The sequence below is a fragment of the Amorphus sp. MBR-141 genome (assembly GCF_053628695.1).
The window spans coordinates 42,501-267,041 of record NZ_JBRJGW010000006.1 but is presented as its reverse complement, the minus strand read 5'-3'; the positions used below and the strand labels follow the sequence as shown (position 1 = coordinate 267,041).

The 224,541-nt window shown below is 68.4% G+C and carries 207 protein-coding genes and 1 tRNA gene (2 of these 208 running past the window's edge); 121 read left to right on the top strand and 87 right to left on the bottom strand.

The genetic code is table 11. The features are described 5' to 3' along the window. Window positions 1-86 carry the end of a VOC family protein gene (locus tag ACSSVZ_RS10860; RefSeq protein WP_453969916.1) on the top strand. The gene continues 1,498 nt to the left of window position 1, outside the view, so the window shows 86 of its 1,584 coding nt (coding positions 1,499-1,584); the start codon falls outside the window, past its left edge; the stop codon is at window positions 84-86. Window positions 87-245: 159 nt separating this feature from the next. Here ACSSVZ_RS10860 and ACSSVZ_RS10855 read toward each other — a convergent pair whose 3' ends face one another. Beyond that, the gene (locus ACSSVZ_RS10855) at window positions 246-1,157 is read right to left on the bottom strand and encodes a helix-turn-helix domain-containing protein (RefSeq protein ID WP_453969915.1); all 912 of its coding nucleotides are present in this window, start codon (window positions 1,155-1,157) and stop codon (window positions 246-248) included. A 480-nt stretch (window positions 1,158-1,637) separates the two neighbouring features. Between ACSSVZ_RS10855 and ACSSVZ_RS10850 the strand changes: the two genes are divergently transcribed. The 5 genes from ACSSVZ_RS10850 to ACSSVZ_RS10830 all read left to right on the top strand — a co-directional run bounded on the left by ACSSVZ_RS10850 (window position 1,638) and on the right by ACSSVZ_RS10830 (window position 5,700). Continuing rightward, complete coding sequence (locus ACSSVZ_RS10850; protein ID WP_453969913.1) at window positions 1,638-2,261, top strand: TetR/AcrR family transcriptional regulator; 624 nt, start codon at window positions 1,638-1,640, stop codon at window positions 2,259-2,261. A 55-nt stretch (window positions 2,262-2,316) separates the two neighbouring features. Further along, window positions 2,317-2,769: a catalase gene (locus tag ACSSVZ_RS10845; RefSeq protein WP_453969912.1), complete on the top strand. Its 453-nt coding sequence runs from the start codon at window positions 2,317-2,319 to the stop codon at window positions 2,767-2,769. Continuing rightward, window positions 2,726-3,673, top strand: coding sequence for a DUF5996 family protein (locus tag ACSSVZ_RS10840; protein WP_453969910.1), 948 nt, complete (start codon window positions 2,726-2,728; stop codon window positions 3,671-3,673). The genes ACSSVZ_RS10845 and ACSSVZ_RS10840 overlap by 44 nt, the downstream gene beginning before the upstream one ends. 66 nt (window positions 3,674-3,739) lie before the next feature. Beyond that, window positions 3,740-3,892, top strand: a complete 153-nt coding sequence (locus ACSSVZ_RS10835) for an N-acetyltransferase (protein ID WP_453969909.1) — start codon at window positions 3,740-3,742, stop codon at window positions 3,890-3,892. 29 nt (window positions 3,893-3,921) lie between these two features. Then, complete coding sequence (locus ACSSVZ_RS10830; RefSeq protein ID WP_453969907.1) at window positions 3,922-5,700, top strand: monovalent cation:proton antiporter-2 (CPA2) family protein; 1,779 nt, start codon at window positions 3,922-3,924, stop codon at window positions 5,698-5,700. A gap of 21 nt (window positions 5,701-5,721) precedes the next feature. Here the strand turns inward: ACSSVZ_RS10830 and ACSSVZ_RS10825 are convergent, their stop codons facing one another. Together ACSSVZ_RS10825 and ACSSVZ_RS10820 are read right to left on the bottom strand one after the other, a co-directional pair. Continuing rightward, window positions 5,722-6,684, bottom strand: coding sequence for an alpha/beta hydrolase family protein (locus tag ACSSVZ_RS10825; RefSeq protein WP_453969905.1), 963 nt, complete (start codon window positions 6,682-6,684; stop codon window positions 5,722-5,724). 55 nt (window positions 6,685-6,739) lie between these two features. Then, window positions 6,740-7,498, bottom strand: coding sequence for an SDR family oxidoreductase (locus ACSSVZ_RS10820; RefSeq protein WP_453969903.1), 759 nt, complete (start codon window positions 7,496-7,498; stop codon window positions 6,740-6,742). Between the two features lie 95 nt (window positions 7,499-7,593). Between ACSSVZ_RS10820 and ACSSVZ_RS10815 the strand changes: the two genes are divergently transcribed. Together ACSSVZ_RS10815 and ACSSVZ_RS10810 are read left to right on the top strand one after the other, a co-directional pair. Next, window positions 7,594-8,505, top strand: coding sequence for an AraC family transcriptional regulator (locus ACSSVZ_RS10815; protein WP_453969902.1), 912 nt, complete (start codon window positions 7,594-7,596; stop codon window positions 8,503-8,505). A gap of 351 nt (window positions 8,506-8,856) precedes the next feature. After that, the gene (locus ACSSVZ_RS10810) at window positions 8,857-9,063 is read left to right on the top strand and encodes a hypothetical protein (RefSeq protein ID WP_453969900.1); all 207 of its coding nucleotides are present in this window, start codon (window positions 8,857-8,859) and stop codon (window positions 9,061-9,063) included. A gap of 12 nt (window positions 9,064-9,075) precedes the next feature. On the opposite strand, the gene ACSSVZ_RS10805 is transcribed toward ACSSVZ_RS10810, so the two are convergent. Further along, window positions 9,076-10,659 (bottom strand): GMC family oxidoreductase, encoded by a 1,584-nt coding sequence (locus tag ACSSVZ_RS10805; protein WP_453969899.1) that lies wholly within the window; start codon window positions 10,657-10,659, stop codon window positions 9,076-9,078. A 224-nt stretch (window positions 10,660-10,883) separates the two neighbouring features. Beyond that, window positions 10,884-11,669, bottom strand: a complete 786-nt coding sequence (locus ACSSVZ_RS10800) for an alpha/beta fold hydrolase (protein ID WP_453969897.1) — start codon at window positions 11,667-11,669, stop codon at window positions 10,884-10,886. 149 nt (window positions 11,670-11,818) lie between these two features. Between ACSSVZ_RS10800 and ACSSVZ_RS10795 the strand changes: the two genes are divergently transcribed. Further along, on the top strand, window positions 11,819-12,283 hold the full coding sequence (locus ACSSVZ_RS10795; protein ID WP_453969896.1) for a MarR family winged helix-turn-helix transcriptional regulator: 465 nt from the start codon (window positions 11,819-11,821) through the stop codon (window positions 12,281-12,283). 24 nt (window positions 12,284-12,307) lie between these two features. Here ACSSVZ_RS10795 and ACSSVZ_RS10790 read toward each other — a convergent pair whose 3' ends face one another. Further along, the gene (locus ACSSVZ_RS10790; RefSeq protein WP_453969894.1) at window positions 12,308-12,631 is read right to left on the bottom strand and encodes a nuclear transport factor 2 family protein; all 324 of its coding nucleotides are present in this window, start codon (window positions 12,629-12,631) and stop codon (window positions 12,308-12,310) included. A 103-nt stretch (window positions 12,632-12,734) separates the two neighbouring features. Between ACSSVZ_RS10790 and ACSSVZ_RS10785 the strand changes: the two genes are divergently transcribed. Next, a complete protein-coding gene (locus tag ACSSVZ_RS10785; RefSeq protein ID WP_453969893.1) occupies window positions 12,735-13,640 on the top strand; it encodes a LysR family transcriptional regulator in 906 nt (301 codons plus the stop codon). 309 nt (window positions 13,641-13,949) lie between these two features. Here the strand turns inward: ACSSVZ_RS10785 and ACSSVZ_RS10780 are convergent, their stop codons facing one another. Continuing rightward, window positions 13,950-15,308, bottom strand: coding sequence for an amidohydrolase family protein (locus ACSSVZ_RS10780; RefSeq protein WP_453969891.1), 1,359 nt, complete (start codon window positions 15,306-15,308; stop codon window positions 13,950-13,952). Between the two features lie 173 nt (window positions 15,309-15,481). On the opposite strand from ACSSVZ_RS10780, the gene ACSSVZ_RS10775 reads away from it, so the two are divergent. After that, a complete protein-coding gene (locus tag ACSSVZ_RS10775; RefSeq protein ID WP_453969890.1) occupies window positions 15,482-16,036 on the top strand; it encodes an NADPH-dependent FMN reductase in 555 nt (184 codons plus the stop codon). Window positions 16,037-16,039: 3 nt separating this feature from the next. Here the strand turns inward: ACSSVZ_RS10775 and ACSSVZ_RS10770 are convergent, their stop codons facing one another. After that, window positions 16,040-16,603, bottom strand: coding sequence for a carboxymuconolactone decarboxylase family protein (locus tag ACSSVZ_RS10770; protein WP_453969889.1), 564 nt, complete (start codon window positions 16,601-16,603; stop codon window positions 16,040-16,042). A 49-nt stretch (window positions 16,604-16,652) separates the two neighbouring features. Between ACSSVZ_RS10770 and ACSSVZ_RS10765 the strand changes: the two genes are divergently transcribed. After that, window positions 16,653-17,684 (top strand): 5-methyltetrahydropteroyltriglutamate--homocysteine methyltransferase, encoded by a 1,032-nt coding sequence (locus ACSSVZ_RS10765; protein ID WP_453969984.1) that lies wholly within the window; start codon window positions 16,653-16,655, stop codon window positions 17,682-17,684. Between the two features lie 6 nt (window positions 17,685-17,690). Here ACSSVZ_RS10765 and ACSSVZ_RS10760 read toward each other — a convergent pair whose 3' ends face one another. From ACSSVZ_RS10760 to ACSSVZ_RS10745, 4 genes are all read right to left on the bottom strand, one after another. Continuing rightward, window positions 17,691-18,692 (bottom strand): VOC family protein, encoded by a 1,002-nt coding sequence (locus tag ACSSVZ_RS10760; protein WP_453969887.1) that lies wholly within the window; start codon window positions 18,690-18,692, stop codon window positions 17,691-17,693. Between the two features lie 116 nt (window positions 18,693-18,808). Further along, window positions 18,809-19,576 (bottom strand): ABC transporter ATP-binding protein, encoded by a 768-nt coding sequence (locus ACSSVZ_RS10755; protein WP_453969885.1) that lies wholly within the window; start codon window positions 19,574-19,576, stop codon window positions 18,809-18,811. Beyond that, a complete protein-coding gene (locus tag ACSSVZ_RS10750) occupies window positions 19,576-20,433 on the bottom strand; it encodes an ABC transporter permease (protein ID WP_453969883.1) in 858 nt (285 codons plus the stop codon). The genes ACSSVZ_RS10755 and ACSSVZ_RS10750 overlap by 1 nt, the downstream gene beginning before the upstream one ends. Before the next feature lie 76 nt (window positions 20,434-20,509). Beyond that, window positions 20,510-21,511 carry an ABC transporter substrate-binding protein gene (locus tag ACSSVZ_RS10745; RefSeq protein ID WP_453969882.1) on the bottom strand — a complete coding sequence of 334 codons (1,002 nt, stop codon included), beginning with the start codon at window positions 21,509-21,511 and terminating at the stop codon, window positions 20,510-20,512. Window positions 21,512-21,988: 477 nt separating this feature from the next. Here ACSSVZ_RS10745 and ACSSVZ_RS10740 point away from each other — a divergent pair, with 477 nt between their 5' ends. The 3 genes from ACSSVZ_RS10740 (at window position 21,989) to ACSSVZ_RS10730 (ending at window position 24,324) form a co-directional block, all read left to right on the top strand. Continuing rightward, window positions 21,989-22,396, top strand: coding sequence for a RidA family protein (locus ACSSVZ_RS10740; RefSeq protein WP_453969880.1), 408 nt, complete (start codon window positions 21,989-21,991; stop codon window positions 22,394-22,396). Between the two features lie 138 nt (window positions 22,397-22,534). Beyond that, complete coding sequence (locus tag ACSSVZ_RS10735) at window positions 22,535-23,377, top strand: fumarylacetoacetate hydrolase family protein (protein ID WP_453969878.1); 843 nt, start codon at window positions 22,535-22,537, stop codon at window positions 23,375-23,377. Window positions 23,378-23,445: 68 nt separating this feature from the next. After that, complete coding sequence (locus tag ACSSVZ_RS10730) at window positions 23,446-24,324, top strand: alpha/beta fold hydrolase (protein WP_453969877.1); 879 nt, start codon at window positions 23,446-23,448, stop codon at window positions 24,322-24,324. A gap of 6 nt (window positions 24,325-24,330) precedes the next feature. Here ACSSVZ_RS10730 and ACSSVZ_RS10725 read toward each other — a convergent pair whose 3' ends face one another. From ACSSVZ_RS10725 to ACSSVZ_RS10700, 6 genes are all read right to left on the bottom strand, one after another. Next, complete coding sequence (locus ACSSVZ_RS10725) at window positions 24,331-24,990, bottom strand: polysaccharide deacetylase family protein (protein WP_453969875.1); 660 nt, start codon at window positions 24,988-24,990, stop codon at window positions 24,331-24,333. Between the two features lie 14 nt (window positions 24,991-25,004). Continuing rightward, a complete protein-coding gene (locus ACSSVZ_RS10720; RefSeq protein ID WP_453969873.1) occupies window positions 25,005-25,805 on the bottom strand; it encodes an ABC transporter permease in 801 nt (266 codons plus the stop codon). Continuing rightward, window positions 25,802-26,605 (bottom strand): ABC transporter ATP-binding protein, encoded by an 804-nt coding sequence (locus ACSSVZ_RS10715; protein ID WP_453969871.1) that lies wholly within the window; start codon window positions 26,603-26,605, stop codon window positions 25,802-25,804. Before ACSSVZ_RS10715 ends, ACSSVZ_RS10720 begins: the two co-directional genes overlap by 4 nt. Before the next feature lie 2 nt (window positions 26,606-26,607). Continuing rightward, entirely contained in the window at window positions 26,608-27,390 is a 783-nt protein-coding gene (locus tag ACSSVZ_RS10710; protein ID WP_453969869.1) for an ABC transporter permease, read from the bottom strand. Continuing rightward, window positions 27,387-28,373: an ABC transporter substrate-binding protein gene (locus ACSSVZ_RS10705; protein ID WP_453969867.1), complete on the bottom strand. Its 987-nt coding sequence runs from the start codon at window positions 28,371-28,373 to the stop codon at window positions 27,387-27,389. Before ACSSVZ_RS10705 ends, ACSSVZ_RS10710 begins: the two co-directional genes overlap by 4 nt. Window positions 28,374-28,779: 406 nt before the next feature. Further along, entirely contained in the window at window positions 28,780-29,796 is a 1,017-nt protein-coding gene (locus tag ACSSVZ_RS10700; RefSeq protein ID WP_453969865.1) for an LLM class flavin-dependent oxidoreductase, read from the bottom strand. Window positions 29,797-30,321: 525 nt separating this feature from the next. Here ACSSVZ_RS10700 and ACSSVZ_RS10695 point away from each other — a divergent pair. From ACSSVZ_RS10695 to ACSSVZ_RS10650, 10 genes are all read left to right on the top strand, one after another. After that, the gene (locus ACSSVZ_RS10695) at window positions 30,322-31,341 is read left to right on the top strand and encodes a Bug family tripartite tricarboxylate transporter substrate binding protein (protein WP_453969864.1); all 1,020 of its coding nucleotides are present in this window, start codon (window positions 30,322-30,324) and stop codon (window positions 31,339-31,341) included. Window positions 31,342-31,409: 68 nt separating this feature from the next. Further along, on the top strand, window positions 31,410-31,898 hold the full coding sequence (locus tag ACSSVZ_RS10690; RefSeq protein WP_453969862.1) for a tripartite tricarboxylate transporter TctB family protein: 489 nt from the start codon (window positions 31,410-31,412) through the stop codon (window positions 31,896-31,898). Continuing rightward, complete coding sequence (locus ACSSVZ_RS10685) at window positions 31,895-33,415, top strand: tripartite tricarboxylate transporter permease (protein WP_453969861.1); 1,521 nt, start codon at window positions 31,895-31,897, stop codon at window positions 33,413-33,415. Before ACSSVZ_RS10690 ends, ACSSVZ_RS10685 begins: the two co-directional genes overlap by 4 nt. Further along, window positions 33,408-34,238, top strand: coding sequence for a sugar phosphate isomerase/epimerase family protein (locus ACSSVZ_RS10680; protein WP_453969860.1), 831 nt, complete (start codon window positions 33,408-33,410; stop codon window positions 34,236-34,238). The genes ACSSVZ_RS10685 and ACSSVZ_RS10680 overlap by 8 nt, the downstream gene beginning before the upstream one ends. Continuing rightward, window positions 34,235-35,569 carry a mandelate racemase gene (locus tag ACSSVZ_RS10675; protein ID WP_453969858.1) on the top strand — a complete coding sequence of 445 codons (1,335 nt, stop codon included), beginning with the start codon at window positions 34,235-34,237 and terminating at the stop codon, window positions 35,567-35,569. The genes ACSSVZ_RS10680 and ACSSVZ_RS10675 overlap by 4 nt, the downstream gene beginning before the upstream one ends. 83 nt (window positions 35,570-35,652) lie before the next feature. Continuing rightward, entirely contained in the window at window positions 35,653-36,786 is a 1,134-nt protein-coding gene (locus ACSSVZ_RS10670; protein WP_453969982.1) for a Gfo/Idh/MocA family protein, read from the top strand. Continuing rightward, window positions 36,783-37,928, top strand: coding sequence for a dihydrodipicolinate synthase family protein (locus ACSSVZ_RS10665; protein WP_453969856.1), 1,146 nt, complete (start codon window positions 36,783-36,785; stop codon window positions 37,926-37,928). Before ACSSVZ_RS10670 ends, ACSSVZ_RS10665 begins: the two co-directional genes overlap by 4 nt. Further along, window positions 37,925-38,752 carry a sugar phosphate isomerase/epimerase family protein gene (locus tag ACSSVZ_RS10660; RefSeq protein ID WP_453969855.1) on the top strand — a complete coding sequence of 276 codons (828 nt, stop codon included), beginning with the start codon at window positions 37,925-37,927 and terminating at the stop codon, window positions 38,750-38,752. Before ACSSVZ_RS10665 ends, ACSSVZ_RS10660 begins: the two co-directional genes overlap by 4 nt. A gap of 251 nt (window positions 38,753-39,003) precedes the next feature. After that, window positions 39,004-39,660 carry a TetR family transcriptional regulator gene (locus ACSSVZ_RS10655; protein ID WP_453969854.1) on the top strand — a complete coding sequence of 219 codons (657 nt, stop codon included), beginning with the start codon at window positions 39,004-39,006 and terminating at the stop codon, window positions 39,658-39,660. Between the two features lie 126 nt (window positions 39,661-39,786). After that, a complete protein-coding gene (locus ACSSVZ_RS10650) occupies window positions 39,787-40,593 on the top strand; it encodes a tellurite resistance TerB family protein (protein ID WP_453969852.1) in 807 nt (268 codons plus the stop codon). A gap of 100 nt (window positions 40,594-40,693) precedes the next feature. Here ACSSVZ_RS10650 and zigA read toward each other — a convergent pair whose 3' ends face one another. The 5 genes from zigA to ACSSVZ_RS10625 all read right to left on the bottom strand — a co-directional run bounded on the left by zigA (window position 40,694) and on the right by ACSSVZ_RS10625 (window position 44,359). Further along, the gene (gene zigA / locus ACSSVZ_RS10645) at window positions 40,694-41,908 is read right to left on the bottom strand and encodes a zinc metallochaperone GTPase ZigA (protein WP_453969851.1); all 1,215 of its coding nucleotides are present in this window, start codon (window positions 41,906-41,908) and stop codon (window positions 40,694-40,696) included. A gap of 237 nt (window positions 41,909-42,145) precedes the next feature. Beyond that, entirely contained in the window at window positions 42,146-42,487 is a 342-nt protein-coding gene (locus ACSSVZ_RS10640; RefSeq protein ID WP_453969849.1) for a TIGR01244 family sulfur transferase, read from the bottom strand. 68 nt (window positions 42,488-42,555) lie between these two features. After that, entirely contained in the window at window positions 42,556-43,473 is a 918-nt protein-coding gene (locus ACSSVZ_RS10635) for an MBL fold metallo-hydrolase (protein ID WP_453969847.1), read from the bottom strand. Continuing rightward, window positions 43,470-43,913 carry a DUF6691 family protein gene (locus tag ACSSVZ_RS10630; RefSeq protein ID WP_453969846.1) on the bottom strand — a complete coding sequence of 148 codons (444 nt, stop codon included), beginning with the start codon at window positions 43,911-43,913 and terminating at the stop codon, window positions 43,470-43,472. The genes ACSSVZ_RS10635 and ACSSVZ_RS10630 overlap by 4 nt, the downstream gene beginning before the upstream one ends. Continuing rightward, entirely contained in the window at window positions 43,913-44,359 is a 447-nt protein-coding gene (locus tag ACSSVZ_RS10625; protein ID WP_453969844.1) for a YeeE/YedE family protein, read from the bottom strand. The genes ACSSVZ_RS10630 and ACSSVZ_RS10625 overlap by 1 nt, the downstream gene beginning before the upstream one ends. Before the next feature lie 552 nt (window positions 44,360-44,911). Between ACSSVZ_RS10625 and ACSSVZ_RS10620 the strand changes: the two genes are divergently transcribed. Next, window positions 44,912-46,279 (top strand): protoglobin domain-containing protein, encoded by a 1,368-nt coding sequence (locus ACSSVZ_RS10620; RefSeq protein WP_453969842.1) that lies wholly within the window; start codon window positions 44,912-44,914, stop codon window positions 46,277-46,279. A 63-nt stretch (window positions 46,280-46,342) separates the two neighbouring features. Here ACSSVZ_RS10620 and ACSSVZ_RS10615 read toward each other — a convergent pair whose 3' ends face one another. Beyond that, window positions 46,343-47,125 (bottom strand): fumarylacetoacetate hydrolase family protein, encoded by a 783-nt coding sequence (locus ACSSVZ_RS10615; RefSeq protein ID WP_453969840.1) that lies wholly within the window; start codon window positions 47,123-47,125, stop codon window positions 46,343-46,345. A gap of 316 nt (window positions 47,126-47,441) precedes the next feature. Here ACSSVZ_RS10615 and urtA point away from each other — a divergent pair, with 316 nt between their 5' ends. The 8 genes from urtA (at window position 47,442) to ACSSVZ_RS10575 (ending at window position 56,401) form a co-directional block, all read left to right on the top strand. Then, the gene (gene urtA / locus ACSSVZ_RS10610; protein WP_453969838.1) at window positions 47,442-48,737 is read left to right on the top strand and encodes an urea ABC transporter substrate-binding protein; all 1,296 of its coding nucleotides are present in this window, start codon (window positions 47,442-47,444) and stop codon (window positions 48,735-48,737) included. A 117-nt stretch (window positions 48,738-48,854) separates the two neighbouring features. Next, window positions 48,855-50,516, top strand: a complete 1,662-nt coding sequence (gene urtB, locus ACSSVZ_RS10605; RefSeq protein ID WP_453969836.1) for an urea ABC transporter permease subunit UrtB — start codon at window positions 48,855-48,857, stop codon at window positions 50,514-50,516. Then, window positions 50,516-51,718, top strand: a complete 1,203-nt coding sequence (gene urtC, locus ACSSVZ_RS10600; protein ID WP_453969835.1) for an urea ABC transporter permease subunit UrtC — start codon at window positions 50,516-50,518, stop codon at window positions 51,716-51,718. Before urtB ends, urtC begins: the two co-directional genes overlap by 1 nt. Beyond that, entirely contained in the window at window positions 51,715-52,461 is a 747-nt protein-coding gene (gene urtD / locus ACSSVZ_RS10595; RefSeq protein WP_453969833.1) for an urea ABC transporter ATP-binding protein UrtD, read from the top strand. The genes urtC and urtD overlap by 4 nt, the downstream gene beginning before the upstream one ends. Before the next feature lie 2 nt (window positions 52,462-52,463). Next, on the top strand, window positions 52,464-53,159 hold the full coding sequence (gene urtE, locus ACSSVZ_RS10590; protein ID WP_453969831.1) for an urea ABC transporter ATP-binding subunit UrtE: 696 nt from the start codon (window positions 52,464-52,466) through the stop codon (window positions 53,157-53,159). Between the two features lie 122 nt (window positions 53,160-53,281). Beyond that, window positions 53,282-53,545: a helix-turn-helix domain-containing protein gene (locus ACSSVZ_RS10585; RefSeq protein ID WP_453969829.1), complete on the top strand. Its 264-nt coding sequence runs from the start codon at window positions 53,282-53,284 to the stop codon at window positions 53,543-53,545. A 95-nt stretch (window positions 53,546-53,640) separates the two neighbouring features. After that, window positions 53,641-55,350: a SulP family inorganic anion transporter gene (locus ACSSVZ_RS10580; protein ID WP_453969827.1), complete on the top strand. Its 1,710-nt coding sequence runs from the start codon at window positions 53,641-53,643 to the stop codon at window positions 55,348-55,350. A 139-nt stretch (window positions 55,351-55,489) separates the two neighbouring features. Then, window positions 55,490-56,401, top strand: coding sequence for a lysozyme inhibitor LprI family protein (locus tag ACSSVZ_RS10575; protein ID WP_453969825.1), 912 nt, complete (start codon window positions 55,490-55,492; stop codon window positions 56,399-56,401). 36 nt (window positions 56,402-56,437) lie between these two features. Here ACSSVZ_RS10575 and ACSSVZ_RS10570 read toward each other — a convergent pair whose 3' ends face one another. Next, a complete protein-coding gene (locus ACSSVZ_RS10570) occupies window positions 56,438-57,187 on the bottom strand; it encodes a DUF4336 domain-containing protein (RefSeq protein ID WP_453969823.1) in 750 nt (249 codons plus the stop codon). A 137-nt stretch (window positions 57,188-57,324) separates the two neighbouring features. Here ACSSVZ_RS10570 and ACSSVZ_RS10565 point away from each other — a divergent pair, with 137 nt between their 5' ends. Then, complete coding sequence (locus tag ACSSVZ_RS10565; RefSeq protein ID WP_453969821.1) at window positions 57,325-57,783, top strand: acyl-CoA thioesterase; 459 nt, start codon at window positions 57,325-57,327, stop codon at window positions 57,781-57,783. 97 nt (window positions 57,784-57,880) lie between these two features. On the opposite strand, the gene ACSSVZ_RS10560 is transcribed toward ACSSVZ_RS10565, so the two are convergent. Further along, window positions 57,881-58,408, bottom strand: a complete 528-nt coding sequence (locus ACSSVZ_RS10560; protein WP_453969819.1) for a YHS domain-containing (seleno)protein — start codon at window positions 58,406-58,408, stop codon at window positions 57,881-57,883. 346 nt (window positions 58,409-58,754) lie between these two features. On the opposite strand from ACSSVZ_RS10560, the gene ACSSVZ_RS10555 reads away from it, so the two are divergent. Further along, complete coding sequence (locus ACSSVZ_RS10555; protein WP_453969817.1) at window positions 58,755-59,237, top strand: tellurite resistance TerB family protein; 483 nt, start codon at window positions 58,755-58,757, stop codon at window positions 59,235-59,237. Window positions 59,238-59,318: 81 nt separating this feature from the next. Then, the gene (locus tag ACSSVZ_RS10550; RefSeq protein WP_453969815.1) at window positions 59,319-60,080 is read left to right on the top strand and encodes a glutamine amidotransferase; all 762 of its coding nucleotides are present in this window, start codon (window positions 59,319-59,321) and stop codon (window positions 60,078-60,080) included. Between the two features lie 22 nt (window positions 60,081-60,102). On the opposite strand, the gene ACSSVZ_RS10545 is transcribed toward ACSSVZ_RS10550, so the two are convergent. Continuing rightward, window positions 60,103-61,863: a monovalent cation:proton antiporter-2 (CPA2) family protein gene (locus tag ACSSVZ_RS10545; protein ID WP_453969812.1), complete on the bottom strand. Its 1,761-nt coding sequence runs from the start codon at window positions 61,861-61,863 to the stop codon at window positions 60,103-60,105. Window positions 61,864-62,168: 305 nt separating this feature from the next. Here ACSSVZ_RS10545 and ACSSVZ_RS10540 point away from each other — a divergent pair, with 305 nt between their 5' ends. After that, entirely contained in the window at window positions 62,169-63,629 is a 1,461-nt protein-coding gene (locus tag ACSSVZ_RS10540; protein WP_453969810.1) for a TrkH family potassium uptake protein, read from the top strand. Between the two features lie 55 nt (window positions 63,630-63,684). Here the strand turns inward: ACSSVZ_RS10540 and ACSSVZ_RS10535 are convergent, their stop codons facing one another. Then, the gene (locus ACSSVZ_RS10535; RefSeq protein WP_453969808.1) at window positions 63,685-64,122 is read right to left on the bottom strand and encodes a baeRF12 domain-containing protein; all 438 of its coding nucleotides are present in this window, start codon (window positions 64,120-64,122) and stop codon (window positions 63,685-63,687) included. Window positions 64,123-64,661: 539 nt separating this feature from the next. On the opposite strand from ACSSVZ_RS10535, the gene ACSSVZ_RS10530 reads away from it, so the two are divergent. Continuing rightward, entirely contained in the window at window positions 64,662-66,359 is a 1,698-nt protein-coding gene (locus tag ACSSVZ_RS10530) for an ABC transporter permease (RefSeq protein ID WP_453969806.1), read from the top strand. A gap of 248 nt (window positions 66,360-66,607) precedes the next feature. Further along, window positions 66,608-67,294 (top strand): YoaK family protein, encoded by a 687-nt coding sequence (locus ACSSVZ_RS10525; protein ID WP_453969805.1) that lies wholly within the window; start codon window positions 66,608-66,610, stop codon window positions 67,292-67,294. A gap of 10 nt (window positions 67,295-67,304) precedes the next feature. On the opposite strand, the gene ACSSVZ_RS10520 is transcribed toward ACSSVZ_RS10525, so the two are convergent. Together ACSSVZ_RS10520 and ACSSVZ_RS10515 are read right to left on the bottom strand one after the other, a co-directional pair. Continuing rightward, complete coding sequence (locus ACSSVZ_RS10520; RefSeq protein WP_453969803.1) at window positions 67,305-68,336, bottom strand: extracellular solute-binding protein; 1,032 nt, start codon at window positions 68,334-68,336, stop codon at window positions 67,305-67,307. A 264-nt stretch (window positions 68,337-68,600) separates the two neighbouring features. Continuing rightward, entirely contained in the window at window positions 68,601-68,885 is a 285-nt protein-coding gene (locus ACSSVZ_RS10515) for a (2Fe-2S)-binding protein (RefSeq protein ID WP_453969802.1), read from the bottom strand. Between the two features lie 395 nt (window positions 68,886-69,280). Here ACSSVZ_RS10515 and ACSSVZ_RS10510 point away from each other — a divergent pair, with 395 nt between their 5' ends. Continuing rightward, window positions 69,281-70,552: a hypothetical protein gene (locus ACSSVZ_RS10510; RefSeq protein WP_453969800.1), complete on the top strand. Its 1,272-nt coding sequence runs from the start codon at window positions 69,281-69,283 to the stop codon at window positions 70,550-70,552. 181 nt (window positions 70,553-70,733) lie between these two features. Then, on the top strand, window positions 70,734-72,857 hold the full coding sequence (gene katE / locus ACSSVZ_RS10505) for a catalase (protein ID WP_453969798.1): 2,124 nt from the start codon (window positions 70,734-70,736) through the stop codon (window positions 72,855-72,857). Window positions 72,858-72,955: 98 nt separating this feature from the next. On the opposite strand, the gene ACSSVZ_RS10500 is transcribed toward katE, so the two are convergent. Together ACSSVZ_RS10500 and ACSSVZ_RS10495 are read right to left on the bottom strand one after the other, a co-directional pair. Beyond that, a complete protein-coding gene (locus tag ACSSVZ_RS10500) occupies window positions 72,956-73,669 on the bottom strand; it encodes a DUF4396 domain-containing protein (protein ID WP_453969797.1) in 714 nt (237 codons plus the stop codon). Window positions 73,670-73,756: 87 nt separating this feature from the next. Further along, window positions 73,757-74,353: a hypothetical protein gene (locus tag ACSSVZ_RS10495; RefSeq protein ID WP_453969795.1), complete on the bottom strand. Its 597-nt coding sequence runs from the start codon at window positions 74,351-74,353 to the stop codon at window positions 73,757-73,759. Between the two features lie 380 nt (window positions 74,354-74,733). Between ACSSVZ_RS10495 and ACSSVZ_RS10490 the strand changes: the two genes are divergently transcribed. Further along, the gene (locus ACSSVZ_RS10490) at window positions 74,734-75,399 is read left to right on the top strand and encodes a Crp/Fnr family transcriptional regulator (RefSeq protein WP_453969794.1); all 666 of its coding nucleotides are present in this window, start codon (window positions 74,734-74,736) and stop codon (window positions 75,397-75,399) included. A gap of 177 nt (window positions 75,400-75,576) precedes the next feature. Here the strand turns inward: ACSSVZ_RS10490 and ACSSVZ_RS10485 are convergent, their stop codons facing one another. The 3 genes from ACSSVZ_RS10485 to ACSSVZ_RS10475 form a co-directional block, all read right to left on the bottom strand. After that, the gene (locus ACSSVZ_RS10485) at window positions 75,577-76,428 is read right to left on the bottom strand and encodes a PRC-barrel domain-containing protein (protein WP_453969792.1); all 852 of its coding nucleotides are present in this window, start codon (window positions 76,426-76,428) and stop codon (window positions 75,577-75,579) included. Window positions 76,429-76,743: 315 nt separating this feature from the next. Beyond that, window positions 76,744-77,658: a sigma-70 family RNA polymerase sigma factor gene (locus ACSSVZ_RS10480; protein WP_453969790.1), complete on the bottom strand. Its 915-nt coding sequence runs from the start codon at window positions 77,656-77,658 to the stop codon at window positions 76,744-76,746. A 12-nt stretch (window positions 77,659-77,670) separates the two neighbouring features. Continuing rightward, entirely contained in the window at window positions 77,671-78,138 is a 468-nt protein-coding gene (locus ACSSVZ_RS10475; RefSeq protein WP_453969788.1) for a carboxymuconolactone decarboxylase family protein, read from the bottom strand. Between the two features lie 100 nt (window positions 78,139-78,238). On the opposite strand from ACSSVZ_RS10475, the gene ACSSVZ_RS10470 reads away from it, so the two are divergent. Beyond that, window positions 78,239-79,081 carry a 3-keto-5-aminohexanoate cleavage protein gene (locus ACSSVZ_RS10470; RefSeq protein ID WP_453969786.1) on the top strand — a complete coding sequence of 281 codons (843 nt, stop codon included), beginning with the start codon at window positions 78,239-78,241 and terminating at the stop codon, window positions 79,079-79,081. Window positions 79,082-79,216: 135 nt separating this feature from the next. On the opposite strand, the gene ACSSVZ_RS10465 is transcribed toward ACSSVZ_RS10470, so the two are convergent. The 5 genes from ACSSVZ_RS10465 to mnmE form a co-directional block, all read right to left on the bottom strand. Beyond that, window positions 79,217-80,098, bottom strand: a complete 882-nt coding sequence (locus tag ACSSVZ_RS10465; RefSeq protein WP_453969785.1) for a ParB/RepB/Spo0J family partition protein — start codon at window positions 80,096-80,098, stop codon at window positions 79,217-79,219. Between the two features lie 35 nt (window positions 80,099-80,133). Further along, on the bottom strand, window positions 80,134-80,976 hold the full coding sequence (locus tag ACSSVZ_RS10460; protein ID WP_453969783.1) for a ParA family protein: 843 nt from the start codon (window positions 80,974-80,976) through the stop codon (window positions 80,134-80,136). Next, window positions 80,973-81,632, bottom strand: coding sequence for a 16S rRNA (guanine(527)-N(7))-methyltransferase RsmG (gene rsmG / locus ACSSVZ_RS10455; protein WP_453969782.1), 660 nt, complete (start codon window positions 81,630-81,632; stop codon window positions 80,973-80,975). The genes ACSSVZ_RS10460 and rsmG overlap by 4 nt, the downstream gene beginning before the upstream one ends. Then, on the bottom strand, window positions 81,632-83,500 hold the full coding sequence (gene mnmG / locus ACSSVZ_RS10450; RefSeq protein WP_453969781.1) for a tRNA uridine-5-carboxymethylaminomethyl(34) synthesis enzyme MnmG: 1,869 nt from the start codon (window positions 83,498-83,500) through the stop codon (window positions 81,632-81,634). The genes rsmG and mnmG overlap by 1 nt, the downstream gene beginning before the upstream one ends. 87 nt (window positions 83,501-83,587) lie before the next feature. Continuing rightward, window positions 83,588-84,931: a tRNA uridine-5-carboxymethylaminomethyl(34) synthesis GTPase MnmE gene (gene mnmE / locus ACSSVZ_RS10445; RefSeq protein WP_453969780.1), complete on the bottom strand. Its 1,344-nt coding sequence runs from the start codon at window positions 84,929-84,931 to the stop codon at window positions 83,588-83,590. Window positions 84,932-85,209: 278 nt separating this feature from the next. Here mnmE and ACSSVZ_RS10440 point away from each other — a divergent pair, with 278 nt between their 5' ends. Then, on the top strand, window positions 85,210-87,225 hold the full coding sequence (locus tag ACSSVZ_RS10440) for a thioredoxin domain-containing protein (protein ID WP_453969778.1): 2,016 nt from the start codon (window positions 85,210-85,212) through the stop codon (window positions 87,223-87,225). A gap of 96 nt (window positions 87,226-87,321) precedes the next feature. On the opposite strand, the gene rho is transcribed toward ACSSVZ_RS10440, so the two are convergent. The 3 genes from rho to hemE form a co-directional block, all read right to left on the bottom strand. Further along, on the bottom strand, window positions 87,322-88,587 hold the full coding sequence (rho, locus tag ACSSVZ_RS10435; RefSeq protein WP_453969776.1) for a transcription termination factor Rho: 1,266 nt from the start codon (window positions 88,585-88,587) through the stop codon (window positions 87,322-87,324). A 205-nt stretch (window positions 88,588-88,792) separates the two neighbouring features. Then, on the bottom strand, window positions 88,793-89,224 hold the full coding sequence (gene hemJ, locus ACSSVZ_RS10430; protein WP_453969774.1) for a protoporphyrinogen oxidase HemJ: 432 nt from the start codon (window positions 89,222-89,224) through the stop codon (window positions 88,793-88,795). A 108-nt stretch (window positions 89,225-89,332) separates the two neighbouring features. Continuing rightward, on the bottom strand, window positions 89,333-90,379 hold the full coding sequence (hemE, locus tag ACSSVZ_RS10425) for a uroporphyrinogen decarboxylase (protein ID WP_453969772.1): 1,047 nt from the start codon (window positions 90,377-90,379) through the stop codon (window positions 89,333-89,335). Between the two features lie 422 nt (window positions 90,380-90,801). On the opposite strand from hemE, the gene ACSSVZ_RS10420 reads away from it, so the two are divergent. From ACSSVZ_RS10420 to dnaQ, 5 genes are read left to right on the top strand one after another with little or no spacing between them, the layout of a single operon-like run. Continuing rightward, window positions 90,802-91,656: a pyruvate, water dikinase regulatory protein gene (locus tag ACSSVZ_RS10420; RefSeq protein WP_453969771.1), complete on the top strand. Its 855-nt coding sequence runs from the start codon at window positions 90,802-90,804 to the stop codon at window positions 91,654-91,656. Window position 91,657: 1 nt separating this feature from the next. After that, on the top strand, window positions 91,658-92,254 hold the full coding sequence (locus ACSSVZ_RS10415) for a Maf family protein (RefSeq protein ID WP_453969770.1): 597 nt from the start codon (window positions 91,658-91,660) through the stop codon (window positions 92,252-92,254). After that, window positions 92,251-93,090 carry a shikimate dehydrogenase gene (locus ACSSVZ_RS10410; RefSeq protein ID WP_453969768.1) on the top strand — a complete coding sequence of 280 codons (840 nt, stop codon included), beginning with the start codon at window positions 92,251-92,253 and terminating at the stop codon, window positions 93,088-93,090. Before ACSSVZ_RS10415 ends, ACSSVZ_RS10410 begins: the two co-directional genes overlap by 4 nt. Then, on the top strand, window positions 93,087-93,698 hold the full coding sequence (gene coaE / locus ACSSVZ_RS10405) for a dephospho-CoA kinase (RefSeq protein ID WP_453969766.1): 612 nt from the start codon (window positions 93,087-93,089) through the stop codon (window positions 93,696-93,698). The genes ACSSVZ_RS10410 and coaE overlap by 4 nt, the downstream gene beginning before the upstream one ends. A 52-nt stretch (window positions 93,699-93,750) precedes the next feature. Beyond that, a complete protein-coding gene (dnaQ, locus tag ACSSVZ_RS10400; protein ID WP_453969764.1) occupies window positions 93,751-94,491 on the top strand; it encodes a DNA polymerase III subunit epsilon in 741 nt (246 codons plus the stop codon). Window positions 94,492-94,606: 115 nt separating this feature from the next. Here the strand turns inward: dnaQ and secB are convergent, their stop codons facing one another. Next, window positions 94,607-95,113 (bottom strand): protein-export chaperone SecB, encoded by a 507-nt coding sequence (secB, locus tag ACSSVZ_RS10395; RefSeq protein WP_453969762.1) that lies wholly within the window; start codon window positions 95,111-95,113, stop codon window positions 94,607-94,609. Between the two features lie 111 nt (window positions 95,114-95,224). Next, window positions 95,225-95,743 carry an FxsA family protein gene (locus tag ACSSVZ_RS10390; RefSeq protein ID WP_453969760.1) on the bottom strand — a complete coding sequence of 173 codons (519 nt, stop codon included), beginning with the start codon at window positions 95,741-95,743 and terminating at the stop codon, window positions 95,225-95,227. A 289-nt stretch (window positions 95,744-96,032) separates the two neighbouring features. On the opposite strand from ACSSVZ_RS10390, the gene ACSSVZ_RS10385 reads away from it, so the two are divergent. From ACSSVZ_RS10385 to ACSSVZ_RS10375, 3 genes are read left to right on the top strand one after another with little or no spacing between them, the layout of a single operon-like run. Beyond that, a complete protein-coding gene (locus ACSSVZ_RS10385) occupies window positions 96,033-96,746 on the top strand; it encodes a Tim44/TimA family putative adaptor protein (protein ID WP_453969759.1) in 714 nt (237 codons plus the stop codon). Beyond that, on the top strand, window positions 96,746-97,903 hold the full coding sequence (mltA, locus tag ACSSVZ_RS10380) for a murein transglycosylase A (RefSeq protein ID WP_453969757.1): 1,158 nt from the start codon (window positions 96,746-96,748) through the stop codon (window positions 97,901-97,903). The genes ACSSVZ_RS10385 and mltA overlap by 1 nt, the downstream gene beginning before the upstream one ends. Next, window positions 97,893-98,489: a Smr/MutS family protein gene (locus ACSSVZ_RS10375; protein ID WP_453969755.1), complete on the top strand. Its 597-nt coding sequence runs from the start codon at window positions 97,893-97,895 to the stop codon at window positions 98,487-98,489. Before mltA ends, ACSSVZ_RS10375 begins: the two co-directional genes overlap by 11 nt. 64 nt (window positions 98,490-98,553) lie before the next feature. On the opposite strand, the gene trpS is transcribed toward ACSSVZ_RS10375, so the two are convergent. The 6 genes from trpS to rph form a co-directional block, all read right to left on the bottom strand. Further along, window positions 98,554-99,603: a tryptophan--tRNA ligase gene (trpS, locus tag ACSSVZ_RS10370; RefSeq protein WP_453969753.1), complete on the bottom strand. Its 1,050-nt coding sequence runs from the start codon at window positions 99,601-99,603 to the stop codon at window positions 98,554-98,556. Window positions 99,604-99,694: 91 nt separating this feature from the next. Continuing rightward, on the bottom strand, window positions 99,695-101,275 hold the full coding sequence (murJ, locus tag ACSSVZ_RS10365) for a murein biosynthesis integral membrane protein MurJ (protein WP_453969751.1): 1,581 nt from the start codon (window positions 101,273-101,275) through the stop codon (window positions 99,695-99,697). A 50-nt stretch (window positions 101,276-101,325) separates the two neighbouring features. Beyond that, a complete protein-coding gene (locus ACSSVZ_RS10360; RefSeq protein WP_453969749.1) occupies window positions 101,326-104,148 on the bottom strand; it encodes a [protein-PII] uridylyltransferase in 2,823 nt (940 codons plus the stop codon). Beyond that, window positions 104,145-105,419 carry a radical SAM family heme chaperone HemW gene (gene hemW, locus ACSSVZ_RS10355; RefSeq protein ID WP_453969748.1) on the bottom strand — a complete coding sequence of 425 codons (1,275 nt, stop codon included), beginning with the start codon at window positions 105,417-105,419 and terminating at the stop codon, window positions 104,145-104,147. The genes ACSSVZ_RS10360 and hemW overlap by 4 nt, the downstream gene beginning before the upstream one ends. Beyond that, a complete protein-coding gene (gene rdgB / locus ACSSVZ_RS10350) occupies window positions 105,404-106,039 on the bottom strand; it encodes an RdgB/HAM1 family non-canonical purine NTP pyrophosphatase (protein WP_453969980.1) in 636 nt (211 codons plus the stop codon). The genes hemW and rdgB overlap by 16 nt, the downstream gene beginning before the upstream one ends. A gap of 8 nt (window positions 106,040-106,047) precedes the next feature. Beyond that, a complete protein-coding gene (gene rph / locus ACSSVZ_RS10345; RefSeq protein WP_453969746.1) occupies window positions 106,048-106,764 on the bottom strand; it encodes a ribonuclease PH in 717 nt (238 codons plus the stop codon). Between the two features lie 224 nt (window positions 106,765-106,988). Here rph and hrcA point away from each other — a divergent pair, with 224 nt between their 5' ends. The 5 genes from hrcA (at window position 106,989) to ACSSVZ_RS10320 (ending at window position 114,534) form a co-directional block, all read left to right on the top strand. Beyond that, window positions 106,989-108,071, top strand: a complete 1,083-nt coding sequence (hrcA, locus tag ACSSVZ_RS10340; protein ID WP_453969744.1) for a heat-inducible transcriptional repressor HrcA — start codon at window positions 106,989-106,991, stop codon at window positions 108,069-108,071. Between the two features lie 189 nt (window positions 108,072-108,260). Then, window positions 108,261-108,569 (top strand): hypothetical protein, encoded by a 309-nt coding sequence (locus tag ACSSVZ_RS10335; RefSeq protein WP_453969743.1) that lies wholly within the window; start codon window positions 108,261-108,263, stop codon window positions 108,567-108,569. 231 nt (window positions 108,570-108,800) lie between these two features. Further along, the gene (locus ACSSVZ_RS10330; RefSeq protein WP_453969741.1) at window positions 108,801-110,003 is read left to right on the top strand and encodes a pyridoxal phosphate-dependent aminotransferase; all 1,203 of its coding nucleotides are present in this window, start codon (window positions 108,801-108,803) and stop codon (window positions 110,001-110,003) included. A 165-nt stretch (window positions 110,004-110,168) separates the two neighbouring features. Beyond that, window positions 110,169-110,648 carry a DUF992 domain-containing protein gene (locus tag ACSSVZ_RS10325; RefSeq protein WP_453969739.1) on the top strand — a complete coding sequence of 160 codons (480 nt, stop codon included), beginning with the start codon at window positions 110,169-110,171 and terminating at the stop codon, window positions 110,646-110,648. A 253-nt stretch (window positions 110,649-110,901) separates the two neighbouring features. Then, a complete protein-coding gene (locus tag ACSSVZ_RS10320) occupies window positions 110,902-114,534 on the top strand; it encodes a hydantoinase B/oxoprolinase family protein (protein ID WP_453969737.1) in 3,633 nt (1,210 codons plus the stop codon). A 245-nt stretch (window positions 114,535-114,779) separates the two neighbouring features. Here the strand turns inward: ACSSVZ_RS10320 and ACSSVZ_RS10315 are convergent, their stop codons facing one another. The 3 genes from ACSSVZ_RS10315 to tesB form a co-directional block, all read right to left on the bottom strand. Then, the gene (locus ACSSVZ_RS10315; protein WP_453969735.1) at window positions 114,780-116,120 is read right to left on the bottom strand and encodes an ammonium transporter; all 1,341 of its coding nucleotides are present in this window, start codon (window positions 116,118-116,120) and stop codon (window positions 114,780-114,782) included. Between the two features lie 47 nt (window positions 116,121-116,167). Then, entirely contained in the window at window positions 116,168-116,506 is a 339-nt protein-coding gene (locus ACSSVZ_RS10310) for a P-II family nitrogen regulator (RefSeq protein WP_453969733.1), read from the bottom strand. 219 nt (window positions 116,507-116,725) lie between these two features. Further along, window positions 116,726-117,628 (bottom strand): acyl-CoA thioesterase II, encoded by a 903-nt coding sequence (tesB, locus tag ACSSVZ_RS10305; RefSeq protein WP_453969731.1) that lies wholly within the window; start codon window positions 117,626-117,628, stop codon window positions 116,726-116,728. Window positions 117,629-117,783: 155 nt separating this feature from the next. Here tesB and ACSSVZ_RS10300 point away from each other — a divergent pair, with 155 nt between their 5' ends. From ACSSVZ_RS10300 to ACSSVZ_RS10260, 9 genes are all read left to right on the top strand, one after another. Beyond that, window positions 117,784-119,013, top strand: coding sequence for a ubiquinone biosynthesis hydroxylase (locus ACSSVZ_RS10300; protein ID WP_453969730.1), 1,230 nt, complete (start codon window positions 117,784-117,786; stop codon window positions 119,011-119,013). Between the two features lie 170 nt (window positions 119,014-119,183). Beyond that, the gene (locus ACSSVZ_RS10295) at window positions 119,184-119,375 is read left to right on the top strand and encodes a twin transmembrane helix small protein (protein WP_453960428.1); all 192 of its coding nucleotides are present in this window, start codon (window positions 119,184-119,186) and stop codon (window positions 119,373-119,375) included. Between the two features lie 22 nt (window positions 119,376-119,397). Beyond that, window positions 119,398-119,967 (top strand): cob(I)yrinic acid a,c-diamide adenosyltransferase, encoded by a 570-nt coding sequence (locus ACSSVZ_RS10290; protein ID WP_453969728.1) that lies wholly within the window; start codon window positions 119,398-119,400, stop codon window positions 119,965-119,967. Window positions 119,968-120,326: 359 nt separating this feature from the next. Then, window positions 120,327-121,076 (top strand): electron transfer flavoprotein subunit beta/FixA family protein, encoded by a 750-nt coding sequence (locus tag ACSSVZ_RS10285; RefSeq protein WP_453969726.1) that lies wholly within the window; start codon window positions 120,327-120,329, stop codon window positions 121,074-121,076. Between the two features lie 134 nt (window positions 121,077-121,210). Next, entirely contained in the window at window positions 121,211-122,152 is a 942-nt protein-coding gene (locus tag ACSSVZ_RS10280; protein ID WP_453969724.1) for an electron transfer flavoprotein subunit alpha/FixB family protein, read from the top strand. 133 nt (window positions 122,153-122,285) lie between these two features. Continuing rightward, the gene (locus tag ACSSVZ_RS10275) at window positions 122,286-123,164 is read left to right on the top strand and encodes a 3-hydroxybutyryl-CoA dehydrogenase (protein WP_453969723.1); all 879 of its coding nucleotides are present in this window, start codon (window positions 122,286-122,288) and stop codon (window positions 123,162-123,164) included. Between the two features lie 115 nt (window positions 123,165-123,279). Next, window positions 123,280-124,086, top strand: a complete 807-nt coding sequence (locus tag ACSSVZ_RS10270) for a thermonuclease family protein (protein ID WP_453969722.1) — start codon at window positions 123,280-123,282, stop codon at window positions 124,084-124,086. Between the two features lie 74 nt (window positions 124,087-124,160). Beyond that, window positions 124,161-125,582: a M48 family metalloprotease gene (locus ACSSVZ_RS10265; protein WP_453969720.1), complete on the top strand. Its 1,422-nt coding sequence runs from the start codon at window positions 124,161-124,163 to the stop codon at window positions 125,580-125,582. Window positions 125,583-125,705: 123 nt separating this feature from the next. After that, a complete protein-coding gene (locus ACSSVZ_RS10260; RefSeq protein ID WP_453969719.1) occupies window positions 125,706-126,485 on the top strand; it encodes a dienelactone hydrolase family protein in 780 nt (259 codons plus the stop codon). 252 nt (window positions 126,486-126,737) lie between these two features. Here the strand turns inward: ACSSVZ_RS10260 and ACSSVZ_RS10255 are convergent, their stop codons facing one another. Next, the gene (locus ACSSVZ_RS10255) at window positions 126,738-127,958 is read right to left on the bottom strand and encodes an argininosuccinate synthase (protein WP_453969718.1); all 1,221 of its coding nucleotides are present in this window, start codon (window positions 127,956-127,958) and stop codon (window positions 126,738-126,740) included. A gap of 259 nt (window positions 127,959-128,217) precedes the next feature. On the opposite strand from ACSSVZ_RS10255, the gene ACSSVZ_RS10250 reads away from it, so the two are divergent. The 4 genes from ACSSVZ_RS10250 (at window position 128,218) to ACSSVZ_RS10235 (ending at window position 132,931) form a co-directional block, all read left to right on the top strand. Then, on the top strand, window positions 128,218-128,853 hold the full coding sequence (locus ACSSVZ_RS10250; RefSeq protein WP_453969978.1) for a J domain-containing protein: 636 nt from the start codon (window positions 128,218-128,220) through the stop codon (window positions 128,851-128,853). Between the two features lie 70 nt (window positions 128,854-128,923). Beyond that, the gene (cobS, locus tag ACSSVZ_RS10245) at window positions 128,924-129,910 is read left to right on the top strand and encodes a cobaltochelatase subunit CobS (protein ID WP_453969716.1); all 987 of its coding nucleotides are present in this window, start codon (window positions 128,924-128,926) and stop codon (window positions 129,908-129,910) included. 46 nt (window positions 129,911-129,956) lie between these two features. Further along, window positions 129,957-131,867 (top strand): cobaltochelatase subunit CobT, encoded by a 1,911-nt coding sequence (gene cobT / locus ACSSVZ_RS10240; protein ID WP_453969715.1) that lies wholly within the window; start codon window positions 129,957-129,959, stop codon window positions 131,865-131,867. Then, entirely contained in the window at window positions 131,864-132,931 is a 1,068-nt protein-coding gene (locus tag ACSSVZ_RS10235) for an esterase-like activity of phytase family protein (protein WP_453969713.1), read from the top strand. Before cobT ends, ACSSVZ_RS10235 begins: the two co-directional genes overlap by 4 nt. On the opposite strand, the gene ACSSVZ_RS10230 is transcribed toward ACSSVZ_RS10235, so the two are convergent. Then, window positions 132,894-133,547, bottom strand: a complete 654-nt coding sequence (locus tag ACSSVZ_RS10230; protein WP_453969712.1) for a queuosine precursor transporter — start codon at window positions 133,545-133,547, stop codon at window positions 132,894-132,896. The genes ACSSVZ_RS10235 and ACSSVZ_RS10230 overlap by 38 nt on opposite strands. 83 nt (window positions 133,548-133,630) lie before the next feature. After that, on the bottom strand, window positions 133,631-133,924 hold the full coding sequence (gene rpmB / locus ACSSVZ_RS10225) for a 50S ribosomal protein L28 (protein WP_453969711.1): 294 nt from the start codon (window positions 133,922-133,924) through the stop codon (window positions 133,631-133,633). A gap of 290 nt (window positions 133,925-134,214) precedes the next feature. Between rpmB and ACSSVZ_RS10220 the strand changes: the two genes are divergently transcribed. The 6 genes from ACSSVZ_RS10220 (at window position 134,215) to ACSSVZ_RS10195 (ending at window position 142,553) form a co-directional block, all read left to right on the top strand. Continuing rightward, window positions 134,215-135,066, top strand: a complete 852-nt coding sequence (locus ACSSVZ_RS10220; protein ID WP_453969710.1) for a DUF3108 domain-containing protein — start codon at window positions 134,215-134,217, stop codon at window positions 135,064-135,066. 934 nt (window positions 135,067-136,000) lie between these two features. Continuing rightward, complete coding sequence (locus ACSSVZ_RS10215; RefSeq protein WP_453969709.1) at window positions 136,001-139,423, top strand: helicase-related protein; 3,423 nt, start codon at window positions 136,001-136,003, stop codon at window positions 139,421-139,423. Then, window positions 139,410-139,745 carry an RNA-binding S4 domain-containing protein gene (locus ACSSVZ_RS10210; RefSeq protein WP_453969708.1) on the top strand — a complete coding sequence of 112 codons (336 nt, stop codon included), beginning with the start codon at window positions 139,410-139,412 and terminating at the stop codon, window positions 139,743-139,745. Before ACSSVZ_RS10215 ends, ACSSVZ_RS10210 begins: the two co-directional genes overlap by 14 nt. Window positions 139,746-139,958: 213 nt before the next feature. After that, window positions 139,959-140,297: a ferredoxin FdxA gene (gene fdxA, locus ACSSVZ_RS10205; RefSeq protein WP_453960407.1), complete on the top strand. Its 339-nt coding sequence runs from the start codon at window positions 139,959-139,961 to the stop codon at window positions 140,295-140,297. A gap of 590 nt (window positions 140,298-140,887) precedes the next feature. Then, entirely contained in the window at window positions 140,888-141,508 is a 621-nt protein-coding gene (locus tag ACSSVZ_RS10200; protein ID WP_453969707.1) for a CarD family transcriptional regulator, read from the top strand. Window positions 141,509-141,683: 175 nt separating this feature from the next. Continuing rightward, entirely contained in the window at window positions 141,684-142,553 is an 870-nt protein-coding gene (locus tag ACSSVZ_RS10195) for an RNA polymerase factor sigma-32 (RefSeq protein WP_453969706.1), read from the top strand. A gap of 57 nt (window positions 142,554-142,610) precedes the next feature. On the opposite strand, the gene ACSSVZ_RS10190 is transcribed toward ACSSVZ_RS10195, so the two are convergent. Both ACSSVZ_RS10190 and ACSSVZ_RS10185 read right to left on the bottom strand, forming a co-directional pair. Further along, complete coding sequence (locus ACSSVZ_RS10190; protein ID WP_453969705.1) at window positions 142,611-142,754, bottom strand: DUF3096 domain-containing protein; 144 nt, start codon at window positions 142,752-142,754, stop codon at window positions 142,611-142,613. 249 nt (window positions 142,755-143,003) lie between these two features. Beyond that, window positions 143,004-143,570 (bottom strand): TetR/AcrR family transcriptional regulator, encoded by a 567-nt coding sequence (locus ACSSVZ_RS10185; protein WP_453969704.1) that lies wholly within the window; start codon window positions 143,568-143,570, stop codon window positions 143,004-143,006. A 76-nt stretch (window positions 143,571-143,646) separates the two neighbouring features. On the opposite strand from ACSSVZ_RS10185, the gene ACSSVZ_RS10180 reads away from it, so the two are divergent. After that, window positions 143,647-144,066 carry a RidA family protein gene (locus ACSSVZ_RS10180; protein WP_453969703.1) on the top strand — a complete coding sequence of 140 codons (420 nt, stop codon included), beginning with the start codon at window positions 143,647-143,649 and terminating at the stop codon, window positions 144,064-144,066. A gap of 117 nt (window positions 144,067-144,183) precedes the next feature. Here the strand turns inward: ACSSVZ_RS10180 and rpsA are convergent, their stop codons facing one another. From rpsA to aroA, 3 genes are all read right to left on the bottom strand, one after another. Next, window positions 144,184-145,881 (bottom strand): 30S ribosomal protein S1, encoded by a 1,698-nt coding sequence (gene rpsA / locus ACSSVZ_RS10175; RefSeq protein WP_453969702.1) that lies wholly within the window; start codon window positions 145,879-145,881, stop codon window positions 144,184-144,186. A 225-nt stretch (window positions 145,882-146,106) separates the two neighbouring features. Continuing rightward, window positions 146,107-146,772: a (d)CMP kinase gene (gene cmk / locus ACSSVZ_RS10170; protein WP_453969701.1), complete on the bottom strand. Its 666-nt coding sequence runs from the start codon at window positions 146,770-146,772 to the stop codon at window positions 146,107-146,109. Further along, window positions 146,769-148,112, bottom strand: coding sequence for a 3-phosphoshikimate 1-carboxyvinyltransferase (gene aroA / locus ACSSVZ_RS10165; RefSeq protein WP_453969700.1), 1,344 nt, complete (start codon window positions 148,110-148,112; stop codon window positions 146,769-146,771). Before aroA ends, cmk begins: the two co-directional genes overlap by 4 nt. 273 nt (window positions 148,113-148,385) lie before the next feature. Here aroA and ACSSVZ_RS10160 point away from each other — a divergent pair, with 273 nt between their 5' ends. After that, window positions 148,386-148,805, top strand: a complete 420-nt coding sequence (locus ACSSVZ_RS10160) for a TIGR02300 family protein (protein WP_453969699.1) — start codon at window positions 148,386-148,388, stop codon at window positions 148,803-148,805. Between the two features lie 111 nt (window positions 148,806-148,916). Further along, a tRNA-Ala gene (locus ACSSVZ_RS10155) sits at window positions 148,917-148,992 on the top strand. Window positions 148,993-149,112: 120 nt separating this feature from the next. Here ACSSVZ_RS10155 and ACSSVZ_RS10150 read toward each other — a convergent pair. Beyond that, entirely contained in the window at window positions 149,113-149,895 is a 783-nt protein-coding gene (locus ACSSVZ_RS10150; protein ID WP_453969698.1) for a 3-hydroxybutyrate dehydrogenase, read from the bottom strand. Window positions 149,896-150,372: 477 nt separating this feature from the next. Between ACSSVZ_RS10150 and ACSSVZ_RS10145 the strand changes: the two genes are divergently transcribed. The 3 genes from ACSSVZ_RS10145 to ispG all read left to right on the top strand — a co-directional run bounded on the left by ACSSVZ_RS10145 (window position 150,373) and on the right by ispG (window position 153,226). Further along, window positions 150,373-150,858: a Fur family transcriptional regulator gene (locus tag ACSSVZ_RS10145; protein ID WP_453969697.1), complete on the top strand. Its 486-nt coding sequence runs from the start codon at window positions 150,373-150,375 to the stop codon at window positions 150,856-150,858. After that, window positions 150,855-151,808: a DMT family transporter gene (locus ACSSVZ_RS10140; RefSeq protein ID WP_453969696.1), complete on the top strand. Its 954-nt coding sequence runs from the start codon at window positions 150,855-150,857 to the stop codon at window positions 151,806-151,808. Before ACSSVZ_RS10145 ends, ACSSVZ_RS10140 begins: the two co-directional genes overlap by 4 nt. A 149-nt stretch (window positions 151,809-151,957) precedes the next feature. Continuing rightward, window positions 151,958-153,226, top strand: a complete 1,269-nt coding sequence (gene ispG, locus ACSSVZ_RS10135; protein WP_453969695.1) for a flavodoxin-dependent (E)-4-hydroxy-3-methylbut-2-enyl-diphosphate synthase — start codon at window positions 151,958-151,960, stop codon at window positions 153,224-153,226. Window positions 153,227-153,229: 3 nt separating this feature from the next. On the opposite strand, the gene ACSSVZ_RS10130 is transcribed toward ispG, so the two are convergent. Beyond that, the gene (locus ACSSVZ_RS10130; RefSeq protein ID WP_453969694.1) at window positions 153,230-153,619 is read right to left on the bottom strand and encodes a winged helix-turn-helix transcriptional regulator; all 390 of its coding nucleotides are present in this window, start codon (window positions 153,617-153,619) and stop codon (window positions 153,230-153,232) included. Window positions 153,620-153,715: 96 nt separating this feature from the next. Between ACSSVZ_RS10130 and ACSSVZ_RS10125 the strand changes: the two genes are divergently transcribed. Both ACSSVZ_RS10125 and ACSSVZ_RS10120 read left to right on the top strand, forming a co-directional pair. Then, the gene (locus tag ACSSVZ_RS10125; protein WP_453969693.1) at window positions 153,716-154,279 is read left to right on the top strand and encodes an NADPH-dependent FMN reductase; all 564 of its coding nucleotides are present in this window, start codon (window positions 153,716-153,718) and stop codon (window positions 154,277-154,279) included. A 135-nt stretch (window positions 154,280-154,414) separates the two neighbouring features. Beyond that, a complete protein-coding gene (locus tag ACSSVZ_RS10120; protein WP_453969692.1) occupies window positions 154,415-155,257 on the top strand; it encodes a sterol desaturase family protein in 843 nt (280 codons plus the stop codon). Window positions 155,258-155,276: 19 nt separating this feature from the next. Here the strand turns inward: ACSSVZ_RS10120 and gabD are convergent, their stop codons facing one another. Next, a complete protein-coding gene (gene gabD / locus ACSSVZ_RS10115) occupies window positions 155,277-156,776 on the bottom strand; it encodes an NADP-dependent succinate-semialdehyde dehydrogenase (RefSeq protein ID WP_453969691.1) in 1,500 nt (499 codons plus the stop codon). Window positions 156,777-157,054: 278 nt separating this feature from the next. Here gabD and pcaB point away from each other — a divergent pair, with 278 nt between their 5' ends. Beyond that, a complete protein-coding gene (gene pcaB, locus ACSSVZ_RS10110; protein ID WP_453969690.1) occupies window positions 157,055-158,362 on the top strand; it encodes a 3-carboxy-cis,cis-muconate cycloisomerase in 1,308 nt (435 codons plus the stop codon). 107 nt (window positions 158,363-158,469) lie between these two features. On the opposite strand, the gene rlmN is transcribed toward pcaB, so the two are convergent. Together rlmN and ACSSVZ_RS10100 are read right to left on the bottom strand one after the other, a co-directional pair. Next, window positions 158,470-159,693: a 23S rRNA (adenine(2503)-C(2))-methyltransferase RlmN gene (rlmN, locus tag ACSSVZ_RS10105; protein WP_453969689.1), complete on the bottom strand. Its 1,224-nt coding sequence runs from the start codon at window positions 159,691-159,693 to the stop codon at window positions 158,470-158,472. Between the two features lie 153 nt (window positions 159,694-159,846). Continuing rightward, complete coding sequence (locus ACSSVZ_RS10100) at window positions 159,847-160,299, bottom strand: invasion associated locus B family protein (protein WP_453969688.1); 453 nt, start codon at window positions 160,297-160,299, stop codon at window positions 159,847-159,849. A 370-nt stretch (window positions 160,300-160,669) separates the two neighbouring features. Between ACSSVZ_RS10100 and ACSSVZ_RS10095 the strand changes: the two genes are divergently transcribed. Further along, entirely contained in the window at window positions 160,670-161,236 is a 567-nt protein-coding gene (locus ACSSVZ_RS10095; RefSeq protein WP_453969687.1) for a sigma-70 family RNA polymerase sigma factor, read from the top strand. Between the two features lie 39 nt (window positions 161,237-161,275). After that, window positions 161,276-162,250, top strand: coding sequence for an NADPH:quinone oxidoreductase family protein (locus ACSSVZ_RS10090; protein ID WP_453969686.1), 975 nt, complete (start codon window positions 161,276-161,278; stop codon window positions 162,248-162,250). Window positions 162,251-162,266: 16 nt separating this feature from the next. Here the strand turns inward: ACSSVZ_RS10090 and ACSSVZ_RS10085 are convergent, their stop codons facing one another. Both ACSSVZ_RS10085 and ACSSVZ_RS10080 read right to left on the bottom strand, forming a co-directional pair. Continuing rightward, window positions 162,267-162,665, bottom strand: coding sequence for a YkvA family protein (locus ACSSVZ_RS10085; RefSeq protein WP_453969685.1), 399 nt, complete (start codon window positions 162,663-162,665; stop codon window positions 162,267-162,269). 47 nt (window positions 162,666-162,712) lie between these two features. Then, entirely contained in the window at window positions 162,713-163,006 is a 294-nt protein-coding gene (locus tag ACSSVZ_RS10080; RefSeq protein WP_453969684.1) for a 4a-hydroxytetrahydrobiopterin dehydratase, read from the bottom strand. A 119-nt stretch (window positions 163,007-163,125) separates the two neighbouring features. Here ACSSVZ_RS10080 and ACSSVZ_RS10075 point away from each other — a divergent pair, with 119 nt between their 5' ends. After that, the gene (locus ACSSVZ_RS10075; RefSeq protein ID WP_453969683.1) at window positions 163,126-163,590 is read left to right on the top strand and encodes a low molecular weight protein-tyrosine-phosphatase; all 465 of its coding nucleotides are present in this window, start codon (window positions 163,126-163,128) and stop codon (window positions 163,588-163,590) included. 54 nt (window positions 163,591-163,644) lie between these two features. On the opposite strand, the gene ACSSVZ_RS10070 is transcribed toward ACSSVZ_RS10075, so the two are convergent. From ACSSVZ_RS10070 to fsa, 5 genes are all read right to left on the bottom strand, one after another. Beyond that, the gene (locus tag ACSSVZ_RS10070) at window positions 163,645-164,286 is read right to left on the bottom strand and encodes a LysE family translocator (RefSeq protein ID WP_453969682.1); all 642 of its coding nucleotides are present in this window, start codon (window positions 164,284-164,286) and stop codon (window positions 163,645-163,647) included. A gap of 62 nt (window positions 164,287-164,348) precedes the next feature. Then, on the bottom strand, window positions 164,349-164,885 hold the full coding sequence (locus ACSSVZ_RS10065; RefSeq protein ID WP_453969681.1) for a DUF3833 family protein: 537 nt from the start codon (window positions 164,883-164,885) through the stop codon (window positions 164,349-164,351). Between the two features lie 152 nt (window positions 164,886-165,037). Continuing rightward, on the bottom strand, window positions 165,038-165,640 hold the full coding sequence (locus ACSSVZ_RS10060) for a DsbA family protein (protein WP_453969680.1): 603 nt from the start codon (window positions 165,638-165,640) through the stop codon (window positions 165,038-165,040). A gap of 82 nt (window positions 165,641-165,722) precedes the next feature. Further along, window positions 165,723-166,658: a tyrosine recombinase XerC gene (locus ACSSVZ_RS10055; protein ID WP_453969679.1), complete on the bottom strand. Its 936-nt coding sequence runs from the start codon at window positions 166,656-166,658 to the stop codon at window positions 165,723-165,725. Between the two features lie 182 nt (window positions 166,659-166,840). Continuing rightward, window positions 166,841-167,497: a fructose-6-phosphate aldolase gene (gene fsa, locus ACSSVZ_RS10050; protein ID WP_453969678.1), complete on the bottom strand. Its 657-nt coding sequence runs from the start codon at window positions 167,495-167,497 to the stop codon at window positions 166,841-166,843. A 70-nt stretch (window positions 167,498-167,567) separates the two neighbouring features. On the opposite strand from fsa, the gene ACSSVZ_RS10045 reads away from it, so the two are divergent. The 7 genes from ACSSVZ_RS10045 to ACSSVZ_RS10015 all read left to right on the top strand — a co-directional run bounded on the left by ACSSVZ_RS10045 (window position 167,568) and on the right by ACSSVZ_RS10015 (window position 175,412). Further along, window positions 167,568-167,954, top strand: a complete 387-nt coding sequence (locus tag ACSSVZ_RS10045; RefSeq protein ID WP_453969976.1) for a VOC family protein — start codon at window positions 167,568-167,570, stop codon at window positions 167,952-167,954. A 27-nt stretch (window positions 167,955-167,981) separates the two neighbouring features. Further along, window positions 167,982-170,186, top strand: a complete 2,205-nt coding sequence (locus tag ACSSVZ_RS10040; RefSeq protein ID WP_453969677.1) for a primosomal protein N' — start codon at window positions 167,982-167,984, stop codon at window positions 170,184-170,186. A gap of 205 nt (window positions 170,187-170,391) precedes the next feature. Beyond that, a complete protein-coding gene (locus ACSSVZ_RS10035; protein ID WP_453969975.1) occupies window positions 170,392-170,952 on the top strand; it encodes a F0F1 ATP synthase subunit delta in 561 nt (186 codons plus the stop codon). Further along, complete coding sequence (gene atpA, locus ACSSVZ_RS10030; protein WP_453969676.1) at window positions 170,952-172,484, top strand: F0F1 ATP synthase subunit alpha; 1,533 nt, start codon at window positions 170,952-170,954, stop codon at window positions 172,482-172,484. The genes ACSSVZ_RS10035 and atpA overlap by 1 nt, the downstream gene beginning before the upstream one ends. A gap of 29 nt (window positions 172,485-172,513) precedes the next feature. Next, window positions 172,514-173,404, top strand: coding sequence for a F0F1 ATP synthase subunit gamma (locus tag ACSSVZ_RS10025; RefSeq protein ID WP_453969675.1), 891 nt, complete (start codon window positions 172,514-172,516; stop codon window positions 173,402-173,404). Between the two features lie 142 nt (window positions 173,405-173,546). After that, the gene (gene atpD / locus ACSSVZ_RS10020) at window positions 173,547-174,968 is read left to right on the top strand and encodes a F0F1 ATP synthase subunit beta (RefSeq protein WP_453969674.1); all 1,422 of its coding nucleotides are present in this window, start codon (window positions 173,547-173,549) and stop codon (window positions 174,966-174,968) included. A 36-nt stretch (window positions 174,969-175,004) separates the two neighbouring features. Further along, entirely contained in the window at window positions 175,005-175,412 is a 408-nt protein-coding gene (locus ACSSVZ_RS10015; protein ID WP_453969673.1) for a F0F1 ATP synthase subunit epsilon, read from the top strand. Window positions 175,413-175,566: 154 nt separating this feature from the next. On the opposite strand, the gene ACSSVZ_RS10010 is transcribed toward ACSSVZ_RS10015, so the two are convergent. The 5 genes from ACSSVZ_RS10010 to ACSSVZ_RS09990 form a co-directional block, all read right to left on the bottom strand. After that, window positions 175,567-176,958 (bottom strand): serine hydrolase domain-containing protein, encoded by a 1,392-nt coding sequence (locus tag ACSSVZ_RS10010; RefSeq protein WP_453969672.1) that lies wholly within the window; start codon window positions 176,956-176,958, stop codon window positions 175,567-175,569. Between the two features lie 74 nt (window positions 176,959-177,032). After that, window positions 177,033-178,277 carry a CCA tRNA nucleotidyltransferase gene (locus ACSSVZ_RS10005; RefSeq protein ID WP_453969671.1) on the bottom strand — a complete coding sequence of 415 codons (1,245 nt, stop codon included), beginning with the start codon at window positions 178,275-178,277 and terminating at the stop codon, window positions 177,033-177,035. Further along, the gene (locus ACSSVZ_RS10000; protein WP_453969670.1) at window positions 178,274-178,540 is read right to left on the bottom strand and encodes a DUF6111 family protein; all 267 of its coding nucleotides are present in this window, start codon (window positions 178,538-178,540) and stop codon (window positions 178,274-178,276) included. The genes ACSSVZ_RS10005 and ACSSVZ_RS10000 overlap by 4 nt, the downstream gene beginning before the upstream one ends. Window positions 178,541-178,656: 116 nt before the next feature. After that, the gene (locus ACSSVZ_RS09995) at window positions 178,657-179,322 is read right to left on the bottom strand and encodes a CoA pyrophosphatase (RefSeq protein ID WP_453969669.1); all 666 of its coding nucleotides are present in this window, start codon (window positions 179,320-179,322) and stop codon (window positions 178,657-178,659) included. Further along, window positions 179,319-179,933 (bottom strand): DUF1285 domain-containing protein, encoded by a 615-nt coding sequence (locus ACSSVZ_RS09990; protein ID WP_453969668.1) that lies wholly within the window; start codon window positions 179,931-179,933, stop codon window positions 179,319-179,321. Before ACSSVZ_RS09990 ends, ACSSVZ_RS09995 begins: the two co-directional genes overlap by 4 nt. 229 nt (window positions 179,934-180,162) lie before the next feature. On the opposite strand from ACSSVZ_RS09990, the gene ACSSVZ_RS09985 reads away from it, so the two are divergent. From ACSSVZ_RS09985 to ACSSVZ_RS09970, 4 genes are read left to right on the top strand one after another with little or no spacing between them, the layout of a single operon-like run. Further along, on the top strand, window positions 180,163-181,167 hold the full coding sequence (locus tag ACSSVZ_RS09985) for an AAA family ATPase (RefSeq protein WP_453969667.1): 1,005 nt from the start codon (window positions 180,163-180,165) through the stop codon (window positions 181,165-181,167). Between the two features lie 34 nt (window positions 181,168-181,201). Then, the gene (locus ACSSVZ_RS09980; RefSeq protein WP_453969666.1) at window positions 181,202-182,125 is read left to right on the top strand and encodes a DUF58 domain-containing protein; all 924 of its coding nucleotides are present in this window, start codon (window positions 181,202-181,204) and stop codon (window positions 182,123-182,125) included. Next, window positions 182,125-184,941, top strand: coding sequence for a DUF4159 domain-containing protein (locus ACSSVZ_RS09975; RefSeq protein WP_453969665.1), 2,817 nt, complete (start codon window positions 182,125-182,127; stop codon window positions 184,939-184,941). The genes ACSSVZ_RS09980 and ACSSVZ_RS09975 overlap by 1 nt, the downstream gene beginning before the upstream one ends. A gap of 16 nt (window positions 184,942-184,957) precedes the next feature. Then, window positions 184,958-187,036 carry a hypothetical protein gene (locus ACSSVZ_RS09970; RefSeq protein WP_453969664.1) on the top strand — a complete coding sequence of 693 codons (2,079 nt, stop codon included), beginning with the start codon at window positions 184,958-184,960 and terminating at the stop codon, window positions 187,034-187,036. Between the two features lie 57 nt (window positions 187,037-187,093). Here ACSSVZ_RS09970 and ACSSVZ_RS09965 read toward each other — a convergent pair whose 3' ends face one another. Continuing rightward, window positions 187,094-187,618 carry a GNAT family N-acetyltransferase gene (locus ACSSVZ_RS09965; RefSeq protein WP_453969663.1) on the bottom strand — a complete coding sequence of 175 codons (525 nt, stop codon included), beginning with the start codon at window positions 187,616-187,618 and terminating at the stop codon, window positions 187,094-187,096. A 378-nt stretch (window positions 187,619-187,996) separates the two neighbouring features. Here ACSSVZ_RS09965 and ACSSVZ_RS09960 point away from each other — a divergent pair, with 378 nt between their 5' ends. Next, a complete protein-coding gene (locus tag ACSSVZ_RS09960; protein WP_453969662.1) occupies window positions 187,997-189,217 on the top strand; it encodes a GGDEF domain-containing protein in 1,221 nt (406 codons plus the stop codon). A 42-nt stretch (window positions 189,218-189,259) separates the two neighbouring features. Here ACSSVZ_RS09960 and argE read toward each other — a convergent pair whose 3' ends face one another. After that, complete coding sequence (argE, locus tag ACSSVZ_RS09955; protein WP_453969661.1) at window positions 189,260-190,408, bottom strand: acetylornithine deacetylase; 1,149 nt, start codon at window positions 190,406-190,408, stop codon at window positions 189,260-189,262. A 383-nt stretch (window positions 190,409-190,791) separates the two neighbouring features. Between argE and ACSSVZ_RS09950 the strand changes: the two genes are divergently transcribed. Beyond that, a complete protein-coding gene (locus ACSSVZ_RS09950; RefSeq protein ID WP_453969660.1) occupies window positions 190,792-192,555 on the top strand; it encodes an adenylate/guanylate cyclase domain-containing protein in 1,764 nt (587 codons plus the stop codon). Here the strand turns inward: ACSSVZ_RS09950 and ACSSVZ_RS09945 are convergent. Both ACSSVZ_RS09945 and ACSSVZ_RS09940 read right to left on the bottom strand, forming a co-directional pair. Beyond that, entirely contained in the window at window positions 192,541-193,368 is an 828-nt protein-coding gene (locus tag ACSSVZ_RS09945; protein WP_453969659.1) for a creatininase family protein, read from the bottom strand. The two genes, ACSSVZ_RS09950 and ACSSVZ_RS09945, sit on opposite strands and share 15 nt — an antisense overlap. Further along, window positions 193,368-193,760: a RidA family protein gene (locus ACSSVZ_RS09940; RefSeq protein ID WP_453969658.1), complete on the bottom strand. Its 393-nt coding sequence runs from the start codon at window positions 193,758-193,760 to the stop codon at window positions 193,368-193,370. The genes ACSSVZ_RS09945 and ACSSVZ_RS09940 overlap by 1 nt, the downstream gene beginning before the upstream one ends. A 385-nt stretch (window positions 193,761-194,145) precedes the next feature. On the opposite strand from ACSSVZ_RS09940, the gene ACSSVZ_RS09935 reads away from it, so the two are divergent. The 9 genes from ACSSVZ_RS09935 to ACSSVZ_RS09895 all read left to right on the top strand — a co-directional run bounded on the left by ACSSVZ_RS09935 (window position 194,146) and on the right by ACSSVZ_RS09895 (window position 203,391). Next, window positions 194,146-195,162 carry an ABC transporter substrate-binding protein gene (locus ACSSVZ_RS09935; protein ID WP_453969657.1) on the top strand — a complete coding sequence of 339 codons (1,017 nt, stop codon included), beginning with the start codon at window positions 194,146-194,148 and terminating at the stop codon, window positions 195,160-195,162. Between the two features lie 26 nt (window positions 195,163-195,188). Continuing rightward, on the top strand, window positions 195,189-195,998 hold the full coding sequence (locus ACSSVZ_RS09930; protein ID WP_453969656.1) for an ABC transporter ATP-binding protein: 810 nt from the start codon (window positions 195,189-195,191) through the stop codon (window positions 195,996-195,998). A gap of 88 nt (window positions 195,999-196,086) precedes the next feature. After that, window positions 196,087-196,902: an ABC transporter permease gene (locus ACSSVZ_RS09925; RefSeq protein ID WP_453969974.1), complete on the top strand. Its 816-nt coding sequence runs from the start codon at window positions 196,087-196,089 to the stop codon at window positions 196,900-196,902. A 4-nt stretch (window positions 196,903-196,906) separates the two neighbouring features. Next, entirely contained in the window at window positions 196,907-198,250 is a 1,344-nt protein-coding gene (locus ACSSVZ_RS09920) for a cytosine deaminase (protein WP_453969655.1), read from the top strand. A 141-nt stretch (window positions 198,251-198,391) separates the two neighbouring features. Next, entirely contained in the window at window positions 198,392-199,792 is a 1,401-nt protein-coding gene (locus tag ACSSVZ_RS09915) for an FAD-binding oxidoreductase (protein WP_453969654.1), read from the top strand. Window positions 199,793-199,820: 28 nt separating this feature from the next. Then, the gene (locus ACSSVZ_RS09910; protein WP_453969653.1) at window positions 199,821-200,414 is read left to right on the top strand and encodes an NAD(P)H-dependent oxidoreductase; all 594 of its coding nucleotides are present in this window, start codon (window positions 199,821-199,823) and stop codon (window positions 200,412-200,414) included. Between the two features lie 186 nt (window positions 200,415-200,600). Continuing rightward, entirely contained in the window at window positions 200,601-201,092 is a 492-nt protein-coding gene (locus ACSSVZ_RS09905; protein ID WP_453969652.1) for a MarR family winged helix-turn-helix transcriptional regulator, read from the top strand. 367 nt (window positions 201,093-201,459) lie between these two features. After that, complete coding sequence (locus tag ACSSVZ_RS09900; protein WP_453969651.1) at window positions 201,460-202,368, top strand: DMT family transporter; 909 nt, start codon at window positions 201,460-201,462, stop codon at window positions 202,366-202,368. A 60-nt stretch (window positions 202,369-202,428) separates the two neighbouring features. Continuing rightward, window positions 202,429-203,391 carry a 2-hydroxyacid dehydrogenase gene (locus ACSSVZ_RS09895; RefSeq protein WP_453969650.1) on the top strand — a complete coding sequence of 321 codons (963 nt, stop codon included), beginning with the start codon at window positions 202,429-202,431 and terminating at the stop codon, window positions 203,389-203,391. A 56-nt stretch (window positions 203,392-203,447) separates the two neighbouring features. Here the strand turns inward: ACSSVZ_RS09895 and ACSSVZ_RS09890 are convergent, their stop codons facing one another. Then, a complete protein-coding gene (locus ACSSVZ_RS09890) occupies window positions 203,448-204,314 on the bottom strand; it encodes an isocitrate lyase/PEP mutase family protein (protein WP_453969649.1) in 867 nt (288 codons plus the stop codon). Window positions 204,315-204,449: 135 nt separating this feature from the next. On the opposite strand from ACSSVZ_RS09890, the gene ACSSVZ_RS09885 reads away from it, so the two are divergent. Both ACSSVZ_RS09885 and ACSSVZ_RS09880 read left to right on the top strand, forming a co-directional pair. Continuing rightward, window positions 204,450-205,628: a pyridoxal phosphate-dependent aminotransferase gene (locus tag ACSSVZ_RS09885; RefSeq protein WP_453969648.1), complete on the top strand. Its 1,179-nt coding sequence runs from the start codon at window positions 204,450-204,452 to the stop codon at window positions 205,626-205,628. A 35-nt stretch (window positions 205,629-205,663) separates the two neighbouring features. After that, window positions 205,664-207,844 carry an FUSC family protein gene (locus ACSSVZ_RS09880; protein WP_453969647.1) on the top strand — a complete coding sequence of 727 codons (2,181 nt, stop codon included), beginning with the start codon at window positions 205,664-205,666 and terminating at the stop codon, window positions 207,842-207,844. 4 nt (window positions 207,845-207,848) lie between these two features. Here the strand turns inward: ACSSVZ_RS09880 and ubiG are convergent, their stop codons facing one another. After that, the gene (gene ubiG / locus ACSSVZ_RS09875; protein WP_453969646.1) at window positions 207,849-208,592 is read right to left on the bottom strand and encodes a bifunctional 2-polyprenyl-6-hydroxyphenol methylase/3-demethylubiquinol 3-O-methyltransferase UbiG; all 744 of its coding nucleotides are present in this window, start codon (window positions 208,590-208,592) and stop codon (window positions 207,849-207,851) included. 170 nt (window positions 208,593-208,762) lie between these two features. On the opposite strand from ubiG, the gene ACSSVZ_RS09870 reads away from it, so the two are divergent. The 6 genes from ACSSVZ_RS09870 (at window position 208,763) to clpB (ending at window position 218,884) form a co-directional block, all read left to right on the top strand. Next, on the top strand, window positions 208,763-210,022 hold the full coding sequence (locus ACSSVZ_RS09870; RefSeq protein WP_453969645.1) for an aspartate kinase: 1,260 nt from the start codon (window positions 208,763-208,765) through the stop codon (window positions 210,020-210,022). Between the two features lie 75 nt (window positions 210,023-210,097). Beyond that, window positions 210,098-212,359: a phosphoenolpyruvate--protein phosphotransferase gene (gene ptsP / locus ACSSVZ_RS09865; protein WP_453969644.1), complete on the top strand. Its 2,262-nt coding sequence runs from the start codon at window positions 210,098-210,100 to the stop codon at window positions 212,357-212,359. Between the two features lie 133 nt (window positions 212,360-212,492). Continuing rightward, window positions 212,493-213,563 carry a peptide chain release factor 1 gene (prfA, locus tag ACSSVZ_RS09860; RefSeq protein ID WP_453969643.1) on the top strand — a complete coding sequence of 357 codons (1,071 nt, stop codon included), beginning with the start codon at window positions 212,493-212,495 and terminating at the stop codon, window positions 213,561-213,563. Then, window positions 213,556-214,413 carry a peptide chain release factor N(5)-glutamine methyltransferase gene (gene prmC / locus ACSSVZ_RS09855; RefSeq protein ID WP_453969642.1) on the top strand — a complete coding sequence of 286 codons (858 nt, stop codon included), beginning with the start codon at window positions 213,556-213,558 and terminating at the stop codon, window positions 214,411-214,413. Before prfA ends, prmC begins: the two co-directional genes overlap by 8 nt. A 584-nt stretch (window positions 214,414-214,997) precedes the next feature. Next, complete coding sequence (locus ACSSVZ_RS09850; protein WP_453969641.1) at window positions 214,998-215,687, top strand: DUF4167 domain-containing protein; 690 nt, start codon at window positions 214,998-215,000, stop codon at window positions 215,685-215,687. 596 nt (window positions 215,688-216,283) lie between these two features. Continuing rightward, window positions 216,284-218,884 carry an ATP-dependent chaperone ClpB gene (gene clpB, locus ACSSVZ_RS09845; RefSeq protein ID WP_453969640.1) on the top strand — a complete coding sequence of 867 codons (2,601 nt, stop codon included), beginning with the start codon at window positions 216,284-216,286 and terminating at the stop codon, window positions 218,882-218,884. Window positions 218,885-219,029: 145 nt separating this feature from the next. Here the strand turns inward: clpB and ACSSVZ_RS09840 are convergent, their stop codons facing one another. Then, the gene (locus ACSSVZ_RS09840) at window positions 219,030-219,944 is read right to left on the bottom strand and encodes a LysR family transcriptional regulator (protein WP_453969639.1); all 915 of its coding nucleotides are present in this window, start codon (window positions 219,942-219,944) and stop codon (window positions 219,030-219,032) included. A gap of 106 nt (window positions 219,945-220,050) precedes the next feature. On the opposite strand from ACSSVZ_RS09840, the gene ACSSVZ_RS09835 reads away from it, so the two are divergent. Continuing rightward, a complete protein-coding gene (locus ACSSVZ_RS09835; protein WP_453969638.1) occupies window positions 220,051-221,085 on the top strand; it encodes an aldo/keto reductase in 1,035 nt (344 codons plus the stop codon). 87 nt (window positions 221,086-221,172) lie between these two features. On the opposite strand, the gene ACSSVZ_RS09830 is transcribed toward ACSSVZ_RS09835, so the two are convergent. Further along, window positions 221,173-223,146, bottom strand: coding sequence for a peptidoglycan DD-metalloendopeptidase family protein (locus ACSSVZ_RS09830; protein WP_453969637.1), 1,974 nt, complete (start codon window positions 223,144-223,146; stop codon window positions 221,173-221,175). Window positions 223,147-223,531: 385 nt separating this feature from the next. On the opposite strand from ACSSVZ_RS09830, the gene adhP reads away from it, so the two are divergent. Further along, on the top strand, window positions 223,532-224,541 hold the 5' portion of the coding sequence (gene adhP, locus ACSSVZ_RS09825) for an alcohol dehydrogenase AdhP (protein WP_453969636.1). 22 nt of this gene lie beyond the right edge of the window; the window shows 1,010 of its 1,032 coding nt (coding positions 1-1,010); the start codon lies at window positions 223,532-223,534; the stop codon falls past the right edge of the window.

The following is a 224,541-nucleotide window of genomic DNA, read 5'->3' as shown; positions in this document are numbered from 1 at the left end:
CCGATGTCACGGAGGCAGCGGGGTGGCTTCGACAAAATCCGTCGGACGCAGAGACCGTTGGGATGCCTGATCCGAAGGCGACATAAAACGCCCTGACACCAGACTTTCAGCCAGCCACCACTGGAAGCCAGTGTAATCACGCTGATTGGCGCAGGTTGAGCAATTGCCCGGGAGTGAACCACATCCCTTCGAGCCCGATGGCCCCGGAGCCGCGATCCGCCACCGTCTGCCCACGCGCTCAAAGGTCACTGAGGCGCGACAGATCGCTTCGGATCGCGCACCGCACGGCGAAATTCGGACGGCGTGACGCGCATGTGCTTGGCGAACACCCGGGCAAGGACCTGGTTCGACGAGTACCCGACTTCCAGGGCGATTTCCGTGATCGGAAGGTCCGAATGTTCGAGGAGTTCGCAGGCTTTCTCCACCCGCAAACGCGTCAGGTAGACCCGCGGCGGCACGCCGACGCTTTGCTTGAACATGCGGGCGAAATGAAACGGCGAAAGCTGCGCCTCGGCGGCCAGTTCGTCGAGGCTGATGTCTTCAGACAGCCGCGCCTGCATCAGGTCCAGAGCGCGCCGCTCGACCCAAGGGGCAAGGCCGCCCCTTACCGGTTTGAACTGCGCTCCGCCCAACCGGCACAACTCTGCCAGGATCTCGCAGCCTGCGGCCCGCGCCCAAAGACGCGATGGCGCACCTTCGTCTTCGCAGAGCGCCCACAGGTTCCGCAGCGCCGACCGGATCGGCGGCGAGTCGAACACTCGGCCGTAGTTGAAGGAGGTGTCGAAGGAGAAACGGCCGTCGGCGGCCTCATCGAGGATGCCCTGCCACGTCGCCAAGGGAAAGGCCAGGCTGCGAACCTGATGGCTTTCCTCCATGATCGCCGTGGTGGCAAAGTTCGGCGCAGCTAAATTGAGGAGGCCTCTTTCGCTTATCACATCAAAGCGCCCTCCTCCCAGATCTGACCTGACACGACCATTGCCAAGCATGTCCTCATACAGAACGATATCCGGAAGGGATGGGCGCGACAAATCCCCGGCGGGTTGCGCCACCTCAAGCAAATCAAGGACTCCGCCCGGGGATTTCATCGTGCGCACGTAGGACGCATGTCGGCCTTTGCTGTGCAACTGCGCGAATGAGGAATTGGCATGGACGGTCACTGCCGTCCCTCCAGAGCCGGACGCGCGCTAAAAGAGTTCGATGGGCGAACCGGATCGCGCACCGCACGGCGAAATTCGGACGGCGTCACGCGCATGTGCTTGGCGAACACTCGGGCAAGTCCAGCGCCGCTAGGCAGAGGCCACCTCTTTCGCTCGCCACATCGAAACGCCCACCACCCCCATCGCCGCTGACGCGGCTGCCGCCGATCAGGTCCTGATACAGGACGATTTCCGGCAGTCCTGGGCGGGGCATATCCCCGGCCGCTCGCGCGACTTCGAAGAGATCGAGGATTCCGCCTGGGGATTGCAGTGTTCGCACATGGGACCCCAGTGGCCCGTCGGAGTACCATTGCGAGGAAGAAGTATACGCGGGCAGTCCCATGTCGTGTCTCCTGTGAGGCGGCTAAACTTCCTCGCGACGAGCTCTTCACACGGCTTGGTTGGAACGATAGCGTTCCAGCCATAATGGGAAGGACATGGATGGAACTCAAGATTGCCGACGACAGAAAAAAGCGGAAGCCGAGCGGAGCGGCGGTGATCCGTCCTGACCTGACGGCAAGATTGTTCAGAGCTTTGTTCGAGGAGTGGGCAAGAACCGGCTATGTGGGGATAAGCCTTGAACGCGTGGCCGCCTGCGCGGGCGTCGGCAAGGCCGCAATCTACCGAAGATGGTCCTCAAAACGCGATTTCGCGTCAAAAGCGATCGCCAGCATCGAGATCGCGCTGTTGGATTCCACCGATCACGGATCTCTGCAAGCGGATGCCCGTGCGTATCTTCGAGCTACGTGCACGGTGCTGCGGCATCCACTCGTCCGCCGGATTATCGCCGATCTGGTCGCCGAACGCTTGCGATCGGGCGAACTGGCGACGGTGCTGGACCGCGCTTCCATGGCACGGCGACAGTTCGGTCATGGATTGCTGGACCGCGCCATCACCCGACATGAACTGCACGAGAAACTCGACAGGGAACTGGCCCTCGATCTTCTCTTTTCCCCCCTCTACATCCGCATGGTCATTCAAGGGAAAAACGTCACAAGGGCCGAACTCGACAGGCAAGCCATTGCCATTGACGCTGGCATCAAGGCCTGCTGCTTCAGGGCCTAGCACAAACCGCACTGCCGGGCGCAGACCGATCACGGTCACTTGGGCAGCGCAACGGATGCTGTCCGTGGCCGACCGGCCTCGGAACCAAATCGCAAGATCGGCATCTTTGCAGCAGACTCGGCGACGTAGACCCCCCGATCCGTTCGCTAGAACTCTCATCAATGCTCAGCTCTGTACCGAGCCTTCAGCGTGCCAGCACGATCACGGGACGGCGCTCGCAATAAGCCGGAGAACGGCCCTGGTCCAGGACTGGCAACTTATCGAGAAACTGGCGCACCAGAACCGCGAACGGATTCCCGAGCGCGTTGTCCACCCCAAGGGGTCAGGCGCACATGGATCACTCAGGATCACAGGCGACATTTCGCATCTGACCTGTGCCCGTGTGCGTCAACCCGGGACCGAGACGCCGATGATCGCACTGACCGAATCTCGCAAGGCACAGTTGCTGAACGGAGAAACGCGCAATGTCCACCAAATGGCCTCCCCTCCACTACCTGGAATGGCGTGAAACCTGTTCAGCCCTGCACCTGTACCTTCAGATCGTCGGAAAATACCGGCTGGCGCATACGCCCTGGCTCAACCATTCTTGGAACGCGACATTCTATGTCACGCCAACCGGCCTCACATCCTCGCCGATACCGGACGGTCCGGGCATCGAGATCCGGTTCGATTTCCTGGAGCATATGGTCGTGGGCACCTGCGGCAATGGCCGCACTTCGGTGTTCTCGCTCGGGCCGACCACGGTCGCGGCGTTCCGTGCGAACTTCGTGCAGCTGATTGCCGAGCTCGGGGGAACGCCAAGTTTCAGTGACAGGCCCAACGAGGTGCCCAACCCCGTCCCGTTCAACGAGGATCATCGCGACCGCCCCTACGACCGGGACGCCGTGTTGCGATACCACCAGGCGCTGGTGGCGATCGACCGGGTGATGGGCAGGTTCCGGACCTCCTTTGTCGGCAAGTCCAGTCCCGTTCACCTGTTCTGGGGAGCGCTGGATCTCGCTGTCACCCGTTTCTCGGGCCGACGCGCACCGCTCCACCCTGCGGGGATCCCATCCCTGCCGAACGACGTGGCGCAGGAAGCCTATGACCGCGAAGTCTCCTCGGCAGGTTTCTGGCCGGGCGGCAATGGCATAGACTATCCCGTCTTCTATGCCTACGCCTATCCGGCGCCGGGTGGCTATCGCAGCGCGTCGGTCCGGCCCGATGCGGCCTTCTGGCATGACGACCTGTCGGAATTCATGTTGCCCTACGATGCCGTGCAGAGTGCCGCCGATCCTGACGAGACCCTGATGGCCTTCCTGGTCTCGACCTACGAGGCGGCCGCCGACCTCGGCAAATGGGACCGCGACCTTCTGGAATGCGAACAGGGGCAGCCGCGTCAGGTGCGGCAGCCAAGCGCGGGCCTGGCCTAGGCTGCGCCCTCGCCCGACGACGTCCAGGTCGAACGGGAAGATGGCGCATCGCGGGGACGTTGCCGCTTGGTCATCGATGGCTACGAGGCCGAAATGACCTACCGCCGCGCCGGCGACGGGATGATCATCACCGGTCACACCGACGTTTCTGCGGCCCTGCGTGGCCGCAAGATCGGAGAAAGGCTGGTGCGACAGGCGATCGAGGATCGCGCGCGGTGAAATGGTTGCCATTTGAAAGGGTTTAGCCGATGGCCGTAGAAGGATTGGGGCCGACCATTGGCCCGGTGGTCGTGCTGTTGGGAGCAGCAGTAATTGCCGTGCCTCTGTTCCGGCGCCTGGGGCTTGGGTCGGTGCTGGGGTACTTCGCCGCCGGGGCGCTGGTCGGTCCATCGGTGCTCGGGATCTACACGGACCCTGACACGATCCTGCATTTCGCGGAACTGGGCGTGGTGATGTTCCTGTTCATCATCGGGCTGGAGTTGCGCCCGCAAAAGCTCTGGGCGCTGCGTGGGCAGATATTCGGCCTTGGCCTGGCGCAGGTGAGCCTTGCGACTGCCTTGCTGTCGCTGGCGGGTGTGGTGGTCTTCACATTTCCACTGGTCACGGCCTTCATCGCCGGGGCCGGATTCGTGCTGTCATCAACGGCAGTGATCATGTCGAGCTTGCAGGAACGCGGCGAGGTTTCCAGCGTCGAGGGCCAGAAATCCGTCTCGATCCTTCTGTTTGAGGATCTGATGATTGTGCCCCTGCTGGCGGTCGTGGCCTTTCTGTCGCCCGTCGGACAGGGCGAGGGCGGACTGGAGGCAGCAGCACTGGCGCTGGCCGGGCTGTCGTTGCTGCTCGTGGCCGGGCGTTGGCTGCTCGGGCCGTTCTTTGCCCTCCTGGCGCGCGCCCGTGCCCGCGAGGTGCTGAGCGCCGGGGCACTGCTCGTGGTGCTGGGGGCGGCACTCCTGATGGAGGCGGTGGGCCTGTCGATGGCGATGGGCGCGTTTCTGGCCGGCGTCCTGCTTTCCGGCTCCAGCTATCGTCACCAGATCGAAAGCGACATCGAGCCGTTCAAGGGCCTGTTGATGGGGCTTTTCTTTCTGGCCGTCGGCATGTCGTTGAACCTTGCCGTCGTGGCTGCGGAATGGCCGCTGCTGCTGGCCATGCTGGCGGCCTATGTTCTGGTCAAGGCTGTTGCCATCTATGCCACGGCGCGGGCCTTTGGCGGGGCCAATCTGCCCGCGTTGCGCCGCACTGTCATGTTTGCGCAAGGGGGTGAGTTTGCCTTCGTCCTCTATACGGCCGCAGTGGCAGGCGAGGTCATCGACGCGCGGGAAAATGCAATTTTCTCGACCGTCGTGATCCTGTCCATGGCGATCACGCCGCTGATCATGATCGCCGCCGACAGGCTGTTGCGCGCCGCCGGTGGCGCGCTGGATGGCGTGGAGCCGGCGAATAAGCTGCGCGGGCAGGTCCTGTTGATCGGCTTCGGGCGGTTCGGTCAGATCGCTCTGCAAATGCTGCTGGCGCGGGGTGCACAGGTTTCGGTGATCGACAACAACCCCGATCGTATTCGCGAGGCTGCGCGCTTCGGGTACAAGGTCTATTTCGGCGATGGCACGCGGCTGGACATTCTACGGACCTCGGGTGCGGCGCAGGCGCAGGTGATCCTGGTCTGTGTCGATGACCGACGCGCCGTCAGTACCATTGTCGATCGGGTCCAAGGCGAGTTCCCGAATGCGGTCGTGCTGGCGCGCAGCTACGATCGGGGCCATTCGATGGACCTGATCCGCGCGGGCGTGGACTTCGAAATCCGCGAGACAGTTGAATCGGCCTTGCTGATGGGGGCAGAGGGGTTGCGCCGCCTCGGCTGGGATGAGGCGGCGGTGACCGAGGCACTGGAAGATATCCGTCGCCGCGACGCGCAGCGTCTGAACGAGCAAGTGCAGGGCGATATCATGTCCGGACGGGACAAGATGCTGACGGCACCGGTGCCCGAGCCTTTGACCCCCGTTCAACCAGTAGCAAACGGGGAGTCGTAATGAACACGTCGAGCCTTGGCGTCATTGGCGGTCAAATTGTCGGGGCTCTTTCTCGATCGCCGTCGCGATGGCCTCCATGCCCTCCCGCAAAGCGAATTGGCTGCGCATCCAGTCATCAATCCTGAGGCCGAAGGTCTTGTTGAGCCAGGCCAGCGTCAATCGCCGCGTCGCCTCCAGCGCGTCCGGGTCCTCCACTTCGGTTTCCTTCGCATCGAACCCCGCGATCCCGCCAAGCCCATGGCCCACGCCCTTGATGGTCAGCAGTGAATCGGCGCCGGGCGCGTCATGGAACGCGTCCGCGTGCCAGTCAGGGCCGCGCAGCGTGAAATGGGGATCATCCTCGGCGCCGCAGACCACAAGGGTCGGCACATCGATGGCACTGAAATCCACGTCGAAGAACGGGAATCGTTCGGCGCTTTCAGGCGTCAGGTCAGCTCCGCCCCGGCCCGGAGCGGCGAGCAGAATACCGACCTTGACGCGCGGGTCGAAGAAGTCCTCGCCCTGCAGGCGCGCGCCGAGCAGCAGGCTGCAGGTGTGGCCGCCGAAGGAGTGGCCCGCCACGGCAATCCTGCCGTTGTCGAGCCTCCCTGCAACGGAGGGAGCCTGCGTCTCGATCTCGTCCAGTTGATCGAGAATGGCGCGCATCTCGGCGACCCGCTCGCGCCAGAAAAACGGTCCTTCGGGCAACTCGGGGTCCAGCCCGCCGACCCGTGAACTGGCGTGCGTTGGCTGAATGACGGCGATCCCCCGTTCTGCCCAGAACTGGGCCAGGGGGGCGTAGCCGTCCTTCGAGGGGATGTAATTCGACGGGCCAAAGCCGTGCGAAACGATCACGATCGGCAGGGCGTGCCCGGTTGCGGGCGCGGTCAGGCGCAGTTCCAGCGGCGGGCGACTGGGCATCTTCAGCCGGATCGGCGTGTAGGCCACGGTGAGGGCGGGTTCCGGCGTCGGCAGGGCTCGGGACAGGTCGATCAGTCGGTTCATCGGATCGCCTTCTTTCAAGAGGAGAGGGCGCGACGGACCTGTCGCGCCGCATGGGTCAGGCCGCAGCGAGGCCTGCTTCGCGGGACCATGTTTCGGCGTCCGCACCGGCGGGCAGCTTCATCGGGGCAGTCTCGTCGGTGACGGCGCGCCAGACGGCCCGGACGACATCGCGCGCCGCGGTCTTCTCGGTGGCAGACTGGAGCCTCTGGAAACAGGCCTGCACGAAGGGGCCGTAGGCTTCAGGCACCTCCACGCCCATCCGCGCGACGGCGTTGCGGCCGAAGGACGTCTCCGGCGCGCTGCCGGGCAGGACCAACCGGGCGCGGACGCCGAATTCGGCCGCCTCCAGCGCGAAGCTTTCGGTGAAGGCGTTCAGCGCGGCCTTGCTGGCGGTGTAGATCGACAGGGCGGGCAGCGGGCGCAGCGTCACGCTGGAACTGACGTTGACGATCACGCCGCCACGGCGCGCACGCATCCCCGGCATCACCGCTCGGGTCATGGCCATCGCGCCCAGCACGTTGGTTTCGAACAGTTCGCGGACGCGGGTGATCTCGGCGCCTTCCAGCACGTTGAGCATGCCGACACCAGCGTTGTTCACGAGGGCATCAAGCGGACCGGCTTCCGAGATCGCCGCGGCGATGCTCTCCGCGTCGGTGACGTCGAGGGGCAGGACCTTCAGGTTATCGGAAACCGGCAGACCCTCGGCGGAGGGCGTGCGCATCGTGGCGACGACCTCCCAGCCCTGGTCAAGGAAATGCGCGGAGGTGGCTCGGCCGAAGCCCGAGGAGGTGCCTGTGATGAGGATGCGGGGCATGTCTGCTCTCCTTGTCTAATGCGATGGAGATAGACGTCGCCCTCCGGATTAACTATAGATAATTGTCCAAAATGATATATCGATCGTCCAAATCCATGCCCGCAATTCCTGAAGATCCCCTTTCAAGCGTCGTCACATTGCTGAAGCCCGCGGTCTCCATCTCGAAGATGGTCGAGGCGAGCGGCACCTGGCAGGTGGAGCGGTACGACATGGCCAGCCCGTTCTACTGCGCGATCGTTGAGGGGGGCTGTCGGCTGGAGGTGGTCGGGCGTGACCCGGTCGACTTGAAGTCTGGCGACTTCGTCCTGATCCCCGATCTGCAGGGCTTCATCATGTCCAGCGAGGTCTCCCCGCCCCCGCACGCGCCTCGCCTGCCGCTGGAGACCGGACCAGGGCGCTTCCACCTGGGACCGGCGGACGCGCCCGTCACGATGCGCGCGCTGGTCGGGCATTGCCGCTTCGAGGCGCCGGCGCAGGACCTGCTGGTCTCGCTGATGCCCGAGATGATCCATGTCTCCGGCCATGACCGGCTAATGGCCCTGGTCCCAGTGATCCACGAGGAGACCCGCGCCAACCGACCGGGCCGTGAGCTGATCCTCGGGCGGCTGCTTGAGGTGCTGCTGATCGAGGCGCTCCGCTCGGGGCCTGCCGTAACCATGCCGCCGGGCTTGTTGCGCGGGCTGTCCGATCCGCACCTGGCCACTGCCTTGCAACGCATCCACGCGAACACGGATGGCGAGATTTCCGTTGCCTCGCTTGCGAAGGACGCGGGCATGTCCCGCTCCGGCTTTTTTGAGAAGTTTCGGAAGGAAATCGGACGCGCGCCGATGGAATACGTGACCGACTGGCGCATTGCCATCGCCAAGACACTTCTGCGGCAGGACGGGCTTACCAACACGGAGATCGCGCTGAAGGTCGGTTACGGATCGGCCAGTGCGTTCGGAAACGCCTTCGCCCGGCATGAAGGGATGTCACCCGGCGCCTTCGCAACCCATCCCAACGAATAGCGCCACTATCTCGCCAGTGGCTGATACGGTGGCGGCGACCTGGCGCTCGGCGGCACGCTGCAGGCCGCGGTCTGCGCGGCCGGCTATTACAATCTCTACGGCTATGGCGGGGTGCTCTCCGGCGCTTTAGATACGGTGAGCGTGAGCGGCCATTCCGGCGGGATCGGCTCGGTGACCACGGCCGTTGCGGGCCAGGTGAATCTGATCGTCGGCGGCGATAGCCAGATCGTGCAGTTCTAGACGATGTCGGCGTGGGCCTGGGAGACCCCCTGCAGGCCCGGCAATGGCGTGGAGACGCCGGGGCTGTATCGTCGGTCCACGTCATCAATGGCCGAGAAGTCTTGAACGGCCTTGACCCTGATCAGCCTTGAGCTCGCTTTCGGCGCTATCTGCCTCGCGATCGGAGATTTGATCGGTCGACGAGGCTCCCGTTCGGGTCTTCGCCTGTCGAACCGCTTCAAGCCGAAGCCCGCGCTGGAGATGCCCACTTTGCGCTCCGACACTCCGACCCTGTCAACCATCCGCCGTCGCCGCATCCGACGGCTCGCATTATTCTGAGGTCCGCCCCGGTCAGGTGCCCCCGAGATCTGCAGCAGACGGGTGCGCGCCCGTTCCGGTCATCCCGTGTTCGCGCCGGATCAGGTCGGCCGCCCGCTCCCCGATGACGACGCAGGGAGCCATGATGTTGCCTACCGGAATCCTCGGCATGATGGAGGCGTCGGCGAGGCGGAGGTTGTCGATGCCGTACACGCGAAGCTGACCGTCGACGACGGACATGGCGTCGGTGCCCATTTTCGCCGTGCAGGACTGGTGCCAGAAGGTCACCGCAGAGTTCCGGATGAACTGCTCTCGGGCGGAACGGCTCGACTGAAGCGGGGCGACTTCTTTCTTGACGATCGAGGCGAGGGACGCGCTGTTGCCGATTTCCCGGCTCAGTTCCACCGTCCGCAGGGCCGCAGCGAAGTCCTCAGGCTCGCTCAGGAAGTTCGGCTCGATCAGAATGGGATCGCTGTGGCTGGTGCCCGACAGCCTGAGGCGGCCACGGCTCTTCGGTTGCGCGAGCCCGGCGAACATGGACCAACCATGCTCGGGCGTTGCAATACCCGCTTCCGGCGGGGAGGGCACCGCGAACTCGAGCTGGCAGTGCAACAGGTCCGGGACGCCGAGACGAGAATCGCTCGTCGAGTACAGGACGGCTTCGCAACCACCGCCCCCGACCGGCTGAGGCCTGTGGTATTCCCAGGTGCAGCCGAACGCGATGTGATCCTGATGGTTCTGGCCCACTCCGGGCAGGCTCTGAATGATCGGGATACCATGTTGCCTCAGTTCGCCTTCCGGTCCCACGCCGGACTGCATGAGCAGCTTGGGCGTATGCACGGCGCCGAGCGAAAGCACGATCTCTCGGCTGGCGCCGAAGCGAACCGGCTCGCCATCGACCATCGCCTCGACCCCGACGGCTCGGCTCCCGCTGAAGACGAGCCGCGTGACCAGGGCGGAGCTCAGCACGGTGAGGTTCGGCTGATGCATGCGCGGATAGGTGTAGGACCGAAAGACCGATTGCCGCCGCCCGCCTCGGATCCGCAATTCGGCAATCGCAGCGCCGCCGGGACCTTCCATCATCTCGCCGTTCGCGCTTGCGAAGCTCGAAATTCCGAGCGACCTGGCCGCGTCCAGCGTCGCCGCGGCCAGCGGCTGCGGCGACCTGGGCTGGGCGACGTACACAGGTCCGCCGGTCCCGCGACGGAGCGGGTCCGGCTGGCCCTGCCAATCCTCGATGCGGCGGTAGTAGTCGAGGACGGACGCATAGCCCCAGGCGGGATCGCCTGCTTCCTCGGCGAAATGGTCCCAGTCCGCCTTGTGGCCCCGAGACCAGACCATGACGTTGATGCTGGATCCGCCGCCGAGCACCTTGCCCATGTTGAGCGGCAGGCGGCGCCCGTTGAGGCCTGGGGCCGGCAACCCCTCGAAGGCCCAGTCGTTGGGCGATCCCAGGTTGAGGGGCCACTGGGCGGGGTCCATGACCGTCGGAGACGTGTCGTCCCCGCCCGCTTCGATCAGCAGCACCTGGGCGCCTTGCTCCTCCGCGAGCCGCCCCGCCACGACCGAACCGCTCGAACCGGCCCCGCAGACGATGAAGTCGTATTCAGTGCGCATCCGCCTTCGAAGGCTCGCCTGATTCTCGAGAACCTGGCGGTCATGATCGTGGACTTCGACATGATGAGACATCGGTTCACCGTGGTGTGGAACGACCGAACGAAATCGGTTCCGGTCTGAGGAAGCCCGTGCGCCGGCCCGTTGCGGGCGGAACACATTCAGCCGAGGTGGGCTCGTCCGTTGGGGGCGGCGGCCCGATCGAGGTCGCCTCCCCCGGGCCCTGCTCAGCGCGACAGCTCCCGGGCGGCGCGATCGATAACGTCGGCCACGGCCGTGGGATGGGTCAGGAAGAGGACGTGGCTCGCCTGAACTTCCTCGGTCGTGGCGCCGATGCGCTTGGCGGTCTGGCGCAGGAGCCTTGGGTCGATCGCGTGATCGTCCGTCGCGACGACGGCCCAGCTCGGCTTGGTCCGCCAGGCGGCATGGCTGACCTTCGTAGCGAAGATCGCCATGTTGATCGGCACCTGGGAGTCCCTCAGGAAGGCTGCGTCAGCGTCGCTCGTATCTCCTGCGAAGCCGATCTTGAACTTCTCGAGGTTCACGAAACCGAACCCGTCTTCCTGGGTGTCGATGACGAATTCCGGCGGCGCGGGAATGTCGGCGAACTGGTCTCCCGTCGACTCGCCGACGTCGGGTGCCAGCGCAGAGACGTAGACGAGTCCGGACACCTTCGGATCGATGCCTGCTTCGGTGATGACAGTTCCGCCGTAGGAGTGCCCGACCAGAACTGCCGGTCCGTCCTGACGCGCCAGAACCCGTCGCGTGGCCGCAACGTCGTCCGCGAGCGATGTCAGAGGGTTCTGCACGATCGAGACGCGATACCCACGCCGCGTCAGCTCGTCGTAGACACCGCGCCATCCCGACCCGTCGGCGAAGGCGCCATGCACCAGCACGATGTTCGTGACAGCCTGGTCCTTGGGAATCCCGTCGGCCGAATGGGCGTAGGGTGCGGCGGCGGACAGGCCAGCGGCAACGACCGCGGCGGCCAGGATGGATCTGGTGGTGTTCATCTCGTGCTCCTGTTGATTTGCTGCGATAAAGCTTATTGCGATATGTTTTTAGGTAGCCCGCCCCCGAGCCTGTGTCCAGCTGGATATTTATCGCCATATGTGTTATCGCGATTTTGTGATCAGATTGACGTCGAAGGAGCAAGAGCCCCATGGAAGCGGCGAACTGCCCGGTCCCCCTCGAAGACCAGCTTTGCTATGCCCTCTATTCCGCCGGAATGGCGATCCAGCGGATCTACAAGCCGCTGCTCGACAGGCTGGGTCTCACCTATCCGCAATATCTCGTTCTCAACGTCCTGTGGCGCGAGGACCGGCAGACGGTCGGCGCCATCGCGGAGAAATTGGCCCTGGAATCGAGCACTCTGACGCCGTTGCTCAAGCGGCTCGAGGTGGCGGGGCTGTTGCGTCGCACCCGGAATCCCCGGAACGAGCGCCAGGTGCTGGTCGCGTTGACCGAGCAGGGCCATTCGCTCAGGGCCGAGGCTGGCTGCCTGGCGGACGCGCTGCTGTCGGCATCCGGCAAGAGCACGTCTCAGCTTGGCCAACTCAACCAGGACATCAGGGACCTGCGCGACGCGATCTATTCCCATCTCGAGGGCTGGAGCCCACCGGTGTGAGCGGACCCGGGATCGGAAAAGGCCTCATGCTCCGATCTCCAGCTGCGTGATCCACTCCCGCTCAAGACGGAAGGCAAACGTCAATACGGCCGGACTGCCGGGAAAGTCGCCGGTCACCCGCGCGCGCACGTGATGCCTGCCGGCCTCCTCGGACCAATCGAGCGGTTCGGCGACGTGATGATACTTGGCCTTTGCCGCACGCCACCACGCTTCGATTGCCTGGCACCCACGGTGTGTCTGGCCCTCGTCGCGGACGACGGCATCGGTTCCGAATACCTGAAGCACAGCGTCGGGATCATTGCGCCTGTCGGCATTGAAGTAGGTCTCGATCGGTAGGGGCAGGCTCATGCCACCGCTCCATCTGCTCGTTTCACGTTGCACATATCTAGTCGCAGACACTTGTCCCTATAATTGGGATGATGCGGGATGGCGAATTGCGAGGATCGGGATAATGTATCGGCCCGGGCTGAACGATCTGGAGGCCGTACTGGCCATCGGCCGAAGAGGGTCTTTTCGGGAGGCAGCCCTCGACCTCGGCATGTCAACAACCGCGCTCAGCAACGCGATCGGCAAGCTGGAGAAGGAACTGGGAGTTCGCCTCTTCAACCGGACGACGCGCAGCGTGTCGCTGACCGACGCAGGGCGCCTGTTCGTAGATCAGGTCGGTCCGCCCCTTCAGGACATCCGAGACGCGATGAACGGCGTCCGGTCGCAGCAGGCGACGCCCTCAGGAACACTCCGCATCAACACCTTCGCCACCGCGGCGCGCGAGATCCTGTCGCCGCTCGTGCTCGCGTTCCTCCGCCGCCACCCCCAGGTGCATGTCGATCTCGTCACCGAAGGGCGGCTGGTCGACATCGTCGCCGAAGGCTTCGACCTGGGTGTTCGGTCCGCTGACCTTGTTCCGAGCGATATGATCGCGATTCCGCTGGGGCAGCCTCAGCGCTACGCTGTGGTCGGTTCGCCGAACTATTTCGACATGCATGACAGGCCGTGCGTCCCGCCCGACCTTCTCGGCCACAGGTGTATTCGCGTCCGCCTGCCCAATGGAGCCCTCTACCGGTGGTCCTTCAGAAAGGGCGACCAGAGCGCACAGATCGATGTCGACGGACCGATTACCCTGGACGAGGCGAGCCTGGCGCGGACCGCGGTTCTCGAGGGTATCGGTCTCGGCTTCTTCATCGAGGCGAACGTCCGGGCGGACATAGAGGCGGGAAGCCTCATCCGGGTCCTGGAAGACTGGACGCCACCGCTCGCGCCGCTCGCTCTGTACTATCCGGGGCGCCGCAATCCCTCGGCGGCTCTCACGGCGTTCATCGGCATGGCCCGAAAACACGGCGCAAATGCAATGTGTTGATCGGTTGCCTATTCAACGCAGTCCGTTTCGCGCCAATCCCAGACACTCCGTGGGGCCTGGGGATCGAGAACCGGCGAGCCGCAAGAGGTGCCGCGCATGGCGAAGTCTGAGGGCGCCACGCCGCCTATGGCTTAGGCGTCTGCCTACGCCGGGGCCAGGCAGCAGCACGACCGGGTCGAGCAGCCCGACATCGCCCGCAGGGCAGACCGACCCGGATGGAGAACGGAGTCCTGCCGCCAGCGGGGGACTATCGGGGCAGCCTTGCGCGCGGCTGCTCCGTCAGCGCGCAGCTGCATCCTCCCGCCGCGCTCAGGCGGCGAGCCCGGCATCGTGCAGGAGCCGGCGGCCCGATTCCGCAAGCTTGCCCTTCAGGTCGTCAAGGCCCGGATGCTGCAGCACGCCCCCCCGTTTGCGGATCCGTCCGGCGACGATGACGGTGTCCACGTTGGCGCTGGTCGCCTGGTAGAGGACCGTTTCGGCCGGGATTGCCACCGGAAAGAGGTTGAGGTCGTCGCTGCGGATCAGGATCAGATCCGCCTGCTTGCCCGCTTGCAGCGTTCCGGTCCGATCGGCCAGCCCCATGGCCTTCGCGCCTTCGACCGTCGCCCACTCGAAGGCCTGGCGGGACTCGATCGACACTTGGCGAACCTCCTCACCGCCGGCGTTTATGGCGCTGTTGTCCAATCCGCGCTGGACCTGCAGGGCAAACCTGGCGGCCCACAACATTTCCGAGCTGATGCTGGTCTCGACGTCGATGCCGATCGACGGCGCTGCGCCGAGCGCAAGCAGGCGCCCGGTGACCGGCAGGCCGTGCCCCATCTGCATCTCCACCTCGGGCGTCATGGTGAAGGTGACGCCGGCGTCGACCATCACTTTCAGCTCCTCGTCGGAGAGCTTGTTGGAGTGGACCGAGTTGAAGTCCGGCCCCAGCAGCCCCGCTTTGGCGAGGCGGAAGATACCGTCAGGCGTCTTGCGGTTGGCCAGGATCCGGCCGCCGAGATGGGCGCTGGCGATGATGCCGTAGCGACGGGCGAGCCGGATGTCGTGTTCCGAGGCCTCGTAGGAGGAGAGATCCGGCCCGCGGATGCACATGGCCATGGTCACGAGGCCGTCGTCATCGGAGAGCCGCTCGCCTCGGATGCGCCGCACCTCGTCCTCCGGATGAAGCAGCTCGCTGGTCGGCACGCCGCCGGCATCGAGCTTCGGCTTCGGCGTACCGTGCCCATAGACGGCGCGAATGCCGGATTCCAGAAGCGCATCGATGGCCCGGTCGGAATGGGCCGGAGTCGGGTTGTTGTGGCTCCAGTCGAAAAGCGAGGTCACCCCGCTGTTGATCTGGTTGAGTGCGCCGACCAGGGTCGCGATGTAGATGTCCTCGGGGGAAAAGCGCGTCGCCAGCCCGGCGTGCATCCGCTGACCGTAGTCCATCAGCGACCAGTCGCCGGCGATGCCCCGGATGCCGGTTTGCCAGGTGTGCAGATGAGCGTCGACGAGGCCCGGCATCACGATCATGCCCGTGGCATCGACGACCTCCGCACCCTCCGACGGCAACTGCTCGCCGATCTCGACGATCCGACCGTGGTCGATCAGCACGTCGCGGTTGGGAAATGCCCGCGTCCCGTCGGTCAGGGGCAGGATCGTACCGTTTCGGACGAGAAGACGCGTCATCGGGGTTCCTACTTCCGTAATACGAGAATACGGTAACAATAGCGGTGCCGCGGGCCCGGTCAATCGCATGGAGCCGCGGCGCCCCTGCGCCGATCAGGCTCAGGCCCCGGACAACGGCGCGCAAGAAGACTGTCGGTCATGCCCGAAGACCGGCGACCACGTTGGGAGGTCGAATGACGGAGATCAGGATTTTCGGTGTTGCGGGCAGCCTGCGCCGCCTGTCGTTCAATGCGGCGCTCCTGAACGCGGCCGCAGAACTCGCGCCGGCCGGCATGCACATCGATATCGGCGATATCCGGCACGTGCCGCCCTACGACGACGACGTCCGTGCCGAGGCCTACCCGCCGGAGGTGGAGGGGCTCGTCGGCGCCATGCAGAGAGCAGACGGGCTCCTGTTCGTGACGCCGGAATACAACCGTTCGATCCCGGGCATCCTGAAGAATGCCATCGATTGGGCCTCGCGCCGGCCGGACCAGCCTTTCGACCGCAAGCCGGTCGCGATCATGGGAGCGAGCCGCGGGGTGCTCGGCACGATCATGGCCAACCACCATCTGCGGCAAATCCTGGTCTACCTGAACGCCCAGACCCTGCCTGGCCCCGAAGTCCTGGTCGGCGAGGCGCCCAAGAAGTTCGATGCCGATCTCAAGCTCGTCGACGAGCCGACGCGGGCCTTCGTCCGGGGCCACCTCGAGCGCCTGGGAGAGCTCGTGGCCGACGGCAGACGATAGTCATCAGGTCGGCAGGCACGTCCTGCGCCCGTCCGCCAGCAGCGGCCGGGCCAATTCCAGGCTGATCGCGCCCATATGATAGTATCCGATCAACGCTCCGAGATCGACCGCTCCGCGCTCGCCGAACCGCTCGACGATGCGCCTGAGCGTGGCGTCGGAGACCCGGTGGCTCGTCAGGATCTCCGTCGCGAAGGCGAACACCTCAGCCTCGTCGTCGACCGCAAAGTCCGGCCTCTCGCGATGCTCGATGGCGCGGATCACATCTTCGGCCAGACCCGCGTCCGCGGCCACGGTTCGGTGGTTGAACCAGATGTAGTCGCTGTCGAAGTGACGGGCGGTTACCAGGATGGCGAGCTCTCTGAGGCGCGCATCCAGGTCCGTTCCCCATCTGAGATATTCGCCGACCTTCTGCGCCCGCTCGGCCAACGCCGGGCTGTGCAGCCACACCAGCGTCGGACCGCGCACCCGTCCGCGCGGCCCGCCGGCAATGTCGTCGTAGACAGCTTGCTGGGCAGCATCGAGGGCGGCCGCATCGGGCAGCCTCAGGCGAAATTCCGGGTCATTCATTGGCACACCATCTGCGTCGAGAAGTTCAAGAACGAAGGAAAGAACCATGGTGAGGAACGCGCTTCTTCCGACCACCGTTGTCGGCAGCTACCCGCAGCCAGACTGGCTGATCGATCGCGAGAGGCTTCGCACGATGGTGCCGCGCGTGCCGGTCCCGGATCTCTGGCGGGTCCCGGCGGACCTGCTGGAGGCGGCCTGCGATGACGCCACGCTGCTGGCGATCCGGGACATGGAGCGCGCCGGCATCGACATCGTCACCGACGGCGAGGTTCGCCGCGAGAGCTACTCCAACCGCTTCGCCACCTCCGTCGACGGAATCGACGTCGCGGATCCGGCGATCATCCAAGGCCGGGCCAACCGGCAGGTCCGGGTGCCACGGATCATCGGCCCGATCCGGCGTCGTGAAGAGGTCGAGGTCCGCTCCGTCCGCTTCCTGAAGGAGAACACGGATCGGATGGTCAAGATCACCATGCCCGGACCGTTCACCATGAGCCGGCAAGCCAAGGACGAATTCTACAATGACGAAGAGGCCCTTGCGATGGACTTCGCCGCAGCCCTCAACGAGGAACTGAAGAAGTTGAAGGCTGCGGGGGCCGACATCATCCAGCTGGACGAGCCGTGGCTGCAGACCCAAGCCGATGCGGCCCGGCGCTTCGGCGTCAAGGCAATCGATCGGGCCCTGGAGGGCGTGGCCGGGCCGACCGCAATCCACCTGTGCTTCGGCTATTCCCAGTTCGTTGGCGACAAGTCCGGGGGCTACGTGTTTCTCGAGGAGCTTGCCGACAGCACCGTCGATCAGGTCTCCGTTGAGACCGCGCAACCCAGGCTCGACCTCTCGGTTCTCGACGGGCTGAGCAACAAGGCCCTCATTCTCGGAGTGCTCGACCTCGGCACGGCCGAGATCGACACGCCGGAGGCGGTGGCCGACCGGATCCGCGCCGCCGTCAAGCGGTTCGGTGCGGAGCGGGTGATTCCCGCGCCCGACTGCGGAATGAAGTATTTCGACAGGGACGTCGCGTTCGGCAAATTGAAGGCGCTGGCCGATGGCGCGGCGATCGTCCGGCGCGAGCTTGCCGGCTGACACCGGTCAGCCCTGCTTGCGCGCCAGGAAGTCCTCCAGCGACACCAGCGGCTGCTGCACCGCTGGCTCGCTGAGGGGCGTATCCGGAAACAGGGATCCGTCCATCAGCCAGCTTCGCGGCGGCGGCCGCCCCCAGGTGAAGCGCTGCTTCTGTTCCCATTCCACCGGCTCGTCCTCCAGGTCGATGACCTGGATCGGCGGCGGCAGGATCTCCACGCGATGGCCGGCTGGATCGCGGAAATAGACGAACAGCTGATGGCCCTGCCCGTGCCGACCCAACGGGTGTTCGATGGTATCGCCAAAGCCGATGTTGCCGGCGATGTCACAGGCACGGAACAGGGTTTGGGAGTCGGGCACGACGTAGGCGAAATGATGCATCTTCGGGCCGCCCCGGGTCAGGAAGACGAGGTCGTGCGGGTTGTTCTTCCGGAACAGGAACAGGCCGAAGATCCGCCCCTCGTAGTTGTCGTCGGTGAAGTAGTCGGACACCCGGAAGCCAAGGTCGGTATAGAACCTGCCGGCCTCCACGACATCGGGGGCAAGGCACTGGAAATGGTCGAAGCGCAGGGCGCCCGCCCCTCTGTGCCGTTCGATGTTCATGTGCTGACGCGGCCGGGTCTCCATCCGGGCGACGAGTTCCACCGGCATGCCGGTCGCGTCGACGACGCGGAGCGTCCGGTTCTCGAACGGCCGCTCCACCCAGTCGCAACGGTAGCCGTGTCCAGCGAAGTAGGCCTGCGCGCGGTCGAGATCCTCCTCGGTGCGAACACGGAAGCCGATGCCGTCGCACGTCGGGGTTCCGGCGGTCCGCTTTAGCACCAGGCTGTGGTGGGCGATCTCCTCCACCCCGCGCAGATAGACCGTTTCCGAATCCGCATCCGAAACGATCAGGCCGATCACCTCCTCGTAGAAGGTGCGGCAGGCCTCCAGATCAGGGACGTTGAGGATGGTGTGGCTCGCGCGGGTGATGTCGAACGGCGGCGAGGTCTCAGTTGCGGGTGGTTTCATGGACAGCCTTCGCGCTTCGTTTCGAGGACATCAGGGGCGAATGAGCATCGCCCCTGAAGCCGGTGCATCCGCCGCAAAGCGAGGTGGACACGACGGGACCTGTGACCCGACCCGTCTCAGTGCTCGTGCCCGCCGATCGCCCGTTCGAGGAACTGCTCGAGCTCCTGAAAGGCCAGGTCGTGTCGATTGCGCGGACGTTGCAGATCGACGACGATCTCATTGGTGATGGTCGCAGGACGGCCGCCCAGGACGATGATCCGGTTGGACAGGAAGATTGCCTCCCGGATGTCGTGGGTGATGAACAGGACCGTCTTGCGGGTCCGCTCCCAGATGTCGCTCAGCGCATTCTGCATGGATTCTCGGGTCTGGGCGTCCAGGGCGCCGAACGGCTCGTCCATCAGCAGGACCGATGGCTCCACCGCCAGCGCCCGGGCGAGGCCGACGCGCTGGCGCATGCCTCCGGAGAGCCGGTAGGGATAGTAGTCCTCGAACCCGGAAAGGCCGACCAGATCGACATAGCGGCGCGCGAGCTCGGTCCGCATTCCCCTGGGAACCCCCTTCGAGCGGAGGCCGAAGGCGATGTTGCCGAGGACGTTGAGCCAGGGGAACAGACCGAACTCCTGGAACACGACACCGCGGTCCAGCCCGGGACCCCTCACCGGCCGGTCGTCGACCCGGATCGTTCCGGAGGTGACGTCGGAAAGGCCTGCGGCCATGTTGAGAAGGGTGGACTTTCCGCACCCGGAGCTGCCGATGATCGAGACGAAGTCGCTCTCGCCGACGGTCAGCGAAATTCCGTCGAACACGCAGAGTTCGCGGATCGTGTTCCAGCCTTCCCGGCGCTCATAGACCTTGCTCAGGTCGGAGATGATGAGTTCACCCATCAGGCCAGCTCCCTCATTGTGCCCCAACGCTCGACCGTCATGACCTCGAGCGTGCGCAGGAAGACGCGTTCCAGGAGAAGCCCGACGATGCCGACCACCAACAGCGCCGCGTACACGATGTCGGTGTTGAAGAATTCGCGGCCCCAGTAGATGCGGTAGCCGAGGCCGGCCGACACGGAAACCAGCATTTCCGCGACGATCAGGATGCGCCAGCAGCGTGAAAAGGCGAGCCGGTAACCCGAGATGATATGGGGCAGAGCGGCCGGCACCAGGACGCGCCAGAACAGCGACATCCCTCCGGCCCCGAATGCGCGCCCCGCCCGGATCAGCGCCGGGTCCACCGTCTTCACGCCGGTCCAGGTGTTCAGCATGACCGTGATCGCGACCTCGTACATCAGGATCGAGGTGATCGCGAGCTCGGTCAGACCGAACCAGAGCATCGACAGCGGAAAGAGCGCGGTGCCTGGGATCGCCAGCAGGAAGTTCAACGGCGCGGCGAGCATCCGTTCCCAGATCTTGAAGTAGCCCATCAGCGCGCCGAGAATCGTCCCGATGATGATGCCGACGAACACGCTCTTGAGGAGCCGGCTCAGCGTCGCCCAGATATCGATCCACAGCTGGCCCGAAGCGGCCATCTTGTAGAGGGCGGCGAAGATCTCGGAGAGAGACGGCAGCAGCGCCGGCGGCATTCCGCTGAAGCGCGTGACGCCCTCCCAAAGAAGCATGATCACGACGATCGGCAGAATCAGCGCCGCTGCGTTCTTCACCGTCGCGATTGTTCCGCCCCCGTGGCGGATCGTCTCTGCGGACGGGAGCTTCGCGAGCCGTCCCGCCGCGCCTTCAGCACTGATTGACATTAGGATCTGACCACCTGCCTGGATCGAACAGAACGGAAAGCGGGAGGCGCCGCGCGGCGCGCCTCCCGATCGATGGTCACTGGACCGCTTCTTCCGCCTTCTCGGCGTAGGTCGCGACGATCATGTCCTCGACCGGCGGCAGGTCCTGCATGTCGCGGGTGTCCAGCAGGAACTGCCGGGTCGCCTCGAGGTCCTGCATGTCCCGCTCGGTGAACGCCACGCCTCCGAAGCGGTCGGTGTCGAACATCATGTACTTCGCCGTTTCCCGGTCGAGGCCGCCGCCGGTCGAGTTCAGATACTTGGCGTAGATGTCGACGGCCTTCTCGGGGTTGTCGGTGATGAACTTGTCGGCGCGGGCGTAGCCGTCGAGGACCTTCTGAACGACTTCCGGATTGGCCTCCAGATACGCGCGGGTGGTGGACAGAGGGAACGGATAGGTGATGCCGGCCATCTCTTCGAAGTCGCGCGCGGTGATCACTTCGACGCCGTTGCCCGACTGCACGATCCGCTGCATGCCCGGCTCCCAGCCGATCACGGCATCGAAGGCGCCGCCGGTCGCCATCGCCGCGGGCATGTCGGTGACCCGGATATTGGTGATGGTGAAATCGTCCTCGGTGAGCCCCTCCTTCTTGAGGAGCATCTGCACAACCATGTGCATCCCCGTCCCCACCTGGATGCCGATGCGCTTCCCTTTGAAGTCCGACAGGGTCTTGAGGTCGCCGTTGTCATTGGAGGCGATCAGCTTGCCGTAGTAGCCGCGCGCGGCGATGCCGACGGCAACCAGCGGCAGGCCCTTGTTGACGGCGGAGAAAAACGTCGTATGGGCTGCTTCGGCGAACTGCACCGATCCGCCCGCCAGCGCCTCGATCGCGATGGCGCCGCGCCCGACCGGCTTCAGGTCGACGTCGACACCCGCATCCTTGAAGAAGCCCTGGTCGACGGCCACGATCGTCGGCACCTGATTGACGCCGCTCGACATCGAAATCAGGACCTTGGAGTCCGCCGAAGCCGGACCGGCAACCATTGCAAGAACGCCGAGCAGTGCCAGCGCCTTCCAATCCTGTCGTACGAATTTCATGTGTTCCTCCCTCTTTCATTGTTGATTTGCTCGGGGCCCCGCCGCCTGGGACGGGGATCCGGCTCGTCCCCTTGCCACCGTGCTTGTCGCGCACGTTGTCCCCGTGTTTTTCCGGATGGCGAAGGGGGTATCGATCGCGTCGCCGCCTCCACGACTTCCGTCCCGGCGGCAGCATGCAAACGATTGAAATTTGAGAACTCTGTCTGGCGGTCGGTCGCGCGATGGCCGCGACCTCCTGGCTGTCCTCCCTCCCCGCGCCGCTTCGACGCCCGGTCCCATGATCAGAGGGACTCTTTGCTACCGCTTCTCAATGACGGTAATACGGTATTCCCATATCAACGCTACGATGCGGGGTCCGTATCGTCAAGGAACCATGCCGGTCGAACGGAGCGGTCCGGGAGGCACGGTGGCGACGGGAGCCGGCCGCTCGCAGGGCGGCAAGATGGTCACCGACGCACCACAACAGGGAGACACGTCTTGGAACGCACCCACCACAACTATGGGGAATGGACGAAGGGACGGTTCTCGGAAGCGGTCACCGTCACCGGACCTGCCAAGACGATTTTCCTGGCCGGAATCGGCGCCGAGCACGAGAACGACGGTACGATCCAGCACCTGGGCGATTTCGAGGCCCAGTGCCGGTACGCCTACGCCAAGCTGATCAAGGCCTTGGCCCACCACGGCGCGACCCTCGGTGACGTCGTCAAGCAGGTCACCTACGTGACCGATCCGCGCTTCCAGGGCGACGCAGGCAGGCTGCGCACGGAGCACTACGGAACCCTGCCGATGCCGGCCCACACCTTCTTGGTCGTCAGCCACCTCGCCTGGCCAGGCATGCTCGTGGAGCTCGACGTGATCGCCATGGTCGCGCCGCAGGAGCGCTGAGCGCAAGTCGAGACTGTCCAGTCCCCGGCGCTGCCTCAGCGCTCGATGCAATTGCGACGGCCCGGGCCGACCGTCTAACTTACAGCCCTGCCCGCACCGTCGCTTCGATTCCCCCAATGATGAGAAGGACTGACGTCCATGAAACTCGTTTCGTTTCGAAGGAATGGAGTGCCGGGTTACGGCATCGTGCAGGGCGACGGCGTCGTCGATCTGAGCACGCGATTTCCGAACGCCCCCACGCTGAAGGACCTGTTGGCGAGCGATGGCCTCGACGAGGCGCGGGCGGTCTCCGGCGCGGCCACCTTCCCGCTGTCGGAGATTACCTTTGAGCCGGTGATCCCGAACCCCGCCAAGATCATCTGCGTTGGGCTCAACTACCGGGATCATGTCGCCGAGACGGGCCGAACCGAGACGGCCTTCCCCACCCTGTTTCCCCGCTATCCGGCGAGCCAGGTCGGCCACGGACAGCCGATTCTGAAGCCGCGCGAATCCGACGTGCTGGACTACGAAGGCGAGCTTGCCGTCATCGTCGGCAAGGGCGGACGCCGGATCTCCGAGACCGAGGCGCTCGAACACGTGGCCGGATACTCCTGCTACAACGACGGCAGTGTCCGCGATTGGCAGTACCACACCGGCCAGTTTATGGCGGGCAAGACGTTCGTCGCGACTGGCGGCTTCGGCCCGTGGATGGTGACGGCCGATGAGATCCCGGATCCGTCGAAGCTGAGCCTGACGACCCGGTTGAATGGCCAGGTGATGCAGTCGACCACCACCGATCTGATGATCACGCCGGTCCCTGCGCTGATCGCCTACATTTCGACGATCCTGCCGCTGGAGGCGGGCGACGTGATCGTGTCGGGCACCCCGGCAGGCGTCGGCTTCAAGCGCAAACCACCCGTCCTGATGAAGGATGGCGATACGGTCGAGGTGGAGATCTCAGAGATCGGGACGCTGACGAACCCGGTCGTCGCAGAGACATAGGAAACGCAGACCGGCGCGCCGCAGCGGTGACTACGGGACCGGGGCGGACGAGGAGAAAACGACCAAAGATGACCGGTGAAGACGCCGCGGAAGGCGAGACGCGCTACCAACTGCTCGGGCGGGCGCTGCGCTACCGAGCGGTCCCCTTGACGAGCCCTGACGGGGTCAGCATCGCGGCGCAGGACTGGAAGCGCGAAGGTTCGGGCCGGGACGTTCTCTTCGTCCATGGCTTCGCGCAGTCGCATCTCTCCTGGCTCAACCAGGTCGCGAGCCCGCTGGCCGACAGGTTCAGGCTCGCGACCTACGACCTTCGCGGACATGGCCAGTCCGGGAAGCCGTTCGACCCCGGCTGTTACCGCGATCCGCGGCGCTGGGCGGACGAAGTCGATGCCGTCATCCAGACCCTCGGTCTCGACCGACCGGTGATCGTCGCCTGGTCCTATGCCGGTCGGGTCGCCCTCGACTATCTGTCCGCCTTCGGCGACGACCGCGTATCCGGCGTCGTCTTCGTCTGCGCGACCACCGTCATGGCCCCCTGGGTCGTCGGGGCGGCCGGCCCGTCCATGCGCGCCATGGCAGCGCCGGAGCTCGGCGTCAGCGCCGAAGCGACCCGGGACTTCATGCGGTCGTGCTTCGCGTCGCCTCCAGCCCCCGACGAGCTGGAGGTCATGCTGGCCATTGCAGCCGCCACACCCCGCGAGGTCCGGATCGGGCTTGGCGGCCGGCCGGCGGAGTATGGAGACACGCTTGCCGCCATGCGCACGCCCACGCTGGTGCTCCATGGCGAGCGCGACGCGGTGGTGACCCCGGCGGCCGGCGCCTACACGGCGCGCATGGTCCCGGGCGCGGAGCATCTCGTCTACGAGGGCATCGGCCACGCACCGTTCTGGGAGGCCCCCGACCGTTTCAACGCCGATCTCGCGCGCTTTCTCGAGGCGCTTGGATGACGCTGCTCAGGCGGCCGGTTGAGTGCGGACGATGGCGGACATGTCCCCGACGATCTCGCCGCGCCGGATCGGGACACACTCGGGCGGAAATTGCTGCTCGACCGCGTAGCCCGCGGCATCGAGCCCGTCCAGAAAGGCTTCCAGCCGGTCCATGGCCGTCGTCGCCAGATCGTGGATGACGACCAGCGGCCAGTCCTCCGCCGCGCACATCTCCAGCGCCCGGGGCACCCAGCCCTCCGGGTCCTCCCAGTCGCGGGGAATCACGTTCCACAGGACGCAGCTGAAGCGCTCTCGGCAGAGATAGTCGACGGCGGCGGGGCTGAGCAGCGCGTCGTCGAGAACACCGCCCGAGCCGAACGGCCGAAACAGCCGGTCCGGATGGGCGAGGTGGCCGATCAGCTCCTGGGTCCGGCCGATCTCCCATTCGGGCGCGCGGCTGAACTGGCTGGCTCCGAGCGGAGACAGGTGGTGGAAGGTGTGGTTGCCGATCCAATGACCCTCGGCGTGGGCGCGCGCGGCAAGCGCATGGCGTGCCGGGTCGCGAAGCTTCTCGCCGATGACGAAGAAGGTCGTCCTGATGCCGCGGCGTGCCAGGATATCGAGTACGCGCGGGGTCGTCTCCGGGTCGGGACCGTTGTCGAAGGTAAGCGTCACGCGCCTGGTCAAGGGTCGGCCTCCCATCAGGCGCGCGCCGGAACGGCGCCGGGAGCCCGGCGTGGCGCCGTCTCCACAACGCCGAGCCGTCTCTCCAGGAGTTGCACCAGCGCATCGAAGGCGACGGCCAAGAGCAGCACCAGCACCACCGCGGCATAGACCCGCGGGCTGTCCAGGAGGGTGCGATACTTGGAGATCAGGAAGCCGATGCCGGCGGTCGACGTGAGCATCTCGGCCACCACCACGCCGACGATCGCAAGCGCGCCGCCGAGCCGGAAGGCGGCAAGCACGGTGGGCAGGGTGGCCGGCAGATAGACCCGAAAAAGCCGCTGCGCCGTGGTCGCCCCCATCGAACGGGCGACCAGGAGGTACTGGCTATCCACCGTCTGGGCACCGGCCGCCGCTCCCAGCATCGTCGGCAGGAAGCCATAGACGCTGGCGAAGATGATCTTGGATTCCGGGCCGATCCCGAACCATGCGGTGAACAACGGATACAGGATCACCAGAGGCACGGCGAACAGGCCGGAAAAGACCGGCAGCGCGATCCGGCGCGCCGCTGCCGCGCCGCCGATGGCGAGGCCGACGAGGACACCGCCGCCGCAGGCGAAGATCATCGCGACCGCCACCTCTTGAAGCGTGACCAGAAGGTGCGAGGCATAGAGCGGCGCCTCGGTCACAAGGGTCCACAGCGTGACGGTGAGAGGCGGCAGGAACAGCGCGGGGACGATGCCGGCGCGGGGCAGCACCTCCCAGACGAGGAGAAAGGCGACGACGATCGCTCCTCGCACCAAGGCGGGCGGCGGCAGGGTCCGGGAAGCGGCGCTCACGACTTGATCCTCTGCCAGATGCGATCGCGCAACTCCTCGAAGCGGCGCCCGCCGAGGGTCTCGAAGGTGCGCGGGCGCGGCAGGTCGACCTCGACGCGGTCCACGAGCTGGCCCGGGCGCGAGGTCATCACGATGACCTCGTCGGAGAGGTGGATGGCCTCGCTGAGGCCGTGGGTGACGAACAGGATCGTCTTGCCCGTGCGGTCCCAGATGCGCAGGACTTCGTCGCCCATGGACAGACGGGTCTGCTCATCCAGCGCCGCGAACGGCTCGTCCATGAGCAGGATCGGCGGATCCTGCACCAGGCCCCGGGCCAGCGCCACACGCTGCTTCATGCCGCCGGAGAGCTCGTGCGGATGGCGCTCCTCGAACCCCTTGAGGCCCACCAGCTCGAGCGCCTCGTCGGAGCGCTCGCGCCGGATCTCGCGGTCGACGTGACGCAGCGACAGCGGAAACTCGACGTTCTGCCGGGCGGTCAGCCAGGGGTAGAGGCTGGCGTCCTGGAAGACGACGCCGATCCGGCTTGGATCCGGCGCGGTCAGCGGCCGGCCGCCGGCCCGGATCTCTCCCTGCGTCGGCTGGATGAGGCCAGCGACCATCATCAGCAACGAGGACTTGCCGCAGCCGCTCGGGCCGACGATCGAAACGAAGCGCCCGGTCTCCACCCGGAACGAGATATCGCGCAGAGCCTCGGTCGGCCCCTTCGAGGTCTCATAGACGTGGCTGACGCCGGAAATCTCGACGACCCCGCTCTCGTTCGCGGCGGCGGTGCCACCGGTCTCTGCTGTCTGAGCGCCCATGGCTACACCCTCCAATGTTCGCTCCTTGTTTCCAGCGCGCGGATCGCCTCGTTGAAGACGATGGCGATCGCGGCGACGAGGACAATGGTCGCCAGCAGCCGGTCGAGTTGAAACCCCTGGCCCCATTGTTCGATGACGTTTCCAAGCCCCCTTCGCGAGGCATACATCTCCGCCAGCAGGACCCCGGTGAAGTTGAAGATCATCGCCACCCGGATCGCTTCGAGCAGAACCGGGGTCATGCAGGGCAGATAGACGCGGACGATCATCTGCGAGCGCGTGGCGCCGTAGGAGCGCGCCACGCGGATGAGATCGCTGCGGACGCTTTCCAGTGCCGCGAACGAGATCATCATGACGATGAAGATCGTCGAGAAGACGCCGAACGCCACCTTCTGCTGGAAGGTGATGCCGAAGCCGAAGATAAAGAGGGGCAGGAAGATCGACTTCGGAATGCTGAAGATGAAGAAGACCAGCGGCTTGAAGACGGCCGACAGATAGGGGCTCTCGCCGATCAGGACCGAGAGCAGAAATCCCGCCGGAACCGCGATCAGGAAGGCGACGGCGGTCTCGCTCAGCGTGGTGGCGATGTGGACGCGGAAGTCGGCCTCGCCGAGCAGCCGCACCAGCATCGCGACGACGTCGCTGGGCGGCGGCAGCAGGCGCGGGTCGATCAGGCCCGCTGCCGGGGCGACCTGCCACAACGCCACGAACGCCGCCACGATGGCGAGCCTGGCAATAGGGGCGGACAGTCCGCCCGCCCCCTTGCCGTCAGCCGAGCTGGCGGTCATTTCTTCTCGGTCACCTTGACCGGCGTGAAGTCGCCGACCCAGATCTCGCTCGCCTCCGGCAGGTTCTCGATGCCGGTCAGCTGATTGATCTTCATCGCGGTCTCGGCTTCCTGCTCGGTCATCTCACCGGTGCGCGAGAGCTTGAGGAAGACATTCTCCCATTCCTTCTCGGCCACCTCGGTCGGGATGTCGTTCAGGTCGGCGATGATCTTCACCGCCGCATCCTTGTTGTCCTGGAGATAGGCGACGCCGCGATAGAGCGCGTTGACGGTCTTCTGAGTCAGCTCCGGGTCGTCCTGGATGAAGGAGCTGAGCGCGGTCCAGCCGGAGTTCAGGTGTTCCGGGATCGCCGTGCCGTAATCGATCAGCGCTCTCGCGTCGCCCTTCATCAGCAGGTCGTAGCTGAGCGGAGAGTAGACCACGGCTGCGTCGACGTTGCCGGAGATAAGGTTCGGCACGAGACCGCCGCCGCCCAGCGGAATGGACTCGAAGGCGACGCCTTTGTCGGACATGGTCCAGCGCGCCAGCATGTCGGAGAGCGAACCGGCGGAGGTGATGCCGACCTTCTTGCCCTCGAGGTCCTTCACGTCCTTGATCGGCGAATCCGGCGTGACGAGAAGCTGCCAGCCATAGTTGCCGGCCCCCAGAAGGCCGATGAGCTTGCTGTCGACACCCTTGGCGCGGCTGGACGCCGTGACGCTCGACGATGAGCTGATCACGTCGGCGGCGCCTGCGACCATCGCGGTCACCGTCTCGCCGCCGCTCTGATAGACGGTGAGCTCGGCATCGATGCCTTCGTCCTTGAAGAAGCCCTGATCGGCGGCGGTCTGGGCGATAACCGTCGGGAACCATGCCTTGGTCGCCAGTCCGATCTGGACGGTGTCCTGAGCGTTCGCGCATGTCGCGCCGAAGCCCAGCGTTGCGCCAACGACAAGCGCAACGCGAGCCAGCCGCGTGCATCCGTGGTCTGCGAAAATCTTCATGTTCCTCTCCCTTGTTGCGCCGCCGCCGTTTCGGTGAGAACGCGAACGGGGCAGATTCCGAGCCGACTGACCGGCTCCTCCCGGAATCCGTCGCGACGTTTTGTTGTTTGGCATTCTTGAACCGCCATCCCCGCGGTTCGCGTTTGCTGTGCTCGAAGCGTCAGCGCCGAAGCGCCGGCACCTGCCCCATAGTCTTTGACACGCGCGATACTTTCGCAAGTAGAAAGTTTTTTCGCATACCGAAAAGACTACGTCTCTTCTGATCGTTGCGAGCCCCATCGGCCGGCCCCGCAAGTGCGGGCAACGGACCCGACGATCGGCGGCCGCGGCCGGGGCTGACCCCGCCGCGCGGCTTCACCGCCGCTGCACACGCTTGCCAAGTGCCTTGGCCTTGGCCGCGTGCCGCTCACCGCCAGCCGAGCGCCGGGGCGACGTGCTTGAGAATGGCCTCGATGACGTGGGCGTTGTAGTCGACCCCGAGCTGGTTGGGCACGGTCAGAAGCAGCGTGTCGGCCTCGGCGATTGCCTCGTCCGCCCTGAGCTCCTCCACCAGCCTCTCGGGCTCCGCGGCATAGGAGCGGCCGAAAATCGCCCGCATGGTGTCGAGGACGCCGATCTGATCGCCGTCCTGGCCGCGGCCGAAATAGGCGCGATCGCGATCGTCGACGAGCGCGAAGATCGACCGCGAGACCGATACGCGCGGCTCGCGGTCGTGCCCTGCCTCTTTCCAGGCAGCGCGAAAGCCGCGGATCTGTTTCGCCTGCTGAATGTGGAACGGTTCGCCCGTCTCGTCTTCCTTCAGCGTCGAGCTCTGGAGGTTCATCCCGCGCTCGGCGGCCCAGACCGCCGTCGCGTTGGAGGCCGCGCCCCACCAGATGCGCTCGCGCAGGCCGTCCGAATGCGGTTCGACGCGCAGCGGCCCCGGCGGATTGGGAAACATCGGGCGCGGGCTCGGCTCGGCGAAGCCGTCGCCCTTCAGGACGTCGAGCAGGACGGCCGTGTGACGGCGCGCCATGTCGGCATCGCTTTCGCCCTCTGCCGGCGCGTATCCGAAGTAGCGCCAGCCGTCGATCACCTGCTCGGGCGACCCGCGGCTGATGCCGAGCTGAAGCCGCCCGCCGCTGATGAGATCGGCCGCGCCTGCGTCCTCGGCCATGTAGAGCGGGTTTTCGTAGCGCATGTCGATGACGGCGGTGCCGATCTCGATGCGGCGCGTCCTGGCGCCGACCGCTGCCAGCAGGGGAAACGGCGAGGCAAGCTGGCGCGCGAAGTGGTGGACGCGGAAATAGGCGCCGTCGGCGCCGAGCTCCTCCGCCGCCACCGCCAGATCGATCGATTGCAGGAGCGCGTCCTGGGCGGACCGCGTTCCGGAATGGGGCGAGGGCGACCAGTGCCCGAAGGACAGGAACCCGATCTTCTTCATCTTTCAGTCCTTTGCGAGGGGCCTGGGAGCGGCGGCCTCGACCAAATCCACCGAGACACCGTCTGCACAGTTATGAGCCAATGGCACGCGCTTCAATTGCAGGCCAGCGCGTCTTGTCTCTCCCACGAGTGAAAGGCCACGTGCCGGCCGACGGACGCGTCAGCATGCCCAGGCTCGCGAGCATGACGCGGAGCAGACTTCAGCGGATCACCCCGCAACAGGCTGTCGTGTTGCCGGACATGCACGAACCGGAATTCCGGACTTTGGGCTCGAACGAAAGCGCTCGTCGGCTGCCAACGGGCGCACTCCGACCAAGAAGCCCCGGCGGCCGCCCCCCCTGGCACCCCTCACCGCCGGCCCCCGATGTGATCCGCATCGTCGTCGCCGTCGCGGGCAGATGTGCTCAGGTGCGGCCCCTTCTGGTTGCAGGGTCGACCGCCGCCCGATCACACGCCGGGGGGGCGGTTGACAACCGAACGCTGCAATCACTAACCTACCAATCGGTAGCTTAGGGAGGAAAAGAACATGGCTAGAATCAGGATGGTCTCACTGTGCGTCGCAGCCGGCCTGCTGGCCGGACCGGCGTGGGCGCAGGACTACAGCTGGAAACCGGACCGGCCGATCAACATCATCGTGCCGTGGTCGGCGGGCGGATCCACCGACCAGGTGACCCGGGTCGTCGCCCCGATCTTGGAGAAGGCGTTGGGAACCGAGGTGGTGGTGGTGAACCAGCCCGGCGCGTCCGGCTCCACCGGCACCGCCGCGGCCCTGAAGGCCCCGCGTGACGGCTACACCTGGACGGCGAACGCCATCGCCAACAATGCGACCTACTCGGTCACCGGCCTGATCCCCGACACCTCGATCGACGACTACGCAATCTATCTTCACGTGGCCAACGTCCCGGTCGTCAGCGTCAACGCCAACTCCGAGTACAAGGACTTTCCAGCGCTGTTGGAGGCCATGAAGACCGGTTCGGTCACCGTTGGCACCGCCGGCGTGAACTCGTCGGGCGGCATGGCCCTTGCGGCCATCAAGGAAGGGGCCGGTGAAGACCTCGCGGGCGCCCGCATGATCACCTATGACGGTGGCAACCCGGCCGTGATCGCCGCAGCGAGCGGCGAAGTGGTGGCGACCACCCAGCTCGCCGTCGAACAGACCGAAATGATCCGTGCCGGCCGTCTGCGGCCGCTGGCGGTGCTCTCCGACTCGCCGCTGAAGGTCGAGGGCATCGATCCGGTGCCGCCGATCACCCAATTCCTGCCCGACTTCCACGTCGCGGCCGACTATTTCGGCGTGTTCATCCCGAAGGGTGCGCCGGACGAGGTCTACGAGACCGTCGACCAGGTCTGGAAGGACCACGTCATGACCAGCGAGGCCCTCCAGACCTATGCCACCGACCGTGGCGCGGTGTTCGCCCCGAGCTATGGCAAGGCGGCCTACGACAAGGCCATGCCGGTCGTCATTTCCGAGGCATGCGCCCGGGTGACGCGCGGAGAAGCCGTGATCAACCCCTCCGAGATCGGCATCGATTGCCCCGCCAACTAGGCGAACGGGCGCGGACGGAGGCGCGGTGCGTCTCCGCCCATTCTGGATCTCGCGGAGGAAACGTTCAGATGCAGATGGCGAAGGCCGATCGCATGACGGCGGTCGTGTTGCTGGCGCTCGGACTGGCGATGCTTGGCGGCGGCTGGACGATGGACCGGCTGGAGATCCGGCAGATCCACCCGGCCTCGATTCCCGGGCTCCTGCCGATGATCCTCGGCGCGCTGCTGTCGCTCTGCGCGGTGCTGCTGTGGCGGGCCTCGCCGACGACGTCCCGCGGGGCGGGAGCCGCGAAGGTGATGGCGGACGGGTCCTGGTCGCGGCTCGGCCTGACGACCGGGATGTGCGTGATCTACGCGATCGGACTGATCGGCTGGCTCAGCTATTTCTGGGCCACCGCCATCTTCACCGCCGCCTTCAGCCTGATCTTCTCCTTTCCCGTTGACGGCACGCCGCGGGCCCGGGCGCGCGCAGTGGTGTCGTCCGCCCTGCTCGCTTTCGGCGTGGCCTTCGGGTCCGCACTGCTGTTTGAGAAGCTGTTCCTGGTGAGACTGCCATGAGCGGCCTCTCGGACCTCCTTGCCGGGCTGGTCACGCTGTCGACGCCCGAGATGCTGTTCCATGCCGCCTGGGCGACCCTTCTGGGCATCATCGTCGGCTCGCTGCCGGGGCTGACGGCCACCATGGGCGTCGCGCTGATGACGACGCTCACCTATTCGCTGGACAGCACCGCCGCGATCCTCGTGCTGATCTGCATGTATGTCGGCGCGATCTACGGCGGCTCGCGCAGCGCCATCCTGCTCAACATCCCCGGTACCCCGGCGAGCGCCGCGACCTCGCTCGACGGCTATCCGCTGGCGAAGGCGGGCCGCGCCGGGTACGCGATGGGGCTCGCCACCGCCGGCTCGGCGCTCGGCACCATCGCCGGCATCATCATGCTGGTGATGATCGCGCCGCCGCTGGCCGAAGCCGCCCTCAATTTCGGCAGCTTCGAGTTCTTCTGGCTTGCCGTCTTCGGCGTCATCATTTCGGGCCAGCTGACCGCCGACACGACCCCGCTGAAGGGCTACATCGCCGGCATTCTCGGCCTGATGGTGGCGATGATCGGGTCCGAGGGCATCCACGCCCACGTGCGGTTCTCCTTCGGGATTTCCGACCTCAACGCCGGGATCGCCCTGATCCCGGCCATGGTCGGTGCCTTCGGCTTCGCCGAAGTGATGACCGCGATGTGGAACCGCGCCGGCGAACTCGCCACCAAGAAGGACAAGAGCGACCGGACCATCCCCCACCTGATCGACCTCTGGCGCTACAGGGTGACCATCGTCCGCTCCGGCATCATCGGCACGCTGGTGGGCATCATTCCCGGCGTCGGCGAGGACATCGGCGCCTGGGCCAGCTACGCCGCCGCCCGCAAGACCTCCAAGGAGGCGGACAGGTTCGGCCACGGCAGCCAGGAGGGACTGGTGGCGGCCGAGACCGGCAATTCGGCAGTGGTGCCCGGCTCGCTGATCCCGGCCATCACGCTGGCCATCCCCGGTTCCGCCAGCTCGGCCGTGCTGATCGCCGCGCTGTTCATTCACGGGATCCGGCCCGGCCCGCTGATCATGATCGAGCAGCCGCACTTCATCGGGCTCATCAGCGCGATGCTGCTCATGGCCACCCTCTTCATGGCGATCTTCGGCCTGACGCTGACGCGCGTGTTCATCCAGGTCCTGCGGGTGCCCTACGCCTATCTGATGCCCATCGTGTTCGTGCTGTGCGTGATCGGGACCTACGCCCTCAGCCAGCGGATGTTCGACATCTGGGTGATGGTGTTCTTCGGCCTGGTGGGCTTCGTCCTGCGGCAGATGAAATATCCGATGGCGCCCCTCGTCCTCGGCATCATCCTCGGCGACCTGCTGGACAAGAGCCTGCGCCGCGGCCTCACGCTGAGCGACGGAGACCTGCTGCCGTTCTTCACGCGCCCCGTCTCGGCCGCGTTCGTGGCGGTCATCGCGATCTCCATCCTTCTGAACATCCCGGTGGTGCGCCGGAAGACGGTCGCGGCCCTGCGCCTGTTCGGAGGCCGCCATGCTTGAGTACAGCGTCTGCAACGAATTGCTGGCGCAGGAGGGACTCAGCCTCGCCGAGCAGGCGAGGGTGGCCCGCGAGCTGGGCTATGTCGGGCTGGAGCTCGCCCCGGCCACCCTCGCCGCCGAGCCGCACCGACTCACCACCGCCCAGGCAGAGGCGATCCGCGAAACGGTCGAGGCCGAAGGTGTTCGCGTCACCGGGCTGCACTGGCTGCTTTCGGCCTACCCGCAGTCCTCGATCACCGATCCCGGCAGGCGGGACGAGACCGGCGAGATCCTGACCGGCCTCGTCGATCTCTGTGCGGACCTCGGCGGCAGGGTGCTGGTCTACGGGTCGCCGCGCCAGCGGCTGCGGCCGGACGGAACAAGCAATGAGGATCTCACCCAGCATCTGGCTGCGTTCTTCGCGCCGATCGCCGAGCGCTGCGCGGCGCGCGGCGTGACCTACTGCATCGAGCCGCTGTCGACCCGGGAGACCGATGTCCTGACCACCGTCGCCGAGGCCGCCGCTCTGGTGGAGGTCGTGGACAGCCCCGCCTTCCGCACGATGATCGACACCAGCGCCGCCGGCCAGGTGGAGCCGCCGGTGGCCGACCTGATCCGCCGCTGGGTCCCGACCGGCCTGATCCATCACATCCACGCCAACGACACCAACCGCGGCGGGCCGGGGATGGGCGACGATCCGTTCCCGGAGATCGTCGCCGCCCTCGTCGAGACGGGTTGGCCGCACCCGATCGGGGTCGAGCCCTTCCGCACGCTCATCGACGCCCGGGTGACCGCGGCCGTCGGCATCGCGACGCTGCGCGCCTGCGAACAGGCACGGTCATGATGACCGTGCGAATCCTCAGCGCGTCCTGGTTCGAACGGCCGGTGGCCATGCGACTGCCCTTCCAGTTCGGCAACACCGAAGTGCGGGGGACGGCAGAAGCCTATTGCGAGGTCGAGATCGAGGCCGACGGCCGGCGGGCGCGCGGGGCTTCCGCCCAGCTGATGGTGCCGCGCTGGTTCGACAAGCGCCCCGCCCTCTCCAACGCCGAGACCATCGACGCCCTGCGCGCGACCGTGCGCGCAGCCGTCGCCGCCGCGCCGGAGCGCAGCGGATCCGCGCTCGCGATCACCCGCGAACTGCGCCAGGACGTGGCATGCGCAGAGCCCGCGCTTGCAGCCGGCTTCGGTCCGGCGCTGGTGGAAATGGCGCTCATCGATGCGCTCTGCCGCGCGGCCGGACTGCCGTTCTGGAAGGCTGCGGCGCTCGACATGTTCGGGCTCGCCCACGGCCGGCCGGGCGATCTCCCGGCGGCGGCCCTTGCCGCCTCCCTGTCCCGGATCGGGGCGCCAAAGCGGATCTCCGTACGCCACACCGTCGGCTTCGATGCCCCGCTGACCCGCGATGCGGTGGGGCCGGGCGCCCCGCACGACGGGCTGCCGGTGTCGCTGGAGGAGGTGATCGCCACCACCGGCGTCTCAGCGTTCAAGATCAAGCTGAAGGGCGATCCCGCCGCCGACCTCGCCCGCCTGCGGGCGATCGCGCGGCACCTCGACCCGGTTGCGGACTACACCGCCACCCTGGATGCGAACGAGCAGTATGCCCCCGACAATTTTGCCGGCTTCCTTTCCGTGCTTGCGGAGGATCCGGCACTGTCCCGCCTCTGGCAGGCCCTGCGTTTCGTCGAGCAGCCCTTCGCCCGCGAGACCGCGCTCGACATGGAGGTCGACGCCCCGTTGCCGCTCGTCATCGACGAGAGCGACGACCGCGAGGACGCCTTCGCCTCTGCGCTGGAGCGCGGCTGGGCAGGCACCTCGATCAAGAGCTGCAAAGGGGTCCTCCGGGCGCTCCTGAACAAGGCGCGCGCCGAGGCTGCGGGGGCCATCCTGTCGGGGGAAGACCTCACCTGTCAGCCGGGGCTGTGCTGGCAGCAGGACACCGCCATGGCCGCCGCTTGCGGCGTCCGCGACGTCGAGCGCAACGGCCATCACTTCGCCGGCGGAATGCAGGGCGCCGGCGAGGCCGAGATCGAAGCGCGGCTGAAGCGGCATCCGGACATCTACACCCGCATCAACGGCCACCCTTCCCTGCGGATCGTGGCGGGAGAGGTGCGCATCGCATCCCTCGACAGGCCGGGTTTTGGGCACGTTTGCGCTGTCGGGACGGTTGATTGACACCAAAGGACTGCGTAACCTACCAAATGGTAGCTTAGACATTGGGAGCATCGGTTTTGAAACAGGATCGCATCGGCATCATCATGCACGGCGTGACCGGCCGGATGGGGATGAACCAGCATCTCATCCGCTCGGTCCTGGCCATTCGCAACCAGGGCGGCCTGCTGCTCTCGAACGGCACGCGCCTCATTCCCGATCCGATCATCGTCGGGCGCAACGCCGACAGGATCGAAGCTCTGGCCAGGGAGACCGGCGTCGAGCGGTACACCACGGACCTCGACGCAGCGCTCGCCGATCCCGACGACACGATCTTCTTCGATGCCGCCTCGACCCAGATGCGGCCGGGCCTCCTCAGGAAGGCCATCGACGCAGGCAAGCACGTCTATTCGGAGAAGCCGGTCAGCGAGAAGCTCGAGGAGGCGGTCGCCATCGCGCGGCACGCCAAGGCCGCCGGCGTCAAGAACGGCATCGTCCACGACAAGCTGGACCTGCCGGGCCTGATCAAGCTGAAGCGCCTGCGCGACCTGGGCTATTTCGGCAGGATGCTGAGCGTGAAGGGCGAATTTGGCTACTGGGTGTTCACCGGCGACGATCTGCCGCCGCAGCGTCCCTCCTGGAACTATCGCCTCGAGGAGGGCGGCGGGATCATCTCCGACATGCTGTGCCACTGGCGCTACGTGCTCGACAACGTCATCGCCCCGGTCAAGTCGGTGAGCTGTCTCGGCTTCACCCACATTCCCGAGCGCCTCGACGAGCAGGGCAAGCGCTACGAGGCGACCGCCGACGACGCGGCCTATGCGACCTTCCTGCTCGACGGGCCCGACGGCGAGATCGTCGCCCACATCAATTCCAGCTGGTGCACCCGCGTCCGCCGCGACGACCTGGTGACGTTCCAGATCGACGGCACCCACGGCTCCGCCGTGGCCGGTCTGCATTCCTGCCGGGCCCAGCATCGGGTGACGACGCCGAAGCCCGTGTGGAATCCCGACGAGCCCCAGACCATCGACTTCTTCGCCGACTGGGAGGAAGTGCCGGACAACACCGTGTTCGACAACGGCTTCAAGGTGCAGTGGGAGCAGTTCCTGCGCCACGTCGCCGAGGACGGGCCGTGGTCCTACACGCTGGAGGAAGGCGCCAAGGGCGTGCAGCTCGCAGAAGCCGGCTACCGATCATCCAAAGAGCGGCGCTGGATCGATCTCGAGGACCTGGCGATATGAGCCCCACGCTCAGGCTGCCAGGCGGCGACGTCACGTTGACCGGCGGTCCGGTTCCCGAGGCGACGGGCGACTGGACCCGGACCGCCTATGCCGCCGCCCACGTCGTCGCCGATCCGCTCGCCGACATCGACCCGTGGCTCGATGCGGCCATCGACTGGGACCGCACGCTGGCGTTCCGCCAGCACCTCTGGTCGCTGGGGCTGGGGGTCGCCGAAGCGATGGACACCGCCCAGCGGGGCATGGGCCTCGACTGGCCGACCTCGCTGGAGCTGATCCGCCGCTCCACCGCGCTGGCCCGGGCCGGCGGCCACCTGATCGCCAGCGGGGCCGGCACCGACCACCTGGCGCCGGGGCCGGGCGTGACGGTGGACGACGTCATCCGCGCCTACGAGGAGCAGTGCGAGGCGGTCGAGGCGGCGGGAAGCCGCGTGATCCTGATGGCCAGCCGCGCGCTCGCGCAGGCCGCGACAGGGCCTGAGGACTATGCCCGCGTCTATGCACGCATCCTGTCGGGCCTGCAGCAGCCGGCGATCCTCCATTGGCTGGGCGAGATGTTCGATCCGGCGCTCGCAGGCTACTGGGGCACGTCCGACCACATGGCCGCCATGGACACCGCGCTGTCGGTGATCGGCGACAACGCCGCCAAGGTGGACGGCATCAAGATCAGCCTGCTGTCGGCGGACAAGGAGATCGCCATGCGCCGGCGCCTGCCCGACGGCGTCCGCATGTACACCGGCGACGACTTCAACTACCCGGACCTGATCGCCGGCGACGACGCCGGCCATTCCCACGCGCTTCTCGGCATCTTCGATCCGATCGCGGGCGCGGCTGCGCGGGCGCTGTCGCAGTTGGCCGCGGGCGACAGGGCCGGCTACCGGGAGACCTTCGAGCCGACCGTCCCGCTGTCGCGCCACATCTTCAAGGCGCCGACGCGGTTCTACAAGACGGGCGTCGTCTTCCTGGCCTACCTGAACGGCCATCAGGACCACTTCACCATGATCGGCGGACAGGAGAGCACGCGCTCGACGCGGCATCTCGCAGAGATCGTCCGGCTTGCCAACGCCGCCGGCCTGTTCATCGATCCGGACGCCGTAGCCGCCCGCGCCCGCCCGGTGTTCGCGGCGCGCGGAGTTTCGGCATGAGCAGGCTCGATCCGCATCAGGTCTCGCTCAACACCGCCACGGTGCGGGAGCAGTGGTCGCTGGCCGAATGCATCGAGGGATGTGCCCGCCACGGCATCGGCGGCATCTCGCCCTGGCGCGACAAGCTGCACGAGATGGGCGTCGACGCCGCCGCCCGCGCCATCCGCGATGCCGGGCTGCGCGTCTCCGGCCTGTGCCGGGGCGGCTGGTTCACCGCCAGCGGCGCCCTCGACCGGTCGGTGATCGACGACAACATGCGCGCCGTCGACGAGGCGGCGGCGCTGTCGGCCGACTGCCTCGTGATGGTCGTCGGCGGCCTTGCGAAGGGCAGCCGCGATCTTCCCCGTGCCTGGGGGCTGGTCGAGGACGGGCTGGCGAGGACGCTGGAGTACGCCCGGACGGCGGGCGTGAAGATCGCCATCGAGCCCCTTCATCCGATGTATGCCGCCGATCGGGCCTGCGTGAACACGCTGCGCCAGGCTCTCGACATCTGCGACCGGCTGGGCGACGGGATCGGCTGCGCGGTCGACGTCTATCACGTCTGGTGGGATTTCGAGCTTGAGGCCCAGCTCGTCCGCGCCGGCAGGGAGCGGATCCTGGCGTTTCACATCTGCGACTGGCTGGTGCCCACCCGTGATCTCCTGACCGACCGGGGCATGATGGGGGACGGCGTGATCGACATCCCGCGCCTGCGCGGCGTCGCCGAGGCAAACGGCTTCGACGGGCTGTACGAGGTGGAGATCTTCTCTGCCCTCGACTGGTGGACCCGCGATCCGGACGACGTGCTGGCGATGATCGTCGAACGGGCGCGGACCGTCTGCTGATGGCGGGGAGATCCCCTGGTCGGCGCCGCGCGGCGGTGCGGCGCATCCCGCAGGTGAGGCGGCGGAACGCCCCATTCGGCGTTCGCTTCGGCCCGGAAGTCGGCTAACTTCGCGCCTGGGCCTTTTCCGATCAGGCGGTCACACCTGATCGATGGGAAATGGCTCCAGGATCAAACCCTTGCGCAAATCCTGTTCGGTCGGATCGCTTCGATCTGAACGGGACATGCGCAGGGATCAGACGCAGGGACCCGATGTCGAAACCTCCTTCTCCCATCCGCAAGGGAAAGACGCGCAACCCCGAAATCACGCGCGCGGCGATCCTGCAGGCGGCGCTGGAGGAGTTCAGCGAGGCCGGGCATTCCGGCGCCCGGATCGACCGCATCGCCGAGCGCGCCGGCGTCAGCAAGCCGATGATCTACGACTATTTCGGCGACAAGAACGCCGTCTATGCGGCCGCCCTGCGCGAGGCCTACGTGCAGATCCGCGAGCGCGAAACCGAGCTCGAGCTCGACACCCTGCCGCCGGATGACGCCATTCGCGCCCTGGTGCGCTTCACCATGAACCATTTCTGGAACAATCCGTGGTTCATCCGGATGCTGAACACCGAGAACCTGCTCGGCGGCGAGACGATCCGGGCCCTCGACGACGCCGCCGAGATCCAGTCGGTCCTCCTTCAGCGCCTGGAGGACATCCTCCGCCGCGGACGCGAGCGGAACATGTTCCGCGCCGACGTGGATTCCGTCGAACTCTATTTGTTCATCGCGTCGCTCTGCTATTTCCCGATTTCCAACATGCACACCCTGCGGGTGGTGTTCCGCGCCCCGATCGCCGAGCCATGGCTCGCTCAGCACGCCGAACGGGCAACCGACATGATCCTGGGCTACCTCGTGGCAGGGATCGACGCCTGACCGCACCGTCGCAGCCGCGCGCGACCGGCGCCGGGGTGCGATCGAGCGCCGCAGCTCTTGGGTTCCCCGTGGCGAGACCCATATGGCCGGTGACGCCTCGCCCAGACACCAGCCCAAGGGAAAGCCATGTTCGACACGCGGAAGCTACTGGATCAATTTCTCGGGGCGGGCGGAATGTCCGGCTCGGCGGGAGGAAACCAGCTTCCCCAGGCGACGCAGGGCCAGCCGCCCGCGAGCGCCGGTCAGGCTGGCGGCTCACCGCTCGCTGGCATGCCGGGCGGCGACATCCTCGGACGGGTGCTCAACAGCGGTGCCCTCGGCGGCGCCGCCGCCGGCGGGCTGGTCACGCTGCTGATGACCAACAAGAAGAGCCGCAAGATGGCGGGCAGCCTGGTCAAGTACGGCGCGCTGGCCGCGGTTGGCGGGCTTGCCTACAAGGCCTATTCCGACTGGCAGGCGGGCAAGTCGGCGGACACGACACAGGCGGAGGCCTCTGCCGCGGCGCCGTCCCCCCCGCCGGAGAATTCGACGTTCCTCGCCGGCGGCGCGCCCCAGGCCCAGAGCGACCTCAGCCTGGCGCTGCTGCGCGCGATGATCGCCGCGGCCAAGGCCGACGGCCATATCGATGCCGAAGAGCAGACGCGCATCTTCGGATTCCTCGACCAGGTCGATCTGGACACCGAAGCCAAGGCTTTCGTCATGGACGAGCTGCGCGCGCCGCTCGACGTCGACGCCGTCGCCAAGGCCGCCACGAGCCCGGAGATCGCCGCCGAACTCTACGCCGCCTCGCTGCTGATCATCGACGACCGGAACCCGGCCGAAAAGGGCTACCTGGCGATGCTCGCCGCCCGGCTGAAGCTCCCCGTCGATCTGGTCGCCCACCTTCACGCCTCGGTGGCGGGCGCCGCCGATCCGGCGCCTTCGGCGGGCTGACAGGCCCCATCGAAGCCCGGCGCCGCGCAGCAGCGACCCGGCGGGATCGACCGAACGGACCGGGACGGGCGGCCCCGGTCCGCCTGGCCGGGTTCCTGCGTCAGGCCGCCGCGCCGCGGTCCCAGCGCGGGAACGGATCGGCAAGCTCCTGCCAGGACGCGATCGCCATTTCGGTGGCGTCGGCGGCGCCCACCAGGCAGTCGTCGAGCCGGGCGCGAATGGCGGCCTCGTCCATGCCGGAACCGATCACGACGATTTCCTGGCGCCGGTCGCCATAGGCCGGGTGCCAGTTCGCGCCGATGTGGTCGAGCCAGACCGGGTCGTCCGGCCAGCGCGCTTTCGGCACGCTCGCCCACCAGAAGCCCATTGCCTCGGTCTGCACCAGCGCCCCCGCCTGGCTGAGCTCGCCGACCCAGTCGGGGCGGCTGGCGAGCCAGAAATGGCCCTTCGTCCGGATGACGCCGGGCCAGGCTTCGTTGACGAGACGATGGAACTTCGCCGGATCGAACGGTCGCCGCGCCCGGTACACGAAGTGCCGGATCCCGTACTCCTCGGTTTCCGGCGTATGCGCGCCGAACTCGTACAATTCCTTGAACCACAGCGGATGGGCCTGGGCCTGCTGGTAATCGAAGCGCCCGGTATCCAGCAGCCGGTCCAGCGGAACGCGGCTCCGGCTGGTTTCGATGAGGTCCGCATCCGGATTGAGGGAGCGGACGATCTTGCGGGCCGCGTCGATCTGCTCGGCGCTCGCCGCATCGATCTTGTTGAGGACGACCACGTCGGCGAACTCGATCTGATCGACGAGCAGGTTGACCAGCGGCCGGTCGTCGTCGGGGCCGAGGGACTCGCCGCGATCCTGCAGGAAGTCCGTCGACGCGTAGTCCCGCAGCAGGTTCACCGCGTCCACCACCGTCACCATCGTGTCCAGCCGCGCGACATCGCTGAGGCTGTTTCCCGCCGCGTCGCGAAAGTCGAACGTGGCGGCGACCGGAAGCGGTTCGGAGATGCCGGTGGACTCGATCAGCAGGTAGTCGAAGCGGCGTTCAGCGGCGAGGCGGCGAACCTCTTCGAGGAGGTCGTCGCGCAGCGTGCAGCAGATGCATCCGTTGGTCATCTCGACCAGCTTCTCGTCGGTGCGCGAGAGGTTGCCGCCGCCTTCGCGGACGAGATCGGCGTCGATGTTCACCTCGCTCATGTCGTTGACGATGACTGCCACCTTGCGGCCGTCGCGATTGTTGAGAACGTGATTGAGAAGGGTCGTCTTGCCGGCGCCGAGGAAGCCGGAGAGGACGGTGACGGGGAGACGTTCAGGCATGACAGGGCTCGATCCAGGGGTGAGGGGCGGCGGAACGCTTCGGTCGCCAACGATATGTTATGTTATAACATAACAATCTCGGCAGGCAACGCGCGGGCCGCTCGTCTCCTCTTGTCCCCCGCCCGTCCCGGTCGCCTTGGAGGCCGGCACGGACCCGGACGGCTGCCAGACTGACGCCCGCCCGAAGTCCTCACTGCAGTCAGCCCGACCCGGGACGAACCTCTTGCCCGCGCCCCGTCAGCCGCGCGGCCGGGTCTGCTGGACGCCCTGCCACAGCGCCGCGGAGCGCATGCCCGACTTGCAGAAGGCGAGGATCGGCTTCGGCAGTTCGGCGACCGCGTCCGCAAACGCCGCCACCTGGGCGGGGCCGGGGCTGCCGGAGACGGGGATGTAGCGGGCCTGCAGCCCGGCGGCCTCGGCCGCGGCGCGCACCGCCTCGAAGCTCGGCTGATCGGGCCCCTCGCCGTCCGGCCGGTTGACGATGAGCGCGCGGAAGCCGAGACGCTTCGCGTCTTCGATCTCGCTCGGCTGGAGCTGGCCGGAGATCGACAGGTCGTCACTGAGCTTCTTGGGAGTCATGGGGGCTTCCTGTTGGGTCGGGTGGATGGTGGCGCATGCGCGGCCGGGTGGCGGCGCTTTGCATCTGATCAGTCGAAATGATCGACGGGAAGCTTGAGGTAGGACCGGCCATCGCTTTCCGGCTCGGGCAGCCGGCCGCCCCGCAGGTTGACCTGCAACGCGGCGAGCATCCGGTCGGGCAACGCCAGCGTCCTGTCGCGGGCCTCGCGCACTGCGATCCAGTCCTCCCGCACCGTGCCGTCCTTCACATGGATGTTCGACGCCCGGTGCTCGGGCACCGTCGCTTCCCACCGGGGTTCGTCGCGCGCGTCCTTGCCGTAGTCGTGGCCGACGAACAGGCGCGTTTCGGGCGGCAGTGCGAGGATCGCCTGGAGCGAGTCCCACAACTGCGCCGCTGACCCGCCGGGGAAGTCGCAGCGCGACGTGCCCGCATCCGGATACATCAGCGTATCATGGACGAACGCCGCGTCTCCCACGACGTAGGTGACCGAGCCGAGCGTGTGACCGGGCGACAGCATCACGCGCCCGTCGAGATCGCCGATCGCGAACGTGTCTCCGTCGGCCCACAGCCGGTCGAAGTCGCGGGCGGGATGGAAGGTGTCGGGCAGGTTGTAGATGCCGGCCCACAGCTCCGCGATCTGCCGCACCCGCTCCCCGATCGCATTCGGCGCCCCGGTGCGCGCCTTCAGATGCGCCGATGCCATGAAGTGGTCGGCGTGCGGATGGGTATCGAGCACCCAGGCCACCGTCAGCCCTTCGCGGGCAACGAGATCCAGGACCTGATCCATGCTGTCGGTCCGCGTCGCGTAGGACTTCGGGCTGAAATTCCAGACCACGTCGATCACCGCGGCTTGTCGGCTGGACGGATCCGCGCAGACATACTGGATCGACCCGGTGTCCGGCTCGTAGAGCCCCCAGACGTCGGGGCTGCCGGGTCCGCGCGACGGCGAATGGCGGACGACGCGCTCCTTGAGCGACTCCGTCATGCGACCTCCTTTCGGTTCGGGAAGAAGAAGCTGGCGTTGCGCAACCGCACGCCGGCCGCGATGCCGACGAGCATCGCGGGAACGAAGACGAGGGTCCCGGGCGCCAGCAGCGGCAGCGCCACGATGGCAGGCCCGGGGCAGAGCCCGCCGATGCCCCAGCCGATGCCGAACAGCGCCGCGCCGGCGACCAGCCGGCCATCGATGAGGCGCGTCTCCGGCAGGTCGAATCGCTCCAGCAACAACGGGCCCTTGCGCCGGGCCACGCCGCGGTAGCCGACGAAGGTGACCACGACCGCTCCACCCATGACCAGGGCGAGGCTCGGGTCCCACCGTCCGAAGAGATCGAGGAAGCTCAGCACCTTCGCCGGATCGGCCATGCCCGAGACGAACAGCCCGACCCCGAAGACCATCCCGCCGACGAACCCCATCAGCCCACGCATCACATCGCTCCGATCACGTGCCGCAGCACGAACACGGTGGCGACGGCCGCTGCCATGAACACGCCGACCGACACGAACGAGCGGCGCGACAGCCGCGCGAGCCCGCAGACGCCGTGCCCCGACGTGCAACCGAAGCCCAGCGACGTGCCCAGCCCGACGAGCAACCCGGCCCCCGCCATCATCGGCAGGTTCGTCGAGACGGTCTGCGCAATGGGTCCTGAAACCGCCATCACCGCGATGGGCGCCGCCAGCAATCCGATCAGAAAGCCGATGCGCCAGCCCCTGTCGGACCACGGAACCGCGACCGGCCCCAGTGCCCGCGCGAGAATGCCGATGATGCCGGTGATCCGGCCGAAGAGGAGCATCGTGAGAACCGCGGAGAGCCCGATCAGAATGCCGCCGGCAAGCGCGGCCCACGGCGTGAACTCGGTGGCTGGTAAGGGCAACGGCGGTCTCCTCCACACCCGCCCGCAACCGAACGGTCGGAGCGGTTCCTCTCGATGGCGTGCCTGCCGGGCCTTGCGGGATTGGCCGTCCGGTCTCGGCAAAGTGCGGGAGGCCTTTATATTAGGAAGATCTAATCGAATGCAAATTTCCAGACGCGCATCGGGCTGCCCACGGTGGTCTCGGGGCCGTTCGCCGGCCTTGTCTCGGCGCCTGATAGGTGTCGACACCGGGCCTTTCGGGCGGCGGGTTCTGGCCAGCGGATGGCAGAGGCGCCGTACCGGAAATGCGCCAGGCGGCCGATTGGTTCGCCGCGCCGGCCTGCGGCGCGAGCCCTTGCCGGAGGGAGTGCTAGCACGACGCCCGAAAGCCCAGGGTATCCGGGATACTACGGACCACGACAACGTCCGGATGCAAGCCAGCCGCAAGTCTTGCTGCCTAGGATTTCCGTGCTGGTCCACTTTGGCATCGATAGCGGAGGCTTCATGCGCCTTCGAGGGTCCGTGCTCGATGGGGAACGCCTTTACCCACAACTAGCATCGGAAAGATCACCTATGACCAAAGAGTTCGACGCCGTTCTCTCTCAGCGCTTTTCCTTCATCGGATTCGACGACAAGGCCCGCGCGACGCTGCGCTCGATGAAGCCGGTCGTCGAGGCCGAGCTTCCGGCCATTCTCGAAAGCTTCTACGCCGACATCGCCCGGCAGCCCGAGGCGGATGCGACCTTCGCGGACGATGCAATGCGTCGGCATGCGCGCGAAAAGCAGTACGAGCACTGGCTGCGCATCGTCGATGCCACCTACGGCGACGATTACCTCAAGTCGGTCCGCCGCATCGGCGAGGCGCACGCGCGGCTCGGCCTGAAGCCCGCCTGGTATTTCGGCGGCTACGCGAAGCTGGTGAGCGGTCTCGTCCGCGCCGTCGCGACCCATGCGATGAAGCAGGGGGGCTTCGGCCACCGCGCCGCCCGCGCCACCGCGCTGGAAGAGAAGATCGACGTTCTCATCAAGGCGGCGATGCTCGACATGGATCTCTGCATCACCACCATCGAAGAGCGCGCCGCGGCGGACAAGGCAGCCGAGCGCGACCGCCTGGCGACGGCGTTCGAACGGGACATTGGCGGGATCGTCGAAACGCTCGCCGCCGCGTCCGAGGAACTTGCCGTGACGGCAAGGAACATGGCCAACCTGGCGGACCGCACCACCGGCCGCTCGTCGACGATGGCCGCCGCCGCCGAGCAGGTCTCGTCCGCCTCCTCCTCAGTGGCCCGGGCGGCCGGCGAGCTCACCCATTCGATCCGCGAGATCTCCGAGCGGGCCCAGGGCGCGGCGGCCACCTCGTCGGGCGTGTCGGAGGATGCGCGCGCGACCAGCGCGACGATGCAGCAGCTCGCCCAGGCGGCCGAGAAGATCGGCGAAATCGTCGGCCTGATCGATTCCGTGGCGGCCCAGACGAACCTCCTCGCCCTGAATGCCACCATCGAGGCGGCACGTGCGGGGGACGCCGGCAAAGGCTTTGCGGTAGTCGCCAGCGAGGTGAAGAGCCTCGCCACCCAGACGGCGCGGGCAACCGACGAGATTTCCAGCCAGATCGTCGCCATTCAGGAGGTGATGAAGACCGCCGTCGGCGCCATCGAGCGCGTCGGACGCTCGGTCGAGTCGGTCAATTCCGCCACCGCTTCGATCTCTGCCGCCGTGGAGGAGCAGAACGCGGCGACGAGCGAAATCAGCAGCCAGATCGACGACACGGCGCGCAGCGCGACCTCGGTGTCGAGCACGATCTCCGAGGTGCTGAGCGACGCGCGCGAGACCAGCGTGTCGGCCGAGGCCATGGTCAGCGCAGCGAACGAACTCAGCAAGCAGGCGGAAGGGCTCAGGACCGGCGTCGCGAGCTTCCTCAGCCGGATCCGCAGCGCCGCCTGATCGGACCCGCCGAAGTCGGGGCGACCCGGCCGCTGCACGAGCAGCCGGGTCGCCCCTCATGTTCTAGACGAACTGGACGGCGACCGAGCCGAGCGGGCCGAAGTCGGCGTGCAGCGTGTCGCCCTTCTCCGCCCACACGGGGCGCGTGAAGGAGCCCGACAGCATCAGGTGCCCGGGCTCGAGCGTCACGTCGAACGGGGCGAGCTTGTTGGCGAGCCAGGCGATCGCCATCGCCGGATGGCCGAGCACGCCGGCGGCGATGCCCGTCTCCTCGATCTCGGAGTTGCGGTAGAAGATCGCCCCGACCCAGCGCAGGTCGACCTCGTCGACCTTCACCGGGCGGCCGCCCAGCACGATGCCGGCGCCGGCGCCGTTGTCGGAGACCGTGTCGAAGATCTTGCGGGGGTTCTGGACGCGCGCGTCGATGATCTCGATCGACGGCACCACGTACTCGGTGGCGCGCAGCACGTCGACGAGACCGATGCCCGGACCCTTCAGCGGCTTGTCGAGGATGAACGTCAGCTCCGGCTCGACGCGCGGCACGCAGAAGTCCTCGTGGCGAACCTTGGCGCCGTCGCTCATCACCTGGTCGGAGAAGATGTAGCCGTAGTCGGGCTCATCGATCTGCGAGGACGCCTGCATCGCCTTCGAGGTGAGGCCGATCTTGTGGCCGACGATGGTCGACCCCTGCTTGACCTTGTCGTCGGCGAGCGCGGAGGAGATCGCGTAGGCATCGTCGATGGTGATGTGCGGGAACATCACCGACGGCTGGATCGCCTGCTTCTTGGTCCGGTGGGCCTCGCGGATGGCGTCGATCGCCTGGGCGCGTTCACTTTCGGTCAGCATCGGTTCGTCCGTTCTGTTTGTTGGCGTTACCCAGACATCGCTCAAAATATCGAGAATTTCCACCCACCGCGGATGGTTTCGCCCGGGCAGGCCCCTATCCGCGCAACCCTTCGGTTGCAAGCCGTTCCGATTGGCAGGGTGCGCCTAATTTATGGGCAGCCCATTTTCCCGCCACGCGGCCAAACCGCCCCTCTTCGCGGCCTAACGAACGGTTGCAGGCACAACGAGACTCGGAATCCGGCTTGGCACTCTAGTTGCAATGTTCCCTCTCGGATCGCTTTGGCGGACCGAACCATTTCCAAATCAAGGAGGGATCATGCTCGGCATCATTCGCAACACTGTGCGGCCGATCGCATTGGCCGCGTGCCTGGCCGGCGCGGCAATGGGAAGCGCTTCTGCCCAGGACGACACCATCAAGGTCGGCATCCTGCACTCGCTCTCGGGCACCATGGCGATCTCGGAGACGACGCTCAAAGACGTCATGCTGATGCTGATCGAGGAGCAGAACGCCAAGGGCGGTCTCCTCGGCAAGAAGCTCGAAGCCGTCGTCGTCGATCCCGCCTCGGACTGGCCGCTGTTCGCCGAGAAGGCCCGTCAGCTGATTTCCCAGGACAAGGTCGCCGCCGTGTTCGGCTGCTGGACGTCGGTGTCGCGCAAGTCGGTGCTGCCGGTGTTCGAGGAGCTCGACGGCATCCTCTTCTATCCGGTCCAGTACGAGGGTGAGGAATCCTCCCGCAACATCTTCTACACGGGTGCGGCCCCGAACCAGCAGGCGATCCCGGCCGTCGACTACCTGATGGACCAGGGCGTCGAGCGCTGGGTGCTCGCCGGCACCGACTACGTCTACCCGCGCACGACCAACAAGATCCTCGAGCAGTACCTCAAGGACAAGGGCGTCGCGCAGGAAGACATCATGATCAACTACACGCCGTTCGGGCACTCCGACTGGCAGTCGATCGTCTCCGAGATCAAGACCTTCGGTTCGACCGGCAAGAAGGCCGCTGTGGTCTCGACCATCAACGGCGACGCCAACGTGCCGTTCTACAAGGAGCTCGCCAACCAGGGCGTCGAGGCCACCGACATCCCGGTCGTCGCCTTCTCGGTGGGCGAGGAAGAACTCGCCGGCATCGACACCGCCCCGCTGGTGGGCCATCTCGCCGCGTGGAACTACTTCATGTCGGTCGACACGCCGGAGAACGACGACTTCATCGAGGCCTGGCACAAGTACATCGGCAACGACGACCGCGTGTCCAACGACCCGATGGAGGCCCACTACATCGGCTTCAACATGTGGGTGAAGGCGGTCGAGAAGGCCGGCACCACGGATCCCGACGCGGTCATCGACGCGATGATCGGCGTGGCCGTGCCCAACCTCACCGGCGGCTACTCGGCGATGATGCCGAACCACCACATCACCAAGCCGGTGCTGATCGGCGAAATCCAGGACGACGGCCAGTTCGGCGTCGTCTGGGAGACGGCCGGCCTGGTGCCGGGCGATGCCTGGTCCGACTATCTGCCGGATTCCAAGCCGCTGATCTCCGACTGGCGCGCGCCGATGTCGTGCGGAAACTTCAACACCGAGACGGGTCAGTGCGGCGGCGCCGCGAAATAACGACCTGCTGACGGTCGGCGCGGGGCTCCGGTTCCGCGCCGACGCGCCTCGTGAGCGCCTGATCGGGCGCATCCGGGCGCCGCGACCTCTTCCCGCAACGAGATCCACGGAAACGCCATGCTGGTTCGCCCGCCGGACGCAACTTCCCGGTCGCGAAGGCTCCTGATCGCGCTCGCGCGGCTGGTTCTGGTGCTGCTGCTCGCCGCCCCGATCGCCGCGAGCGCCCAGTCCGAGCCCGACGCGGAAGCGCTGCGTCCGCTGCTCTCCGGCCTCGACAACGGCCGCAACTACGACAAGACCGCCGACGGCATCCGTGCCATTGCGGCCACCGGAAACCCGGCCGCGGCGCCACTGCTGCGCGCCATGCGCGACGGCGCGCTGGAGGTTCGCAAGTCGGACGGTGCCGTCGTCATCGTGGAGAAGCGCGACGGCAAGGACGTCGCCGTCGATCCGCTGACCGGCGAGACCCTGGGCGAGGTCGGCCGGCGCGACACCAGCCGCATCTCCATCAACAACAACCTGCGCAACGTCATCGACGAGGTGGTGGCCGGCCTGACGCTCCGCTCGCCGGATCCGGCGGTGCGCAGGACGGCGGCCAGCGAGATGCTCGCCGGCGCCTCGCCGGACAACATCCCCCCGCTGCGTGCTGCCCTGGCGGACGAAACCGATGCCGGCGTGAAGGCCGAAATGGAGCGGGCGCTCGCCGCCTCGATCCTGCAGTCCGACGCCGACATCGCGGAAAAGAGCGCCGCGCTCGAAACCGTCGCGCATATGGGCAACCGCCAGGCGCTGCAGCTGCTCACTCAGGCGACCGCCAATCCGGAGCTGGCCGAGCGGGCGACGCGGCTGATCGCCGGCGTGGAACGCCAGCTCGCCTTCTGGCAGGTCGCCCAGAACGTCTGGTTCGGCATCTCGCTGGGATCCGTCCTGCTCCTCGCCGCCATCGGGCTGGCCATCACCTTCGGCGTGATGGGGGTCATCAACATGGCCCACGGCGAGATGGTGATGCTGGGCGCCTACACCACCTTCGTGGTGCAGGAGACCATCCGCATCCACTATCCCGGCCTGTTCGAGGCCTCGCTCGCCATTGCCCTGCCGCTCGCCTTCTGCGTCTCGGGCCTCGTCGGCATCCTGATCGAGCGCATCGTCATCCGCTGGCTCTACGGCCGGCCGCTGGAGACGCTGCTCGCCACCTGGGGCATCTCGCTGATCCTGCAGCAGGCGATCCGGGTCATCTTCGGCGCCTCCAACCGCCAGGTCGGCAACCCGGACTGGATGTCCGGCGCCTTCCAGCTCGGCGGCCTGTCGATCACCTATTCGCGCCTCTCCATCGTGATCTTCTCGCTGATCGTGTTCGGACTGCTGGTGCTGCTCCTGCAGCGCACCGCCTTCGGTCTGCAGATCCGCGCCGTCACCCAGAACCGCAAGATGGCCTCCACCATGGGCATCCGCACGCCCTGGACCGACGCGCTCACCTTCGGGCTGGGGTCGGGGGTGGCGGGCATCGCCGGCGTGGCGCTGTCGCAGATCGACAACGTCTCGCCGAACCTCGGCCAGGGCTACATCATCGACAGCTTCCTGGTCGTGGTGTTCGGCGGGGTGGGCAACCTGTGGGGCACCTTCGTCGGCGCCCTGTCGCTCGGCGTGCTCAACAAGTTCCTCGAGCCCTACGCCGGCGCGGTGCTGGGCAAGATCATCGTCCTCGTCCTGATCATCCTGTTCATCCAGAAGCGGCCGCGCGGACTGTTTCCGCAAAAGGGCCGGGCGGCGGAAGGCTGATGACCACAATCTCACCCGTTCTCCTGACGCGGTTCGCGCTCGGCGCGATCGCCATCCTGATCGTCGGCGCGCTGGCGGTCATCTACCTGAACCTGGCCCTGCCGGCCGGCCACGACTGGCACGTGCCGACCTACGTCATGAGCCTGATGGGCAAGTACCTGGCGTTCGCGCTGCTCGCCCTCTCGATCGACCTCGTCTGGGGCTTCGGCGGCATCCTGACGCTCGGCCACGGCGCCTTCTTCGCGCTCGGCGGCTACGCCATGGGCATGTACCTGATGCGGCAGATCGGCGACCGCGGCGTCTACGCCAACCCGCTGCTGCCGGACTTCATGGTGTTCCTGAACTGGGATTCCCTGCCCTGGTACTGGTTCGGCTTCGACATGTTCTGGTTCGCCGCGGCGATGGTGATCCTGGTGCCGGCGCTGCTCGCCTTCGTGTTCGGCTGGCTCGCCTTCCGCTCGCGCGTCACCGGCGTCTATCTCTCCATCATCACCCAGGCGATGACCTTCGCGCTGATGCTCGCCTTCTTCCGCAACGAGATGGGCTTCGGCGGCAACAACGGGCTGACCGACTTCAAGGACATCCTCGGCTACAGCATCCAGAGCCCGGAGACCCGGGCGGGGCTGTTCTTCGCCACCGCCGTCGCGGTGTCGCTGGGGCTCCTGCTCTGCATCTGGCTGGTGCGCTCGCGCTTCGGCCAGGCGCTCGTGGCGGTGCGCGACGCGGAGGCCCGCGCCCGCTTCATCGGCTACCGGGTGGAGCACTACAAGCTGATCGTCTGGACCCTGTCGGCGGCGATGGCCGGCGTCGCCGGGGCGCTCTACGTGCCGCAGGTCGGCATCATCAATCCCAGCGAATTCGCCCCCGGCAACTCCATCGAGGCGGTGATCTGGGTCGCCGTCGGCGGCCGCGGGACGCTGGTCGGCGCGGTAGTCGGCGCGATCCTCGTCAACTTCGGCAAGACCTACTTCACCGGCGCCTTCCCGGAGCTCTGGCTGTTCGTGCTCGGCTTCCTGTTCGTGGTGGTCACCGTGCTCTTGCCGCGCGGCATCATGGGGCCGTTCTTCGACCTGATCGACCGCCGCCGGGACCGCCGGCGCGCCGCGGAGCGCGGCCGCTCGGAGGCCCTGGCCTCGGCGGAACGGGAGGCCGGCATCGATCCCGACGAGACGGCCGTCGCCCACGGAGAACCCGCCCGATGAGCATGACCTCCTCGCTCCTCTATCTCGACGGCGTCACCGTTTCCTTCGACGGCTTCCGGGCGCTGAACAACCTGTCGCTCGTCCTGCAGGAGGGCGAGATGCGCGCGATCATCGGCCCGAACGGCGCCGGCAAGACGACGATGATGGACTGCATCACCGGCAAGACCCGCCCCGACCAGGGCACCATCCTGTTCGACGGCACGGTCGACCTGACCGAACTCGACGAGGCGGCCATCGCCAGCCAGGGCATCGGCCGCAAGTTCCAGAAGCCGACCGTCTTCGAGAACCACACCGTGCGCACCAACATCGCGCTGGCGCTGAACGAAAGCCGCTCGCCGTTCCATCTCCTCGTCGCCCGCCTGTCGTCCGGCCAGAACACCCGCATCGACGAGGTGCTGGACACCATCCGGCTCGGCCACCTGCAGACGGAAACGGCGGCGAACCTCTCGCACGGCCAGAAGCAGTGGCTGGAGATCGGCATGCTGCTCGCCCAGGATCCGCGCCTTCTGCTGGTCGACGAGCCGGTGGCCGGCATGACGGATTCGGAGACGGCGGAAACCGCCAAGCTGCTGGTGGAGATCGCCCGCAACCACACCGTCATCGTCGTCGAGCACGACATGGCGTTCGTCCGCGATCTCGACGTCAAGGTCACGGTGCTGCACGAGGGCTCGGTGCTCGCCGAAGGCGCGCTCGACCACGTCAGCGCCGACCAGCGCGTCATCGACGTTTATCTGGGGCGCTGATCATGCTCGAAGTCCGCGACATCCACCTGCACTACGGCGCCGCCCAGGCGCTGCGCGGCGTCAGCCTCGCCGTCCGGCCGGGCCAGGTCACCTGCCTGATGGGCCGCAACGGCGTCGGCAAGACGTCGCTGCTGCGCGCCGTCATGGGCCTGCATCCGGTCTCGAAGGGCGAGATCCTCTGGCGGGACAGGCCGCTCGGCTCCAGCCCGCCGTTCGAACGGGCCCGGAGGGGCATCGCCATGGTGCCGCAGGGACGCGAGATCTTCCCGCTGCTCACCGTCGGCGAGAACCTGCAGACGGGCTTCGCCGGGCTGCCGGCCGCCGACCGCCACGTGCCGGACGACGTGTTCGAGCTGTTTCCGATCCTGGCGCAGATGATGCACCGGCGCGGCGGCGACCTCTCCGGCGGCCAGCAGCAGCAGCTCGCCATCGGCCGCGCCATGGTGCGCCGGCCGAAGCTGCTGCTCCTCGACGAGCCGACCGAGGGCATCCAGCCGTCGATCATCATCCAGATCGGCAACGCCATCGACTATCTGCGCAAGCGCGGCGACATGGCGATCCTGCTGGTCGAGCAGTATTTCGAGTTCGCCCGCGACCTCGCCGACACCTTCGCGGTGATGGAGCGCGGCGAGATCGTCATGGCCGGCGAGCGCTCGGAGATGGACGAGGACCGCATCCGCGCCAACATGAGCGTGTGAGCTCGCAGCCCGGCTTGTGTTCGCCTGCGAATTTCTGTCGCATCTGAACCCGCTATAATGATGTTTCAAACATCATGATCGAGTGCTAGAGCCTGCATTCAGCATTCTGAAGCAGGCACTCCGTGATCACCTCCGCCCAGCTCCGCGCCGCCCGCGCCCTCCTCGGCATCGACCAGAAGACGCTCGCCGAGCGGTCCGGCGTGTCGGTGCCCACCATCCAGCGGATGGAGGCGAGCCAGGGCAACGTGCGCGGGGTGGTGGAGAGCCTCACCCGGGTGATCGAGGCCCTGGAGGCCTCCGGCATCGAGCTGATCGGCGACAACGCCCAGAGCCTGTCCGGGGGGCGCGGCATCCGCCTGCGCGAGCCCGCGCCGCCGCGCACCTGACGACCGGCGCGCGGGGCCGAGCGGCCCGGCGCGCACCGCACGCATCCTCCGCGCGCCGCCGCTGCGGCGCCTCGAACCCGGGACTCCTCGGTTCCATGACCCAGCTGACGGCCCACTCCGACGCCCCGAGCTTTGCCGACCTGTTCACGCCCAAGCTGATCACCGTCCTGCGCGAGGGCTACGGCCTGGCGCAGCTCAGGGCGGATGCGGTGGCGGGGCTCACGGTGGCCATCGTCGCGCTGCCGCTGTCCATGGCGATCGCCATCGCCTCCGGCGCGTCGCCCGCCCAGGGCCTCTACACCGCGATCGTCGGCGGCTTCTTCGTGTCGCTGTTGGGCGGCAGCCGCTTCCAGATCGGCGGGCCGGCGGGCGCCTTCATCGTGCTGGTCGCGGCGACGGTGCAGGCGCACGGCATCGAGGGCCTGTTCCTGGCCACCATCCTGTCGGGCTTCATCCTCGCCGCCATCGGCCTGTTGCGGCTGGGCACCTACATCAAGTTCATTCCCTATCCGGTGACCGTCGGCTTCACCGCCGGCATCGCCATCATCATCTTCGCCAGCCAGCTCCGCGAGCTGTTCGGGCTGACGCTCGCCGGCGACGAGCCGGGTCCGCTCCTCGACAAGCTGCCCGTTCTGTGGGCGGCGGTGCCGACGGCCGACCCCGCGACCGTCGGGCTGGCGTTCGCCACCATCGCCATCATCGTCGGCCTGAAGCGCCTGCGCCCGCACTGGCCGGGACTGCTGATCGCGGTCGCCGCCGCGACGGTCGCCACCGCCGCGCTCGGCCTGCCGGTCGCCACCATCGGCTCCAAGTTCGGCGGCATCCCGGGCTACCTGCCGGCCCCGGCGCTGCCGGACATATCGATGGACAAGGTGCTCGCCGTGCTGCCGAGCGCGATTTCCTTCGCGCTGCTGGGCTCCATCGAATCGCTGCTGTCGGCGGTCGTCGCCGACGGCATGACCGGCCGCCGCCACCGCTCCAACTGCGAGCTGGTCGCCCAGGGCGTCGCCAACGTCGCCTCGGGCATCTTCGGCGGCATCTGCGTCACCGGCACCATCGCCCGCACCGCCACCAACGTGCGCTCCGGCGCCCACGGCCCGGTCGCCGGCATCCTGCACTCGGCGTTTCTTCTCCTGTTCATCCTGGTGGCGGCGCCGGTGGCGAGCTTCATCCCGCTGGCGAGCCTCGCCGGCGTGCTCGCCGTGGTCGCCTGGAACATGATCGAGAAGCACGCCTTCGCCACGCTGCTGCGCACGTCGCGCGGCGACGCGGTGGTGCTGCTCGCCACCTTCCTGCTGACCATCTTCCGCGACCTGACCGAGGGCATCGTGGTAGGCTTCGCCATCGGCTCGGTGCTGTTCATCCACCGCATGTCGAAAACCACGGCCATCGAGACCGAACGGCCACTGGTGGCCGAGGATCGCGCCGACGACGCCAACGGCGACCGCCGCCCCTACGACGACAACGGCGGCGACCGGGACGTCATGGTCTACCGGATCTCCGGCGCCTTCTTCTTCGGCGCCGCCGCATCCATCGGCTCGGTGCTCGACCGGATCGCCGACACCCACCGCGCGCTGATCATCGACTTCCACGCCGTGCCGTTCCTGGATTCCACCGCCGCCAACACCATCGGCGGCATGGTCGCCAAGGCGCAGCGGCGCGGCGTGACCGTCGTGCTGACCGGCACGACCCACGAGGAGCGGCACGTGCTGTTCGCCCACGGCGTCAAGCCGCCGCTCGTCTCCTACGAGAAGTCGGTGGCCGAGGCGCGCGCCAAGGCGCATGCCCTGCTGGCCGCCGAGTAGGGCGCAAGTCGGACCCGACGGCGGGACCGCCCGACCGACAGCACCGGACCTGCACCGCAATGCACCATCCGGGGGGCGTCGGGCACCACCGATCGGCGCAGGATGGGCGGTGATCCGCCGTCCAGCCCGAGAGTGCCCGATGCCCATTCTCCACATCGTTCCGCTTCCCGTGCCCACGCGACTGGCTGCGCTGCGCGCGCTGGCTGCCGTTGCCGGCTGCCTGTTCGCCTCGGCCGCCTGCGCCCAGTGGGAGATCGAGGACGACCTGACCGCCTGCGAAAACGATCCCCGCTACCGGGTCGGAGGCGCGGCGATCGGCGAATGTCTCGACGAGACGCGCAAATCCGTCGACCGGGAGATCGCCGCCTTCGCCGCGCGCGAGGCCAGGCGCTTCTGCGCGGCCGAGGACGCGGAAGCCGTGCGCGGCGCGCAGCGGGACTGGCTCGCCTACCGGCAGGCCCACTGCGCCGTCGTCGCCCGTTCTCCCGGCAACACCGTCTCCTATGTCAGCGGCACCGTCTGCAACCTGCTGCTGGCGCGCCAGCGGCTCGATGGTCTCCGGCTCATGGAGGCCTATGCCCGGCCGCTCTGCCAGTCCTTCCGCCTCGTCGACAGCGCCAGCCGCAAGGGGGAACAGACCGGCGCGGCCGTGGAGATCCCGCGGAGCGGCCTGGAATGGCTGATCGACGGCGGCATGGGCGAGGAGACGCTGGTCGTCCGCGAGACCGAAGGCCGGCGGCGCGTCCTCTCCGAGACGGACCTGTCCGGCTGCTTCTTCTGCTCTGGGCCCGAGGACAATTGCGACGCCGACGGTGTCTACGTGATGGCCGATCCCGAGATACCCACCCGCCCGCGGCTCTTCGCGGTCTGCCATTCCGGCGCCCACTCCCAGAGCCTGCGGCTCATCGATCCCGTCGCCTTCGGATCGGACGTCGCCTTCGCCGCGGTGGGCGCCTACTTTCTCGAATGGTCGGTCGTGGACGGCCAGCTGCGCGTCTTCCTCGACGGCGAGACGACGCCGTCGCACGTCTATCCGCCGGAGCCGAACTGAGGATGCGGTGAGAAGGGCACGCGCCGCGTACCCGCACTATCCCTGGGCGCCGGTCCAGGCGAGCGCCCGCGCGAGCGCCGCGCCGGCATCCTCGGTGTAGCAGCGGCCGTGGGCGAGGATCACCCGCTCCGGCCGCCAGCCGATCATGGTCTCGGCCGCCGCGCGGACCTCCGTCTTGCGGGCCAGGAAGGTCAGGCGCAGGTCGCGCGGGGTGCTGCCGTCCGGATCGAGCACCCCGCCCAGCCCCATGACGGTCTCCGACAGGAGGCCGTGCACGTGATCGGCCTCGAAGTTCTCGATCAGGTCGGTGAGGATCAGCGTGCGGCTTTGGCGGTGGAAGAAGTCGGCCTCGGTCATGAAGCTGCCGGAAACGAGCACCTGGTCGATCTCGCCCGCCCAGCCCGCGTCCGGGGCCGGCTGCAGCTCGGCATCGACGCGGAAGCCGCCCTCCCGCGCCTTGTCCGCGACCTTCGGGGCGGCATGGGTCGCCGCGTCGGGGAACGCGGCCTGCCATGCGCCCAGGTGGACCCAGTGCAGCCGGTTGGGCGCCACCAGGAAGGCGACCGTCCCGAGGTCGTCGACCGCGGCACGCAGGTCATCGGTGAGCTCGGTCGGCGAGTGCACCCACAGCCGGCCGCCGGCGAGCCGGACGATGGTCATCCGGGTGGAAAACGGCAGCGACGTCGGGCCGTAGCGCCTGCGCACGACCGGACCGTCGACGATCCAGATGTCGTCTCCGAACGGCTTCGGCACATTGAGCGGCGGATAGGGATCGACCCGGAACACGGGCGCCTCCATCGGTTGCGGCGGTCGCCTCCCGGCTTCGGACCCACGGAGGGACGGGCTGGACGCCCGGCCGGGGGATCGGCGACAGTGCCTGACCCGCCACCTAATGCCGCCATCCGCCCGGAGACAAGCCGCCGATGCCAGCCGACGACGCTTCGCCGCAGACGCGGTCCGAACCGGGCCACCGCGACGCCTACCGGGCGTTCCGCACCATCCAGACGCGCTGGATGGACAACGACATCTACGGCCACATGAACAACGTCGTGCACTACTCGCTGTTCGACACGGCGGTGAACGGCTGGCTGGTCGAGGCCGGCGTTCTCGACCTGAAGGCGGGCGCGCAGGTCGGCCTCGTGGTGGAGACGGGCTGCCGCTATTTCGCGGAGATGGCGTTCCCCGACGTGGTCAGCGCCGGGCTGCGGGTGGCTCGGATGGGCAGCTCGTCGGTGCGCTACGAGGTGGGTCTCTTCCGCAACGACGCCGTCCAGGCGGCCGCCGAAGGCTTCTTCGTCCACGTCTATGTCGACCGCGCGACGCGCCGCCCCGCGCCGCTTTCACCGGCGCTGCGCGAGGCGCTGTCGGCGCTCGCCGCCTGATGCGTCGCCACGACGGCGCGACCGGCTCACCGCCCGGAAACGCGACGAACCAGAGACCTGGCCCCGTTTCGTGACCGCGGGGAAGGCGGAACGGGCCTCAGCCGCCCACCGGCGCCGCCTTGGTGTCGAGCTTCGGTACCGCCTTGTCGGATGCCGCCTCGGCCTCGATGCCGCTCCAATTCTTCTGGGCGGTCGCGATGTTGCCGGGAATGTCCTCCTCCCAGAACGTCACCACGTTCGGCGTGATGTTGAGATAGAGCCGGCCGTCGACGATCCGCCAGAGGTTCGGATTGCCCGGCACCTTGCCGCCCTTGGCGACGCCGTAGGCGCAATGGCCGTCATAGGCGGGGGCATACTTTTCGGGATTGGCGAGGAAGGCATCGCGGTTCGCCGCGCTGGCGAACGCGAAGGTGGCGCCGTTGTAGGAGGCGGTGATGTCCTTCCGTCCGGGCACCGCGGCCGGCTGCGGCGTGCCCGGCGGGACCTGGGGCAGGTCGAAATAGGCGACGACGTCATAGCCCGACGCGGCGAACCCGGTCGTGTCGACATACTGCTCGCCCGCCAGCGCCGCGCTCGAGAGCCCGATCGCCACAAGCGGTCCGAGTATCACGTGTCCGATGCGCATGGTGTCCCCCTGCAGACCCTGCCGGGCGCGGCGGTGCGCCTGCCGCCCGATCCGGCGATGCCGCAATCCTGCCGCGCGCCGCGGCCGCCGTGAAATGACGATCTCTCAAGAGACCGTGTGGGGTCCGCGACGCATCGGTGATTGGCCCTGCTGCGGGCGCCTGCGCGGCGGCCCCCGGCTTGCGGCAAGCGCCGAACGACGATAACTCCAGACGGAACCGGATCGATTTTTCGGGGATCGAACGGCTTGCCGTTCGCGTTCCCCTCCCGCTGGCGCAATTCTTGCGCTGTCTCGGGGTGGCGTGGCCACCTCTTGGCGAGCGCGCCGATACGCAAGGACGGACCTCATGCTCAAAGCCATCCGCGAGTGGCTGCAGTTCGAAGACACGACCGATAGCGACCGGGTTTTCGGTCCCGACGACCATCGGATCGCGGTGGCCGCGCTGCTCGCCCACCTGGTGGCGATCGACGGCGAGATCACCGCCGACGAGCGGCGCGTGTTGCGCGAAGTTCTGGCCGAGCATTATGATTTGACGGCGGAGGACACCGAAGCCTTGGTCAAGCTGGCCAAGGAGCGCGACGAGGAGGCGGTGGATCTCTACGGCTTCACCTCCGTGCTGAAGCGCGTCCTCGACGAAGACGGCCGCAAGCAGGTCGTCGAGATGATGTGGGAAATGGGATTTGCCGACGGCCGGATCTCCGAGTTCGAGGACAACACGGTCTGGCGCGTGGCCGAGCTGCTCGGCGTCTCGTCCCGCGAGCGGATCGAGATCAAGAAGCGTGTCGAGGGACGCCGCGAACCGGGGAGCGACGACGGAGCTGCGTCCTGACGGGCGCACGTCGCCGTCCAGCCTCGGCCGCGCACCGGCCCCACGCCTCGGACCCTCGGTTTTCTGGAGATCGATGAGCCGATGACCATACCGTTGCCGAGACTGGCCGAGCCGGCCGGCAAGATCCTGATCGTGCTGCATCAGGCGCAATCGACGCCCGGGCGGGTCGGGCAGATGCTGTGCCAGCGCGGCTACCGGCTCGACATGCGCCGGCCGGCGCTCGGCGAGCGGCTTCCCGAAACGCTGGCCGACCATGCCGGCTGCGTCATCTTCGGCGGGCCGATGAGCTCCAACGACACCGATGCCTTCGTGAAGCAGGAGATCGACTTCATCGACGTGGTCCTGCGCGAATCGGTGCCGTTCCTCGGCATCTGCCTCGGCGCCCAGATGCTCTGTCGCGCCATCGGCGGCCAGGTGGGCTTTCACCAGGATAGCCTCGTCGAGATCGGCTACTACGACCTCAACCCAACCCCCGCCGGCGAGGTCATGATGGAGTGGCCGCGCAAGGTCTATCAGTGGCACCGCGAAGGGATGACCGTCCCCGGTTCCGGCGCCACGCTGCTGGCGACCGGCGAGCATTTCGAACACCAGGCCTTCCGGGTCGGCGACAACGCCTACGGCATCCAGTTCCACCCGGAGCTGACGCTTGCGATGATGCACCGCTGGACCACCCGGGCGTCGGCCCGCATGCAGCTGCCGGGGGCCCGCCAGCGGCGCGACCATTTCGCCGGCCGGCCCGTCTTCGATCCGGCCGTCAGGACCTGGCTCTCGAGCTTTCTCGACCAGTGGCTCGCGGAGGAGCGGGCTCCCATGCCGCAAGCCGTCTCGGCTGCCTCCGGCTGATCGGGCCCACCGGCCGGCGGCCTCAATTGCCCGGACGCGACCGTCGATAGTCCTCCAGCGCGGCGCGTTCCTGGTCGCGCAGCTCGCCGATCAGCGCCCGCGCCGCATCCGGCGGCAGGCCGAGGCCGCGCAGCATCACCTCGCCCAGCTGCAGGGACGCCTCCACCGTCTCCGGAATCACCTCGTCGGCCCCCAGCGCGAACAGCCGTTCGGCGTGGGCGCGGTCGCGGGCGCGCGCGATGATCGTCACCTTGTGGCCGTCGCGGCGGACCGCCCGCACGATGTTCTCCGCCGCCACCGGATCGTCCATCGTCACGATGACCGCCGACGCCGTCTCGATGCCGGCGCGCTTGAGGACGTCGACCCGGCTGGTGTCGCCGAAATAGACCGGCACGCCGGCCCGCCGGAGCGAGGCGACCGACGGGCCGTTCACGTCGAGGGCGATGTAGGCCGCCTTCTGATGATCGAGGATTTCGCCCAGAAGCCGTCCGACGCGGCCGAACCCGGCGATGATCACGTGGTCGGCGACGTCCGGCCGGGTGTCGAGGCGGCCGACGTGCGCCTTGAGGTCGCGCGCCTCGAGGCGCTTGCCGAGGGCTTCGGCGAACGGCACCAGCACCGGGGTGATCGCCATGGTGGCGCCGGCGACCACGACCAGCAGCGCCGAGATGTCGCCCGGGATCACGCCGAGCGCCGTTGCCGCCCCCAGGCCGACGAGCGCGAACTCGCCGACCTGCCCCAGCAGCAGGCCGGTCTCCACCGCGATCGCCGCCGGCTGGCGGACCGCCAGCGCGATGCCCATCACGAGGACCGCCTTGAGGACGAACACGCCGACGATCAGCGCCGCGATGAGCAGCGGCTGGCCGGCGACGAAGGCCGGGTCGATCGACATGCCGACCGAGACGAAGAACAGGCCGAGGAACAGCCCCTTGAAGGGCTCGATGTCCGCCTCGATCTGGTGGCGGAACTCGGTGTCGGAGAAGACGAGGCCGGCCAGGAACGCGCCGAGCGCCATCGACAGGCCGGCGAACGAGGTGGCCGCCGCCGTGCCGAGAATGATCAGCAGCGCGGCCGCGGTGAACACCTCGCGGTTGCGGCGCGCGCCCACGAAGCGGAGGAACGGCCGCACCACGATCCGGCCGGCGACCAGGATGACGCCGATGGCGACGGCAGCCTCGACGAGGGCGAGCAACAGATCGCCGACGAGGCCGTCCGCGTCGCCGTTTCCGAAGGCGCCGATCACGAACAGGATCGGCACGACGGCGAGATCCTGGAACAGCAGCACCGAAAACGCCGCCCGGCCGGGCGGCGAGGCGAGGCGGCGGCGCTCCACCAGGAGCTCGGTGACGATCGCCGTGGACGACAGCGCGAGGCAGCACCCGACGACGATCGCCGCGGGTCCATCGAGACCGAGTTGGCGCCCGATCGCCCAGATCACCGCCCCGGTGACGATCACCTGCAGCGCGCCGAACCCGAAGACCATGCGCCGCATCGCCCACAGCCGCTGCAGCGACAGCTCCAGCCCGATCATGAACAGCAGGAACACCACGCCGAGTTCGGCCAGATGCGACACCCCGTCGACGTCGGGGATGGTGGCGAACCCGAGCCAGGGCCAGTCGCCGGCGAACCGGGCGATGCCGTAGGGACCGATCAGGATGCCGGCGATGAGGAAGCCGAGGATCGGGCTCACCCTGAGCCGCTGGAACAGCGGAACCACGACGCCGGCCGTCACCAGGAATATGACGACCTCCCGCAGGAACGGGATCTCGCTGCCGTGCTCCATTCGTCCTTCGCCTCCGCCAGTCGCGTCGTCCGCGCGTCGGGTCAGTAGCGATCGCCGTAGCAATCGCCGCGCCAGCGTCGCCCCGACGCGGACGATGAATCGCATACGTTCGCGACGAAGGCGTATCCCAACAGGGCTGCTCCGCACAGGCGGTTGTCGGGCTGCCGCCGATCCGCTAATGCTGGCGCCAACGCATGCCGCACTGCCGCAGATGTCGGCGCGGTGGCATCCGCCGGCCGGCAGCGGCCACTTACCGCCCGTGTCGGACCGGATGTCCGAGGTTGCAAGGTGACGGCCGAGGGCCGATGCAGGCGCTCCAGTACTTTCGTCCCAGCCTTTATATCGCGAGCTTCTTCGCCCTTCACGTCGCCGTTGCGATGCTGATTCCGGCGTTCGTCGACATCGCGGACGGCAACAAGGACTGGGTGGTGTTCATGGGGTCGAGCATCGGCGTGTTCGCCGTCTCGCTCCTCGGCATCGTCGCGATGCGGCAGCCCCTGCCCAAGTTCTCGCCGCGCTTCGGCTTCCTGCTGACGACCCTCCTGTGGCTGGTCACCGCCGTGGTCGGCGCCATTCCATTCTGGCTTTCGCCCTACGGCATCTCGCCGGCGGAAGGCTTCTTCGAATCCATGTCGGGTCTGACCACCACCGGCTCGACCATTCTGACCGGCCTCGACAACCTGCCCCGGGGAATCCTCATCTGGCGGTCGATGCTGCAATGGCTCGGCGGCATCGGCATCGTGGCGATCGGGCTGTTCCTGTTTCCGTTCCTCAGAATCGGCGGCATGCAGTTCTTCCGCACCGAATCCTCGGACCGCTCGGAAAAGGCGGTGCCGCGCATGGTCAACCTGACGGCTGCGCTGATGGCGTTCTACGCGGTCCTGACCGCCGCCTGCGCGCTGGTCTACGCAGCGCTCGGGATGGACCTCTTCGACGCGATCAACCACGCGATGACCACCGTCTCGACGGGCGGATTTTCGACCCACGACGCCTCGTTCGGCTACTTCGGCGACAACCTCGGCCTGATCTGGGCGGCGGTTCTCTTCATGCTCGCCGGCGCCCTGCCGTTCGTTCTCTACGTGGAGTTCGTGCTGCGCGGGCGGCTGTCGCTGTTTCGCGACGTGCAGGTTCGCGTCTACGTCATCGCGATCGCCATCGTCTCGGCGCTGCTCGCCATCTGGGTGTACCTGAACTCCAACCTCGACTTCTTCCAGTCGCTGTCGCGATCGGCCTTCAACGTCGTCTCGATCGTCACCACGACCGGCTTCGCCTCGGAGGACTACAGCCTCTGGGGCACCTTCGCCGTCGGCCTGTTCTTTCTGCTCACCTTCATCGGCGGCTGCTCCGGATCGACCTCGGGCGGCATCAAGATCTACCGCCTGGTCATCATCTGGCTGGCGTTCAGGCGCGCGCTCGCCCGGCTGGTCTATCCGAACGCGGTCATCCCGCTGCGCTACGGCGAGCGCCACATCGACCAGGACGTGTTTGAGTCCGTCGTGACGTTTCTGGTGGCATTCTTCGGGATCTACGGGGTGATGACGCTCGTCCTGTGCGGCCTCGGGGTCGACTTCCTGACCGCCCTCACCGGCGTCGTCACCGCCATGTCGAACGTCGGGCCGGGCCTCGGCAACGTCATCGGCCCGGCCGGCAACTTCCGGCCTCTGGGCGAGGCGGAAACGTGGATCCTCGCCTTCATGATGCTCATCGGCCGACTGGAGATCATGACGGCGATCGTCCTGCTGTCGCCGGCGTTCTGGCGGGACTGACCCAGCCAGCCCCGCCCGGGCCGCGCCGTCCGGCATCGGCCCGTTGCCCTTCGCCTCAGCTGGCGTGGACGATCTTCTCGATCTCGGAGACGGGGTGGTGGGTGAGGTCCTTGGCCAGTTCGCCGATCACGCAGGCGCCGACTTCCTTGTGCAGGGCCTCCCGCATCTCGCCAAGGACCTTCGGGGCGGCGACCAGGATCAGCTTGGTGTGCGGCCGCTTCTGGACGAGCTTGTACAGCCGCTCCGCCAGATGGTGGGCAAAGCGCTCCTTCTCCAGTTCGTGCCAGTCCGTATCGGCGACCGCGCTGCGGCCGGGACCGGCGTCGTTGAACCGGCCCGGCTTGTCGGTTCCCTGTTCCCGGGTCGGAGGATTGTCGATTTCCTCCTGATCGAAGACCTTCAGGTCGATCAGCCCGTCATCTCCCGCGTTGCGCAGGAAAAGCGCGCGCGAACCATCCGCCACCACGATGTTCGTGTCGTGCGGGACCTTCATGGGAAACTCTCCTTGGTTCATCGCCGCCCGGTCTCTTGGGGCAGGGCGGCCGATCCAGTTCACGTGATGCGCGACCGAGACCGGCGCAAGAGGGGCCGGTCCCGCGGCCCGGGCCCGGCTCGTCGGCGATGGCGCGAGCGCCCGCTCCGATGCCCGATCGATTGACGGCAGCCTCCCGGCGGAGGCCGGTGTTCGGACGGGCCGTCCCTGCGCCGTTGCATAAGCGTGCTCGGTCGGCGGAACGCGTCTCGCGTCAAAGCGGCCGCTCCGCAGCGGAATACTTTCGAATTATTCCAGTAAAAGACTGGGTTCATTTGTCTTTTCTTGCCGCCACCGCCTCGCTATGAAGCGCACTGCGTCTCTGCCATGGCCGTCGGCGACCCTGCGGACGGCTGGGGCCCGCACGCTCGACCGGCTGTCGGTCGGCGGGGCGCATCTTTGCTGCGGCATGCTCCTGTGCCGGACCGTTCCACGTGGCCGGGCCCTGCCTTCCAGATCAGCATGGTTGGCCTGAAACCGCGGGGACGCGGGGATACAAGATGACGGAACTCGCCCACACCGACGCCGCCGCCATCGCCTGGCCGCGGGAGGTCTCCGCCCCGCGCCGGCGGTTCGGATGGCTCGCCTGGCTGGCGCTGGCGGTGTCGGTGGTGCTTCTGTCGCCGCTGGTGGCCGTGGTGGCGGCGGCATTCGGGACGGACAAGGGCACGTGGGCGCATCTCGGCTCGACGGTGCTGCCCACCTACATCGAGAACACCATCCTCCTGGTGATCGCCGTCACGGCCGGCGTGTTCGTGACCGGCACGGGGACGGCATGGCTCGTCACCATGTGCCGGTTCCCGGGCAAGCGCCTTCTCGAGTGGGCACTGATCCTGCCGTTCGCGGCACCGGCCTATGTCATCGCCTACGCCTACACCGACTTCCTGCAGCACCCGGGGCCGGTGCAGACGTGGCTGCGGGCCGTCACCGGCTGGGGGCCGCGCGACTACTGGTTTCCGGAGATCCGCTCGCTGGAAGGCGCCGCGCTGATGTTCACGCTGGTGCTTTACCCCTATGTCTACCTGCTCGCCCGCGCGGCGTTCCTGCAGCAGTCGGCCTGCACGCTCGAGGTCGCCCGGACCCTCGGCGGGGGTCCGTGGACAGCCTTCGTCAAGGTCGCCCTGCCGATGGCCCGCCCGGCGATCGCGGTCGGCGTGTCGCTGGCGCTGATGGAAACGCTCGCCGACTTCGGCACCGTCGCCCATTTCGGCGTCCAGACCTTCACCACCGGCATCTACCGGGCCTGGTTCTCGCTCGGCGACCGGGTGGCGGCGGCGCAGCTCGCCCTGAACCTCGTCGGCGTCGTCTTCCTGCTGCTGCTGGCCGAGCGCCTGCAGCGCGGCCGGCGGGGGTTCGATTCCGGCCGCCGCTTCGACACCCTGCCGGAATATCGCCTCACGGGGGCCCGCGCCTGGCTTGCCACCACCGCCTGCACCCTGCCGATCGTGCTGGGCTTCCTGCTGCCGATGGTCATTCTCGGCCGGCTGACCTACCTGAATGCCCACGCGCTGTTCGGCGAGCGCTATGTGCGCCTGATCCTGAATTCGTTCACCCTGGCCGGCTGCGGGGCGCTGGCGACCGTCTTCATCGGGCTGATCCTCGCCTACGCCGCGCGCAGCCGCCCGGGAATGCTCACCACCTTCGCCAACCGGCTGGTATCCCTCGGCTACGCCATGCCGGGCTCCATCATCGCGGTCGGGCTGCTGATCCCGCTCACGACGTTCGACAACGCGCTCGACGCGTGGACGCGCGCGACGTTCGGCATCTCCACCGGGCTGATCCTGACGGGCACGATCGCGGCGCTGGTGTTCGCCTACATGGCGCGCTTCATGGCGGTGGCGCTGAACACGCTGGAGGCCAGCCTCGGCAAGATCACGCCGTCGATCGACGAGGCCGCCCGCACGCTGGGCGCCGGGCCGGGCCGTCTCCTGGTCCGGATCCACCTGCCTTTGATTTCCGGCGGACTGCTGACGGCGGCGCTGATCGTGTTCGTCGACATCATGAAGGAACTGCCCGCCACCCTGATCATGCGGCCGTTCAACTTCGACACGCTGGCGATCCAGGCCTACCGGCTCGCCTCCGACGAGCGGCTCGCCGAGGCCTCCACCCCGTCGCTGGTGATCATGGCGGTCGGCCTCGTCCCGGTGATCCTGCTGTCCCGCCAGATCACCAAAGCGCGGCCGGGGGCGCATCGCTGAGGCATCGGCGCCGAAAACGGCGCCGGTTTTCGGGGATCCATCCGATGCTTGGACAAGCCGCGCACGCGCTGTTCCGATGCCACCGGCAACGGCGCCCGAAAAGCGCAGAAGCGCGCACCCGAACGCACGCATAGCGCAGGGGACCGCGCGCACGCGATGCCGACAGTGCGCACCGGCTTCCGGCGGGCGTTCCGCGCTGTAGTATGCGGGTCGATCGTCGAGACGGCCACACGGGGAACCCTGCCAGGATGGACAGTACCGGACCTTCCGAGGGGTCCGCCGTTGCGCGGCAACTGGGGCAGGCGCTGCTTCTCGTCGCGCTCGCGGGCTTCGTCGACGCCATCGGCTATCTGGCGCTCAGCGGCCTCTTCGTCTCGTTCATGAGCGGCAACAGCACCCAGTTCGCGGCGTCGCTGGCGAGCGGCGATACGGCCGCGGCGGTCAGCGCCGCCCTGCTGATCGTGCTCTTCCTCGCCGGGGTGGCGAGCGGAGCCCTGCTCGTGGAAATCGGGCCGCGCTTCGCGAGCGCCGGCATTCTGGCCGGAGAATCGGTGCTGATCTGTGCCGTGGTGGTCACCGCCCGGGACGGCGTCACGGTCGTGCACCTGCTGCCGCTGGCCTTCGCGATGGGCGCCCAGAACAACCTCAGGCAGGCCGTGGCCGGCACGACGCTCGGCAGCACCTTCGTCACCGGCGCGCTGGTCTCGACCGGGCAGGGCCTCGCCCGGCATCTCGCCGGAAAGGCCGGGGCGGCCGCGTGGTCGCCCCACCTCGCGTCGTGGACGGCGCTCGTGGTGGGCGCCGTGCTTGGCGGCCTGGGCTTTCTGAAGGCCGGGCTGAGCCTGTCCCTCGTCGGGCCCGCGGTCGTCGCCGCCCTTCTGGCCGTCCTGCATCTCCGGCAGGCGCTGCGCCGGCCGGAGATGCGGGAGACCTGAGGCGAAGGTCCTACTTGTAGCCGACGCGGTCGTAGATCTCCTGGGCTTCCGCCTGGTTCTCGCCGAGCTTCGACAGGTTCATGGTGTCTTCCTTGAACGTGCCGAGATCGGCGACCGGACCGGCCTCCTCCACGTCGTCGACGACGGGGAACTCGAAGTTGCCGGCGGCGAAGTATTCCTGCGCTTCCGGGGTCGCCAGGTAGTCCAGGAACTTCAGCGCGTTCTCCGGATTGGGCGCGTTCACCGCCATGCCGGCGCCGGAAATGTTCACATGGGTGCCGGTGGTCTCCTGGTTCGGGAAGACCCAGGCGATCTTGTCGGTCTCGCCGGTCAGGCCGGGCACGTTGCCCGCCACGCCGCGCACGAAATAATAGTGGTTGGCGAGCACGATCTGGCACTCGCCGGAGACGATCGCCGTCAGCTGGTCGGTGTCGCCGCCCTGGGGATCACGGGCGCGGTTGTCCCACACGCCCTGCGCCCACTTCTGGGCCTCTTCGGCGCCCTCGTTCTCGATGATCGAGGCGAGCAGCGACAGCATGTAGACGTTCGAGCTCGAGCGCGTGCAGATCATGCCCTTGTACTTGGGATCCGCGAGCTCCTCGTAGGTCTGCGGCGGCTCGGTCACCCCCTCCTTGTCGTAGAAGATGATCCGGGCGCGCTTGGAATAGCCCGCCCACAGCCCGTCCGGATGGCGGAAGTGGTCGGGGATGCGGGAGACGATGTACTCGGAATCCGTCGGCTGCAGCAGGCCGGCCTCCTCGGCGCGCCACAAGCGGCCGGCGTCGGTGGCGATGAACACGTCGGCCGGGCTGTTGCGGCCCTCGCTGGTCATGCGCTCGATCAGGACGTCCGCATTGTCCTCGATCCGGTTGACCTGAATGCCGGTCGCTTTTTCAAACCCCGCATAGAGCTGCTCGTCGTTGTCGTAGTGGCGCGACGAGTAGATGTTGACGACGCCGTCGGCAAAAGCCGGGGTAGCGGCGCCAAGCGCGATTGCAAGAAAGGCGGCGGCAGCTCGGCTGTGCCGGTATGGCAGGGACATCGTCAGCTCCGTCTTCGAGAATTGATTGAAGGGATTAGAACCGGATCCGCGCCAGACGCGCATCCGCCCGTCTTCCTCGAAGACATCCCCTCGGGTGTCAAGCACACTGCGGGAGACTTTATTTGGAATAATTAAAGTAACTTCGTGTAAGCCGCTCTCGCAAAACGCAACTTCCACTATAAAATGGAATGACTCAAGCGATCACCAGTGCTTGAACGGCGCAATACTCGGAAAGGACGGGATGCGCGGTGGCCGGAGCGGCCGTCAGGCGGCGACGACGTCGGACTCGCTGTCCCGCTCGGAAGCCGCATGGTCGCAGGACCAGCACTTGGAGCCCGGGCACTTGCAGCACTGTCCGTCGCCGGCCGTGTCGTAGCGCTTCGCATGCTCGGTCGCGTGGGAGAGGCACGTGCCGCACTTCGGGCGCGTGCCCAGGGCCCGGTAGAGCTCGCCCACGGTGATCGGCCCGTAAGGGCGCACCTTGCGGACGAGAAGCACCGCTTCCCGGATGTCGTCGTGCGACAGAGCATTGCAAGAGCAAACGATCATGGACGCCTCGGAGACCTCGGCGGGACGGCAGCAACCGACCCGCTCAACCCGGCGGACAAGGAACACGGTCGGCAAGCGTTGCGTCAAGAAAAAAACTTCAGACTGGATTTAGAACAACTCGAACTACGCAAAGCCAGCCGTCGACGACTTAAATTATACTGATTCCAAAGAAGCTGCTCATATACGCGCCGGCCCGCGCGTCACACCGCTGCATACCCGCGCACGCCCTCGAGATAGGGCCGGCGGCCCGGTTCGCAAGTTCGGGGCAGAATCCGGCGCCCCGCAGAAAGATGCCGTGGCCATCCACGCTGTCACCTTGATTCTTCGCAAGACCCGGTAGCAGGATCGGTCAGCGGCCAGATAGGGTCGGCCAGGGCTGAAGGACGGGGTCGACGATGGACGCATGGCGACTGGAAGCACCGAGCCGTCCGCACCGCGCGATTCTTTTCGCGGCCGTCGGCCTGCTCTCCCTGCTGATGACCGTCCTCGGCATCGGACGCGGCCACGCCCAGTCGACGCCGTCGCCAACGCTCACCGACCGCGAAAACCTCGTGCTGTCCAGAGACAACGGCGACATGCAGTTCCTGGCGGGGCGGACGGTCACCATCACCGCGCAGGTCGCCGACGACGTGTTCGCCGCCGCCCGCGACATCGTGTTCCAGGAGGCCGCCGTCGGAACCGCGATCGTCGCCGGCGCCACCATCACGCTGAACGGCGGCTCGACCGCGGATCTGATCGGCGTCGCCGAGAGCCTCGTCATCGGCGGCCGCGTCGACGACGACGTGATGGCGGTGGCGCGGCGGGTCGCGATCACCCCCGATGGCGTCGTTGCCGACGATGCGCGCCTGGCCGCCGAAACGATCTCGGTCAGCGGCCGGATCGGCGGCACCCTGCGCGCCGCCGCGCGCACCATCACCATCGACGGCACCATCGACGGCAAGGTCGATGTCCTGGCCGAGACGGTGATCATCGGCCCCAACGCGCGCATCGGCGGCGATCTCGTCTACCGAAGCCGACACGAACCGCAGATCGCCGAAGGCGCCGCCATCGGCGGCGAGGTGCGCCGCCTCGAGCTCCATCTGCCCAACCTGCGGCGCATCGTCTTCGCCCTCATCGGCATCGGCATTTTCCTGGCCCTCTCCTGGCTGACGGCGGTGATCGTGCTTCTGCTCGGGGTTCAGATCGCCTTTTCGGCCTTCGGAACCGCGGCCGCGACACGCGTCGTCCTGCGCCCGCTTCCGCATTTCGCGCGCGGTCTCGGGCTTCTCGTCGTGGCGATCGCGCTTGCGGCCGTGTCGACCGTCTCCGTCGTCGGGCTGCCGATCGGCCTGGCGGTCCTGACCGCACTGGCGCTCGGCAACCTGTTTGCGCTGGCGGCAGGCTCCCTTGCGGTGGGGCTGATCGTCCGGCGGCTGATGCGGTCGGGCGATCCGGGCGGCGCCAGCCAGATCGGCTGGCTGATCGCCGGTCTGTTCGTGCTGATCGCCGCCGCGCTGATCCCGTACGTGGGCGGGCTCGCGGTGGCCCTCGTCCTGGTCACCGGCTTCGGCGCCGTCATTTCCGAGCTCTGGCAGCGCCTGCGGTGGGAACGCATCGGGACCGGCCCCTCCATCGGACGGGCGCCCTCGACCGATCGCGCCGACACCGCCCCGGACGGCCTCCCCTGAATGGCCTGAGGCCAACCGCTGCGCGGCGACCATCGCGCCGCGCCGTTCCTCTTCCGAAACACCTGCACGAACGTCGCCTGGAACATTCGACCGGAGGCTTTGTTTGGAATTGTGCGAAGCGGGCCGCGCGCCCGCGCGCCCATTCGCCATTTCCAGCTTCCGATTCACACGCGAGGGTTCCATGGCCGAGAAACGCAAGAGCGAGCGGACATCCGCGACGCTCTCCGACGAGAAGGTCCTCTTCGGCACCGGCGGCGAAACCCATCAGGTCGCCTCCGGCGACGTGCCGCCGCTGACCACCCAGCAGGGCGCTCCGGTCTCCGACGACCAGAACTCCCTGAAAGCCGGTCCGCGCGGACCGACGCTGATGGAAGACCAGCACTTCCGCGAAAAGATCTTCCACTTCGACCACGAACGCATCCCCGAGCGCGTCGTCCATGCGCGCGGCTTCGGCGCCCACGGCTTCTTCGAGACCTACGAGTCGCTGTCTGACATCACCAGCGCCGACCTCTTCCAGCGCGCCGGCGAGAAGACGGAGGCGTTCGTCCGCTTCTCCACGGTGGCCGGCAACAAGGGCTCGGCCGACCTCGCCCGCGACGTGCGCGGCTTCGCCGTCAAGCTCTACACGAAGGAGGGAAACTGGGACATCGTCGGCAACAACATCCCGGTCTTCTTCATCCAGGACGCGATCAAGTTTCCCGACCTGATCCACGCCGCCAAGCAGGAGCCCGACCGCGGCTTTCCGCAGGCGCAGACGGCGCACGACAATTTCTGGGACTTCATGTCGCTGATGCCGGAAGCGATGAACATGGTCATGTGGATCATGTCGGACCGGACGATCCCGCGCTCCTTCCGCTTCATGGAGGGCTTCGGCGTCCACACCTTCCGGATGATCAACGCACAGGGCAAGTCGACCTTCGTCAAGTTCCACTGGAAGCCGAAGCAGGGGCTCCAGTCGGTGGTCTGGAACGAAGCGCTGAAGCTCAACGGCGCCGATCCCGATTTCCACCGGCGCGACCTCTGGGATGCGATCCAGATGGGCGACTATCCCGAGTGGGAGCTCGGCCTGCAGCTCTTCGATGAGGAGTTCGCCGAGAGCTTCGACTTCGACGTGCTCGACGCGACCAAGATCATCCCGGAAGAGCTGGTGCCGATCCGCATCGTCGGGCGGCTGGTGCTCGACCGCTGCGTCGACAACTTCTTCGCCGAGACCGAGCAGGTCGCCTTCCACACGGCGAACATCGTCCCCGGCATCGACCACACCAACGACCCGCTGCTGCAGGGCCGCAATTTCTCCTATCTCGATACCCAGCTGAAGCGCCTCGGCGGCCCGAACTTCACCCACCTTCCGGTGAATGCGCCGCGCTGTCCGTTCCACCACTTCCAGCAGGACGGCCACATGGCCTTCACCAACCCGACGGGTCGGGCGAACTACGAGCCCAACTCCTGGGGTCCGGAGATCGGCGGCCCGCGCGAGACCGAGAAGGGTTTCCGCTCCTACCCCGAGGCGATCGACGCCGAAAAGGGCCGGGTCCGCTCCGAGCGCTTCGCCGACCACTACAGCCAGGCGCGGCAGTTCTACATCTCCCAGACGGAGATCGAGCAGACCCACATCGCCGCCGCACTCACCTTCGAGCTGTCGAAGGTCGAAACCCCGGCGATCCGCGCCCGTGTCGTGTCGCATCTCCTCAACATCGACGAGGAGCTCGCCCAGAAGGTGGCCAAGGGTCTCCGCCTGAAGCAGATGCCGAAGCCGGCCGACGCGGCCAAACCGACGAAGATGGATCTCAAGGCTTCGCCGAAGCTGTCGATCATCCTCAACGGACCGGAGAGCTTCAAGGGCCGCAAGGTCGGCTGCCTGGTCACCGACGGCACCGACATCGCCCTGGTGAAGGCCCTAAAGACGGCGCTGGAGAAGGAAGGCGCGCTGATCGAATTCGTCGCCCCCATGGTCGGCGGCGTCGAGGCGAGCGACGGCACGTGGATCGAGGCGAAGCAGAAGATCAACGGCGGCCCGTCGGTGCTCTACGACGCGGTGGCGATCCTGCCGGGCCCGGACGGGGCGGCAACGCTCGCCAACGAATCCACCGCCAAGGACTTCGTCAACGATGCCTTCGCCCACGCCAAGTTCGTCGCCTATTCCGAGCCGGCGATGACGCTGTTCGAGAAGGCCGGCGTCGCCGCCGACATGGACGGCGGCTTCGTGGAGCTCAAGGCCGACAAGGATGCCCAGGCGTTCGTGACGGCCTGCCGCAAGCTGCGGTTCTGGGAGCGCGAGCCGAAGGTCCATGCCGCCTGGGCGTGAGGCGCGCGCCCTCGGCAGTCCCCGCTCGGATCGAAAACGATCCGAGCGGGACACTCGGGCCCGGCCGCTTCCCGGCGGCCGGGCCTTTTCGTGGACGCCTACATCGCTTCCTTGATGCCGACGCGGATCAGCCACCAGTTGATGGGGTAGGCGGTGATGAAGCCGCAGATCATGGCGATCTGCATCATGAACCAGAAGGACACCGTCGTTGCCTCGAGCTTGACGCCCAGCAGCGCCCCGAACAGCCAGAAGTGGGCCACCGCCATGAAGCCGTACATGCCGATCTGCCAGAACGTCAGCGACAGCACGTCGGCCTTCGCCGCCTCCCAGAACCCCTCCCAGACCCCGAGCCCGCGCATCGGCGCGATGGCGTAGAACTGGAAGGCGATGCCGAACGCCAGCGCGAAGATGTAGTCGACGATCCAGACCGCGAAGATCTTCTCGCCGAACAGCGAGTGCCAGCCGAACCACACCGCGATCACGGGGACGGCCACGACCAGCCATTCAGCCGCGATGTCGCCCAGCGTGCAGCCCGCACCGCAGTGGGACGTGCCCTTGGCCACGGAGACGGCGAACGACGATCCGCCGTGGTCCTCATCGCCGCCGTGGACATCCTCTGCGGCATTGCGGCCCACCTCGAAGTAGGCCCACAGCACGAGGACGCTGCCCGACAGGGCAACGAGCGGCCACACCAGGTTCATGATCCACATCGGCTGCGGATGCCGGACCTCGTCGACGGCGATGACGGCAGCGCAGGCGGCCCCCGCCGCGAGCGAGATGACCGAAAGCCAGTGGAGCCAGAGCGGGATCATGGCGTGCTCCTTCGTGTCGGACGACGGGATGACCCGGCCGCCGGACGCGGCGGGGTCTCGCGAGGCCGCGCGGACGGGACGGCACGGTCAGTGGCGCAGGTCCGTGCGGACGAGAGCGGCGAGCAGCCGCGGCAGATCCTTTTGCGGAACCAGCTTGGCGACCGCCTCCTTCGAGCTGGCGAGCCCGAGCTTCTTTGCGCTGTCGACGGACTTCTGGTCGACGAACGGATAGAGTTCCGGCCAGGCGGCCTGCACCTCCCGGCAGAAGATGTCGGCGCCCACGTCGCCGATGCCCTTGAAGTCCTTCAACAGGTCGCGCATCCGCTTCGGGTCCTCCCCGGCCTGCTTGCGCAGCCTGCGGAGATCCCCGCCGTAAGCGTCGAGGAGCTTCTCGGACACCTCGGCGAGCCGCCTCGAGGTGCTCTCGTCGTAGCGCGCGTAGCCGGCCTCGTTCAGCACCTTGGTGCGCTGTTCCCAGGTGGCGGCGGCCATCTTCTCCGGCGTCCGCCATCCCGCCCGGGCCAGTTCCTTGGCCGCGTTCATGGCCAGATCCGCCGAGATCCGCGTGCTGAGCAGCAGCGACGCGCACAGCCAGCGGAACAACGGCGAGGGGGTATTCTTCGCAAGGTCGATCCCGAGTTCTCCGGCATAGGTCGAGCCGGCGTCGCGAAGGAGATCCTTCACGGTTGGCGCTTCCGCTTTCCTTGAAGCCATCGGGCAGCCTCTGTTCGGTGTGTGCGCCTCCCACCCGAAGGCCGAACAGCCTGGGGCTGAAAATGTTTCCTCGGAGCGGCAAGGCTAAGAGGTACATACCGGCCGGCGCCATCCGCGATCGGCGGCAACGCCCTCCCGGTTACTTCGACTTTCCCGCACCGATCGTGTCGAACGATTCACTCAGCAGCTCTTGCTGCACAATTGCCCCATTCTTCGAAAGTCGTTCATGAGAAATCCGCATTCTCACCACGAAGCCGACACGCGGGAACCCGGGATCCACGCCGGTTGTTGTATTGGGCAAGACAGGAGAGCTTCGAAAGAGGGGCGGTGATCTTTCACCGAAACGAAAAATGGACATCTGCAACCACGCCAAGGAACTGCACGGCCCGCCCAGGGTCCAGAATCCGGGCATCGAGCGCGTGGCGCTTGCCGGCGTCACGCTGTTTCGCGAGGGCGCCGCAGCCGTCGGTCTCTTCCGTCTCCGCGAGGGCTGGGCCTTTCGCTACAAGATGCTCGCCGACGGACGCCGGCAGATCCTCAATTTTCTCCTGCCCGGCGACGTGATCGGGTTGCAGGCCTCGGTGGGCCCCCGGATCGAGCACGGCGTGGAGACGCTGACCCGTGTGCGGCTGTCGCGGTGCACGCTCGACAGGTTGAACGAGGCGGACGGCGATGCCGCCAGCTGCCGTGCGCTTGCCGCTCTCGCCCGGCACGCCGCTGCCCAGGAGCAGATCCTGGACGACCAGCTTCTGACCGTGGGCCGGCGCACCGCGCTTGAGCGGACGGCCTATCTGATCTGGTCGCTGGCCCGGCGCGTCAACGCGTGCGGGGCGGGTCTGGCCGGAACGATGGAGTTTCCGCTGACCCAACAGCATCTCGCCGACTGCCTGGGCCTGTCGCTGGTGCACACCAACAAGACCCTCCGGCGGCTCATCCGCACCGACTGCATCGCGCTGAAAGGGCGGCGGCTGGCGGTCAAGGACGAGCGCATGCTGGCGGAGATCGCCAGCGTGTGAGCCCGGCCGGCGGCTCCGCCACCAGCCGCGATCGCTGGAGCCCTTTCCGGTCAGGTGGACTCACCTGACCGATAAGAAATCGCTCCAGACTCAATACCTTGAGCAGGGGCACGACGAACAACGCCCGCCGGCTTCAGCCGACGGGCGTTGTGTTTTCCTGCGGTCGAACGTTACCGGTTACCCGGCGTCGGACCGGTTCTCGTCCCCGAAGGACGCGAAGTAGTCGTCATTCTGGGCGCGCCACTGATCGTCCTCGGTCCACTCGAAGTTGCCGCGCTCGAAGCGGGGCGCCTCCTCCAGGTCCGCTTCCGTCAGCGGAAGGTAGTAGACGTCGTCGTTCTGCGACACGCGCAGCATCTTGAACGGCACGGCCGAGGCTTCTTCGCCGAGACCGAGGAACCCGCCGTAGGTCACCACCGCGTAGGTCGGCTGCCCGTCGCTGGCGAGCACCACGTCGTCGATCTCGCCGATCGACTCGTCGTCGGTGCCGCGAACGTCGGAGCCCAGAATGTTTTCCGCCCGCAGCTGGCCCTGCATGCCCGTCACCTTCTGGGCTCGCTCGTACGTGGGCTGACCGCGCATGGCCTGGCCGCTCTGCTGCTGGCCCTGCGCACGCTGGGCCTGGCTGGTCTGCTGCTGGGTCCCGGCCTGATTGGCGGCCTGCTGCTGGTTGCCGCTCGCGGCCTGGCCGGATCCGCTGCGCTGCATCGCCTGGTCATTGCGCTGCGGATTTTGGGTGATCTCGTGGATCGCGTCCGCCAGGCTCTGACACGCCTCGGTCTGGCCGTAGGCGGCGAGCGTCTGGGCCGCGTCGCGCAGCGAGCGCAGATCCCGCATGACCTCGCCCCTGTACTGCGCGCGCATGTCGGGGTTCGACGCCATCTGCTGTTCAATCTGCTGATTGATGACCTGGCACTGGTTGCCGGCCGCCGCGCGGTTCTGCTGATTGGTGTCGGTCTGGGCCTGGGCCGGGACGGCGAGGCCGGCGAGCAGCGCGCCGACGGCGACGGAGGTCGTCATTCGCAACATGGCTGTCTCCTTCCTTGCGTATCTGATCAACGCCTCGTCGATCGAGGCGTCATGTCGGTGCCGCCGGATCTTTGTGTCCGACGCACTCCCCCGCCAACGATGCGCGTGCCCTTACGTTCCAAATTATATTTCGGTGTACTTCAGTGAATGTATGCCTATGCGTTTCAGGGAAAAGTTATATTAACTTATGATAAATGACTTGATGGTTAATCTGGAAAATCCGCAAAGATAAACAGCATTGGTGCCCGCAGCTGGTCGGCGGCGCGACCGCCGGCGGCGGTGGACCTCCGGGCGGTCGGCGGCAAGCGCGCGGGGTCATGCCCCCGGCAGGGCGCCCGGCACCTCGGGGGTCACGAGCGCCTCCAGATGGCGCAGCTTGTCGGGATTGCGGGTGATGTAGACGGCCGCCACCCGGCCCGCGTCGATCGCCAGCGCCACCGTCTGCACTGTCCCGTCGGCCTCAACGGTGAGCTGCCCGGGGAGCCCGTTGAGTTCCAGCCGGCGGGCGAACCGTGGCGGCTGCTGCCCCCATTTCTGCTGCACGCCGACCAGGAAGCGCACGACCCTGCCGGCACCGGAGAGCACGTTCAGCGCCGCGGGCTTCCGGCCGCCGCCGTCGGAGTGCAGCGTCGCGGTCTCGGCCAGCAGGCGCGCCAGCGCGCCGCTGTCTCCGGACCGCGACGCCGCGAAGAAGGCGTCTGCGATGGCCTGCTGCTCGGCCGGGTCCGTGGAATAGCGGGGGCGCTCCTCCCGGATGTGGGTGCGGGCGCGGCTCGCCAGCTGGCGGCACGAGGCGGGCGAGCGCTGCAGGATGGTCGCCACCTCGTCGAACCCGACATCGAACACGTCATGCAGCAGGAACGCGGCCCTCTCGGCCGGCGACAGCCGATCCAGCGCCAGCAGCAGCGCCACCGAGATGTCGCCGGAGACCCCTTCGTCCGGGTCCACCGTGAATCCCGCCTCGGTGACCAGCGGCTCCGGCAGCCAGGTGCCGACGTAGGTTTCCCGGCGTCGGCGCGCTTCCTTCAGCCGGTCGAGGCAGAGGCGGGTGACGATCCGGGCCAGGAAAGCGCCCGGATCGTTGATCTCTGCCCGGTCGGTGCGGTGCCAGCGCAGGAAGGCATCCTGGACGACGTCGTCGGCTTCAGCCGCCGAGCCGAGCATCCGGTAGGCGATGGCCGCCAGCCGCCTGCGGTTGGTCTCGAAGCCCGCAACCGGATCGTCGCCCATCGTGCCCTTGCCTCAGCCGGCCCGTGCCAGATCCGGCGCCGTCACCGGGTGGACCGAGCGGAATCCCACCGCCAGCCGGTTCCAGACGTTGATTGCCCCGATCAGCAGCGACAGGTTCGCCTGCTCCTCCGCCGAGAATTCCGCGGCAAGGCGATCATAGTCGGCGTCCGGGGCGCCTGTCTCGGAGACCAGCGTCAGTGCCTCGGTCCAGGCGAGTGCGGCCCGCTCGCGCGCCGAATAGAGCGGGGATTCCCGCCATGCGGACAGCAGGTAGAGGCGCTCTTCGGTTTCTCCCGCCGCCCGCGCGTCCCGGGTGTGCATGTGCAGGCAGAACGCGCAGCCGTTGATCTGCGAGGCCCGCGTCTTGACGAGCTCGGTCAGGCTTTTCTCCAGGCCGCAGCCTTGCACGAACTTTTCCAGGCCCAGCATGGCCTTGATGCCCTCCGGCGAGGCCGAGGCGAAGTTGAGACGGCTTTTCATGGTGTCGCTCCGATGGTCAAAGGGGATCGTCGATGCCATCAAGACGAGACAGCCTCGGCACGTGTGACATCGGCCGCGAAACAAATCGGAACCAACCCCCATGGCTTCACCGCAGACCGACACGCGCCCTCCCGTCGCCATCGCGGTGGCACCCAACGGCGGCCGCAGGACGCAGACGGATCACCCGGCCCTTCCGCTTTCGCCGGCAGAGCTCGCCGCGACCGCCCGTGCCGCGGTGGATGCGGGCGCGGCGATGATCCACGTCCATGTCCGCGACCGGGACGGCGCGCACCTTCTGGACGCCGCGGCCTACAGGGAAGCGACCACGGCGATCCGGGCCGCCGTCGGCGACGAGATCGTCGTGCAGATCACCACCGAGGCGCTCGGCCGCTATGCCCCGGAGGCCCAGACGGCGGTGGTGCGCGACGTCCGGCCGGAGGCCGCATCGCTGGCGCTGCGGGAGCTGGTCCCCGATGCCGCGCACGAAACCGCGTTCGCCGACCTCCTGGCGTTCATGGCGCGCGAGGCGATCGTCCCGCAGATCATCCTCTACGCCCCGGAGGAGGCCGTCCGGCTGGCCGGCATGCTGCGCCGCGGCGTGGTGCCGTTCGACGACGTCCCGGTGCTCTACGTGCTCGGCCGATACACCGCCGGCCAGCGATCCGCTCCGGCGGACCTGCTGCCGTTCATGGCGCCCGATCAGCCGCGCTTCGCCCACTGGAGCGTCTGCGCGTTCGGCCCCCGCGAGGCCGCCTGCGTCACCACCGGCGCGTTTCTCGGCGGCCACGTCCGCGTCGGCTTCGAGAACAACCTGGTCCTGCCGGACGGGACGACCGCCGCCGACAACGCCGCCCTGGTGGGCACCGTTGCCGGGCTCGTGCGCGCCGCCGGATGCGCGACGGCAACCGCCGCCGACCTGCGGCAGAGCTGGCATTCCCGCTGAAGCGGGAGATTTAATGAGCCGGCTTACAAATGCCCTTGCCCGGCAAAACAGCAGGCGATCGCGGCAACGTCGCGCCCGTCTCCCGGTCTTGCGGATGCCCCCGGCAGCGCCGCGCCCGACGACCGATCACCGGCCTCAGGCGTCGTCGTTCTCCAGCCGGCGGACGACCTCGTCGAGCTGCTCCAGCGTGCGGTAGCGCACCTTCAGCTCGCCGGCCCCCGACTGGCGATGCGCCAGCGTCACGGTCAGGCCGAGCGCCACCGACAGCCGCCGCTCCAGCGCCCGGGTGTCGGCATCCTTGCGGACGGGGCGCGCCTCGGCGGTGCTCGCCGCCTGGATCTTCTCGGCCGCCAGCCGCTCCGCATCGCGCACCGACAGCCCCTGGCGCACGATCCGCTCGGCCAGCCCCTCCGGGTCCTCCGCCGTCAGCAGCGCGCGGGCATGGCCGGCCGACAGCGTGCCTTCGACGACGAAGCCGCGGATCTTCGGCGACAGCTTCAGCAGGCGCAGCGTGTTGGCGACGTGGCTGCGGCTCTTGCCGATCACCGAGCCGAGCTGGGCCTGGTTGTAGGCGAAGTCGCCCATCAGCCGCTCGTAGCCCTCGGCCTCCTCGATGGCGTTGAGGTCGGAGCGCTGGACGTTCTCGATGATGGCGAGCTCGAGCGCCTCGCGGTCGTCGGCGTCGCGCACCACCACCGGGATCTCGTGCAGCCCGGCCTTCTGGGCGGCGCGCCAGCGCCGCTCGCCGGCGATGATCTCGTAGCCTTTGCCGGACCCGGGCTGACGCCGCACCAGGATCGGCTGCACCACGCCGCGATCCTTGATCGAGGCGGCGAGGTCGGCGAGGTCGGCCTCGTCGAAGCTCTTGCGCGGGTTGCGCGGATTGCGGGCGATCAGGTCGATCGGAACGCGGCGCAGCCCGCGCGTGTCCTCCTCGCTGACGCGCTCGGGCTCGACGTCGCCCAGAAGCGCGGCCAGCCCGCGCCCCAGGCGCTTCTTCTGGGGATCCTCAGCCATGGTCGACGCACCGCCTGCTCGGAACCGACTGCTGGTCACGCATGCACGGACGCCCCCGCCCGGATGCGCTTCTCGCGCTGGATCACCTCCGACGCCAGCCGCAGATAGGCCTGGCTTCCCGCGCACTTCAGATCGTAGAGCAGCGCCGGCTTGCCGTGGGAGGGCGCCTCGGACAGCCGGACGTTGCGCGGGATGACCGTCTCGTAGACGACGTCGCCCATGGTGTCGCGCACGTCCTGCACGACCTGGTTGGCCAGGTTGTTGCGGACGTCGTACATCGTCAGCACGATCCCGTGGATGGACAGTTCGCGGTTCAGCCCGGCCTTCACCTGGTCGACCGTCCGGATCAGCTGGCTCAGCCCCTCCAGCGCGAAGAACTCGCACTGCAGCGGCACCACGACCGCATGCGAGGCGGCCAGGGCGTTGATCGTCAGCACGGTGAGCGAGGGCGGGCAGTCCGCCAGCACGTAGGTGAACGGCCCGGCGCGCTCGTCGCCCGCCTCGACCGCCTCGGCGAGGCCGAAGATCGCGCTGCGCAGCCGCTGGGCGCGGTCGGCCTCGCTGCCGATTTCCAGGTCGAGGCTCAACAGGTCCTGGGTCGACGGCGCGATCGACAGCCGCGGAACCGCCGTTTTCGTAATGACATCAGAGAGTTGCGCCTCGCCGACCAGCACGTCGTAGATCGAGCGGGCGCGGGCCTTGCGATCGATGCCGAGCCCGGTGGAGGCGTTGCCCTGGGGATCGAGATCGATGATCAGGACATCCTCGCCGATGGCGGCGAGCGCCGTCCCGAGATTGATGGCCGTGGTCGTCTTGCCCACTCCGCCCTTCTGGTTGGCGACGGAGAGGACGCGGGGCGATTTCGGCAATGAACTCATGGGCCAATCCGTTCAGCGGAAAGCGGCACGATCCCCCGGACTTCCAGGATCCGACCGGCGGCATCTGACACGCTCTGGTGTTCTACCAGATCGAAGCCGAATTCGGTACGCGCTTCGGCGACTTCCGCGGCGAAATCGGCGCCTTTGTGGAGAAGCGCCGCCGCCCCGCCCGCCACGAACGGCGAAATCAGCGGCAACAGCCGCGGCAGCGGCGCCAGCGCCCGTGCGGTGACCACGTCGAAGCCGCCGCCGATGCTGGCGCTGGCGTCCTCGATCCGTGCCGCGTGCACGGTGGCCGGCAGGCGGAGTTCCAGGGCGGCGGTGCGCAGGAACGCCGCCTTCCGGCCGTTCGCCTCGACCAGATGGACGCCGGCGCCCTCCCGGCCGGCGAGGGCGGCCGCCACCACCAGGCCCGGGAAGCCGGCGCCGCTGCCGAGGTCGATCCAGCGCAGCGCCCGGGGGGCCAGCGCGACGAGCTGCAGGCTGTCGAGGACGTGGCGCTGCCAGACGTGCTCCAGCGTCGACGGCGCCACCAGGTTCTTGATCCGCTGCCAGCGACGAAGCAGCGCCACCAGCCCGTCGAGCCGGTCGAGTGTTTCACGTGAAACATCGGGGAGGGCGGCCCGCACCAGCTCCGGGCCGTCGGCGGCCCCCATCAGGCGGCACTGCGCCGGCCGTCGTGGCGGCGGCTGTAGGCGGCGAGCAGCGTCAGCCCCGCCGGCGTCATCCCGTCGATGCGGCCGGCCTGGCCCAGCGTCTCCGGCCGCACCCGCTGCAGCTTCTCCCTGAGCTCGGCGGAGAGGCCGGGGATCACGCCGAAATCCATGTCGTCCGGCAGCCGGCGCGTCTGGCTGTCGCGCAGCGACGAGATGTCGGCGCTCTGCCGGTCCAGGTAGGCGGCGTAGGTGGCGTCGATCTCCAGCGACGCCAGCACCGGCGCCGGGATCTCCCGGATCGCCGGCCAGACCGCCGCAAGCGCCTCGACGGTCACGTCCGGAAAGCGCAGCAGCTCGAACGCCGAGCGACGCCGGCCGTCCTGGTTGACCCGGAAGCCGGCGGCTGCCGCCGCCGACGAGGTGAGGGTCAGCCCGTCGAGCAGCGCGCGTCCGGCGGCCAGCGCGTCGCGCCGGGCACCGAACGCCTCGGCCCGCCCGGCGCCGACGATCCCCAGGTCAATGCCGCGGCCGGTCAGGCGCAGGTCGGCGTTGTCGGCGCGCAGGCTCAGCCGGTATTCGGCCCGCGAGGTGAACATCCGGTACGGCTCGCTGACGCCGCGCGTCACCAGGTCGTCGATCATCACGCCGAGATAGGCGTCCTCGCGTCCGAACACGACGCCTTCGCTGCCGCCGGCCCGTCGCGCGGCGTTGAGTCCGGCGACCAGTCCCTGGGCGCCGGCCTCCTCGTAGCCCGTCGTGCCGTTGATCTGGCCGGCCAGGAACAGGCCCGCCACCCGCTTGGTCTCCAGCGTCGGGCGCAGTTCCGTCGGATCGACGTGGTCGTATTCGATGGCGTAGCCGGGCCGCAGGATGCGCACCCGCTCCAGCCCCGGAATCGTTGCCAGGAACGCCTGCTGCACGTCCTCCGGCAGCGAGGTCGAGATGCCGTTCGGATAGATCGTCGGATCGTCGAGGCCTTCCGGCTCCAGGAAGATCTGGTGCCCGTCGCGCTCGCCGAACCGCACGATCTTGTCCTCGATCGACGGGCAGTAGCGCGGTCCGACGCTCTCGATGTTGCCGGAATACATGGCCGAGCGGCCGAGATTGTCGCGGATCACGGCGTGAGTGGCCGGCGTCGTGCGGGTGATGTGGCAGGGCACCTGCGGCGTGGTGATGCGCGCGGTCAGCGCCGAGAACGGCACCGGCGGATCGTCGCCCGGCTGCTCCGCCAGCACCGACCAGTCGATGCTGGCGCCGTCGAGGCGCGGCGGCGTCCCGGTCTTCAGGCGGCCCAGCCGAAAGCCATGGGCGGCCAGCGTCGTCGACAGGCCGGTCGACGGCGCCTCGCCCATCCGCCCGGCCGGGATGCGCCGGTCGCCGATGTGGATCAGTCCGTTGAGGAAGGTGCCGGTGGTGAGCACGACCGCTCCAGCGCGGAGCATGCGCCCGTCCGCCAGCGTCACTCCGGTCACCGCGCCGCCGTCGATCGAGAGATCCGCCGCTTCGCCCGCGACGATCTCCAGCCCGGTCTGGCCGGCAAGCAGATCGGCGATCGCCGCCTTGTAGAGCGCGCGGTCCGCCTGGGCGCGCGGTCCCTGCACGGCCGGGCCCTTGCGCTTGTTCAGCACCCGGAACTGGATCCCGGCCGCGTCCGCCGCCCGTGCCATCAGCCCGTCGAGGGCGTCGATCTCGCGGACCAGATGGCCCTTGCCGAGGCCGCCGATCGCCGGATTGCAGGACATCACGCCGATCGTCTCGGCCGACAGGGTGACGAGCGCGGTGCGCGCGCCGGCCCGCGCCGCCGCCGCGGCGGCCTCCGCGCCGGCGTGTCCGCCTCCGATCACAATGACGTCGAAGCTGTCCGCCACGTCCGTGGGTCCCTGAAGTGTTCGCGTGCCGCTGATTTAGACCACCCGCCGGCCGGGGTCAAAGACTCCGCCCGCTGCCGGGGCCGCCTACTTGCCGATGCAGAAGGTCGAGAAGATGGCGCCCAGCACCTCGTCCGCATCGATCCGGCCGGTGAGCCGGCCGAACGCCACGGCCGCCCGCCGCAGGTGCTCGGCGCGCGCCTCGGTCGGCATGTCGGGCGCCAGCGACCATCGGAGTTCGGATTCCGCTTCACCAAGGGCGATCCGGTGGCGCTCGCGGGTGACCAGCATGTCTTCGCCGCCGGCGAGGGCGTCCCGGGCGAGCGTTTCCAGCCGGGCGATCAGGTCCGCCAGCCCGCCGGGCGTCACCACCGATGCGGCCACGTCGACGTCGCCGCCCGCGCCGGCCGTCCCCAGGTCGGCCTTCGTCGCCACCCGGAGCACGCTCCGGTGGCCGGCGAATGTTTCACGTGAAACACGCCCCTCCGGCGGCACCAGCAGCAGCAGCACGTCGGCGGTGGCCGCCCGATCGTGCGCCCGCCGGATCCCTTCCGCCTCGACCGGGTCCTCCGTCTCGCGCAGCCCGGCAGTGTCGAGCAGCCGCACTGGATACCCGCCGAGGTCGAGGTCGACCTCCAGCACGTCCCGCGTGGTCCCCGGCACCGCGGTGACGATGGCGACGTCGCGCCGGGCGAGGGCATTCAGCAGGCTCGACTTGCCCGCGTTGGGCGGACCGACGATGGCGATCTCCAGCCCGCGCCGCAGCCGTTCGCCCCGGTCCCCGCGGGCGAGCTCGGCGCCGATCTCCTCGGCCAGGGCATGCACGTCGGCAAGCGCCATGGCGTCGGCGTCGTCCGGCACGTCGTCCTCGTCGGCGAAGTCGAGGCCGCTCTCGAGCATCGCCAAGGCGCGCACCAGGCGCGAGCGCCACGCCTCCACACGCTCGGCGATGACCCCGCCTGACTGCCTAAGTGCTTGTTTCCGTTGACTTTCCGTCTCTGCCGCGATCAGGTCCCCGAGGCCTTCCACCGCCGAAAGGTCGAGTTTTCCGCCCAGGAATCCGCGCCGGCTGAACTCGCCCGCTTCCGCAAGCCGGACGCCGTCGGCGTCCACCAGCGCCCGGATCAGCGCGCGCACCACCGCCGGTCCGCCATGGCAGTGGAACTCGGCGAGGTCCTCGCCGGTGACCGTGTCCGGCCCGGCAAACGCCAGCAGCAGCCCGCGGTCGATGGCTTCGCCGGTGGCGGGATCGCGGAACGTCGCAAGCCGCGCCCTCCGGTCGGCAACGCAGGAGCCGGCAACCGAGGCCGCCAACGCGAGCGCCGCCGGCCCGCTCGCCCGCACGACGGCAATGCCGGCCGGCAGCGCGCCGGAGGACAGCGCCACGATCGTGTCCGCCGCTCCGGTGACCTGGCTTTGCATTCCGCTCATCGGCGCCCCACCTGAGCCCTGATGGACCCGGCTCGAAACCCGGAACCGACCGGGAAACCAATGGCTTGCGGACGCGCCGGTCGCGTCATTGCCCGGCACCAACGCCCCGGAGCCCCTTCCGCCCGGACGGAGCCACCCGGCCGAACCGAAAGGGCTCCCGACTGAGGCCCTTCAGCAGGTCCCGGCTGATCGGATCGCTTCGATCCGGACCCGAAATGCTTTAGGCAGGGCCCACACCCGAGGGATCCGGACCCGGATCGACAACGCGCGAGGCGAGGATGACCGACAACCAGCTTCGACACGAGACGAGCCCCTACCTCCTGCAGCACGCCGACAACCCCGTCCACTGGCGCCCGTGGTCGGCCGCCGCCCTCGACGAAGCGCGGGTGAGCGGAAAGCCGATCCTGCTCTCCGTCGGCTATGCCGCGTGCCACTGGTGCCACGTGATGGCCCACGAGAGCTTCGAGGACGCCGGCGTCGCCGCCGTGATGAACCGCAACTTCATCAACATCAAGGTCGATCGCGAAGAGCGGCCCGACATCGACCAGATCTACATGTCGGCGCTGCACGCCATCGGCGAGCAGGGCGGCTGGCCGCTCACCATGTTCCTCACCTCCGACGGCGAGCCCATCTGGGGCGGCACCTATTTCCCGAAGGAGCCGAAATACGGCCGCCCGGGCTTCGTCCAGGTGCTCGAGGCGGTCGCCGAAACCTTCCGCAGCGACCGCAGCACCATCGACGCCAACCGCGACTCGCTGCGCCAGCGCCTGGAGTCGCGGCCGCGGCCCGGTCCCGAGCTGTCGCTGGAGATGCTCGACGAGGCGGTGAAGCAGCTGTTCACGGTCGTCGACCCGGTGAACGGCGGCACCCAGGGCGCCCCGAAGTTTCCCAACGCCATGCTGTTCGACATGTTCTGGCGCGCTTTCTGCCGGACCGGCAACCCGCCGGCCCGCGATGCCGTCCTGCTGGCGCTCCGGCGCATCTCCCAGGGCGGCATCTACGACCACCTCGGCGGCGGCTTCGCCCGCTATTCCGTCGACGAGCGCTGGCTCGCCCCGCACTTCGAGAAGATGCTCTACGACAACGCGCTGCTGCTCGACCTGCTGGTGCGGGCCTGGGTCGACACCGGCGACGCCCTGTTTGCTCAGCGGGTGAGCGAGACCATCGGCTTCCTCGACCGCGAGATGACCACCGAGGACGGCGCCTTCGCCTCCAGCCTGGACGCCGACAGCGAGGGCGAGGAGGGGCGCTTCTACGTCTGGAGCCAGGCTGAGATCGAGGCGGTGCTCGGCGCGGAGGAGGCGGCGGTCTTCGGCGCCGTCTACGACGTCAGCCCGGGCGGCAACTGGGAAGGCCACGTCATCCTCAACCGCCTCGCCGACGACCGGCTGAAGGACGCCGGCACCGAGGCACGGCTGGCGCGCGACCGCGCGCGTCTGCTGGAAGCCCGCGCGGCCCGCGTCCGCCCCGGCCGCGACGACAAGGTGCTCGCCGACTGGAACGGCCTGGCGATCACCGCGCTCGCCCGCGCCGCCGTCGCGTTCGACAATCCGGGCTGGCGCGCCCGCGCCGAGCGCGCCTACCGCGCGATCCTCGCCACCATGGAGCGGGACGGTCGCCTCGGCCATTCCTACCGGGCCGGCAAGCTGGTGTTTCCCGGCCTCGCCACCGACCACGCGGCGATGGCCCGCGCCGCCCTGGCGCTTCTCGACGCCACCCGGGATCCGGCCTATCTCGCCGACGCCGAGCGCTTCATCGCCGCCCTCGATGCCCACCACTGGGACGGCGAGGACGGCGGCTACTTCTGGACCGCCGACGACGCCGAAGCGCTGATCATCCGGCCGCGCAGCCCGGCCGACGAGGCCGTCCCCAACGGCAACGGCCTCGCCCTCGACGCCCTGGTGGAGCTCTGGCTGCGCACCGGCAAACCGGCCTACCGCGACCGCGCCGATGCGCTGATCGCGGCCCATTCCGGCGCCATGGTGGCCAACATCTTCGCCACCGCGAGCCTGTTCAACGGGCTGGATTTCCGGCTTCGGCCGACGGCCGTCGTCATTGTCGCGCCGGACGGCACGGATCCGGACGCCCTTCTCCGCACCTCCAGGGAAAAGGCCGACCCGAGCATCGTGCGCACGGTCCTCGCCTCGACCGCGGAGCTGCCGGCGAGCCATCCCGCGGCAGGAAAGGCCGCCGTCGACGGACGGCCCACCGCCTATGTCTGCGGCGCCACCGACTGCTCGCTGCCGGTCACCGAGGCGGCGGATCTGCGCCGCCTGCTCGGCATCGGCGCCTGATCCCGGCACCGGAGACCGCACAAAAAAGCCCGCCGGAGCGTGTCCGGCGGGCCGTCTCGTTGCTGCAGGTGGCCGCGAGGCGCAGCCGGCCGGCGCTCAGGTGTTCATGGAATCGAAGAAGTCGCTGTTGCTCTTCGTCTGCCGCAGCTTGTCGAGCAGGAACTCGATCGCGTCGACGGTGCCCATCGGGTTGAGGATGCGGCGCAGCACGAACGTCTTCTTGAGCTTGTCGGCCGGAACCAGCAGCTCTTCCTTGCGGGTGCCGGAGCGGGTGACGTCCAGCGACGGGAAGACGCGCTTGTCGGAGATCTTCCGGTCGAGGATGATTTCCGAGTTGCCGGTGCCCTTGAACTCTTCGAAGATGACTTCGTCCATGCGGCTGCCGGTGTCGATCAGCGCGGTCGCGATGATGGTCAGCGAGCCGCCTTCCTCGATGTTGCGCGCCGCGCCGAAGAAGCGCTTCGGGCGCTGCAGGGCGTTGGCGTCTACACCGCCGGTCAGCACCTTGCCCGACGACGGCACCACGGTGTTGTAGGCGCGGCCGAGGCGGGTGATGGAATCCAAGAGGATGACCACGTCGCGGCCGTGCTCGACCAGGCGCTTGGCCTTCTCGATCACCATTTCCGCCACCTGGACGTGGCGCACCGCCGGCTCGTCGAAGGTCGAGGAAACGACCTCGCCGTTCACCGAGCGCTGCATGTCGGTCACTTCTTCCGGCCGCTCGTCGATCAAAAGCACGATCAGATAGCACTCGGGGTGGTTCGACGTGATCGAGTGGGCGATGTTCTGCAGCAGCACGGTCTTGCCGGTGCGCGGCGGCGCCACGATCAGCGCGCGCTGGCCCTTGCCGAGCGGCGCCACCAGATCAATCACCCGGGTCGACATGTCCTTCGAGGTCGGAACCTCGAGCTCCATGTTGAAGCGCTCGTCCGGATACAGCGGCGTCAGGTTGTCGAAGTGGATCTTGTGCCGCGCCTGTTCCGGCTCGGCGAAATTGATGGTGTTGACCTTGAGCAGCGCGAAATAGCGCTCGCCCTCCTTCGGACTGCGGATCTGGCCCTCGACGGTGTCGCCGGTGCGCAGCGAGAAGCGGCGGATCTGCGACGGCGACACGTAGATGTCGTCCGGTCCCGGCAGATAGTTGGCATCGGGGGAGCGCAGGAAGCCGAAGCCGTCCTGCAGCACCTCGACGACGCCCTCGCCGATGATGTCGACTTCGCTGGCCGCCAACTGCTTCAGGATGGCGAACATCAGTTCTTGTTTACGTAAAGTGCTGGCGTTCTCGACTTCCAGCTCTTCGGCAAATGCGATGAGATCGGGCGGAGATTTAGACTTGAGCTCTTGAAGCTTCATCTCCCGCATGGGGCATTCCTTAAACTGCGATCGCTCGGAGCGACCGAGTGAACATAAGATGGAGGGTGGGTGCAGATCGGGGAGCGGGTAATGCTGAGCGCGGGTACCGCTGACGCAGCCGAGCCGGGGCCCGGATGCAGGTCTGCTAATTCGGAGACACTTACTAATAGTCGCTTCGAACGCGACCTTCAAGACCGCAACGACCAATCGCCGGCTAAAACGGCTTCAGCACCACCAGAAGCACGATGAAGACCAGCGCAACCGCCGGAATCTCATTGATCAACCTGTAGAAACGGCTGGACCGCGTGTTGCGGTCTTCGGCGAATGCCCGGACCCAGGAGGCGCAGATCCCGTGCATCGCCGACAGGCCGAGCACCAGCAGCAGCTTCCCGTGCAGCCAGCCGGACGACCAGAATCCGCCCATCGTGGCGATCGCGATCCCGAAAATCCACGTGGCCACCATCGAGGGCGTCATGATGCCGCGGAGAAGCCGCCGTTCCATGACCTTGAAGGTCTCCGACTTGTCGGAGCCGATCGCCGCATCGGCGTGGTAGACCATCAGCCGGGGCAAATAGAGAAACGCCGCCATCCACGCGATGACGGAGAAGATGTGGGCGGCCTTCAGCCACAGATACAGACTGTCCATCGCATTCCGCTCATTGGTTCGCAGCCCCCCGGCCCGGTCTTGCCCCGCCTCCGGCCGGTTGCGGCAGGCGCGCCCCGCCCGCGCCGCCCTCATCCGTCCGGAAAGGCTCTATCCGGCGCTGCCGCGCACCCGCGCCACCATCTGCTCGACGTGGGCGATCGGCGTTTCCGGCACGATGCCGTGCCCGAGGTTGAACACGAACGGCCCGTCGGCGAGGTTCGAGAGGATCGCATCGACCCCCTCGTCGAGCATCGCCCCGCCGGCGACGAGCCGCATCGGGTCGAGATTTCCCTGGATGCAGACCTGCTGCTGGACCGCGCGGGCGGCATCGAAATCCACCGACCAGTCGAGCGACACGGCGTCGGGCCGCACCGCCTCGACGAACCCGGCAAGCCGCGTGCCTGCGGCGCGCGGAAACGCGATGATCGGCACGCCGGGCCGGGCTTCGCGCACCCTGGCGACGATCCGCGCGTTCGGATCGGTCGACCAGCGCGGGAACGACAGCGTGTCGAGCGCCCCGGCCCAGCTGTCGAAGATCTGCACGGCATCGCAGCCGGCATCGATCTGGGCGACCAGATGGGCCGCCACCGCTTCCACCAGGCAGTCCATCAGCCGCGCGAACCCCTCCGGATTGCCGTAGGAGGCGCGCCGCGCCGGCGCCTGGTCCGGGGTGGTGCGGCCGGCCAGCATGTAGGTGGCAAGCGTCCAGGGGGCGCCGGCAAAGCCGATCAGCGCCGTTCCGGAGGGAAGGGCCGCCCGGGTGATCCGGATCGCCTCGTAGACCGGCGCCAGATGATCGGGCAGCCGCGACTGGTCGAGGTCGCCGACCCGCTCAAGCGGGATCGGATCGAGCCGGGGCCCGACGCCTTCCTCGAAGCGGACCGCCTGGCCGAGGGCATCGGGGATGACGAGGATGTCGGAGAAGATGATCGCCGCGTCGAAACCGAAGCGGCGGATCGGCTGGAGCGTCGCCTCGCAGGCCAGCTCCGGCGTGTAGCAGAAGTCGAGAAAGCTCGGGGCGCTCGCCCGGATCTCCCGATATTCAGGGAGATATCTTCCCGCCTGCCGCATCATCCAGATCGGCGGGAGGTCCTGCTGGTCCCCCTTCAGGGTCCGTGCAAATCGGGTGGTCGGCCGGTTCGTCTCCTGGTCCACCGCGAGCTCCCTCTAATTAAATAAGAGATTCTAGAATCTTGAATTTCTATTTCTATTAGCCCGGTGGAGAGCGGGAATTAACGCCGCGTTCACCATCCGCCGTTGGCCTACTGGATCGCACCGGCGACGGAAAGCCCGCTGTCCACGATTGGGGATAAATCTTGCTTGACGCGGCGATCGGTCCCGCCCTGCCGGGCTCCGTCGCAGGCGGTCGGGCGATGGCGTTGCGGTGTCTCCCCGGGGATAACCGCGGCTGCATCCGGGACAAGCGAAATCCGTCCCCATTGTTCCATCTGCTGTATGGCCTGGTTCCCCCGCGGGACAAAGCGGTGGACGAATCCCGAGCCATCCGCGACCATGCGGCGGCCGGGGGGCTTCGAGCCGACTTTGCGCACAGTCCCCCACAGCCCCAGGAAGACACAGTGGATAAGCCGACATTCTTTCACCTGCACCTCGTGTCGGATTCCACGGGCGAAACGCTGATGACCGTGTCGCGCGCGGCGATCGCCCGCTACGAGAACGTCGAGGCGATCGAGCACGTCTATCCGCTGGTGCGCACCGATCGGCAGGTGAACCGGGTGCTGTCGGAGGTGGAGGCGAACCCCGGCATCGTCATGTTCACCCTCGTGGATCAGACGATTTCGGAACGCCTGCTGCGCCGTTGCCGCGAGATGAGCATCCCCTGCGTCGACGTCCTGGATCCGCTGGTACACGTGCTTCAGTCCTATCTCAACGTGCCGACCATCTCGCGCATCGGCGCCCAGCACTCTCTCGATGCCGACTATTTCCGCCGCATCGAGGCGCTGAACTTCGTCATGGTGCACGACGACGGCGCGCTTCCCGACGACATCGAGGAGGCCGACGTCATCGTCATCGGCGTCAGCCGCACCTCCAAGACGCCCACCTCGATCTATCTCGCCAACCGCGGCGTGAAGGCGACGAACATCCCGATCGTGCGGGACATGCCGGTTCCCCCCGTCGTGTTCACCGCCGAGCGGCCGCTGATCGTCGGTCTGGTGGCGACGCCGGAACGGATCGTCCAGCTGCGCGAGAACCGGTTGCTCTCGCTCAATGCGATCCGCACGGGCAGGGGCGACTATGTCGATCGGCACGCGGTCTCCCAGGAAATCGCCTATACGCGACGATTGTGCGCCGAGAACGAATGGCCGATCATCGACGTGACGCGGCGGTCGATCGAGGAGACGGCCGCGGCCATCCTGGCCCTGTTGAGTGACCGGAAATATGCTGCGAGCATCACCGAAGGCGGAGACATCTGACGTGACCGCCCTGGTTCTGGCGTCGCGAAGCGCGGCGCGCTCGCGGATGATGGCGGCCGCGGGCCTCAGCTTTTCCACCGCCGGCGCCGACATCGACGAGCGGGTTCAGGAGCTGGATCTCAGTGGGCTGGACCGGACGCCGGACCGCATTGCGGCGCATCTTGCCTCGGTGAAGGCGGCGGCCGTCGGCAGTCAGTTTCCCGACGCGGTCGTCGTCGGCGCCGACCAGACGCTGGACCTGGAGGGCGAACGGTTCGTGAAGCCGAAGGACCTCGACGAGGCCCGCGCGCAGCTTCTGCGCCTGAAGGGCCGCAGCCACGTGCTGCATTCCGCCGTGGCCTGCGTGCGCGGCGGCGAGGTCGACTGGCAGTGCGTGGAAACCGCGCGCCTGACGATGCGGGACTTCTCCGACCGCTTCATCGACGATTATCTCGCGGTGGCGGGGGCCCGTGCCCTGTCGAGCGTCGGTGCCTATCATCTCGAGGGCGTCGGGGTTCAGCTGTTCGAGAAGGTCGAAGGCGACTTCTTCACCATCCTCGGTCTGCCGCTTCTGCCGCTGCTCTCCTATCTCCGCGCCACGGGAATCGTCGCGTCGTGAGCGATGATCTGCCCCGCGCCGCGGTGATCGGCTGGCCGGTCGCGCACTCGAGGTCGCCCCTCATCCACGGCCACTGGCTGAAAAGCCTCGGGATTCCAGGCAGCTACGACCGCATCGCCGTCCCCCCGGAAGCTGCTGACGGGTTCTTTCGCGACTTTCGTTCAAGCGGCCTGACCGGCGCCAACGTCACCCTGCCCCACAAGATCCGCGCGGCGTCGGCCTGTGCCGGGCTGAGCGAGGCGGCCCGGGCGATGGGCGCGGTCAACACCCTCTGGTGGGAAGGGGACCGCCTCCTCGGCGACAACACCGACGCCTACGGCTTTCTCGCCAATCTCGACCAGCGCCTCCCCGGCTGGAGCGACGCGCCGGCCACCGCGCTCGTTCTCGGTGCGGGCGGCGCTGCCCGCGCGGTGGTCTACGGTCTCGTGCAGCGCGGATTCCGGGTGGTGGTCGCCAACCGCACGGCGGCGCGGACCGCCGAGCTGGCGGCGCTGTTTCCGGGTGCCGTGGCCGGCGACTGGGCGGCGGCCATGGCTCCGGACGGGGACACCACCTTCGTGGTCAACACGACCAGCCTCGGCATGGGCGGCGGCCCGGACCTGCCGATCGACCTCGCCCGGCTGGAGCCGGAGGCCATCGTGACCGACATCGTCTACACCCCCGTCGAGACCGGGCTCCTGACCCGCGCGCGCGCCGCCGGGCTCCGCACCGTCGACGGGCTCGGCATGCTGCTGCACCAGGCCGTTCCGGGCTTCGAGCGCTGGTTCGGCGTGCGTCCCGAGGTGACGGAAGATCTCCGCGCCCGCGTGCTCGACGACATCGGAGCGCCGGCATGATCGTGCTGGGGCTCACCGGTTCGATCGGCATGGGCAAGTCGACCACGGCACGCATGTTCGCGGACGAAGGCGTGCCGGTCTACGACGCCGACCGGGCGGTCCACATGCTCTATCGCGGGCGGGCGGTGGAACCGGTGGAGGCGGCGTTTCCGGGCGTTGCCGTCGACGGCGTCATCGACCGCGGCCGCCTCGGCGAGCGGGTGCTCCAGGATGCGGCGGCCATGAAGGCTCTGGAGGCGATCGTCCACCCGATGGTGCGCGAAGAGGAAAACGCCTTCCTGGAGCGCGCGCGGTCCTCGCTGGCGCGCTGCGCGGTGCTCGACGTGCCGCTGCTGTTCGAAACCGGACGCCAGGGCCGCACCGACGCGGTCGTCGTGGTCACCGCCGACCCGGAGATCCAGAGGACGCGCGTGCTGGCGCGCGAAGGGATGACGCAGGCGCGGTTCGAAGGCATCCTCGCCAAGCAGATGCCCGATTCGGAGAAGCGTCGGCGCGCGCATTTCCTGATCGACACGGGTCACGGGCTGGAGCCGGCCGCGCGCGCCGTGCGGGCGATCCTGACCGCCGTGGCCTTCATGTCGGGGACAACGGCCCGCGGCCCGTTGTGAGCGCGGTGCGCCGCGTGCGACACCGGACGGGGCAACACGGACACGAACCAGCATGCGCGAGATCGTTCTTGATACGGAAACGACGGGCCTCAGCCCGAAGAGCGGCGACCGGCTGGTGGAGATCGGCGCCGTCGAGCTGATCAACCACATCCCGTCCGGCAACCACTACCACGTCTACATCAACCCGATGCGCGACGTGCCCGACGAAGCATTCCGGGTGCATGGCCTGTCGACGGAGTTCCTGCGCGACAAGCCGCTGTTCGCCGACGTGGTCGACGACTTCCTGGCCTTCATCGGCGAGGATCCGCTGGTCATCCACAACGCCGACTTCGACATGGGCTTCATCAACTGGGAGCTCGGGCTGCTTCAGCGGCCGGCCATCGGCAACCACCGGGTCGTCGACAGTCTCGCGCTGGCGCGCCGCCGGCATCCGGGCGGCTCGAACAGCCTCGATGCGCTCTGCACGCGCTATGCGATCGACAATTCCCGTCGCGAGAAGCACGGCGCGCTGCTCGACTCCGAGCTGCTGGCCGAGGTCTACCTGGAGCTGATCGGCGGGCGGCAGTCGATGCTCACCCTGGTCACCGGCGGCGGCCAGGAGGCCGGAAATGGCCGGCTGCCGGGTGGCCAGAGGGCGCCGGCGCGCCAGCGGCCCGAGCCGCTTCCCCCGCGCCTGAGCGAGGCCGAGATCGCCGCCCACGCCGCCTTCGTGGCCAGCTTCGGGGGAGATCCCCTCTGGCACACCTACGGGCCGGCCGCTCCCGAAGAGCCGGCCGGCCGCGTCGCGGGTTAGAGCATTTCCCGTTCAGATCGCAGCGATCTGAACGAAAAGGAATTGCTCAGGGGTTTGAATCTGGAGCCACTTCCTGGCGATCAGGTGGACCCACCTGATCGGATAAGGCTCCAGCTCAGTTCGGCGTCGGCGAGCTGTTCTGCGCTTCCGCCAGGTTGCGGCGGTAGAGCGCCGCGAAGTCCACCGGATCGACCATCAGCGGCGGGAAGCCGCCGTTGCGGGTCGCGTCGGCGACGATCTGCCGCGCGAACGGGAACAGCAGCCGCGGTCCCTCGATCAGCAGGAACGGGTGCAGGTGCTCCTTCGGCACGTTGTGGAGCCGGAAGATGCCCGCGTAGTCGAGTTCCACGTGAAACAGCCGGCTGTCCTCGGCCCCGGCGGTCGCCTCGAGCTTCAGCGTGACCTCGAAATCGGCCTCCGAAAGCTGGCGGGCCGTCACGTTCACGTCGATGTTGATCTTCGGGCCTTCGGCCTGCTGCTGCAGCGAATGCGGCGCGCGCGGGTTCTCGAAGGAAAGGTCCTTGGCGTACTGCGCGAGGACGCGGATCCCGGGCTGGTCGCTGGAGGCTCCCTCCGGTGCACCGGTCGCGGCATCGTCGGAGGACGAAGAAATGTCGCTCATAAGGCTGATCCGTTGATGGGCCGCGTCGGGCGGCAAGGGGTGACGGTTCCGGCTGAGGCCGTACGCCAAAACGGCCCGGGCCTCAAGGGCGGCTGCGGGGCCGGGCCGGGGTCAGGGGCGCTTCGGCGGGGTGCCGGACCCCGGCAGCCGGCCCGGGTCGCCGCCGGTCCACGGCGAGTTCGGGTCGGCCGGTCCGTAGTCGTCCGCGTCGAGGTCGACCACCGGGCCGCGCGACCGCGTGCCGCCCGCCGCCGTCGGCCGCGCCACGGTCACCGCGATCCGGCCGCGGATCAGGTTCCACAGCCGATCGCGCACCGGCGGCACGAACAGCAGGAAGCCCAGGGTGTCGGTGACGAAGCCGGGGGTGAGCAGCAGGATGCCCGCCACCAGGATCATCGCGCCGTGGCCGAGTTCGGCGCCGGGAACCCGCCCGGCATCCATCTCGGTGCGCACCCGGCCGAGGATGGACAGCCCCTGGTGGCGCAAAAGCATGCTGCCGATCACCGCCGTCAGAAACACGAGCCCGATGGTCGGCAGCACGCCGATCTCGCTGCCGACGAGAATGAAGACCGAAATCTCCAGGACGGGGATGGCAAGAAGACCCAGAAACAGGATCAGTCCAAGTGGCATCGGCGGGCGCTCATGTGCTCGTCGTGTTTCGGGCCGCTGCGGTGGAAGCGGGGGCCGGCGGCCGGCCCGCCCCACCATATGGTTGTCATCCGGGCGAGTTCGAGGGCCGATCGGCGATAGACCCGCCCCGATTGCTTCGATAGGGTGCCGACAACGGCTGTTTTGTCGCGATGCCTTTATCGGCGTCGATCGGGCATTACATAGTCACACAGGTCAACATGCGGCCAATCAGCGAGGGGCGCGCGCCCCAGCGGCAGCGCCGCGAGTGCGAGCCGAACGGTAGTCGGTTATGAGCGAGTTCTTCGACATCTACAATGTCATCTTCCTGGCACTCGCGGTGGCGATCTTTCTCCGCCTGCGGTCCGTGCTCGGACGCCGCACGGGCGGCGAGCGACGTCCGTTCGACCCCTATTCGGCGCGCGAACGCAGCGAGCCCGCCACCGAAGCCGGCCACGACAACGTGGTGAGCCTGCCGCGTCCCGCCTCCGAGCCGTCCGGCTCGTCGGCCGCCTCGGTCGAGGAGCGGATCGCCAAGACCGCGGCGCCCGGAACGCCGCTCTACGACAAGCTGTCGGCCATCGCCGAGGTGGACCCGAACTTCGATCCGAAGTCGTTCGTCGACGGCGCCCGCATGGCCTACGAGATGATCGTGACGGCCTTCGCCGAAGGCGACCGCGCGGCGCTCGACCCTCTGTTGTCGAAGGACGTGCACGACGGCTTCGTCGGCGCCATCAACGACCGCGAGCAGCACCAGCAGCGCATCACCTCGACGCTGATCGGCATCGAGAAGGCCGACATCGTCGATGCGGCGCTGAAGGACACCACCGAGCAGGTGACGGTCCGCTTCCAGAGCCAGATGATCTCGGCCACCTTCGACGCCGCCGGCGAGGTGATCGACGGCGATCCCAACAAGGTCGCCGAGGTCACCGACATCTGGACGTTCGCGCGCGATGTCACGGCGTCGGATCCGAACTGGAAGCTGGTCGCCACCGAATCGGCCTGATGGCGGCGCGCCACGCCGCACGCCGCGCGGTCCGGGCGGCCATCGTCGCCGCCATGGCGATGGGGGCTGCGCCGATGCCGGCATCGGCGGTGACCCTCGCGAACCTGCCCGGCTGGTCCGATGCACCGATGGCGGCGAGCTTCGCGGCCTTCCGCCGCAACTGCGCCACCCTGATCGTCGAGGCGCCCGCCTTCGGGCCGGCCTGCCAGGCCCAGTCCGCCCTCCCCGACACCGTCGACGATCCCGCCGCGCGTGCCTTCTTCGAGACCTGGTTCCGGCCGGTGCGCGTCGGCGACGCGGGCAGCGGCTTCCTCACCGGCTATTTCGAGCCCGAGATCGCCGCCTCGCGGGTCCGCTCCCCCGACTTCCAGGTGCCGGTCTATCGCCGGCCGGCCGACCTCGTCGACGTCGACCCGTCCACCGTTCCGGCCGGCTTTCCCGCCGGGCTCAGCTTCGCGCGCCGCACCGCGGCCGGGCTCGTCCCCTACCCCGACCGGGCCGCCATCAACGCTGGCGCGCTCGCCGGCCGCGGCCTCGAGCTCGCTTTTCTCGCCGACCCCGTCGACGCCTTCTTCATGCAGGTGCAGGGCTCGGCGCGGCTGCGCTTTGCCGACGGCAGCACGCTGCGCGTCAACTACGCCGGCAAGACCGGCCACCCCTACACCGCCATCGGACGCATCGTCATCGACGAAGGGCACATCCCCCGCGAGGCGCTCGACTACGCGCGGCTGCGCGCCTGGCTGAAGGCGCATCCGGCCGACGCCGCCCGGATCATGGAGCGCAACCGCTCCTACATCTTCTTCGCGCCGGTGGAGGGGCTTCGCGAGGACGACGGTCCCCTGGGGGCGGCGGGATTTCCCCTCATCGCCGAGGTCAGCCTGGCGGTCGACCCGGCCCACAACCCGTTCGGCACGCCGATCTGGATCGATGCCCGGCTGCCCGCCTCGGAGGCGGCCGATGCGCCGTTTCGCCGGCTGATGGTCGCCGAAGACCGCGGCTCGGCGATCCTCGGGGCGGCGCGCGGCGACGTCTTCTTCGGGTCGGGGGAGGCCGCCGGGGCCCGCGCCGGGCGGATCCGCCATGGCGCGACCTTCTACCGGCTGGTGCCGGTGTCGGGTGGGGCGCCGGCGGCGGCCGGCGGGTCCGATGAGCGTTAGGCGGCGCGGCCCGCGCCGGCTCAGCGACGAGGAACGCCAGCTCTGGCTGAAGGTCGCGGAGAGCGTCGCGCCGATCAAGGCGGCCCGGCGCATCGCCGTGAAGCCGAAGGCCCAGCCGAAGCCGCCGCCCGAGCCGGCGGTGCCGGCCGTCGAGGAGCCGGCGGCGCCGAAGAAGCCGGGCAAGCCGGTGCGGGTGCGCCCGTCCGGGCCGGCCCCGGTGGTGCCGGTGACGGTGTCGCTGGCGAAGCCGCATCTGGCGGCGGTGGAGCGGAAGACGGAGCGCAAGCTCGCCCGCGGCGCCGTCGACATCGATGCCCGGCTCGACCTGCACGGCCTGCGCCAGGATGCGGCCCACCGCGCGCTCAGGGCCTTCATCGTCGGTGCCCAGAGCCGCGGCGCCCGCATCGTTCTGGTGATCACCGGCAAGGGGCGCAGCGGCGAGGGCGACGAGGCGGGCGTGCTGCGCCGTGCCGTGCCGCGCTGGCTGGAGGCGCCGGACCTGCGGCCGCTGGTGGTGGGCGTTTCGGTGGCGCACCGCTCCCACGGCGGCGACGGCGCGCTCTACGTGCAGGTGCGGCGCAAGTAGCCCGGCCCGCGGCCCGGCCGCCGGGGCGCGTCCGCGCGGATCGCGGCGATCCGGACGGGCCGGCCTATCCGCGCCGGCCGCCGATGAAGCCGACGATGTCCTTCACCGCGTCGATCACCGGCGCCGCCAGCGCGCTCGCCTGCTCCGCGCCCCGTCCGAGCACCCCGTCCAGGTGGGCCGGATCGCCGAGCAGGCGGCGCATCTCGCCGTTCATCGGCGCCAGCTTCTCCACCGCCAGCTCGGCAAGCGCCGGCTTGAAGGTGGCAAACGGCGCCCCGCCGAACTCCGCCAGCACCGCTTCCCGGCTCATGTCGGCGAGCGCGGCGTAGATGCCGACCAGGTTGTCGGCCTCGGGCCGGCCCTCCAGCCCCTTCGTCTCGCTCGGCAGCGGCTCCGGATCGGTCTTCGCCTTGCGGATCTTCTGGGCGATGGTGTCGCGGTCATCGGTCAGGTTGATGCGCGAATTGTCCGAGGCGTCCGACTTCGACATCTTCTTGGAGCCGTCGCGCAGGCTCATCACCCGGGTCGCCGGGCCCTGGATCAGCGGCTCGGTGAGCGGGAAGAAGCCCTCGTCGCCATGGCCCAGCTCGGCGATGCGCGCGGCGTAGTCGTGGTTGAACTTCTGCGCGATGTTGCGGGTCAGCTCTAGGTGCTGCTTCTGGTCCTCGCCCACCGGCACGTGGGTGGCGCGATAGGCGAGAATGTCCGCCGCCATCAGGGTCGGGTAGGCGAACAGCCCGACGGAGGCGTTCTCCTTGTCCTTGCCGGCCTTTTCCTTGAACTGGGTCATCCGGTTCAGCCAGCCCATGCGGGCGACGCAGTTGAACACCCAGGCGAGCTCGGCGTGCTGGTGCACCTGGCTCTGGTTGAAGATGATGTGCTTCTCGGGATCGATGCCGGCGGCGATGAACGCGGCGGTCACGCTGCGGATCGCCGTCGCCAGCTCGCGCGGCTCCTGCCACACGGTAATCGCGTGCATGTCCACCACGCAGTAGACGCAGGGATACTCGTCCTGCAGCGCCACGAAGCGCGTGATGGCGCCGAGATAGTTGCCGAGGTGGAGATTTCCGGTCGGCTGAACGCCGGAAAAGACACGGGGTTCGAACGGCGTCATCCGGATGGACCAATCCTGTCGCGGGAGAAAGCGAGGGGTTTATGGCGAAGCGGCGCCGGGTTCGCAACCCGCCTCGTGCGGAGCGGGCGGATCAGGCGGGCGGCGTGGTGCTGCGCCGCCCGGCGATCTGTCCGAGCGAGCGCTTCAGGTCGATGGCGCCGGTCAGCTGGCAGAAGGCGAAGAAGGCCGTCATGCCGACGCCGACCAGCAGCACCAGGGCGCCGCCGCGCACCAGCAGCGAGGGGGCCACGAACGCCTGCGCCAGCAGGATGGCGAGGCCGTAGACGATCGCTCCCATCAGCACGCTGGATAGCAGGATCCGCGGCAGCCGGCGCCGCAGCAGCGCGTCGGGCCGGTAGTTGCCGCGCCGCACCAGCGTCGCCCACAGCAGCACAACGTTCACCCAGCCGGCGAGCGAGGTGCCGAGCGCGATGCCGACGTGGGCGAGGATCGGGAACAGTGCCAGCGCGGTGACCACGTTCACCCCCATGGCGATGCCGGCGAACCACATCGGGGTGGCGGTGTCCTCGCGGGCGAAATAGGCGGGCGACAGCACCTTGATCAGCACGAACGCCGGCAGCCCCAGCCCGTAGGCGGCGAGCGCGCCGGCGGTGGCGATCGTGTCGGCGGCATCGAAGGCGCCGCGCTGGAACAGCACCGAGATGATCTCGCCGGGCACCAGCACCAGCGCCACCGCGGCCGGCAGCGTCAGCACCAGCGAGAATTCCAGCGCCCGGTTCTGGGTGTGGTGGGCGCCGTCGCCGTCGCCGCCGCGCAGCCGCCGCGCGAGATCCGGCAGCAGCGCCACGCCGATGGCGATGCCGACGACGCCGAGAGGCAGCTGGTAGATGCGGTCGGCGTAATAGAGGTAGGACACCGCGCCCGGCAGGAACGAGGCGATGATCGTGCCCACCATGATGTTGATCTGGGTGATGCCGCCGGCGATCACGCCGGGAACGCCCAGGTGCAGCAGCCGCTTGACGCGGGGCGTCCATCGCGGCCGCCGGAGCGCGAAGTGGAAGCCGTGGCGGCGCACGGCGACGAAGAGCATGCCCGCCTGCACGATGCCGGCGGCGAACACGCCCCACGACAGCACCCAGCCGGCGGCCTCGGTCTGCGCCAGGCCGGCCAGGCCGATGCCGGTCAGCACGGCGATCAGCACGATGTTGAGCAGCACCGGCGCGAAGGCGGCGGCGGCGAACCGGTCGAAGGTGTTGAGGATGCCGGACAGGAAGGCCACCAGCGACATCGCCACGAGATAGGGGAAGCAGATCCGCGTCAGCGCCACGGTGATCGCGAACTTGTCGGCGTCGTCGCCGGCGAACCCCGGCGCGATCACCCAGACCAGCAGCGGCGTGAAGAGCTCCGCCAGCACGGCGGTTGCCACCAGCACGACCAGCAGCGCCGATAGGATCTCCTCGGCGAACCGGCGGGCGTCGGCGGCGCCGCCCTCCTCCACCGAGCGGGCGAACAGCGGCACGAAGGCGGAGTTGAACGCCCCTTCGGCGAACAGCCGGCGGAACAGGTTGGGCAGCTTGAACGCCACGAAGAACGCGTCGGCCACGACGCCCGTGCCCAGGAAGGCGGCGATCAGGATGTCGCGGGCGAAGCCCAGGACGCGGCTCATCATGGTGAACGAGCCGACGGTGGCGAAATTGCGAAGGAGGTTCACGTCGAGAGCCTCTGGCGACGCCGCAGCGTGTTGCGCGAATCGTCCCTATATCACGCGGCGGACTGGTCGCGGGACTTCGAACCGGCCCGGGTGGTGCCGTTGTCGAAGGCGGCGGTCAGCCGGCGCTTGATGCGGCCTTCGCGCGGCGCGTTCACCACCTTGTGGCCGATCAGGTCGGTCACGTAGAACACGTCGACCACCCGCTCGCCGAACGTCGCGACGTGCGCCGAGGCGATATTCAGGTTGAGGTCGGAGATCGCCCGGGTGAGGTCGTAGAGCAGCCCCGGCCGGTCGAGACCGGAGATCTCCAGCACCGTGTGCCGCTCCGACCAGCTGTTGTGCAGCAGCACCTCGGTCGACAGCCGGAACGGCTTCGGCCCCGACTTCTTGCGGATGCGCTGCTCGACGCGGTCGGGCAGCTTCTCGCGGCCGCTCAGCGACCGCTCGATCAGATCGAGGATCCGCTCGGCGCGGCGGGTCTCGTCCTCGATGGTGTCGAATTCGCGGGTGATCGCGATGGTGTCGAGCGCGAAGCCGTCGGTGGTCGTGAAGATCTGGGCGTCGACGATGTTGGCGCCGGCGACCGAGCACGAGCCGAAGATCACCGACAGCAGCCGCGGATGGTCCGGCGCCAGCACGGTCAGCCGGGTGACGCCGCCGCTTCCCTCCACCTGCACGTCGGTCGCGAACTGCTTTCCCGACAGGCTCGCTTCGCGGATGAACCGGGCATGGGCGATCTTCTCCGGCAGGTCGACGCGCAGCCAGTACGGGTCGTAGTGCCGGTCGGCGTAGGTGGTGAGCTCGGCCTCCGGCCAGTCCGAAAGGGCCTGGCGCAGCTGCTCCTGGGCCGCCGCCACGCGCTGGGCGCGCGACAGGCGCGAGTGGCCGCCGGCCAGCCGCGGTTCGGTCTCGTCGTAGAGCACGCGCAGCAGCTGCGCCTTCCAGCCGTTCCAGACGCCCGGCCCGACGGCGGCGATGTCCGCCTCGGTCAGGATCTCCAGCAGCTTCAGCCGCTCGGGGCTCTGCACCACGTCGGCGAAGTCGCCGATCGTCTTGGCGTCGCCCAGGTCGCGCGACTGGGCGGTCACGCTCATCACCAGGTGGTATTCGACCAGCCAGGCGATGGTCTCGGTCTCCGAGGCGGAAAATCCGAAGCGGGGACCGAGCTTGCGGGCGATCTTGGCGCCCAGGATCGAGTGATCCTCCGGCCGGCCCTTGGCGATGTCGTGCAGGAACATCGCCGCATAGAGCAGCCGCCGGCTCTGGATGGAGGCGAACAGCGACGTGGCCAGCGGATGCCGGCCTTCCAGCGAGCCGCGCTCGATGTCGGCCAGGATGCCGATGCTGCGGATCAGGTGCTCGTCGACGGTGTAGTGATGATACATGTTGAACTGCATCATCGCGACGACCCGGCCGAACTCGGTCACGAAGCGGCCGAGCACGCCCGCCTCGTTCATGGCGCGCAGCACCGTCTCCGGATCGTTCTTCGACGTCAGGATCTCGACGAACAGCCGGTTCGCCTCGGCGTTTTCGCGCAGCGTCGCGTCGATCAGCTTGAGCGAGCGGCGGATCAGCGTCATCGCGTCGGGGTGAAAGGCCAGCCCGTGCTTGTCGGCGGCAAGGAAGATCCGGATCAGGTTGACCGGATCGCGCTGGAACACCTCGGTGTCGGCGATGCTGATGCGGTCGTGATCGATCAGGAAGTCCTCGAAGCCGCGGATCGTCCGCTTCTTGCTTCGCCGCATGGTGCGCAGGAAGCGGTTGAGGCCGGGCGTCTGCTTGACCTGCTCCTCCTCCAGCGCGGAACAGAAGATGCGGGTCAGGTCGCCGACGTCCTTGGCCACCAGGAAGTAGTGCTTCATGAAGCGCTCGACGTCGCGCAGCCCCGGGTGGGAGGTGTAGGCCAGCCGGAGCGCGATCTCGCGCTGCACGTCGAACGACAGCCGTTCCTCCGGCCGTCCGGTCAGGAAGTGCAGGTGGCAGCGCACCGCCCAGAGAAAGTCCTCGCACTTGCGGAACAGCCGGTAGTCGCCGCGCGAGAACACGCCCAGGCGCACCAGCTCCTCGCCGGTGCGGACCCGGAAGAAGTACTTGGCGATCCAGAACAGCGTGTTGAGATCGCGCAGGCCGCCCTTGCCTTCCTTGACGTTCGGCTCGACCAGGTAGCGCGAGCGCCCCTGCCGGCGGTGGCGCTCGTCGCGCTCGGCCAGCTTGGCGGCAATGAACTCGGCCGCCGTTCCGCGCACGACGGATTCGTCGAAGCGCCGGATCAGCTCCGCGGCGAGGTCCTCGTCCCCCCACAGCGGCCGTGCCTCCAGCATGGCCGTGCGCACCGTCATGTCCGAGCGGCTCATGCGGATGCAGTCTTCGATGGACCGCGTCGCGTGGCCGACGGTCAGGCCCAGGTCCCACAGCATGTAGAGGATCGCCTCGATGACGCTCTCCACCCAGGCGGTCTGCTTGTAGGGAAACAGGAACAGCAGATCGATGTCGGAGCCGGGCGCCAGCGTGCCGCGGCCGTAGCCGCCGACGGCGATGATCGCCACCTTCTCCGCCGACGACGGATTGTCGGCCGGGTAGGCGTAGGAGGTCACCACCTGGGCGATCGCGATGATCAGGTCGTCGTGCAGCCGGGCGATGCGCCGCGCGCAGAGGATGCCGCCGCCGTCCTCGCCGAGCAGCCGCTCGATCTCCCTCAGCGCCGCCTCGCGTTCTTCCTTGAGGATGGCCAGGAGATCGCCGCGGGCGAGGTCCCAGTTTCCGCGGTCCTCGCGCAGCCGCTCGACGAGACGGTCCGTCAGCGCCGCGCCGTCGAGAACCGCTTGCGGTCCGTGGGGCACCCGCTTGATGCCCGGGGTATCGGCAAGCGTCACCAGGTTCGCTCCAGTGCGGGCCCTTGCGGCGGCCGCTGTTGCTCCGTTGCGCGACCATAGCCGATCGGGGCGTCAGCCGCGAGATGGGTGTGCGCCGCGACCTCGCCGATCAGCGCGTTGAGAACCAGCATCCCGCGCTCGGTGGCGATCAGCCGGCGGTCGCCCCAGCGCAGCAGCCCTTCCTCCTCCAGCGGCGCCAGCGGCGGCCGGTCGATGACCCGGCCGGTCCGCGCCCGCAGCCGGTCGAGGTCGATGCCCTCGGTGAGGCGCAGCCCCATCACCAGGAACTCCTCGGCGCTTTCCTCGTGGGTCAGCGGCGCGTCCTCCACGTAGCCGTGGCCGTCGGCCGCCACCGCCGCGCGCCAGCTCTCCGGCAGCTTGGCCGCCACCGTCGCATGTCGCACGCCCGCCACCGTCAGCCGGCCGTGCGCGCCGGGGCCGATGCCCACATAGTCGCCGCCGCGCCAGTAGGTGAGGTTGTGCCGGCACTCCGCGCCGGGCGCGGCGTGGTTCGACACCTCGTAGGCGGGCAGCCCGGCGTCGGCGGTGATCGCCCGGGTCGCCTCGAACAGGTCGGCGCCCAGGTCGTCGTCGGGGATGGCGAACTTGCCGGCCCGGTGCAGCCGGTGGAAGGGCGTCTCCTCCTCGATGGTGAGCTGGTAGAGCGACAGGTGATCGGGGGCGAAGGCCAGCATCTCGCCCAGTTCGCGGGCCCACGCCGCCACCGTCTGGCCAGGTCGGGCGTAGATGAGGTCGCAGGACACCCGGGCGAAGGTCGCGCGCGCGATGCCGATCGCCCGGCGCGCCGCGGCGACGTCGTGCAGCCGCCCGAGGAAGCGCAGCTGGTCGTCTTCCAGCGACTGGATGCCCAGCGAGACGCGGTCGACGCCGGCCAGCCGGTAGCCGGCGAAGCGGTCCGCCTCGACGCTCGACGGATTGGCCTCCAGGGTGATCTCGCAGTCGTTGGCGATGCGCCAGGTGCGGCTGACCGCGTCGATGACGCGCCCCACCGTCGCCGGATCCATCAGCGACGGCGTGCCGCCGCCGAAGAACACGCTGGTGACGGTGCGCCCCGGCACCCGCTCGGCCGCGAAGGCGAGCTCGCGCACCAGCGCGTCGGCATAGGACGCCTGGTCGACGCCGCCGTGGCGGACGTGGCTGTTGAAGTCGCAGTACGGGCACTTGGCCGCGCAGAACGGCCAGTGGACGTAGACCGCCAGGCTGCCCTCGCCGCCGGCCGCCGGATCCGCGGGGGTCAGCGCGCCAGGCACGTTTCCGCCAGCGCCTTGAAGGCGCGCGCGCGGTGGGAGAGCGCTGTCGCCGCGCCGGGTCGCCATCCGTGCTTCTCCTCCGCCGTCATCTCTCCGAACGTCCGCTCGAAGCCGTCGGGGAGGAATATGGGGTCGTAGCCGAAGCCTTTCGCCCCCCGGGGCGGCCAGACCAGCGTTCCGGCCACCTCGCCGGGGAACACCTCCACGTGGCCGTCGGGCCAGGCGAGCGCCAGCACGGCGACGAACTGGCCGCGGCGCTCCTCTGGCGCGACCGCACCGCACGCCTGCAGCTTCTCCTCGACGTTGCGCATCGCCTGGGCGAAGTCCTTGTCGGGGCCCGCCCAGCGCGCCGAATAGATGCCGGGCTCGCCGCCCAGCGCATCCACCGCCAGGCCGGAATCGTCGGCGAGCGCCGGCTTGCCCGACGCCGCCACGGCGGCGCGCGCCTTCAGGACGGCGTTCTCCACGAAGCTGGTGCCGGTCTCCTCCGGCTCCGGCAGCCCGAGGTCGGCGGCCGCCACGACGGTGATCGGGAAGCTCGCCAAAAGGTCGCGGATCTCGCGCACCTTGCCGGCGTTGTGGCTGGCGACGACGAGTTCGTCTTCGCTGAACGGGCGGATCGGCATGGTCAGCTGATCGCCAGCTTCTGCAGCTCGACCAGCTGGCCGATGCCGAGTTCGGCGAGGTCGACGAGGCTGCCGAACTCCTCGCGCGAGAACGGCGTGCGCTCCGCGGTGCCCTGGATCTCGATGATCCCCCTGGCGCCGGTCATCACGAAGTTCGCGTCGGTCTCGGCCTCGGAATCCTCCGGATAGTCCAGGTCGAGCACCGGCGTGCCCCGGTAGATGCCGCAGGAGACCGCCGCCACGTGATCGCGCAGCACCTGGCCGCCGCGCAGCATGTTGCGCGCCGCCATCCAGGCGAGGCAGTCCGACAGCGCCACCCAGGCGCCGGTGATCGCCGCCGTGCGGGTGCCGCCGTCGGCCTGGATGACGTCGCAGTCGATGGAGATCTGGCGCTCGCCCAGCGCCTTGCGGTCGACGACGGCGCGCAGCGAGCGGCCGATCAGCCGCTGGATCTCCTCGGTCCGACCCGACGGCTTGCCGGCCTTCACCTCGCGCTGCATGCGGGTGTTGGTGGCGCGCGGCAGCATGCCGTACTCGGCCGTCACCCAGCCCTCGCCGCCGCCCCTCAGCCAGGGCGGCACGCGCTCTTCCAGGCTGGCGGTGCACAGCACATGGGTGTGGCCGAACTTGACGAAGCACGAACCCTCGGCATGCCGCGAGATGCCGCGCTCGAGCGACACGGGCCGCAGTTCGTCGGGCGCGCGGTTGGATGGGCGCATGCGGGCAGTCTCCCCTGGAGGTCTCTCGGGTGTGCGGGGTCTAGTAACCAGCTTTGCCGGGAAGCGTAAAGGCGCGGCGGCCGGTTCGGCCTTGACGGATGGTGCACCGGGGCCAGCATAGGCCTACATAGGGGGTACGTAGGCAGAAGAGGGACCGGCCGGCGGCAAAGGCGTCTCGCCCGGCGCGCGGCACCGGTCCCGCCCATCACCTGGAGGTGCGCGCCGTGGCTTCGGATCGCTGGATCGAACCGCCACACTCGAACCTGGTCGACCTCGACGCGAGGTCCCGGGACATCTTCAAGCAGATCGTCGAGTCCTATCTGGACACCGGCGAACCCATCGGCTCGCGCAACATCTCCCGGCGCCTCGCCACGGTGCTGTCGCCGGCGTCGGTGCGCAACGTCATGGCCGACCTGGAATCGCTGGGACTGATCTACGCCCCGCACACCAGCGCCGGCCGCCTTCCCACCGAGCAGGGCCTGCGCTTCTTCGTCGACGCGCTGCTGGAGATCGGCGACCTGTCCGACCAGGACCGCGCCGGCATCGAGGCCCAGGTGCGCGCCGGCGGCTCCGACCGGGGGCCCGACGCGCTGCTCCACGAGGCCAGCCAGATGCTGTCCGGCCTGTCGCGCGGGGCCGGCGTCGTCGTCGTCTCCAAGGCCGATCTCCGGATGAAGCACGTGGAATTCGTGCGCCTCGACGCCGCCTCGGCCCTGGTCGTGCTGGTCGGCGAGAACGGCTCGGTGGAAAACCGCATCGTCGACCTGCCGCCCGGCCTGCCGTCGTCGGCGCTCACCGAGGCGACCAACTATCTGAACGCCCACATCCGCGGCAAGACGCTGGCCGAGGCGATCACCGCGCTGAAGAGCCTGAAGGTCCAGCAGCAGGCCGAGCTCGACGACCTCACCCAGCGGATGGTGGATGCCGGCATCGCCACCTGGGCCGGCAGCGGCAGCAACGGCGACGGCACGCTGATCGTCCATGGCCGCGCCAACCTGCTGGAGGATCTGACCGCCCAGGAGGACCTGGAGCGCATCCGCCGCCTGTTCGACGACCTGGAGAGCAACAAGGAACTGCTGCAGCTCCTCGACCTCGCCGACGACGCCGACGGCGTGCGCATCTTCATCGGCTCGGAGAACAAGCTGTTCTCCATGTCCGGGTCGTCGCTGGTGGTCTCCCCCTACCGCGACGAGGACAACCGGGTGGTCGGCGTGCTCGGCGTCATCGGGCCCACTCGGCTCAACTACGGGCGGATCATCCCGATGGTCGACTACACGGCGCGTCTGGTGGGACGGCTGGTCCGCTGAGCCGGGCGGCGCTGTCGCCATGCCGCAAAATGCGGCATGGATGAGACACCCGGCGCGAAAAGTCGTCGCCGGACCGATTCGCGTGGGTGCCTCGGAGCGATTCGCGGTTTATATGTTCGGCTCAAGCGTTTGAGCGTCGTTCCGGGGCCTGGGGTGTCTGCGGGAACCGGCTGCAGGGAGATCGACAGTATGATGAGGAGCTTCGCCGCAACCGCAGTGGTGCTGCTGGCCACCGCGCCGGCCGTCCCGGCTCTGGCGCAGCCCGCTGCGGAGATCACCGTGACGCCGGGCGGATACGCCTATCCCGGCCCCTACGGTCCGAACCTTCCCGGCGTCTACATGCTGACCAATTCCGGCCTGCCCACCGGCCCGGACATCAACAGCGGCCAGCTGAAGTCGCCGAACCTCGACATGCCCGTCAACGGCCTGACCTACGACCAGCCGATGGGCCCGGTCGACGGGTGGAACGGCGCCGTCGGCCCGGGCTTCCCCTTCTAGGGCGGTTCCCGGACGCGCGGACCATCCCGCGCGGCAGGACATCGCTCCGGAGCCCCCGCGGAGCGCGGCGATCCGGCCCGTGAAGGGTGCGAAGCCGCCGCATGGCGAGGCGGGCCGCCGCCATCGCCGGGTGACCGTTCCGTTGCAGTCGCGTGCGTGCGGGCCGGTGTGCGCCGTTTCCGGGCGCCGGGCCAACCCCTTTCCAATCCCCTGAACTGAGGTGCATTCAAGATGGCCCTTCTCGCCGACTCCCTGAGCCGTGTTAAGCCGTCCGCGACCATCGCGGTGACCAACAAGGCCGCCGAGCTCAAGCGCGCCGGCCGGGACGTCATCGGTCTCGGCGCCGGCGAGCCGGACTTCGACACCCCGGAGAACATCAAGGAAGCCGCCATCGCGGCCATCCGTTCGGGCAAGACCAAGTACACCGCGGTCGACGGCATTCCGGAGCTCAAGGAAGCCATCGTCGAGAAGTTCAGGCGCGAGAACGAGCTGACCTACAAGACCTCCCAGGTGTCGGTCGGCACCGGTGGCAAGCAGATCCTCTACAACGCGCTGGTGGCCACCCTGAACCCGGGCGACGAGGTGATCGTGCCGGCGCCCTACTGGGTGAGCTATCCCGACATGGTGCTGCTCGGCGGCGGCGAGCCGGTCGCGGTCGAGACCAGCAGCGACACCGGCTACAAGATGACCGCCGCGGCGCTGGAAGCGGCGATCACCCCGCGCACCAAGTGGCTGATCCTGAACTCGCCGTCGAACCCGTCGGGCGCGGCCTACACCCGCACCGAGCTCGGCGAGATCGGCGCGGTGCTGGCGAAGCACCCGCACGTCTGGGTGATGACCGACGACATGTACGAGCATCTCGTCTACGACGACTTCGCGTTCACCACGATCGCCCAGGTGTGCCCGGAACTGATGGACCGCACGCTGACGGTGAACGGCGTGTCGAAGGCCTATGCGATGACCGGCTGGCGCATCGGCTATGCCGGCGGCCCGGAGCAGCTGATCAAGGCGATGGCCAAGATCCAGTCCCAGTCGACCTCCAACCCCTGCACCATCTCCCAGTGGGCGGCCGTCGAGGCGCTCACCGGCCCGCAGGGCTTCATCGCCGAGAACAACATCATCTTCAAGGAGCGGCGCGACCTCGTCGTGTCGATGCTCAACCAGGCGAGCGGCATTTCCTGCCCGACGCCGGAAGGCGCGTTCTACGTGTTTCCGTCGTGCGCCGGCACGATCGGACGCACCTCCCCGTCGGGCAAGGCGCTGGCCACCGACGAGGACTTCGTCACGGAACTTCTGGAGCAGGAAGGCGTTGCCGTTGTCCAAGGCAGTGCGTTCGGTACCGGGCCCAATTTCCGCATCTCCTACGCCACGTCCACCGAAGCGTTGGAGAAGGCATGCGAGCGGATCCAGCGGTTCTGCGGCAGCCTCCGATAGGGCCCTTCCGCCGGATTTCTCCCCGGCTCGGTTCGACCCGGGTGCACGCCTCCGGGCCGCGCATGGCGCGGCTCGGACCGGCCTGATCAGGCCGGTTTGGAAAGGCTGATCCGGGGGGCGGGGCGATTGGCGCTCGCGCACACGGATGCACACAGGAGAATTCCAATGTTCAAGACCGCTGCAGCAGCCGTCGCTCTCACCCTCGTCGCCGCCTCTGCCGTTCCGGCGGCCGCCCAGGAGCGGGCCAAGGTCGGCGTTCTGGAGTGCAACGTCGCCGGCGGCACCGGCTTCGTCTTCGGCTCCACCAAGAATCTCACCTGCGTCTACAAGTCCGCGACCAACGACGTGACCCAGACCTATACCGGCACCATCAACAAGTACGGCATCGACATCGGCAAGACCGACCAGAGCCAGATCGTCTGGGGCGTGCTCGCCGCCGGCGAGAAGTTCGATCCCAACATGCTCGAGGGCAAGTATGTGGGCGCCACCGCTGAAGCCACGGCCGGCGTCGGCGTCGGCGCCAATGCGCTCATCGGCGGCTTCGAGCGCTCGGTCACGCTGAACCCGCTGAGCGTCCAGACGCAGACCGGCATCAACATCGCAGCCGGCGTCGCCGACCTGACGCTGGTCGGCACCAACAAATAAGGCCGTCCGGCCTGCCTCGTGGCAGGCTGCCTCGGATCGGCGCCGCCGTGCGCCGGCCGAGCGGCGGATGATCGGGGCGCCGGAGGATTTCCTCCGGCGCCCTTTTTCGTGATCGGAGCCCCAGCGCAGGCGCGAAACCGACCCGCCATGCCGCCGCAGGCGACTTCGTCTTTGAATTGACGCGCCGGCCGGGGCTACAAGAACCTCTGCAGTCAACCGATGGTCGATCCGGCGGCAAAGGAGATCGCGCTTCATGGATGCGGGCAAGTGGAGCTTCTGGGTCGATCGTGGCGGCACGTTCACCGACATCGTCGCGCGCGCCCCGGACGGTGGTTTCCAGACCCGCAAGGTGCTGTCGGAAAATCCGGAGGCCTACGAGGACGCGGCGCTGCACGGCATTCGCGACCTGATGGGCCTCGCCCCCGAGGCCGCCATCCCGTCCGACCGGATCGACGGGATCAAGATGGGGACGACGGTCGCCACCAACGCGCTCCTGGAGCGCAAGGGCGATCGCACGCTGCTGATGATCACCCGCGGCTTCCGCGATGCGCTGAAGATCGGCCACCAGGCCCGCCCGGACATCTTCGCCAAGGCCATCGTCAAGCCGGACATGCTCTACGAGCGGGTCGCCGAGGTCGACGAGCGGGTCCGGGCCGACGGGACGGTCGAGGCCGAACCGGATCTCGACGCGGTGCGCGCAACCCTCGAACAGGCGAAAGCCGACGGCATCGATGCGGTGGCGATCGCGTTCATGCACGCCTACGCCTACCCCGACCATGAGCGGCGCGTCGCCGACCTCGCCCGCTCCCTCGGCTTCGCCCAGGTGTCGGCGAGCCACGCGGTGTCGCCGCTGATGAAGCTGGTGCCGCGCGGCGACACCACGGTGGTCGATGCCTACCTGTCGCCGATCCTGCGCCGCTACGTCGACCGCGTCGCATCCGCCTTCACCGCGGAGCCCGGCGACGAGGCCTCCCCGGACTCGGCGACGCGCGGCATCGGCCTGATGTTCATGATGTCGTCGGGCGGGCTCACCGCCGCCAACCTGTTCCAGGGCAAGGATGCGATCCTGTCGGGCCCGGCCGGCGGGGTCGTCGGCGCGGTGGAAACGGCGAAGATCGCCGGCTTCGACAAGGTCATCGGCTTCGACATGGGCGGCACGTCCACCGACGTCTCCCATTTCGCCGGCGAGCTGGAGCGCACGCTGGAGACCGAGGTCGCCGGTGTGCGCATCCGCGCGCCGATGATGCAGATCAACACGGTCGCCGCCGGTGGCGGCTCGATCCTCCATTTCGACGGCGCCCGCTTCAAGGTCGGCCCGGATTCCGCCGGCGCCAATCCGGGTCCCGCCTGCTACCGCCGCGGCGGCCCGCTGGCGGTGACCGACGCCAACGTCATGGTCGGCAAGCTGCTGCCCGATGCGTTTCCGAAGATCTTCGGGCCCGACCAGGACCAGCCGATCGACGTCGATGTGGTCCGCCGGCACTTCGACGAGGTCGCCGCCGAGATCGGCGACGGACGCGACGGCGCCCAGGTCGCCGACGGCTTCCTGACCATCGCGGTCGAGAACATGGCCAACGCCATCAAGAAGATCTCGGTGCAGCGCGGCCACGACGTCACCGGCTACACGCTCGTCTGCTTCGGCGGCGCCGGCGGCCAGCATGCCTGCAAGGTCGCCGATGCGCTCGGCATGACCACGGTGATGATGCACCCCTACTCCGGCGTGCTGTCGGCCTACGGGATGGGGCTCGCCGACGTGCGCGCCAACCGCACGCGCTCGGTTGCCCGTCCGCTCGTCGCGGCCCTGGCGGGAGACCTGGAGGCGCTGGCGGCCGAGCTGTCCGCCGAGGTGCTCGGCGAGCTGGCGCGCCAGGCGATCGCCGCGGACGACGTCGCCGTCGATGTGCGCTGTCACCTGCGCTACGACGGCACCGACACCGCGCTGCCTGTGCCGTTCGGCGCGGCGGGCGACATGGAAGCCGCCTTCGCCGCGGTCCACCGCCGGCAGTTCGGCTTCACCTTCGAGGACCGGCCCGTCGTCGTCGAGGCGATCGAGGTCGAGGGGCTGGCGGGCGGCGCCGACCTCGCCGAGGACGACCTGCCGGTCACCGAGCACGCGCCCGAGCCGGAGGCCGCCACCCGCTTCTTCTCCGGCGGCGAGTGGCACGAGGCCGGCGTCCATCGCCGCGGCGCCACCGGCCCCGGCGGGCGGATCACTGGCCCGGCGCTGCTGGTCGAGGACCACCAGACCATCGTCGTCGAACCCGGCTGGGCCGCCGAGATCACCGCCAAGAACCACGTGGTCCTCAAGCGCGTCGTCGCGCTGCCGTCCCGTTCGGCCGTCGGCACCGACGCCGATCCGGTGATGCTGGAGGTGTTCAACAACCTGTTCATGGCGATCGCCGAGCAGATGGGCGTGACGCTGCAGAACACCGCGTCGTCGGTGAACATCAAGGAGCGCCTCGATTTCTCCTGCGCGGTGTTCGACCAGGACGCCGCGCTGGTCGCCAACGCCCCGCACATGCCGGTGCACCTCGGCTCGATGGACCGCTCGGTGGAAAGCATCGTCGCCCAGAACGCCGGCACGATGCGGCCGGGCGACGTGTTCGCGCTCAACGCCCCCTACAACGGCGGCACCCACCTGCCCGACATCACCGTGGTGACGCCGGTCTTCGACGACGCGGGCGAGAAGATCCTGTTCTACGTCGCCAGCCGCGGCCACCACGCCGACGTCGGCGGGACGGCGCCCGGCTCGATGACGCCGCGGGCCACCACCGTCGACGAGGAAGGCGTCCTGATCGACAACTTCCTGCTGGTCTCCGAGGGCCGCTTCCGCGAGACGGAGGCGATGGCGCTCCTCACCGACCACCCGTTCCCCTGCCGCAACCCGGCCCAGAACGTCGCCGACCTGAAGGCGCAGATCGCGGCCAACGAGCGCGGCGTCCAGGAGCTCCGCAAGATGGTCGGCCAGTTCGGGCTCGACGTGGTCGAGGCCTACATGGGCCACGTCCAGGACAACGCCGCGGAAAGCGTCCGCCGGGTCATCGACGCGCTCCGCGATTCCAGCTTCGAGGTCGCCACCGACCAGGGCGCGACGATCAAGGTCGCCATCACGGTGGACCGGGAGACGCGCGAGGCGACGGTCGATTTCACCGGTACCTCGGCGCAGCAGGGGACCAACTTCAACGCGCCGGAGCCGGTCACCCGGGCCGCCGTCCTCTACTGCTTCCGGGTGATGGTGGAGGGCGACATCCCGATGAACGCCGGCTGCCTCAGGCCCATCAACATCGTCATCCCCGACGGCACCATGCTGTCGCCGCGCTATCCGGCGGCGGTGGTCGCCGGCAACGTGGAGACCAGCCAGCAGGTCACCAACTGCCTGTTCGGGGCGCTGGGGGCGATGGCCGCCTCCCAGGGCACCATGAACAACCTCACCTTCGGCAACGACCGCCACCAGTACTACGAGACCATCTGCTCCGGCTCGCCGGCCGGCCCCGGCTTCGACGGCACCGACGGGGTGCACGTCCACATGACCAACTCGCGGCTGACCGACCCGGAGGTGCTGGAGTTCCGCTTCCCGGTGCTGCTGGAGGACTTCCACATCCGCGAGGGCTCCGGCGGGCGCGGCCGGTGGACCTCGGGCGGCGGCACCGGGCGGACCCTCCGCTTCCTGGAGGAGATGGAGTGCGCCATCCTGGCGTCCCACCGGACGGTGCGGCCGCATGGCCTCGCCGGCGGCGAACCGGGCAGGCTCGGCCGCACCGAGGTGCGGCGGGCCGACGGGACCGTCGAGACCCTCGGCGGCACCGACCAGACGGTCATCCGGGCCGGCGAGGCGGTGATCGTCACGACCCCCACCGGCGGCGGCTACGGCACGCCGGAGAGCTGATCGGGCGGCGCCGTGCGCACGCGCGCACCGCGCGGAGTGCGCAGCCACCAGTGCGCAGTTTGGGCCGCGCACTGGCGCGTTTCGGGCCCGAATGCGCAGAAGCTGCGCCTTTCCGGACGCGCTGCGCACAGGGCTGCGCACGGCTGGGCTCACGGCCGGATTCGGGCCCGGTGGCAGGCACAAAAAAGCCCGGGAGCGCGAGCCCCCGGGCCAGTCACGACCTCGAGCGATCGTTGGGAGGAAGTCTACATGCGCTGGCTGCCAGCGCCGAACTCCGGATAGGCCTCGACGCCGACCTCGACCGCGTCCAGACCGAGCGATTCTTCCTCGGCGGTCGGACGAACACCCATCACCGCCTTCAGGATCAGCCAGAGAACGAGGCTGACGATGAAGGTGAAGGCGCCGATCGCGACGATACCGATGATCTGCGTCCCGAAGCTGGCATCCGTGTTGGTCAGCGGCACGGCGAGCGTGCCCCAGATGCCGCAGACCAGATGCACCGGGATGGCGCCGACCACGTCGTCGATCTTGACCTTGTCGAGCAGCGGCACGACGAGGACGACGATGGCACCGCCGATGCCGCCGATGATCGCCGCCATCAGGAGCGACGGAGCCAGCGGTTCGGCGGTGATCGAGACCAGGCCGGCCAGGGCACCGTTGAGCGCCATGGTGACGTCGACCTTCCGGTAGAAGATCTGGGTCAGGATCATCACCACGATCACGCCGGCAGCGGCCGCCGTGTTGGTGTTCACGAAGATCCGGGCGACCGCGGAGGCATCTTCAGCCGAACCCAGCGCGAGCTGCGAACCGCCGTTGAAGCCGAACCAGCCGAGCCAGAGAATGAACATGCCCAGCGTGGCGAGCGGGATGGACGAACCGGGGAACACGTGCACGACGCCGTTCGAGCCGAACTTGCCGAGACGCGGGCCGATCACCAGCGCGCCGGCGAGGGCGGCCCAGCCACCGACCGAGTGCACCAGGGTCGAACCGGCGAAGTCCGAGAAGCCCATCTCCGACAGCCAGCCGCCGCCCCACTGCCACGAACCGGTGATCGGATAGAACACGCCGGTCAGGAAGACGACGAAGATCATGAACGGCCACAGCTTCGTGCGCTCGGCGATGGTGCCGGAGACGATCGAGGCGGTGGTGGCGCAGAACACCATCTGGAAGAACCAGTCCGACGCGGCCGCGTAGTCGCCGGTGTCGGCGGACGGATCGGGAATGACCGTCCAGGTGAACGAGCCGAAGTAGCCGCCGTCCACGCCGTCGTACATGACGTTGTAGCCGATCAGCCAGAACATGATGCCGGCAGTCGAGTAGATGGCGACGTTCTTCAGGCACTGCATCGACACGTTCTTGGTCCGGACCAGGCCGGCCTCGAGCATGGCGAAGCCGGCGGCCATGAACATGACCAGGAAGCCGGTGACCAGGAAGAGCAGCGTATTGAAGATGAACGGCACGCCAGGCGCCGCCGCGGCTTCGGCCGCCTCAGGAGTGGCTTCCTGGGCGAAGGCTCCGTGCGAGGCCAGCACGAGGCCGGCGCCTACGACGGAGATCCCGGTAAGGAGGGTTGAGAGCTTTTTCATCGGCATTCTCTTTGTCAGACCCCTGTTCGAATCCTCGGCGTAGCCCATCACAGCGCTTCCGTGTCGGTTTCGCCGGTACGGATGCGCACCACCTGGTCGATGGAGTAGGTGAAGATTTTTCCGTCGCCGATCTGGCCCGTCTTGGCGGCCGCGGCGATCGCCTCGACGACGCGATCAACGGACTCGGACGCGACGGCGACTTCGATCTTGAGCTTCGGCAGGAAGCTCACGGCGTATTCCGTCCCCCGGTAGATCTCGGTGTGGCCCTTCTGGCGGCCGTAGCCTTTGACCTCGGTGACGGTCAGTCCCTGGATGCCGATCCCCGTGAGGGCGTCGCGCACCTCGTCGAGCTTGAACGGCTTGATAATGGCCATCACGATTTTCATGCGTGGTTCCCGTTTCCCTTCTTTGCAGTCCAAGGCGGCGAATGGGTCGCGCCAACCAGCGCGGCCAGGCCGGCACACCCGCCGTCGGGCGGTGGGGAGCGACACGTCCCGATAGAATCAATTGCCGTGCCAAGCGGGCTCCGCGCCCGGAAAAGACGCGGAATCGCCGTTGTTTTTCGTGCGAAGGCGCTGAATTTGCGTGCGAAAGAGGCGGATTGCCTAAAAAGCAGGCATTACGACCGGCACGCCAGCGCCGTCGTGGTCGCGGCGCGGGCGAATGAGGCCTTCCTGGGCAACCGAGCTGACGAGCACGCCGGCGCGGTCGTAGACCAGGCCGCGGGTGAAGCCGCGTGCTCCGGTTGTGGTCGGGCTGTCCTGGGCATAGAGCAGCCAGTCGTCGGCGCGGAACGGCCGATGGAACCACATCGCGTGGTCGAGACTGGCGATTTGCAGGGTCTTGTCGAACACCGACGTACCGTGCGGAAACAGCGCGGTATCGAGCAGCGTCATGTCGGAGGCGTAGGCGAGCACGCACTTGTGGATCGCCGGGTCGTCGGGCAGTTCGCCGGTGGCGCGCACCCAGACGTACTGTTTCGGCGGGAGCTTCTCGCGGCTCACGTAGTGGCGGAGATCGACGGGGCGCAGCTCGATCGGCCGCTCGCGCTCCCAGTAGCGGCGGACGTTGTCCGGCGCCCGCTCGATGACCCCCTGCTTGAACTCCTGCTCGCTGGGCAGGTCCTCGGGCATCGGAATGCCCTCCGGCAGCTCGAACTGGTGCTCCGGCCCCTCCTCCTCGATCTGGAACGAGGCGGACATGGAGAAGATCGCCTTGCCGTGCTGAATCGCCACCACCCGCCGGGTGGTGAAGCTGCGGCCGTCACGGATCCGGTCGACCTGGTAGATGATCGGCACGTTCGGATCGCCCGGGCGCATGAAGTAGCCGTGCAGCGAATGCACCGGCCGGCTGTCGACGGTGCGCGTGGCGGCGACGAGCGACTGGCCGATCACCTGGCCGCCGAAGACGCGCTGCCAGCCGACCTGGGGGCTGCGACCGCGAAACAGGTCGAGTTCCAGGCGCTCGAGGTCGAGAATGGCAAGGAGGTCCGCGACGGCGGTGCTCATCGGAAATCCTTCGACGGGGCGGCCCGATCGCCGCAGGCGGGATGCGCGCACTTGCCCCTGAGCACGATCGGCTGTCAAGTTGGCGGCGGCCGGTGCCGGACGCCGCCGAAAGCCGTGCTTTGCGCGGCGTGACACCAGTATGTGAGACCGATTCCATGAGCCCGGATTCCGAGCAAGTCGTCGACGTCGCGATCGCGGGGGCGGGGTCCGTCGGCCTGACGCTGGCGCTCGCCCTCAAGAAGGCGGATCTGCATCTGACCGTCGCGGTGATCGATCCGCGGCCCGCCTCGTCGGTGAAGGGCGATGACCGTGCCTCCGCCATCGCCGCCGCCGCCCGCCGGATGCTGGTCCGGCTCGGCGTGTGGCCCGACGTGGCCGCGGACGCCGAGGCGATCACCGAGATGGTGATCACCGACAGCCGGCTGCGCGACGCGGTGCGGCCGGTCTTCCTGAGCTTTTCCGGCGACGTGGAGCCGGGCGAGCCGTACGCGCACATGATCCCCAACGACACCCTGTTCCCGGCGATCGCCAAGGCGGCGCTGGCGGCGGGGACGCGCGAGATCACCGACACTGTCCGCATCTTCGATGCCGACGACGGCGGCGTCGATATCCGGCTGGGATCGGGGCGCCATTTGCGCGCCGCACTGCTGATCGCCTCCGACGGCGTCCGCTCGCGCCTGCGCGGACTGGCCGGCATCGGCACCGTCGGCGAGACCTACGGCCAGAGCGGCATCGTCACCACGGTGCGCCACGAGGTGCCCCACGAAGGCCGCGCGGTGGAGCATTTCCTGCCGGCCGGGCCGTTCGCCATCCTGCCACTCAAGGGCAACCGCTCCTCCATCGTCTGGACCGAGCGCACCCTCGAGGCGGAGCGGCTGGTCGGGCTCGACGACTTCTCCTTCGAGATCGAGCTGGCCCGGCGGTTCGGGCCGGAGCTCGGCGAGGTGCATCTCGCCGGATCGCGGTCGGCCTATCCGCTGTCGGTGCAGATTGCCCGATCGTTCGTGGCGCCGCGCTTCGCGCTCGCCGGCGACGCCGCCCATGCGATCCACCCCATCGCCGGCCAGGGCCTCAACATGGGCTTCCGCGACGCGGCGGCGCTGGCCGAGGTGCTGGTCGATGCCCGGCGGATCGGCCTCGACATCGGCGCCATCGACGTGCTGGAGCGCTACGAGCGCTGGCGGCGCTTCGACACCCTGGAAATGGCGGCGACCACGGACCTCCTGAACCGCCTGTTCTCCAACGACCTGGCGCCGGTCCGCCTGGTGCGGACGGTCGGCCTCGGCCTCGTCGACCGGCTGCCCGGCGTCAAGCGGGCGTTCATGCGCCAGGCCGCCGGCTTCGATCCCAACGAACCCCGCCTGCTGCGCGGAGAGGCCATCTGAACGACCATCCCGGCGCCCATTCCGACCAGGCGAGGTGACTTGACCGACCGGAACCGGCGCCGCATTCCATCCGTTGGACGCTTTCCTCGGCTTCAGATCGTCGATCCGACCGGGATGCTCCAGCGTATCGTCAGCGCAGGCCTTTCCGGCCGTGCGAAAGGTTCGACCGAATGGAAGTCATTCTCTACAACCTCGTTCCGATCGCCGTCGGCGCGGTGGCGATCGTCCTGGTCCTCGGCTTCGTGAACATGATCCGTGGCGGCAACCCGAGCCGATCCCAGCGGCTGATGCGGTGGCGTGTCGGCCTGCAATTCCTGGCGATCATCATCATCATGGCCACGCTCTACTTCGCGCGCGGCTGACACGCTATCGGGAGACACCGACGTGGTCGTTCTCAACAAGATCTACACCCGCACCGGCGACGACGGCACCACCGCCCTGTCGACCGGCGAGCGCCGCCCGAAGGCCGACCTGAGGGTCGCGGCCTACGGCACGGTCGACGAGACCAACGCCGCGGTCGGGCTGGCGCGCCTTCACGCCGCCGCCGCCCCGGCGATCGACGCGGCGCTCGCGCGCATCCAGAACGAGCTGTTCGATCTCGGCGCCGACCTGGCGACGCCGCCGGGCGGCCCCTACGAGGACAAGGCGCTGCGGATCGTCGACAGCCAGGTGGAGCGCCTGGAGGCCGACATCGACGCGCTGAACGCCGACCTCGCGCCGCTGCGCTCCTTCGTGCTGCCGGGCGGGACCCCGCTCGCCGCCCACCTGCACCACTGCCGCACGGTGTCGCGGCGCGCCGAGCGCCTGGCCACCGAACTGGCGGCCCGCGAGCCGGTCGGGGAGGCGGCGATCCGCTACATCAACCGGCTGTCCGACTACTTCTTCGTGGCCAGCCGGGCGGCGAACGCGAACGGCGAAGGCGACGTTCTCTGGGTGCCGGGGGCGACGCGCTGAGACGCGGAGACGGCGCGCGCCGCCTCCGGATCGGTGCGAGCCGGACGAAATGGGAGCGGCGGGGGCAGGCGCCCGGCCATCCGGCGGCGCGTGCAGTGCGGCAGGTGCGTTGACACCCTTTTCGGCCACAAGTACGGTCCGCGCTCTTTCCGGCAGCGCGGCCGTTTTTCGAGGCCGGACGTCGCTTTAGATCACGATGATGTCAGGTCCAGACCACCTGCCGTCATCCTGAACGATACAAATAGCCGGTAGCAGGATGCGGGCGGAAAACCGGGCCCCCTATTCCGCATCCTGTTCCAGCCGATGATCTGGTGCGGTGCACCGCCGTGGCGGCGCCGGAAGAATACGGGAGTGTGTCCATGAAGGTTCTGGTGCCGGTTAAGCGGGTCGTCGACTACAACGTGAAGGTCCGGGTGAAGCCGGACGGATCCGGCGTCGACCTCGCGAACGTCAAGATGTCGATGAACCCGTTCGACGAGATCGCCGTCGAAGAGGCGATCCGGATGAAGGAAGCCGGCACGGCGAGCGAGATCGTGGTGGTGTCGATCGGTCCGCAGCAGGCCCAGGAGACGCTGCGCACCGGGCTGGCCATGGGCGCCGACCGGGGCATCCTGGTGAAGACCGACACGGCACTGGAGCCGCTGGCGGTGGCCAAGATCCTGAAGGGCGTGGTCGAGGCGGAAGCGCCGGGCCTGGTCATCCTCGGCAAGCAGGCCATCGACGACGACGCCAACCAGACCGGCCAGATGCTGGCGGCGCTGCTCGGCTGGTCGCAGGCGACGTTTGCCTCGAAGATCGAGATCGCCGGCGACAGCGCCGAGGTCACCCGCGAGGTGGACGGCGGCCTGCAGACGGTGAAGGTGACCATGCCGGCCATCGTGACCACCGACCTGCGCCTCAACGAGCCGCGCTACGCCTCGCTGCCGAACATCATGAAGGCGAAGAAGAAGCCGATCGACGAGAAGACCGTCGACGACTACGGCGTCGACCCGACGCCGCGGCTGACGGTGGTGAAGACCGAGGAACCGGCGACGCGCAAGGCCGGCGTGATGGTGGCGGACGTCGCCGAGCTGGTGTCGAAGCTGCGCAACGAGGCGGGCGTCATCTAGAGCCTTTCCCGATCGGGTGGTGACACCTGATCGACAAGGAAGGGCTCCAGATATGATCTGCGCCGGGTGACCGGTCCAGGGACGACAGCGCCGGCGGACAAGGCCGGGCGAGGCAAGAAGAGAAGAGCACGGACATGACGACGCTTCTGGTTGCAGCCCACGACAACGCGCATCTGAGCGATCAGACGGCCAAGGCATTGACCGCGGTCGCGGCGCTCGGCGGCGACGTGCACGTGCTGGTGGCCGGCAAGGACTGCCGGACGGTGGCCGACGAGGCCGCCGCGCTCGACGGCGTCTCCAAGGTTCTCCTCGCCGAGGCGGAAGGGTTCGCCGCGCCGCTGGCGGAACCGCTGGCCGCGCTGATCGTGTCGCTGGCCGATGGCTACGCCGCGCTCGCCGCGCCGGCGACGACGTCGGGCAAGAACGTCATGCCCCGGGTGGCCGCGCTCCTCGACGTGATGCAGATCTCCGAGGTGATGGCGGTGGAGGGCCCGGACACCTTCAAGCGCCAGATCTATGCCGGCAACGCCATCCAGACGGTGACCTCGTCGGACGCCAAGAAGGTGATGACCATCCGCACGGCGTCGTTCCAGGCGACCGGCGCGGGCGGCGCGGCCGCGCCGGTGGAGGACGCGGCGGTGCCGGCCGATCCGGGGCTGTCGACCTTCGTCGGCGAGCGGCTGTCGGATTCCGATCGGCCGGAGCTGACCTCGGCGAAGATCATCATCTCCGGCGGCCGGGCGCTCGGCTCGGCGGAGAAGTTCGAGGAAGTCATCACGCCGGTGGCGGAGAAGCTGGGTGCCGCCATCGGGGCCAGCCGCGCCGCCGTCGACGCGGGCTACGCGCCGAACGACCTGCAGGTCGGTCAGACCGGCAAGGTGGTGGCGCCGGACCTCTACATCGCCTGCGGCATTTCCGGGGCCATCCAGCACCTTGCCGGCATGAAGGACTCCCGCGTGATCGTGGCCATCAACAAGGACGAGGACGCGCCGATCTTCCAGGTCGCCGACTACGGGCTCGTCGCCGACCTGTTCCAGGCGCTGCCCGAGCTCAAGGCGGAACTCGACAAGAAATAGCCTGCGCCGCATCGGCCACAGCGGCCATGTAAAGTACGCCGGGGTGTCGACTGCGTCTTGTGCGGGCGGTGGGATTGACCCAAAGTCGCGCCCTCGGACGGGAAAACGACCCGGAGCACCGATCGAGGACACAATGGTCGAGATTAGAAAAGTTGGTGTGATCGGGGCGGGCCAGATGGGCAGCGGGATCGCGCACGTCTGCGCGCTCGGCGGCTTCGAGGTGCTCCTGAACGACGTCAGCATGGACCGCATCCAGTCGGGCCTTGCGTCGATCACCGGCAACATGGCGCGTCAGGTGTCGTCGGGCCGGATCGACGAGGACGAGCGCAAGCAGGCGATCGACCGGATCGGACCGGCCGAGCACCTGGACGCGCTCGGCGACGTCGACCTGATCATCGAGTCGGCCACCGAGAACGAGCAGGTCAAGCGCAAGATCTTCGCCCAGGTGTGCCCGCTGCTGCGGCCCGACGCGATGCTGGCGACCAACACCTCGTCGATCTCGATCACCCGGCTGGCGGCGACCACCGACCGGCCGGAGCGCTTCATCGGCATCCACTTCATGAACCCGGTGCCGCTGATGGAGCTCGTCGAGCTGGTGCGCGGCATCGCCACCGAGGACGAGACCTTCGACGAGGCCAAGCGCTTCGTCGCCAAGATCGGCAAGACCGCGGCGGTGGCCGAGGATTTCCCGGCCTTCATGGTCAACCGCATCCTGCTGCCGATGATCAACGAGGCGATCTACGTGCTCTACGAGGGCGTCGGATCGGTCGAGGCCATCGACACCTCCATGCGGCTCGGCGCCAACCACCCGATGGGGCCGCTGCAGCTCGCCGACTTCATCGGCCTCGACACCTGCCTGTCGATCATGCAGGTGCTCTACGAGGGCCTCGCCGATTCCAAGTACCGGCCCTGCCCGCTGCTAGTGAAGTACGTCGAGGCCGGCTGGCTGGGCCGCAAGGCCGGGCGCGGCTTCTACGACTACCGTGGCGACAAGCCGGTTCCCACGCGCTGACGCCGGAGCGATCCGCCCCCGGTCGGGGTGGGGTCGCGCTGTCCGCACGACGGACCTGAGCGCGGCGCCGTCCGCTTCAAGTCATTCCGCATCACCGAGCGGCCGTCCGGTCCGGATGGCCGCGCCGGGAGCGGCGCGCCGCCTTCGCCGCATCGCGCTCGCCGGCGCCGTGCTCGGCGGTGCCTGCGGAGCGCACGGGGCGGTGGCCGCCGATCCGGGATCCGGCGGGCGGGACTGCCCGCTCGCCGCCACGTCGGCGGCAACCGTGGCGGCGGTCGAGGATGCGGCGACGCTGCGGCTTGCCGACGGGCGGCTTCTGAAGCTCGCCGGCATCCATGCTCCGGCGGGCGCCGAGGCGGCGGCGGCCGCTGCCGCGGCCGGCTGGGTGGGGCGCGCGGTGGAGATCGCCGAGATCGCCCCGAGCGACCGATACGGGCGGGTCGTTGCCCATGTGTTCGCGGATTCCGGCGCCGGCTGGCTGCAGTCGGAGCTCGTCGGTCGCGGCGATGTCATCGTGTTGCCGCAAGTTTCGGACGACCCTTGCCTGCAGGCGTTGCTGCGCGGCGAGGCGGAGGCGCGGGCGCGCAGCGCCGGGATCTGGTCCGGCCTGTTGAGAATTCGTCAAGCAGACGATCCTAGACTGGCGGATGACGTCGGCACGGTGGGTCTGGTCGAGGGCCGCGTCCTGTCGGTGGGAAAGACACGGTCGAACACCTATTTGAACTTCGGAACGGACTGGGCCCTTGATTTCACCGTCATGATCCCCGTAAGCGATGTCGCGTCAGGGGGAGACGACAACCTCCAGCCGAGTGGGCTGGTCGGTCGTCGGATACGGGTCAGGGGCAGCCTGGAAGAGTGGAACGGCGTGTTGATGCGTGTGCGGACGCCCGCACAGATCGAGCGCCTGGACGGACGCAACTGACGCCCATGGCGATGGCAGCTGGACGAGGGATACCACGCGCCGGTCCGGTCGGACGGGCGGCCCTGGCGCTTTGGATGGCGGCCGGGCTGTCGGCGTGCGTGCTGACGCCGACGGGCGAGCCCATCATCACCTCGAGCTCCTCGGTGTCCGCCGTCACCGCGGGCGCACCGCCGGCGCCGCCGTCGAGCGAGACCCGCGAGCACGAACGGCTGATCGAGGCCTATGGCGGCGTCTATTCCGACCCGAACGTCGAGCGTTCGGTGGCGCGGGTGGTCGGCCGGCTGGTGGCTGCCTCCGACGATCCGAGCCGCTCCTACCGGATCACCATCCTGAACTCGCCGGCCATCAACGCCTTCGCGCTGCCCACCGGCCACCTCTACATCACCCGCGGCCTGCTGGCGCTCGCCAACGACCGCTCCGAGGTTGCCGCGGTGATCTCGCACGAGATGGCGCACGTGACCGCCCAGCACGCCGTGGCGCGCCAGCGCCGGGCCCAGGCGATCGCCGTGGCCAACCGGGTGGTGTCCAACATGGTGAGCAACACCGAGGCCGCCGAGCAGGCCCGCGAGACGACCCAGCTGTCGCTCGCCCGCTTCAGCCAGGACCAGGAGCTGGAGGCCGACACTGTCGGCGTGCGGACGCTGGCGGCGGCCGGCTTCGATCCGTTCGCGGCGTCGCGCTTCCTGGAATCGATGAGCCGCTACGCCGCTTTGCAGAGCGCCTCCTCCGGCCGCGAGGGTCTCGATTTCCTGTCGTCGCATCCCTCGACGCCGTCGCGCATCGAGATGGCCAAGCGCTCGGCGCGGCAGTTCGGGGCGCCGGGCATCGGCCAGCAGGAGCGCGAGGCCTACCTGAAGAGCCTCGACGGCATGCTCTACGGCGACGACCCGCGCGAGGGCTACGTGCGCGGCCAGCAGTATCTGCACGCCGGTCTCGGCATCGGCTTCACCGTGCCGGACGGCTTCGTGCTGAAGAACACGCCCGAAGCGGTGCTGGCCACCGACGGCGACCGCACCGCGCTGCGCTTCGACGGGGTGGCGCTGCCGGAGGGCATGTCGCTGTCCGACTATCTCCGCTCCGGCTGGGTCAAGGGCCTGATCGAGGAGAGCGTGCGCGAGGAGACCGTCAACGGGCTGAGCGCCGCCAGCGCGTCGGCGATCGCCGAGGGCTGGTCGTTCCGGGTCGGCGTGGTCTCGGCCGGGACGCGGGTCTACCGGTTCATCTTCGCCACGTCGCGGCCGTCGGGCCGCTTCGACAGCGCCTTCGAGGAAACCTTCAAGAGCTTCTCCCAGCTGTCGCGAACGGAGCGGGCCAACCTGAAGCCGCTGCGCATCCGCATCGTCACGGTGAAGCCGACCGACACGCTGGAGAGCCTGTCGGCGCAGATGCAGGGGGTGACGCGCACGGAGCGTGCGCCGCTGTTCAGCGTGCTGAACGGCATCACGGAGAGCGCACCGCTCGCCCCTGGCCAGCAGGTGAAGATCGTCGCCGACTGATCGGTGCGGGTGCCGTCGGGGGGCCCTGACTGCATTGTGATCGCCGCAGTGCCTCACCGCCCTATGATTGTCGGAAGCCGGCCTCTGCCGGACCATCCGCATTTCAACGGGAGGCGACCCCCCATGGCCAAAACTCTGACCCTTGCCACCGCCACGCTGGCGTTTGTCGGACTTTCCGTGCCGGCAAACGCCGACATCGTTACCAAACCGGTGGAGTACGACGTCGGCGGCACGACCTACGAAGGCTACTTCGCCATCAACGACGCGGCTGGCGACGACCAGCCGCTGGTCGTCATCGTGCACGACTGGGACGGCCTCACCGGCTACGAGAAGCGCCGGGCGGAGATGCTGGCCGAGCTCGGCTTCGCGGCGTTTGCAGTCGACGTCTACGGCAAGGGCGTTCGGCCGACCACGATCGATGGGAAGAAGGCGGAGTCAGGCAATCTCTACAAGGACCGGGAGGCCTTCCGCGAACGGCTCATGGGCGGCCTGAAGGCGGCGACCGGGATGGAGGGCGTCGAGGACGAGGACGTGGTCGTGATCGGTTACTGCTTCGGCGGCGCGGCGGCCCTGGAAATGGCCCGCGCGGGCGCCGACGTCGAAGGCTTTGTCACCTTCCACGGCGGGCTCGGCACTCCGGAAGGCCAGGACTACTCGAAGGTCGACGCGCCGATCCTGGTCCTCCACGGCTCGGCGGATCCCGCAGCGCCCATGTCGCAGGTGGCCGAGCTCGTCGCCGCGATGGACGAGGCCAACGTCGACTTCGAAGTGCAGCTCTATTCAGGAGCGCGCCACTCCTTCACCGAGTGGTCGGCAAAGGGTGACACCTCGCAGTACGATGCCGTGGCCGACCGGAAGTCCTGGCAGGCGCTGCTTGGTTTCCTGAACCAGCGGATCCGGTAGGGATCCGCGCCAGCGGTTGTCGGATTTCACCCGCTTACCCCGGCGAAAGCCGGGGTTCAGGGCGTCATCAACTGTGGCTGCGAGCTGTGGCCGTGAATTCAGGCTTAAGCCGGAATGAGGGATAGCTGGCGCGGCGCCGAGTGAACGATCCTCGGCCCGGCCGACCCCCTCCCTCCGGCGCACGACCGTGCGCCGGCCGTAGGCCGCGCCAGCGCAGCCCATGCGCGCGCATTCGGCGTGAGCTGAATACCGTTACCCCTGGTCGCGCTTGGCGAGCGTCCTGAGCCGGAGCGCGTTCAGCTTGATGAAGCCGGCCGCGTCCTTCTGGTCGTAGGCGCCGTGGTCGTCCTCGAAGGTGACGAGGGCGTCCGAATAGAGCGACTTCGGCGATGCCCGGCCCTCGACGATGACGTTGCCCTTGTAGAGCTTCAGCCGGACCGTGCCCTCGACATGCTCCTGGCTCTTGTCGATCGCCGCCTGCAGCATCAGCCGCTCCGGCGAGAACCAGAAGCCGTTGTAAATGAGCTCCGCGTAGCGCGGCATCAGCTCGTCCTTCAGATGCGCCGCGCCGCGGTCCAGCGTGATCGACTCGATGGCCCGGTGGGCGACCAGCAGGATCGTTCCGCCGGGCGTCTCGTAGACGCCGCGCGACTTCATGCCGACGAAGCGGTTCTCGACGAGATCGAGCCGGCCGATGCCGTTGTCGCGGCCGAGATCGTTGAGCGCCGCCAGCAGCTCGTGCGGCTTCATCGTCTTGCCGTCGATGGAGACCGGATCGCCGTTCTTGAAGCCGATCTCGACGATGGTCGGCGTATCCGGCGCCTCTTCGGGGCTCAGCGTGCGCTGGTAGACGTAGGGCGGCGGCGTCTCGTTCGGGTCTTCCAGCACCTTGCCCTCCGAGGAGGAGTGCAGAAGGTTGGCGTCGACGGAGAACGGCGCCTCGCCGCGCTTGTCCTTGGTGACGAGGATCTGGTGCTGCTCGGCGAAGTTCAGCAGGTCGGTCCGGGACTTGAACTCCCAGTCCCGCCACGGCGCGATCACCTTGATGTCCGGGTTGAGCGCATAGGCGGAGAGCTCGAAGCGGACCTGGTCATTGCCCTTGCCGGTGGCGCCGTGGGCGATCGCATCGGCGCCGGTCTCGCGGGCGATCTCGACGAGGCGCTTGGAGATCAGCGGCCGCGCGATCGAGGTGCCGAGCAGGTAGGTGCCCTCGTAGACGGTGTTTGCCCGGAACATCGGGAAGACGAAGTCGCGGCAGAATTCCTCCCGCACGTCCTCGATGTAGATTTCCTTGATACCCGCCCGCTCGGCCTTCTCGCGGGCCGGGGTCAGCTCCTCGCCCTGCCCGAGATCGGCGGTGAAGGTGACGACCTCCGCCCCGAGTTCCGTCTGCAGCCACTTCAGGATGATCGACGTGTCGAGGCCACCGGAATAGGCGAGCACGACCTTCTTGATTTCACCTGCGTTGGCCATGGGTCCTCCTCAACGTGCAGGGACGGAGAATGCGATGCGAAAATGCAGTGCTCTAAGAGCACACTCGGGCGCCGATGGGTAGCCGGGAGGCCGGCCGCAGGCGAAAATCCCTGGACATCGGAGCACGAAGGAACATCTAACTCCGGTCGGACCGCCCCACGGGTCCGGCTCCGTTTGCGGACCATCCGAGGTCGTTCCGGCCGCAAACGGATTTTCGGTGCTCGTCAAGAGCTTGTTCGGTTCCCACCGCCCCACCATAATGCCGTCAATGAAGTTCGACTCGAAACATTTCGACCGCATCCGCATCAAGCGCGGCGCCGGGGCGCCGGCGCCGGATGCACCCGCATGCGCGTTCGAAGGCTGCGAGGACATCGGGCTGTACAAGGCGCCGATGGGCCGTGGCCGCGAGGGCCAGTACCTGCTGTTCTGCCTCGATCACGTGCGGGCCTACAACAAGGGCTACAACTATTTCGACGGGATGAGCGACGACGCGGTCGCCGCCTTCCAGAAGGACGCCATCGTCGGCCACCGGCCCACCCGGGTGGTCGGCGTCAACTCGCGCGGCGAAAGGGTGAGGCGCCCCGGTGCCTCCGCCGGCAAGGCGCGCCCCTCATGGAACGCGGCCTACGAGGATCCCTTCGGAATGTTCGGCGGCACCCGGCATGAAACGCCGGGCGACAATCCGCCGCGGCGGCCCCTTCTGGGGCCCGAACGCCGCGCCCTCGAGACGATGGGCCTTGAGGAGAACGCCACGCGCGAGGACATCAAGGCGCGTTACAAGAGCCTCGTGAAACGCCATCATCCGGACGCGAACAATGGCGATCGCGGCTCGGAAGACCGGCTAAGAAGTATCATCCAAGCCTATACGGTGCTAAGGCGCTCCGGATACTGTTGACGAGTTGCCAGCCCGGACGAACCGCGTTCGGGGGCCTCGGCGCGCGATACGCGCGCGCGATGGAGGAACGATGACGACTGCGACCATGGAAGCCCCGGGTCTGCCGGACATGAACGTGTCCGTGCGGCAGCTGTTCGGGATCGACGCCGATTTCGAGGTTCCGGCCTATTCCGAGGCCACCGAGCACGTGCCCGACCTCGACCCGGACTATCTGTTCGACCGCCAGACGACGCTTGCGATCCTTGCCGGCTTTGCCCGCAACCGGCGCGTCATGGTCACCGGCTATCACGGCACCGGCAAGTCCACCCACATCGAGCAGGTCGCGGCCCGGCTCAACTGGCCATGCGTGCGCGTCAACCTGGACAGCCACATCTCGCGCATCGACCTGGTCGGCAAGGATGCGATCGTCATCCGCGACGGCCAGCAGATCACCGAGTTCCGCGACGGCATCCTGCCGTGGGCGCTGCAGACCAATACCGCACTCGTGTTCGACGAATATGACGCCGGGCGGCCGGACGTGATGTTCGTGATCCAGCGGGTGTTGGAGCTGCAGGGGCGGCTGACGCTGCTCGACCAGAACCGGGTGATCCGGCCGCATCCGGCGTTCCGGCTGTTCGCCACGGCGAACACGGTGGGCCTGGGCGACACGTCGGGCCTCTACCACGGCACCCAGCAGATCAACCAGGGCCAGATGGACCGCTGGTCGATCGTCGTGGCGCTCAATTACCTGCCGCACGACAACGAGGTCGACATCATCCTGGCGAAGGCCCCGCACTACCGCTCCGACGAAGGCCGGGACACTGTGTCGAAGATGGTCCGGCTCGCCGACCTCACCCGCAACGCGTTCATGAACGGCGACCTGTCGACGGTGATGAGCCCGCGGACCGTGCTGACCTGGGCGGAGAACGCCGAGATCTTCGGCGATCTGGGCTTCGCCTTCCAGCTCACCTTCCTGAACAAGTGCGACGAGACCGAGCAGTCGATCGTCTCGGAATTCTACCAGCGCTGTTTCGGCAAGGAGCTCACGACCTCCGCCGCCAACGTCGTGATGAGCTGATCCGCGGCCGGGACACCCGGCCCGGACTTGCGAGGGACGAACGGTCATGGCGCACGGAAGCAACTGGCAGAAGAACGGCGCGACCCCGCAGGGGCGCAACGAGACGTTCAAGCGCGCGGTGTCGGCCACCATGCGGGCGATGGCGGGCGAGCCGGAGCTCGAGGTCTCCTTCTCCAGCGACCGGCCGGCGCTGACCGGCACGAAGGCGCGGCTGCCGGAGCCGGCCCGGCGGATGAGCGAGGCCGACGCGGCGATTACCCGCGGCGCCGGCGACGCCATGGCGCTGAAGCTCGCCTGCCACGATCCCAAGGTGCACACCCGCCTGGTGCCGGCCGGTCGCGACGCGCGCGACGTCTTCGACGCCATCGAGCAGGCGCGCTGCGAGGCGATCGGATCGCGGCGGATGGAGGGCGTCGCCCACAACATCGCGGCGATGCTCGAGGACCGCTACCACCGCGGCAATTTCCAGGACATCACCGACCGCGCCGACGCGCCCATCCAGGATGCGCTGTCGCTGCTGGTGCGCGAGCGGCTGACCGGCGAGAAGCCGCCGGCGAGCGCGGCGAAGATCGTCGAGCTGTGGCGGCCGTGGATCGAGGAACGGGCCGGGACCGATCTCGACGACCTGGGCACGACGATGGAGGACCAGCGGGCCTTCGGCACCGCCATCCGCGACGTGCTGTCGGCGCTCGACATGGCGGAGGACTATTCGTCCGAGCGCGAGGAGAGCGACGACCAGGATTCCGAGAGCGACGACAGCGCCGATGCCAGCGCCGAGGACCAGGCTCCGGCCGAAGGTCAGGAAGAGCAGCAGGACGCGGCCGCCCCGGAAGAGGCCGAAAGCGCCGGCGAGGAGGATGACGCCTCGGAATCGGAAAGCGCCGAGGCGACCAGCGAGGAATACCGCGAGGAAGACCTGGCCGACCCGCGCGAGGCGGGCGAGGCGGCACGCTCCGAGCCGCCGTCCGGCCAGCGCCGGCCCGACACCGACTACAAGGTCTATTCCACCCGCTTCGACGAGATGGTGAAGGCCGAGGAGCTCTGCGACACCGCCGAGCTGGACCGCCTGCGCGGCTTCCTGGACAAGCAGCTGTCGCACCTGCAGGGCGTCGTGGCGCGCCTCGCCAACCGCCTGCAGCGCCGGCTGATGGCCCAGCAGAACCGCGCCTGGGAGTTCGACCAGGAAGAAGGCTGGCTGGACACCGCCCGCCTCACCCGCATCATCACCGACCCGATGCAGCCGCTCGCCTTCAAGCGCGAGCGCGACGCCAACTTCCGCGACACCGTCGTGACGCTGCTGCTCGACAATTCCGGCTCGATGCGCGGCCGGCCGATCACCGTTGCCGCCACCTGCGCCGACATCCTGGCGCGGACGCTCGAGCGCTGCGGCGTGAAGGTCGAGATCCTCGGCTTCACCACCCGCGCCTGGAAGGGCGGGCAGGCGCGCGAGAACTGGCTGCAGAACGGCAAGCCGGCCAATCCGGGCCGCCTCAACGACCTGCGCCACATCATCTACAAGGCGGCCGATTCGCCCTGGCGGCGCTCGAGGCGCAATCTCGGGCTGATGATGCGCGAGGGGCTGCTTAAGGAGAACATCGACGGCGAGGCGCTGGAGTGGGCGCACGGCCGGCTGCTGGCGCGGCCGGAAGCCCGGCGCATCCTGATGATGATCTCCGACGGCGCACCGGTCGACGACTCGACGCTGTCGGTGAACAGCGGCAACTACCTGGAAAAGCACCTGCGGTCAGTAATCGAGGAGATCGAGACCAACTCGCAGGTGGAGCTGATCGCCATCGGCATCGGCCACGACGTGACGCGCTACTACCGCCGCGCCGTGACCATCGTCGACGCCGACGAGCTGGCGGGCGCGATGGTCGAGCAGCTGGCCGGGCTGTTCGAGGACGAGGCCGAGACGCCGCGCGGCCGACGCAGGGGCCGGTCGGGCCGCGCCGCGTGAGCGACGCCGCCGGGCGTGCCGCGAGCGCGGTGCTGGCGGGCGTTTTGGCGCTCGCCTGGGCGGCGCACCCTGCCCACGCCGAGACGATCGCCATCGACGCCAAGCCGATCCGCCAGTTCCACGTCCGCGACCCCATCCGCACCTTCGGCGCCCTGACCTTCCTGGGCGGGCTGACGCTGACCGCGCGCAGCCACCGCTTCGGCGGCCTGTCGGGGCTGGTCGCCTCCGATGACGGCCAGCACCTGCTGATCGTCTCCGACGACGGTGAATGGGTCGCGCTCCGCCTCGACCAGGCCGAGGACGGGACGCCGCTGGGGGTGGCGGCGGCGCGGATCGACCGGCGCCTCGGCGTCGACGGGGCGCCGGCCGCGACCAAGACGGCGGGCGACGCGGAGGCGCTCACCCGCGACGGCGACGGCTATCTGGTGTCGGTGGAGACGGAGCGGCAGCTGCTGGTCTATCCGGGGCCCGACCCGACGCTGGCCACGCCGCAGCCGCGGGCGCTGCCGAAGGAGGCGGGATGCCTGCCCGGCAACGGCGGCATCGAGGCGATCGCGGTGGCGCCGCCTGCGAGCCCGGTGGCGGGCGTGCTGGTGATGTTCGCCGAGCGCGGCTGCACCGAGGGGCCGGTGGCGATGGGGGCCCGCGCGCTGCCGGTGTGGCTGGTGGCGCCGTCGGGTACGCGCCGGCTGCGGCTGGTGAAGGACGGCGACTTCCGGCAGACCGACGCGGCGTTCCTGCCGGGCGGCGACCTGCTGCTGCTGGAACGGCGCTACAACGGCGGCTTCGACATCGGCATGCGCATCCGGCGGCTGCCGCGCGACGCGTTCGCCGGCACTGCGCCGCTCGACGGCCCAGTGCTGATCGAGGCGGACTTCGCCTACGAGATCGACAACATGGAGGGGCTGGCAGTGAGTCGCGACGCCCGCGGCCGGCCGCTGATCACGCTGATGTCCGACGACAACAAGTCGTTCCTGCAGCGCACGCTTCTGTTGCGGTTCAGGCTGGACCAGCCGGCGCCGGCCCTCAGGCCCCGAGGCGGCGCGCCGGGCCAACCCCGATAGCGGCGATCAGGATCCGGTAGGGCGCCAGCAGCGCCAGCGCCACCACGAGCTTCACCGACAGGTCGCCCAGCGCCCAGGACATCCAGCGGGGGACGTCCATCGGCAGCACGCCGAGCAGCGGCGCCGCCTCGATGGCGAACGGGTCGTTCGGGCCGATCACCGCGAAGGCGGCGGCAAACGCGATGCCGAAGAACAGCGCGGTGTCGATCAGCGAGCCCAGAACCGAGGAGACAAGGGGTGCGCGCCACCAGCTGCCGCGGCGCAGCCGGTCGAAGATCGCCACGTCGAGGAGCTGGGCCACCAGGAACGCCGTGCCCGAGGCGATGGCGATGCGCGGCGTCGACAGCACGACCGACAGCGCGATGGCCACCAGGAAGCCGGCATAGACCACCATGCGCGCGGCCGAGGGGCCGAAGCGCCGATTGGTCAGGTCGGTCACCAGGAAGGCGAGCGGGTAGGTGAACGCGCCCCAGGTCAACAGGTCGGCGAGGTTGATCGCGCCGAGCCAGGCATGGACCGGATGCTGGACCAGGATGTTGGAGGCGAGCACCACCGACGTCATCGCGGCGATCGCGATGCCGAGCTGGCGGGCGGTGAACGGCTGCCGTGCGGTCATGGGCTCAGAACCGATCCATCTCGCGTGATCCAGGCGCAAAAACGCCCGGCAAGGCCGGGCGCTGCGGACGCGTCGGTCGCGGTTTACGCGGCCGCTTCGGCCTTCTTGGAGGCGATCTCGCGCTTGACGAGCAGAGCACGCGGGGACAGCTCGGCGTCCTTCGCCTTCATCAGGAAGGCGTCGAGGCCGCCCCGGTGTTCCACGGTGCGCAGCGAAGCCGCCGCGACGCGCAGGCGGATGCCGCGCTCGAGCGTTTCGGAAAGCAGGGTCACCGTGCACAGGTTGGGCAGGAAGCGGCGCCGCGTCTTGTTGTTGGCGTGGCTCACGTTATTACCGGTCAGCACGGCCTTGCCGGTTAGTTCACAGCGACGGGCCATTGCGAAAATCCTTGTTCGGCGGGCTGGCGAGAATACCTCAGCCCTCACATCGTCTCACAGGGTGATGGGAGCGTGTTTCTATAGGAATGCCGCCGATCCACGTCAAGCGCATCCATACAGGGAATCGCTTTTCCATGTTCGCGCGCGTGCACTCGACGGGGCTTCGCAGCCCTATCGTTAACCCCGTGGTCACCATGACGGGATCAATGTGAGCCCGATCGCCCCCCGACGGGCGAGCTCTGGTCACCGGGCGTACGGCACGGCTTCGGCGCCGCCGAAATGAGGACAGCATGGTGCAATCACGTCAGTCGAGAGGGTTTCCGGGCCGCTTGACGGGCCTCGGTCTCGTCGCCGCCGCCTGCATTCTGGGTGGCGCGGCGCACGCCGGCGAGCGCACGACCGCCGGTGTGCGCTACGACGTCAGCTTCAAGGGCGTCACCATCGCCAAGGGCAGCCTGTCGCTGGTCCTCGACGGGTCCGCCTATTCGGCCAAAGCGAACATGGAGCCGACGGGGTTCGCGACGCTGCTCACTGCGTCCAAGGTCGACGCGGAGTCGGAGGGCCGCTTCGACGCCACCGGTCTGGCGCCGGCGCGCTACAAGCTCAATTCCATCGATCCGGGCATGACCACCAAGGTCCGCATGAAGATGGCGGACGGCGCAGTGTCGCGCCTGGATGCCGAGCCGCCGCTCGATCCGGCGCCGGACCGGGTTCCGGTCACCGCGGCACACCGGCAGGGCGTGCTGGATCCGATCAGCGCGGCGATGATGCCGATCGCCATCTCCGACGGCGGCCTTGATGCGGACGCCGCCTGCGACCGCGTCGTGCCGGTCTTCGACGGCTGGACCCGCTACAATGTGGCGTTTTCCGCGAAGGGCGAGGAACGGCTGCGCACCCCGAGCTTCGATGGACCCGCGTTCGTCTGCGGGGCGCGCTGGAAACCCATCTCCGGTCATCGGGCCGGTTCCGACAGCGTCACCTACCTCGTCGAAAACCGCGGGCTTGAGGCCGCCTTCATCGCCGTCGGCTCCAAGATGCTGGTGCCGGTGCGCGTCGAGATCGAAACGCCCAACGGGGTGCTGCTGGTCCGGGCGACCGACGTGAAGCTGCAGGGCGTCCGGCTCGCCGATGCCTCACGCTAGAGCCCTTTCCGATCGGGTGGACTCACCTGATCGGAAAGAAATGGCTCCACGTTCAATGCCTTGAGCAATTCCTCTTCGGTCAGATCGCTTCGATCTGACCAGGGAACTGCTCAAGGCGGCTCCCGCTTTCCCTTCCATCGGAGTTTCCCCGTGCCGACCCGCTGCTCTCCGCGGTGGGGCGGCTGTACGACGGGCCCGGTCAGCGGCACATGTCCCTTCCCCGGTTGCGTCACGAGCTGCCCCCCAAAGCGCGGCCGCTTCTGCCGGCATTCCGTCCGTCCCAACGTGCGTGGGGGGACGGAAATCTTCGGCAACACTATTAATAGACTCTAAATATAATCCGTAAAACTCAAGTAATACCTACTATATCCGGCGTCTCTTCAAGAACAAACCAAGAATTAAAGCCGCGTGCCGATTCGATCTTGATTCGTACGTCTTGTGTTCTGCGGGAAGCGTCCGGAGCAGGCCGTCGGCTGGAAACGGCGATCGGAGGCGCTTTTCGGCTTCCGGGCGCTTGACTCGATGGACGATCGGAGTCCTCCGCCGCGACTCGCAATGATTGTCCCCGGCGGGGTCGGAACACGCCCTCCAAACAACATCTCGTGGCCATTTTTCGATTCAGAACAAGGGCTTGCGCAGAACGAACCATGAATCGGGAAAAGTCGCCGATTCGGGCTCGATTCGTTCCAGACTCGTTCCGGTTGCGGCGGGTGCCGCCAAAAAGTGCGGGCATCCCGGCGCCGCGGTGTGCTAGAGAAGGGGAGAGGGCAGACGGCGCGGCGCGCCGGATCATCTGCACCAGTTCACGAAACGCCTGCGTGTTTCCTTGCCGCCAAGCGCGGAGCCCGAGGGGGCACGTGGAACGAGCGGTGGTGCAACGCCGTTCGATGGGAAGAGCGCCGACATCCTTCGGCCAGCCGAGCCCTAACCCTTCATGACGCTTCAGACGCCCATGCCCCTTCCCCGCCAGGTCCGTGCGCGCACGGTCACCGCGGTGCTCGGCCCGACCAACACCGGCAAGACCCACCTGGCGATCGAGCGGATGCTGGGCCACAAGTCGGGCCTGATCGGCCTGCCGCTGCGGCTTCTCGCCCGCGAGGTCTATGCCCGCGTGGCGGCGCGGGTCGGCGCGGACCAGGTGGCGCTGATCACCGGCGAGGAGAAGATCCTTCCCGACAATCCGCGCTACTACGTCTCCACCGTCGAGGCGATGCCGCAGACCACCGACGTCGACTTCGTGGCGATCGACGAGGTGCAGCTGGCCAGCGACCTGGAGCGCGGCCGGGTGTTCACCGACCGGCTGCTGCGCCTGCGGGGCCAGTCTGAAACGCTGCTGCTGGGGGCGGCGACGGCCCGGCCGCTGCTGGAGCGCCTGCTGCCCGGCGTCAACGTCGTCACCCGGCCGCGCATGTCGGTGCTGAGCTACGCCGGCTCGAAGAAGATCACCCGCCTGCCCACCCGCTCCGCCGTGGTGGCGTTCTCCGCCGACGAGGTCTACCAGATCGCCGAGCTGATCCGCCGCCAGCGCGGCGGCGCGGCAGTGGTGCTCGGCGCGCTGAGCCCGCGCACCCGCAACGCCCAGGTGGAGCTGTTCCAGTCCGGCGACGTCGACTTCCTGATCGCCACCGACGCCATCGGCATGGGCCTCAACCTGGATGTGGACCACGTCGCATTTGCCTCCGACCGCAAGTTCGACGGCTACCAGTACCGGCGCCTCAATGCCGGCGAGCTGGGCCAGATCGCCGGGCGCGCCGGCCGCCACATGCGCGACGGCACCTTCGGTGTCACCGGTCGGGTGGACCCGTTCGACGACGAGCTGGTGCAGCAGCTGGAAGCCCACACCTTCGCGCCGATCAAGGTGTTCCAGTGGCGCAACTCCGACCTCGAATTCGCGTCGATCGCGGCGCTCAGACGGTCGCTCGACGTGGCCCCGCGGGAAGACGGGCTGACCCGCGCGCCGCCGGCCGAGGACATCGCCTGCCTGGAATTCGCTGCCCGCGACCCGGAAATCAGCGCGATGGCGCATGGACCGGCGGCGGTCGAGCGTTTATGGGACGTGTGCCAGCTTCCGGACTATCGCCGGATCGCACCGGCCAATCATGCGGAACTCGTTCTCGACGTGTATCGCCATCTGGCGACGAAGGGGCGGATTCCCGACGACTGGTTCGCAGGCCAACTGACGTTTGCCGACCGAACGGATGGCGATATCGACACGTTGTCGAATCGCATCGCCCACATCCGGACATGGACTTATGTTGCCAACCGGGCGGATTGGCTCGACGATCCCGCCCATTGGAGAGAAACCACCCGCGCCATCGAGGACAGGCTGTCGGACGCGCTCCACGAGCGTCTGACCCATCGTTTCGTCGACCGTCGAACGAGCGTCCTGATGCGCCGGCTGAGAGACAACGACATGCTGGACTCCGAGATCACGACCTCGGGCGACGTGGTGGTGGAAGGCCATCATGTCGGCAATCTTCACGGCTTCCGCTTCATTCCGGTCTCGACTGGCGAGACGCCGGATCTGAAGGCGGTGCGCGCCGCCGCCCAGAAAGCGCTCGCGAGCGAGTTCGAGCGGCGCGCCGACCGGCTGGCCGAGGCGCCCGATGCGGCGTTCGTGCTGGCATCGGACGGGGCGATCCGATGGCACGGCGAGGCGGTTGCCAAGCTGATGCCGGGCGAGGAAACGCTGCGACCGTCGATGATCGTGCTGTCCGACGAGCAGCTGAGCGGCCCGGCGCTCGAGAAGGTGCAGGCGCGGCTGCAGCTGTGGCTTAAGACCCAGGTCGAGACGCTGCTGAAGCCGCTCTTCGAACTGCGCGGCGCGCAGGATCTCGATGGCATCTCGCGCGGCCTCGCCTTCCAGATCGCCGAGGCGCTGGGGGTCCTCGACCGCCACCAGGTGGCGGACGAGGTCAAGGGGCTCGACCAGCAGGCGCGAGCCGGCATGCGTCAGTATGGCGTGCGCTTCGGCGCCTACAACATCTATGTCCCGGCGCTGCTGAAGCCGGCGCCGAGCCGGCTGCTGGCCGAGCTGTGGGCGCTGAAGAACGCCAGCCTGGAGGTGGCCGGCCTCGCCGAGCTGCCGCAGCTGTCGTCCTCGGGCCGCACCTCCATCCCGATCGATCCCGAGGTGCCGAAGGCGCTCTACGGCGTCGTCGGCTTCCGCGTGTGCGGCAGCCGCGCCGTCCGCGTCGACATCCTGGAGCGGCTCGCCGACCAGATAAGGCCGCTAATCGCCTGGAAGCCGTCGACCCCGGGGGCGACCCCGCCCGACGGGGCGATCCCTGAGGGCGGCGGCTTTACGGTGACCGTGTCGATGACCTCGCTGCTCGGCTGTTCGGGAGAGGATTTCGCCTCCATCCTGAAGTCGCTGGGCTACCGGCTGGAGCGTCGTCCGGCTCCGGTGGCTGCGGATGCCGCCTCCGCGGCGCCGTCCGAGACGGTGGTGACCGCGGCGACGCCGGCCGATGAAGGCGCGGACGCACCGGCCGACGGAGTGCCCGCTCCTGCGAGCGGCGCCGCGCCGGAGGGCCTGTCGCAGACCGAGGCCGAAGCGCCGGCAGCCGACGAGGAGCCGGCGACCGACGCCGCCCAGGCCCCGGAGCCTGTGGCCGCCGTGGCCAAAGCCGACACCCGGACCGAGGACGCGACCGCGGAGCCGACCGGCACCGACGGAGCACCTCAGCGCGAAGGCGCCGGCGGGACGGAGACGGCGAACGACGACGTCGCGCCGGTTGCCGCGGGCAACCCCAACACCCCGGCGCATGCCGGCGTGCAGGCGGAGGCCGATGGGCAGGCGGAAGCCGAGGTCCCCGACCTGTCGGAAACCGAGGCCGAGGCACCCGCGGAGCCGGCGGTTGCGCCGAGCGCGGACCTGGCCGCTGCCGCGACCGATGGCACGGAAGCCGCTCCCGCGGCCGAGACCGCGGCTGCGCCCGATGCGGCCCCGGCAGAGCCGGAGATGATCGAGGTCTGGCGTCCGGGCCGGCGGCGCCACGGCAACGAGCGCCGTCCCGACCGGCGGGGCGCGCAGGCGCAGGGCCAGCAGGGTCAGCAGGATGGCGAGCGTGCCGAGCGCGGCCGTGGCGGACGCCGCGGCGATCGCAAGCCCCAGCAGCCTGGACAGGGTCGAGGCGCGGGCCAGCTTGGCGGCACTGGCAAGCCCGGCGGCGGCAAGCCGGGTGGCGGCGGCGGAAGCGGCGCCCCGCGCCACGGCAAGGGCGGCGGTCCGCGCGAGGATCAGCGGCCGAGGCGTCCTCCGCCGAAGGAGCGTCCGGTGGATCCCGATTCGCCGTTCGCCAAGCTCGCCGAACTGAAGCGCAATCTGGAGAGAGGATCGCGTGACCCCAACTGACGGGGACGCGGCCGCCGACAGGCTGCGCATCGATCTGTGGATCTGGCGTGCCCGCTTCGCGCCGAACCGCCCGTTTGCCCAGGCCCTCATCGAGGCCGGGCGCGTGCGGGTCAATCGGGACAAGGTGAAGGCCCCCGGCCGCCGGGTCGGCGTCGGCGACGTGCTGACGGTGTCGGCGCGCGGCGGCGGCGTTCGCGTGGTGCGCATTCTGGCGCTGCCGGAGCGGCGCGGATCGGCGACGGTGGCACGCACCCTCTACGAGGACCTGTCGCCGCCGCCGGACGGCGGCGTTCCGGACGGCGAGGACGGCTCGACCGGCTGAGACCCGCCAGCGTGACCTGTCGATCCGTGGCGCGCCCGACGCGGTGGGAGCGCGGGGCCGTGGCGCCCGGACCGCCGCTCGGGATTTTCATGCCTTCCCGGGGCCGGATATTGGAGCGGCGTTGCTTGAGACGGCCGGCGCTTGGCGTTAAGCCGGTGGGGAATTCAGCGTGGCGGGAGTAAATTTCCCGGACGCGGCGATTGGAGGATTGAGATGACGTACGTCGTCACCGAGGCGTGCATCAAGTGCAAGTACACCGACTGCGTCGAGGTCTGCCCCGTGGATTGCTTCTACGAGGGCGAGAACATGCTCGTCATCCATCCGGACGAATGCATCGACTGCGGGGTCTGCGAGCCTGAGTGCCCGATCGACGCGATCAAGCCCGACACCGAGCCGGGACTGGAAAAGTGGCTCGAGGTGAACACCGAGTACGCGTCGAAGTGGCCCAACCTCACCGCCAAGAAGGACCCGCTGCCGGAAGCGGCGGAGTTCGACACCGTGCCGAACAAGTTCGAGACCTATTTTTCCGAGGAGCCGGGCGAGGGCGACTGAACCCTCGGCCCGGGCCGACGGCTGCGATCCGGACGGATGGACAGCGCTTGACGCCTTGACCTGCGGAACCGCTTTCCGTCGATCGGGTGAGACCGCCGGATCGGGATTGGGTCCACGCATTCCCGGCGCGGATTTGCGTGCAGGATGAGGCGTCTGGCGGCCGGGCCGTGTCCAATTGCCGCATCCGCGTGCGGCGTGCGGCGCACGCCGAATCGCTTTTGCTCCGCGGCAAGCCTTTGATTTTTACAAAAAAATACGATATGTTTGGGAATTCGATCGATCGTTCGGACCGAGGCATCATCTGCCGTCGCCATCCCAGCATCGCCTGAAACGCATCGGCCGGCCCTACCGCCCGCCGATCGTCTAGCCTCGAATTCCTGGATGGCAAAGCGAATTCGTAGGTGGCAGTTGCGGGGTGGCAAAGCGCTTTCCGGCGCGGGCCCATCCTTCGGGACACGCGGGACACGCCCTCAGCGGGCCCGGCGATCGACGCATCCAAGCGCCGCCATTGGCGCTCAATAGACGATTCGACCGGAATGTCAAAGGTCGGGTCCGACAAAACGCAAGTAGGCGCAGGAGTGCACACTCGTATGGCCACCACGGCAAAGAAACCCGTTCAGCGGTCGATCTTCAAGCCCCAGGATTACATCGTCTATCCGGCCCACGGCGTGGGTCAGATCGAGGCGATCGAGGAGCAGGAGGTCGCGGGCCACAAGCTCGAGCTGATCGTGGTCAACTTCGAAAAAGACAAGATGACGCTGCGCGTCCCCGTCGCGAAAGCCAAGAGCGCGGGTCTGCGCAAGCTGGCCGAGCCGGTCACCGTGAAGAAGGCGCTCGACGTCGTCACGGGTCGGGCGCGCGTCAAGCGCACCATGTGGAGCCGCCGCGCCCAGGAGTATGAGGCGAAGATCAACTCCGGCGACCTGCTGTCCATCGCCGAGGTCGTCCGCGACCTGTTCCGGGCCGACACCCAGCCGGAGCAGTCCTACTCCGAGCGCCAGCTGTTCGAGGCGGCCCTCGACCGGATGGCGCGCGAGATCGCGGCCGTGAACAAGGTCTCCGAGACCGAGGCGGTGAAGCTCATCGAGAGCCAGCTCGCCAAGGCGCCCCGACGCGGTCCGAAGACCGCCGAGGGCGACGCCGAAGCCGAGAACGAGGCCGAGACCGGCGACGACACGGACACCGAGACGGAGCAGGAAGAGGCGGCCTGACGGGCTGCATCTCCGCCGCCAAGGTGAGCTGCATTGGAACGGGCGCCCATCGGCGCCCGTTTCGCTTTGATAACGGCCGTTCACGATTGTGTGCGGGCGCACGAATCCGCCTCGCATGATCCGGCCGTCCGGGACCATCGTATCCCGGGGGTACGCATCACTGTGCGAGGACGCCATGGCCGGGACCAGCATTTCTCGACGCCAACTCGTTCGGGCCGCGATGAACGCGCCATATCTCGAACGTGAGCAGGAGCTGGAGCTCGCCCGCCAGTGGCGCGAGAGCGGCGACAAGCGCGCCCTCGACGTGCTGGCCTCCGCCCACATGCGCCTCGTCATCGCCATGGCGTCCAAGTTCCGGCACTTCGGGCTGCCGATGAACGACCTGATCCAGGAAGGCCATGTGGGGCTTCTGGAGGCGGCGGCGCGCTTCGAGCCGGACCGCAACGTCCGCTTCTCCACCTATGCGACCTGGTGGATCCGCGCGTCGATCCAGGACTACATCCTGCGCAACTGGTCGATCGTCCGCGGCGGCACCTCCTCGACCCAGAAGGCGCTGTTCTTCAACCTGCGCCGCCTGCGCGCCAAGCTTTCCCGCGACGGCAACGCGGTGACCTCCCAGAGCGTGGTGACCGAGATCGCCACGGCGGTGGGGGTGTCGCGGGCCGACGTGGAGCTGATGAACGCCCGGCTGTCGGCCCCCGACACCTCGCTGAACGCACCGGTCATGGAAAGCGAGGACTCCGGCTCCGACCGCCAGGACTTCCTGGTCTGCGAGCAGCCGCTGCAGGACGAGACGGTGGGCGCGGTGATCGACACCGAGCGCCGCTCGCGATGGCTGCGCCGGGCCCTGGGCGAGCTCAACGAGCGCGAACTGCGGATCGTGCGGGAACGGCGCCTCGCCGAAGAGAGCGTCACCCTTGAGGCGCTGGGCTCGAAGCTCGGCATCTCCAAGGAGCGGGTCCGGCAGATCGAAAGCCGCGCGCTGGAAAAGCTGCGCGCGGCGCTGTTGCGCGACCATCCCGACCGGGCGGCGTTCACCGGCTGAGGCCGGTGTCCCCGTCCGCCCCGCCGAGCGGAGACGGTCTGCCAGCTGGCCGCGGCCTCAGTGCAGCAAGTTCGGGAACAGGCCGAGAATGCCGATGATGATCAGGTAGGCGGCAACGGCGTAGTTCAGCACCCGCGGTACCACCAGGATCAGAATTCCGATGACGAGTGCGAGAAGCGGCTGGATGGCAAGGTCGACCATGGCTGTTCACTCCGTTGCTGGGCGCGGCGGCCGGGGGTGAAAGCCCGCCGGCGCCGGGCGGACGAGGGATCAACGCACGTTTGGCGCGGCAGTTCAGATACGGCCGGTCGCTCGTCCGCACGGATCTGAGGCCGGCCGAGCCGTTGTCGGCCGGAACGCCGCGAACCACAAGCGCAAGGCGGACAATCTGCAGCCTTTGCATATCGATCAGGTGACGCCGTGGGGCCGCAAAGAGACGGGTGCGGGATCCTACCCGACGGCCGCAAACACCGCCTTGATCTGATCGACGGTCGGCTTCGGGCCCTGCCCGGTGACGTACATCAGGGTGATGCCGTCGATCAGGCCCGCGCAGACGTCGACGGGCACGTGTCCTTTCCTGTCGGACACGAGGGTCAGGAAGAAGGTGATCGGCCGCCGGGCAGCCCCGGTCAGGCGATCACCGACGCCGGACAGGTCCGGACGGCGGGTGGAGGCGAGCGTCAGTTCCATTCGCGCCAGGAACAAGTGCCGCTCCCGATCGGCGTAGGCAACCAGCTCCTCGCCGACGTAGGCGATCCCGGCGTCCATGCCCTCACGGGCGACCCGGTCGGAAAAGCCCAGCTGAAGATCGTCGCAATCCTTGCCCAACAGGGCCTCCAGATGGCCGGCCGCGGCGCCGAGCAGGTCGGTCTTCTTCGGGAAGTGATAGCTGGTGGATCCTTGCGGAAGCGCCGCCGCCGCATCGACGGCGCGGTGAGTCACGCCCTCCAGCCCCCGCTCGGCCAGAAGCGCGATCACGGTGTCGAGAATGACGGTCTTCCGGTCTCTGGAGGCCATTGATTGCAACGCTCTACATATGTAGTGAATCCGGAGACATACGACTCAATAAGTAATACAAGCGAAGGATCATCCTATGACGCAAGCGGCCGCACAAGCCATCACTCGGCTGAACCCACCGACGATGCCGAATTCCGTCCAGCTGGGGTACTCGCAGATCTCGATCGTCGAACCCGGACGCATGGCCTATGTCTCCGGCCAGGTCGCTGTGCCGCCTGACGGAGGGCCGGTGCCGGCGGATCTCGGGGAGCAGGTCCGCCTGGCTGCGGCCAATGCACGGGCCGCGCTGGATGCACTCGGGGCGACCCCCGCTGACATCGTGATCCTCCGCTGCTTCATGACCGATCTGAATGCGGAGACGCTTGCCGAGGTCTTTCCAGCCGTCGTCGCGTTCTTCGACGGTGCGATGCCCTGCCTCACAGGGGTCGGCGTCGCGGCGCTCGCCGGCGCGGATCTGAAGGTGGAACTGGAACTGACGGTGCGCCTGCCTGGCTGACGGACTCCCGCCTCGAAACGCAAGAAGGGCGGCCCGAGGGCCGCCCTTCCGCAATGTCGTCTCAGTGCGCAGATAACCGGAAGGAAGCGGCGAGGGCCGCCGCTCCCACGTCCGGTCTTACTCCTCGTCGCCTTCGCGGGCCTTGAGCGCTGCGCCCAGGATGTCGCCCAGCGACGCGCCGGAGTCGGTCGAGCCGTACTGTGCGACGGCTTCCTTCTCTTCGGCGATCTCGAGCGCCTTGATCGACACGGCGACCTTGCGGGCCTTCTTGTCGAACTGGGTGATGCGCGCGTCGACCTTGTCGCCGACCGAGAACCGCTCGGGCCGCTGCTCGGAGCGGTCGCGGGCGAGGTCGGAGCGGCGGATGAAGGCGGTCAGGTCGGTGTCGACGATCTTCACCTCAAGACCGGCATCCTGAACCTGCGTGATCTCGCAGGTCACGATGGCGCCTTTGCGGACGTCGCCAGCCTCGGTGAACGGGTCGCCCTGGAGCTGCTTGATGCCGAGCGAGATCCGCTCCTTCTCCACGTCGACGTCGAGCACCACGGCGCGCACCATGTCGCTCTTGTTGAACTCGGTGATGACCTCCTCGCCGGGACGGTTCCAGTCGAGATCCGACAGGTGAACCATGCCGTCGATGTCGCCATCGAGGCCGATGAACAGACCGAACTCGGTCTTGTTCTTGACCTCGCCCTCGACCTCGGAGCCAACCGGATGGGACTCCAGGAAGAGCTCCCAGGGGTTCTCCAGGGTCTGCTTGAGGCCGAGCGAGATGCGGCGCTTGACCGGATCGACCTCGAGGATGACGACCTCGACTTCCTGGCTGGTCGACACGATCTTGCCCGGGTGGACGTTCTTCTTCGTCCAGCTCATCTCGGAGACGTGGATGAGACCCTCGATGCCCGGCTCCAGCTCAACGAACGCACCGTAGTCGGTGATGTTGTTGACGCGGCCCGTGAAGCGGGCGTTGACCGGATACTTGGCCTCGATGCCTTCCCACGGGTCGGCCATCAGCTGCTTCATGCCGAGCGAGATGCGGTGGGTCTCGTGATTGACCCGGATCACCTGCACCTTGACCGACTGTCCGATGGACAGGATCTCGGTCGGGTGATTGACGCGGCGCCAGGCCATGTCGGTGACGTGCAACAGGCCGTCGATGCCGCCCAGGTCCACGAACGCACCGTAGTCGGTGATGTTCTTGACCACGCCCTCGATGATCTGACCCTCTTCGAGGCTCTGGACCAGTTCGGAACGCTGCTCGGCGCGGGTTTCCTCGAGCACGACACGGCGCGACACGACGATGTTGCCGCGGCGCTTGTCCATCTTGAGGATCTGGAACGGCTGCGGGGTGTGCATCAGCGGGCCGACGTCGCGGACCGGGCGGATGTCCACTTGGCTGCGCGGCAGGAACGCCACGGCCCCGTCGAGGTCGACGGTGAAGCCGCCCTTGACCGAGTTGAAGATCTGGCCGGTGACCTTCTCGTTCTTCTCGAAGGCGACCTCGAGCCGGATCCAGCTCTCTTCGCGGCGGGCCTTGTCGCGCGACAGCACGGCCTCGCCGAGCGCATTCTCGACGCGCTCGAGATAGACTTCGACCTCGTCGCCGATCTTCAGGTCGCCGTCGCGACCCTTGACGCCGAATTCCTTGAGGGGGACCCGGCCTTCGACCTTGAGGCCGACGTCGATGACTGCGAGATCTTTTTCGAAGCCGACCACCGTCCCTTTGACGACGGTCCCTTCCTGCATGTCAGCCGCTTTGAACGAAGCTTCGAGGAGGGCGGCGAAATCCTCACGTGAGGGTGTCTGTACGGTCATTCAGTCTCCTGGACGCCGATTGCTCGGCATGCGCCGGTGGTTTGTGTTGCTCGAACCGTCCTGCAGGGGAGTGATCTTTCGCGTCCGCGGGTAAAATGCGGACTGTCCGGCGCAAGGCCCCTGCAACACAGCCATGATACTGGTGAAACGCAACGAGCGACCGGATCAGGGATCACGGTCGTTCGAAATCGGTCGCGCGTCGCAGTGACGGCCGAAAAAGGCTGCCTACTCCGGCGGGGACCCGCGATGTCCGGCCGTGCCGGACGCTGAACGCAAGGCCTCGTCGACGATTTCCACAGCCGCGCGAAACGCGGCATCTATATCCAACTCCGTCGTGTCGAGCAAGACGGCGTCGGGAGCGGCGGCCAGCGGCGCCACGGTGCGGCCGGAATCGCGCGCGTCGCGGCGGCGGAGATCGGCCAGCACGGCCTCGTAGGTTCCCTCCTCGCCGCGCCCGGAAATCTCGGCGGCGCGGCGCGCGGCGCGCGCCTCTGGCGTCGCGGTGACGAACAGCTTCGCCACGGCATGGGGGCAGACGACGGTGCCGATGTCGCGCCCGTCGAGGACGGCACCGGGCGGCAGTTCGGCGAAGGCGCGCTGATGCTCGACCAGCGCGGCGCGCAGCTGCGGCAGCACCGCGATCCGCGACGCCGCCTCGCCGATCGCGTGGTTCGACAGGCGGTCGCGGTCGATGCGGTCGAAGTCGACGCGGGCGACGGCGGCCACGGCGGCGGCCTCGTCGTCCAGCGGTTCGTGCTGGGAGAGAAGTTCCTGCGCCACGGCCCGGTAGGTGAGGCCGGTGTCGAGGTAGCGCAGCCCGAAGTGGTTCGCGAGGCGGCGGGCGAGGGTGCCCTTGCCCGATGCGGCCGGACCGTCGATCGCGACGATCATGAGGTGGTGTCCGAGGTGTCGGCGAAGCGGCCGCCGAGGCTCTCCATCATCGCCACGAAGCCGGGGAAGCTAGTGGCGATCATGCGGGTGTCGTCGACGGTGACCGGCTCGTCGGTGGCCAGACCCATGACGAGGAAGCTCATGGCCAGCCGGTGATCCATATGGGTCGCGACCAGGCCGCCGCCGCACGCGCCGGTGCGGCCGGTGACGGCGAGCCAGGTGTCGCCGGTGTCCACCGCGATGCCGTTCGCCCGCAGCCCGGCGGCCACGGCTTCGAGCCGGTCGGCCTCCTTGACCCGAAGTTCGCCGACGCCCTCCATCCGGGTGGTGCCCTCGGCGAACGCCGCCGCAACGGCGAGCACCGGATACTCGTCGATCATCGAGGGCGCGCGGGCGGCCGGCACGGTGACGCCCTTCAGGCGGCTGGCGCGCACGTGCACGTCGCCGATCTTCTCGCCTCCAGACACGCGCGCGTTCTCGATGGCGATGTCGGCGCCCATCTCCTTCAGCGTGTCGAACAGGCCGGTGCGCGTCGGGTTGAGCAGCACGTCGGTGACGGTGACGTCGGAGCCTTCGACGATGAGCCCGGCGACGATCGCGAAGGCGGCGGAGCTCGGGTCGCCGGGGACCGTCAGGTCCATCGGGGTGAGGTCGGCGCGGCCGGTCAGGCTGATCCGCCGACGGCCGGCGTCGTCGGTCTCGATGGCGAGCGGCACGCCGAAGCCCTCGAGCATCCGCTCGGTGTGGTCGCGCGACGGGTTTTCCTCGATCACCGTGGTCGTGCCCGGCGCGTTGAGGCCGGCCAGCAGGATCGCCGACTTCACCTGGGCCGAGGGCACCGGCAGCGTGTAGGTGATCGGCACGGCCGTCGCGGCGCCGCGGATCGTCAGCGGCAGCCGGTCGCCCGAGCGCGCGATCACCCGGGCGCCCATGGTGCGCAGCGGATCGAGGACGCGGGCCATCGGCCGGCGCGACAGCGACGCGTCGCCGATCGCGGTGGCGACGATCGGATGGGTGGCAAGAAGGCCGAGAATCAGCCGCACGCCGGTGCCGGCGTTGCCGAAATCGAGGGCGCCTTCCGGCTCCAGCAGGCTGCCGACGCCGACGCCGTCGACCTGCCAGCGGCCGCCGGCGTCGCGTTCGATGCGGGCACCGAGCGCGCGCATGGCGCCGGCGGTGGCGTGCACGTCCTCCGATTCCAGGAGCCCGTCGATGGTCGAGCGGCCGACGGCGAGGCCGGCGAGCATCAGCGCGCGGTGGGACACCGACTTGTCGCCGGGAACGCGGAGGCGGCCGGACAGCGGAGTGGCGGGGCTTGCGGTGAGCGGGGTCGGTGCCAAGCGGAATGCCTCGATGAAAGGCCGCCCGGCTCTGGGCCTCCACCGGCGCCCCCGGCGGGGCCTCTGGACGGGGCTGCGGAGACCGGTGCCGGCCGAATTCGGGCCGACGGCGGCGACCACGATCTGGTGACGGAGCTGGTAGCTAACACGCGGTCGGGACGCCGTCACCCCGGGCGCGCGAAATGTTCGAAGCCGACTTCGTCGATTGGGCTTTGACAGGACCCGCCCTGCTGTGTATTCCGGCCGCCTCCTATCAGAACGCGAGGCGGTTCCGTGGCAAAACCCGAGCTCGGCACCAAACGACAGTGCTCCAACTGCGGAGCCAAGTACTACGACTTGGGCAAGGACCCGATTCTGTGCCCGAAATGCGGCACGCCGTTCGTTGTCGCGGTGCCCGTGTCGCGCCCGTCCAAGGCGGCGCCGGTCAAGGCCGCGCCGGTGGTCGAGGCGGAGGAGACGGAAGTCGACACCGACGAGGACGTCGAGCTGGTTTCGCTCGAGGAGGCCGACGAGGACACCGCTCCGGCCGCCCGCGAGAAGGCGATCGACGACGATGACGACGAGATCGAGATCGACACCGATCTGCCGGCCGACGATGACGACGACGACACCTTCCTCGAGGATGACGAGGAAGACGACGGGGTTGTCGATGTCGCGCGCGGCGTCGAGGACGACGACGACACCGAAAGGTGAACGGAATGGCGGGCGCGGTGGATTCGGCCAAAAGGCCTATTGATTCCGCAGCGAACCGCACCTAAGTTCCGACGCGCTCGCCGGGGGGTCCCCAATCCCCCCGGAACGGATGGGGCCATAGCTCAGTTGGGAGAGCGCTTGAATGGCATTCAAGAGGTCGGCGGTTCGATTCCGCCTGGCTCCACCAAACTTCTCCTCCGCGTGAGGGATCGCAAAAAGCCGCCGAGAGGCGGCTTTTTTGTTGTCCGGTGGGCGGGATTCCGATCGCGCGCCTGCAGAGCGGATGCCCCGCAGGCGCGCCGAATCGCTATTCGGCCGTCCAGCCGCCGTCGATCGGCAGGATCGCGCCGGTGATCGACGCGGCCGCGTCGGAGCACAGGAACACCGCGAATGCCGCGACCTGCTCCACCGTCACGAACTCCTTGGTCGGCTGGGCGGCGAGCAGCACGTCGTGCTTCACCTGCTCCTCGGTGATGCCGCGCGCCTTGGCAGTGTCGGGGATCTGTTTTTCCACCAGCGGCGTCCAGACGTAGCCCGGGCAGAGCGCGTTGACGGTGACGCCGTGCTGGGCGGTCTCGAGCGCCACGACTTTGGTGAGGCCGGCGATGCCGTGCTTGGCGGCGACGTAGGCGGCCTTGTCCGGCGAGGCGACGAGGGCATGGGCCGACGCCGTGTTGATGATGCGGCCCCACTTGCGGCTCTTCATGCCGGGGACGGCGGCCTTGATGGTGTGGAACGCCGAGGAGAGGTTGATCGCGATGATGGCGTCCCACTTGGCGTCCGGGAAGTCCTCGATGGGCGAGACGTACTGGATGCCGGCGTTGTTCACCAGGATGTCGACCGATCCGAAGGTGTCTTCGGCGGTCTTGATCATGCCGGTGATCTCGTCCGGCTTGGTCATGTCGGCGGCGGAATAGAGGCACTTCACGTTGAATTCGGTCTCGATGGCGGCGCGTTCCTTCTCGATCGCCTCCGCCTCGCCAAAGCCGTTGATGACGATGTTGGCGCCCTTTTCGGCCATCGCCCGCGCGTAGCCGAGGCCGATGCCGGAGGTCGATCCGGTGATCACAGCCGTCTTGCCTTTGAGCATCCCGCTCTCCTTCGTTCTGGACATCCGGCCCCGGATGCGCGCATCGGGGCCGCGATACTGGTAGACAGTGCGTGCCAGCTTCCCGCCGACGGCCATCCCCTTGAGCCGCTCCCGGCCGCCTCGGACCGATCCGGCCGAACGGGACGTGCTCAATTCTCTGAAGCTGGGACCTTTTCGTGTCGATCAGGCGGCTCCACCTGATGGCAAAAGGCTGGAGCAAGGGGCACGCGCAATCAAGCCGAATTGTGCGGCACTTTGACGACGCGGGCGGCCGGTCGACGGATCGCCGCCGCGCCTTGGCCGTTCCGTTCCCGGCACGGGCGCTGGCAAGGCCTGATCGCATCGGCCCGCCGCCAACCCTACGGCTCGCAATTGCCACGGTCGCGCGCTAAGAGGGAAGCTGCCGCGCCATCGGCGGACGAGGCAGGACGACCCCCTTCGGTGTGCGGACGCGTGCCAGACAATCGAGACCAGGCGATGACCGCGATTTTTCCGGATCCGACCCACGACCACCGCCGCTGCGCGAGCGATTCGGTCGCCGCCGCCGAGGCCCATTGCAGCGGCAAGGGTGTGCGGCTGTCGACGATGCGCCGCGCCGTGCTGGAGCAGCTGGCGGAGAGCCACGAGCCGCTCGGCGCCTATGAGATCCTCGACCGGCTGTCGGCCGATGGCGGCCGCCCGGCGCCGATTTCGGTCTATCGGGCGCTGTCGTTCCTCACCGGCGAGGGGCTGGCGCACCGCATCGAGAGCCTGAATGCCTACGTCGCCTGCGCGGAGACCCACACCGATGCACAGCCGCTGGTCTTCCTGATCTGCGAGACCTGCCGCCAGGTCGGCGAGGCGAGAGCCGTCGACCTCGGCATCAAGGTGGACACGGTGGCGCGGGCCGCCGGGTTCGAGCCGCGCCGGGCCGCGCTGGAAATCTTCGGCGTCTGCGAGCACTGCCGCACGGCCAAGGGATGAGCGCGTCCGCGAGCGGGCCGGCGCCGCAATCGGCGGCGCTTCTCCCCGACCTTCCGGTCATCGGTCTGATGGTCGTCCTGTGCGCCAGCTGGGGCCTGCAGCAGGTCGCCATCAAGATCGCCATGGTCGACATCCCGCCGCTCACCCAGCTGGCGCTGCGCTGCGGCGGCGGCATCCTGCTGGTCTACGCCTGGAGCCTGTGGCGCGGCGTTGCGCTGTTCCAGCGTGACCGCTCGCTCGTCCCCGGCCTGCTGTCCGGCGGCTTCTTCGCCACCGAGTTCGTGATTCTGTACCTGGCGCTGGAGCACACGGCGGCGAGCCGCGTCACCCTGTTCCTCTACACCGCGCCGTTCTTCGTGGCGCTGGGGGCGCTGGTGTTCCTGCCCGGCGAGCGGCTGCGGCCGCTGCAGTGGCTCGGCGTCGTCTTCTCGTTCACCGGCGTGGCGGTGGCGATGGGCGCGCCGCCGCCGGAGGCCGACTGGGCGAGCCGGCTCGCCGATGCCGGCTGCGTGCTCGCCGGCGCGCTGTGGGCCGGGCAGACGCTGACCATCCGCAAATCGGTGCTGAAGACCGTGCCGTTCGAGAAGGTGCTGCTCTACCAGCTGACGATGTCGTTGCTCTTCGCGGTGGTGTTCGCGGTCGTGCGCGGCGAGGAGCTCCGGTGGCCAGTGTCCGGCACGTCGATCTTCTGGCTCCTCTACCAGATCGTCTGGGTGGTGGCCGTCACCTACCTGATCTGGTTCAAGCTGCTGTCGCGCTACGCCGCCGGCCCGCTGCAGGCAGCCACTGCCATGAGCCCGATGTTCGGCATCGCCGCCGGCGTGCTGGTGCTCGGCGAGGCCTTCACCCCGGGCTTCGGCATGGCGACGGTGCTGATCGTCATCGGGCTGGTGCTGGTCAACTATCGGCGCAGGCGCCCCCTGCCGGACGGCGGCATCCGACCTACATAGGGGCGAACGGTTGTTTCCGCCCGATCGAGACCACCGCGGGAATCCGGACGGGGCGGCGGCTGTGCGTGTCGCCGGCTTGTGATATGGATCGGCCACCCTGTCCGCCCGATCGCGACCCCGACAGCGAGAGTTCGGCGATGAACGCGCCCATGACCCCGACTGCGCCCCCGATTGCCTCCGGTCCCAGCGCCCGGCGCCGCTCCGTGCCCGTCGACGTGGGCGGCGTGATCGTCGGCGGCGAGGCGCCGGTCGTCGTGCAGTCGATGACCAACACCGACACCGCCGACATCCAGGCCACCGTCGCCCAGGTGGCGGCACTGGCCCGTGCCGGCTCCGAGATCGTGCGCATCACCGTCGACCGCGACGAGGCGGCGGCCGCCGTGCCGCACATCCGCGACCGGCTGATGCTGATGGGCATCAACGTGCCGCTGGTCGGCGACTTCCACTACATCGGCCACAAGCTGCTCGCCGACCATCCCGCCTGCGCCGAGGCGCTCGCCAAGTACCGGATCAATCCCGGCAACGTCGGCTTCAAGGCCAAGCGCGACAGCCAGTTCGGCGCCATCATCGAGATGGCGATGCGCCACGACAAGCCGGTGCGTATCGGCGTCAACTGGGGCTCGCTCGACCAGGAGCTGCTGACCCACCTGATGGACGAGAACGCCGCGTCGGCAGCGCCGGTGTCGGCCGCCGCCATCACCCGCGAGGCGATGATCCGCTCCGGGATCCTGTCAGCGGAGCGCGCCGAGGAGCTGGGGCTCGGCCGCGACAAGATCCTGATCTCGGCCAAGGTGAGCGACGTGCAGGAGCTGATCGCGGTCTACCGCGACCTGGCGCGGCGCTGCGACTATGCGCTGCACCTGGGCCTCACCGAGGCCGGCATGGGGTCCAAGGGCATCGTCGCCTCGTCGGCGGCGCTGGGCATCCTGTTGCAGGAAGGCATCGGCGACACCATCCGCATTTCGCTGACGCCGGAGCCGAACGGCGACCGGACGCGCGAGGTCACCGTCGCCCAGGAGCTGCTGCAGACGATGGGCTTCCGCGCCTTCGTGCCGGTGGTCGCCGCCTGCCCCGGCTGCGGGCGCACCACCTCGACCGTCTTCCAGCAGCTCGCCAAGGACATCCAGGCGCACCTGTCGGAAAGCATGCCGGTGTGGAAGGAGCAGTATCCGGGCGTGGAGGCGCTGCAGGTCGCCGTCATGGGCTGCATCGTCAACGGCCCGGGCGAATCCAAGCACGCCGACATCGGCATTTCGCTGCCCGGCACCGGCGAGACGCCCGCCGCCCCGGTGTTCGTCGACGGCCGGAAGGTCACCACGCTGCGCGGTCCGAAGATCGCCGACGAGTTCAAGCAGATGGTCGCCGACTATATCGAGAACCGCTTCGGCCGGTCGTCGGCGAGCGACGCGGCCGAGTAGGCGTCATTCGGCCGCCGCCCGATCTGCGGGCGTCTCGCCATCGAAGGCCTTCCGTGCGGCTTCCATCTCGTCGGCGTGCTCGACGGCCCAGCGCGACAGGTGGCTGATCGGCTCCAGCAGCGACTGGCCGAGCGGCGTCAGCGCGTATTCCACCTTCGGCGGAACGCTGGCGAAGACCGTCCGGGTGACCAGGCCGTCCCGCTCCAGTCCGCGCAGCGTAAACGTGAGCATCCGTTGCGAGATCACGCCGATCCGCCGCTTCAGCTCGTTGAAGCGGACCGGACCGTCGGCGAGCAGCACGACCACCAGCACGGCCCACTTGTCGCCGATACGAGCCAGCACCGGCGCGACCCGCTCGCACCGCCCGGCAACACGGATGTGACCGACATTCATGGATGTGCCTCCTTGCGATCCGGCGCGCGGTGGTGTGAAACGTCCGGTATCAATCTGATACCATAGTCCCTCCGAAGACAGATAGGACGCTCCCACATGGCCCTTCGCCTGAACGTCATCATCGCCAGCACCCGTCCCGGTCGCGTCGGTCCCTCCGTCGCCAAGTGGTTCGAAAGCTATGCGAAGGAGAAGAGCGACTTCGACGTGCACCTGGTCGATCTCGCCGACTTCGCCTTTCCGGTCTACGACGAGCCCAAGCATCCCCGCATGCAGGACTACCAGCACGACCACACCAAGCGCTGGGCCGACAGCGTCGCGGCGGCAGACGCCTTCGTGTTCGTGACGCCGGAGTACAACTATCATCCGACGCCGGCGCTGGTGAACGCGTTCACCTACGTCTCCAGCGAGTGGGGCTACAAGCCGGCGTCGTTCGTGAGCTACGGCGGTGCGTCGGGCGGTACCCGCGGCGCCGACGCGGCCCGCACCTGGTTCAGCCCGCTGAAGCTGATGGCGGTCCCGGAAGCCGTGATGGCGCCGATGGTGTTCCCGCAGATCCAGGACGGCGTGTTCACGCCGAACGACCTGCAGATCGACAGCGCCGACGCGATGCTGAAGGAACTGCACCGCTGGGCCGAGGCGCTGAAGCCGATGCGCGGCTGACCTGGTCGGGCTATCGCTTCCGTCCGTGGCGGGTCATCGGACCGGCCACGGACGCGCTATTGGACGCGCGCGGCCGATGTGACCACATGAGGGAAAGCCCTCTCTTGGGTGCATTCCCGGATCCGGCCCCGCACGATGTCCGACACGCTGCTCCTCAACGAACCGCTGATCCGGCTCGCCGCCTTTCTCGGCGTGCTGGCGCTTATGGCTGCATGGGAGGTGGCCGCGCCGCGCCGCCGCCGCGAGATCCCGCGCCTGCTGCGCTGGAGCAACAATCTCGGCCTCGTGGTGCTCGACACCGTGATCCTGCGGCTCGCCTTTCCGGTGCTGGCGGTGGGCTTCGCGCTCTATGCGCAGGAGAACGGCCTCGGCCTCTTCAATCTGGTCGAGGCGCCGACCTGGCTGGCGTTCGTCGTCTCGCTGCTCGCTTTCGATCTGGCGATCTATCTGCAGCACGTGATGTTCCACGCCGTGCCGGCGCTGTGGCGGCTGCACCGGATGCACCATGCCGACCTGGAAATCGACGTCACCACCGGGCTGCGCTTCCATCCGGGCGAGATCCTGATCTCCATGGGCATCAAGCTGGCGCTGGTGGCGGTCCTCGGCCCGCCGGCGGCGGCGGTACTGGTGTTCGAGGTGGTCCTGAACGCCATGTCGATGGCCACCCACACCAACGTCGGGCTGCCGCCGGCGCTCGACCGGGCAGCGCGCTTCCTCGTCGTGACGCCCGACATGCACCGGGTCCACCATTCCATCGACCCGGCCGAGACGCACACCAACTTCGGCTTCAACCTGTCCTGGTGGGACCGGCTCTTGGGCACCTACCGGCCGCAGCCGAAGCTCGGCCACACCGGCATGACCATCGGCATCCCCGAGTTCCGCACCCGTCGCGACCTGTGGCTGGACCGGATGCTGATCCAGCCGTTCCGGGGCCGCGCCGGGCGCTCGATGATCAGGCGGGACGGGACGGACGCGTGAGAAAGCGTGCCGAACCGCCTCAGAGGCCGGCCAGCGCCATGTACTTGATCTCGAGATAGTCCTCGATGCCGTGGTGGGAGCCCTCGCGGCCGAGGCCGCTCTCCTTGACGCCGCCGAACGGCGCCACCTCGGTGGAAATGATGCCGGTGTTGATGCCGACGATGCCGTATTCCAGCGCCTCGCCGACCCGCATGATGCGGCCGACGTCGCGGCTGTAGAAATAGGCGGCGAGCCCGAATTCGGTGTCGTTGGCGAGGCGGACGGCCTCCTCGTCGGTGTCGAAGCGGAACAGCGGCGCCATCGGGCCGAAGGTTTCCTCGCGCATGACCTGCATGTCCGGCGTCACGTCGGCCAGCACGGTCGGCTCGAAGAAGGTCTGGCCGAGCCCGTGGCGGTTGCCGCCGGTAAGCACACGGGCGCCCTTGCCGACGGCGTCGGCGATGTGGCGCTCGACCTTCTCCACCGCCTTCTCGTTGATCAGCGGGCCCTGGACGACGCCGTCGTCGAAGCCGTTGCCCACCTTCATCTGCTCAGCAGCCTTGGCGAACTTTTCCGCGAAGGCGTCGTAGACGCCGGCCTGGACGAAGATGCGGTTGGCGCAGACGCAGGTCTGGCCGGCGTTGCGGAACTTGCTGGCCATGGCGCCTTCGACGGCAGCATCGAGGTCGGCGTCGTCGAAGACGATGAACGGCGCGTTGCCGCCGAGTTCCAGCGACAGCTTCTTCACGGTGTCGGCCGCCTGACGCATCAGGAGCTTGCCGATGCCGGTGGAGCCGGTGAAGGAGAGCTTGCGGACGATCGGGTTGCCGGTCATCTCGCCGCCGATCTTCGCCGCCTCGCCGGTGACCACCGACATCACGCCGGCCGGCACGCCGGCGCGCTCGGCCAGCACGCACAGCGCCAGCGCGCTGAAGGGCGTGAACTCAGACGGCTTGATCACCATCGGGCAGCCGGCGGCCAGCGCCGGCGCGAGCTTGCGGGTGATCATCGCGGCCGGGAAGTTCCACGGCGTGATCGCCGCCGTGACGCCGATCGGCTGCTTGATGACCAGGATCCGGCGGTCGCCGGACGGAGCCGGAATGGTCTCGCCGTAGACGCGCTTGGCCTCCTCGGCGAACCACTCCAGGAAGCTCGCCGCGTAGGCGATCTCGCCGCGCGATTCCGCCAGCGGCTTGCCCTGCTCCGCCGTCATCAGGCGGGCAAGGTCCTCCTGGTTCTCCATCATCAGATCGAAGAACTTGCGCAGGATCGACGCGCGCTCCTTGGCGGGGCGGGCGCGCCAGGCCGGCCAGGCGGCGTTGGCGGCCTCGATGGCGCGCTTCGTCTCCGCCGCGCCGCAATGGGGGATGGTGCCGAGGACGGCGCCGGTTGCCGGATCGGTGACGTCGGTGGTGGCGCCGCCATCGGCGTCGACCCAGTCCCCGGCGATGTAGGCCTGGGTGCGGAAGAGGCTGGGGTCGGCGAGATCGAGGCGGGTGGCGCCTCCGGCGTCGACGGACTGCAGGGTGGCCTGGGCCATGGTCATACCTCCTCGTCGGATCGGCGGATGGGCAGGAAGCGGGTGCGCGGGACCGCGCGAGGTCCCGGGCGGGTCACCGGGCCGCCTGCCGGATGGTTTGGTCCGAAGCGGACCATAGGGGCTTGTGCGGCCGGTGGACAGGCGGCGCTTCGCCGCTGCGCATGTGCCATTTTGCGCCAACGCCCGTGCCGGGGTATGCCCGTTCGGCTCGCCTTCGCACGCGCATGCCCCGTGGAGGGCGTGCTGCCGGGCGGAGGCCCTTTCCGGATGAGGACGACATGGCTGTGACCCCGTTCGATTCGCGCATTCTCGGGCCCCTGTTCGCCGATCCCGAGATCGCCGCGCTGTTTACCGACGAGGCTGAACTGGCGGCGCTGATCGACGTGGAACGGGCGCTCGCCCGGGCCGAGGGACGGCTCGGCGTGATCCCGGCGGAGGCGGCGGCCGAGATCGACCGCCGGTTGGACGGTGCGGAGGTCGATCCGGCCTCGCTCGCATCCGGCACCCGCGGCGCCGGCGTGCCGCTGCCGGGGCTGGTGAAGGATCTGAAAGCCATCGTCGGCGGCGAGGCGGCCCAGTTCGTCCACTGGGGCGCCACCAGCCAGGACATCGTCGACACCGCCCTGGTGATGCGCCTCGGCACGGCGCTGGACCTCCTGGAGGCGCGGCTGGACACGCTTGTCGCCTGTCTCGCAGATCTGGCGGATCGGCACCGGGCGACGGTGATGGCGGCGCGAACGCGCACCCAGATCGCCGTGCCGACGACCTTCGGCCTGCGCGCGGCGGGCTGGCTGGCGCCGCTGCTGCGGCACCGGGAGCGGCTGGCCGAGGCACGGCCGCGGATCCTGATGGTGCAGTTCGGCGGCGCCGGCGGGACGGCCTCGGCGATCGGCGGCGACGGGCTTGCCGTGATGGAATCGCTGGCCGCCGAGCTCGGGCTCGCCGTGCCGCCTATGCCCTGGCATACCCAGCGGGACGGGCTGATGGAGCTGGCGGGCTGGCTCGCGAACCTGACCGCCAGCCTTGGCAAGATCGGCACCGACGTGGCGATCCTGGCCCGCAGCGAGGTGGCCGAGGTGCGGCCCGGCAGCGGCGGCGGATCGTCGACCATGCCCCAGAAGGCGAACCCGGTGTCGGCGGAAATGCTGGTTGCGCTGGCGCGGATCACCGCCGGCAACCTGGGCACCTTCGCGCAGGGCGCGATCCACGCCGAAGAGCGCGACGGCGCGGCATGGTCGGTGGAGTGGGCGACGCTGCCGGCGATGGTGGCGGCGGCCGGCGGCGGGCTCGTCCACGCGGCCGAGCTGCTGGAGACGCTGGTGGTCGATGCGGCCGCGATGCGCGCCCGGGCCGGCGGGGCGACGCTGGCGGAAGCCGCGAGCTTCGCGCTGTCGGAGCACATGACGCGCGAGGCGGCGCAGGCGCTGGTCAAGCAGGCCGCCCAGGGCGATGCGGACCTGGTGACGGCGCTGGCGGAGCTTTCCGACGCGCCCATCGACTGGGCGGCGTTCGCCGATCCGTCCGCGCATCTGGGCGTTGCCGACGCCTTCGTCGAGCGAGTGCTCGCGGCGGCGCGGAAAGGCTAGAGGGGGGTGCGAGCGGAAACCGGCTTTCCGCCCGCAGCCCGCGCCAAGATATGAGAATCGCTCACGATCTATGAGGTCAGGTCGATCAGACCCGATCTCCTCGTGATCTACAGCGCTGCGGCGGTCGCGGCGGCGTGGCGGACGCTGGCGCGCTCCTTCTCCGACGCCGACTTCAGCTGGCCGCAGGCGGCCGAGATATCTCGGCCGCGCGGGGTGCGGATCGGCGAAGCATAGCCCGCGTGGTTCACCACGTCGGCGAAAGTCTCGATCGTCTCCCAGTCGGAGCACTCGTAGACCGAGCCCGGCCACGGGTTGAACGGGATCAGGTTGATCTTGGCCGGAATGCCCTTGAGGAGCCGGACGAGTTCGCGGGCGTCCGACGGGCTGTCGTTCACCCCCTTCAGCATCACGTACTCGAAGGTGATGCGCCGGGCGTTCGAGAGGCTCGGATACTGCCGGCAGGCCTCCAGCAGCTCGGCGATCGGGTAGCGCTTGTTCAGCGGCACGAGCATGTCCCGCACCTCGTCACGCACCGCGTGCAGAGAAATCGCCAGCATCACGCCGATTTCCTCGCCGGCGCGCGGGATCATCGGCACGACGCCCGAGGTCGACAGGGTGATTCGCCGCCGCGACAGGCCGACCCCGTCGCCGTCCGCGGCGATCAGCAGCGCCTGCTTGACGGCGTCGAAATTGTAGAGCGGCTCGCCCATGCCCATCATGACGATGTTGGACACCAGCCGGCCCTCCGAAGGAACCACGGCGCCGTCGGTCGGCGCCTTGCCCGGCAGATCGCCCAGCCGCTGGCGCGCGGCGAGGATCTGCTGCAGGATCTCGCCCGCCGTCAGGTTGCGCACCAGGCGCTGGGTGCCGGTGTGGCAGAACGTGCAGCTCAGCGTGCAGCCGACCTGGCTGGAGACGCACAGCGTGCCGCGCCCTTCCTCCGGAATGTAGACCGTCTCCACCTCGACCGGCCGGCCGGCTCCGCGCGGCGGAAAGCGGAACAGCCACTTGCGGGTACCGTCGACGGAAATCTGCTCGTCGACGATCTCCGGCTCGGAGATGCTCGCCACCTCGGACAGCCGGGCCCGCAGGTCGCGGCTGACGTTGGCCATGGCGTCGATGTCGGTGGCGCCGCGCAGATACAGCCAGTGCCAGAGCTGGGCGACCCGCATGCGGATCTGCTTCTCTGCCACGCCCGCCTCGCGCAGCACCTGGGCGAGGCCGTCGCGATCGAGCCCGACGAGGGACGTGCGCGGGTCGTCGGCCGCGCTCCCCCGGGCGGGGGAAGCCGGCGCGGCAACAGGAAGGATGGTGTCGGCGGTCAGGGTCATGGTCGATCAGATCGGGTGCGCGTCCGGCGGACGCAAGGTCGGAACGGGGTGCTGAAAATGGTTCGGCCGGCGCCCGTTATCGCACGAACGCCGGCTCACGTCAGTCCTGCCCGGGATTCCGGCGGCCAGGGCCGCCGGAATGCGCAGGGAAATCTAGTTGCAGATCTGGTTGATCCGGTCGGTCGCGGCGGTGACGCCGGACAGCGAGAACCGGTAGCTGGTCTCCGTGCCCCGCGCCGAGGCGCCGCTGGCCGACATCGCCCGGCCCGCCCGCATCGCTGCCAGCAGCGAGGCTTCCTGTGCCGGGTTCTCCATCCAGGCGCCGTCGCCCTTGGTGAACAGCGTGAATTTCTGCCCGTCCACATCGACCGTGACGCCGGAGTTTTCCTTGAACGTGTAGCCGACCAGCATGCTGGTCTCGCCCTTGACGCCCTCCGAAGGCCGGTTGCTCACGAAGAAGAACACGTCGCCGTGATCGCGATCGGCGGGCTGCATGTCCTTCGGTTTCGACAAGGCGTAGCAGATCTTCCCCGACTGTCCGTCGTAGGAGTAGACCTCCCAGTCGTTGTACTTCTGCACCAACGTTGGCGTCGAAGATTGGGCCATCGCAACTCCGGTCGAGAGAAACGACACGAGAGCAGCGAAAATGACGACACGCTTCAGCATAGGCCACCCATCGGATTCGGAATTGGGTTCGCAGGATCGGCCGGGACCATAGACCGACCAAGGTTCACGAAGGGTATATAGCGGAACAAGCGGCCGACGTCGCGGCGTCTGGCCCCGTAGCGACCCGATCGAATTCCGTCTATGATTACCGGAACATGGGGACGCTGGCCGCAGAAATTGGGCGAGAGTGTGGCTTGTCCGCCCGTCGCGCGCCCCTGCCGGTGGCGGTCGAACCCCGTTATCGTAACGAAATCCGCGGGCTTGTCTGCCCATCGACCGACCAACAGCTCGAAGCGAAAAAAGCGGAACCGTGGCCGACGACGATCCCTACGCCGACATGGTCGAGGCGGTGGCAACCACGCGTGATCGGGTTGCGTTCGCATCCCTGTTCGACCACTTCGCCCCCCGCATCAACGCCTTCCTGCTTCGCCTCGGCACCGACAACGGCAACGCCGAGGAGCTGACCCAGGAGGTGATGGTCACCCTGTGGCGGAAGGCGGCGCTGTTCGACCGCTCGAAGTCGTCGGTGGCCACGTGGCTGTTCCGGATCGCGCGCAATCGCCGCATCGATCTCGCCCGCCGCGACCGATCGTCTCTGCTGGATCCCGAAGAACCGGCCCTGCAGCCCGGCGCCACCGCCAAGCCGGACGCGGAACTCGATGCGCGCGACCGCGAGCAGCGCGTGCGCAAGGCCCTCCAGGGGCTGCCCCCCGAACAGGTCGAACTGATCAAGCTCGCCTTTTTCAGCGGACTGTCCCATTCGGAAATCGCCGAACAGACCAATCTGCCGCTGGGCACCGTCAAGTCGCGCATCCGGCTCGCGTTCGGCCGCCTGCGGCAGACGCTGGACAGCGACGCCCCGGACACGGACGGCTAGCCTTACCCCCGCAACCGCCCCGACACAGGATCAGATCACGTGCGCGCCGTCCTGAGCAAAGAGCCCGGCCCCCCGTCCAGCCTCGTCGTGGAGACCATCGATCGGCCTGAGCCCGGCCCGGGCGAGGTCCTCATCGCCGTGGAGGCGGCCTCCCTCAACTTCTTCGACAAGCTGATCATCCAGGACCGCTACCAGTATCGCCCCGAGCGGCCGTTCTCGCCGGGTGCGGAATGCGCCGGCCGGGTGGCCGCGCTGGGCGCCGGCGTGACCGGCTTTGCCCAGGGCGACCGGGTGGTGGCCTACGTCGCCTGGGGCGCGTGCCGGGAGTACGTGATCGCCAAGGCTGCCGCGCTGGTGCCGGTGCCCGAGGCCGTCGACAGCACCATCGCCGCGACGGTGATCGTCACCTACGGCACGACCCTCTACGCGCTGCGCGACCGCGGCGACCTGAAGCCGGGAGAGACGCTGGCCGTGCTCGGCGCGTCGGGGGGCACCGGGCAGGCCGCGGTGGAAATCGGCAAGGCGATGGGCGCACGCGTGGTCGCCTGCGCCTCCTCGGCGGACAAGCTGGCGTTCGCCCGCAGCCTCGGCGCCGACGAGGGCGTCGACTACGGGCGTGAGGATCTGAAGGAGCGGCTGAAGGCGCTGACCGGCGGCGCCGGCGTGGACGTCGTCTACGATCCGGTCGGCGGCGCGCTCGCCGAACAGGCCCTGCGCGCCTGTGCATGGCTCGGCCGCTTTCTGGTGATCGGCTTCGCCTCCGGCGACATTCCGAAGATCCCGCTGAATCTGGCGCTCCTGAAGAGCTGCGACATCCGCGGCGTGTTCTGGGGCTCGGCGGTGGAGCGCGATCCGGACGGCCACCGGCGCAACGTCGCACAGCTGCTCGCGTGGGTCGCGGAGGGCCGGCTCAAGCCGCACCTCGACGCCGTCTACCGGCTCGAGGATACGGCGGTCGCGCTGCAGCGGCTCGCTGACCGCGACGTCAAGGGCAAGGTCGTCATCCGGCCCTGAGCGGCGAGGCGCCGGCTCAGGCTCCGGCCGTCTTGCTGCCCTTCTGGCGCAGGCCCAGAACCCGGCGCGCCTCCCGGCGGTGCTCATCCTTGATGTGCGTCGTCGCGAGCGCAATCACGCCGAACAGCACCGAAGCGTCGTCGGCAAAGCCTATTCCGAGCAGGATGTCCGGCACCAGGTCCGTCGGCAGCACGAAATAGCCGAGTGCCCCGAACAGCATGGCCCGCACGCGGATGGGCGTGGCCGGGTCGAGTGCGCAATAGTAGGCCGCCACCAGATCCTCCACGAAGGGGATCTGGCCGACGGCGCGCTTCAAGGTGCCCCAGAACCGGCTGCGCACTACATGCTCCTGGGCATGGGGATGATCCGGCGGGAGGATTTCCGGTTCCGCCATCTTGCGTCCGCGTCCGAACATTCGCGTCTATCTCCGTTCAGGTGCGACGACTGCGCCGCACGGCCGGGTCATTCACCGACCAGTTTGTTCATTTCCTTGGCCATCCGGACGTCGAGATCGGTCAATCCGCCGGCATCGTGGGTCGACAAGGTCACCGTTACAGTCTTATAGACATTCGACCACTCGGGATGATGATCGATCTTCTCTGCATAGAGCGCGACCCGGGTCATGAAACCGAACGCCTCCCGGAAATTCCGGAAGGTAAACGTGCGGGTGATGGCATCGCGGCCGTCCACCGGCGCCCAGCCGGTGAGCGCGGCCAATGCCGCCGTGCGGTCGTTGCCGGAAAGAAGCTCGGCCATGCGGGGCCTTCCCTGTTGTCCTGCGTGTCACATGGGAACCGTAAGGGGGAACGTCGAGAGGGCAGCCGTGTTCCCGCGCCCCGGCGGTCCGTCTCTCGCCAGCTGTTTGGGAAACCCTCATGACGACACCTGAAGTGCGGTCGATCCTGTTCGTCTGCCTCGGAAACATCTGCCGCTCGCCGATGGCGGCCGGCATCGTGCGCAGCCTTGTCGTCCCGCGGCAGCCGCCGCTCGCGATCGAATCGGCCGGCGTCGGGCCCTGGCACGTCGGAAAGCCGCCGGACGGTCGGGCCGTTGCCGCCGCCCAGCGCAGCGGCATCGACCTTTCCGAGGATCGGGCACGGATGCTCACCGAGGACGATTTCCACACCTTCGACCTGATCCTGGCGATGGACTCCCTGGTGCTCGCCGACATCTGCCAGCGCGCCCCGGCCGGCGCGCCGGCCCGGATCGCACTGTTCCGCGCGTTCGCCGAGGGCGTGGAGCGCGACGTCCCGGACCCCTATTATGGCGGGGATGACGGCTTCGACGAGGTGTTCGTCGAGATCGAAGCGGCCGCCAGGGCGCTGCTTGCCCGGCTCTGACCCTCTCGGGTGTGTCCGGGCGGCGGATCGATCTCGACCTTGCCCGCAATGGCGTCAGTCCGCCCGCGACAGCACCAGCTTCACGGCAAATCCCGCCATCACCGACGCGAACAGCCAGTCGATGACGCGCGTCAGCCGCGGCGAGCGCCGCAGCCGCACCGCGATGCGGTCGGCGCTGAGGATGAGGACGGTGGCGAACGCCATCGCGACCACCGCGAACAGCACCCCCAGGAACATCAGCATGGCGGGGGCGTTGGGGTCGGTCGGCGTCACGAACTGCGGCAGGAACGTCACGAAGAAGACGATGATCTTCGGGTTGAGGAGATTGATCATCAGCCCCTTGGCGAACACCCGGCCGATCGGGTCGGGGGCGGCTCCGCGATCCGACAGCGACAGCGCCGAGCCATGCCGGAGCGCCTCGATGGCCAGCCACAGGAGATAGACCGCGCCGACGATCTTCAGCACCAGAAAGGCCGTGGCGGAGGCGGCGATGAGGGCGGACAGGCCGATCGCCACCAGCACCGTGTGGACGAGCAGCCCGACGGTCGCACCGGCCATGGAGGCGAAGCCGGCCAGCCGATTCTGCGAGATCGTCTTCCCCAGGAACAGGGTCATGTCCGGCCCCGGCGTGAGGGTCAGGGCGACGGCGGCGACCAGATAGGCGCTGAGGACGGGCAGGCTGGGGACGAAATCCATGACGGGCTCCGGGAACTGCGATCCCCGCTCTTGCCACAGACCGGCCGGCCCGGCGAGCCTCTTCACCGCTTGCGGAAGACGACCTCGACCGTGCCGACGGGGAAGCCGTATTTCGAGACGACGGCCTTGTTGAGCACGACGGTGCGCGACTGGGGAACGAGCACGTCCTCGAAGGCGAGGTTACGTGTCTTGCCGCCCTTGCCGGTCACCTCGGCGACGTAGGACAGCCGCACCGTCGCGCCGTCCTGCCAGACGTCGGCGACCCCGACCACGTCGCCGCGGGTTCCCCTGTAGGTGCCGTCCCGTTGCTTGGTGAAGCGCCAGGTCTTGCTGACGCGCTCGCCGTCGTCGAACACGAAATCCTCGCGCAGCGTCAGCGTACGGCCGTCCCAGGTGCCGGCGGTCTTGACCGTGAAGGTGCGCTCGACGCCGGCGATGCGGCTTTCGAAGCGCCCTTCCCCGGTGGTGTGGCCGGCAAAGAAGGCCTCCAGCGTCAGCGGCTCGACGCGCGGCGGGATCGTGGCTTCCGGGGTGGTCATGCAGGCACCGGCCAGCGATCCCGCAAGCGCGACGAAGATCAGACGGCGGAGCATGGTCATCGGCGTCCTCGTTCCATGGCGGCCTGGAGACCAGGGCGCAGTCCTGCGGGGGTAACGTCCGGGTGGTGCCGCCCCTACGATGTGCACGCGGCGCGAGGCACGGTGCTTCGACATACGCGCGGGTCGCCCGACCGGATGTGCGAGTTCATCGCCTACCGGTGCGCGCCCGCCCATTGCAGCGCTTCGTCCATGCGGTCGTCGCCCCAGAACATCTCGCCGTCCGCTGCGACGAAGCTCGGCGCACCGAAGATGCCATGGGCGACGGCGGCATCCGTGTTGGCCCTGAGCTCCGCCTTCGCCGCATCGCCGGCGGCAACGGCCAGCAGGGCGGTCCCATCGAGGCCGGCGGCGTCGAGCGCCGGCCGCAGCACGTCCGGGTCGGCGATCCGTCCGCCTTCGCCGAAGCCGGCATGGAAGATCGCGCGCGTGACGGTCGCCCGGTCGGCTCGGGGCGCGGCCAGAACGCAGCGGGCGGCCAGCAGTCCGTTCTGGGGAAACGGATCCGGCCGGACGAAGGGCAGGCCGCGCGCGGCCGACCGGCGGCCGACGTCGCGCCACATGTAGCGCCCCTTGGCCGGGTAGATGTTGAACGGCGAGGTACCCCAGCCCTGATCGCGGAAGATCGGCCCGAGCAGGAACGGCCGCCAGCGCACCTCGACCTCGAGAGCCTCGGCCAGGGCGTCGATCCGCACCGCCGACAGATAGGAATAGGGCGAGGCGAACTCGTAGAAGAAGTCGAGGACGGGCTGGCTCAAGGGGCGTCTCCCTGCGCGGTTTGTCCGATCGTCAGGCCGCGCAGGGCCGCCGTCAATCGGCCGTCGTTCCGGGTCGCCAGTCTCAGGCGCGGGGATGGGCGCGGGCGTAGACGTCGAGCAGGTGGGCGGTGTCGATGGCCGTGTAGCCCTGGGTGGTCGACAGGCTGGCGTGACCGAGCAGCTCCTGGATCGAGCGGAGGTCGCCGCCGGCGGCCAACAGGTGGGTCGCAAAGGCGTGGCGCAGCGCATGCGGCGTGGCGCTGTCGGGCAACCCGAGGCCGCCGCGCAGCGCCGCCACGGTGCGTTGTACGATGCGCGGCGAAAGCGGTCCGCCCTTGGCGCCGACGAACAGCGGCCCGTCGCTCGCCAGCGCATAGGGCACCAGCCGGAGATAGGCGGCAGCGGCGTCGGCGATGGCAGGCAGCACGGGCACGAGCCGGGTGCGGCCGCCCTTGCCGGTGATCCGCAGCGGCACGCCGGTGTCGGTGGGGGCATTGCGCCGGGTGATTGCCAGCGCCTCGCCGATGCGCAGCCCAGCCCCGTAAAGGAGGGTGAGCACGGCCGTGTCGCGGGCGGCGATCCAGGGCGTGGCGTGGTCGTCGGCTCCGTCGATCATCGCCCGGGCGTCGGCGATGCCGACCGGCCGCGGCAGGGTCTTCGGCGTCTTCGGGGCGGCCACGGCGCGGAAGGCGGTGGCGTCGAAGCCGCCGCGGCGTTCCAGCCAGGTCGCGAACGAGCGCACACCGGCGAGGCCGCGTCCGACGGTCCGGGTCGAGGCGCCGCCCATCCGCCGCCGCGCCAGGAAGGCGCGCACGTCCTGGGCCTTCAGGCCGGCGAGGTCGTCAACGGACGGCGGATCGCCGAGATGCCCGGTGAGAAAGCTGCAGAACTGCCGGACGTCGCGCGCGTAGGCGTCGAGCGTGTGGGCGGCGAGACGCCGCTCGCCGGCAAGGTGGGCGAGCCAGCTGCGGACGCTGGCCGCAAGGTCCGCCTGCATGATCATGATCGGATCGGTCATCGCCCACCTGTCTGATCGGGAGGCATGTCGCCTCGACCAGGTGGGATCACCCGATCGGCGCAGGACCCCTCCGAAGCACGGACTGGCGCTCGGTACGGCGCCCGTCGCCGTGCTGCGGACACCATGCGACCGGCCGATTAAGAACCGGTTAGGCCGGCCGTCGAGCGCGGAAGTCTCGCCGATCAGACGATGGTCTGGCCGGTCTTCTTCCAGTCGGAGAGGAACTGGTCGAGGCCCTTGTCGGTGAGCGGATGGTCGATCAGCTTGTGGATGGTCGCCGGCGGGATCGTCGCGACGTCGGCCCCGGCGAGCGCGCAGTCGCGCACGTGGTTGGAGGTGCGCAATGAGGCCGCGAGGAGCTGGGTCGTCAGCTCCGGATAGTTGTCGAAGACGGCCCGGATCTCGCGGATCAGCACCATGCCGTCGAGGCCGATGTCGTCGAGGCGGCCGATGAACGGCGACACGAAGGTGGCCCCGGCCTTGGCCGCCAGCAGCGCCTGGACGGCGGAGAAGCACAGGGTCACGTTGACCATCGTGCCTTCTCCGGTCAGCGTGCGGCAGGCGCGCAGGCCGTCCCACGTCAGCGGCACCTTGACGGTGACGTTGGGGGCGATCTTGGCGAGCTTGCGGCCCTCGGCGAGCATCGCGTCGACGTCGGTCGCGGTGACCTCGGCGCTGACGGGACCATCGACGATGTCGCAGATCTCGGCGATGACGTCGGCCATCGGGCGGCCGGCCTTCAGGATCAGCGACGGGTTGGTGGTCACACCATCGAGAAGACCGGTCTCCGCAAGGGCACGAATCTCGGCTACATCGGCCGTATCGACGAAGAATTTCATGACGGCGTCCTTTCCGTTTCCGAGCCGTCATGGGCCAGCCTCGTTCTCGACGCAAGGAGGAATGACGGTGATTCTCGATCACATCGGGTTTGCGGTCGGCGACTACGAAAAGGCGAAAGCCTTCTACGAGGCGGCGCTGGCGCCGCTCGGCATCGGGCCGGTCATGGAGGTCGGTCCGGACCAGACCGGCGAAGACAGCTGGGCGATCGGCTACGGCCGCGGCCAGAAGCCGGAGCTTTGGATCGCCAGCGGCGGTCCGACGGAGCGGATCCACATCGCCCTGACGGCCGACGACCGCGCCCAGGTCGACGCCTTCTACCAGGCCGCGCTTGCGGCCGGCGCCACCGACAACGGGGCGCCGGGCGTCCGGCCGCACTACCACCCGGACTATTACGGCGCCTTCGTCATCGACCCGGAAGGCCACAATCTCGAAGCCGTCTGTCACAAGCCGGGCTGAGGGACGCGCGGGCGGTTGGTCGATCGGGTGACGGATCTTTTCGGAGCGGGCCCAGCGCGGGCCGGCCGGCACGACCACCGGGTGTCGGTGCTCGTGCCCGTCGCCGTGGAGGCGCCCTATACCTATGCCAGCGACCGGCCGCTGGCGCCCGGCACCATCGTGGCCGTGCCGCTGGGCACCCGCGAGGTGCTGGGCGTCGTCTGGGACGACCCGCCGGATCCGTCGATCGGCGGCAACCGCATCCGTCCGCTGATCCGCATCTTCGACGCGCCGCCCCTCTCCGACGGTCTCCGCCGCTTCGTCGACTGGGTCGCCGCGTGGACGCTCGGCAGCCGCGGCATGGTTCTGCGGATGGTGCTGCGCGTGCCGGAGGCGCTGGAGCCGGAACCGCCGATCCGGGCGGTGCGGTTCACCGGCCAGGAGCCGGAGCGGCGCACCGACGCGCGCACGCGGGTGCTCGAGCTCGTCCGGGAGGGAATGGCGTGGTCGAAGTCGGGGCTGGCGGCGGCGGCCGGCGTCTCGCCCTCGGTCGTCGACGGGCTCACCAGGCAGGGCTGCCTGGAGGAGGTGCTGATCCCGCCCGACACGGCCTATGCGGATCCCGATCCCGAGGCGCGGCTGCCGAGGCTCTCCGACCTGCAGGCCCATGCGGCCGACAGCCTCGTCACCGCGGTGAAGGCGCAGCGGTTCTCGGTCTCGCTGCTGGACGGGGTCACCGGCTCGGGCAAGACTGAGGTGTTCCTGGAGGCGGTGGCGGAAACCCTTCGCCAGGGCCGGCAGGCGCTGATCCTGATGCCGGAGATCTCGCTGACCAACATGGTCATCGACCGCATCGAGCGGCGCTTCGCGGCGCGCCCGGCCGAATGGCATTCCGCGGTGCCGCCGCGCCAGCGGGTGCGGGTGTGGCGCGGCGTTGCCGAGGGTCGGGTGCCGATCGTGGTGGGCGCGCGCTCGGCGCTGTTCCTGCCCTTCGCCAACCTCGGCCTGATCATCGTCGACGAGGAACACGACCCCGCCTACAAGCAGGAGGACCGGGTCAGCTACCACGCCCGCGACATGTCCATCGTGCGCGGCCAGCAGGGCGATTTCCCGGTCATCCTGTCCTCGGCGACGCCGTCGATCGAGAGCCGGGTCAACGCCGACCAGGGCCGCTACCGCCGCCTGCACCTGCCGACTCGGGTGTCGGGTGCAGAGCTTCCCGGCGTCACCGCCATCGACATGCGCCGCGACGGACCGCCGGCGGGCCAGTGGATCTCGCCGATCCTCGCCGCGGCCGCCGAACAGGTGCTGGGGGCGGGACGGCAGGTGCTGTTCTTCCTCAACCGGCGCGGCTACGCACCGCTGACACTATGCCGCACCTGTGGCCACCGCTTCATCTGCCCGAACTGTTCGGCGTGGCTCGTGGACCACCGCCTGCGCGGCAAGCTGGAATGCCACCACTGCGGCCACACGGAGAAGCGCCCCGACGCCTGCCCCTCCTGCGGCAGCGTCGATACCCTGGTCGCCTGCGGACCGGGGGTGGAGCGCATCGCGGAGGAGGTGCGGGCGCGCTATCCGCACAAGCGGGTGATGATCCTGTCCTCCGACCTGCCGGGCGGCACCGAGCGGCTCAGGCGCGAACTGGCGGTCATCGCCGAGGGCAACGTCGACGTCATCATCGGCACCCAGCTGGTGGCCAAGGGGCACACGTTTCCGCTCCTCGACCTGGTCGGCGTGATCGATGCCGACCTCGGACTGTCGAACGGCGACCCGCGGGCCGCGGAGCGCACCTTCCAGTTGCTCACCCAGGTGACCGGCCGCGCCGGCCGCGTCGGCGGGACCGGCCGCGGCCTGCTGCAGTCCTACGCGCCCGGCCATCCGGTGATCCGCGCGCTGGTGTCCGGCGACCGCGAGGCGTTCTACCGGGAGGAAATCGCAGCCCGCCGCAATACCGGGCTGCCGCCGTTCGGCCGCCTCGCGGCGGTGATCGTGTCGGGATCCGACAAGGCCGAGGCGGACGCATATGCGCGGGCCTTCGCCCGGGCGGCTCCGCCGACCCGGGAGGTGGAGATTCTGGGGCCGGCCGAGGCGGCCCTCGCCGTGCTCCGGGGACGCTACCGGTTCCGCCTGCTGGCCCGCTGCGCGCGCGGCGTCGACCTGCAGAGCTACCTGCGGGCCTGGCAGGCCGCGGCGCCGCGCACCCGTGGCAGCGTGCGCTGCATGATGGACGTCGATCCGCAGAGTTTTCTGTGATGGGAGCACCGGAGCGTGCCATAACTGTGGCCTCGGTGCGCCGCGGTATGTTGCGCCCACAAATCCCCTGTGCTAAGCGGGCCGCGGCCGCCGGGAAGGCCCGCTGGCCGACGATTTCCGCCCGACGTGATTTTCTTCGCTCGACGGACGATTGGTGGCTTGCCGGCAATCGTTGCCGATCCGCCCGAATGAAAGAAGGACACCGGTGACAGACGCACCATCGCTCACCTCCGGCGTTGCGCTTCGGTACGCATCCGCGCTGTTCGAACTGGCGCAGGAAGCCAACGCTCTCGAGTCCGTCGAAGCGGACGTCGACGCGTTCGGGAAGATGCTCGACGAGAGCGAGGACCTGAAGCGTCTGGTCGAGAGCCCGCTCTTCACCACCGAGCAGCAGGCCAACGCCATCGACGCCATCTTCAAGAAGGCCGGCGCGGGCGAACTGGTCTCGAACCTGTTCAGGGTCGTCGCCCGCAATCGCCGCCTCTTCGCCGCCCGCGACATCGTCCGCGCGTTCCGCTCGCTGATGGCGGCGCACCGCGGCGAAATGGTCGCCGAAGTCACCACCGCGGAGCCGTTGTCGGACGAGAGTGCGACACGGCTGCGCGAGATCCTTGCCGACCAGACAGGACGTGCTATCAAGCTCGCGACCAAGGTCGACCCGAGCCTGATTGGCGGTCTTGTCGTCAAGGTCGGTTCCCGCATGATCGATACGTCTCTGCGTACACGATTGAATTCGCTCAAGACCGCGATGAAAGAGGTCGGTTGATGGATATTCGCGCCGCGGAAATCTCCGCCATCCTCAAGCAGCAGATCAAGAATTTCGGCCAGGAGGTCGAAGTCACGGAAGTTGGGCAGGTGCTGTCGATCGGCGACGGCATCGCCCGCGTCTACGGCCTCGACAACGTCCAGGCCGGCGAGCTGGTTGAGTTCCCCAACGGCATCCGCGGGATGGCGCTGAACCTCGAGGCCGACAATGTCGGCGTCGTGCTGTTCGGCGACGACCGCGAGATCAAGGAAGGCGATACGGTCAAGCGGACCGGCACCATTGTCGATGCCCCGGTCGGCAAGGGCCTCCTCGGCCGCGTGGTCGATGCGCTCGGCAACCCGATCGACGGCAAGGGCCCGATAGACGCCACCGAGCGCCGCCGCGTCGACGTGAAGGCGCCCGGCATCATTCCCCGCAAGTCGGTGCACGAGCCGATGTCGACGGGTCTGAAGGCGATCGACGCGCTGATCCCGGTCGGCCGCGGCCAGCGCGAGCTGATCATCGGCGACCGCCAGACCGGCAAGACCGCGATCATCCTCGACACCTTCCTCAACCAGAAGCCGCTGAACCAGGGCGACGACGAGAGCCAGAAGCTCTACTGCGTCTACGTCGCCATCGGCCAGAAGCGGTCGACGGTCGCCCAGTTCGTGAAGACGCTGGAGGAAAACGGCGCGCTCGAATATTCGATCGTCGTGGCCGCCACGGCCTCGGATCCGGCGCCGATGCAGTTCCTGGCGCCGTTCACCGCCTGTGCCATGGGCGAGTATTTCCGCGACAACGGCATGCACGCCGTGATCGGCTACGACGACCTGTCCAAGCAGGCCGTCGCCTACCGCCAGATGTCGCTGCTGCTGCGCCGTCCTCCGGGCCGCGAAGCCTACCCGGGCGACGTGTTCTACCTGCACTCGCGTCTGCTGGAGCGCGCCGCGAAGCTCAACGCCGATCACGGCTCGGGCTCGCTCACCGCGCTTCCGGTCATCGAGACCCAGGCGAACGACGTGTCGGCCTACATCCCGACCAACGTGATCTCGATCACCGACGGCCAGATCTTCCTGGAGACGGACCTCTTCTACCAGGGCATCCGCCCGGCGGTGAACGTCGGTCTCTCGGTGTCGCGCGTCGGCTCCGCCGCCCAGATCAAGGCGATGAAGCAGGTGGCCGGCCCGATCAAGGGCGAGCTCGCCCAGTACCGCGAAATGGCGGCGTTCGCCCAGTTCGGCTCCGATCTCGACGCCTCGACCCAGCGGTTGCTTGCCCGCGGCGCCCGGCTGACCGAGCTCTTGAAGCAGCCCCAGTTCTCCCCGTTGAAGACGGAAGAGCAGGTGGCGGTCATCTACGCCGGCGTGAACGGCTACCTCGACAAGCTGCCCGTTTCGGCGGTCGGTGACTTCGAGGAAGGCCTGCTCCTGTATCTCCGTGGCGAGCACAAGGCTCTCCTCGACGAGATCTGGGAGAAGAAGGAACTCAGCGACGACCTGCGCGGCAAGCTCAAGTCGGCGGTCGATTCCTTCGCCAAGACTTTCAGCGCGTAAGCGGCGCCCCCGGCTAACGAGGACGCTCAATGGCGAGCCTAAAGGACCTGCGCAACCGCATCGCCTCCGTGAAGGCGACGCAGAAGATCACCAAGGCCATGCAAATGGTCGCGGCGGCGAAGCTGCGTCGCGCTCAGGAGGCGGCCGAAGCGGCACGCCCCTATGCCGAGCGGATGCAGTCGGTGCTCGCAAGCCTCGCCGATGCGGTGAAGGGGAGCGACGAGGCACCGACGCTGATGGTCGGAAACGGGCGCGACGACACCCATCTCCTGGTCGTTTGCACCGCCGATCGCGGCCTGTGCGGGGCGTTCAACTCGTCCATCGTGCGCCTCGCGCGGCAGTCGGCCCTGCGCCTGCAGCGCGAGGGCAAGAAGGTCCAGTTCTTCTGCGTCGGCCGCAAGGGCTACGACATCCTGCGCCGCGAGTTCGCGAGCCAGATCGTCGAGGTGGTCGAGCTCAAGCACGTGCGCCGGTTGGCCTTCAGCGACGCCCAGAGCGTCGCCGACAAGCTGATCAAGCGCTTCGAGAACGGTGATTTCGACGTCGCCACCCTGTTCTTCGCCCACTTCAACTCGGTGATCAGCCAGGTGCCGACCGAGCAGAAGCTCATTCCGGCGGATGTCTCCGGGGATGCGGCGGGCGACGCCGCGGAGGCCGACGGCGCCGCGGTGCGCGAATACGAGCCGGAGGAGAGCGAGATCCTGGAGGATCTGGTTCCCCGCAACATCTCGGTCCAGCTGTTCCGGGCGCTCCTGGAAAATGCCGCATCCGAACAGGGTGCCCGGATGAGCGCGATGGACAACGCCACGCGCAACGCCGGCGAAATGATCGAAGACCTGACGATGGAATACAACCGGACGCGTCAGGCCCAGATCACCAAGGAACTGATCGAGATCATCTCCGGCGCCGAAGCGTTGTAGCAGCGCGCCGAACGCACAGACTTTTCACGTCCCGCGGCCGCTGCGTCCCGTCATTCGAGGCGGCGCGGCCGTCGGGACAGGCCACCAGACTCTCTCCTCCCGCGACGGGAGGGCGGACGTGAGCTCGAGACGGAGCAGACCCATGACGAAGAATGTCGGAACCATCAATCAGGTGATCGGCGCCGTTGTCGACGTGAAGTTCGGCGACACGCTGCCTTCCATCATGAACGCCCTCGAAACCGATAACAACGGCGTCCGCCTGGTGATGGAGGTCGCGCAGCATCTCGGTGAGAACACCGTGCGCTGCATCGCCATGGACTCCACCGAGGGCCTCGTTCGCGGCCAGGAAGTCACCGACATGGGCCAGCCGATCATGGTGCCCGTCGGCGACGGCACCCTTGGCCGCATCATGAACGTCATCGGCGAGCCGGTGGACGAAGCGGGGCCGATCGCCCACAGCGAAACCCGGCCGATCCATGCGCCCGCCCCGTCCTACGTCGAGCAGTCGACCGAAGCGGAAATCCTGGTCACCGGCATCAAGGTCGTCGACCTTCTCGCCCCGTACGCCCGCGGCGGCAAGATCGGCCTGTTCGGCGGCGCCGGCGTGGGCAAGACGGTGCTCATCCAGGAGCTGATCAACAACGTCGCCACCCAGCACGGCGGCTACTCGGTGTTCGCCGGCGTGGGTGAGCGCACCCGCGAGGGCAACGATCTCTACTACGAGATGATCGAGTCCGGCGTGAACAAGGAAGGCGGCGGTGCGGGCTCCAAGGCCGCCCTCGTCTACGGTCAGATGAACGAGCCTCCGGGCGCCCGCGCCCGCGTCGGTCTCGCCGGCCTGACGGTCGCCGAGTACTTCCGCGACCAGGGCCAGGACGTGCTGTTCTTCGTCGACAACATCTTCCGCTTCACCCAGGCGGGTTCGGAAGTGTCGGCTCTGCTCGGCCGTATTCCGTCGGCGGTGGGCTATCAGCCGACGCTCGCGACCGACATGGGCGCGCTGCAGGAGCGGATCACCACCACCACCAAGGGCTCGATCACCTCGGTGCAGGCGATCTACGTGCCCGCCGACGATCTGACCGACCCGGCGCCGGCGACCTCGTTCGCGCATCTGGACTCCACCACGACACTGAACCGCTCGATCGCGGAAAAGGGCATCTACCCGGCGGTGGATCCGCTCGACTCCACGAGCCGCATGCTCTCGGCCCTGATCATCGGCGAAGAGCACTACAACGTCGCCCGTCAGGTCCAGCAGATCCTGCAGCGCTACAAGTCGCTCCAGGACATCATCGCGATCCTGGGCATGGACGAGCTGTCGGAAGAGGACAAGCTGTCGGTGGCCCGCGCCCGCAAGATCGAGCGCTTCCTGTCGCAGCCGTTCCACGTGGCCGAGGTGTTCACCGGCAAGCCGGGCGTGTTCGTCGAGCTGGCCGACACCATCAAGGGCTTCAAGGGTCTCTGCGAAGGCGAGTACGATCACCTGCCGGAGGCGGCCTTCTACATGGTCGGCACCATCGAGGAAGCCGTCGAGAAGGCGCAGCAGCTGGCCGCGGAAGCGGCCTGATCCCAGGCGTAGCAGGCAAGAGCAAGGAACCCAGTCATGGCCGGGAGCTTCCATTTCGAGCTGGTTTCGCCGGAGCGTCTCGTCATTTCGGAAGACGTCGACGCCGTCCTCGTGCCGGGAAGCGAGGGTGAGTTCGAAGTGCTCGCCGGCCATGCGCCGTTCCTCTCCACCCTGCGTCCGGGGCTGATGCGCGTGCGCGGCGGCTCCAAGCCGGAGCGTCAGATCTTCGTGCGCGGTGGGTTCGCCGACACCGGCCCCGACGGCCTCACCGTTCTCGCCGAAGAGGCGATCCCGGTGGAGGAGATCGACCGGGCGGTGATCGCCAGCCAGATCACCGATGCCGAGGAAGACGTGAAAGACGCCAAGGACGAGGCGTCCCGCGACGAGGCCGAGCGCAATCTCGAGCACCTGCGCGAAGTCCAGCGCGTCCTCGGCCACGGCTGACCCCGACGGACGGCCGCCGTCGCGGATCCTGAAATCAAGAAAGCCCGCCCTCGTCGATGGCGGGCTTTTTGCTGTGTGGGCGATGCCGCATTGTCGTCGGCACACGAGCCGATCCGGCAAGGTCGCCTGATCGGCCATCGGCAGTTGCCGCTCGTCAGCCGCCTTGCGGCAGCGCGGCAATCACCGCGGTGAGCAGTGCCTCGCGATCGTAGAGAGCCTGGGGATTGGTCATCCCCATCCGGACCACGATCAGATCGAGGGAGGGCACGATGGCGATGCTCTGGCCGTCGTGGCCGAGAACCCAGAGCGTGTCCGGCGGCACGGTGTCGCCCGTCTCCAGCCAGATGTCGCCCTTGCTGTAGCGGCCGTCAGAAGCCTCGACCGGCTCGATCATGGTGTCGACCCAGCCGACCGGGAGCACCTGCGTGCCGTCCCACAGCCCCTTGCGCTGGATGAGCAGGCCGAAGCGCGCCCAGTCGCGGGCGGATGCGTTCAGCCAGGACGGGCCCATGAAGGTGCCCGCCGGGTCCGTCTCGAACACCGCCGTCGTCATGCCGATGGGGTCGAACAGGGTGGTGCGCGGAAACGCCGTCCAGGCGTCGACGGGCAGGAACGCCCGCATCGCGCCCATCACCAGCATGTTGGCGCCGCTCGAATAGGCCCAGACGCTGCCCGGCTGGTCCTCCAGGTCGAGGCCGGCGAGAAAGTCGATGGCGTTGCCGGACCCGTAGAGCATTTCGGTGGTGTCGGTGACGGTGCCGTAGTCCTCGTTGTAGGCGAGGCCGTCGGTCATCTCCAGGAGCGCCGAGAACGGGATGCGGCTCTTCGGGTTCGAATCGCTCTGCCATTGGGGCAGCAGGTGATCGATGTCGAGGGCGAGGTCGGAGCGCTGCATGGCGATGCCGGCCAGCGCCGCGGTCACCGTCTTCGACATCGACCAGCCGATCAGCGGCGTCTCGGCGGTGATGCCGTCGGCGTAACGCTCGGCCACGATACGTCCCTCGTGGACGACGACCACGGCGCGGGTGCGCAGATCGCCGGTATGGGCGCCGTCGGGTTCGACGAACGCGTCGGCGACGACCTTGGCGAGCGGGGCCGGCGCCGGGCCCTCGACGCGACTGCCTTCGGGCCAGAGCGCGTCGGAGCCCACGGTGAGCGGCGCAACGGGGCCGGTCTCCTCCGCCAGCTTGGCGGGGGTCACGCCGATGGCGAGCGCGCAGCCGAGCCCGTCGCGATGGACCGCAGTGCGCTCGAATACGCCGAGGCCGAACGGCGAGGCGCTGATCCGCTTCACCGGGTCGTCGACGGTCACCTTGTAGAGGTTGAGCAGCGGGTTCTTGCGGCCCAGCACGTCCTCCGCCCAGATCCGGTCGAGGTCGAGGCCGGAGACGTACATGCCCGAGCAGACGGTCTTGGCGACGTAGGACGAGCCCACCCAAAGCATCGGCGGCAGCTGCCAGGAGAGGGCGGCGATGCCGCCCGCGCCGAGGAGGAGAACGGCGATGGCCAGCCAGCGAAAGTAGGAGCGGAACGTGATGGCGGCCATGTCGGTCCCTCGGCGTTGATCGGCGCCCCACTTCTGGCACGCGGGCAGGGTGCTGTCACCGCAATCCGCGGCCGTCAGCCGGTCTCGGGAGGGACCTCGGCAAGCCGGAGCAGGGATTTGCGGTCAAGCGAGAATCCGCTGTCGATCCACAGGGCCTCGAGACGGGCGAGCTCGGCACCGAGGGCCGGGCCGGGCCGGAGGCCGAGCTTCACGAGGCTCTTGCCGCCGAGCGGAAAGACCGGCGGGTCGGACGCGTCGGCAAGGTCGAGCAGGGCCGGCCATGGGGAGGCGTCGACCGCGCCGCCCTCGCGGGCAAAAGCGATGAGCGCGCCGCTGCGGTACGCCGTCCGTCCGAGACGGTAGTAGAGCGCGCGCGCCGGCAGCCCGGGTTCGACCGGGAATCGGTGGGCGGCACCAACGGCGAGGCGCATCTCCTTCGCTTCGGCATTGGAGAGCTTGAGCCGGGCGGCAATGCGCTCGACGTCCTCCACGACGGCGCAGCCGGCGGCCGCCAGCCGCAGTGCCGGCGACGGCGCCAGCCCGCGATCCGCCTCGATGCGGGCGAGCCGCGCCAGCCGCTGCGGGTAGACGATGCCGGCAAACACGCTCTCGACCAGCCCGGCATCGGACATGCGGGCGAGCGTATCGGCCGCATGCCGGGCGACGACGAGGCGCCGCATCTCCTGGGCGACCCGCTCGGCGGACAGCCGGCGCAGGCCATCGCGGCCACGGATCGCCGCACGGGTACCGGCGGCGTCGGGCGCGCCCTCGCCATAGTGCGCATGGAAGCGGAAAAAACGCAGAATGCGCAGATAATCTTCGCGCACGCGCATGTCCGCATCGCCGACGAAGCGCACGCGGCGGGCGCGGATGTCGGGATAGCCGCCGACGGGATCGAACAGGGTTCCGGCGCGGTCCACCGAAAGCGTGTTCATGGTGAAGTCGCGGCGGTGCGCATCCGCGACCCAATCCCGGCCGAAGCGCACCTGGGCGTGGCGGCCGTAGGTCTCGACGTCCTCGCGCAGCGTGGTGACCTCGAAGGGGATCTTGTCGACCACCACTGTGACGGTGCCGTGCTCGACCCCGGTCGGGATCGTCTTGAAGCCGGCCGCCCGCGTGCGCGCCATCACGGTTTGGGGCACCGCCGTGGTCGCGACGTCGACCTCGCGCACCGCCTCGCCCAGCAGCGTGTTGCGGACGGCGCCGCCGATGACGCGGGCCGTCTCGCCGTCGCCGTCGAGGATGGCGAGAAGCGCGCGGGTGGCGGGGGCCTGAAGCCATTCGGCTCCGGCCAGCGACGGCAGAGCCGGCAGGGTCATTTCTTGAAGCCGCCCGGCACCAGTTTTCCATCCTCGAAGATGAGCGGCTGGTAGACGCCGTCCGACCGCTCGCTGGTGACGCCTAGGGTGAGGAAGCCGATGATCGAGAGCGCGAGGCCGGCCACCGCCAGCCAGTAGGGCATCGGGCCGATGAAATACTGGGATCGGGTGGCGGTCAGGCCGCGGGTGACGAGCAGGAAGATTGCCCACCCGATGAACGGCAGGAGAAACAGAACTAGTTGGACGATGACGATCCGCACCATGGCCGGCTTCCTTGGTTGCGCGGTGACGGTGGCCCCCAGCCTCCGGCATTGTCCGCGAACGCAGTCGTTGCGATGGCGCATGCGCGGCCGGGTATCTTGCCGCAGCGCTCGGCGGCTCAGCCGTAGAGACGTTCGAACAGGGTGCGGACGATGCCCGCGGTAACACCCCAGATATACCGTTCGCCATACGGCATCGTGTAGAAATAGCGTTGTGCCCCGTTCCACGCGCGGCTGTCGCGGACATGGTTCGCCGGCGTCATCAGGTGGTCGAGCGGAACTTCGAAGACGTCGGCCACCTCGTCGGGATTGGCGACGATGCTGGCAGTCTCGGGCACCAGCGCCACCACCGGCACGATCCGGTAGCCCGAGCGGGTCGTGTAGATGTCGCCGTAGCCGAGCGGTTCGACCAGCGACGGCGCGAGGCCGATTTCCTCGTCGGCCTCCCTGAGGGCGGCGGCCAGCGGATCGCGGTCGATCGGGTCGATCTTGCCGCCGGGCAGCGCGATCTGACCGGCATGGGCGCTCAGGTGTTCGGTGCGCAGCGTGAACAGCACGGTGGCAGGGTCGCGCTTGACGATGCCGAAGAGGACGGCTGCGTCGCGCAGCGCCTTGCCCGGCGGCACCACGTCGGGCAGGTGCCGGTTGAGGATGTGATCGCCGGCGGCGTCGTAGTCGAAGACCGGGTCGTCCAGCCGGATCAGGCGGCTTGCCCGCGCCTGGATGGAACGCCAGTCGGTCAGGAGATCCGCCTGTCCGCCATCGACGGGGGAGTCGATTCTCATACGCTCAGTCGCTCCAGTTCCGCCTGGCGCATCATCGGGAAGAAGAGGCCGCTCGACCATACGCCGAACCACTCCGTGCCGTCGCGCGCTTCGGTCGTCCCGTGCTCCACCAGCTCGTAAAGCAGCGGCCGGGCGAGGCGCGCCTCCAGGCGGCCGCGGACCAATACATAGGGCTTCAGACCGTCGGTGTCCTGCTCGGGCTCGAAGCGCATCGGGTGGTCGGCATCGATGGCGACGACGTCGCCGACGCTGGTGCGCAGCGTGAGGACCTGGTCGGGTCCGTCACCGGCGGCGTTCATCTCCACCCCGAGGAAGGGGGCGTCGTCGACGGTGATCTCGATCTTCTCGACGGGGGTGACGAGGTAGGTGACCCCGTCCACATCGCGGCGGAGCACCGAGGCGAACAGTCGCACGAGCGGTTCGCGGCCGATCGGGGTGCCGAGATAGTACCAGAGGCCGTCGCGGCCGATGCGGATGTCCAGCTTTCCGCAGTGCGGCGGGTCCCAGCGCTCGACCGGGGCCGCGCCGCCCTTGGTGCCGGCGCGCCCGATCAGCGCCTCGAGCCCGGCCAGGCCGCCGTTCACTTCGTGTTGATCGGTCTGTCCAGCCATGTCCAATTCCCGCGTTCCTCGATGGAAGGCGCATGATAACGCCGCATTTCCGCTGTCCTTTGGCGGACCACATGCTGCGTGGAACATAAGTTGCAACCCCTACGATGACGAGGTCCGGTCGTTTCCCGCCTGTGCGGCGGCGGGCGGGCACCCTACACTCTACGGATGACGTGACCAGATACGCGAACTGCCCGGTGGAAGCGGAACCGGGCCGCGAAAGGACCAGTTGATGAGCGTGATGGACAAGCCGATCGAGGTCGACGATGCAGCCATTGTCGCCGAGGCCGAAGCTGCCGCGGACCGCATGGTCGCTGCGCGCGCGGAAATCGGGCGCGTCATCTTCGGCCAGGAATCGGTGGTCGAGCGCACGCTCGTCACGCTGCTGGCCGGCGGACACGGCCTGCTGGTCGGCGTTCCGGGCCTCGCCAAGACCATGCTGGTGTCCACCCTGGGCACCGTGCTCGGGCTCGATTCGCGGCGTATCCAGTTCACCCCCGACCTGATGCCGTCCGACATTCTCGGCGCCGAAGTGCTGGAACAGGCCCCCGATGGAACCCGCACGTTCCGCTTCATCAGGGGACCGGTGTTCACCCAGCTGCTGATGGCCGACGAGATCAACCGCGCGAGCCCGCGCACCCAGTCGGCGCTGCTGCAGGCGATGCAGGAAGGCCATGTCACGGTCGCCGGCCAGTCCCACCAGCTGCCCCAGCCGTTCCACGTCCTGGCGACCCAGAATCCGCTCGAGCACGAGGGTACCTATCCGCTGCCGGAAGCCCAGCTCGACCGGTTCCTGATGCAGATCGACGTGCTCTATCCCGAGCGCGCGGCGGAGCGCCGGATCCTGCTGGAGACCACCGGCGCGGCCGACGTGCAGCCGGCGGCGGTCCTGGCGGAAGGCGACCTCGCCCGCTACCAGCGCCTGGTGCGCCGCCTGCCGGTGGGCGAATCCGTGGTCGAGGCGATCCTCGACCTCGTCCGTGCGGCCCGGCCGGGCGAGGGCGGCGATGCCGACGACGTCATCGCCTGGGGACCCGGTCCGCGGGCGAGCCAGGCGCTGATGCTGACGGTGCGGGCGCGGGCGTTGATCGAGGGCCGCCTGGCTCCGTCGGTCGACGACGTGCTGGCGCTGGCCGAACCCGTGCTGCAGCACCGCATGGCGCTGACCTTCGCGGCCCGGGCCGACGGCGAGACCGTGCCCGGCGTCATCGACCGCCTCAAGGCCCGGATCGCCTGAAGGCGGTCGAACCCCGGAGCGAGCAACACCATCCATGGCGCACTCCGACCGTCCCGAGCGGCCTGACGATCAGGGAACGACCGCGCTTCTGGCCGCACGTTCCGTCGCGGCAAGCATGCCGGACCTGCAGGTCGAATCGCGCCGGGTCGCCGCCACGGTCGCCATGGGCTGGCATGGCCGCCGCCGCCCCGGGCCCGGCGAGACCTTCTGGGAATTCCGTCCGTTCGAGACCGGAGAGCCGGCCCATCGCGTCGACTGGCGGCGCTCAGCCCGCGACGACACGCTGTTCGTGCGCGAACAGGAGTGGGAGGCCGCGCACACCGTCTGGCTGTCGGTCGACCGGTCCGAGTCCATGGCCTTCGGTTCGAAGCTCGCTCGGGCGACCAAGCGGGATCGCGCCATCGTGCTGACGCTGGCGCTTGCCGACCTCCTGGCCCGCGGCGGCGAACGCATCGGGCTGATCGACGGCATGCGCCCCACCTCCAGCCGCGACGCCGCGGAGCGGGTGGCCAGCGCGCTGATGCATCTGCCGATCGCCAAGACGCTGCCCGACACGGGCCAGGTGCGGCGCTTCTCCGACGTCATCGTGATCGGCGACCTGCTGGATCCGCTGGCAGACATCGATGCGTGGATGCAGCGGCTCGCGGGCTCGGGTGCCCGCGCTCATCTCGTCCAGGTGCTCGATCCCGTCGAGGAGACCTTCCCGTTCGGCGGACGAGCAGAGTTCCGCGATCCGGAAAGCGGCACCGCGTTGCTCGTCGGACGGGCGGAACGCTGGCGCGGCGACTACCGGCGCGTGCTTGGCTCCCACCGGGAGGCGCTGGCCGATCGCTGCCGCCGTCTCGGCTGGACGTTTCTCGTGCATCACACCGACCGCTCCGCCACCGAGCCACTGCTGGCGCTGCGTGCGCGGCTGTCTGCCGCAGGGGGTGTCGAAGGCGCCCGGAGGGCCTCGTGATGGGCAGCTTGCTCGCACTCGGCTTCACGACGCCGGCCATCCTCGGCGCGCTGGCGCTGCTGCCGGTGATCTGGTGGCTGCTGCGGGTGACCCCGCCGCGGCCCCAGCGCATTTCGTTTCCGCCGACCCGGCTGCTCCTCGAACTGGTGAAGCGCGAGGAGACCCCGTCGCGCAGCCCGTGGTGGCTGATGCTGCTGCGCCTTCTGATCGCCGCGCTGGTGATCGTCGCGCTCGCCGGGCCCGTCTGGCGGGCGGCGACCAGCGCAACCGCCGGCAGCGGCCCGATTTGGATCGTCATGGACAACGGCTGGGCCGCGGCGGATGCCTGGGCCGAACGCCAGCGGGTCGCATCCGGGCTGCTCGACCAGGCCCAGAGCTCCGGACGGCCGGTGATCCTGATCGCCACCGCGGACGGCGCCAACCAGCCGGCCGAGCCGGTCGAGGCTGCGCAGGTGCGCGACCGGCTGTCGGCCCTGGAGCCGCGTTCGTGGGAATCGCGTCGCGGCGATCTCGTCGACACGGTGGAACGCCTGGGGGAGGTGTCACCGCCGGCGCTGGTGACCTGGCTCACCGACGATCTCGACAGCCCGGGCACCGCCGAATTCGAGACGGCGCTGATGGCGGCCGCGGGCGATGCGCCGCTGCGGGTCTATCAGGGGGGCACGCCGGCACTGGTGGCGCTTGCCGGCGTCGAGAACGGCGGCGACGGAATGGACGTGCGCGTGCTGCGGCTGACCGATGCGGCCGATGCCGCGCCGGGAGGAACATTGGTCGCGCGTGACCGGAGAGGATTTGCCTTGGCCGAGACGCCGTTCACCTTCGACCAGGGTGCAACAGAAGCGCGCGTGCGCCTCGATCTGCCCGTGCAGCTCCGCAACGACATTGCACGCCTGGATCTGACGGGCATCGCGACCGCCGGCGCGGTCCAACTGGTCGACGACCGCTGGCAACGCCGCTCGGTCGGGGTGATCTCGGGCGGCTCGGCCGATCTCGCCCAGCCGCTCCTGTCGCCGCTGCACTATCTGGAACGGGCGCTCGGGCCCTATGCGGAGGTGCGCGAGCCACGCGAGGAGGAGACCTCGGCTGGGATCCAGCAGCTGATCGACGGCGGCGTCTCGGTGATGGTGCTGTCCGACGTGGGAACGCTCCTGCCGGGTACCGAAGAGACCCTGCGGAACTGGGTGAACGATGGCGGCGTGCTGATCCGCTTTGCCGGGCCGCGCACCGTCGAGGGCATCGACACGCTGGTGCCGGTGCCGATGCGGGCGGGCGCCCGCGTGCTCGGCGGCAGCCTCTCCTGGGAAGACCCGCAGCCGCTGGCGCCGTTCGACGCGGCGAGCCCGTTCGCCGGTCTCGACACGCCGAGCGACGTGGCGGTGACCCGCCAGCTGCTCGCCGAGCCGAGTGCCACCCTGCCCGACCACACCTGGGCGAGCCTGGCGGACGGCACGCCGCTGGTAACCGCGGCGGGGCTCGGCAACGGCTGGCTGGTGTTCTTCCACGTCACCGCCGACACCACGTGGTCGACCCTGCCGCTGTCGGGCACCTTCGTGGAAATGCTGCGCAAACTGGTCGGGCTGGCCGGCACGCCGCCTGGTGGTCAGACCGCCGACGCCCAGGGCGCGGCGCTGCCGCCACTCAGGGTGCTCGACGGCGAAGGGCGTCTGGTCGAGCCCGGTTCCTCGGTGCGGCCGCTGCCGGCCAGGGCGCTGGCCGACATCGCCATCGGACCCGAGCATCCCCCTGGCCTCTACGGCACGGAGGACGGCTTCCGGGCCCTCAACCTGCTCGGGCCGGACGACACGCTGGAGCCGCTGGACCTCGGCGCGCTGGGCCGGGCGGCCACGGTGACGTCCTACGCCACCGAAGGTCCGGTCGACCTGAAGCGGTGGGTGCTGGGGACCGCGGCCGGTCTGCTGCTGCTCGATGCGCTGGCGGTGCTCGTCCTTGCCGGCGGCGTCGGTCTCGGCCGTGGCCGCGGACGCGCCGCTGCGGTGGCGATCGCTGGGCTGATCGCGCTTGCCGTCGTGGCAGGGCCGCGCCCGGCGTTCGCGGCCGATCAGTCGTTCGACATGGAGGCCGCCCTCAACACGCGCCTCGGCTACGTGCTGACCGGCGACGACAACGTCGACGAGATGAGCCGGGCCGGCCTCTCCGGCCTGTCTCTGTTCCTGGCAAGGCGCACCGCGCTGGAGCCCGCAGAGCCGATGGGCGTCGATCTGGAAACCGACGATCTCGCCTTTTTCCCGCTGCTCTACTGGCCGGTGACCGAGACCGCGGCGCGGCCCACGGACGAGGCGATGGCCAAGGTCGATGCCTACATGAAGAACGGCGGGACCATCCTGTTCGACACCCAGGACGAGCTGACGGCGGGAACACGGGTCGACCAGCTCGGCGCGAGCCCTGCCACCATGCGGCTTCGGGCGATCCTCGACGGGCTGAACATCCCGCCGCTCGAGCCGGTTCCCGCCGACCACGTGTTGACCAAATCGTTCTATCTGCTGCAGGAATTTCCTGGACGCTACTCGGGCGGACCGCTGTGGGTCGAGGCGCTCGGCGGCGACGCGGCGCTCGCCGACCGGCCGGTGCGGTCGGCCGATGGCGTGTCGCCGATCCTGATCACCGCCAACGATCTGGCCGGTGCATGGGCGATCGGCGCCAACGGCGACTTCCTGCTGCCGACGGTGCCGCCCGACCCGTTCCAGCGCGAACTGGCGATCCGGACCGGCATCAACATCACGATGTACACGCTCACCGGAAACTACAAGGCGGACCAGGTGCACCTGCCGGCCCTGCTCGAACGGCTCGGACAGTGAGGAGGCGAACGCATCCATGACCTGGTCGATTGCCCTCGATCCGCTCGTCCCGACCTGGCTGGTGATCGTGTTTGCCGCGGTCGGTCTGGCATTGGCGCTGGCTGCCGGTGCGCGCCGGGTGCGCGGCGCGGTGATCCGTGCGCTGGCCGTCGCGGCGGTCGCGGTGGCACTCCTCAATCCCTCGCTTCGCCAGGAGATCCGCACCCCGCTGTCGAGCGTCGTCGCGGTGGTCGTCGATCAGAGCCAGAGCCAGGGGATCGAGAACCGCACCGCGGAGACCGAGGAAATCCGGGCTCAGGTCGAGCGGGGTCTCGCGGGCCTCGACGGGATCGAGGTGCGCACGGTGGTGGTCGACCGCGCGAGCGGCGCCGGCGCGGACGGGACCCGGCTGTTCGACGCCGCCTACGATGCGCTCTCCGATGTGCCGCCCGACCGGGTGGCGGGCGCGCTGCTGATCACCGACGGCCAGGTGCACGACGCGCCGGAAGAGGGCGCGGATCCGGGCATCGCGGGACCGGTCCACGCGCTGATCACCGGACGCCCCGACGAGATCGACCGGCGCATCGTGCTCGACCGGGTGCCGCGCTTCGGCCTCGTCGATTCCATCCCGAACGTCGAGCTGACGGTCGAGGATCAGGGCGGCGGCGAGGGCAGCGGCACGGCGCGTCTCACCGTCCGCCGCGACGGCGAGGAGATCGCCAGCCGCGACGTGCCGATCGGGCGCCGGGTGAGCGTGCCGGTCGACATCGCCCACGGCGGCGACAACATCTTCGAATTCGAGGTCGGGCCGCGCGACGGCGAGCTGTCGACCGTCAACAACCAGGCCGTGGCCATCATCGACGGCGTGCGCGACAACCTGCGCGTCCTCCTGGTGTCGGGCGAGCCGCACGCAGGCGAGCGCACCTGGCGCAACCTCCTGAAGTCGGACGCCTCGGTGGATCTCGTCCACTTCACCATCCTGCGGCCGCCGGAGAAGCAGGACGGGACGCCCATCAACGAGCTGTCGCTGATCGCGTTTCCGACCCGCGAGCTGTTTTCGGAGAAGATCGACCAGTTCGACCTGATCGTCTTCGACCGCTACCACCGCCGCAACGTGCTGCCGTCGCTGTATTTCGACAACATCGCCCAGTACATCCGCAACGGCGGCGCGGTGCTGGTGTCGTCCGGCCCGGACTATGCCGGGCTGCAAAGCATCTTCTACACGCCGCTCGCCGACGTGCTGCCCGCCGAGCCGACCGGTCAGGTGCTGGAGCAGCCCTTCTACCCGCACGTGAGCGCGCTCGGCGACAAGCACCCGGTCACCCGCGACCTGCCGGGGGCCGCCGGCGATCCGCCCGACTGGAGCCAGTGGTTCCGTCTCATCGATGCCGACCCCATCACCGGCGACACGGTGATGACCGGACCCGACGACAAGCCGCTGCTGATCCTGGCGCGTCAGGGTGAGGGGCGCATCGCGCTGATGCTGTCCGACCACGTCTGGTTGTGGGCGCGCGGCTTCGAGGGCGGTGGGCCGTACGTGCCGCTGTTGCGCCGTCTTGCGCACTGGCTGATGAAGGAACCGGAGCTCGAGGAAGAAGCGTTGCGGCTGTCGGCGACGACCGGCCAGGACCTCATGGTAGAGCGCCAGACGCTCGGCGACACGGCCGAGCCGGTGCTGCTTACCGGGCCCGACGGGACCGAGCAGACGGTGACGCTGGAGGAGGCGGAGCCCGGCCTGTGGCGCGCCGAGGTGCCGGTGGGCGACGTCGGCATCTACCGCGCGACCGCCGGCGACCGGACCGCGATCGCCCATGTCGGTCCGCCCAATCCCCGCGAGATCGCCGACCTGCGCTCTACCACCGACCGGCTGGCGGCGGTGGCCGCGGCAAGCGGCGGCTCGGTGGCCCGTGCTGTCGACAACGGGGCGATCGAGCTGCCGCGCCTGACGTTGCGCGATGCCGGCGAGCGGATGAGCGGTCTCGGCTGGATCGGATTCAAGCGCTCCGAGGCGAGCTCGCTGGAGGGCGTCCAGCAGATCCCGCTGCTGTCGGGGTTCCTCGGGCTTGCCGTCCTGCTCGGGGTGATCGGGGCGACCTGGTTCCGCGAAGGACGTTGATCGCCGCGTCGTGTCGACCAAGTGAGGCTCGCGGCAACGGCACGATCCCGCAGCCGGTCAGCTGCGCACGGCCGTGCGGCCTCCGTCCATCGGACGATGCACCTCACCGGCGATCGCTTCGGACCCGTCGACGAGATGGGCGGCGAGAAGCCGGTGCGGATCGACCGGCCCCGGGAACGTGATCTGCCCGGGCCGAACCGGCGTGAAGCCGACCGGCGCATAGTAGGGCGGATCGCCCACCAGCAGCACCAGCCGATGGCCGAGCTCGCGGGCCCGGGCGACCGAGGTACGCACCAGGCTCCGACCGATGCCGCGGTTTGCGACGTCCGGATGGACGGCGAGCGGACCGAGAAGCAGCGCGCCTGAGGTCCCGACCAGGATCGGCGTCAGCCGCACCGACCCGACGAGGCGGTCGGCCACGGTCGCGACGAAGGCGAGATCGGGGGCATGGGGAACGCCTTCCCGCAGCCGGTAGGCGGTGCGCGCGAATCGGCCCGGCCCGAAGGCGGTGTCGTTCAGGACATCGATTGCCGGCGCGTCTCCGGCGGCTTCAAGTCGGACAAGGTAGGATTGCTCGGTCAATTGGGTCGGCCCTGTACGCGGATGCAGCGACATCCGCTACGGGCCGTTCCGGTCGGCCGGCCGCAGCGGATCAAACGGTGCGGATCGTCGACGGCCGTCGTCGGGCCGTGAGATCGTCCGTGCTTCGTCGTCGGATCCTGCGGGAGACCGGCATCGCATGCGGTGCCGGGGCGATCCGCTTGCAGCCGGTCCGGATGGCGCTCATGGGCCGAGGCAACTCCGGTTTGCGAAATGGCGGGACTCGCTAGCATGACGGGCGGGGACTGTCCATGATCGCCGGCGCGCGACAATCGAGTCGGGCGACAGACGTGAACTGCTTCGCACTTTTGTGCCACAAGTGGCGTGAGGCGGTTCGAGGAGAGGCGGCAGCACCGCGACATGAACATCGACATCCAGACGGTCTATACGACCTCGATCTTCATCATCGGCCTGGTGGGAATCCTGCTCCTCTGGTCGTGGCTCCAGGACAGGAGGAGCAAGGCGCTCGTGTGGTGGGCGCTGTCGTTCCTGGTGTCGACCGTCGGCGTCGTGCTGCTGTCCGACTACGATTTCCTGCCGGACCTGTGGTCGGTGGAGATCGCGATCACGCTCCTGGTCACGGCCCACGGTCTCGTTTGGGCGGGCGTGCGCTCCTTTTCGGACCGCTCCGTGCCGTGGCTCGGGATTGCAGCCGGCGGGGTGGTGTGGACCGTGGCCTACCAGAGCCGGATCGTCGAGGCGTCGACGACGGACCGGGTCGCACTGATCGCCATGCTTGCGGCCGTCTACACCATCGTCACCGGCTGGGAGATGTTCCGCGACGGGCTGGTGAAACTCCCCTCGGCGCCTCTGGTGCTGGTGCTGCTGGCGGCTCACGCCGCCTGCCACGTGCTGCGTGTCCCGGTGGCGGAGAGCTTTCCCTATTCCTTCGAACCGGGCGTCGGCGGGATCAAGGTGGCGCTGCTGGCCCTCGAGCCGATGCTCTTTGCCGTGGCGCTGGGCTATCTGTTCCTGATGATGACGCGCGAGCGTGGCGAGGCCGCGATCGTCGCGGTGGCGAACACCGACATGCTGACCGGAAGCCTCAACCGCCGCGGCTTCTTCGAAGAAGCCGAGCGGGTGCGGCAGCGCGCCCGGAAGGCGAACATGCCGGTCTCCAAGCTGCTGCTCGATATCGACTACTTCAAGGAGGTGAACGACGCCCACGGACACGCCGCGGGCGATGAAGTGCTGCAGTCGTTCACGGTCCTGGTCCGGGGAGCGCTGCGCGTCGACGACGTGCTCGGCCGGATCGGCGGCGAAGAATTCGCGGTCATGGCCGTGAACGCCGACACGGAGGTGGCCGAGGCGCTGGCGGAGCGAATCCGGACCACGGTGAACGGGAGCCCGATCATGTGGCGCGAAACGCCGATCGACGTGTCGGTGAGCATCGGCGTCGCCTGCGATCCGACGGCGGATGTCTCGGTGAAGGAGCTCATGGAACGCGCCGACCGCGCCCTCTACGAAGCCAAGCGGCACGGGCGGAACAAGGTCGTTCTGGCGGAAGACGCGGCCAACGCTTCGGGTGAGACGGCGGCTCCTTCCCGCGTCGCCGGCACGCCCCAGCCGGACGAGACCTGACCGTTCGGCATGACGGCGCCTGCGCCGACAGACCGCAGAACCTCAGGAGAGGTCGGCGATCAGCCGCCGGACGAAGTCGGTGCCGGCATCGAGCTGCGAGACTGAGATGAACTCGTCCGCCTGGTGGGCCTGATCGATCGAGCCCGGGCCGCAAACCACCACCGGCCAGCCCGGACCGCGGAACTGACCCGCCTCGGTGCCGTAGGAGACCGCATGGAGGCCGTTGTCGCCGGTCAGGCGGCGGCACAGCGTCTCGGCCGGATTGCCGGCATCGGGAACGAGGCCCGGCACGTGGGCGCGGATGCCCACGTCGACCCCCGTCTCTGCGTCGACTTCCTTCATCCGAGGCTCCACATCGGCCGCGATGTGGGCGCGGTAGCGCTCGAGATAGGTGTGCGGGTCATCATCGGGCAGGGCCCGGATGTCGGTGACGAAGGCGCAGTCGCGCGCCACGATGTTGTGGGCAGTCCCGCCCCGGACCATGCCGGTGTGGACGGTGGTGTAGGGCGGGTCGAACGGACTGTCGGGGACCGGGTTGGCCATGTTCGCGCGCAGCATGTCGTCCAGGAACGCGATCAGACGGCAGCCGACGACCACCGCCGAGACACCCCGGTTCACCTGACTGGAGTGAACCGACTTTCCCCGCACGTTGGTGTAGAACGAGAAGGTCGTCTTCTGTCCGGTCACCACCTTCATATCGGTCGGTTCGCCCACAATCACGGCGGCGGGCGCGGCGATGCGGCCGGCCATCTCGGCGATCATCGACGGCGCGCCGAGGCAGCCGACTTCCTCGTCATACGAGAGCGCCAGGTGGATCGGGCGCTTCAGGTTGGCGGCCACCATCTCAGGCACCAGCGACAGCGCAATCGCGGAAAACGCCTTCATGTCGGCCGTGCCGCGCCCATAAAGTCGCCCGTCGCGCTCGGTCATCGTGAAGGGATCGGAGGCCCAGGACTGGCCTTCGACGGGAACGACGTCCGTGTGGCCCGAGAGCACGACGCCGCCCGGCACATCGGGACCGATGGTGGCGTAGAGGTTCGCCTTGTCGCCGGTCGAGTCGGGTACGAGGGTGGATGCAATGCCGTGCGCGGCGAGATGCTCCTGCACGAAGCCGATCAGCCGAAGGTTGCTGTCGCTCGACACGGTGGGGAAGCCGACAAGCCGCGCGAGCATTTCCTTCGGTGTCGGCATGAACCCTCCATGGTGTCGGTCGGCGACGATCCGCGGCTGACGCCGCGCCGAGCGGGTGGCACACCCTTTCGATGGAAAACCGCCTCCGGAATCCTATGATCGAGCGCGGTGTCGCGTCGGAGCGCCCCGATCCGGCAGCAACGCGTTCGATGCCGTGACTATGCGGCGGCGGCGGTGTCGGGGACAAGACGCGCACGGTGCCTGCGACACAATAGGCTGGCAGGATACGCGAGAGTGCGGATCCGCCAGGGTCCGGTTTGCCGCGTCGTCCTTGGGCGGGCGCCCGAATGGATGGGACAGATGACCGATCAGAGATACCAGCCGGTTGCGATCCAAGGCGCCCCGCAGCGGGGGTGCCCAGTCGTTCGGGAGACCGCGCGGGCATGACCGGTCGTCCAGCCAACGACAGCGCGCCGGCGGCGGTGGCGGCCCGGCGCGGAACCCCCGGCAGCGGACGGCTGACCCAGCGCTTGCGCCTCGCCAGCGGCCTGACGCTGTTCGTCTACGTCCTGATGCATCTGCTGAACCACGCGCTCGGCGTCGTGTCGATCGACTGGATGGAAGCCGTCGAGCCCTATCGGACCGCCATCTGGCGGTCGCTGCCAGGCACGCTGCTTCTCTACGGGGCCCTGGCGGTGCACGTGTCCCTGGCGCTGGCGCGGGTCGCCCGCCGCCGGACGATCCGCATGCCGGTCTGGGAAGCCGTCCAACTGGGGCTCGGGCTGCTGATCCCGTTCTGGCTGGTGAACCACGTCGTCGGTTCCAGGGGGCTCTACGAGGTGTTCGGAATCGAGGACGACTACGTCCACATGCTGACGCTGCTGTGGCCCGGCCTCGTCACCTTCCAGACCACGCTCGTCCTGCTGGTGTGGGTGCATGGCTGCATCGGCATTCACTTCTGGCTGCGCCTGAACGGCTGGTACCGGGCGGTGGCGCCCTGGCTGCTGATGGCGGCGATGGGCGTGCCGCTGTTTGCCACCTGGGGCTGGATCGAGGCCGCGCGGCGGCTCGAGCTGACCGGCGGCAGGCACAGCAACCTGACCCCCGAAGCGGCCGTCTGGTCCGACGGCATCATCCATGGCGCTCGACTTGGCTATGCGGTCGCCGCCCTCACCGCCCTGCTGGTGATCCCGATCATTGCCACGCTGCTGAACCGCGGGCGCGGTTTCCGCGTCACCTACCCCGGCGGGCGTGTCGTCCGGTCGCTGCCGGGGCCGACGCTGCTGGAGATCAGCCGGCTGGCCAACATCCCGCACGCCTCGGTGTGCGGCGGCCGGGGACGCTGTTCGACTTGCCGGACGCGGATCCTCTCCGGCGCCGCAAGCCTGGAGCTTCCCGGGACGACGGAGTCGCGGGTGCTCAACCGGATCGGGGCGGCGCCGGATCTGCGCCTTGCCTGCCAGCTGCGCCCGACGGCGGACCTGGAGGTGCGGCCGCTGTTTCCCATCAGCGACGCGGAGCCGATCGATCTCGCCACCGAATCGTACCGCTGGGGGCGGGAGCAGGAGGTCGCCATCCTGTTCGTCGACATCCGGGGGTTCACGACCTTCTCCGAGCAGCGGCTTCCGTACGACGTCGTCTACCTGCTGAATGAATATCTCGGTGTGATGAGCGGCGCCGTCACCCGCAACGGCGGCTATGTGGACAAGTTCATCGGCGACGCCGTCATGGCCATCTTCGGCATGTCCGACGGCGTGGAGGCAGGCTGCGGGATGGCTCTGGCGGCAGCCGGCGACATGGTGAGCGGGCTTGCGGAACTGAACCGGACCTTTGCCGAGCAGCTGCGCGAGCCGATGCGGATCGGCATCGGCATCCATGCGGGACCGGCGATTCTCGGACGGGTAGGCGTGGCCAGCGACAAGCGCACGGACGGACTGACGGCGCTCGGCGACACCGTCAACACGGCAAGCCGGCTGGAGACGGCGACCAAGGAACTGGGGGCGACCCTGGTGTTCTCCGACGCGGTCGCCAGGGCCTCCGGGGTCGACCTGAGCGAGACTCGCGCCTGCGAGATCACCGTGCGCGGACGGAGCGAGCCGCTGATCGTCCACGCGATCGACGATCCGACGGTGTTCTCCCGAGCCAGCGCGGAAAGCCCGCGGCGGCGGGGCCGGCTGGGCTGGCGCAGAGCGTCAAGGGCGGGATAGGTCCGGCGTCTCGGCGAGACGGTCGAGGTCGAACCGGTGCATGTCGGCGAGGAGCTCGACGATGCCCCTGGCGGCGTGATCGACGGCGATCCGACCCTTGTCCGCCGTGGCCGACGCGGCATTGCCGGTGGCGCCGGACGGATGGAGGTCCTGGGCGATCCAGCCGAAAGCGTGGGGGCCGTGGCCGCGCAGGTGGTCGAACTCCTCGATGAAGTCCAGCTGGGCGGAGCGGAAGTCCTCGGCCCGCTCCATGCGCACCAGCTCGGGTGCCAGGTGCAGCATCGCCGACGTTTCCAGGTCGTTGCCGTGAATTCCGTAGGTCGCCTCGTCCGGGTCGAAGGTGCCCTCGGGGGCCGGAAAGCGGAACCAGCCCGAATGCACCGCCAGCATGTCGCAGCGAACCCGCAGTTCGCGGGTCACCACGTCGATGAGCGGAACGTTGCCGCCATGGGCGTTGAGGATGAGCAGCTTGCGCACCCCGGCGCGGCGGACGCTTTCGCCGATCTCGATCCAGGCGCGGATGACCGTGTCCCAGGACAGGGTGAGCGTGCCGGGAGAGGCAATGTGTTCGTTGGATTTCCCGATTGCCTGGACCGGGAGAACGGTGGCCGGCAGGTCGTCTGGGAGGGTCGCGATCACGCGTTCGACGACGCCGGAGACGATCGCCGTGTCGGTCGACACCGGAAGGTGGGGGCCGTGCTGCTCGATGGCGGCGACGGGCAGGATCGCGATCCAACCGGATGTGTCGGCCTCGCCGAACATCGCCGCGGTCATGTCCGCCCAGCGGCGGGCGGGCAGGTGAAGAGGCGCCATTAGCGGGCCTTTCCCGCCGCCAGCGCCTCGACTTCCACCTTCAGCTCCGGAACCGTGAACCCGGAGACGATCATCAGGGTGGATGCCGGGGCGCGGGCGCCGATGAAGCGGTCGCGGGCGCGCATGTAGGCGGCGAGATGGGCACGGTCGGTCACGAATGCGTTGAGGCGCACCACGTCGTCGGCCGACATGTCCGCCGACCGCAGGATCTCCCGGATGTTGGCGAAGCACTGGTCGGCCTGTGCCTCGGCATCGTCCGGAACGGTGTCCTCGGGTGTCACGCCAACCTGTCCAGAGCAGACCAGCAGGCGAAAGCCCGCGGGGATCTCGACGCCATGGACGTACTGGGCGAACGGCGCGCGGATGGTGTCGGGGGTGTGGCTCGTCAGCACGGGAGGGCGCTCCTTAAGCGGTCACGGGATGCAGGCTACCGCACCTTGATGACCGCCGAAACGGGGACGGGTTGGCCGCGCGTGCGGTGGAGGTCCGTGCCCCCCCGAACCGGACGCATTCGGCCGCTTGTCCTGCGGGCTCGGCGTTCTATTGTTCGTACGAAGGGAGGCTGCATCTTCATTCGGGCTTTCGTTCTCTGGCACGCGCGTTGCAGGTCCGTTCCCGGCTGCGCGGGGAAGCGTCTCAGCGGCGCCATGCCGGGCCGAGGCACGATCGCTGCTCCGGCAGCACGGCATTCGGCGGAGCGCGGGGCCGCCTGACCAGGATCATCGACAGCGATCGCCTCCGGCGCGGGGATCGGGACAACGCGAGGACGAACGAGCGATGACACGTGCGATCCCTTCACTCGCCTGCGTGCTGGCTGCCGGAGCCCTGCTGGCGGGCCCGGCGGCGGCACTCGAGCAGGTCAAGTTCGGCACCAACTGGCTGCCCGAGGCGGAACACGGCGGCTACTATCAGGCCGTCGCCGACGGCACCTACGAGAAGTGCGGCCTGGAGGTGGAGATCGTCTCGGGCGGTCCGCAGGTGAACAACCGGGCGCTGCTTCTCGCCGGCAAGATCCAGTTCCACATGGGCGGCAACCTGATCCAGGCCTTTTCGGCAGTGGAGCAGGACATTCCGCTGAAGGTCGTGGCCGCGCACTTCCAGAAGGAACCGCAGGTCATCATGACCCATCCGGGCCAGGGCCTCGACACCTGGGAAAGCCTGAAGGACATCGACCTCCTCCTGGGGGACGAAGGGTTCCAGTCGTTCTTCCAGTGGATGATCGCCGCCTACGGCTTCAAGGCCGATCAGCGCGAGCCGTACACCTTCAACGCAGCGCCGTTCCTTGCCGACCCGAGGGTCGGGCAACAGGGCTACGTCACATCCGAACCCTATGCGGTCGAAACCAAGGGCGGCTTCACGCCGAACATCTTCCTGATCGCCGACTACGGGTTCGATACCTACGCCACCACGGTGGAGGTGATGCAGAAGACCATCGACGAGATGCCGGAGGCGGTGGCGTGCTTCGTCGACGGCTCCGCGCTCGGCTGGTACACCTACCTCTACGGGGATTCGTCGGCCGCCGACGCGGTGATCCTGGCGGCGAACCCGGACATGACCGAGGAGCAACTCGCCTTCTCGCGTGAGAAGCTCCGCGAATATGGCATCGTCGATTCGGGCGATGCGCTGGAGCTCGGCATCGGGGCGATGACGGACGCGCGCTTCAAGAGCTTCTACGGCAAGATGGTCGATGCCGGTGTGCTTCCGGCCGGGATTGACATCTCCAGGTCCTACACGCTCGACTTCGTGAACAAAGGCCTGGGGCTCGATCTGAAGAGGGATCTGACCGGCAAGTAGGCCGATCGGTCGACACGAGGATGGCCATGGTGAATGCCCCGGAAATGGGTCGCACGGGGACCGTCGACGAAGCGGCCCCGGCGGTCGTCCTCAGCGGGGTCACCAAGCGCTTTCCGAGTGGCACGACCGCCATCTCCAACCTCGACCTTGCAGTGCACGAAGGCGACTTCGTGAGTCTTCTCGGCCCGTCGGGCTGCGGGAAATCGACCGTGCTCCGCCTGATCGCCGGCCTGATCGAGCCGACGGCCGGGACGATCGCGCGACCCGGTGGACGGCAGGCCGGCCGGGACGTCGGGTTCGTGTTCCAGGAGCCGACCCTGATGCCGTGGGCGTCGGCGTTCACCAACGTCTGGCTTCCGCTACGGCTGAAAGGCGTGTCGAGACGCGCCGCCAGCGACCGGGTCATGGCGGCGCTCGATGGGGTCGGGCTCGCCGGTTTCGCCGAAGCCTTCCCCCGCGAGTTGTCCGGCGGCATGAAGATGCGGGTGTCGATCGCCCGCGCACTGGTCACCGAGCCGCGGCTTCTGCTGCTCGACGAGCCGTTCGCCGCGCTGGACGAGATCACCCGCTTCAAGCTCAACAAGGATCTTCTGGAGCTGTGGGGCCGGCTCGGCTTCACGGTCGTGTTCGTCACCCACTCGGTCTTCGAATCGGTGTTTCTGTCGACCCGCATCGCGGTGATGGCCGCGCGCCCCGGCCGCATCATCCGGACGCTGTCGGTCGACGAACCCTATCCGCGGAGCGATGCCTTCCGCACGACGGAAGCCTACGCGGCCTCCTGCCGGGAGACCTCCGACGCACTGCACGTTGCGATGGGCGAAGGGGCCGCGGCGTGAGGCAGGGGCGATCGCGGCGATGAGCACGGTGTCGGACCCCGCAACGGACACGGGCCCCGTCGACGAGCCCGCCGCGGCATGGCGCTCGATGGAGCAGAGCGGTGGCGGGGCCCGCGGGTCGCTCGACCGGGCGGCCCGCTGGCTGCTGCCGATCGGCGTGGTGGGTCTGCTCGTCGGCGCCTGGCATCTCGTCGTCGTGGTGAACCAGATCCCGGCCTACATCCTGCCCGGCCCGGGCGAGGTGTTCGGGTCGCTGGTCGAAGACTGGCCGATCCTCTCCCAGGCGCTCCTGAACACGCTGGCGATCACGCTGCTGGCGCTTGGCGTCGCCACGATCGGCGCGGTGGGCCTGGCCATCCTGTTTTCCCAGTCGCGGCTGGTCGAGTATTCCCTGTTTCCGATCGCCGTGGTGCTGCAGGTGACGCCCATCGTCGCCGTGTTCCCGCTGATCAACATCTATGTCGACAACACCACCGCGAAGCTGCTGATCTGCGCGTGGATCGTCGCCTTTTTCCCGATCCTGTCGAACACCACGCTGGGGCTGAACTCGGCGGACCGAAACCTGCATGCGCTGTTCGATCTCTACGGCGCGAACCGCTGGCAAACCCTCCGTCACCTGCAGATGCCAGCGGCGATGCCCTATTTTCTCGGCGGGCTGAGGATCGCCGGCGGGCTGGCACTGATCGGCGCCGTGGTGGCGGAATTCGTGGCCGGGACGGCGGGCTTCGGGTCGGGGCTCGCGTTCCGCATCATCGAAGCCGGCTACCGGCTCAACACGGCCCGGATGTTCGCGGCGCTCATCCTGATTTCGGCGGTCGGCGTTGCGATCTATCTGGTGCTGAGCCTGGTGTCGCATCTGGTCCTGCGCAGATGGCACGAAAGTGCGACCCGGCGGGAGCGCTGACGCGATGGTCTGGAGCCCGGGACTGCGACCTGGCGACCGGCCGCTGCGGCTGGTGGAAGCGACCGTCCCGACCGCGCTCTGCCCGGCGCTCGCGGCGTCCGCCGACACAAGCGGCCTCGCCTGTGCCGATATCGTCATCGCCGATGGCCGTATCGCCTCCATCGCCCCGGCCGCGACCGCCCCGCCGGCGGGCGGGATCGATCTGGACGACGGCCTGGTCTTTCCGGCCTTCGCCGACGTCCACACCCATCTCGACAAGGGCCACATCTGGCCGCGCGCCCCCAATCCCGACGGCCGCTTCGAGGCGGCGCTCGACGCCTGCGAGGCGGATCGCACGGCGCACTGGACGGCGGCGGACGTGCGCCGGCGAATGGAATTCTCGCTGCGCTGCGCGGAGGCGCACGGCACGCGGCTGATCCGCACGCACCTGGATTCGAAGCCGCCGCAGCACCGGATCTCCTGGCCGGTCTTTGCCGGGATGCGGGAGGCCTGGCGCGGGCGCATCGAGCTTCAGGCCGTTGCACTTCTCGCCATCGACGATCTGCCGGAGGGGGATGCCCTCGACGCCTACGTGCGGCATGTCGCCGAACACGGCGGCATGCTCGGCGCTGTCACCTATCCGATGCCGGACCTGGACGCGCGTCTGGTCCGGCTGTTCGACGTGGCGGCGCGCTACGGCCTGGATCTCGACTTCCACGCCGATGAGACCACCGACGCTGCGGCCGACGGACTTCGACGGATCGCGGAGGCGCACCTTTCGACCGGGTTTCCGGGCCTCGTGACGGTGGGCCATGCCTGCTCGCTGTCCGCCCAGCCCGACGCGGAGGCGATGCGGACGCTGGACGCGGTGGCGCGCGCCGGCCTCTCCGTCGTCAGCCTGCCGCTGTGCAACCTCTACCTCCAGGACCGGGTGCCCGGCCGCACTCCCCGCCTGCGCGGGGTGACGCTCGTTCACGAGATGCGGGCCCGAAATATTCCCGTCGCAATTGCAAGCGACAACACGCGTGACCCTTTCTACGCCTACGGGGACCTCGATATGCTGGAAGTGTTCCGGGCGGCGACCCGGATCCTGCATCTCGATCATCCGTTCGCGGATTGGCCGGCCGCCGTGACCCGCACGCCAGCGGCGATGATGGGCGACGAAACGCGCGGACGTCTCGAGGTCGGGGCTCCCGCGGACCTGGTGCTGTTCCGGGCGCGCTCGTTCAGCGAGCTGCTCGCCCGCAGCCAGGACGACCGCATCGTGCTGCGTGACGGGATGGTGCTCGACCGCGTCGTGCCCGATTATCGGGAGCTGGACGAGCGTTGGGCCGCCGCGCGTTCGGGCCGGACCGGTTCGGATGCGTGAAACGCGTTGGATTCTAAATGGCTTGGTGCAAGGGCTGGCAGAAGACTTGCATTTTTTCGTTCCGCTGATCGGACGATCGCGAGCAGCCCTCCGTCGGCCAGGTGGCGCCACCTGATCCGAAGCGGCTGCATGGGGGGTGGGATGGCTGATCTGGAAAGCCTCGTTGCGGATCTCGACGGCGTGCCCATCGAGCGCAACCCGTCGCTGGTGAAGCAGAAGAGCCGTGACTTCTTCTGGTATTCGCCCGTCCTGAAGCGCCAGCTCGACCACGTCTCAGGCGACCTCGTCGCCACGCCCCGGACCGACGCGGACATTGCGCGCATCCTTGCCGCCTGCCATCGCCACGGCGTGCCGGTGACGGTGCGCGGCGCCGGCACGGGCAACTATGGCCAGGCGATGCCGCTTGCCGGCGGCCTGGTCCTCGACCTCGCCGGGATGTCCGACATCCGATCGGTCGGACCCGGGACCGTGACGACCGGGCCCGGCGCGATCCTGGCCGACATCGACCGCGTGACGCGGGCCGCGGCCGGGCTGGAGCTCCGGATGCATCCGTCGACCTACCGGACCGCGTCGATCGGCGGCTTCGTGGCGGGCGGCTCGGGTGGCGTCGGTTCCGTGCGCTGGGGCGGCCTGCGCGACCTCGGAAACATCGTCCGTCTTGACGTGATGACCATGGAGGCCGAGCCGCGGAAGCTCAGCCTCACGGGCGAGGAGATCCACAAGGTCAGCCATGCCTACGGCACCAACGGGGTCATCACCGAAGTCGAGATGCCGCTTGCCGCGGCCTGCGACTGGGTCGACGTGATCGTCGGCTTCGACGCCCTGATGCCGGCCGCCATCTTCGCGGACCAGGTCGCCCGCAGCGACGGGATCCTGACCAAGGAGGTCGGTGTCGTGGCGGCTCCCGCCGGCCATGCCTATTTCCTGCGCCACCAGCGCTTCATCGGCCGCGAGCAGTCCGTCGTCCTCCTGATGGTGGCGCCGTTCGCGGTGGCCGCGCTCGCGTCGCTGGTCGACCGGTCGCGCGGCAGCGTGCTCTACCGATCCGACCGCGCCAGCGCGGCCGACAGGGAGCAGCTTCCGCCGGTCTGCGAGCTGAGCTGGAACCACACCACGCTGCGGGCGCTGCGGGTCGAACCGGCGATGACCTATCTGCAGTCGCTCTATCCCTACCCGAACCACCTTTCCAAGGTCGCGGCGGTTGCCGACGCGTTCGGCGACGAAGTGACCACCCACCTGGAGTTCGTGCGCTTCGATGGCGTGATCACCTGCTTCGGTCTGCCGCTCGTCCGCTTCACCACCGAAGAGCGTCTCGACGAGATCGTGAAGATCCACGAGGACATGGGGTTTCCGGTGTTCAATCCGCACCGCTACACGCTGGAGGAAGGCGGGATGAAGCAGTCGGACGGTGTCCAGCTGGCCTTCAAGAAGGAGGCGGATCCGAGCGGTCTCCTCAACCCCGGCAAGATGGTCGCCTGGGAAGATCCGAACTTCGATCTCTCGGGCCGGCAGACCTACCTTTTCCCGGGGCTGTCGCGATGAGGATCGACCATCCGGGCACAGGTGGCCCGTGAACGTCCTCGTCGTTTATGCCCACCCCTGCGACGGAAGCTTCAACGCCGCCGTCCGCGACAGGCTCCTCGCCGGCCTCGTCGACGCCGGACACCAGGTGCGTGTCGCCGATCTCTACGCCGAAGGGTTCGATCCCGTCCTCGGCCCGGAGGAGCGGCGCGGCTATCACACGCCGGGCGAGAACGAAGCCCCGGTGGTGGGCGAACTCGAGCGGCTCAGATGGTGCGATGCGCTGGTGTTCGTCTATCCGACCTGGTGGTTTGGGCCGCCGGCGATCCTCAAGGGCTGGCTCGACCGGGTGTTTGTGCCGCACGCAACCTTCTCGATGCCGACGGAGACCGAGCGGCCGGCCGGCCAGCTGCGCAACATCGTGGAGATCGCGGTGGTGACGACCTGCGGTGCCACCTGGCTGACCTCGAAGTTCGTCGGCGAACCCGGCCGCCGGACGATCCTGCGCGGGATCGGCGGCCTGTGCGCGCCGGGCTGCCGGCGGCGCTATCTCGCGCTCTACCGGATGGACACGGTCTCGCTGGAGAGGCGAACGAAGTTCCTCGCGCGGGTGGCCGCATTCGCCCACCGCCTGGGGGCATGAGCAGACATGCCGCCCGCCGCACGGACCGTCGGGCGAGCGTCGTGGTGCGTGGTTCTGGGAAGACAACTGCAGCGCCGTGCGGAGACGTTGCCCGGCCACCTGCGGTCGATTACCGTTTTAACGATTCGTTTCCAGGCTCACCATTGTCATGGAGCCGTCATTCCGGTTTGGTAGAGACAAAGCACGATGGCATTCAGCTACCGAAAGACCGCGACGTTCCGACTCGCACAGGCGGCGAAAGCCCAGCGTGTGCGATCCGGCGGGCATTTGAGCCGGATCGGACTGCATCCGGGGCAGGAGTTCCTGCTCAAGGCGCTGTCCGACACCGATGGCCAGACCATGAGCGAACTCGCCGGGGTTCTGGGCGTCCAGCCGCCAACAGTCACCAAGATGATTAGCCGACTGGCGAGCCATGGCCTTGTCGAGCGGCAGAGCTCGGCAAGCGACGGTCGGCTGTCCCGGGTGTTCCTCACCGACGAAGGCCGCGCCCGCATTTCAGACGTGGACAAGGCCTGGAAGCGTCTCGAAAAGGAAGCGCTCGCGGGTCTCGACGACAAGGACCGCAAGCGGCTGCGGAAGCTGCTGCGGACCATCGAGAAGAACCTGGCTGCCGCCGGCGGCTTTGTCGACAGCCTCGACGAAGAGCCCGACGACGTCGACGAGCCGGCGACTGCCTGAGACCACTGGCTACGGACATACAGACCTGGTCGCACCCATCCGGGCGCGCGTGCACGGTTGCGAGCGGTTCGCAGGCGGAATTCTGGTGCTCGCCTTCCTCGTTTCCGCACCTGCCGAGGCGGGGTCCATGCACATCCGACATGCATCACCTGCGTTCACAGCGCTTTGGAAAGCGGGCGCCTGCGGATAGGCTCGCGCGGCGGATCTGACGCCCAGAGCATCTTCCGATCAGATGGGCTTCCCCCTGATCGACAGGAAATGGCTCTGGATTCAGTAACTTGAGCGCCTTGGTATCGTTCGGTCCTGCTCCGATCGGAACGGAAAGCGCTCTCGGATCGACCGCGATCGTGCAAGGCGAAAGCGCTTCATGTCGACCCCGTCCCTGTCCGACCTTTCGTCTCGCGACACGCTGCGCGGCATCCTCCTGATGACCGCCACCGCGGCCCTGTTCGCCTGCCTCGATACGACGGCAAAATATCTCGGCCAGTACATGCCGGCGGTCGAGGTTGCCTGGCTGCGCTTCGTCACCCACACGATCTTCGTCGTCATTCTGCTCAGGCTGTGGTCGCGCCCGTTCCATCTCAAGACCCGGCGTCCGCTGCTGCAGGTGCTGCGCGGCGCGTTCATGTTTTCCACCACGGCGCTCAACTTCGGTGCCCTGCAATATCTGCAGCTGACGGAAGCGGTGGCCATCATGTTCGCCACGCCGCTGCTGGTGACGGCGCTCGCCGGTCCGGTGCTTGGCGAGAAGGTGGGTGTCCGGCGCTGGTCGGCGGTGTCGGTCGGGTTCGTCGGCGTCCTGGTCATCACCCGGCCCGGCTTCCAGGACATCAGCATCGGGGTCATGCTGTCGCTCTGCGCGATGGTCTCCAATGCGTGTTACATCCTGCTGACGCGCCTTCTCGGAGCGACCGAAAGCTCGGAGACCATGATCTTCTATTCGGGTTTCGTCGGGACGATCGGGCTCGCCCCCGTGGCGCTGCCGGTGGCGGTGATGCCGTCGACCGTCTGGCTGGTGCCGCTGATCCTGCTCACCGGCGCGTTCGGCGGTTTCGGCCACTATCTGCTGATCCGCGCGCACCGCATCGCGCCGGCCTCGACGCTTGCCCCCTTCATCTACACCCAGATCGTCTGGATGAGCATCTCGGGCTATCTCGTGTTCAACGAGGTGCCGGGGATCTGGACCGTGGTCGGGACGTCGATCGTCGTCTGCTCCGGGCTCTACATTCTGCACCGCGAACACCGGCGCAGGGGTGGCGTCGCCAAGCCGCTGTGATATCGCACTCGTGCGCCTGCCGGCGCGCCAACCCGTCCGATCCCGTGCCTGGAGGCTGATTTGGCCAAGCCGACCATCCTGATGATGACCCCGATGCTTCCGGCCATCGTCGCCAAGCTCGAAGACCGTTTCGACGTCCTGTGGCTGCCTGGTGCGCCCGATCCGGAGGCCGTCATCGACCGGGCGGCGGACAGGGCGCGCGGGATCGGTATGTTTCCGACCGGCGCAGCCAGCGCCGGGCTGATGGACCGGCTCGGCAAGCTCGAGGTCATCGCGGTGGCGGGCGCGGGCTACGAGGGCGTCGACGTGCCAGCGGCCCGGACACGCGGCATCCTGGTGACCAACGCACCGGACGCGCTGACCCAGGAGGTCGCCGATGTGACGATGGGGCTCATCGTGATGACGGTCCGGCGGCTCGCCGCCGCCGACGCCTATCTGCGCGCCGGCAAGTGGGAAGCGAACGGGCCGATGCCGATCAGCCCCGGCAGTCTCGTTGGCGCAACCCTTGGCATCCTCGGCTACGGGCGCATCGGCCGTGCCGTGGCCCAGCGCGCAGAAGCCTTCGGCCTGAAGATCGCCTATCACGGCCGCACCCGGCAGACAGGCGTCCCACACGCCTACTTCGACAGCCCGTCAGCCCTCGCGGAAGCCTCCGATATCCTGCTCGTCGCGACGCCGGGTGGGGCGGAGACGCGCCACATCGTCGACGCCGCCGTGCTGGCAAAGCTTGGCCCGAAGGGGTACCTCGTCAACGTCGGACGTGGCACCGCGGTCGACGAGGCGGCGCTGGTCGCCGCGCTGGAAGCCGGCACCATCGCCGGCGCCGGCCTCGATGTCTACGAGGACGAGCCGCGGGTCCATCCGGGCCTGATCGGCCGCGAGGACGTCGTGCTGCTGCCGCATCTGGCGTCCGGCTCGGTCCCGACGCGCACTGCCATGGGGCAGGTCATGCTCGACAACCTGGAAGCCTGGTTCGCCACCGGCCACGGGCTGTCGCCGATCCCGGAAATGGCGGCGGACTGAGGCTGGGGCCGTTTCTTGTCGATCGGGTGGATCCACCCGATCGGAAAGAGCTGCGGCTACCGGCGGGGCTCACCCGGCCGCGGCGGCAGCACGCCCGTCTCGAAGAAGCGGTTGATCCCGCCGACGCCGGCCGTCTTTTCCAGGAAGCCGAATGACCCGGCCTCGAAGATCTCGCGGGCCGCGTCGATCGCCATGGCGTAGGCGAACTGCGCGAGACCGGAGCCGAGGCTGACACGGCGCACCCCGAGAGCGGCGAGATCCGGGATCGAGAGCGGCGTGCTGCCAAGCCCGGCGAGCACGTTCACCGGGCGGTCGACCGACTGGATCACCGCTGCGATCTCGTCGCGGGTGGTGAGACCCGGGGCATAGAGGCAGTCGGCCCCGGCCTCCTGGTAGGCCTGCAGGCGGCGGATCGCGTCGGCCAGGGGGTCCGGCGTGCCCATCAGGAAACACTCCGCCCTGGCGGTGAGCACGAACGGCGCGCCGGCCGCGTCGATGGCTGCCCGGGCCGCCGCCACCCGCTCCGCCGCCTCCTCGACGGAGTAGAGCGGCCTCTCTTCGTCATAGGTGGCATCCTCGAGCGAACACCCCGCCGCGCCGGTGTCGATCACCCGGCGGACGGTGTCGGCAACGGCATCCGGATCAGCGCCATAGCCGGCTTCCATGTCGGCCGAAATCGGAAGCGACGTGGCGCCCGCGAATTCCGCCACGTGTGCCAGCGCCTCGTCGCGGGCGATCGAGCCGGTCCCGTCGGACCGTCCGAGGCTGTAGGCGAAGCCGGCGCTGGTGGTGGCCAGGGCGGAAAAGCCGATCGCTTCGAACATGCGCAGCGAACCGAGGTCCCAGGCGTTCGCCATCACGAACAGCGCGTCCTGCGCATGCAGCGCCTGAAAGCGCCGGGCCTTCTCATTCTCGATTTCCATCGCGGTGGTCCCTCGGCTATTGACGACCTCTGGCCCGTCCGGGGAGGTGGGCCGCCCGACGCTGCCTTCGACCGATCGCTGCCGCAAGGGCTTTCGGTGGAGCGGTCGGCGGGGCGGCCAAGAGGAGGAACGTCAATGCCGACACCGATCGCAGCCTTTCAGCGCATTGGCGAGGAAAATGCCTTCGCGGTGCTCGCCCGGGCGACGCAGCTTGCCAGCGAGGGCCGGTCGATCATCAATCTCGGTATCGGCCAGCCGGACTTCAAAACGCCGCCCCACATCGTCGAAGCCGCGGTTAAGGCGCTGCGCGACGGGCACCACGGCTATACCCCGTCGACCGGCATCTTGCCGTTGCGCGAGGCCGTGGCGGCGGATCTCCTGGCGCGGACCGGCGTCGAGCCGTCCGTCGACCGGATCGTCGTCGTTCCCGGTGGCAAGGTGACGATGTTCATGGCGATCCTGATGATGGGCGAGCCGGGCGTCGACATCCTCTATCCGGATCCCGGCTTTCCCATCTACCGCTCGATGATCGAGTTCACCGGTGCCCGGCCGGTTCCGATCCCGATCCGCGAGGAAAACGATTTCGCCTTCTCCGCTGCCGAGACGCTGTCGCTGATGACGCCGCAGACGCGGCTGGTGATCCTCAATTCGCCGGCCAATCCCACCGGCGGGGTGACGCCGCGCGCCGAGATCGATGCGCTGGTGGCGGGGCTTGCGGACTATCCCGACGCGGCGATCCTCTCCGACGAGATCTACGGCCGGATCCTGTACGGCGGGACCGAGCACGTGTCGCTGCTGTCCTACCCGGAGATCGCCGACCGGCTCATTCTTCTGGATGGCTGGTCAAAGACCTACGCCATGACCGGCTGGCGCCTCGGCTACGCGCTGTGGCCGGAGAGCCTGATCGATGCGGCCCGGAAGCTCGCCGTGAACGCCTGGTCGTGCGTTAACGCGGCCAGCCAGTATGCCGGGATCGCCGCCCTGACCGGTCCTCAGGACGCCGTCGACGCGATGGTCGCAGCCTTCGACCGGCGCCGGACGCTGGTGGTCGAGGGGCTCAACCGGCTGCCAGGCGTGTCCTGCCGGACCCCGACCGGCGCATTCTACGCCTTCCCGTCGATCAAGGAGACGGGGTTCAAGGCCAAACCGCTGGCGGGTCGCCTCCTGGAAACCGCAGGGGTCGCGCTGATCGGCGGCCCCGATTTCGGCATCCTCGGCGAGGGCTACATGCGGCTCTCCTATGCCGCCTCCGAGGCCGAGATCGAGCAGGCACTGGAGCGGATCGGGCATTTCCTCGCCACAAAGACTCCGTGAATGCCCCTTCGGATCGGACCCAGCGAGCGACGCAGATGACGGCTGAAGGAACGCTCGGCATGCGGCGCGTGTCGGATCTCCTGGAACGCCTCAACGAGTTCGACCCCGGGGGCGTCCGGCTGGCGCGCGGCCTGCACCTGGTCGCGGCGATTGCGCTCGGCATCGCGGTCGGCTACCTGCTCGCATCTCGCGGCGTGCCGTTCGTCGACCGCCTGCTCGGCGCCTGGGTGAGCCGCCATCTGCCGGCCTACGCGGACATGTTCTCCGCGCCGGCGCTGGGCTTCACCATGTCGGCAATCACGGCCGTCGTGGCGGCCCACATCGTCCTGCTCGTTCCGCCGGCCTCGCGGCGGGCAGAGTTCAGGGCCTCCCTGCAGATCGGCCTCGTCGCAGTCGGATACCTGCTGGTGATCGGGCTCGCGGCGCCCGGCTCCTGGGGCTATGGCGCGCTGCCCCTCCACATCATCTGGATCTGCGTCATCGGCGGCGGGCTCTACATCCGTCGCTATGGTGCCGCCGGAACGCGCATCGGCGTCGCGCTGATCATTCTCAGCCTGTTCGCCGTGCTGATCGATCCGTCGCGCGGCCTCGGCGTCTGGCTGCCGATCGCCGGCCTGTCCGGTGCGCTGGTGGGCTTCTTCGTGCGCTTCGCGACCTGGCGGCCGTCGGCGGTGCGGGTCTTCCGCGTCCAGAAGCAGCACTTTCTCGAGGCGATCGCGGACGGCCTCGCCGAGGTCTCCGCGGAGCTCAGCCAGGGCGAACGGCCTTTGTCGCGCATACGCTCCCTGCGCCGGCGCTGGTCGAGCGTCACGGGCGCCTACGAGGTTGCGAGCGCCGAGGCGCCGGGCCTCGCAGACAGTCATGCCCACGAGGTGGCAACCGCCTACCGCCTGCTGCTGGCCTGCGAATCGATCGCCGATGCACTCGCCGAAATCGGCGACGCCGCGCTGGCGACGCCGATCGTCACGGGCCGCATCCATGATGCGCTCACTGCGCTGTCGCAGCTGGTGGCGCGGGTCGCCCACGGGCAGCCCGCGCATGCCAGGGAGCTTTCGGCCGAGCTCGAGGGGGCCCGAAGTGATCTGATCGCCGACGCCGGGCTCGCCACCCCGGACAAGCTGCAGCTGATGCGCCTCCTGACCGGCGTCGTCCGCGTCGCGGCTTCGCTGGACACTGCAGGTGCCCGCATCGTGCCGGCGGAGGGGCCGGGGCCGGCGGCCGGATCCAACCACGCGGCGGTTTCGCTGGGCCAGCGGCTGCTGATCCAGGGGATCGTCGCGGCATCCATCACCACGGCTCTCAACTACGCGTTCCACTTCCAGCATGCCTACTGGGCGACGCTGACCGTTGCCCTGGTCCTGAACGGGACGGTCGGCGAGACCGTGAACCGCACGCTGCGACGTGCCGGAGGCACCGCGGTGGGCGTGCTTGCGGCGATTGCGCTGTCGCCGCTGATCGGACACGCCCCGGCGGTCGAACTCGGGCTGATCTTTCTCTGCGTGATGGGGGCGATCATGGTCATCGACATCCGCTACGACCTGGCGGCGGCGTTGATCGGCTTCACCGTGGTCACCGGGCTTCACATGCTCGAAGGGATCGGCCCCGCGGTGATGCTGGCGCGGGCCTACGAGACCTTTATCGGCGCGGCGGTGGCGCTGGCGGTCGCCTGGACGGTGGCCCCGTCGTTTGCCGGCGACCGGGTCGGCACCGAAGTCCGGACCTTTTTGACGCGGTGCAGCACGGTCTTCCGCATGGCGGCGGATCGGCCGGTGGTGGGGGTCGATCACACCGCCCCGCTGGAGGCCGAATCCAGCGCCATCCGGGCGGAGCTGCCGTCCCTCAAGGCGGAGCGGTGGCTCGGACGGGGCGGTGGCGCGGCGCTGAACGAGGTGACGATCCTGATGGAGGCGCTGGTGAGCTATCTCGGCCTGTTCGAGAGGGCGTCTGCCGTTGCCCTCAAGATCGATGTCAGCGCCGAGGCGAGAGAGGTCATGGCCGATCTCGACCGCGAGGTGGAGAAGGGCTTCGATGGCGTCTTCGTCGCGGAGATGGCGCCACCAGCGCTCGACGCGCTGATGGCGCGCTTCGCGAAGGTGGCCCCGCTCGACGGCTCGATTCCCACCGACGAGGCGTTCGCGCTGGTCGAGCGTTTCTACTACGGCCGCAAGATCGGCCAGACGCTGACCGAGTTCAAGACGGCCTGGGAGCGGACCTGACGCGTCAGGCGGCCGCGGGGCGGGCCGTGAGCATCATGTAGTTCACGTCGATGTCGGCCGAGCGGTCCCAGCGGTCGCGCAGCGGGTCGAAGACCACCCCGGTCGTTTCCAGGACCGACAGCCCGGCGTCGGCGATGGCCGCCTCGAGCTCGGCGGGTTTGACCAGCCGTTCGTACTGGTGGGTGCCGCGCGGCAGCCAGCCGAGGATGTACTCCGCCCCGACGATGGCCAGCGCATAGGCCTTCGGGGTCCGGTTGATGGTGGCAAGCAGCAGCAGTCCACCGGGCTTCACCATGCGCGCGCAGGCGGAGACGAACAGCGGCACGTCGGCGACGTGCTCGACGATCTCCATCGCGAGAACCACGTCGAAGGTCTCGCCGGCGTCGGCCAGCGCCTCCGCGGTGGTCGCCCGGTAGTCCACCGTCACGCCCGAGCGCTCGGCATGGATGCGCGCAACCTCGATGTTGGTTTCCGCGGCATCAGCCCCGACCACATCGGCGCCGAGGCGGGCCATGGGCTCCGAGAGAAGCCCGCCGCCGCAGCCGATGTCCAGCAGCCGCAGGCCGTCCAGCGCCTTCGCGTCGTCGACCTCCCGGCCGAAATGGCGCGCGACCACCTCCTTGATGTAGGCGAGGCGAACCGGATTGAACTTGTGGAGGGGCCGGAACTTGCCGCGCGGGTTCCACCATTCTGCGGCGAGCGCGGAAAAGCGGTCGACCTCTCCCTGATCGATCGTACCCGTTGACATGGCCTGCGTTCCTTGCATCCGTCGGTCTTGCGGTCGTGACCGCTCGAGGGTGCTGCCACGTGCCGAGTTGCTGTGGCGACAGCACGGTGATATCTAGCCCGCCACTTCGGTCGGGAAACCCAGCGACGGGGATCCTTTCGCCCTTTTCACAAACGAATCGGTATTGGACCATGGCCCGACTGGTCATGAAGTTCGGCGGAACCTCCGTCGGCGACCTTGATCGCATCCGCAACGTGGCCTGTCACGTCAAACGCGAAGTCGACGCCGGCCACAAGGTCGCGGTCGTCGTCTCCGCGATGGCGGGAGAGACCAACAAGCTGGTCGAGTACTGCCGCGCGATCTCGCCGCTGCACGATGCGCGCGAGTATGACGCCATCGTTGCGTCCGGCGAGCAGGTCTCGACCGGGCTGCTTGCGCTCACTTTGCAGGCGATGGGCGTCGACGCCCGGTCGTGGCAGGGCTGGCAGGTGCCGGTGCTCACCGACGGCACGCATGGCGCCGCCCGGATCACCTCGATCGTCGGCGACAAGCTGATCGAGCGGATCGAGGGCGGTCAGGTTGCGGTGGTTGCCGGCTTTCAGGGGCTCGCGCCGGACGGGCGCATCGCCACGCTCGGGCGCGGCGGGTCCGACACCAGTGCGGTGGCGATCGCCGCCGGCATTCACGCCGACCGCTGCGACATCTACACCGACGTGGACGGCGTCTACACGACCGACCCGCGCATCGTGTCCGCCGCCCGCCGGCTTGACCGGGTCTCCTACGAGGAGATGCTGGAAATGGCCTCACTGGGCGCCAAGGTTCTGCAGGTGCGCTCGGTGGAACTGGCCATGATCCACGGCGTCCGGACGTTCGTTCGGTCGAGCTTCGACGATCCGGAGGCGATCCGGGCGAACGGCAACCAGCCCGTGGGCACCCTGATTTGCGACGAGGACGAGATCGTGGAACAGCAGATCGTAACCGGCATCGCCTATTCCAAGGACGAGGCGCAGATCTCGATCCGGCAGGTCGCCGACCGGCCGGGCGTGGCCGCTTCGGTGTTCGGCCCGATGGCGGCCGCCCACATCAACGTCGACATGATCGTCCAGAACATCAGCCCGGACGGGTCGACCACCGACATCACCTTCACGGTGCCCCAGAGCGAGTATGACCGCGCGCTGGCGGTGCTCGACAAGGCCAGCGGGGAGATCGGCTACACGGCCATCGAGGGCGCCACGGACGTGGTGAAGGTGTCGGTGATCGGCGTCGGGATGCGCAGCCACGCCGGCGTGGCCGCTGCCGCCTTCAAGGCGTTGTCCGAAAAGGGCATCAACATCCGGGCCATCTCCACATCGGAGATTAAGATTTCGGTGCTCATAGATGCGGCATACGCAGAACTTGCGGTGCGCGCGCTCCACTCTGTATATGGGCTGGACAAGACGACGACTGCCTGACGCTGGCTGGCCTCGATCGGAGGCTGGCCGTTTTGGCATGGCGTCGATCGGCGACCGAGGTTCCGGGGAGGCACTATGCGAGGCTCTCTCGCCGGTCCGCGCCTCCTACTCAGACGGCTCCGCGAAGTTATGGCGGAGCCAATCGATGCGCAGGAACGGCTCGACAAGATTGTCGTACTGATCGCCGCCAACATGGTGGCGGAGGTGTGCTCCGTCTATGTCCTTCGGGCCGACGGGGTGCTCGAACTGTACGCCACCGAAGGCCTGAACCGCGACGCCGTCCACCTGACGAGCCTGCGGATCGGCGAAGGCCTGGTCGGCCTGATCGCGGCGGAGGCGCGCGCGCTGAACCTTCCGAACGCGCGCAATCACCCGGCCTTCGCCTACAAGCCCGAGACCGGTGAAGAGATCTACAACGCCTTCCTCGGCGTGCCGATCCTGAGATCGGGCCGCACTCTCGGCGTGCTCGTGGTGCAGAACAAGGCCCACCGCAGCTATTACGAGGAAGAGGTCGAGGCGCTTCAGACGACCGCGATGGTGATCGCGGAGATGATCGCGGCCGGGGAGATCGAAGCGCTGGCCAAGCAGGGCCCGGCGCTCGATCTGCGCCGTCCGATCCATCTCGATGGCGCGGCGCTGTCGGAGGGCGTGGGCCTGGGCCATGCGGTCCTGCACGAACCCCGCGTCGTGGTCACGAACCTGATCGCCGAAGATGCGGACTTCGAGCTCACCCGTCTGGAAAGCGGCCTGCAGAAGGTGCGCTTTTCCCTCGACCAGATGCTGTCGCGCCGCGAGATCGCCCACCATGGCGAACACCGGGAGGTGCTCGAGGCCTACCTGATGGTGGCCCAGGACCGCGGCTGGGCGCGCAAGATGGAAGAGGCGATCCGCAACGGGCTCACGGCGGAGGCTGCCGTCGAGCGCGTCCAGTCGGACACCCGCGCCCGGATGCTGCGCTCGGTCGATCCCTATCTGCGGGACCGCCTGCACGATCTCGACGATCTTGCGAATCGGTTGATGCGCGAGATCGTCGGCCGTCCGCACGGCACCGATTCGTTCCCTCAGGACGCCATCCTGATCGCCCGCAACATGGGACCCGCGGAGCTTCTCGACTACGACCGCGAGCGCCTTCGCGGCCTGGTGCTGGAGGAGGGCGGGCCGACCAGCCATGCGACGATCATTGCCCGGGCGCTCGGCATTCCGGCGGTCGGTCAGGTCGCCGGCGCGGTCTCGATGGTCGAGGAGAAGGACGCGGTCATCGTCGACGGCGATTCCGGCGTCGTGCATTTCCGGCCGATGGCCGACATCGAGCGATCCTATGCGGAGAAGGTGCGGTTCCGGGCCCGTCGCCAGGTCCAGTACCGGCGCCTGCGCAACGCCCCGGCCACGACGCGCGACGGCCGGGAACTGACGCTGATGATCAATTCCGGCCTGCTCGTGGATCTGCCGCATCTGGACGAATCCGGGGCGGCGGGCATCGGGCTGTTCCGCACCGAGATCCTGTTCATGGTGGCGCACAGCCTGCCGCGGGTGCGCGAGCAGGAGGAGCTCTACCGGCGCATCTACGAGGCGGCGGGCGATCGCCCGGTGACGTTCCGCTCGCTCGACATCGGCGGCGACAAGGTGCTGCCCTATCTGCGCGCGGTCGACGAGGAGAACCCCGCGATGGGCTGGCGGGCGATCAGGCTCGGGCTCGACCGTCCGGGCCTTCTCCGCGTCCAGGTGCGTGCGCTGCTGCACGCTGCGGCCGGGCGCGAACTGCGCCTGATGTTCCCGCTCGTCTCGTCGGTGACCGAGTTCACGGCGGCGCGCGCGCTGGTCGACAAGGAGATCCGCCACCTGAAGCGGCACGGCCACGAGACGCCGGAGGCGATCAAGCTCGGCGTCATGCTGGAAGTCCCCTCGCTGCTGTTCGAGCTCGAGGAGATCCTGTCGGCGGTGGATTTCGTGTCGGTCGGCTCGAACGATCTCTTCCAGTTCATGATGGCGGCCGACCGGGGCAACACCCGCCTTTCCAAGCGCTTCGATCCGCTGTGCGTGTCGTTCCTGCGCGCGCTCAAGCGCATCGCCGACGAATGCGAGCGTGCGCACGTGCCGGTGACGGTGTGCGGCGAGCTTGCCGGCCGGCCGCTCGAGGCGCTGGCGCTGCTCGGTCTCGGCTACCAGCAGCTGTCGATGCCGCCGGCTGCTATCGGTCCGGTCAAGGCCATGGCGCGTGCCCTCGATGTCGGGCGGCTCAGGGCCCGGCTGCTGCCGCGCCTGGAGCCGGGCCGCTGGCCGGGCAACATGCGCACGTTCCTGGCGGCGTACGCCGAGGAGCACGATATACCGTTGTAGCGCCTGTCCCGTTCAAACGGCCGGCCCGGTCTGAACGGGACACGCCCCAAGTCCAGAGATGGCCCGCGTCCCGGATGCGCTCCGCTGCCGCCCGCCGTCCATCCATTCATCCATGAGGTCCGGACCCCAATCCATGTTCTCCCAGGAAAAGCTCGACTCCCTGGTCGATCGCTTCGAGATGCTGGAAAGCCGCATGGCGTCCGGCACCGATTCCGACACCTATGTGGACCTCTCCCGCGAATACGCGGAGCTGCAGCCGCTGGTCGCGAAGATCCGCGCCTACAAGGACGTCCGGTCCGAGCTCGACGACATCGAGGCGATGCTCGCCGACCGGTCGACGGACCGGGAGCTCCGGGCGATGGCGGACGGCGAGCGGCCCGGGCTGCTCGAGCGTCTCGAGGACCTCGCCCAGGAGATTCGCATCGGCCTGCTGCCGACCGACGTCGCCGACGAGAAGAGCGCGATCGTCGAAATTCGCGCCGGCACCGGTGGCCAGGAGGCGGCGCTGTTCGCCGGCGATCTGTTCCGCATGTACGAGCGCCTCGCCGACAAGCACAAATGGAAGATCGAGCTGCTGTCGGCGAGCGAGGGCGAGGCTGGCGGCTACAAGGAGATCATCTTCTCCGTCGCCGGCCGCGGCGTGTTCGCCCGGCTGAAGTTCGAATCCGGCGTGCACCGCGTGCAGCGCGTTCCGGCAACGGAATCGGGGGGACGGATCCACACCTCGGCTGCAACGGTTGCGGTGCTGCCCGAGGTCGAGCAGGTCGAGTTCGACATCCCGACCTCCGACCTTCGCATCGACACCATGCGGGCCTCGGGTGCCGGCGGGCAGCACGTGAACACCACCGATTCCGCCGTCCGGATAACCCATCTGCCCACCGGCATCGTGGTCACCTCCTCCGAGAAGTCGCAGCACCAGAACCGCGCACGCGCGATGCAGGTGCTGCGGGCGCGGCTTTACGAGGAGGAGCGCTCCAAACTCGACGCGGAACGGGCGGCGGCGCGCAAGGGACAGGTGGGCTCCGGCGACCGGTCCGAGCGGATCCGCACCTACAACTTCCCGCAGGGGCGGGTGACCGACCACCGCATCAACCTGACCCTCTACAAGCTCGACGAAATGCTGGCCGGCGAGGCGACCGACGAGATCATCGACGCGCTGATCACCGAGCACCAGGCCGCCCTGCTGGCCGAGCAGGATGGCTGACGCGCCGACCGTCGGAGGCGCCCTCGTTGCCGCCAGGACGCGGCTGCGCGAGGCAGGGGTGGCGACCGCGGCACTCGATGCGCGCCTGCTCCTTACCCATGTTCTCGACCTGACGCCGACCGGACTGATCGTCGCCGAGGTGTCGCCGATCGCGCCCGGCGACGCTGCCCGCATCGAGGCGGCGATCGTCCGCCGCGTCGCTGGCGAGCCCGTCGGACGGATCATCGGCCGGCGGTCGTTCTTCGGTCTCGAGCTGGCGCTCTCCCCCGAGACGCTCGAACCCCGACCGGACACGGAAACGCTCGTCCAGGCGGTGCTCGACTGGGCAGGTGAGCGGGACCGGCCGCTGACCATCGTCGACGTGGGAACGGGGACCGGTGCGATCCTGCTCGCGCTTCTGGCCGCGCTGCCCAACGCAATCGGCCTGGGGACCGACATCAGCCCGGGCGCCGTGGCAACCGCGGTGCGCAATGCGCACGGCACCGGCGTTGCCGACCGCGCGCGCTTCGCCGTGTGCGATGCGGCGTCGGCTGCGCACGGCCCTGTGGACGTGCTGGTGTCGAACCCTCCCTACATCCCGTCCCGCGACATTGCGGGCCTCCATCGGGAGGTGCGTGAGCACGATCCGCGGATGGCGCTCGACGGCGGACCGGATGGTCTTGCCTTCTACCGGAGCCTGGCCGACGCCGCATCCGGCCTGGTTTCACCGGCCGGCGCGGTGATGGTGGAATTCGGGATCGGACAGGCCGAATCAGTCGCCGACATCTTTCGCGCGGCGCATCTGGGGCGGCTGGAGATCCTCCCCGACCTTGAAGCCCGGCCCCGCGTTCTTCGGGCCGAGTGGCAATGAGGCGACAATATGCGCATCGAGGCGCTTTTAGCGTCAGGCCAAGGGAAATTTACTCTTGGAAATCGCTAAGGAAATCGCTACGTTCCGGGTGCCGACGGGGTTACGGGCAACCCTCACCACACTTGGTGACTTTTAAGTGGATGCCCAACCGGTGCGATTGCACACGTGCAATTGAATCGAGACCTTGCGCCCAAGAGGAGGCCGCTGACCACCGCGTCATTCTCGACTGCCTTCGCCTGACGATCTCCGCTCTTCGGAAGTCGTCACTGCGAAGTCGCAGTCTCGGGACGATTGTGGGATTCGGTTAGAGCATCCCGCCCCCAGGAACGGACCTGCGAGCGGAAGGATGTTCGATCTCAAACTGCTGGAGCGAGCCAGCCCGCGGTCTGTCGACCCAGGGCCGTTCCGGTTTGCGGCCTGCCGAATGTCACGCGTGCGCGTCGGATGGCGGGACGTCTTTAAGGTGCTGGAGTACCGTTAAGTGGATCCGATCGATCCAGAGGGCTCTAGTCTGCGGCGCCGATGCCGGCTCTGGCGAGTTCGCCGGGTGACGGCCTACGTTATTCCGAACGAGAAACGATCGGATGCGACAAGGTAATCCTAACAAACGACTGCGCGGTCGGAACCGGAAGGGACCGAATCCGCTGACGAAGACGTTCGAGTCGAACGGACCCGATGTGAAGATCCGCGGGACCGCTCTCCACGTTGCCGAGAAGTATCTTCAGCTTTCCCGGGATGCCCAGGTTTCGGGCGATCGCGTGATGGGCGAGAACTATCTCCAGCATGCGGAACACTATTTCCGCATCCTGGCGGCGGCGCAGGGGCCCAATCAGCCGCAGCAGTCAAGCCAGCGTGACGAAGACCAGGGCGACGGCGACGAGCCGCAGCAGCAGTACGGTCAGCATCGCGGCGGGCAGAATGGAAACGGCCATTCGGACCTGGCGGCTGCGGACCAGCCAAGCGATTCCGGGTTCGAGCGTCATGGCGCAAACGGCCACGGCAATGGCAACGGCCCTCGGCCCGGCCGGGCCGAGATCGATGCCGACAGGTCGTCGGGCGACGACGGCGATACCGATCAGGCGACCGAGGCGTCCGCTTCCGGCAATCAGGGGGCTGAGGCCCCTGCCGCCGGCGACGAGACGCCGGAGGTGAAGCCGCGCCGTCGGGCGCGTGCGCCCCGCACCCCGCGTGGCCGCCCGCGTCGCGCCAGCGCCGATGCCGGCGAGGCCGCGGCGCCCCAGCCCGGCAACGAAACGGCTTCGTCCGACGCATAGAGAGGCACGGGGGCGGCGCGCTGCCCCCTTGCCGTTTCCGGGCGGCTCCGCGCAGTCCGGCTCGCCGGTCGACACCGCCGACATCCGACGCCTTTTCGCGGTCAGATCGATGCGATCGGACCGAAGAGGAATGGCGCGACGCTTCGAGGTCCCGAAGCCGAAGCTGCGTCCGATCCGGCGCCTGCAGTCGATCGGTCCAGTGAACCTGCACGACGTGGTCGGCGCCGGAGTGCGCCGGCCGACGTCTTTGCCGGTGGGTTCGCGCATGCTCGCAACGATTTCGCCGTGCCGTGTTGGCCGGCCGATCGGACGAGGCCGCGCGGCCCGGAACAGGCGCGCGCAACGCGCTCTATTTTCCCTTCTCCGACCTCTTTTGTTGCATTCCGGCCACACCATATGATGTGGCACGGTCGCCGCAACGGGGCCGTGTTTGTCTTGTCCGATCCCTCCGCGTCGCCCGTGGCTGCCGGAGCAATGATCGATCGCAAGGTGTCATGGCCGCCTCCGACGCTACCCTGAGGGGGGCGCAGGGGTTCGGTCGTGTGAAACGTGATGCCGGGCCTTGATGGACGGTGCGCACGAAGGAGAAGAGCCACATGGACTTCGAGAAATACAGCGATCGCGCGCGCGGCTTCCTGCAGTCGGCGCAGACCCTGGCGATGGGCCAGGGAAACCAGCAATTCACCCCCGAACACGTGCTCAAGGTTCTGCTCGATGACCCGGAGGGTCTGGCGGCAGGGCTGATCACGCGGGCTGGCGGCCGTGCCGATGACGCACTCCAGGCCGTCGACGCGGCGCTCGCCAAGCTGCCGAAGGTCGAGGGCACCGGTGCGGGCCAGCTCTACCTGGCGCGGGCGACGGCGAAGGTGTTCGAAGCCGCCGAAAAGCTCGCCAAGAAGGCAGGCGACTCCTACGTCACGGTGGAGCGCCTGCTGCTTGCGCTGGCCAGCGAGGGCGATGCCGAGTCGTCAAAGATCCTGAAGCAGGCCGGCGTCACCCCGCAGGCGCTGGAAGGCGCCATCGACAATCTGCGGAAGGGCCGCACGGCCGACACGGCCGGCGCCGAGGGGCAGTACGAGGCGCTTCGCCGCTACACCCGCGATCTGACGCAGGCTGCCCGCGACGGCAAGCTCGACCCGGTCATCGGCCGCGACGAGGAAATCCGCCGCACCATCCAGGTCCTGTCGCGGCGCACCAAGAACAATCCCGTGCTGATCGGCGAGCCCGGTGTCGGCAAGACGGCGATCGCCGAAGGTCTGGCCCTGAGGATCGTCAACGGCGACGTGCCGGAGAGCCTCAAGGGCAAGCAGCTCCTCGCCCTGGACATGGGCTCGCTGATCGCCGGCGCGAAGTATCGCGGCGAATTCGAGGAACGCCTGAAGGGCGTCCTGTCGGAAATCGAGTCGGCCGAAGGCGGCGTCGTGCTGTTCATCGACGAGATGCATACCCTGGTCGGCGCGGGCAAGGCGGACGGCGCGATGGACGCGTCGAACCTCCTCAAGCCGGCGCTCGCCCGTGGCGAGCTCCACTGCGTCGGCGCCACGACCCTCGACGAGTACCGCAAGCACGTGGAGAAGGACGCGGCCCTGGCCCGTCGCTTCCAGCCGGTGTTCGTCGACGAACCGACCGTGGAGGACACGATCTCGATCCTGCGCGGCCTCAAGGAGAAGTACGAGCTGCACCACGGCGTGCGCATTTCCGATGCGGCGATCGTCTCTGCGGCGACCCTGTCGAACCGCTACATCACCGACCGGTTCCTGCCCGACAAGGCGATCGACCTCGTTGACGAGGCGGCTGCGCGGCTGCGCATGCAGGTGGATTCCAAGCCCGAAGAGCTCGACGAACTCGACCGGCGCATCATCCAGCTGAAGATCGAGCGGGAAGCGCTGAAGAAGGAGAGCGACGAGGCCTCCAAGGACCGGCTGTCGAAGCTGGAGAAGGAACTGGTCGACCTCGAGGAGCGCTCGTCCGAGATGACCTCGCGCTGGCAGGCCGAGAAGGAGAAGCTGTCGAGCGCCCAGGACCTCAAGACCCAGCTCGACCACGCGCGCATCGACCTCGACAAGGCACAGCGGGACGGCAACCTCGCCCGTGCCGGCGAGATCGCCTACGGCGTCATCCCCGACCTCGAGCGCAAGCTTGCCGTCGTCGAGGAGAGCGAGGAAAAGGGCGACGTGATGGAAGAGGCGGTGACGTCCGATCACATCGCCCAGATCGTCTCGCGCTGGACGGGCATCCCCGTCGACCGGATGCTCGAGGGCGAGCGCGACAAGCTGCTGCGCATGGAGGATGCGCTGGAGCGCCGGGTCGTCGGCCAGGCCGAGGCGGTGCACGCCGTTTCCTCGGCCGTGCGGCGCGCCCGGGCGGGTCTCCAGGATCCGAACCGGCCGATCGGCTCGTTCATGTTCCTCGGCCCCACGGGCGTCGGCAAGACGGAGCTGACCAAGGCGCTTGCCGAGTTCCTCTTCGACGACGACACGGCGATGGTGCGCATCGACATGTCGGAGTTCATGGAGAAGCATGCGGTCTCCCGGCTGATCGGCGCGCCTCCGGGCTATGTCGGCTACGAGGAGGGCGGCGTGCTCACCGAGGCGGTGCGGCGGCGCCCGTACCAGGTGATCCTGTTCGACGAGATCGAGAAGGCACACCCAGACGTGTTCAACGTGCTGCTGCAGGTGCTCGACGACGGCCGCCTGACCGATGGCCAGGGCCGCACCGTCGACTTCCGCAACACGCTGATCGTCATGACCTCGAACATGGGCTCGGAATTTCTGGCGAACCAGCCCGACGACCAGGATGTCGACCAGGTGCGCGAACTCGTCATGACGGCGGTCCGCGGCCACTTCAGGCCGGAGTTCCTGAACCGGCTCGACGAGATCATCCTGTTCCACCGGCTCCGGCGCGACCAGATGGCCGCGATCGTCGACATCCAGCTCAAGCGTCTGCGCAAGCTGCTGGTCGACCGGAAGATCACCCTGGAGCTCGACGAGAACGCCAGGCTGTGGCTCGCCAACAAGGGTTACGACCCTGTCTATGGTGCCCGCCCGCTGAAGCGGGTGATCCAGAAGGAGGTGCAGGACCCGCTGGCCGAGAAGATCCTTCAGGGCGACATCCTCGACGGCGACACCGTCAAGGGGACGCCGGTCGGCGAACGCCTGGTGTTCGAGCCGGCACGGGCCGAAAGCGCCGCCGCCTGATGGCAGCGGCGTCGTCGGGTGCCCCTCGGGCGTCCGGCGGCTGCTCGGAAATGAAGGGCCGGAATCGACGTCAGTCGGTCCCGGCTTTCGTTTGGCCGAACGCCGGTTCGGTGGCGGCGTGCCGTCGCGGTGGTGACGATCGACCTCAGCGCGCCGGGAGAGATGGAATGCGACCGCGTTCGACGAGAAAGTCGAGCAGGGTGCGCACCCGCGCGGGGATCGGGCCGCCCTGGCCGAGATAGACTGCATGGAAGTCCTTGCGGTCCCCGGGATTGAACGCCTCCAGCACAGGTATCAGGCGGCCGGCCGCGATGTCCGTTTCGATCATGAACCGGGCAAGGCGGGCAAGCCCGGTTCCGGCGAGGGCCATGTGCCGGAGGCCCTCGCCGTCGTTGGTCTGGGTGCGGCCGAGCGTGGGCACCGCCACCCGCCGTCCTTCCACCACGAAGGGCCAGTGCTCCACCGACCGGGCGGTGCAAAGACCGATCGTGGTGTGTCGGGCGAGATCGTCCACCGCCGTCGGCGTACCCGCCTGTTCGAGATAGGCCGGTGACCCCACGACTGCCATCTGCGTGGCGCCGAGTTTGCGCGCGATCAGTCGACTGCTCTCGAGCGGTCCGGCGCGCACCGCGACGTCGACGTGCTCCCCCAGAAGATCGATCACCGTGTCGGTCAGGGTCAGGTCGACGCCGATTTCCGCATTGGCGCGAAGAAACTCAGGCAGGACGGGGATGAGCACGTGGGTCGCGTAGGCGGCGCTTGTGCTCAGGCGCACGGTTCCCGCCGAATTTTCTCCGCTGCCGGCCAACCGCTCCGCGTCATCGATGTCGGCGAGAATGCGCACGCAGCGCTCATAGAAGGCCGCGCCCTCCGCCGTGAGGCCAAGGCTGCGTGTCGTGCGGTTGATCAACCGCGTGCCGAGCCGGCCTTCCAGGCGCGCCACCAGCTTGCTCACCGCGGACGGGGTGAGCCGGCTCGCCCTGGCGGCGGCGGCAAATCCGCCCGCCTCGACCACCCGGACGAATATCAGCATTTCGGCGGACCGGTTCGTCTCTGCCATTTGATCCGTGAATTTCATTCATGAAAGAGATGCCTTCGTTCCCGCTAGTGCAGTTTGCGCCCGCCGTCCATCTCCCTGCTGAAACACGCAGCCAGGAGATGACACGATGGACTATCGACGATTGGGACGCTCCGGATTGATCGTTCCGGCCCTCAGCCTGGGGACCGGGACGTTCGGGGGAACCGGGCCGCTGTTCGGAAACTGGGGAACGACGGACGCGGGCGAGGCCCGACGCCTCGTCGACATCTGCCTCGAGAAGGGGGTCAACCTGTTTGACAGCGCCGATGTCTACTCCGAGGGCGCGTCGGAGACGGTTCTCGGGGCGGCGATCAAGGGACGGCGGGAGGACCTGCTGATCTCCACCAAGCTCGGGCTGCCGATGGGCGAGGGGCCGGGCCAGGCCGGCACGTCGCGGACCCGGCTTCTGGCCGCGACCGAAGATGCGCTGCGGCGCCTGGAGACCGATCGCATCGACCTGCTGCAACTGCACGCCTTCGATGCCGGGACACCCATCGAGGAGGTGCTTCGCGCCCTCGACGACCTCGTCCGCGCCGGCAAGGTCCGCTACGTCGGCGTGTCCAACTTCTCCGGCTGGCAGCTGATGAAATCGCTCGGCGTTGCCGATCGCGACCGCCTTCCCCGCTACGTCGCCCACCAGGTCTACTATTCGCTGGTCGGTCGGGACTACGAATGGGAGCTGATGCCGCTGGCCGCGGAAGAGGGCGTCGGCGCGCTCGTGTGGAGCCCGCTCGGCTGGGGGCGGCTCACCGGATCGGTGCGCCGCGGCGTGGCGCCCCCGTCGAGAAGCCGCCTGCATGCCACGGCCGACTTCGGGCCTCCGGTCGACGACGAAAGGCTCTATTCCATCGTCGACGTGCTCGACGAGCTGGCGGAGGAAACCGGCCGGACGATCCCGCAGATCGCCATCAACTGGCTCCTGCGCCGGCCGACGGTGGCGTCGGTGATCATCGGCGCACGCAACGAGCGCCAGCTGCGGGACAATCTCGGCGCTGTCGGCTGGTCCCTGACGCCCGACCAGATCGGACGGCTGGATGCGGCAAGCGCCGTCACCGCTGCCTATCCGTATTTTCCGTATCGCCGTCAGGAGGGGTTCGCCCGGCTCAATCCTCCGCTCGTCTGAGAGCGGCGACGGCGGGATCGGGACGCGTCGTCATCGATCAGGCGCGCCGCCTGGCCGATGGAGCGGCCCGCATCTCCGCGCTCGGGATCAGTTCTGGGCGATCCGGGCGTCTGCCGGGATCTCGCGGCGCACCAGCGTGTCGATGCGGGCGCGTTCCTTCTCGAAGGTATCGAGCTGCTCGCCGGCGAGCTCGCGGCCGCGCGGCAGGCGGATCCGCAACGGGTCCACCGGGCGGCCGTTCACGTGCACCTCGTAGTGCAGGTGCGGGCCGGTCGACAGGCCGGTGGAGCCGACGTAGCCGATCACCTGTCCCTGGCGGACGCGGCTGCCCTCCTTGAGGCCGTCGGCGAAGCCGGACTGATGGCCGTAACCGGTCTCGTAGCCGTTGGCGTGCTTGAGCAGGGTCCAGCGGCCGTAGCCGGACTTCCAGCCGATTTCCTCGATGGTGCCGTTCCCCGACGCGAAGATCGGCGTGCCGCGCGGCGCCGCCCAGTCGACGCCGTTGTGGGGGCGGCTGTAGCCGAGAATCGGATGCCGGCGGCCGCCGAAACCGGAGCGGAACACGCCGCGCGCCATGGGCTTGCGCATCAGGAACTTCTGCGCGCTCTTGCCGGTCTCGTCGTAGAAGTCGACCGATCCGTCGTCAGGCGTGCGGAACCGGTAGAAGCGCCGCTCGACGCCGCCGGCAACGAGCGAGGTGTACAGCACCTCCGGGGGCGCATCGTCGGTCTTGTCGTGGACGGCGTAGAACACCGTGAACTGGTCGCCGGGCCGCACCCGGCCGTTGAAGTCGACGTCGAACGAGTAGGTGCGCACCAGATCGTCGATCAGATCTTCCGGAATGTCGTGCTGAAGGGCCGTCTGGTACAGCGAATCGTACACGGTCGGGGCCTGGCCCTGGGGCGACGGCGTCGGGTTGATGGCGGCGACGTCGACGCTCGGCATCGCGTCTTCCGGCGCTTCCGCCGCGACGAACGTCTCGTCGTCGGTCATCGCCACGGTCGCCAGGTGCTTGGCGTCGTCGTAAAGGCTCACGCGCACGGGCCGTGCGCCGGCATTCTCATCGAAGCCGTAGCGGTCGATCTCCATGCGCACCGTCTGACCGGGCGACACGTCGTCGACCTTCCAGGCGGATTTGAAGACGCCGGCGATCGCCTCGATGCTCTCGGGCGGTGCGCCGTATTGGGAGAGGACGCTCGCCAGCGTGTCGCCCTTGGCGACGAGAGCGACGATTTCGTCGGAGGCGATGCCGGAGGCGGCGCCCTCCTCGTCGTGCTTCATCAGCTCGGAGACGTTTTCCGGGACGATGCTGATCGCCGCGTCGGTCATGCTGCGCGGATCGGCCAGGGCGAAATCGAACCGGTGGTCGGAGGCCAGCGAGGTGTTGGCGAATTCGACCGAGGCGGTTCCGTCGAACCACTGCTGTTCGCGCAGCTGGGCCTCGGCCTCTTCGGTGGAGACTTCGGCGCTCGGGGCCAGCGTCACACCGTCGCCGGTCGGGAAGTCGTTCTCGGTGATGGTGATCTCGCCGTCCACCTGGGCGTCGTAGATGGCGTCGGTCGTCACGCGGCTCGGGAAGACGGTGGTGTCGGAGAAGATCGACAGCGGATTGAACGGCGGGATGTCGTTGACGATCTCGCTCGATCGGGTGATCAGGCTGGCAGTGACCAGCGCGTAGGGCTGCATCTTGATGAGGTTGCGATCGCCCATCCGGGTGACCGTGCTGACCTCGACGATCTGCTTGTTGGAAATCTCTTCCGCGGCCGGAATGATGCGATCGCTCTTCGTCGCCGGGCCCGCCGCGATCGTGTTGGGCGCGATCTCGCCGACATGCGCGGAGGCGGGCAGCGTGATCGAATAGCGCCCGTCGAGGGCGCCGATCAGCGCGCCTCCCATCAGCACCGTAGAGGTGATGCCGGTGAGCACCGTCCCCGCCAGCCAGCGGATGCTGACCGACCGGCGGCCGAACGCCTCCGGCCCGCTCGGTCCTACGACGAGCGGCGGCTCCTCACCGAGATCGACGGCGGTTTCGATGGCTTGGGTGTGCCAGCCAACTCTCATTGTCGCTGCGTTGGGCCTCGGTTGCGGACGAATCGCTCAAACGCGCTCTCGCGGACGAATCCGGAAGGACACCAAAATCATCCCAGGTGGCAGAAAGATGACGAGCTGAAACAGTTCGTCAGAATAGGTGATCGAAACTGGCCCGCGGCCCGTCCCCTGTCAAGCAATTGAAGCCCTCATCGTGCCGACTTCGCTGCGGAAACGGGTCGCGATCGCGTTCCGCATCCGAAGGCGGCGGGACCACCGTCGCGTGGAGGCTCCTTGCGTGCCCACCCGTGAGGAGCTGCACGCGGGACGAGCTGCGTCCGGTTTGATGGAGGTCATGGGTTTGCCCTCATGAGAGCCGTAGCCTTGTCTACATCCGTTTCGTCTGCCGGAGATGCACATGGCCAAGATGATGAAAGCCGCCGTCGTTCACACGTTCGGCGCTCCCCTTGAGATAGAGGATGTCCCGGTCCCCGAGGTCGGCCCCGGCCAGATCCTCATGAAGGTGGTGGCATCCGGTGTGTGTCACACGGATCTGCACGCCGCCTCCGGCGACTGGCCGGTGAAGCCGTCGCCGCCCTTCATCCCCGGTCACGAAGGCGTCGGCTATGTCGCGGCGGTCGGGCAGGGGGTGACCCGGGTTCGGGAAGGCGATCGCATCGGAGTGCCCTGGCTGCACACCGCCTGTGGTCATTGCGAGCACTGCCGGACCGGCTGGGAAACGCTCTGTTACGATCAGCAGATGACCGGCTACACCGTGAATGGCGGCTTCGCCGAATACGTGCTCGCGGACCCGGACTACGTCGGCCAGCTCCCGGACAGCCTCGAGTTCGGCGCGGCCGCGCCGGTGCTGTGCGCCGGCGTCACCGTCTACAAGGGCTTCAAGGAGACAGATACCCAGCCGGGCGACTGGGTGGCGATCTCGGGCATCGGCGGGCTCGGTCACATGGCGGTGCAATACGCCAAGGCTATGGGACGCCATGTGGTCGCCATCGACGTGGCAGAGGACAAGCTCGCGCTCGCCCGGGAGATGGGGGCCGACGCCGTCGTCGATGCGCGGGCAGAGGACGCCGTGGCGCAGGTCCGCCAGATCACCGACGGCGGCGCCAAGGGCGTGCTCGTCACCGCGGTCTCCCGCGCGGCGTTCGCCCAGGCGCTCGCCATGGTCCGCCGCCATGGCACCATGTCGCTCGTCGGTCTCCCGCCCGGGGATTTCCCGATGCCCATCTTCGACGTGGTCCTCAACCGCATCACCGTGCGCGGCTCCATCGTCGGCACCCGTCAGGATCTGGTCGAGGCCCTGCAGTTCGCCGGCGAGGGCAAGGTCGCGAGCCACTTCAGCTGGGCCGCCCTCGACGACGTCAACGCCATCTTCGATCGCATGCGGCAGGGAGCGATCGACGGCCGGGT

Coding starts and splice junctions, on each gene's coding strand:
- ACSSVZ_RS10850 (WP_453969913.1), top strand. CDS start 1,638: ATGGAACTCAAGATTGCCGACGACAGAAAAAAGCGGAAGCCGAGCGGA.
- ACSSVZ_RS10845 (WP_453969912.1), top strand. CDS start 2,317: ATGCTGTCCGTGGCCGACCGGCCTCGGAACCAAATCGCAAGATCGGCA.
- ACSSVZ_RS10840 (WP_453969910.1), top strand. CDS start 2,726: ATGTCCACCAAATGGCCTCCCCTCCACTACCTGGAATGGCGTGAAACC.
- ACSSVZ_RS10830 (WP_453969907.1), top strand. CDS start 3,922: ATGGCCGTAGAAGGATTGGGGCCGACCATTGGCCCGGTGGTCGTGCTG.
- ACSSVZ_RS10825 (WP_453969905.1), bottom strand. CDS start 6,684: ATGAACCGACTGATCGACCTGTCCCGAGCCCTGCCGACGCCGGAACCC.
- ACSSVZ_RS10820 (WP_453969903.1), bottom strand. CDS start 7,498: ATGCCCCGCATCCTCATCACAGGCACCTCCTCGGGCTTCGGCCGAGCC.
- ACSSVZ_RS10815 (WP_453969902.1), top strand. CDS start 7,594: ATGCCCGCAATTCCTGAAGATCCCCTTTCAAGCGTCGTCACATTGCTG.
- ACSSVZ_RS10805 (WP_453969899.1), bottom strand. CDS start 10,659: ATGCGCACTGAATACGACTTCATCGTCTGCGGGGCCGGTTCGAGCGGT.
- ACSSVZ_RS10800 (WP_453969897.1), bottom strand. CDS start 11,669: ATGAACACCACCAGATCCATCCTGGCCGCCGCGGTCGTTGCCGCTGGC.
- ACSSVZ_RS10795 (WP_453969896.1), top strand. CDS start 11,819: ATGGAAGCGGCGAACTGCCCGGTCCCCCTCGAAGACCAGCTTTGCTAT.
- ACSSVZ_RS10790 (WP_453969894.1), bottom strand. CDS start 12,631: ATGAGCCTGCCCCTACCGATCGAGACCTACTTCAATGCCGACAGGCGC.
- ACSSVZ_RS10785 (WP_453969893.1), top strand. CDS start 12,735: ATGTATCGGCCCGGGCTGAACGATCTGGAGGCCGTACTGGCCATCGGC.
- ACSSVZ_RS10780 (WP_453969891.1), bottom strand. CDS start 15,308: ATGACGCGTCTTCTCGTCCGAAACGGTACGATCCTGCCCCTGACCGAC.
- ACSSVZ_RS10775 (WP_453969890.1), top strand. CDS start 15,482: ATGACGGAGATCAGGATTTTCGGTGTTGCGGGCAGCCTGCGCCGCCTG.
- ACSSVZ_RS10770 (WP_453969889.1), bottom strand. CDS start 16,603: ATGAATGACCCGGAATTTCGCCTGAGGCTGCCCGATGCGGCCGCCCTC.
- ACSSVZ_RS10760 (WP_453969887.1), bottom strand. CDS start 18,692: ATGAAACCACCCGCAACTGAGACCTCGCCGCCGTTCGACATCACCCGC.
- ACSSVZ_RS10755 (WP_453969885.1), bottom strand. CDS start 19,576: ATGGGTGAACTCATCATCTCCGACCTGAGCAAGGTCTATGAGCGCCGG.
- ACSSVZ_RS10750 (WP_453969883.1), bottom strand. CDS start 20,433: ATGTCAATCAGTGCTGAAGGCGCGGCGGGACGGCTCGCGAAGCTCCCG.
- ACSSVZ_RS10745 (WP_453969882.1), bottom strand. CDS start 21,511: ATGAAATTCGTACGACAGGATTGGAAGGCGCTGGCACTGCTCGGCGTT.
- ACSSVZ_RS10735 (WP_453969878.1), top strand. CDS start 22,535: ATGAAACTCGTTTCGTTTCGAAGGAATGGAGTGCCGGGTTACGGCATC.
- ACSSVZ_RS10730 (WP_453969877.1), top strand. CDS start 23,446: ATGACCGGTGAAGACGCCGCGGAAGGCGAGACGCGCTACCAACTGCTC.
- ACSSVZ_RS10715 (WP_453969871.1), bottom strand. CDS start 26,605: ATGGGCGCTCAGACAGCAGAGACCGGTGGCACCGCCGCCGCGAACGAG.
- ACSSVZ_RS10710 (WP_453969869.1), bottom strand. CDS start 27,390: ATGACCGCCAGCTCGGCTGACGGCAAGGGGGCGGGCGGACTGTCCGCC.
- ACSSVZ_RS10705 (WP_453969867.1), bottom strand. CDS start 28,373: ATGAAGATTTTCGCAGACCACGGATGCACGCGGCTGGCTCGCGTTGCG.
- ACSSVZ_RS10700 (WP_453969865.1), bottom strand. CDS start 29,796: ATGAAGAAGATCGGGTTCCTGTCCTTCGGGCACTGGTCGCCCTCGCCC.
- ACSSVZ_RS10695 (WP_453969864.1), top strand. CDS start 30,322: ATGGCTAGAATCAGGATGGTCTCACTGTGCGTCGCAGCCGGCCTGCTG.
- ACSSVZ_RS10690 (WP_453969862.1), top strand. CDS start 31,410: ATGCAGATGGCGAAGGCCGATCGCATGACGGCGGTCGTGTTGCTGGCG.
- ACSSVZ_RS10685 (WP_453969861.1), top strand. CDS start 31,895: ATGAGCGGCCTCTCGGACCTCCTTGCCGGGCTGGTCACGCTGTCGACG.
- ACSSVZ_RS10680 (WP_453969860.1), top strand. CDS start 33,408: ATGCTTGAGTACAGCGTCTGCAACGAATTGCTGGCGCAGGAGGGACTC.
- ACSSVZ_RS10675 (WP_453969858.1), top strand. CDS start 34,235: ATGATGACCGTGCGAATCCTCAGCGCGTCCTGGTTCGAACGGCCGGTG.
- ACSSVZ_RS10670 (WP_453969982.1), top strand. CDS start 35,653: ATGCACGGCGTGACCGGCCGGATGGGGATGAACCAGCATCTCATCCGC.
- ACSSVZ_RS10665 (WP_453969856.1), top strand. CDS start 36,783: ATGAGCCCCACGCTCAGGCTGCCAGGCGGCGACGTCACGTTGACCGGC.
- ACSSVZ_RS10660 (WP_453969855.1), top strand. CDS start 37,925: ATGAGCAGGCTCGATCCGCATCAGGTCTCGCTCAACACCGCCACGGTG.
- ACSSVZ_RS10655 (WP_453969854.1), top strand. CDS start 39,004: ATGTCGAAACCTCCTTCTCCCATCCGCAAGGGAAAGACGCGCAACCCC.
- ACSSVZ_RS10650 (WP_453969852.1), top strand. CDS start 39,787: ATGTTCGACACGCGGAAGCTACTGGATCAATTTCTCGGGGCGGGCGGA.
- zigA (WP_453969851.1), bottom strand. CDS start 41,908: ATGCCTGAACGTCTCCCCGTCACCGTCCTCTCCGGCTTCCTCGGCGCC.
- ACSSVZ_RS10640 (WP_453969849.1), bottom strand. CDS start 42,487: ATGACTCCCAAGAAGCTCAGTGACGACCTGTCGATCTCCGGCCAGCTC.
- ACSSVZ_RS10635 (WP_453969847.1), bottom strand. CDS start 43,473: ATGACGGAGTCGCTCAAGGAGCGCGTCGTCCGCCATTCGCCGTCGCGC.
- ACSSVZ_RS10630 (WP_453969846.1), bottom strand. CDS start 43,913: ATGCGTGGGCTGATGGGGTTCGTCGGCGGGATGGTCTTCGGGGTCGGG.
- ACSSVZ_RS10620 (WP_453969842.1), top strand. CDS start 44,912: ATGACCAAAGAGTTCGACGCCGTTCTCTCTCAGCGCTTTTCCTTCATC.
- ACSSVZ_RS10615 (WP_453969840.1), bottom strand. CDS start 47,125: ATGCTGACCGAAAGTGAACGCGCCCAGGCGATCGACGCCATCCGCGAG.
- urtA (WP_453969838.1), top strand. CDS start 47,442: ATGCTCGGCATCATTCGCAACACTGTGCGGCCGATCGCATTGGCCGCG.
- urtB (WP_453969836.1), top strand. CDS start 48,855: ATGCTGGTTCGCCCGCCGGACGCAACTTCCCGGTCGCGAAGGCTCCTG.
- urtC (WP_453969835.1), top strand. CDS start 50,516: ATGACCACAATCTCACCCGTTCTCCTGACGCGGTTCGCGCTCGGCGCG.
- urtD (WP_453969833.1), top strand. CDS start 51,715: ATGAGCATGACCTCCTCGCTCCTCTATCTCGACGGCGTCACCGTTTCC.
- urtE (WP_453969831.1), top strand. CDS start 52,464: ATGCTCGAAGTCCGCGACATCCACCTGCACTACGGCGCCGCCCAGGCG.
- ACSSVZ_RS10580 (WP_453969827.1), top strand. CDS start 53,641: ATGACCCAGCTGACGGCCCACTCCGACGCCCCGAGCTTTGCCGACCTG.
- ACSSVZ_RS10575 (WP_453969825.1), top strand. CDS start 55,490: ATGCCCATTCTCCACATCGTTCCGCTTCCCGTGCCCACGCGACTGGCT.
- ACSSVZ_RS10565 (WP_453969821.1), top strand. CDS start 57,325: ATGCCAGCCGACGACGCTTCGCCGCAGACGCGGTCCGAACCGGGCCAC.
- ACSSVZ_RS10560 (WP_453969819.1), bottom strand. CDS start 58,408: ATGCGCATCGGACACGTGATACTCGGACCGCTTGTGGCGATCGGGCTC.
- ACSSVZ_RS10555 (WP_453969817.1), top strand. CDS start 58,755: ATGCTCAAAGCCATCCGCGAGTGGCTGCAGTTCGAAGACACGACCGAT.
- ACSSVZ_RS10550 (WP_453969815.1), top strand. CDS start 59,319: ATGACCATACCGTTGCCGAGACTGGCCGAGCCGGCCGGCAAGATCCTG.
- ACSSVZ_RS10545 (WP_453969812.1), bottom strand. CDS start 61,863: ATGGAGCACGGCAGCGAGATCCCGTTCCTGCGGGAGGTCGTCATATTC.
- ACSSVZ_RS10540 (WP_453969810.1), top strand. CDS start 62,169: ATGCAGGCGCTCCAGTACTTTCGTCCCAGCCTTTATATCGCGAGCTTC.
- ACSSVZ_RS10535 (WP_453969808.1), bottom strand. CDS start 64,122: ATGAAGGTCCCGCACGACACGAACATCGTGGTGGCGGATGGTTCGCGC.
- ACSSVZ_RS10530 (WP_453969806.1), top strand. CDS start 64,662: ATGACGGAACTCGCCCACACCGACGCCGCCGCCATCGCCTGGCCGCGG.
- ACSSVZ_RS10525 (WP_453969805.1), top strand. CDS start 66,608: ATGGACAGTACCGGACCTTCCGAGGGGTCCGCCGTTGCGCGGCAACTG.
- ACSSVZ_RS10520 (WP_453969803.1), bottom strand. CDS start 68,336: ATGTCCCTGCCATACCGGCACAGCCGAGCTGCCGCCGCCTTTCTTGCA.
- ACSSVZ_RS10515 (WP_453969802.1), bottom strand. CDS start 68,885: ATGATCGTTTGCTCTTGCAATGCTCTGTCGCACGACGACATCCGGGAA.
- ACSSVZ_RS10510 (WP_453969800.1), top strand. CDS start 69,281: ATGGACGCATGGCGACTGGAAGCACCGAGCCGTCCGCACCGCGCGATT.
- katE (WP_453969798.1), top strand. CDS start 70,734: ATGGCCGAGAAACGCAAGAGCGAGCGGACATCCGCGACGCTCTCCGAC.
- ACSSVZ_RS10500 (WP_453969797.1), bottom strand. CDS start 73,669: ATGATCCCGCTCTGGCTCCACTGGCTTTCGGTCATCTCGCTCGCGGCG.
- ACSSVZ_RS10490 (WP_453969794.1), top strand. CDS start 74,734: ATGGACATCTGCAACCACGCCAAGGAACTGCACGGCCCGCCCAGGGTC.
- ACSSVZ_RS10485 (WP_453969792.1), bottom strand. CDS start 76,428: ATGTTGCGAATGACGACCTCCGTCGCCGTCGGCGCGCTGCTCGCCGGC.
- ACSSVZ_RS10480 (WP_453969790.1), bottom strand. CDS start 77,658: ATGGGCGACGATCCGGTTGCGGGCTTCGAGACCAACCGCAGGCGGCTG.
- ACSSVZ_RS10475 (WP_453969788.1), bottom strand. CDS start 78,138: ATGAAAAGCCGTCTCAACTTCGCCTCGGCCTCGCCGGAGGGCATCAAG.
- ACSSVZ_RS10470 (WP_453969786.1), top strand. CDS start 78,239: ATGGCTTCACCGCAGACCGACACGCGCCCTCCCGTCGCCATCGCGGTG.
- ACSSVZ_RS10465 (WP_453969785.1), bottom strand. CDS start 80,098: ATGGCTGAGGATCCCCAGAAGAAGCGCCTGGGGCGCGGGCTGGCCGCG.
- ACSSVZ_RS10460 (WP_453969783.1), bottom strand. CDS start 80,976: ATGAGTTCATTGCCGAAATCGCCCCGCGTCCTCTCCGTCGCCAACCAG.
- rsmG (WP_453969782.1), bottom strand. CDS start 81,632: ATGGGGGCCGCCGACGGCCCGGAGCTGGTGCGGGCCGCCCTCCCCGAT.
- mnmE (WP_453969780.1), bottom strand. CDS start 84,931: ATGAGCGGAATGCAAAGCCAGGTCACCGGAGCGGCGGACACGATCGTG.
- ACSSVZ_RS10440 (WP_453969778.1), top strand. CDS start 85,210: ATGACCGACAACCAGCTTCGACACGAGACGAGCCCCTACCTCCTGCAG.
- rho (WP_453969776.1), bottom strand. CDS start 88,587: ATGCGGGAGATGAAGCTTCAAGAGCTCAAGTCTAAATCTCCGCCCGAT.
- hemJ (WP_453969774.1), bottom strand. CDS start 89,224: ATGGACAGTCTGTATCTGTGGCTGAAGGCCGCCCACATCTTCTCCGTC.
- coaE (WP_453969766.1), top strand. CDS start 93,087: ATGATCGTGCTGGGGCTCACCGGTTCGATCGGCATGGGCAAGTCGACC.
- dnaQ (WP_453969764.1), top strand. CDS start 93,751: ATGCGCGAGATCGTTCTTGATACGGAAACGACGGGCCTCAGCCCGAAG.
- secB (WP_453969762.1), bottom strand. CDS start 95,113: ATGAGCGACATTTCTTCGTCCTCCGACGATGCCGCGACCGGTGCACCG.
- ACSSVZ_RS10390 (WP_453969760.1), bottom strand. CDS start 95,743: ATGCCACTTGGACTGATCCTGTTTCTGGGTCTTCTTGCCATCCCCGTC.
- ACSSVZ_RS10385 (WP_453969759.1), top strand. CDS start 96,033: ATGAGCGAGTTCTTCGACATCTACAATGTCATCTTCCTGGCACTCGCG.
- mltA (WP_453969757.1), top strand. CDS start 96,746: ATGGCGGCGCGCCACGCCGCACGCCGCGCGGTCCGGGCGGCCATCGTC.
- ACSSVZ_RS10375 (WP_453969755.1), top strand. CDS start 97,893: ATGAGCGTTAGGCGGCGCGGCCCGCGCCGGCTCAGCGACGAGGAACGC.
- trpS (WP_453969753.1), bottom strand. CDS start 99,603: ATGACGCCGTTCGAACCCCGTGTCTTTTCCGGCGTTCAGCCGACCGGA.
- rph (WP_453969746.1), bottom strand. CDS start 106,764: ATGCGCCCATCCAACCGCGCGCCCGACGAACTGCGGCCCGTGTCGCTC.
- ACSSVZ_RS10335 (WP_453969743.1), top strand. CDS start 108,261: ATGATGAGGAGCTTCGCCGCAACCGCAGTGGTGCTGCTGGCCACCGCG.
- ACSSVZ_RS10330 (WP_453969741.1), top strand. CDS start 108,801: ATGGCCCTTCTCGCCGACTCCCTGAGCCGTGTTAAGCCGTCCGCGACC.
- ACSSVZ_RS10325 (WP_453969739.1), top strand. CDS start 110,169: ATGTTCAAGACCGCTGCAGCAGCCGTCGCTCTCACCCTCGTCGCCGCC.
- ACSSVZ_RS10320 (WP_453969737.1), top strand. CDS start 110,902: ATGGATGCGGGCAAGTGGAGCTTCTGGGTCGATCGTGGCGGCACGTTC.
- ACSSVZ_RS10315 (WP_453969735.1), bottom strand. CDS start 116,120: ATGAAAAAGCTCTCAACCCTCCTTACCGGGATCTCCGTCGTAGGCGCC.
- ACSSVZ_RS10310 (WP_453969733.1), bottom strand. CDS start 116,506: ATGAAAATCGTGATGGCCATTATCAAGCCGTTCAAGCTCGACGAGGTG.
- tesB (WP_453969731.1), bottom strand. CDS start 117,628: ATGAGCACCGCCGTCGCGGACCTCCTTGCCATTCTCGACCTCGAGCGC.
- ACSSVZ_RS10300 (WP_453969730.1), top strand. CDS start 117,784: ATGAGCCCGGATTCCGAGCAAGTCGTCGACGTCGCGATCGCGGGGGCG.
- ACSSVZ_RS10295 (WP_453960428.1), top strand. CDS start 119,184: ATGGAAGTCATTCTCTACAACCTCGTTCCGATCGCCGTCGGCGCGGTG.
- ACSSVZ_RS10285 (WP_453969726.1), top strand. CDS start 120,327: ATGAAGGTTCTGGTGCCGGTTAAGCGGGTCGTCGACTACAACGTGAAG.
- ACSSVZ_RS10280 (WP_453969724.1), top strand. CDS start 121,211: ATGACGACGCTTCTGGTTGCAGCCCACGACAACGCGCATCTGAGCGAT.
- ACSSVZ_RS10275 (WP_453969723.1), top strand. CDS start 122,286: ATGGTCGAGATTAGAAAAGTTGGTGTGATCGGGGCGGGCCAGATGGGC.
- ACSSVZ_RS10270 (WP_453969722.1), top strand. CDS start 123,280: ATGGCCGCGCCGGGAGCGGCGCGCCGCCTTCGCCGCATCGCGCTCGCC.
- ACSSVZ_RS10265 (WP_453969720.1), top strand. CDS start 124,161: ATGGCGGCCGGGCTGTCGGCGTGCGTGCTGACGCCGACGGGCGAGCCC.
- ACSSVZ_RS10260 (WP_453969719.1), top strand. CDS start 125,706: ATGGCCAAAACTCTGACCCTTGCCACCGCCACGCTGGCGTTTGTCGGA.
- ACSSVZ_RS10255 (WP_453969718.1), bottom strand. CDS start 127,958: ATGGCCAACGCAGGTGAAATCAAGAAGGTCGTGCTCGCCTATTCCGGT.
- ACSSVZ_RS10250 (WP_453969978.1), top strand. CDS start 128,218: ATGCCGTCAATGAAGTTCGACTCGAAACATTTCGACCGCATCCGCATC.
- cobS (WP_453969716.1), top strand. CDS start 128,924: ATGACGACTGCGACCATGGAAGCCCCGGGTCTGCCGGACATGAACGTG.
- cobT (WP_453969715.1), top strand. CDS start 129,957: ATGGCGCACGGAAGCAACTGGCAGAAGAACGGCGCGACCCCGCAGGGG.
- ACSSVZ_RS10230 (WP_453969712.1), bottom strand. CDS start 133,547: ATGACCGCACGGCAGCCGTTCACCGCCCGCCAGCTCGGCATCGCGATC.
- rpmB (WP_453969711.1), bottom strand. CDS start 133,924: ATGGCCCGTCGCTGTGAACTAACCGGCAAGGCCGTGCTGACCGGTAAT.
- ACSSVZ_RS10220 (WP_453969710.1), top strand. CDS start 134,215: ATGGTGCAATCACGTCAGTCGAGAGGGTTTCCGGGCCGCTTGACGGGC.
- ACSSVZ_RS10215 (WP_453969709.1), top strand. CDS start 136,001: ATGACGCTTCAGACGCCCATGCCCCTTCCCCGCCAGGTCCGTGCGCGC.
- fdxA (WP_453960407.1), top strand. CDS start 139,959: ATGACGTACGTCGTCACCGAGGCGTGCATCAAGTGCAAGTACACCGAC.
- ACSSVZ_RS10200 (WP_453969707.1), top strand. CDS start 140,888: ATGGCCACCACGGCAAAGAAACCCGTTCAGCGGTCGATCTTCAAGCCC.
- ACSSVZ_RS10195 (WP_453969706.1), top strand. CDS start 141,684: ATGGCCGGGACCAGCATTTCTCGACGCCAACTCGTTCGGGCCGCGATG.
- ACSSVZ_RS10190 (WP_453969705.1), bottom strand. CDS start 142,754: ATGGTCGACCTTGCCATCCAGCCGCTTCTCGCACTCGTCATCGGAATT.
- ACSSVZ_RS10185 (WP_453969704.1), bottom strand. CDS start 143,570: ATGGCCTCCAGAGACCGGAAGACCGTCATTCTCGACACCGTGATCGCG.
- ACSSVZ_RS10180 (WP_453969703.1), top strand. CDS start 143,647: ATGACGCAAGCGGCCGCACAAGCCATCACTCGGCTGAACCCACCGACG.
- rpsA (WP_453969702.1), bottom strand. CDS start 145,881: ATGACCGTACAGACACCCTCACGTGAGGATTTCGCCGCCCTCCTCGAA.
- cmk (WP_453969701.1), bottom strand. CDS start 146,772: ATGATCGTCGCGATCGACGGTCCGGCCGCATCGGGCAAGGGCACCCTC.
- ACSSVZ_RS10150 (WP_453969698.1), bottom strand. CDS start 149,895: ATGCTCAAAGGCAAGACGGCTGTGATCACCGGATCGACCTCCGGCATC.
- ACSSVZ_RS10145 (WP_453969697.1), top strand. CDS start 150,373: ATGACCGCGATTTTTCCGGATCCGACCCACGACCACCGCCGCTGCGCG.
- ACSSVZ_RS10140 (WP_453969696.1), top strand. CDS start 150,855: ATGAGCGCGTCCGCGAGCGGGCCGGCGCCGCAATCGGCGGCGCTTCTC.
- ispG (WP_453969695.1), top strand. CDS start 151,958: ATGACCCCGACTGCGCCCCCGATTGCCTCCGGTCCCAGCGCCCGGCGC.
- ACSSVZ_RS10130 (WP_453969694.1), bottom strand. CDS start 153,619: ATGAATGTCGGTCACATCCGTGTTGCCGGGCGGTGCGAGCGGGTCGCG.
- ACSSVZ_RS10125 (WP_453969693.1), top strand. CDS start 153,716: ATGGCCCTTCGCCTGAACGTCATCATCGCCAGCACCCGTCCCGGTCGC.
- ACSSVZ_RS10120 (WP_453969692.1), top strand. CDS start 154,415: ATGTCCGACACGCTGCTCCTCAACGAACCGCTGATCCGGCTCGCCGCC.
- gabD (WP_453969691.1), bottom strand. CDS start 156,776: ATGGCCCAGGCCACCCTGCAGTCCGTCGACGCCGGAGGCGCCACCCGC.
- pcaB (WP_453969690.1), top strand. CDS start 157,055: ATGGCTGTGACCCCGTTCGATTCGCGCATTCTCGGGCCCCTGTTCGCC.
- rlmN (WP_453969689.1), bottom strand. CDS start 159,693: ATGACCCTGACCGCCGACACCATCCTTCCTGTTGCCGCGCCGGCTTCC.
- ACSSVZ_RS10100 (WP_453969688.1), bottom strand. CDS start 160,299: ATGGCCCAATCTTCGACGCCAACGTTGGTGCAGAAGTACAACGACTGG.
- ACSSVZ_RS10085 (WP_453969685.1), bottom strand. CDS start 162,665: ATGTTCGGACGCGGACGCAAGATGGCGGAACCGGAAATCCTCCCGCCG.
- ACSSVZ_RS10080 (WP_453969684.1), bottom strand. CDS start 163,006: ATGGCCGAGCTTCTTTCCGGCAACGACCGCACGGCGGCATTGGCCGCG.
- ACSSVZ_RS10075 (WP_453969683.1), top strand. CDS start 163,126: ATGACGACACCTGAAGTGCGGTCGATCCTGTTCGTCTGCCTCGGAAAC.
- ACSSVZ_RS10070 (WP_453969682.1), bottom strand. CDS start 164,286: ATGGATTTCGTCCCCAGCCTGCCCGTCCTCAGCGCCTATCTGGTCGCC.
- ACSSVZ_RS10065 (WP_453969681.1), bottom strand. CDS start 164,885: ATGACCATGCTCCGCCGTCTGATCTTCGTCGCGCTTGCGGGATCGCTG.
- ACSSVZ_RS10055 (WP_453969679.1), bottom strand. CDS start 166,658: ATGACCGATCCGATCATGATCATGCAGGCGGACCTTGCGGCCAGCGTC.
- fsa (WP_453969678.1), bottom strand. CDS start 167,497: ATGAAATTCTTCGTCGATACGGCCGATGTAGCCGAGATTCGTGCCCTT.
- atpA (WP_453969676.1), top strand. CDS start 170,952: ATGGATATTCGCGCCGCGGAAATCTCCGCCATCCTCAAGCAGCAGATC.
- ACSSVZ_RS10025 (WP_453969675.1), top strand. CDS start 172,514: ATGGCGAGCCTAAAGGACCTGCGCAACCGCATCGCCTCCGTGAAGGCG.
- atpD (WP_453969674.1), top strand. CDS start 173,547: ATGACGAAGAATGTCGGAACCATCAATCAGGTGATCGGCGCCGTTGTC.
- ACSSVZ_RS10015 (WP_453969673.1), top strand. CDS start 175,005: ATGGCCGGGAGCTTCCATTTCGAGCTGGTTTCGCCGGAGCGTCTCGTC.
- ACSSVZ_RS10010 (WP_453969672.1), bottom strand. CDS start 176,958: ATGGCCGCCATCACGTTCCGCTCCTACTTTCGCTGGCTGGCCATCGCC.
- ACSSVZ_RS10005 (WP_453969671.1), bottom strand. CDS start 178,277: ATGACCCTGCCGGCTCTGCCGTCGCTGGCCGGAGCCGAATGGCTTCAG.
- ACSSVZ_RS10000 (WP_453969670.1), bottom strand. CDS start 178,540: ATGGTGCGGATCGTCATCGTCCAACTAGTTCTGTTTCTCCTGCCGTTC.
- ACSSVZ_RS09995 (WP_453969669.1), bottom strand. CDS start 179,322: ATGAGAATCGACTCCCCCGTCGATGGCGGACAGGCGGATCTCCTGACC.
- ACSSVZ_RS09990 (WP_453969668.1), bottom strand. CDS start 179,933: ATGGCTGGACAGACCGATCAACACGAAGTGAACGGCGGCCTGGCCGGG.
- ACSSVZ_RS09985 (WP_453969667.1), top strand. CDS start 180,163: ATGAGCGTGATGGACAAGCCGATCGAGGTCGACGATGCAGCCATTGTC.
- ACSSVZ_RS09980 (WP_453969666.1), top strand. CDS start 181,202: ATGGCGCACTCCGACCGTCCCGAGCGGCCTGACGATCAGGGAACGACC.
- ACSSVZ_RS09975 (WP_453969665.1), top strand. CDS start 182,125: ATGGGCAGCTTGCTCGCACTCGGCTTCACGACGCCGGCCATCCTCGGC.
- ACSSVZ_RS09970 (WP_453969664.1), top strand. CDS start 184,958: ATGACCTGGTCGATTGCCCTCGATCCGCTCGTCCCGACCTGGCTGGTG.
- ACSSVZ_RS09960 (WP_453969662.1), top strand. CDS start 187,997: ATGAACATCGACATCCAGACGGTCTATACGACCTCGATCTTCATCATC.
- argE (WP_453969661.1), bottom strand. CDS start 190,408: ATGCCGACACCGAAGGAAATGCTCGCGCGGCTTGTCGGCTTCCCCACC.
- ACSSVZ_RS09950 (WP_453969660.1), top strand. CDS start 190,792: ATGACCGGTCGTCCAGCCAACGACAGCGCGCCGGCGGCGGTGGCGGCC.
- ACSSVZ_RS09945 (WP_453969659.1), bottom strand. CDS start 193,368: ATGGCGCCTCTTCACCTGCCCGCCCGCCGCTGGGCGGACATGACCGCG.
- ACSSVZ_RS09935 (WP_453969657.1), top strand. CDS start 194,146: ATGACACGTGCGATCCCTTCACTCGCCTGCGTGCTGGCTGCCGGAGCC.
- ACSSVZ_RS09930 (WP_453969656.1), top strand. CDS start 195,189: ATGGTGAATGCCCCGGAAATGGGTCGCACGGGGACCGTCGACGAAGCG.
- ACSSVZ_RS09925 (WP_453969974.1), top strand. CDS start 196,087: ATGGAGCAGAGCGGTGGCGGGGCCCGCGGGTCGCTCGACCGGGCGGCC.
- ACSSVZ_RS09920 (WP_453969655.1), top strand. CDS start 196,907: ATGGTCTGGAGCCCGGGACTGCGACCTGGCGACCGGCCGCTGCGGCTG.
- ACSSVZ_RS09915 (WP_453969654.1), top strand. CDS start 198,392: ATGGCTGATCTGGAAAGCCTCGTTGCGGATCTCGACGGCGTGCCCATC.
- ACSSVZ_RS09905 (WP_453969652.1), top strand. CDS start 200,601: ATGGCATTCAGCTACCGAAAGACCGCGACGTTCCGACTCGCACAGGCG.
- ACSSVZ_RS09900 (WP_453969651.1), top strand. CDS start 201,460: ATGTCGACCCCGTCCCTGTCCGACCTTTCGTCTCGCGACACGCTGCGC.
- ACSSVZ_RS09890 (WP_453969649.1), bottom strand. CDS start 204,314: ATGGAAATCGAGAATGAGAAGGCCCGGCGCTTTCAGGCGCTGCATGCG.
- ACSSVZ_RS09885 (WP_453969648.1), top strand. CDS start 204,450: ATGCCGACACCGATCGCAGCCTTTCAGCGCATTGGCGAGGAAAATGCC.
- ACSSVZ_RS09880 (WP_453969647.1), top strand. CDS start 205,664: ATGACGGCTGAAGGAACGCTCGGCATGCGGCGCGTGTCGGATCTCCTG.
- ubiG (WP_453969646.1), bottom strand. CDS start 208,592: ATGTCAACGGGTACGATCGATCAGGGAGAGGTCGACCGCTTTTCCGCG.
- ACSSVZ_RS09870 (WP_453969645.1), top strand. CDS start 208,763: ATGGCCCGACTGGTCATGAAGTTCGGCGGAACCTCCGTCGGCGACCTT.
- ptsP (WP_453969644.1), top strand. CDS start 210,098: ATGCGAGGCTCTCTCGCCGGTCCGCGCCTCCTACTCAGACGGCTCCGC.
- prfA (WP_453969643.1), top strand. CDS start 212,493: ATGTTCTCCCAGGAAAAGCTCGACTCCCTGGTCGATCGCTTCGAGATG.
- prmC (WP_453969642.1), top strand. CDS start 213,556: ATGGCTGACGCGCCGACCGTCGGAGGCGCCCTCGTTGCCGCCAGGACG.
- ACSSVZ_RS09850 (WP_453969641.1), top strand. CDS start 214,998: ATGCGACAAGGTAATCCTAACAAACGACTGCGCGGTCGGAACCGGAAG.
- clpB (WP_453969640.1), top strand. CDS start 216,284: ATGGACTTCGAGAAATACAGCGATCGCGCGCGCGGCTTCCTGCAGTCG.
- ACSSVZ_RS09840 (WP_453969639.1), bottom strand. CDS start 219,944: ATGGCAGAGACGAACCGGTCCGCCGAAATGCTGATATTCGTCCGGGTG.
- ACSSVZ_RS09835 (WP_453969638.1), top strand. CDS start 220,051: ATGGACTATCGACGATTGGGACGCTCCGGATTGATCGTTCCGGCCCTC.
- ACSSVZ_RS09830 (WP_453969637.1), bottom strand. CDS start 223,146: ATGAGAGTTGGCTGGCACACCCAAGCCATCGAAACCGCCGTCGATCTC.